General features: G+C 64.3%; 226 protein-coding genes, 1 tRNA gene and 3 pseudogenes (1 of these 230 only partly in view). 97 read left to right on the forward strand and 133 right to left on the reverse strand.

Features of this window, described 5'->3' with window-relative positions; translation table 11 throughout:
- Positions 1-191 precede the first annotated feature (191 nt).
- The 9 genes and pseudogenes from EN845_RS10460 to EN845_RS10505 all read right to left on the reverse strand — a co-directional run bounded on the left by EN845_RS10460 (position 192) and on the right by EN845_RS10505 (position 6,695).
- Complete coding sequence (locus EN845_RS10460) at positions 192-365, reverse strand: hypothetical protein (protein WP_245511700.1); 174 nt, start codon at positions 363-365, stop codon at positions 192-194.
- Between the two features lie 106 nt (positions 366-471).
- Positions 472-969 carry a hypothetical protein gene (locus EN845_RS10465; protein ID WP_245511701.1) on the reverse strand — a complete coding sequence of 166 codons (498 nt, stop codon included), beginning with the start codon at positions 967-969 and terminating at the stop codon, positions 472-474.
- 33 nt (positions 970-1,002) lie between these two features.
- Complete coding sequence (locus EN845_RS10470; protein WP_245511702.1) at positions 1,003-1,302, reverse strand: hypothetical protein; 300 nt, start codon at positions 1,300-1,302, stop codon at positions 1,003-1,005.
- Positions 1,303-1,573: 271 nt separating this feature from the next.
- Positions 1,574-1,843, reverse strand: coding sequence for a hypothetical protein (locus EN845_RS10475; protein ID WP_127873637.1), 270 nt, complete (start codon positions 1,841-1,843; stop codon positions 1,574-1,576).
- A gap of 12 nt (positions 1,844-1,855) precedes the next feature.
- Positions 1,856-3,649, reverse strand: coding sequence for a hypothetical protein (locus EN845_RS35435; RefSeq protein ID WP_189522866.1), 1,794 nt, complete (start codon positions 3,647-3,649; stop codon positions 1,856-1,858).
- A gap of 467 nt (positions 3,650-4,116) precedes the next feature.
- Positions 4,117-4,872 (reverse strand): terminase family protein, encoded by a 756-nt coding sequence (locus EN845_RS10490; protein ID WP_127870396.1) that lies wholly within the window; start codon positions 4,870-4,872, stop codon positions 4,117-4,119.
- A gap of 435 nt (positions 4,873-5,307) precedes the next feature.
- A pseudogene (locus EN845_RS10495) lies at positions 5,308-5,967 on the reverse strand (terminase family protein); the annotation flags it as partial.
- Positions 5,924-6,334 (reverse strand): hypothetical protein, encoded by a 411-nt coding sequence (locus tag EN845_RS10500; RefSeq protein ID WP_245511704.1) that lies wholly within the window; start codon positions 6,332-6,334, stop codon positions 5,924-5,926. The gene EN845_RS10500 and the pseudogene EN845_RS10495, both read right to left, overlap by 44 nt.
- Positions 6,335-6,338: 4 nt before the next feature.
- Positions 6,339-6,695 (reverse strand): hypothetical protein, encoded by a 357-nt coding sequence (locus tag EN845_RS10505; RefSeq protein ID WP_127870394.1) that lies wholly within the window; start codon positions 6,693-6,695, stop codon positions 6,339-6,341.
- Positions 6,696-7,179: 484 nt separating this feature from the next.
- On the opposite strand from EN845_RS10505, the gene EN845_RS10515 reads away from it, so the two are divergent.
- Positions 7,180-7,449 (forward strand): hypothetical protein, encoded by a 270-nt coding sequence (locus EN845_RS10515; RefSeq protein ID WP_127279405.1) that lies wholly within the window; start codon positions 7,180-7,182, stop codon positions 7,447-7,449.
- 79 nt (positions 7,450-7,528) lie between these two features.
- Positions 7,529-7,834: a hypothetical protein gene (locus EN845_RS10520; protein ID WP_127870393.1), complete on the forward strand. Its 306-nt coding sequence runs from the start codon at positions 7,529-7,531 to the stop codon at positions 7,832-7,834.
- A 55-nt stretch (positions 7,835-7,889) separates the two neighbouring features.
- Here EN845_RS10520 and EN845_RS10525 read toward each other — a convergent pair whose 3' ends face one another.
- Positions 7,890-8,318, reverse strand: a complete 429-nt coding sequence (locus EN845_RS10525) for a DoxX family protein (protein ID WP_127870392.1) — start codon at positions 8,316-8,318, stop codon at positions 7,890-7,892.
- Between the two features lie 635 nt (positions 8,319-8,953).
- On the opposite strand from EN845_RS10525, the gene EN845_RS10530 reads away from it, so the two are divergent.
- The 4 genes from EN845_RS10530 (at position 8,954) to EN845_RS10545 (ending at position 10,442) form a co-directional block, all read left to right on the forward strand.
- Positions 8,954-9,133: a DUF3606 domain-containing protein gene (locus EN845_RS10530; RefSeq protein WP_015317039.1), complete on the forward strand. Its 180-nt coding sequence runs from the start codon at positions 8,954-8,956 to the stop codon at positions 9,131-9,133.
- A 244-nt stretch (positions 9,134-9,377) separates the two neighbouring features.
- Entirely contained in the window at positions 9,378-9,821 is a 444-nt protein-coding gene (locus tag EN845_RS10535) for a GFA family protein (protein WP_127870391.1), read from the forward strand.
- A 127-nt stretch (positions 9,822-9,948) separates the two neighbouring features.
- Positions 9,949-10,185 (forward strand): DUF982 domain-containing protein, encoded by a 237-nt coding sequence (locus EN845_RS10540; protein ID WP_127279401.1) that lies wholly within the window; start codon positions 9,949-9,951, stop codon positions 10,183-10,185.
- Between the two features lie 11 nt (positions 10,186-10,196).
- Positions 10,197-10,442, forward strand: a complete 246-nt coding sequence (locus EN845_RS10545) for a DUF982 domain-containing protein (protein WP_127279400.1) — start codon at positions 10,197-10,199, stop codon at positions 10,440-10,442.
- Positions 10,443-10,505: 63 nt separating this feature from the next.
- Here the strand turns inward: EN845_RS10545 and EN845_RS36630 are convergent, their stop codons facing one another.
- Both EN845_RS36630 and EN845_RS10550 read right to left on the reverse strand, forming a co-directional pair.
- Positions 10,506-10,640, reverse strand: a complete 135-nt coding sequence (locus EN845_RS36630) for a hypothetical protein (RefSeq protein ID WP_281040962.1) — start codon at positions 10,638-10,640, stop codon at positions 10,506-10,508.
- A 91-nt stretch (positions 10,641-10,731) separates the two neighbouring features.
- Complete coding sequence (locus tag EN845_RS10550; RefSeq protein WP_127279767.1) at positions 10,732-11,028, reverse strand: hypothetical protein; 297 nt, start codon at positions 11,026-11,028, stop codon at positions 10,732-10,734.
- Between the two features lie 356 nt (positions 11,029-11,384).
- Here EN845_RS10550 and EN845_RS10555 point away from each other — a divergent pair, with 356 nt between their 5' ends.
- From EN845_RS10555 to EN845_RS10570, 4 genes are all read left to right on the forward strand, one after another.
- The gene (locus EN845_RS10555) at positions 11,385-12,293 is read left to right on the forward strand and encodes an alpha/beta hydrolase (protein ID WP_127870390.1); all 909 of its coding nucleotides are present in this window, start codon (positions 11,385-11,387) and stop codon (positions 12,291-12,293) included.
- Positions 12,294-12,654: 361 nt separating this feature from the next.
- The gene (locus EN845_RS10560) at positions 12,655-12,951 is read left to right on the forward strand and encodes a hypothetical protein (RefSeq protein WP_127870389.1); all 297 of its coding nucleotides are present in this window, start codon (positions 12,655-12,657) and stop codon (positions 12,949-12,951) included.
- Between the two features lie 55 nt (positions 12,952-13,006).
- A tRNA-Gln gene (locus tag EN845_RS10565) sits at positions 13,007-13,080 on the forward strand.
- Positions 13,081-13,218: 138 nt separating this feature from the next.
- Complete coding sequence (locus EN845_RS10570; protein WP_127279764.1) at positions 13,219-13,422, forward strand: CsbD family protein; 204 nt, start codon at positions 13,219-13,221, stop codon at positions 13,420-13,422.
- Positions 13,423-14,232: 810 nt separating this feature from the next.
- On the opposite strand, the gene EN845_RS10575 is transcribed toward EN845_RS10570, so the two are convergent.
- Entirely contained in the window at positions 14,233-14,502 is a 270-nt protein-coding gene (locus EN845_RS10575) for a hypothetical protein (RefSeq protein ID WP_127279763.1), read from the reverse strand.
- Positions 14,503-14,577: 75 nt separating this feature from the next.
- On the opposite strand from EN845_RS10575, the gene EN845_RS10580 reads away from it, so the two are divergent.
- The 5 genes from EN845_RS10580 (at position 14,578) to EN845_RS10600 (ending at position 17,249) form a co-directional block, all read left to right on the forward strand.
- Entirely contained in the window at positions 14,578-14,952 is a 375-nt protein-coding gene (locus EN845_RS10580; RefSeq protein WP_127870388.1) for a hypothetical protein, read from the forward strand.
- A 926-nt stretch (positions 14,953-15,878) separates the two neighbouring features.
- Complete coding sequence (locus tag EN845_RS10585; protein ID WP_127870387.1) at positions 15,879-16,166, forward strand: hypothetical protein; 288 nt, start codon at positions 15,879-15,881, stop codon at positions 16,164-16,166.
- 138 nt (positions 16,167-16,304) lie between these two features.
- Positions 16,305-16,511, forward strand: coding sequence for a hypothetical protein (locus EN845_RS10590; protein WP_127870386.1), 207 nt, complete (start codon positions 16,305-16,307; stop codon positions 16,509-16,511).
- Positions 16,512-16,596: 85 nt separating this feature from the next.
- Complete coding sequence (locus EN845_RS10595) at positions 16,597-16,866, forward strand: DUF982 domain-containing protein (RefSeq protein ID WP_245511705.1); 270 nt, start codon at positions 16,597-16,599, stop codon at positions 16,864-16,866.
- Between the two features lie 149 nt (positions 16,867-17,015).
- Positions 17,016-17,249, forward strand: coding sequence for a DUF378 domain-containing protein (locus EN845_RS10600; RefSeq protein WP_127870385.1), 234 nt, complete (start codon positions 17,016-17,018; stop codon positions 17,247-17,249).
- 125 nt (positions 17,250-17,374) lie between these two features.
- On the opposite strand, the gene EN845_RS10605 is transcribed toward EN845_RS10600, so the two are convergent.
- Both EN845_RS10605 and EN845_RS10610 read right to left on the reverse strand, forming a co-directional pair.
- Entirely contained in the window at positions 17,375-18,436 is a 1,062-nt protein-coding gene (locus tag EN845_RS10605) for a PAS domain S-box protein (protein ID WP_245464335.1), read from the reverse strand.
- 96 nt (positions 18,437-18,532) lie between these two features.
- Positions 18,533-18,778: a hypothetical protein gene (locus EN845_RS10610; RefSeq protein ID WP_127277998.1), complete on the reverse strand. Its 246-nt coding sequence runs from the start codon at positions 18,776-18,778 to the stop codon at positions 18,533-18,535.
- Positions 18,779-19,049: 271 nt separating this feature from the next.
- Here EN845_RS10610 and EN845_RS10615 point away from each other — a divergent pair, with 271 nt between their 5' ends.
- Both EN845_RS10615 and EN845_RS10620 read left to right on the forward strand, forming a co-directional pair.
- On the forward strand, positions 19,050-19,358 hold the full coding sequence (locus EN845_RS10615) for a hypothetical protein (protein WP_127870384.1): 309 nt from the start codon (positions 19,050-19,052) through the stop codon (positions 19,356-19,358).
- Positions 19,359-19,448: 90 nt separating this feature from the next.
- Positions 19,449-19,634 (forward strand): hypothetical protein, encoded by a 186-nt coding sequence (locus EN845_RS10620; protein WP_127870383.1) that lies wholly within the window; start codon positions 19,449-19,451, stop codon positions 19,632-19,634.
- Between the two features lie 39 nt (positions 19,635-19,673).
- Here EN845_RS10620 and EN845_RS10625 read toward each other — a convergent pair whose 3' ends face one another.
- The 5 genes from EN845_RS10625 to EN845_RS35440 form a co-directional block, all read right to left on the reverse strand.
- The gene (locus EN845_RS10625; protein ID WP_127870382.1) at positions 19,674-21,662 is read right to left on the reverse strand and encodes an AI-2E family transporter; all 1,989 of its coding nucleotides are present in this window, start codon (positions 21,660-21,662) and stop codon (positions 19,674-19,676) included.
- A 160-nt stretch (positions 21,663-21,822) separates the two neighbouring features.
- The gene (locus EN845_RS10630) at positions 21,823-22,902 is read right to left on the reverse strand and encodes a D-alanine--D-alanine ligase family protein (protein WP_127870381.1); all 1,080 of its coding nucleotides are present in this window, start codon (positions 22,900-22,902) and stop codon (positions 21,823-21,825) included.
- Positions 22,903-22,925: 23 nt separating this feature from the next.
- Positions 22,926-23,543: a C39 family peptidase gene (locus EN845_RS10635; RefSeq protein WP_127278003.1), complete on the reverse strand. Its 618-nt coding sequence runs from the start codon at positions 23,541-23,543 to the stop codon at positions 22,926-22,928.
- A gap of 105 nt (positions 23,544-23,648) precedes the next feature.
- A complete protein-coding gene (locus EN845_RS10640) occupies positions 23,649-24,164 on the reverse strand; it encodes a hypothetical protein (protein ID WP_127870426.1) in 516 nt (171 codons plus the stop codon).
- Positions 24,165-24,327: 163 nt separating this feature from the next.
- A complete protein-coding gene (locus EN845_RS35440) occupies positions 24,328-24,477 on the reverse strand; it encodes a hypothetical protein (RefSeq protein ID WP_167531319.1) in 150 nt (49 codons plus the stop codon).
- On the opposite strand from EN845_RS35440, the gene EN845_RS35445 reads away from it, so the two are divergent.
- Entirely contained in the window at positions 24,476-24,670 is a 195-nt protein-coding gene (locus tag EN845_RS35445; protein ID WP_189522867.1) for a hypothetical protein, read from the forward strand. The genes EN845_RS35440 and EN845_RS35445 overlap by 2 nt on opposite strands.
- Positions 24,671-24,748: 78 nt before the next feature.
- Here the strand turns inward: EN845_RS35445 and EN845_RS10650 are convergent, their stop codons facing one another.
- The 5 genes from EN845_RS10650 to EN845_RS10670 all read right to left on the reverse strand — a co-directional run bounded on the left by EN845_RS10650 (position 24,749) and on the right by EN845_RS10670 (position 28,373).
- Positions 24,749-25,570 carry a hypothetical protein gene (locus EN845_RS10650; protein WP_127870380.1) on the reverse strand — a complete coding sequence of 274 codons (822 nt, stop codon included), beginning with the start codon at positions 25,568-25,570 and terminating at the stop codon, positions 24,749-24,751.
- A 58-nt stretch (positions 25,571-25,628) separates the two neighbouring features.
- Positions 25,629-26,345, reverse strand: coding sequence for an outer membrane protein (locus EN845_RS10655; RefSeq protein ID WP_127870379.1), 717 nt, complete (start codon positions 26,343-26,345; stop codon positions 25,629-25,631).
- A complete protein-coding gene (locus tag EN845_RS10660) occupies positions 26,342-26,527 on the reverse strand; it encodes a hypothetical protein (protein WP_245511706.1) in 186 nt (61 codons plus the stop codon). Before EN845_RS10660 ends, EN845_RS10655 begins: the two co-directional genes overlap by 4 nt.
- A gap of 222 nt (positions 26,528-26,749) precedes the next feature.
- Positions 26,750-27,709, reverse strand: a complete 960-nt coding sequence (locus tag EN845_RS10665; protein ID WP_127870378.1) for an AraC family transcriptional regulator — start codon at positions 27,707-27,709, stop codon at positions 26,750-26,752.
- A gap of 235 nt (positions 27,710-27,944) precedes the next feature.
- Positions 27,945-28,373, reverse strand: coding sequence for a VOC family protein (locus tag EN845_RS10670; protein ID WP_127278007.1), 429 nt, complete (start codon positions 28,371-28,373; stop codon positions 27,945-27,947).
- A gap of 155 nt (positions 28,374-28,528) precedes the next feature.
- On the opposite strand from EN845_RS10670, the gene EN845_RS10675 reads away from it, so the two are divergent.
- Positions 28,529-28,783 carry a hypothetical protein gene (locus tag EN845_RS10675; protein WP_245511707.1) on the forward strand — a complete coding sequence of 85 codons (255 nt, stop codon included), beginning with the start codon at positions 28,529-28,531 and terminating at the stop codon, positions 28,781-28,783.
- A 15-nt stretch (positions 28,784-28,798) separates the two neighbouring features.
- Here EN845_RS10675 and EN845_RS10680 read toward each other — a convergent pair whose 3' ends face one another.
- The 4 genes from EN845_RS10680 to EN845_RS10695 form a co-directional block, all read right to left on the reverse strand.
- Positions 28,799-29,968, reverse strand: coding sequence for a PLP-dependent aminotransferase family protein (locus tag EN845_RS10680; protein WP_189343734.1), 1,170 nt, complete (start codon positions 29,966-29,968; stop codon positions 28,799-28,801).
- Positions 29,969-30,129: 161 nt separating this feature from the next.
- Positions 30,130-30,588: a GNAT family N-acetyltransferase gene (locus EN845_RS10685; RefSeq protein WP_127870425.1), complete on the reverse strand. Its 459-nt coding sequence runs from the start codon at positions 30,586-30,588 to the stop codon at positions 30,130-30,132.
- Positions 30,589-30,861: 273 nt separating this feature from the next.
- Positions 30,862-31,149, reverse strand: coding sequence for a GIY-YIG nuclease family protein (locus tag EN845_RS10690; RefSeq protein ID WP_127280753.1), 288 nt, complete (start codon positions 31,147-31,149; stop codon positions 30,862-30,864).
- A gap of 186 nt (positions 31,150-31,335) precedes the next feature.
- Positions 31,336-31,824, reverse strand: coding sequence for a hypothetical protein (locus EN845_RS10695; RefSeq protein WP_245511708.1), 489 nt, complete (start codon positions 31,822-31,824; stop codon positions 31,336-31,338).
- Between the two features lie 101 nt (positions 31,825-31,925).
- Here EN845_RS10695 and EN845_RS10700 point away from each other — a divergent pair, with 101 nt between their 5' ends.
- Entirely contained in the window at positions 31,926-32,525 is a 600-nt protein-coding gene (locus EN845_RS10700) for a DUF922 domain-containing protein (protein ID WP_127870375.1), read from the forward strand.
- Positions 32,526-32,572: 47 nt separating this feature from the next.
- Here the strand turns inward: EN845_RS10700 and EN845_RS10705 are convergent, their stop codons facing one another.
- A complete protein-coding gene (locus tag EN845_RS10705; protein WP_127870374.1) occupies positions 32,573-34,108 on the reverse strand; it encodes an acid phosphatase in 1,536 nt (511 codons plus the stop codon).
- A gap of 182 nt (positions 34,109-34,290) precedes the next feature.
- On the opposite strand from EN845_RS10705, the gene EN845_RS10710 reads away from it, so the two are divergent.
- The gene (locus EN845_RS10710) at positions 34,291-35,550 is read left to right on the forward strand and encodes a cytochrome-c peroxidase (RefSeq protein WP_127870373.1); all 1,260 of its coding nucleotides are present in this window, start codon (positions 34,291-34,293) and stop codon (positions 35,548-35,550) included.
- A 206-nt stretch (positions 35,551-35,756) separates the two neighbouring features.
- Here the strand turns inward: EN845_RS10710 and EN845_RS10720 are convergent, their stop codons facing one another.
- Positions 35,757-36,461: an SDR family oxidoreductase gene (locus EN845_RS10720; RefSeq protein WP_127870372.1), complete on the reverse strand. Its 705-nt coding sequence runs from the start codon at positions 36,459-36,461 to the stop codon at positions 35,757-35,759.
- A gap of 335 nt (positions 36,462-36,796) precedes the next feature.
- Positions 36,797-37,414: an XRE family transcriptional regulator gene (locus EN845_RS10725; RefSeq protein ID WP_127870371.1), complete on the reverse strand. Its 618-nt coding sequence runs from the start codon at positions 37,412-37,414 to the stop codon at positions 36,797-36,799.
- 136 nt (positions 37,415-37,550) lie between these two features.
- Here EN845_RS10725 and EN845_RS10730 point away from each other — a divergent pair, with 136 nt between their 5' ends.
- The 3 genes from EN845_RS10730 (at position 37,551) to EN845_RS10740 (ending at position 41,644) form a co-directional block, all read left to right on the forward strand.
- Positions 37,551-38,687 carry an FAD-binding oxidoreductase gene (locus EN845_RS10730; RefSeq protein WP_127870370.1) on the forward strand — a complete coding sequence of 379 codons (1,137 nt, stop codon included), beginning with the start codon at positions 37,551-37,553 and terminating at the stop codon, positions 38,685-38,687.
- 49 nt (positions 38,688-38,736) lie between these two features.
- Complete coding sequence (locus tag EN845_RS10735) at positions 38,737-40,356, forward strand: ABC transporter substrate-binding protein (RefSeq protein WP_127870369.1); 1,620 nt, start codon at positions 38,737-38,739, stop codon at positions 40,354-40,356.
- Positions 40,357-40,543: 187 nt separating this feature from the next.
- Positions 40,544-41,644 (forward strand): serine hydrolase domain-containing protein, encoded by a 1,101-nt coding sequence (locus EN845_RS10740; protein ID WP_127279306.1) that lies wholly within the window; start codon positions 40,544-40,546, stop codon positions 41,642-41,644.
- A 6-nt stretch (positions 41,645-41,650) separates the two neighbouring features.
- Here the strand turns inward: EN845_RS10740 and EN845_RS10745 are convergent, their stop codons facing one another.
- Entirely contained in the window at positions 41,651-42,214 is a 564-nt protein-coding gene (locus EN845_RS10745; RefSeq protein ID WP_127279307.1) for a cytochrome b, read from the reverse strand.
- A gap of 125 nt (positions 42,215-42,339) precedes the next feature.
- On the reverse strand, positions 42,340-42,825 hold the full coding sequence (locus EN845_RS10750; protein WP_245464426.1) for a MarR family transcriptional regulator: 486 nt from the start codon (positions 42,823-42,825) through the stop codon (positions 42,340-42,342).
- 122 nt (positions 42,826-42,947) lie between these two features.
- Here EN845_RS10750 and EN845_RS10755 point away from each other — a divergent pair, with 122 nt between their 5' ends.
- Both EN845_RS10755 and EN845_RS10760 read left to right on the forward strand, forming a co-directional pair.
- Entirely contained in the window at positions 42,948-43,763 is an 816-nt protein-coding gene (locus EN845_RS10755) for a p-hydroxycinnamoyl CoA hydratase/lyase (protein WP_127279308.1), read from the forward strand.
- A gap of 38 nt (positions 43,764-43,801) precedes the next feature.
- Complete coding sequence (locus EN845_RS10760) at positions 43,802-45,316, forward strand: AMP-binding protein (RefSeq protein WP_245511709.1); 1,515 nt, start codon at positions 43,802-43,804, stop codon at positions 45,314-45,316.
- Between the two features lie 18 nt (positions 45,317-45,334).
- On the opposite strand, the gene EN845_RS10765 is transcribed toward EN845_RS10760, so the two are convergent.
- Positions 45,335-46,054, reverse strand: coding sequence for a 3-keto-5-aminohexanoate cleavage protein (locus EN845_RS10765; protein ID WP_127870367.1), 720 nt, complete (start codon positions 46,052-46,054; stop codon positions 45,335-45,337).
- Between the two features lie 199 nt (positions 46,055-46,253).
- On the opposite strand from EN845_RS10765, the gene EN845_RS10770 reads away from it, so the two are divergent.
- Complete coding sequence (locus EN845_RS10770; protein ID WP_167531323.1) at positions 46,254-46,448, forward strand: hypothetical protein; 195 nt, start codon at positions 46,254-46,256, stop codon at positions 46,446-46,448.
- 102 nt (positions 46,449-46,550) lie between these two features.
- Here EN845_RS10770 and EN845_RS10775 read toward each other — a convergent pair whose 3' ends face one another.
- On the reverse strand, positions 46,551-48,656 hold the full coding sequence (locus tag EN845_RS10775; RefSeq protein ID WP_127870365.1) for an EAL domain-containing protein: 2,106 nt from the start codon (positions 48,654-48,656) through the stop codon (positions 46,551-46,553).
- Positions 48,657-48,888: 232 nt separating this feature from the next.
- On the opposite strand from EN845_RS10775, the gene EN845_RS10780 reads away from it, so the two are divergent.
- Positions 48,889-49,338, forward strand: a complete 450-nt coding sequence (locus tag EN845_RS10780; protein ID WP_127870364.1) for an ester cyclase — start codon at positions 48,889-48,891, stop codon at positions 49,336-49,338.
- A 59-nt stretch (positions 49,339-49,397) separates the two neighbouring features.
- Here EN845_RS10780 and EN845_RS10785 read toward each other — a convergent pair whose 3' ends face one another.
- Both EN845_RS10785 and EN845_RS10790 read right to left on the reverse strand, forming a co-directional pair.
- On the reverse strand, positions 49,398-49,931 hold the full coding sequence (locus tag EN845_RS10785; RefSeq protein ID WP_189522868.1) for a hypothetical protein: 534 nt from the start codon (positions 49,929-49,931) through the stop codon (positions 49,398-49,400).
- Between the two features lie 112 nt (positions 49,932-50,043).
- The gene (locus EN845_RS10790) at positions 50,044-50,370 is read right to left on the reverse strand and encodes a DUF1330 domain-containing protein (RefSeq protein WP_127279716.1); all 327 of its coding nucleotides are present in this window, start codon (positions 50,368-50,370) and stop codon (positions 50,044-50,046) included.
- Positions 50,371-50,545: 175 nt separating this feature from the next.
- Between EN845_RS10790 and EN845_RS10795 the strand changes: the two genes are divergently transcribed.
- The 5 genes from EN845_RS10795 to EN845_RS10820 all read left to right on the forward strand — a co-directional run bounded on the left by EN845_RS10795 (position 50,546) and on the right by EN845_RS10820 (position 54,268).
- Positions 50,546-51,238: a helix-turn-helix domain-containing protein gene (locus EN845_RS10795; protein ID WP_127870363.1), complete on the forward strand. Its 693-nt coding sequence runs from the start codon at positions 50,546-50,548 to the stop codon at positions 51,236-51,238.
- Between the two features lie 84 nt (positions 51,239-51,322).
- Complete coding sequence (ada, locus tag EN845_RS10800; RefSeq protein ID WP_127870422.1) at positions 51,323-52,438, forward strand: bifunctional DNA-binding transcriptional regulator/O6-methylguanine-DNA methyltransferase Ada; 1,116 nt, start codon at positions 51,323-51,325, stop codon at positions 52,436-52,438.
- Positions 52,439-52,460: 22 nt separating this feature from the next.
- Positions 52,461-52,676 (forward strand): hypothetical protein, encoded by a 216-nt coding sequence (locus EN845_RS10805; RefSeq protein ID WP_245511710.1) that lies wholly within the window; start codon positions 52,461-52,463, stop codon positions 52,674-52,676.
- 297 nt (positions 52,677-52,973) lie between these two features.
- The gene (locus tag EN845_RS10815) at positions 52,974-53,525 is read left to right on the forward strand and encodes a methylated-DNA--[protein]-cysteine S-methyltransferase (protein ID WP_127870360.1); all 552 of its coding nucleotides are present in this window, start codon (positions 52,974-52,976) and stop codon (positions 53,523-53,525) included.
- The gene (locus EN845_RS10820; protein ID WP_127870359.1) at positions 53,522-54,268 is read left to right on the forward strand and encodes a 2OG-Fe(II) oxygenase; all 747 of its coding nucleotides are present in this window, start codon (positions 53,522-53,524) and stop codon (positions 54,266-54,268) included. The genes EN845_RS10815 and EN845_RS10820 overlap by 4 nt, the downstream gene beginning before the upstream one ends.
- A 9-nt stretch (positions 54,269-54,277) precedes the next feature.
- On the opposite strand, the pseudogene EN845_RS10825 reads toward EN845_RS10820, so the two are convergent.
- A pseudogene (locus EN845_RS10825) lies at positions 54,278-55,169 on the reverse strand (LysR substrate-binding domain-containing protein).
- 121 nt (positions 55,170-55,290) lie between these two features.
- Between EN845_RS10825 and EN845_RS10830 the strand changes: the two are divergent.
- A complete protein-coding gene (locus EN845_RS10830; protein ID WP_127870358.1) occupies positions 55,291-56,205 on the forward strand; it encodes an alpha/beta hydrolase in 915 nt (304 codons plus the stop codon).
- Between the two features lie 4 nt (positions 56,206-56,209).
- Here the strand turns inward: EN845_RS10830 and EN845_RS10835 are convergent, their stop codons facing one another.
- From EN845_RS10835 to EN845_RS10855, 5 genes are all read right to left on the reverse strand, one after another.
- On the reverse strand, positions 56,210-57,151 hold the full coding sequence (locus EN845_RS10835; protein ID WP_127870357.1) for a sigma-70 family RNA polymerase sigma factor: 942 nt from the start codon (positions 57,149-57,151) through the stop codon (positions 56,210-56,212).
- Positions 57,148-57,681 carry a dihydrofolate reductase family protein gene (locus EN845_RS10840; protein ID WP_127870421.1) on the reverse strand — a complete coding sequence of 178 codons (534 nt, stop codon included), beginning with the start codon at positions 57,679-57,681 and terminating at the stop codon, positions 57,148-57,150. Before EN845_RS10840 ends, EN845_RS10835 begins: the two co-directional genes overlap by 4 nt.
- A 2-nt stretch (positions 57,682-57,683) precedes the next feature.
- A complete protein-coding gene (locus tag EN845_RS10845) occupies positions 57,684-58,622 on the reverse strand; it encodes an alpha/beta hydrolase (protein ID WP_127870356.1) in 939 nt (312 codons plus the stop codon).
- Between the two features lie 109 nt (positions 58,623-58,731).
- Positions 58,732-59,607 (reverse strand): SDR family oxidoreductase, encoded by an 876-nt coding sequence (locus EN845_RS10850; protein ID WP_127870355.1) that lies wholly within the window; start codon positions 59,605-59,607, stop codon positions 58,732-58,734.
- Positions 59,608-59,735: 128 nt separating this feature from the next.
- Positions 59,736-60,323: a dihydrofolate reductase family protein gene (locus tag EN845_RS10855; protein ID WP_127870354.1), complete on the reverse strand. Its 588-nt coding sequence runs from the start codon at positions 60,321-60,323 to the stop codon at positions 59,736-59,738.
- A gap of 108 nt (positions 60,324-60,431) precedes the next feature.
- Between EN845_RS10855 and EN845_RS10860 the strand changes: the two genes are divergently transcribed.
- Together EN845_RS10860 and dinB are read left to right on the forward strand one after the other, a co-directional pair.
- On the forward strand, positions 60,432-60,848 hold the full coding sequence (locus EN845_RS10860; protein ID WP_127870353.1) for a helix-turn-helix domain-containing protein: 417 nt from the start codon (positions 60,432-60,434) through the stop codon (positions 60,846-60,848).
- A gap of 276 nt (positions 60,849-61,124) precedes the next feature.
- On the forward strand, positions 61,125-62,372 hold the full coding sequence (gene dinB / locus EN845_RS10865) for a DNA polymerase IV (RefSeq protein WP_127870352.1): 1,248 nt from the start codon (positions 61,125-61,127) through the stop codon (positions 62,370-62,372).
- Positions 62,373-62,375: 3 nt separating this feature from the next.
- Here the strand turns inward: dinB and EN845_RS10870 are convergent, their stop codons facing one another.
- Complete coding sequence (locus EN845_RS10870) at positions 62,376-62,777, reverse strand: excalibur calcium-binding domain-containing protein (protein ID WP_245511711.1); 402 nt, start codon at positions 62,775-62,777, stop codon at positions 62,376-62,378.
- Between the two features lie 349 nt (positions 62,778-63,126).
- On the opposite strand from EN845_RS10870, the gene EN845_RS10875 reads away from it, so the two are divergent.
- On the forward strand, positions 63,127-63,510 hold the full coding sequence (locus EN845_RS10875) for a YkvA family protein (protein ID WP_127870351.1): 384 nt from the start codon (positions 63,127-63,129) through the stop codon (positions 63,508-63,510).
- Positions 63,511-63,551: 41 nt separating this feature from the next.
- Here the strand turns inward: EN845_RS10875 and EN845_RS10880 are convergent, their stop codons facing one another.
- Positions 63,552-64,085, reverse strand: coding sequence for a sterol desaturase family protein (locus EN845_RS10880; RefSeq protein ID WP_127278498.1), 534 nt, complete (start codon positions 64,083-64,085; stop codon positions 63,552-63,554).
- A 161-nt stretch (positions 64,086-64,246) separates the two neighbouring features.
- Between EN845_RS10880 and EN845_RS10885 the strand changes: the two genes are divergently transcribed.
- Entirely contained in the window at positions 64,247-64,711 is a 465-nt protein-coding gene (locus tag EN845_RS10885; RefSeq protein WP_127870350.1) for an NUDIX domain-containing protein, read from the forward strand.
- Positions 64,712-64,913: 202 nt separating this feature from the next.
- Here the strand turns inward: EN845_RS10885 and EN845_RS10890 are convergent, their stop codons facing one another.
- On the reverse strand, positions 64,914-66,101 hold the full coding sequence (locus EN845_RS10890; RefSeq protein WP_127870349.1) for a Gfo/Idh/MocA family oxidoreductase: 1,188 nt from the start codon (positions 66,099-66,101) through the stop codon (positions 64,914-64,916).
- 323 nt (positions 66,102-66,424) lie between these two features.
- On the opposite strand from EN845_RS10890, the gene EN845_RS10895 reads away from it, so the two are divergent.
- The 10 genes and pseudogenes from EN845_RS10895 to EN845_RS10945 form a co-directional block, all read left to right on the forward strand.
- On the forward strand, positions 66,425-67,318 hold the full coding sequence (locus EN845_RS10895; protein ID WP_127870348.1) for a MurR/RpiR family transcriptional regulator: 894 nt from the start codon (positions 66,425-66,427) through the stop codon (positions 67,316-67,318).
- Positions 67,319-67,661: 343 nt separating this feature from the next.
- Positions 67,662-68,444 carry an SDR family oxidoreductase gene (locus tag EN845_RS10900; protein WP_127870347.1) on the forward strand — a complete coding sequence of 261 codons (783 nt, stop codon included), beginning with the start codon at positions 67,662-67,664 and terminating at the stop codon, positions 68,442-68,444.
- Complete coding sequence (locus tag EN845_RS10905; protein ID WP_127870346.1) at positions 68,441-69,973, forward strand: mannitol dehydrogenase family protein; 1,533 nt, start codon at positions 68,441-68,443, stop codon at positions 69,971-69,973. Before EN845_RS10900 ends, EN845_RS10905 begins: the two co-directional genes overlap by 4 nt.
- A gap of 35 nt (positions 69,974-70,008) precedes the next feature.
- A complete protein-coding gene (locus tag EN845_RS10910; protein ID WP_127870345.1) occupies positions 70,009-70,923 on the forward strand; it encodes a sugar phosphate isomerase/epimerase in 915 nt (304 codons plus the stop codon).
- Between the two features lie 89 nt (positions 70,924-71,012).
- Positions 71,013-72,047, forward strand: coding sequence for an ABC transporter substrate-binding protein (locus tag EN845_RS10915; RefSeq protein ID WP_127870344.1), 1,035 nt, complete (start codon positions 71,013-71,015; stop codon positions 72,045-72,047).
- A 214-nt stretch (positions 72,048-72,261) separates the two neighbouring features.
- A complete protein-coding gene (locus EN845_RS10920) occupies positions 72,262-73,803 on the forward strand; it encodes a sugar ABC transporter ATP-binding protein (RefSeq protein ID WP_127870343.1) in 1,542 nt (513 codons plus the stop codon).
- Positions 73,800-74,771, forward strand: coding sequence for an ABC transporter permease (locus tag EN845_RS10925; protein ID WP_135866096.1), 972 nt, complete (start codon positions 73,800-73,802; stop codon positions 74,769-74,771). Before EN845_RS10920 ends, EN845_RS10925 begins: the two co-directional genes overlap by 4 nt.
- Positions 74,772-75,003: 232 nt before the next feature.
- Positions 75,004-75,984, forward strand: a complete 981-nt coding sequence (locus tag EN845_RS10935; protein ID WP_127870341.1) for an ABC transporter permease — start codon at positions 75,004-75,006, stop codon at positions 75,982-75,984.
- Between the two features lie 278 nt (positions 75,985-76,262).
- Positions 76,263-77,138 (forward strand): hypothetical protein, encoded by an 876-nt coding sequence (locus tag EN845_RS10940; protein WP_127870340.1) that lies wholly within the window; start codon positions 76,263-76,265, stop codon positions 77,136-77,138.
- A gap of 250 nt (positions 77,139-77,388) precedes the next feature.
- A pseudogene (locus EN845_RS10945) lies at positions 77,389-77,484 on the forward strand (protein usg); the annotation flags it as partial.
- 26 nt (positions 77,485-77,510) lie between these two features.
- Here the strand turns inward: EN845_RS10945 and EN845_RS10950 are convergent.
- The 3 genes from EN845_RS10950 to EN845_RS10960 form a co-directional block, all read right to left on the reverse strand.
- Positions 77,511-78,260 (reverse strand): hypothetical protein, encoded by a 750-nt coding sequence (locus EN845_RS10950; RefSeq protein ID WP_135897767.1) that lies wholly within the window; start codon positions 78,258-78,260, stop codon positions 77,511-77,513.
- Positions 78,261-78,332: 72 nt separating this feature from the next.
- A complete protein-coding gene (locus EN845_RS10955; RefSeq protein WP_127870338.1) occupies positions 78,333-79,835 on the reverse strand; it encodes an ATP-binding protein in 1,503 nt (500 codons plus the stop codon).
- 334 nt (positions 79,836-80,169) lie between these two features.
- The gene (locus EN845_RS10960) at positions 80,170-80,862 is read right to left on the reverse strand and encodes a glutathione S-transferase family protein (RefSeq protein ID WP_167531324.1); all 693 of its coding nucleotides are present in this window, start codon (positions 80,860-80,862) and stop codon (positions 80,170-80,172) included.
- A 196-nt stretch (positions 80,863-81,058) separates the two neighbouring features.
- Here EN845_RS10960 and EN845_RS10965 point away from each other — a divergent pair, with 196 nt between their 5' ends.
- Positions 81,059-81,367, forward strand: a complete 309-nt coding sequence (locus EN845_RS10965) for a hypothetical protein (RefSeq protein ID WP_027146346.1) — start codon at positions 81,059-81,061, stop codon at positions 81,365-81,367.
- Between the two features lie 128 nt (positions 81,368-81,495).
- Positions 81,496-81,867: an endonuclease domain-containing protein gene (locus EN845_RS10970; RefSeq protein WP_127870337.1), complete on the forward strand. Its 372-nt coding sequence runs from the start codon at positions 81,496-81,498 to the stop codon at positions 81,865-81,867.
- Between the two features lie 81 nt (positions 81,868-81,948).
- Here the strand turns inward: EN845_RS10970 and EN845_RS10975 are convergent, their stop codons facing one another.
- The 3 genes from EN845_RS10975 to EN845_RS10985 form a co-directional block, all read right to left on the reverse strand.
- Positions 81,949-82,779, reverse strand: a complete 831-nt coding sequence (locus tag EN845_RS10975; protein ID WP_127870336.1) for an aldo/keto reductase — start codon at positions 82,777-82,779, stop codon at positions 81,949-81,951.
- Positions 82,780-82,881: 102 nt separating this feature from the next.
- Complete coding sequence (locus EN845_RS10980) at positions 82,882-83,514, reverse strand: PQQ-binding-like beta-propeller repeat protein (protein WP_127870335.1); 633 nt, start codon at positions 83,512-83,514, stop codon at positions 82,882-82,884.
- A gap of 86 nt (positions 83,515-83,600) precedes the next feature.
- Entirely contained in the window at positions 83,601-84,821 is a 1,221-nt protein-coding gene (locus EN845_RS10985; protein ID WP_127870334.1) for a helix-turn-helix domain-containing protein, read from the reverse strand.
- Between the two features lie 292 nt (positions 84,822-85,113).
- Between EN845_RS10985 and EN845_RS10990 the strand changes: the two genes are divergently transcribed.
- Together EN845_RS10990 and EN845_RS10995 are read left to right on the forward strand one after the other, a co-directional pair.
- Positions 85,114-85,857, forward strand: a complete 744-nt coding sequence (locus tag EN845_RS10990) for a thioredoxin family protein (RefSeq protein WP_127870333.1) — start codon at positions 85,114-85,116, stop codon at positions 85,855-85,857.
- 108 nt (positions 85,858-85,965) lie between these two features.
- A complete protein-coding gene (locus EN845_RS10995; protein WP_127870332.1) occupies positions 85,966-86,223 on the forward strand; it encodes a hypothetical protein in 258 nt (85 codons plus the stop codon).
- 55 nt (positions 86,224-86,278) lie between these two features.
- On the opposite strand, the gene EN845_RS11000 is transcribed toward EN845_RS10995, so the two are convergent.
- The 5 genes from EN845_RS11000 to EN845_RS11020 form a co-directional block, all read right to left on the reverse strand.
- Positions 86,279-88,066, reverse strand: coding sequence for an ABC transporter ATP-binding protein (locus EN845_RS11000; RefSeq protein ID WP_167531340.1), 1,788 nt, complete (start codon positions 88,064-88,066; stop codon positions 86,279-86,281).
- Between the two features lie 6 nt (positions 88,067-88,072).
- Positions 88,073-89,101: a glycosyltransferase gene (locus EN845_RS11005; RefSeq protein ID WP_127870330.1), complete on the reverse strand. Its 1,029-nt coding sequence runs from the start codon at positions 89,099-89,101 to the stop codon at positions 88,073-88,075.
- A gap of 8 nt (positions 89,102-89,109) precedes the next feature.
- Complete coding sequence (locus EN845_RS11010) at positions 89,110-90,213, reverse strand: glycosyltransferase family 2 protein (protein WP_127870329.1); 1,104 nt, start codon at positions 90,211-90,213, stop codon at positions 89,110-89,112.
- A 2-nt stretch (positions 90,214-90,215) separates the two neighbouring features.
- Positions 90,216-91,412 carry an acyltransferase gene (locus EN845_RS11015; protein WP_127870328.1) on the reverse strand — a complete coding sequence of 399 codons (1,197 nt, stop codon included), beginning with the start codon at positions 91,410-91,412 and terminating at the stop codon, positions 90,216-90,218.
- A gap of 624 nt (positions 91,413-92,036) precedes the next feature.
- Positions 92,037-92,654, reverse strand: coding sequence for a TetR/AcrR family transcriptional regulator (locus EN845_RS11020; protein ID WP_127870327.1), 618 nt, complete (start codon positions 92,652-92,654; stop codon positions 92,037-92,039).
- Positions 92,655-92,903: 249 nt separating this feature from the next.
- Between EN845_RS11020 and EN845_RS11025 the strand changes: the two genes are divergently transcribed.
- Genes EN845_RS11025 through EN845_RS11035 form a run of 3 tightly spaced genes read left to right on the forward strand, consistent with a single transcriptional unit; the run spans position 92,904 to position 96,663 of the window.
- Positions 92,904-93,377 (forward strand): (2Fe-2S)-binding protein, encoded by a 474-nt coding sequence (locus EN845_RS11025; protein ID WP_127280642.1) that lies wholly within the window; start codon positions 92,904-92,906, stop codon positions 93,375-93,377.
- Entirely contained in the window at positions 93,374-94,357 is a 984-nt protein-coding gene (locus tag EN845_RS11030) for a xanthine dehydrogenase family protein subunit M (RefSeq protein WP_127870326.1), read from the forward strand. The genes EN845_RS11025 and EN845_RS11030 overlap by 4 nt, the downstream gene beginning before the upstream one ends.
- Positions 94,354-96,663, forward strand: a complete 2,310-nt coding sequence (locus EN845_RS11035; RefSeq protein ID WP_127870325.1) for a xanthine dehydrogenase family protein molybdopterin-binding subunit — start codon at positions 94,354-94,356, stop codon at positions 96,661-96,663. The genes EN845_RS11030 and EN845_RS11035 overlap by 4 nt, the downstream gene beginning before the upstream one ends.
- A 165-nt stretch (positions 96,664-96,828) precedes the next feature.
- On the opposite strand, the gene EN845_RS11040 is transcribed toward EN845_RS11035, so the two are convergent.
- A complete protein-coding gene (locus tag EN845_RS11040; protein ID WP_127870324.1) occupies positions 96,829-97,839 on the reverse strand; it encodes an NAD(P)-dependent alcohol dehydrogenase in 1,011 nt (336 codons plus the stop codon).
- 98 nt (positions 97,840-97,937) lie between these two features.
- On the opposite strand from EN845_RS11040, the gene EN845_RS11045 reads away from it, so the two are divergent.
- Positions 97,938-98,867, forward strand: coding sequence for a LysR family transcriptional regulator (locus EN845_RS11045; protein ID WP_127870323.1), 930 nt, complete (start codon positions 97,938-97,940; stop codon positions 98,865-98,867).
- Between the two features lie 41 nt (positions 98,868-98,908).
- On the opposite strand, the gene EN845_RS11050 is transcribed toward EN845_RS11045, so the two are convergent.
- Positions 98,909-100,054: a helix-turn-helix transcriptional regulator gene (locus EN845_RS11050; RefSeq protein WP_127870322.1), complete on the reverse strand. Its 1,146-nt coding sequence runs from the start codon at positions 100,052-100,054 to the stop codon at positions 98,909-98,911.
- Between the two features lie 217 nt (positions 100,055-100,271).
- Here EN845_RS11050 and EN845_RS11055 point away from each other — a divergent pair, with 217 nt between their 5' ends.
- Complete coding sequence (locus tag EN845_RS11055; RefSeq protein WP_245511712.1) at positions 100,272-101,207, forward strand: AraC family transcriptional regulator; 936 nt, start codon at positions 100,272-100,274, stop codon at positions 101,205-101,207.
- Positions 101,208-101,413: 206 nt separating this feature from the next.
- Positions 101,414-105,223 carry an autotransporter domain-containing protein gene (locus EN845_RS11060; protein ID WP_127870320.1) on the forward strand — a complete coding sequence of 1,270 codons (3,810 nt, stop codon included), beginning with the start codon at positions 101,414-101,416 and terminating at the stop codon, positions 105,221-105,223.
- Between the two features lie 95 nt (positions 105,224-105,318).
- Here EN845_RS11060 and EN845_RS11065 read toward each other — a convergent pair whose 3' ends face one another.
- From EN845_RS11065 to EN845_RS11095, 7 genes are all read right to left on the reverse strand, one after another.
- Complete coding sequence (locus tag EN845_RS11065) at positions 105,319-106,074, reverse strand: slipin family protein (protein WP_127278988.1); 756 nt, start codon at positions 106,072-106,074, stop codon at positions 105,319-105,321.
- Positions 106,071-107,456 (reverse strand): nodulation protein NfeD, encoded by a 1,386-nt coding sequence (locus tag EN845_RS11070; RefSeq protein ID WP_127870319.1) that lies wholly within the window; start codon positions 107,454-107,456, stop codon positions 106,071-106,073. The genes EN845_RS11065 and EN845_RS11070 overlap by 4 nt, the downstream gene beginning before the upstream one ends.
- Positions 107,457-107,554: 98 nt before the next feature.
- Positions 107,555-108,436, reverse strand: a complete 882-nt coding sequence (locus EN845_RS11075; RefSeq protein ID WP_127278990.1) for a DMT family transporter — start codon at positions 108,434-108,436, stop codon at positions 107,555-107,557.
- Positions 108,437-108,579: 143 nt separating this feature from the next.
- Positions 108,580-109,812, reverse strand: a complete 1,233-nt coding sequence (arsK, locus tag EN845_RS11080; RefSeq protein WP_127870318.1) for an arsenite efflux MFS transporter ArsK — start codon at positions 109,810-109,812, stop codon at positions 108,580-108,582.
- A complete protein-coding gene (arsC, locus tag EN845_RS11085) occupies positions 109,799-110,212 on the reverse strand; it encodes an arsenate reductase (glutaredoxin) (RefSeq protein ID WP_127870317.1) in 414 nt (137 codons plus the stop codon). Before arsC ends, arsK begins: the two co-directional genes overlap by 14 nt.
- Positions 110,209-110,916: an MIP/aquaporin family protein gene (locus tag EN845_RS11090; RefSeq protein ID WP_127870316.1), complete on the reverse strand. Its 708-nt coding sequence runs from the start codon at positions 110,914-110,916 to the stop codon at positions 110,209-110,211. The genes arsC and EN845_RS11090 overlap by 4 nt, the downstream gene beginning before the upstream one ends.
- The gene (locus EN845_RS11095; protein WP_127281126.1) at positions 110,913-111,266 is read right to left on the reverse strand and encodes a metalloregulator ArsR/SmtB family transcription factor; all 354 of its coding nucleotides are present in this window, start codon (positions 111,264-111,266) and stop codon (positions 110,913-110,915) included. Before EN845_RS11095 ends, EN845_RS11090 begins: the two co-directional genes overlap by 4 nt.
- A gap of 42 nt (positions 111,267-111,308) precedes the next feature.
- On the opposite strand from EN845_RS11095, the gene EN845_RS11100 reads away from it, so the two are divergent.
- Positions 111,309-111,851, forward strand: coding sequence for a DUF6428 family protein (locus EN845_RS11100; RefSeq protein WP_127870315.1), 543 nt, complete (start codon positions 111,309-111,311; stop codon positions 111,849-111,851).
- 34 nt (positions 111,852-111,885) lie between these two features.
- On the opposite strand, the gene EN845_RS11105 is transcribed toward EN845_RS11100, so the two are convergent.
- The 9 genes from EN845_RS11105 to EN845_RS11145 all read right to left on the reverse strand — a co-directional run bounded on the left by EN845_RS11105 (position 111,886) and on the right by EN845_RS11145 (position 124,035).
- Positions 111,886-113,382, reverse strand: coding sequence for a sulfatase (locus EN845_RS11105; protein ID WP_127870314.1), 1,497 nt, complete (start codon positions 113,380-113,382; stop codon positions 111,886-111,888).
- Between the two features lie 78 nt (positions 113,383-113,460).
- Entirely contained in the window at positions 113,461-114,435 is a 975-nt protein-coding gene (locus EN845_RS11110) for an aliphatic sulfonate ABC transporter substrate-binding protein (RefSeq protein ID WP_245511713.1), read from the reverse strand.
- A 40-nt stretch (positions 114,436-114,475) separates the two neighbouring features.
- Positions 114,476-115,234, reverse strand: a complete 759-nt coding sequence (locus EN845_RS11115) for an ABC transporter ATP-binding protein (protein WP_167531341.1) — start codon at positions 115,232-115,234, stop codon at positions 114,476-114,478.
- Positions 115,235-115,245: 11 nt separating this feature from the next.
- Complete coding sequence (locus tag EN845_RS11120; RefSeq protein ID WP_127870312.1) at positions 115,246-116,049, reverse strand: ABC transporter permease; 804 nt, start codon at positions 116,047-116,049, stop codon at positions 115,246-115,248.
- Positions 116,046-117,176, reverse strand: coding sequence for an ROK family transcriptional regulator (locus EN845_RS11125; protein WP_127279632.1), 1,131 nt, complete (start codon positions 117,174-117,176; stop codon positions 116,046-116,048). Before EN845_RS11125 ends, EN845_RS11120 begins: the two co-directional genes overlap by 4 nt.
- A gap of 178 nt (positions 117,177-117,354) precedes the next feature.
- The gene (locus EN845_RS11130; protein WP_127870311.1) at positions 117,355-118,041 is read right to left on the reverse strand and encodes an aspartyl/asparaginyl beta-hydroxylase domain-containing protein; all 687 of its coding nucleotides are present in this window, start codon (positions 118,039-118,041) and stop codon (positions 117,355-117,357) included.
- A 165-nt stretch (positions 118,042-118,206) separates the two neighbouring features.
- A complete protein-coding gene (locus tag EN845_RS11135; protein WP_245511714.1) occupies positions 118,207-119,502 on the reverse strand; it encodes an HlyD family type I secretion periplasmic adaptor subunit in 1,296 nt (431 codons plus the stop codon).
- 11 nt (positions 119,503-119,513) lie between these two features.
- Entirely contained in the window at positions 119,514-121,406 is a 1,893-nt protein-coding gene (locus EN845_RS11140; RefSeq protein WP_127870309.1) for a type I secretion system permease/ATPase, read from the reverse strand.
- Positions 121,407-121,611: 205 nt separating this feature from the next.
- The gene (locus EN845_RS11145; protein WP_167531325.1) at positions 121,612-124,035 is read right to left on the reverse strand and encodes a hypothetical protein; all 2,424 of its coding nucleotides are present in this window, start codon (positions 124,033-124,035) and stop codon (positions 121,612-121,614) included.
- 820 nt (positions 124,036-124,855) lie between these two features.
- Between EN845_RS11145 and EN845_RS11155 the strand changes: the two genes are divergently transcribed.
- Positions 124,856-125,623, forward strand: a complete 768-nt coding sequence (locus tag EN845_RS11155) for a response regulator transcription factor (RefSeq protein WP_167531326.1) — start codon at positions 124,856-124,858, stop codon at positions 125,621-125,623.
- An 80-nt stretch (positions 125,624-125,703) separates the two neighbouring features.
- On the opposite strand, the gene EN845_RS11160 is transcribed toward EN845_RS11155, so the two are convergent.
- From EN845_RS11160 to EN845_RS11180, 5 genes are all read right to left on the reverse strand, one after another.
- Positions 125,704-127,191, reverse strand: coding sequence for an efflux transporter outer membrane subunit (locus tag EN845_RS11160; RefSeq protein ID WP_127870306.1), 1,488 nt, complete (start codon positions 127,189-127,191; stop codon positions 125,704-125,706).
- Positions 127,192-127,202: 11 nt separating this feature from the next.
- A complete protein-coding gene (locus tag EN845_RS11165; RefSeq protein ID WP_127870305.1) occupies positions 127,203-130,358 on the reverse strand; it encodes an efflux RND transporter permease subunit in 3,156 nt (1,051 codons plus the stop codon).
- 4 nt (positions 130,359-130,362) lie between these two features.
- Positions 130,363-131,637, reverse strand: a complete 1,275-nt coding sequence (locus tag EN845_RS11170; RefSeq protein ID WP_127870304.1) for an efflux RND transporter periplasmic adaptor subunit — start codon at positions 131,635-131,637, stop codon at positions 130,363-130,365.
- Positions 131,638-131,881: 244 nt separating this feature from the next.
- A complete protein-coding gene (locus tag EN845_RS11175) occupies positions 131,882-132,256 on the reverse strand; it encodes a hypothetical protein (protein ID WP_135897768.1) in 375 nt (124 codons plus the stop codon).
- A gap of 122 nt (positions 132,257-132,378) precedes the next feature.
- The gene (locus tag EN845_RS11180; RefSeq protein WP_127870302.1) at positions 132,379-133,071 is read right to left on the reverse strand and encodes a hypothetical protein; all 693 of its coding nucleotides are present in this window, start codon (positions 133,069-133,071) and stop codon (positions 132,379-132,381) included.
- Positions 133,072-133,280: 209 nt separating this feature from the next.
- Here EN845_RS11180 and EN845_RS11185 point away from each other — a divergent pair, with 209 nt between their 5' ends.
- Together EN845_RS11185 and EN845_RS11190 are read left to right on the forward strand one after the other, a co-directional pair.
- Entirely contained in the window at positions 133,281-134,009 is a 729-nt protein-coding gene (locus tag EN845_RS11185; RefSeq protein ID WP_127870301.1) for a response regulator transcription factor, read from the forward strand.
- A complete protein-coding gene (locus EN845_RS11190; protein ID WP_127870300.1) occupies positions 134,006-135,247 on the forward strand; it encodes an ATP-binding protein in 1,242 nt (413 codons plus the stop codon). The genes EN845_RS11185 and EN845_RS11190 overlap by 4 nt, the downstream gene beginning before the upstream one ends.
- A gap of 83 nt (positions 135,248-135,330) precedes the next feature.
- Here EN845_RS11190 and EN845_RS11195 read toward each other — a convergent pair whose 3' ends face one another.
- The 4 genes from EN845_RS11195 to minC form a co-directional block, all read right to left on the reverse strand.
- Positions 135,331-136,794, reverse strand: coding sequence for a hypothetical protein (locus tag EN845_RS11195; protein ID WP_127870299.1), 1,464 nt, complete (start codon positions 136,792-136,794; stop codon positions 135,331-135,333).
- Positions 136,795-137,204: 410 nt separating this feature from the next.
- The gene (gene minE / locus EN845_RS11200) at positions 137,205-137,477 is read right to left on the reverse strand and encodes a cell division topological specificity factor MinE (protein WP_023774842.1); all 273 of its coding nucleotides are present in this window, start codon (positions 137,475-137,477) and stop codon (positions 137,205-137,207) included.
- Positions 137,474-138,289 carry a septum site-determining protein MinD gene (gene minD, locus EN845_RS11205; RefSeq protein WP_127870298.1) on the reverse strand — a complete coding sequence of 272 codons (816 nt, stop codon included), beginning with the start codon at positions 138,287-138,289 and terminating at the stop codon, positions 137,474-137,476. The genes minE and minD overlap by 4 nt, the downstream gene beginning before the upstream one ends.
- Positions 138,290-138,450: 161 nt before the next feature.
- Positions 138,451-139,296 (reverse strand): septum site-determining protein MinC, encoded by an 846-nt coding sequence (minC, locus tag EN845_RS11210; RefSeq protein WP_127870297.1) that lies wholly within the window; start codon positions 139,294-139,296, stop codon positions 138,451-138,453.
- 543 nt (positions 139,297-139,839) lie between these two features.
- On the opposite strand from minC, the gene EN845_RS11215 reads away from it, so the two are divergent.
- Both EN845_RS11215 and EN845_RS11220 read left to right on the forward strand, forming a co-directional pair.
- Positions 139,840-141,027 (forward strand): DUF262 domain-containing protein, encoded by a 1,188-nt coding sequence (locus tag EN845_RS11215; protein WP_127870296.1) that lies wholly within the window; start codon positions 139,840-139,842, stop codon positions 141,025-141,027.
- A gap of 5 nt (positions 141,028-141,032) precedes the next feature.
- On the forward strand, positions 141,033-141,887 hold the full coding sequence (locus EN845_RS11220) for a HEPN domain-containing protein (protein WP_127870295.1): 855 nt from the start codon (positions 141,033-141,035) through the stop codon (positions 141,885-141,887).
- Positions 141,888-142,161: 274 nt separating this feature from the next.
- Here EN845_RS11220 and EN845_RS35845 read toward each other — a convergent pair whose 3' ends face one another.
- Both EN845_RS35845 and EN845_RS11225 read right to left on the reverse strand, forming a co-directional pair.
- Complete coding sequence (locus EN845_RS35845; protein WP_167531320.1) at positions 142,162-142,365, reverse strand: hypothetical protein; 204 nt, start codon at positions 142,363-142,365, stop codon at positions 142,162-142,164.
- A 14-nt stretch (positions 142,366-142,379) separates the two neighbouring features.
- Complete coding sequence (locus tag EN845_RS11225; RefSeq protein WP_127870294.1) at positions 142,380-142,589, reverse strand: hypothetical protein; 210 nt, start codon at positions 142,587-142,589, stop codon at positions 142,380-142,382.
- Between EN845_RS11225 and EN845_RS11230 the strand changes: the two genes are divergently transcribed.
- Both EN845_RS11230 and EN845_RS11235 read left to right on the forward strand, forming a co-directional pair.
- Positions 142,582-143,001, forward strand: coding sequence for a VOC family protein (locus tag EN845_RS11230; RefSeq protein ID WP_127870293.1), 420 nt, complete (start codon positions 142,582-142,584; stop codon positions 142,999-143,001). The two genes, EN845_RS11225 and EN845_RS11230, sit on opposite strands and share 8 nt — an antisense overlap.
- A gap of 127 nt (positions 143,002-143,128) precedes the next feature.
- Positions 143,129-144,088, forward strand: coding sequence for an EamA family transporter (locus EN845_RS11235; protein WP_127870292.1), 960 nt, complete (start codon positions 143,129-143,131; stop codon positions 144,086-144,088).
- A gap of 76 nt (positions 144,089-144,164) precedes the next feature.
- On the opposite strand, the gene EN845_RS11240 is transcribed toward EN845_RS11235, so the two are convergent.
- The 9 genes from EN845_RS11240 to EN845_RS11280 all read right to left on the reverse strand — a co-directional run bounded on the left by EN845_RS11240 (position 144,165) and on the right by EN845_RS11280 (position 148,943).
- Entirely contained in the window at positions 144,165-144,314 is a 150-nt protein-coding gene (locus EN845_RS11240) for a hypothetical protein (RefSeq protein ID WP_127870291.1), read from the reverse strand.
- A gap of 46 nt (positions 144,315-144,360) precedes the next feature.
- Positions 144,361-144,645, reverse strand: coding sequence for a PRC-barrel domain containing protein (locus EN845_RS11245; RefSeq protein ID WP_127870290.1), 285 nt, complete (start codon positions 144,643-144,645; stop codon positions 144,361-144,363).
- A gap of 224 nt (positions 144,646-144,869) precedes the next feature.
- Entirely contained in the window at positions 144,870-145,193 is a 324-nt protein-coding gene (locus EN845_RS11250) for a DUF2934 domain-containing protein (RefSeq protein WP_127870289.1), read from the reverse strand.
- Positions 145,194-145,310: 117 nt separating this feature from the next.
- Positions 145,311-145,907, reverse strand: a complete 597-nt coding sequence (locus EN845_RS11255) for a BA14K family protein (RefSeq protein ID WP_127870288.1) — start codon at positions 145,905-145,907, stop codon at positions 145,311-145,313.
- Positions 145,908-146,009: 102 nt separating this feature from the next.
- Complete coding sequence (locus EN845_RS11260; protein ID WP_127870287.1) at positions 146,010-146,531, reverse strand: DoxX family protein; 522 nt, start codon at positions 146,529-146,531, stop codon at positions 146,010-146,012.
- A gap of 374 nt (positions 146,532-146,905) precedes the next feature.
- Positions 146,906-147,385: a tetratricopeptide repeat protein gene (locus tag EN845_RS11265; protein WP_127870286.1), complete on the reverse strand. Its 480-nt coding sequence runs from the start codon at positions 147,383-147,385 to the stop codon at positions 146,906-146,908.
- Between the two features lie 35 nt (positions 147,386-147,420).
- The gene (locus tag EN845_RS11270) at positions 147,421-148,392 is read right to left on the reverse strand and encodes an MBL fold metallo-hydrolase (protein ID WP_127870285.1); all 972 of its coding nucleotides are present in this window, start codon (positions 148,390-148,392) and stop codon (positions 147,421-147,423) included.
- Between the two features lie 90 nt (positions 148,393-148,482).
- Entirely contained in the window at positions 148,483-148,728 is a 246-nt protein-coding gene (locus tag EN845_RS11275; protein WP_127870284.1) for a DUF680 domain-containing protein, read from the reverse strand.
- A complete protein-coding gene (locus tag EN845_RS11280; protein WP_135907094.1) occupies positions 148,725-148,943 on the reverse strand; it encodes a hypothetical protein in 219 nt (72 codons plus the stop codon). Before EN845_RS11280 ends, EN845_RS11275 begins: the two co-directional genes overlap by 4 nt.
- 390 nt (positions 148,944-149,333) lie before the next feature.
- Between EN845_RS11280 and EN845_RS11285 the strand changes: the two genes are divergently transcribed.
- From EN845_RS11285 to EN845_RS11295, 3 genes are read left to right on the forward strand one after another with little or no spacing between them, the layout of a single operon-like run.
- Positions 149,334-153,449 (forward strand): Pls/PosA family non-ribosomal peptide synthetase, encoded by a 4,116-nt coding sequence (locus EN845_RS11285; RefSeq protein ID WP_167531327.1) that lies wholly within the window; start codon positions 149,334-149,336, stop codon positions 153,447-153,449.
- Positions 153,446-153,922, forward strand: coding sequence for a GNAT family N-acetyltransferase (locus tag EN845_RS11290; RefSeq protein WP_127870282.1), 477 nt, complete (start codon positions 153,446-153,448; stop codon positions 153,920-153,922). Before EN845_RS11285 ends, EN845_RS11290 begins: the two co-directional genes overlap by 4 nt.
- Positions 153,919-154,572 (forward strand): 4'-phosphopantetheinyl transferase superfamily protein, encoded by a 654-nt coding sequence (locus EN845_RS11295; protein ID WP_127870281.1) that lies wholly within the window; start codon positions 153,919-153,921, stop codon positions 154,570-154,572. Before EN845_RS11290 ends, EN845_RS11295 begins: the two co-directional genes overlap by 4 nt.
- 305 nt (positions 154,573-154,877) lie before the next feature.
- Here the strand turns inward: EN845_RS11295 and EN845_RS11305 are convergent, their stop codons facing one another.
- The 3 genes from EN845_RS11305 to EN845_RS11320 form a co-directional block, all read right to left on the reverse strand.
- Complete coding sequence (locus EN845_RS11305; RefSeq protein WP_127870279.1) at positions 154,878-156,017, reverse strand: KamA family radical SAM protein; 1,140 nt, start codon at positions 156,015-156,017, stop codon at positions 154,878-154,880.
- 273 nt (positions 156,018-156,290) lie between these two features.
- The gene (locus tag EN845_RS11315; RefSeq protein WP_127870278.1) at positions 156,291-157,187 is read right to left on the reverse strand and encodes an NmrA family NAD(P)-binding protein; all 897 of its coding nucleotides are present in this window, start codon (positions 157,185-157,187) and stop codon (positions 156,291-156,293) included.
- Positions 157,184-157,366: a DUF1127 domain-containing protein gene (locus tag EN845_RS11320; RefSeq protein WP_127278399.1), complete on the reverse strand. Its 183-nt coding sequence runs from the start codon at positions 157,364-157,366 to the stop codon at positions 157,184-157,186. The genes EN845_RS11315 and EN845_RS11320 overlap by 4 nt, the downstream gene beginning before the upstream one ends.
- A gap of 213 nt (positions 157,367-157,579) precedes the next feature.
- Between EN845_RS11320 and EN845_RS11325 the strand changes: the two genes are divergently transcribed.
- Complete coding sequence (locus EN845_RS11325) at positions 157,580-158,506, forward strand: transcriptional regulator GcvA (protein ID WP_127870277.1); 927 nt, start codon at positions 157,580-157,582, stop codon at positions 158,504-158,506.
- Positions 158,507-158,727: 221 nt separating this feature from the next.
- On the opposite strand, the gene EN845_RS11330 is transcribed toward EN845_RS11325, so the two are convergent.
- Positions 158,728-158,940, reverse strand: coding sequence for a 4-oxalocrotonate tautomerase family protein (locus EN845_RS11330; protein ID WP_127870276.1), 213 nt, complete (start codon positions 158,938-158,940; stop codon positions 158,728-158,730).
- A gap of 72 nt (positions 158,941-159,012) precedes the next feature.
- Positions 159,013-159,786: an SDR family oxidoreductase gene (locus EN845_RS11335; protein WP_127870275.1), complete on the reverse strand. Its 774-nt coding sequence runs from the start codon at positions 159,784-159,786 to the stop codon at positions 159,013-159,015.
- Positions 159,787-159,889: 103 nt separating this feature from the next.
- On the opposite strand from EN845_RS11335, the gene EN845_RS11340 reads away from it, so the two are divergent.
- The 4 genes from EN845_RS11340 to EN845_RS11355 all read left to right on the forward strand — a co-directional run bounded on the left by EN845_RS11340 (position 159,890) and on the right by EN845_RS11355 (position 167,239).
- Positions 159,890-160,783: a LysR family transcriptional regulator gene (locus EN845_RS11340; RefSeq protein ID WP_127870274.1), complete on the forward strand. Its 894-nt coding sequence runs from the start codon at positions 159,890-159,892 to the stop codon at positions 160,781-160,783.
- A 109-nt stretch (positions 160,784-160,892) separates the two neighbouring features.
- Positions 160,893-162,551 (forward strand): acyl-CoA synthetase, encoded by a 1,659-nt coding sequence (locus tag EN845_RS11345; protein ID WP_127870273.1) that lies wholly within the window; start codon positions 160,893-160,895, stop codon positions 162,549-162,551.
- 313 nt (positions 162,552-162,864) lie between these two features.
- The gene (locus EN845_RS11350; RefSeq protein ID WP_127870272.1) at positions 162,865-166,911 is read left to right on the forward strand and encodes a chemotaxis protein CheB; all 4,047 of its coding nucleotides are present in this window, start codon (positions 162,865-162,867) and stop codon (positions 166,909-166,911) included.
- Complete coding sequence (locus tag EN845_RS11355) at positions 166,859-167,239, forward strand: response regulator (RefSeq protein WP_245511715.1); 381 nt, start codon at positions 166,859-166,861, stop codon at positions 167,237-167,239. The genes EN845_RS11350 and EN845_RS11355 overlap by 53 nt, the downstream gene beginning before the upstream one ends.
- Here the strand turns inward: EN845_RS11355 and EN845_RS11360 are convergent.
- Together EN845_RS11360 and EN845_RS11365 are read right to left on the reverse strand one after the other, a co-directional pair.
- On the reverse strand, positions 167,229-168,248 hold the full coding sequence (locus EN845_RS11360; RefSeq protein ID WP_127870271.1) for a chemotaxis protein CheB: 1,020 nt from the start codon (positions 168,246-168,248) through the stop codon (positions 167,229-167,231). The two genes, EN845_RS11355 and EN845_RS11360, sit on opposite strands and share 11 nt — an antisense overlap.
- A gap of 255 nt (positions 168,249-168,503) precedes the next feature.
- Positions 168,504-169,394 (reverse strand): LysR family transcriptional regulator, encoded by an 891-nt coding sequence (locus EN845_RS11365; protein WP_127870270.1) that lies wholly within the window; start codon positions 169,392-169,394, stop codon positions 168,504-168,506.
- A gap of 210 nt (positions 169,395-169,604) precedes the next feature.
- On the opposite strand from EN845_RS11365, the gene EN845_RS11370 reads away from it, so the two are divergent.
- Positions 169,605-170,543 (forward strand): DMT family transporter, encoded by a 939-nt coding sequence (locus tag EN845_RS11370; protein WP_127870269.1) that lies wholly within the window; start codon positions 169,605-169,607, stop codon positions 170,541-170,543.
- 47 nt (positions 170,544-170,590) lie between these two features.
- Positions 170,591-171,313: a haloacid dehalogenase type II gene (locus EN845_RS11375; protein WP_127870268.1), complete on the forward strand. Its 723-nt coding sequence runs from the start codon at positions 170,591-170,593 to the stop codon at positions 171,311-171,313.
- A gap of 38 nt (positions 171,314-171,351) precedes the next feature.
- Here EN845_RS11375 and EN845_RS11380 read toward each other — a convergent pair whose 3' ends face one another.
- A complete protein-coding gene (locus tag EN845_RS11380; RefSeq protein ID WP_127870417.1) occupies positions 171,352-173,373 on the reverse strand; it encodes an ABC transporter ATP-binding protein/permease in 2,022 nt (673 codons plus the stop codon).
- Positions 173,374-173,548: 175 nt separating this feature from the next.
- Between EN845_RS11380 and EN845_RS11385 the strand changes: the two genes are divergently transcribed.
- From EN845_RS11385 to EN845_RS11410, 6 genes are all read left to right on the forward strand, one after another.
- The gene (locus tag EN845_RS11385; protein ID WP_127870267.1) at positions 173,549-174,433 is read left to right on the forward strand and encodes a hypothetical protein; all 885 of its coding nucleotides are present in this window, start codon (positions 173,549-173,551) and stop codon (positions 174,431-174,433) included.
- Between the two features lie 373 nt (positions 174,434-174,806).
- On the forward strand, positions 174,807-176,699 hold the full coding sequence (htpG, locus tag EN845_RS11390; RefSeq protein WP_127870266.1) for a molecular chaperone HtpG: 1,893 nt from the start codon (positions 174,807-174,809) through the stop codon (positions 176,697-176,699).
- Positions 176,700-176,963: 264 nt separating this feature from the next.
- Positions 176,964-177,800 carry an ABC transporter permease gene (locus tag EN845_RS11395; protein ID WP_245511716.1) on the forward strand — a complete coding sequence of 279 codons (837 nt, stop codon included), beginning with the start codon at positions 176,964-176,966 and terminating at the stop codon, positions 177,798-177,800.
- A gap of 13 nt (positions 177,801-177,813) precedes the next feature.
- Positions 177,814-178,656: an ABC transporter permease gene (locus EN845_RS11400; protein ID WP_127870264.1), complete on the forward strand. Its 843-nt coding sequence runs from the start codon at positions 177,814-177,816 to the stop codon at positions 178,654-178,656.
- A complete protein-coding gene (locus tag EN845_RS11405) occupies positions 178,653-179,795 on the forward strand; it encodes an ABC transporter substrate-binding protein (RefSeq protein ID WP_127280705.1) in 1,143 nt (380 codons plus the stop codon). Before EN845_RS11400 ends, EN845_RS11405 begins: the two co-directional genes overlap by 4 nt.
- Positions 179,788-180,942, forward strand: a complete 1,155-nt coding sequence (locus EN845_RS11410; protein ID WP_127870263.1) for an ABC transporter ATP-binding protein — start codon at positions 179,788-179,790, stop codon at positions 180,940-180,942. Before EN845_RS11405 ends, EN845_RS11410 begins: the two co-directional genes overlap by 8 nt.
- Positions 180,943-180,966: 24 nt before the next feature.
- Here EN845_RS11410 and EN845_RS11415 read toward each other — a convergent pair whose 3' ends face one another.
- On the reverse strand, positions 180,967-181,947 hold the full coding sequence (locus EN845_RS11415; protein WP_127870262.1) for a GlxA family transcriptional regulator: 981 nt from the start codon (positions 181,945-181,947) through the stop codon (positions 180,967-180,969).
- Between the two features lie 338 nt (positions 181,948-182,285).
- On the opposite strand from EN845_RS11415, the gene EN845_RS11420 reads away from it, so the two are divergent.
- On the forward strand, positions 182,286-182,996 hold the full coding sequence (locus EN845_RS11420; protein ID WP_127870261.1) for a hypothetical protein: 711 nt from the start codon (positions 182,286-182,288) through the stop codon (positions 182,994-182,996).
- A gap of 54 nt (positions 182,997-183,050) precedes the next feature.
- Here EN845_RS11420 and EN845_RS11425 read toward each other — a convergent pair whose 3' ends face one another.
- Complete coding sequence (locus EN845_RS11425) at positions 183,051-183,416, reverse strand: hypothetical protein (RefSeq protein WP_127870260.1); 366 nt, start codon at positions 183,414-183,416, stop codon at positions 183,051-183,053.
- 326 nt (positions 183,417-183,742) lie between these two features.
- Here EN845_RS11425 and EN845_RS11430 point away from each other — a divergent pair, with 326 nt between their 5' ends.
- Both EN845_RS11430 and EN845_RS11435 read left to right on the forward strand, forming a co-directional pair.
- Positions 183,743-184,183, forward strand: a complete 441-nt coding sequence (locus tag EN845_RS11430) for a hypothetical protein (RefSeq protein ID WP_127870259.1) — start codon at positions 183,743-183,745, stop codon at positions 184,181-184,183.
- A gap of 85 nt (positions 184,184-184,268) precedes the next feature.
- On the forward strand, positions 184,269-184,706 hold the full coding sequence (locus EN845_RS11435; RefSeq protein ID WP_127870258.1) for a nuclear transport factor 2 family protein: 438 nt from the start codon (positions 184,269-184,271) through the stop codon (positions 184,704-184,706).
- Positions 184,707-184,742: 36 nt separating this feature from the next.
- Here the strand turns inward: EN845_RS11435 and EN845_RS11440 are convergent, their stop codons facing one another.
- Positions 184,743-186,365: an ABC-F family ATP-binding cassette domain-containing protein gene (locus tag EN845_RS11440; protein ID WP_127870257.1), complete on the reverse strand. Its 1,623-nt coding sequence runs from the start codon at positions 186,363-186,365 to the stop codon at positions 184,743-184,745.
- A gap of 255 nt (positions 186,366-186,620) precedes the next feature.
- On the opposite strand from EN845_RS11440, the gene EN845_RS11445 reads away from it, so the two are divergent.
- Together EN845_RS11445 and EN845_RS11450 are read left to right on the forward strand one after the other, a co-directional pair.
- Positions 186,621-186,935 (forward strand): EthD family reductase, encoded by a 315-nt coding sequence (locus EN845_RS11445; RefSeq protein ID WP_127870256.1) that lies wholly within the window; start codon positions 186,621-186,623, stop codon positions 186,933-186,935.
- A gap of 156 nt (positions 186,936-187,091) precedes the next feature.
- Complete coding sequence (locus tag EN845_RS11450) at positions 187,092-187,379, forward strand: hypothetical protein (RefSeq protein WP_127870416.1); 288 nt, start codon at positions 187,092-187,094, stop codon at positions 187,377-187,379.
- Between the two features lie 93 nt (positions 187,380-187,472).
- Here the strand turns inward: EN845_RS11450 and EN845_RS11455 are convergent, their stop codons facing one another.
- Positions 187,473-188,597 (reverse strand): transporter substrate-binding domain-containing protein, encoded by a 1,125-nt coding sequence (locus EN845_RS11455; protein WP_245511717.1) that lies wholly within the window; start codon positions 188,595-188,597, stop codon positions 187,473-187,475.
- A 341-nt stretch (positions 188,598-188,938) separates the two neighbouring features.
- Here EN845_RS11455 and EN845_RS11460 point away from each other — a divergent pair, with 341 nt between their 5' ends.
- Positions 188,939-189,427 (forward strand): Rrf2 family transcriptional regulator, encoded by a 489-nt coding sequence (locus EN845_RS11460; RefSeq protein WP_127870255.1) that lies wholly within the window; start codon positions 188,939-188,941, stop codon positions 189,425-189,427.
- A gap of 3 nt (positions 189,428-189,430) precedes the next feature.
- Here the strand turns inward: EN845_RS11460 and EN845_RS11465 are convergent, their stop codons facing one another.
- From EN845_RS11465 to EN845_RS11480, 4 genes are all read right to left on the reverse strand, one after another.
- On the reverse strand, positions 189,431-190,432 hold the full coding sequence (locus EN845_RS11465; protein ID WP_127870254.1) for a mechanosensitive ion channel family protein: 1,002 nt from the start codon (positions 190,430-190,432) through the stop codon (positions 189,431-189,433).
- 67 nt (positions 190,433-190,499) lie between these two features.
- Positions 190,500-190,928 (reverse strand): cupin domain-containing protein, encoded by a 429-nt coding sequence (locus EN845_RS11470; RefSeq protein ID WP_127277671.1) that lies wholly within the window; start codon positions 190,926-190,928, stop codon positions 190,500-190,502.
- A 37-nt stretch (positions 190,929-190,965) separates the two neighbouring features.
- Positions 190,966-191,742 (reverse strand): SDR family oxidoreductase, encoded by a 777-nt coding sequence (locus EN845_RS11475; RefSeq protein WP_127870253.1) that lies wholly within the window; start codon positions 191,740-191,742, stop codon positions 190,966-190,968.
- 66 nt (positions 191,743-191,808) lie between these two features.
- Positions 191,809-192,288: a carboxymuconolactone decarboxylase family protein gene (locus EN845_RS11480; RefSeq protein ID WP_127277672.1), complete on the reverse strand. Its 480-nt coding sequence runs from the start codon at positions 192,286-192,288 to the stop codon at positions 191,809-191,811.
- A 127-nt stretch (positions 192,289-192,415) separates the two neighbouring features.
- Between EN845_RS11480 and EN845_RS11485 the strand changes: the two genes are divergently transcribed.
- Positions 192,416-193,387: a LysR family transcriptional regulator gene (locus tag EN845_RS11485; RefSeq protein ID WP_127870252.1), complete on the forward strand. Its 972-nt coding sequence runs from the start codon at positions 192,416-192,418 to the stop codon at positions 193,385-193,387.
- On the opposite strand, the gene EN845_RS11490 is transcribed toward EN845_RS11485, so the two are convergent.
- Positions 193,366-193,965 (reverse strand): YdeI family protein, encoded by a 600-nt coding sequence (locus EN845_RS11490; protein ID WP_127870251.1) that lies wholly within the window; start codon positions 193,963-193,965, stop codon positions 193,366-193,368. The two genes, EN845_RS11485 and EN845_RS11490, sit on opposite strands and share 22 nt — an antisense overlap.
- A gap of 196 nt (positions 193,966-194,161) precedes the next feature.
- Here EN845_RS11490 and EN845_RS11495 point away from each other — a divergent pair, with 196 nt between their 5' ends.
- Positions 194,162-194,506 (forward strand): VOC family protein, encoded by a 345-nt coding sequence (locus tag EN845_RS11495; protein WP_127277675.1) that lies wholly within the window; start codon positions 194,162-194,164, stop codon positions 194,504-194,506.
- A gap of 33 nt (positions 194,507-194,539) precedes the next feature.
- Here EN845_RS11495 and EN845_RS11500 read toward each other — a convergent pair whose 3' ends face one another.
- Positions 194,540-195,013 (reverse strand): cupin domain-containing protein, encoded by a 474-nt coding sequence (locus tag EN845_RS11500; protein ID WP_127870250.1) that lies wholly within the window; start codon positions 195,011-195,013, stop codon positions 194,540-194,542.
- A gap of 65 nt (positions 195,014-195,078) precedes the next feature.
- Between EN845_RS11500 and EN845_RS11505 the strand changes: the two genes are divergently transcribed.
- Positions 195,079-195,534, forward strand: a complete 456-nt coding sequence (locus tag EN845_RS11505) for a MarR family winged helix-turn-helix transcriptional regulator (protein ID WP_127870249.1) — start codon at positions 195,079-195,081, stop codon at positions 195,532-195,534.
- Positions 195,535-195,665: 131 nt separating this feature from the next.
- A complete protein-coding gene (locus EN845_RS11510) occupies positions 195,666-196,394 on the forward strand; it encodes an SDR family oxidoreductase (protein WP_127870248.1) in 729 nt (242 codons plus the stop codon).
- Between the two features lie 17 nt (positions 196,395-196,411).
- Here EN845_RS11510 and EN845_RS11515 read toward each other — a convergent pair whose 3' ends face one another.
- Complete coding sequence (locus EN845_RS11515; RefSeq protein ID WP_127870247.1) at positions 196,412-197,380, reverse strand: LysR family transcriptional regulator; 969 nt, start codon at positions 197,378-197,380, stop codon at positions 196,412-196,414.
- Between the two features lie 22 nt (positions 197,381-197,402).
- Positions 197,403-198,308, reverse strand: a complete 906-nt coding sequence (locus tag EN845_RS11520) for a S1C family serine protease (protein WP_127279489.1) — start codon at positions 198,306-198,308, stop codon at positions 197,403-197,405.
- 366 nt (positions 198,309-198,674) lie between these two features.
- Between EN845_RS11520 and yghU the strand changes: the two genes are divergently transcribed.
- Positions 198,675-199,541, forward strand: a complete 867-nt coding sequence (gene yghU / locus EN845_RS11525) for a glutathione-dependent disulfide-bond oxidoreductase (protein ID WP_127870246.1) — start codon at positions 198,675-198,677, stop codon at positions 199,539-199,541.
- Positions 199,542-199,626: 85 nt separating this feature from the next.
- Here the strand turns inward: yghU and EN845_RS11530 are convergent, their stop codons facing one another.
- On the reverse strand, positions 199,627-199,926 hold the full coding sequence (locus EN845_RS11530) for a DUF1236 domain-containing protein (protein ID WP_127870245.1): 300 nt from the start codon (positions 199,924-199,926) through the stop codon (positions 199,627-199,629).
- A gap of 530 nt (positions 199,927-200,456) precedes the next feature.
- The gene (locus tag EN845_RS11535) at positions 200,457-200,702 is read right to left on the reverse strand and encodes an exopolysaccharide production repressor protein (protein ID WP_127279487.1); all 246 of its coding nucleotides are present in this window, start codon (positions 200,700-200,702) and stop codon (positions 200,457-200,459) included.
- 217 nt (positions 200,703-200,919) lie between these two features.
- On the opposite strand from EN845_RS11535, the gene EN845_RS11540 reads away from it, so the two are divergent.
- Positions 200,920-201,660: a sulfotransferase family protein gene (locus EN845_RS11540; protein ID WP_127279486.1), complete on the forward strand. Its 741-nt coding sequence runs from the start codon at positions 200,920-200,922 to the stop codon at positions 201,658-201,660.
- 705 nt (positions 201,661-202,365) lie between these two features.
- Here EN845_RS11540 and EN845_RS11545 read toward each other — a convergent pair.
- On the reverse strand, positions 202,366-203,883 hold the full coding sequence (locus EN845_RS11545; protein ID WP_127870244.1) for a WD40 repeat domain-containing protein: 1,518 nt from the start codon (positions 203,881-203,883) through the stop codon (positions 202,366-202,368).
- 319 nt (positions 203,884-204,202) lie between these two features.
- Here EN845_RS11545 and EN845_RS35450 point away from each other — a divergent pair, with 319 nt between their 5' ends.
- On the forward strand, positions 204,203-204,304 hold the full coding sequence (locus EN845_RS35450; RefSeq protein WP_189521988.1) for a putative RiPP precursor: 102 nt from the start codon (positions 204,203-204,205) through the stop codon (positions 204,302-204,304).
- Here EN845_RS35450 and EN845_RS11550 read toward each other — a convergent pair whose 3' ends face one another.
- The 11 genes from EN845_RS11550 to EN845_RS11605 all read right to left on the reverse strand — a co-directional run bounded on the left by EN845_RS11550 (position 204,305) and on the right by EN845_RS11605 (position 218,158).
- Complete coding sequence (locus EN845_RS11550) at positions 204,305-205,498, reverse strand: hypothetical protein (protein WP_127870243.1); 1,194 nt, start codon at positions 205,496-205,498, stop codon at positions 204,305-204,307. It lies immediately after the preceding gene.
- Between the two features lie 577 nt (positions 205,499-206,075).
- Complete coding sequence (locus tag EN845_RS11555) at positions 206,076-206,846, reverse strand: exodeoxyribonuclease III (protein ID WP_127870242.1); 771 nt, start codon at positions 206,844-206,846, stop codon at positions 206,076-206,078.
- A 173-nt stretch (positions 206,847-207,019) separates the two neighbouring features.
- Complete coding sequence (locus EN845_RS11560) at positions 207,020-207,673, reverse strand: alpha/beta family hydrolase (RefSeq protein ID WP_127870241.1); 654 nt, start codon at positions 207,671-207,673, stop codon at positions 207,020-207,022.
- A 283-nt stretch (positions 207,674-207,956) separates the two neighbouring features.
- A complete protein-coding gene (locus tag EN845_RS11570) occupies positions 207,957-209,075 on the reverse strand; it encodes a tetratricopeptide repeat protein (RefSeq protein ID WP_127870239.1) in 1,119 nt (372 codons plus the stop codon).
- Positions 209,072-209,980: a Ku protein gene (locus EN845_RS11575; RefSeq protein ID WP_127870238.1), complete on the reverse strand. Its 909-nt coding sequence runs from the start codon at positions 209,978-209,980 to the stop codon at positions 209,072-209,074. The genes EN845_RS11570 and EN845_RS11575 overlap by 4 nt, the downstream gene beginning before the upstream one ends.
- A gap of 348 nt (positions 209,981-210,328) precedes the next feature.
- Positions 210,329-212,827 carry a DNA ligase D gene (gene ligD, locus EN845_RS11580; protein WP_127870237.1) on the reverse strand — a complete coding sequence of 833 codons (2,499 nt, stop codon included), beginning with the start codon at positions 212,825-212,827 and terminating at the stop codon, positions 210,329-210,331.
- Between the two features lie 41 nt (positions 212,828-212,868).
- The gene (locus EN845_RS11585) at positions 212,869-213,093 is read right to left on the reverse strand and encodes a hypothetical protein (RefSeq protein ID WP_127278490.1); all 225 of its coding nucleotides are present in this window, start codon (positions 213,091-213,093) and stop codon (positions 212,869-212,871) included.
- A gap of 109 nt (positions 213,094-213,202) precedes the next feature.
- Positions 213,203-214,426, reverse strand: a complete 1,224-nt coding sequence (locus EN845_RS11590) for a GNAT family N-acetyltransferase (protein ID WP_127870236.1) — start codon at positions 214,424-214,426, stop codon at positions 213,203-213,205.
- A gap of 34 nt (positions 214,427-214,460) precedes the next feature.
- Positions 214,461-215,681: a GNAT family N-acetyltransferase gene (locus EN845_RS11595; RefSeq protein ID WP_127870235.1), complete on the reverse strand. Its 1,221-nt coding sequence runs from the start codon at positions 215,679-215,681 to the stop codon at positions 214,461-214,463.
- A gap of 9 nt (positions 215,682-215,690) precedes the next feature.
- Positions 215,691-216,992 carry a hypothetical protein gene (locus tag EN845_RS11600; RefSeq protein WP_167531329.1) on the reverse strand — a complete coding sequence of 434 codons (1,302 nt, stop codon included), beginning with the start codon at positions 216,990-216,992 and terminating at the stop codon, positions 215,691-215,693.
- Entirely contained in the window at positions 216,989-218,158 is a 1,170-nt protein-coding gene (locus tag EN845_RS11605) for a glycosyltransferase family 4 protein (RefSeq protein ID WP_127870413.1), read from the reverse strand. The genes EN845_RS11600 and EN845_RS11605 overlap by 4 nt, the downstream gene beginning before the upstream one ends.
- Before the next feature lie 431 nt (positions 218,159-218,589).
- On the opposite strand from EN845_RS11605, the gene EN845_RS11610 reads away from it, so the two are divergent.
- Both EN845_RS11610 and EN845_RS11615 read left to right on the forward strand, forming a co-directional pair.
- A complete protein-coding gene (locus tag EN845_RS11610) occupies positions 218,590-219,759 on the forward strand; it encodes a DUF1972 domain-containing protein (protein ID WP_127870234.1) in 1,170 nt (389 codons plus the stop codon).
- The gene (locus EN845_RS11615; RefSeq protein WP_127870233.1) at positions 219,756-221,027 is read left to right on the forward strand and encodes a cellulase family glycosylhydrolase; all 1,272 of its coding nucleotides are present in this window, start codon (positions 219,756-219,758) and stop codon (positions 221,025-221,027) included. The genes EN845_RS11610 and EN845_RS11615 overlap by 4 nt, the downstream gene beginning before the upstream one ends.
- A 229-nt stretch (positions 221,028-221,256) precedes the next feature.
- Here the strand turns inward: EN845_RS11615 and EN845_RS35455 are convergent, their stop codons facing one another.
- From EN845_RS35455 to EN845_RS11635, 3 genes are all read right to left on the reverse strand, one after another.
- Complete coding sequence (locus EN845_RS35455) at positions 221,257-221,634, reverse strand: hypothetical protein (RefSeq protein ID WP_167531330.1); 378 nt, start codon at positions 221,632-221,634, stop codon at positions 221,257-221,259.
- A 396-nt stretch (positions 221,635-222,030) separates the two neighbouring features.
- Positions 222,031-223,392 carry a VpsF family polysaccharide biosynthesis protein gene (locus EN845_RS11630; RefSeq protein WP_127870232.1) on the reverse strand — a complete coding sequence of 454 codons (1,362 nt, stop codon included), beginning with the start codon at positions 223,390-223,392 and terminating at the stop codon, positions 222,031-222,033.
- Between the two features lies 1 nt (position 223,393).
- Positions 223,394-223,851 carry the 3' end of a Wzz/FepE/Etk N-terminal domain-containing protein gene (locus tag EN845_RS11635; protein WP_167531346.1) on the reverse strand. It continues 1,627 nt past the right edge of the window, so only the last 458 of its 2,085 coding nucleotides appear in the window; its start codon lies beyond the right edge, outside the window; the stop codon is at positions 223,394-223,396.

Below are 223,851 nucleotides of genomic sequence, written 5' to 3' on the forward strand. Positions count from 1 at the left end.
AACAAACCGTAGCCGCTCGTCCATGATCCCAGTTTCTCGCCAAACCATCGCCGGTCCTCCCGGCGGACAAGAAAACTGTCACCCATGCTATCGGTCCATTCTGTTACCTATCTATCCGGTTCGGACAATTGGCAGCGCCTCATCTCTCCTCCGCCCGCCGCCCTTTCCAGGGCCGCGAGCGCGCCTTGCCCCTACCGAAACGCTCCCAGCGGACCGCTCTGCCCTGTCGGCCTTCGCGCCGCCTTGAACGCCGCCGGGTCGACCACCGCTTCGCGCAGCATCATCACGCCATAGCGGGTCGCGGCCAGCCCGGCACCGACCGAGACCGAACCGTCGGAAAATTGGGAACTACGGTGACAGTGCACTATTTCCGTTTCGGTCGAGCTGAACAATGCCGGACGTCAAGAAGCGGAGCTGCATCAGGGAATGAGTGGGCTGTCGCCGTAATTGCTTGCGACCGCAAACCCATTCCTATTGGCCCTCGTAGGGCTCGACCACAGCAAACGGAATGCCTAACGATTCCAGCAAATCGAGAATGCGTTGCGAGATGACGAGGCGGAAGGGTATCGCGATCCCGAAATCGTCGAGGCCGGCCTTGCCATTCACTTTCAGCCAGACGAAAGGTGGCAGGTCCAACCCGGGTTGATCCTCTTGACACTCTTCCGAGATTGTCACCTCGGCCTCGGCGAACGTCGCACCTGAAAAGCCCATCTTCTGTAGTGCGCGCTGGGTTTCCTCAGTTACGAGGAAACAGGGGAATGTCGCAACGATCACATCCCCGAACCAGCCCTCCACCACATAGTGAAGCTTGGTCACGATTGGCGGGTGGACGCTCCGGTCGAGGACGGTGTTTTCGCCAATCCCACCAGCGACATTCGGCCGTATTTTAAAGTATCCTGACTCGTTGGGCGGGTGCGCCCCTGTCGCTTCGGCAGCTTTCGAGCTCAGGATGGCAATCCATCGTCTCAACGCCGCCCCCATGATTCGCCAAGGCTGGGAACATCAAGCCCCTTCAAAAGGCTCGATCAAGGCATTGGAGATCCCGAACGGCTTGAGGGCATCGAGAACACGTTCGGAAACGACAAGGCGATAGTCTTTCGCGATTCCGAAATCATCGTCGCCGGCATCCCCGTTCACTTTCAGCCATACGAATGACGAAAGCTTCTGATCCGGTTGCATTTCCTCGAACAACTCAGAAGTGGTCACCTCGACCTTGTCGAACGTCATGCCGGAAAAGCCACTCTTGAGAATCTTCTCTTTGACATCCTCAGTAACAAGATAACACGGGAACGACGTTACCATACTATCCCCCAGCCGCCCGTCAACTCATAATGTAAACGGGTTACCGCGCGGGAGGATGCACGGCCGTGTCCATGATGGTATTGTCACCAGGACCGCCTGACACTTGTGGGTCCAAGTAATAATATTTCATTTCTTACCTATTGGCGAGTTGGAGAGGTGCCCGTATTTGTCATCTATTTCGGCAGCCTTTTCCAACAATTTCTTCATTGTTGTTGTCGGATTTTGCCGGTAGAACGCATCACTTCTGGCTCAAAATAACAATATATATTCATCACTTATTTATCTCAGGAAATTCGAATTTTAAATTAGGTAGCGATCCATACAAATTTTCTATAACTTCTTTGTATCTATCACCAACAACCTCTATCACTTCGAAATATTGAAATCCCATCAGCCTCCCAACGATCCTTTTGAGGAAATCGAATTCTTCTTCGCTTCTTGAATCTCTTCTCTCAAGCAGGAATTCATTCAGAGCCCTTGAAGTACCAAGAATCAACTGCACAATAGCCTCAGCATCATCTCTACGGAGATTGTTTACCATCTAATTCGCCCTTCAATGCCCGTAATTTTCCATACACCTAGCCATGCAATAGTGAAATGGTGCTCCGTCGTACGTGCCCGTGGGTAGTGTGGCGTTGGTGCAAAAGTCGATACATAAATTCCTCGCAACTGATTTTGATATACCAGTTACCTCTATGGAAGGATAGGTGTTCTCATTTTGTTCATACGCTGCGGACGCAGACTGGGTCAGCTGGCTCTTCAACGCCTCAGAACGTTGGCCTCTCCCAGATTTCGATTCTGACGCAACTGCTGTACCTGCTTCCGTTTCGCTCGCACGGTGCAGCAGTTCACTGATATCCAGTGTCTTGGTCGGATCGGCCGAGAATGAATTTGGCAAGGGTCGGATGTTATCAAAATCCAACTGTTCTTGAGCAGCGATAGAACGGGCAATCGCGACTTGATAGGCGGTCGGATCGTTGCTGCCTGGGCTCGCCACCGCCTTCCACGCAGCGTCAACATTGGGGAAGACTTCTCGAACATAGCCAGCAGGGTCGGCCCGCCTCGTGCCTAGTGTCTTGAGAGCCGCCGCAGCGGTAACCCGATAGCGCGTCTGCTCCTCTTCGGAGCTGCCAGGCCCAGGTTCCGCATCGCGCAGCGCTGCGTGGATAGCCTGGTTGGACATGGTTCGCATGCCGAAGGCTTGACGGCCTACATCCATCTTCAAGCTGAAGTCGTGATACTGCTTGCCGCCCTCCTCGGCGCCATAAACGCCGGCAAAGTCAGCCGGACCAGGCATGTTGCCGGAATAGCTGCCGGTCTTGGCGATTGCGTCCGAGGCGTTCAGCGAAGCGAGGGCGATGTTGGTGCGCGCGTCGATCAGTTGCGCCGCATTCGCGGCGTGTGCCTTGTCGATCAGCCGCTGAATGTCATCCGGCGATAGGTCGGCGAGATTGTCGGTTGCCGGCTTGGGCGCTATCCGATCAGGCGCCGGAGCACTGTCCCCAAATGCTCGCGCCACCATTTCATCCGGCGATTGCTCTCCAACACGGTCGCCGTTCTCTGCCACCGCACTCGGGCTGCCCGAAGCACGGATCCAGCTGACCGACCGAAGGCCGGAGGCATCGCCGGCGGACGCCGCCATCCCCAGCCCGAACATCGCCAGCGCCCGCTGCGGATCCTTGGCAATCAGCGCCTCGAACCGCGTCTTGGCCGCGGTGCCGAACCAGTCCTTCGCCTTCTGTTGTCTGATCCCGGGATCGACCCCCAACTTGTCGATCAGGTCGAGCCCTTGCTGCCGGGCCGCTTCGAAACTGACCTGATCGTCGGGATCGGCATTGCCGATGGCGATGGCGCTGGTCTTCAGCACCGTGTCGACCTCGGCCTGCTCATAATCCCTACGCCGCTGAAGCTGCCGCTGCGCCATGCGCAGCGAGCCGGTTTGACGCAGCGCTTCTTTCTGCCTGGCGAAGTTCGCGCGCTGGCTCTCGGGCATGCCGGGCAAGGCGGCGGCAAACAGCTTGTCGAACAGCCCGGTCTTCACCACCCGGCCGTCATACGGATTGACCTGGCCATACATCGCGTCATGCAGGCCGGCGCCGTCGGCTGGCGCGTTGGCCGTCGCCTCGTCTTCCGCCTGCGCGATCTGGCCATTGAACTTGCGGCGCGCGATCTCGGCGTCGAACGCCTCCTGCTGGGCCATCATCTGCTGGTAGCGCTCGGCGACGGCAGAGAGGTGATCGCCCAAACCCTGCATGGCGCCGCCGATCGGCGAGCCCTGCGGGTACTGCACCGCATTGCCGGTATCGAGCCGGCGCTGGCCGACGGAAAGGGGAATGACGTGGACCATTTGATCTTTCCTGCCCAACTGGTTTTGAGAGGCGCGCACACAGCGACGGGCCGCCGGGATGGCAGCCGGTTCGGCAGTGCGGATGGTGGGTTTCGGTGGGTGTGGCGGGGTATGCGGATTTTCAGACGACTGCCGCCGCTTAAAGACCGGTGCTACAACGGCAATTGTTGAGACGCCGGCGGCGAAGCGGCTAATCTCCCCCCTCGTGGGGGAGATGTCCGGCAGGACAGAGGGGGGCGCCGTAGAGTGCGAACCTCAACACCCACCGAACACCCGGCAATGCCTGTTACGCCAAGATATTGTGACAGCCGCCGGACGCGTCCGACCCATGGCAATGCCGGCGGGACAGCGCCCCCCTCTGTCCTGCCGGACATCTCCCCCACGAGGGGGGAGATTGGCAGCTTCAGCGCCTCGTCTCTCCTCCGCCCGCGCCGCCCTTTCCAGGGCCGCGAGCCTCGCGCCTGGCCCTACCGAAACGCCCCCAGCGGATCGCTCTGCCCTGTCGGCCTTCTTGCCGCCTTGAACTCCGCCGGGTCGACCACCGCTTCGCGCAGCATCATCACGCCATAGCGGGTCGCCGCCATCAGGTCGTCGCGCAACTTCACAACTTGACCATCCTTGCGATGGAACAAGCGAAACTCCTCGAACCAGGGCAAAAGCGTCGAGAACACCTTGAAGCGGCCGCTCTGCATGCGGTCGAGCATCTCCATCAGGCCGGCCTCGACCGAGACCGAGCCATCTGGAAAACGGGCATGGCCGGGCAGCATATTCAGCCCATGCGCGGCATATTGCCTGGCGAGTGCTGTGCCCGCCCCTTCCAGTGTTTCGCGGCGGCCGTCGCGCGGCCATGCCCAGGGCAGCCATTCGCCCCAGGGTTTGAGCGTCAGCACCTGCATCGCCGGCGTCTGTTGCGAGGCGCGCGCCGCCTTGGTGACATAGACGACGTCGGCCTCCGTATCCCAGGCAAGCTCGACGGCGGCCGAAGGATGATCCCAGCCGAAATCGAGCGCGCCTAGGCGCGGCCAATAGCGCGGCAGGCGAAACGGCTCGCAGGCGATCAGCGCCTCGGCCACCGGAAAGATGCGGCCGGAACCCAGCACCGGAATGCCCCGGGCACGGGCCTCGCGCTCATGCTCGGGATAGGCGGCGACGATCGCCGCGCGTTCCCCGGGCGAATAATGCGCGGCATCGTCGATGGTCATGAAGGTAACGTGGCGGGACATGCAAGCATGCTCCAATAGAGCTTCAGCCATTGATACAACGGCTCGTCAATGCGAAGCTGACACAAGACTTGGGGGAAGGCATGATCCGGATTGCAATCGTTGTCGCCATTGCCACCAGTGCATCGGCATGCACCAGCCAAGCGAATGTTCCCTATTCCAGCAAGGAAACTACTTGCAAAAACTACCCCTCATATATCGCTTTCAGCGGCGGAGGAAAGTGGATAAAGAGCAACGTTAATGCTTGCATCCCGGACACACCAAATAAGTCCTGTGTGCAATACCATGATCGCGGCACCCGACAAACGTTGGTTAGGTGTATGCCACTCACGCGCAAATCGCCGACTGCCGAAGGCCGCGCCAGGCAGCTTGCGGGAAGCAAATACCCCTGATTCATCTTCCGTTGGGTTTCCCCATCCCCTCCACCTCCCCCGCCGACAGGAACAACAACACGACATCGCTCATCCCCAGCAGCGGCGTGAAGGTGACGATGGTGATGCCGCCGGTGGCGTTGGTGCGGGTCAGGCCCTCGGAATAGATGTCGAGCGGCGGCTCCTCGTCGAACCAGACGCCGTGCAGCGTCTCGCCCTGCCATTTCTCGCGGCCCTTTTCGAAGCTCTTGAACGACAGCACGCTCTCGCCGGCCTGTCGGTCGCCGCCGCCGCCATGGCGCACAACGACGCTGTCGAGCGCACCGGGCGCGCCGCGTCCCATGATGGTGTCGGCAATGGCATCGGCCGGGATCATGCCGGTGCCCCATGCCGCCTGCTGCTGCGGCGGGCCGACCAGCACGCGCTGCGGGTTGTCGCGCGTGCCCTCGCCGGTGACGCCGGCGGCCCACAGCCGCACCGGCGTGTCGAAAACCTTGCCTTGCCACCACTGGGGATAACGGCCGGTCAGGTGCATCGCCCATTCGGCGCCGCCTGCGCGGGTCTTGCCGAGCTGGTTGCCGGCCATGAACAGCCGCTCGCGGTTGACCGCTCCGGCCGCGTGAAACTCGGCCTGGCGCTGATAGGGTTTGTACGCCGCCAACTGGTTGCTGCGCCTTCGGCGGTCAAGTTCCGCCAGCAGCGCCAGATATTCCGCGCTCGCCGGCATCAGCGGGGCCGGGATCGGAGGGTTCGTCGAGGAACGGCCGGAGGATGGCTTCGAGGGCGCGGATGCGGCTGCGGATTTCCTCATCGCTCAGCGTGTCCAGTTGGTTGATGGCGACATCGATGTCCTTGGGCAGCACCGAAAGCACGATCTTCAGATACTGGTCGGGCTTGTCGGCCCGCACCTCGGCCAGGACGCCGGCGCCGTGCGCCCGGAAATCGGCCCGCACGGCGGCGAGAAAATCGTCGCCCAGCGTCTTCTTCGTCCGCTTCGGGCGGGGCGCCTTCGCGGCTGCCGGGCCGGCGGCGGCTTTGCGCCTCGCCGGCCTTGCCTTGCGGCGCTTCGGCACGGCGTCGGTTTCGTCAGCCATCGGCCTACCCCAAGGCATCGCCGGCCGCCGCCTTGGGCGGCTCGGATCTGCTTCGCGCCTTCTTCGAGCGAACGGTCTTCTTCCCGGCCCGCTTGCCACGCTTCGGCCTTGCGGCAGGTTTTGCCGCCCCGGCCCGCGCCTTGAGCTTCGCCATGGCGAGGCCGACAGCGCGGCTGTCGATGCCGGCCCGCGGAAAACAAAACCCACCGCTGGCGTCCCGCACCATCCCGATCAGCACGCCGGGCGCCACCGCCTCGACACGGCCGAGCCGCGCCTGCGGCGCCGCGCCGTCGAATTCGCCGATGGCGCTGACGACCTCAAGGCCGTCATCGCCGGTGATGATGGTGGCATAGCGGGGCATGGGGTTTCTCGCATCTCGCGGAGGTAGCGCTCTACGGCGCCCCCCTCTCTCCTGCCGGACATCTCCCCCACGAGGGGGGAGATTAAGCACTCGCCGGCTTTCGCCAATTTCCAACGTCTGATGGAGTGGCGGAGCGCCAAAGCTGCCGATCTCCCTCCATGTGGGGGAGATGTCCGGCAGGACAGAGGGGGGCGCTGTCCCGCCAGCATTCAGATTTGCAATCGCAGCGGCGTTCCTGGCATGGCGCCAAAAAACAAAACCCGCCTCGGCGGCGGGTCGTTGGCGCAAATCAGCACCATGGACAAATATGTAGCATGACTGCCCTCACCCGGTCAACGAGCTTCTAGGAAAAAATTCATATTTAACTGGAAGGGGCATGACCGCGGCCTGACATTCATCAGGCTTTTCAACAGCCGGCTCCTGTGAAATCATCAGCGGCAGCTCATGGAATGATTCCCGTCGCACGGCCTTTTAGGAGAGGACGATGGACAGACCAGCCATGGCATCCGTCTTCAGGATGCGGCACGCTCCGGCCACGGTTTCCGGCGTGCGCAGCACTGGCCAGGGCCAGGCGGATCCGATCATCCGGGTGCATTCGCTTGGCGAAGCGATCCGCTTCGTCGCCCACGCTTACCCCAACTACGACATCAGCACCGTCGCCATAGACTGCGGCGACCCCTCGATCCCGCGCCTCGGCAGCCTCGAGGTCAAGGCGGTGTGGCGCGAATATGGCGAGCGCCTGACGCAGGAATAGACGCGTCCGGCCGACCGGCGTCCTGGGATCGGAAACGCCGCTGACGCGTTTCCACTGCGATCAATGGAGGGAGCAATCCATGAACGTCGCCAACCTGCAACTCGAAGGCCTGCTGATGGCCGTCGCCTCTATCAACCACGTCCTGGTCAAGAAGGGGGTGCTGACATCGGAGGAGATCGACATCGCGCTGCGCAAGGCCGAAGCCTCGGAAACCGGCGAGGAACGGTCCGGAGGCATGTCGGCGTCGAGCCGCGACGCCGTCAACTTCCCGATCCGGCTGCTGGAACTCGCCAACCAGTGCCAGCCGGAGGCGGACATGCCGTCCTTCTCGAAGCTGGCCCGCATGGTCGGCCAGATGAAGGAGCCCTACAACGACCAGATGTAAGGTCCTCTTCGCGCCTTGCCGGGCGGGCTGCTAAGCCCTGCCCCGGGCGGGCTACTTAAGCCCTGCCCGGCCATCCCAGGTTCAGCGCCAGAATCCTCCCCGGTCCATGGACCGCCGCGACGAGCAGGCCGGCCAGGAATGAAAAATGGTCGACGAAGAAGCCGAATTCGGCCTGGTTGCCTGACCAGTGGCTGGGTCCGTGGAAGGCAAAGGCCAGGAACAGCACATAGGCGGCGGCGACCAGGGCGGCCTGCGTGAAGAAGGCGCCGCTCAGCAAACACAGCACCAGCGCAACCTCCAGGATCGCCGCGCACCAGGCGAGGAAGAGCGGGAACGGGAAACCGGCGGCCGCGATATAGCCCGCCGTGGCCTCCATGCCCATGAACTTGAAGGTCACCGCCATCAGGAAGACGGCGGCGAAGATCAGCCGGGCAACGAGGAGGGCCGCGGTCTGCCACGGCGATTGTGCGATTTGCGACGACATGGTTGTTCTCCAGCTTCATCAGCCCCAAGGACGCGCCGCCACGCGCGGATCCGACATGGGCCAGCGATTTTTCATGAGTCGGCGATTTTTTTCTCTCCGATTTCGGAGCACGCGCAGGGCGCCGATCGTCAGCCCCCACAACATGCGCCGGGCATTCATGAACAATTAACGATCCTGAAACTTGTCCGTAACCGGCAACGTGATATTGTTAGCTGGGGCTAATGCACGGCGTGTCCTGTGCAGTGATTTTGGGGTGGGTCGAGTTTTGGGCGCAAGCGTCAGGTTGGGAATGAAGTCCTATCTGGTCCGGTCACCGGTGTTGGAGTGCGATGGCTGCGGCGGCACAGGACAGGTTTTCCAGTGCCCGCGCTGGACGAGTTCAAACGGCCTTTGCTGTCCCGCCGGCACGCATTACCGCGGCTGCCCCGGCGCCAGCGCGCCCTGCGCCGAATGCGGCGCGACTGACGGCCCCGGCGCCGACCCGGCCTTTCCATCGGCCTGAACCGGGGCCGGCGGCAAGCGCCCGGCGGTCGCCGCCATCCGCCATGGAACCAGCATGACCGATCCGTGTTATGTCTGACCGCGACATCTAGACGTCCGCGCAACCATGCGGCTTACAGAAAGTGAGGCCAGCCATGCCCGACGACAAATCGAAGACGAAGCAGGACCGCAAGCTGGTCTCGAGCGAGGAGACCTATGAGGTCGCCGCCTTCGCGCGCAAATACGGCATTCCGCAGAGCGAGGCGCAGACCATCATCAAGCGCTATGGCCCCTCGCGCAAGAAGCTCGACAACCACATGGCCGCGCGCGGATAGAAGAACGCGGCCCGCAAGGCGGCAACCATTTCACCTGGATGGCGTTGAAGATTGCTGCGGGCCGCGTCAACCGGGCCTGGCGGTACGGTGAACAGGATGTCTTTTTCCCGGTTTCTCATCCTGGCCAACGAAATGGCAGACGAGCATCTGTCCCGCCCGGCCCGTGGCATGCCAAACTGACGAAGCATCGGCTGCACAGCCGTATGGCTGACAGCCAGGGTGGCGAAAACGGAGGGCCGCAACCATGTCCGAGACAACACGCAGGACCGGTAGCTGCCTGTGCGGCGGCGTGCATTTCGTCGTCACCGGCCAGCCGTCGCGGGTTGGCCTTTGCCACTGCAAGGACTGCCGCAAGGCGAGCGGTTCGGTCTATTCCGCCTTTGCCATCTGGCCGCGCGATGCCTTCGAGACATCGGGCGAAGTGGCAAGCTACGGCACACGCAGCTTTTGCCCGACCTGCGGCAGCCGCGTCGCCTGGGTCGACGACAACGAGGCCGAGGTGATGCTCGGCAGTCTCGACGTCGCGCCGACGGACCTTGAACCGCAATATGAATTGTGGACCGGCCGGCGCGAAACCTGGCTGCATGCCTTGCCCGACGCCGAGCAGTTCGAGCATGACCGGCCGCTGGCAGAGGGCGCGGATCTGCCAGCGCCGAGAGCCTTGTCGGACGCCGTCGCGAGCGATTGAGCGCAAGCTTGAAAATTGATCGTCCGGACCTGGAACCCTGCCCTGTCGGCCACGTTATCCGGCGCTTCCTCTGTGCATGTCGGCTCGCCCCCGGTTTTGACCGCCATGCGATTCATGGAGACGACCGTTGAACGACAAGATGTTTCCCCGACCGATCCGCCTGAAATTCGCGCCCGAACGGGAGCGCGTGGTGCGCAGCGCCTGGGAAGGTCTGGAATGCCTTGGTGACTGGCCGGCCGGCCGGGGCCGGCGGTACCGGGCGGCACTGCGCAGCTGCCGCGATGCCCTGGATGGCTGGACGCCGCCGGAAAAGGCGATGCGGGCGATGATCGACGCCGCGCGTGAAGCGCGCATCCTCCAATAGCGGGAAAACCAATGGCCGATTTGATGCTGTCGACACCGCTGCGCGTCAAGCCGCATGGATCGGACACGATCCGTGAGGTGGCCACGCTCCAGGACGCCAGTGAAATCCTCATCGACTGGCCGCATGCCAAGCGCGGCCCTTTCTACCAGGCCGCGCGCGAGAAGATCGAGGCGGCGCTAACCAACAATGAAGGCGCGGCGCAGGCGCAGGAGGCCTTTACCGCGCTGTGCGATCACGCCGGCCTTCTGGTCCGATAGGCCAAGGCAATGCCCAAACAAAAAGCAGGCGAACTCGCCTGCTTTTTTTGGACCCATTTTCGATCATTGGGTGGGCAGATCGCCGTTGACGATCGGGTGGGAACTCTCGAAGCCGAAGCTCTTCGGCGCCATCAGCATCAGGACGATCACAACAGCAATAGAGGCAAGCAACGTAGCGGTGGCGGCAATATCTCTCACGATCCCATCCTTCCCAGGTCCGTCTTGTCATAGAAACGTTTCCTGGTCAGCGAGGTTCCTCTGCAGGCACTGCAATGTCGTCTAACCAGCTCTACTGCTTCGGCGGCTGGGGCGGCACTTCGCCAGGCTTGATTACCGGTGTGTTGCCTTCATCGGGCGCCGGCGCGGCCATGCCTTGGTCGCCGGTAGCCGGCGGCTTCAACACGCCGCCGCAATCACTGAGCTTTTCGCTCAGGTCGCCGCTGCCGGACTGCTGCTTGCCGCCTTGATCCGTCTGCACCCGGCATTTGTCGCCCTGCTGGTTCGGTATCTGCTGAGCCGTCTGTGCCGCAGCCGGCATCGCCACGGCCAGCATCGTGGCGCATGATGCTATGGCGAGAGCTTTCATCTCGGCCTCCTTCGTTGAACAGCCGCCCGCGGCGGCCTTCCCTTCACTGGGACAACGCCCGTCGGCCCGAAAGGTTGGCCCAATGGGTTGGCGAAAGGCCTGTTCGCGGGGCCTGCCTCTGGGGCCGGAGCGGCTGTCTGTCGCCCTCACTCCAAGGCCGGCCCTGGGTTCGAGGCGGTGCAGCAGCCCTGCCACGATCAGCACGATCAGCATGGCGAACCCGGCCAGAGGCCAAGGCCGCGGGCGACGCCGATCGCGCCGGCGAGCCACCTTCGCGGCGCAAAGAGCCGGCCCTTGCACAAAAGGCGCTGCAACCAACTCCATTCTCCAGCCGTTGCCTGTGCCGGAGGCCAGCCATGTTCGAGCATTTCCAGCCTATCGACGTCGACATCGGGGACGTCAGCATCTTCGTGCGTCGCTCCGGTGGCGGACCGGCGGTGCTTTTGCTGCACGGCTTTCCGCAGACCCATCTGATGTGGCGCGACGTTGCGCCGGCGCTCGCCGAACGTTTCACCGTCATCTGCGCCGACCTGCGCGGCTATGGCCGCAGCGCCTGCCCGGCATCGAGCGCCGATCACGCGCCCTATGCCAAGCGGGCCATGGCATCCGACATGGTGGCGATGATGGCGGAACTCGGCTTTACCAGCTTCATGGTCGCCGGCCATGATCGCGGCGGGCGTGTCGCCTACCGCCTGGCGCTCGACCATCCCGGCCCTATCAAAAAACTCGCCGTGCTCGACATCGTGCCCACGGCCGATGCCTGGGACCGGGCCGATGCCCGGCTGGCGCTCGGCTACTGGCCGTGGTCCCTGCTGGCGCAGCCCGCGCCCTTGCCGGAAAAGATCCTGGCGGGCGCCCCAGACGCCATCGTCGACAATGCGCTGGGCGGCTGGGGTTCATCGCCCGATGTCTTTCCAGCCGGCATCCGCCGGGCCTATGTCGATGCCTTGCGCGACCCCGCCCACATCCACGCGATCTGCGAGGAGTACCGGGCGGCGGCAACGCTCGACCGCGAACACGACCGGGCGGACAAAGCCGCCGGCCGGCGCATCGCCTGCCCGGTGCTGGCACTGTGGAGCGGGCAAGGCGCGCTGGCCCAATGGTATGCCGGCGAAGGCGGACCGCTGGCGTTATGGCGGAACTGGGCTGATGACGTGCGTGGCCGCGCGATGTCAGGCGGGCATTTCTTCCCCGAAGAAATGCCCGGGCAAACGGCTGGCGCGCTGATCGATTTCTTCGGCGAGGTCAAGGCCGGTGCCGGTTAGCCACCGCCCCGGTTAGCCACTGCCAGTCACCTCGGATCAGCCGACTGATTGCTCCGCTGTATCGTCGCCGTCGGGTTCACCAGGCCGGAAAGGATCGGATCTTCGCGGACACTCCTCGAAACGATGGTCGCGGCCGCCGCAGAAGGAACAGCACATCGCCTCACGGCCCTCGTTTCCGGGCCACCATTGCGGTGTTTCGTAGGGTTTCCTGCCGTCCATGCCCAGCAATGCGCGACGCCCGATTTGGTTGCGCGGAACCCAACAGACACGAAAGCGGTTGTGTGCGACAATGCAAGCGGCCATTCCAGCGCCAATCCGGACCGGCCGCATGTGCAATTCAGTCAAACCAAAGAGAACCCTCATGTCCGCTCGCGTTCTGACCCTGTTGATGGCCATCGGCGCCGTGCTCGCGACGACCGGCCTGGCCGATGCCCGTCCCGACAGCCGCTCCATGAGTTGCGGCGAGATTCGCGCCATGATCCAGAGCCATCGCGCCGTGGTGCTGACCACCGGCCGCAACACCTATGACCGCTATGTCAGGCAGTTCGGCAACGAGTGCGACTGGCCTGACGTCCCGATGTCGGCCTATATCCCGTCCCGCGACGGTACCTGCCCGGTCTATCGCTGCCAGGACCCGGGCGTTGATTTCCCGAATTGACGGCCGGTGGTCCGAATTGACGGCAAGCCGCAAGGACGCCATAACGTCCCGCCTTTCCCGCTTCGTCTAATGGTAGGACAGCGCCCTTTGAAGGCGTGAATCGTGGTTCGAGCCCATGAGCGGGAACCAAACAAAACCAATGACTTAGATGCAATTTTTGACGTATCGTCGAATATGCATCGATCCCCCGAAGGCCGCCACAGATGGCCTTTTGGGAACTTCCTCGACACGACGACGTTGCGCCTTTTTCCAACGAAGGAGGTTGTCATGGACTGGAATCGCGTCGAGGGAAACTGGAAGCAAGTGAAGGGCAAGGTCAAAGAACAGTGGGGAAAACTCACCGACGATGATCTCGATCGCATCGCCGGCAAACGCGATCAGCTCGAAGGCAAGATCCAGGAGCGCTACGGCATCGAAAAGGATCGCGCCCGTCGGGATATCGATGACTGGTATAGCAGGCAGGGCTGGTAGGAAAGGCACCGTGAATCCAGCCTTCGTCTTCGGCATGCACAGGACTCGCGCAACCTTCCCCGGCCTCCGAAAGCGATGGCCCGCGCCACCCAACTCTGACGCGGGCCGACCAAAGGCCTTGGAGGGACGTTGGTCAGCAGTCGACCCCGGCTGCCGATGATTCAATCAGCGTGCGCTAAAATAGTTCCAACTTTCGAAACTCCATACTCATGCAACAAAGCCTGGCAAACCACGTCGTCACCATCTGGAGACTAAGCCGCGGCCAGCCGGCCGACCAACGCGATTTGCGTCAGCTCTTCTAGCTCGAAAAGCCAGGCCGAGCCGTTGGCCAGCGTTATTGAATTTCCGTGCCTTAAATGGAAGGCCCGCCGCGTGGCCCCCCGCGACGGGCCCTGGGCGTGGCTACATCCTAAAGAATCGACCACGATATGATTAACGCCCGCCTCCAAAGAATGTTCCAGGCATGAAAAAGCCCGCCGGGCGAAACCGGCGGGAAGAGACAGAAGTGCTAGGGATCTACCCAGCATAGGGTCAACGGGTGGCGGCAGGGTTGGTTGCGGACGGGGAAAGACGCGGCCAATGTCGCGCAAGGACACCTCCTTTCGGATGACTTCGTTCTTATTGGAAGGCGGGGCATAGTCGGCCCAGCCCGGCAGGACCCCGTGGCCCCCCACAGGTACCGGCCGGCTAGGCTCGGCGCTCCCCTCCAAACTCCGGCGCCGAGCCGCCGCATTCCCGGCCCCCCGATCATACGAACCGCGAAGCGTAAAACTGTAGCCCGCCAGCGGAGCACTCGGCCAAGACCGCCAGTCAGTCTTTGCTACTGTTCCTCCGCCGATCGATCGCGCCATAATCAGGGATGCAGGTGAAGAACACCGGCCGCTGACCCCTGCCTGCACGCTTGCACAGATCGCACCGGAACACTTTCACCAAGTCGTTATGCATGGCGCCGTGGTCGAGCCCCAGGCGGGCGCCCAGCGCTTGCAAGTCGATCTGGAGGGAATGATTGCACATCGGATGCCCGCAGGTGACGTAGAACGTCTCGCGGTTGCGAATGGCATCGGCAATGGTTTTGGACATGGTGCGGCCTCAGATTGCAGAAATCGCCGCGCGAGGAATATATTCCTATCGATTGACTTGGCAAGGGCGGAGCCGGTGGCCATCAACAACGTTCTGACGCATGCTCAAGAAAATCTCTTTGCCGCGGCCTTCATGTCGCCGCCTCCTCGGCTGACGCAAACATTCCTCCGTGGATCAACCGCCACGCAAGCCTCCGGCTCATGGGCCAATCAGGGAACAACTTCCATCCCGCGCGAGTTGTTGAGCCGGGAGGACGCGGATCATGATAAGGTGGCCATTGTCATGCAACACATCGATGACACCAAAAAGCTGGTTGACCGCTTGGATGAAACGGAGCGTCGCATCAAGGAAACTCAGGAAGTCATCGAGGGGAACCGTCGGCTTATAGAGCGGTCCCGTGAAATTCTTTCCAATGTAGCGAGCGCTGCAGCGCTTCGCGGCTTAGGCTAGTATCTGGACCTGAGAGTGTGTCCGCGCTGAGGCGGGGATAATCCAGCAAACGGCATTTGTGCTGAGCATCGTAAGCCGCCGGGAGGAACTCCAGCTTGGCCCGGCTGCCGGTAGTCCTTAAAACCCCCGTGACGACATGCGATCGGGGATGTGGTTCGAGTCGATGAACGGGAACCAGGCAGAAAACCGCAAGCGAACTCTCTGAACGGAATCAGGCCGGATCGCTTCAGATCCGCTACCGATCGGCCAATCGGGATACAGGTAGGATATCGGCCGGTGCCCTGCCTGCTAGGACCGCTCGCACCGGAAAATCCAAGTCATCGTGCCTCCGTAGTCCAGCCCCAGGCGGGCGCCTGGGGCCTTGGATGAACAATACAGAATGGCAGGAGGACGGCGACTTCCGCCCTGGACCCCGTCGCGATTGACGGCCAGTTAACGTTACGTTAACTTTAATTTAGATTACACTAAAATAGGTGGCTCTAATGAAAATGGCTCTCGTTTGCCTGGCGCTTGTCCTCGCCGGTTCAAGTGTCGCTGCGGCGCACGAAAAGAAGGCAAAAGTCACTGCTGCGAACACATGCGCTGGTCTATCGATCAAGGCGGCAGTGGCGGCAAAATTGGACTGCACCGCAACCGGAACAGCAACGTCGACCCAGACCGACGCAGCGAATACCAAGCCGCGCCTCGGGTACCAGAACGCTTGGACGATATCCTCGTTTGGCCTTTGATGTTCCGGCGTTTGGTCTACCCAAAGGCGCGGACCGGGCCGGGCCTTTAAGCGCGGTCGCATCCCTGGCCAAGCAGTTTCGATTACAGCCGTCGAATACCTTTGGAAGAAGCGCAGCCGAATGCCCACGGGGCGGTGCTCGATCCCCGGCATGAAACCTTGCGGCCCGTTGCACGTTGTCGGCCAACAGGAGAGTTTCATGGACCCGGCAACCGCGGCGGTAATGATCATGCTTTCATGCAACGCATCGCTCTGCCGGCCCATGGAGTCGCAGCCCGTCGCCTATTCCTCGCTCGAGGAATGCCAAGCGGCCCTTGCAGTCAGATTGGCACCGTGGCCGGGCGGCGAAATGGTCGGCCGATGCAAGCAGGTCGACCGGACGGCGACCGGCTCGATTCCCCCGGAAGGCTATGCCACGGTTCAAGTCACGCGTGGGATGGGCCGCGATGCGGTCACCACCAACTACTTCGTTCCGCGAGCCAACTAGAAGCCTGGAAGCCGTCGGACCGCCCGTTGGCCGCCAGGCGGACATCGGGCAGGTCACTCGGTTTGCCCCGGCCCTCCTGAAACCATTTCACGGACCCCGCGTTGACGACCGGGCACCGCCAGCCACAGGAGACATTCCATGACCGTCAATTGCCGCATATCCATCGACAACCGGCCGGACGCCACCAACGCCACCTTCCAGGCCGTGCCGCGCATTGGAGAGAGTGTTTCCCTGTCGGTCGACGGAAGCCCGCAGGATTTGCGGGTTTCGCGTGTCGTGCATGTGCCCAACGGCGGCCTGGAAGGCGCCGCGATCATCGTCGAGGTGACGACCAACATCCTCTAGGCCTTGTTTTGCCGGGAGATGCCGGGCCGAGCCTCACGCGACAGTGATCGGCTGATATGAAACCTCGCGCGGCCACGCGCGTTCCATGCGCAACATGGTCGAGGTTCCAATGCAAACCGCGTGGTTCTCCAAGCCCGTCGTGGTTTCGGTCGGCGTCACCGGAGCCACCCGCAACCTGTCCAACACACAACAGGCCATCGAACTCCTCACGACACATTGGCGCGATGCCGGCAGCCTGAAACATCAGTCGGCGCTACGCGCCTGCCGTCGCGCCACGAGTGGCGACGTTTCCCCGGATATCGCGAGGGAGGCCTTTGTCGAGGCCGCGCGCGAGGCGCACGTCCTGGTCGAATAGGCTCCAGGCCCCGCAACCCGGCCTGATTTCGCGTCCTGCCGCCGCTCACGACTTGTTACCACCGTTCACAATTCCGTGATTGATGGAACCTCCTGAAACCACAGGCGTTTTTCTTCCGGCGTTTGTTCAGGCAACATCAGGAGGCGTTTATGCGCATCATGAACCTCGTCACCCTCGCCCTTATCATCCTTGGTGGTCTCAACTGGCTGGCCATGGGCGTAACGGGCTATGACGTGATCGGCACGGCCCTTGGAGGAGCCACCTTGGCCCGCCTCGCCTATACGGTCATCGGTCTTGCCGCCATATGGCAGCTCATGCCGGGCTTCCAGAGCTTCACGGTTGGCGAAGTCGATGCCGAAAGGCATATCCATCATCATCCGTGACCGGTAAAACGGGCGGCGGGGTCCCCCGCCGCCCCACCATGACCGCTATTTCTACGCGCACCTGCCCGGCGGCAACCAAGCTTCCTCGTTCAGGATCGAACGGACAACCTATTGAAATCTCGAATCTAAATACCCAAACCCGCCGCATCGGCGATGGGCTCGGTACCGGCTTGCGCCACGATGATGGAGGCCAGGGGCGCGCTCAATCGCCATTTCAAATGGCCGGGCGACCGTTCCAGAACGGCTGAGCCACCCAGCGACTGCGGCGCCACACGCTGCAGCACGACGGTGCCGAACCCCTTGCGCGTGGTCTCGTCGCGCCGGTCGCCTGGACGAGGCTTCGATGTCTCCTCCCAGGTCAACTGGAATTCACGCTCGCCCAAGGCGCTAGAGCCTATCGTCCAGGTGATCTCGACCCGGCCGGCATCACTGGACAGGGCGCCATATTTGGACGAGTTCGTGCCGAGCTCGTGGAAAGCCATGCCGAGGTTCTGCACCGCGTTCGACTGCAGCGTCAGGACCGGCCCGGAAAGCAGGATCTGCTCCTCGCGGCCGAAGGGCTTCAGATGCTCCTGGATCAAGTCAAAGAGGCTCGCTCCCGCCCACTCGGAGGTGACGAGCAGATCATGCGAGCGCGACAGCGCCATGATGCGGGCGCGTATCAGTTCCTCGAACTCTTGCGGGTCGCTCGAGCGCTTGCTCGTCTCCCTGACCATCGACAGGATGACCGCGAACTGGTTCTTGACGCGATGGTTGACCTCGCGCATCAACAGCCTGATGCGGCGCTCGCTCTCCTTGGCGGCGGAGATGTCGCGGGCGATCTGCGAAGCGCCGATGATCTCGCCTACGCCGTTCCTGACTGGCGAAACCGTCAGCGAAACGGCAATGAGCGAGCCATCCTTGCGCCTTCTGGTCGTCTCATAGCTCGCCACGCGATCGCCGCTGCGAACCCGGCTGATGATCTCCGTCTCTTCGCCCTTGAGGTGGTCGGGTATCAGCATGAGGATGGACTGCCCCACCGCTTCCTCGGGGCTGTAGCCGAACATGCGTTCAGCAGCGAGGTTCCAGCTTGTGATGACGCTGGTCAGATCCTTGCTGATGATCGCATCGAAAGAGGAATCGACAATCGCCGCCAGCCGCGCATCGGCGCTCGCGCCCAATCGTCCCTTGTCTTCAACATCACTCATCGCCGCCAGGAATTCCGTCATGGCCACCTAACTAGCCCGCAAACCAATCGAGGCAATCGCCCCCCTGACGGAATTAAGGAATCCGCAGCTCCCGGCTTACTCAGCTGTCCCGCCGTTTGGCCTTCTGCCATCGACCTCGGGCGCCAGCACGCCGAATTCCTGCGATTTGGTCCCTTGCCCGGCGGCGAGGAAGCCATCGGAGGCCAGACCCCGGCGCAACAGCTCCCTCACCGCGGCGGAGCGGCTCGGCATGCGCTTTTCGAAGCGCCAGTTTTCCAGGGCCATCAATTCGTCAACGGTGAGCATGATCTGCAGCCGTTCCGGACGTTCCAGGTCAGCCATCTAAGCTTCCTCGCTGGAGCTGAGAATGTGTCGAGTTAGTATCTACCTCGTTCAGCTAATAAATAGGGTTTGCCTCATAATGCGTCAAGTGCCGCCAGTGGGGGAACGGCGCATCTAACCCATGATGAGAATAAGACGTCGGACCCCCACTTGCATCACTATGCTAACTTATTGATTTTATTCAAATATTTTTGAGAATTCGCTTGTCATCCGCGTCCACCTGGCGCATGCTGCGACATGGATAGAAACAAGCCCTCCAAGGGAGGTTTAAATGCGGTACGAATACTCTTCGCGGTTGCTGGACGACGTCAATTCGGCGGTCCAGAGGGCCTTTGAGATGGCAGGCATCGTCAACATCAGCGCGGTGGCGGAACAGATCAGGGTGCGAAACCTGGCCGAGAATGTCGCCCTCGAGGATGTCGAATACCTTGTCCTGCACGCTGCCCAGGTGCTTGGCGCGGCAATCGAATTCGACGCTCTGGGCAACGGCTTGGCTGCGAGTGGGAACGGGCTCGTCGACAATGGCGAGGAGAGTGCGGTCATGCCGTTCAATCTTCCTCGGTCAGCCTCGATGCAATAGTGAAAAGCCTGCGGACCGCCACGGCTCCAAGCGCAGTGGAACAAGTCCGGTCTCTGGAGGTTACTGCATCGCCCGACGGAGGAGAATGTTGTGAAGACCCTGCGCAGTCTGCTTGCCGAACTGTCTTCCAACTGGCTCCGGCGCCGCAAGGTTCAGGCACCGGTCGGTGGAAATCCGGTCAAACCTGTTTCCCGCCTTCCCCACCAGACCGCGAAGATGCGGCCAGCCCACAAGCCCAAGCCGCCCTCCTCCCGCGACGTTGCTTCAAATATGTAAACGACCGCGAAACCCCTACACACTTTTCCGGGAATTGCCCTAGCTCGCAGCGGTGGCCGAGGCCTTTCTTGGGGTGGCCCGCTGACGCCGCATGCGGCGTTTGGCAACGAGCTTCAGGGCGACCGGCGGCTCGTTCGACAGTGCGCCCACCACTGCATCCATCATGCCATGCGCCACGAAATCCGCGTTGATGTCCTGGGCCAGTTTGACGGCTGCGTCCTTGTCCTCATTTCCGGTCTCCGACCAGAACACGATTCCCACCCGCAGCGCTGCCTTCGTACGCTTTAGCCGGCGAACCAGAAACCGGGCGTGCTTGATGGAATCCGGGTTCAGGAAGCCAACCACGACCGTGTCGACCGTGTCGAGTTCGAGGCGCCGAATACCTCCCGGTTCCATGTCTGCAAAGCCTGCCTTCGAGACCGTCGTGCCCTGGACTTCCAGGACCTGGGCCAGCATGGCTGCTGCGGCGTCGTCAAGCTCGCCACGTCCGCCAGCGCAAAGCACCGACATATCCGTGCCGTCGGGCAGATCGGCCTCCTCCTCGCCGGCGGACTCGCCGTCGTCGCTCGCCTCCGCGGCCACGAGCGTGCCATCCTCCTCATCCGCTTCCTCCTGCGCACTTTCGTCGAGGTTTGCCACCAGCGCCTGCGCACTGGCCGCCAACTGCCGCCTTTGCTGATCGCCCATGACACCGCGCGCACGGTCCTGCTCGCCCAGCAGAAGTGCGGGAATAGCCACCTTGTCGTAGAAATCGACCAGGTATTTCTCTTCCAGCATCTCTTCGGCGTGGTCCGTGGCCTCGTCCGGATCACCGGCGAGCAGACGCTGGTAGAGGCGCGCATGGGGTTCGAGCACGGGCTCGTTGCCGAAGAGCACGTCGAGGAACTCGAACTGCGGCACGTGCCTGCCCAGCACCACCAGGCACACGGTGAGCGGTGTTGACAGGACCAGCCCAAGCGGCCCCCAGAGCCACGTCCAGAAGATGGCCGCTACGATGATCGCGAGGGATGACAGCCCGGTTCGCGAACCATAAAGCCAGGGTTCGACGACATTGCCGGTAACCAGTTCCATCACCACGAACAGGGCGGCTGTCCACAGCACGAGCGACCAGCCTGGCGCTACGGCCAGCGCCAGGAACAGCGGCAGCAGCATGCCTATGGCAGGCCCGATGTAAGGAACAAACCGCAGGGCTAGCGCGAGCAATCCCCATAGCAAGGCATTTGGAATGCCGAGGATCCACAACCCGATCGCTATCGGTATCGCGTACAAAATGTTGACGACCAGTTGCATCAGCAGGTACCGGCCAACACGCTTGCCGGCATCCTGAAGCGCCTCGGTGGTGCGGTGAAGGTCGCCATAACCGACAAGCCGGATGAAGCGGTCGCGCAAGTCCTCTCGCTCGAGCAGCATGAAGATGACGACCACGATGATCAGCCCGGCCGATCCGAGCGGGCTGATCAGCGGCCCGACTATGTTCTGCAGGACCTCCAGCGGCCTTTCGCGCGAGACGATCTCGACCGGCACCGGCTCACGCGGCGGCTTTTCCGGGGTGGCGGCCGGCGGCGACGTCTCCTGCCTGTCGATCTCCTGGCCGACACGTTCGACAACCTTGCCCAACCTGGCAATGATCCCTCCGCCGACTCCGGTCTCCTTGAGCGAGCGGATCTTGGTCAGGATGTTGGTCTGGTAGACCGGGATGTTCTGCGCCAGTTCGCTGACCTGCGTGGCGACAATGAAGCTGAACAGGGCAAGGGCGGCGAACGCCCCCAATACACTGACGATGACGGCGGCAATCCGGGGAATACCGGCCCGTTTGAGCGCGGACACAAGAGGGGCGAGCGCGAAAGTCAGCAACAGCGCGATTGCTATCGGCAGGAAAACCTCACGCCCGAAATAGAGCGCCGCCACCGTGGTGACGATGGTGGCCACATTGGGCAATGACGTTCGAGGGTGTGGGGCGGCGGGCGAAAGAATTTCCTCCAACCCATGAGGCGGCGATGCCATCCCGTTTCGACGATTGGCCGCCATTCCATGTCCCTCCTGTCGGCTCCATGATCGGGCATATAGAGCCGGCGTACAACATTAGCCAGAGGTGAAACACACGTCGTTCAAGGCGCAGTTTATCCGGCGTGGCGACCGTGCTGAAAGGGCGCACCGGCCTTCCGACTGGCTGCCTGCCCGGATCGGATCAGCGCACGCCGTGCCGCGCCAGCGCGTGCTCGATCAGCGCGTCGATGACCTCCGCGTAGCCGATGCCGATCGCCGCCAGTGCCTTGGCGTACATCGAGATGTCGGTGAAGCCGGGCAGCGTGTTGACCTCGTTGACCAGCAGCGAGCCGTCGGCGCGCAGGAAGAAGTCGACGCGCGCCATGGCCTCGCAGCCCAGCGCCTTGAAGGCTTGCCCAGCCATGTCCCTCGCTCTGTCGGCGATCGCGGCGGGGACGTCGGCGGGCACTTTGACCACCGCGCCGTCGGCATCGAGATATTTGGCCTCATAGGTGTAGAAGCCATGCTTGCCGGCCGGGATGATCTCGCCCGGCAGCGAAACCGTGAGCGAGCCGCCTGCCCGTTGCAACACCGAGCACTCGATCTCGCGGCCTTCGATGAACTCCTCGATCAGCACCTTGCCGTCGTAGCGGAAAGCCGTTTCGACGGCCGCTTCAAAACCATCCCCGTCGTTCACCTTGCTCACCCCGAAGGACGAGCCCTGGCGTGCCGGCTTGGCGAAGAAAGGCAGCCCAAGCGCCCCAGCGATCTTCTGGAACGAACCGACATCACCTCTATGCACGGTGACCGAGCGGGCGACGGCAAGGCCGGCCTCGCGCATGAGCCGCTTGGCGACGTCCTTGTCCATGGCGGCGGCGGAAGCCAGAATGCCGCAGCCGACATAGGCGACATCGGCGACTTCCGCATAGCCCTGCACCGAGCCGTCCTCGCCGAAGGGACCGTGCAGCACGGGAAAGACGACATCGACAGGCGTAAGGTCAGCCCGTATTCCCTCGTGCGACGCCGGGATCAGCCGGCCCTTGCCGCCGGGCAGCAGGGCGACCTCCACGCCGTCCTCCGACACCGGAGCCCCTGCCCCATCGCCGCCAGCCTCGGACGAGGATTGCAGCAGCCACCTGCCCTCCCGGGAAATGGCGATCGGCACCACCTCGTAGCGCGTCCGGTCGATCGCCTTCAGCACGTTGGCCGCCGACAGCCGCGACACGTCGTGCTCGGCCGAGCGCCCGCCATAGAGGATGGCAACCCTGATCTTTCCGGTCATCGAAATCCCTCAACTGTCGAAAATCAAATGGCGACGGCAATGCCGCGATTGGCGAAGAAACGATCGAAATCGCCTGGCGCCAACACTGCGTTTGCCTGTGTGGCGCTGGTATGGCCGGATGGGTTGTGAAAGCGAAAACCCTCATCCGACGCGGCGGTGACCAGAACCAGGTGTCCGCCCTTCGATGGCGGCTCGCGCTCGGGCCAGCGGATCGAACTGCTGACCGAAGCGATGAAGAAGCGCGACCGGGCGAGGATCGCTGGAATGTCCGCCGTCGCGACATTGGTCATCACCTCGGCCTCGAGGCCGAATTCCTGCTTCACGAAGGCAACGAAAGGCGCGTAGATCAGCCCCTTGATCGAGCCTTCATTGACGACATAGCCGCCATATCCGGTGCACCGTCTTGCCAGTTCGATCGTCGGCACGATCTGGCCACGCGTCGCCAGGATCATCTTGAGACACGCCATGCCGCAGACATTGGCGGCCCAGACCGCGTATTCGTCGCGCGTGGCCGCACCCGATCCCTGCCATAGCGGATCCCGCCGCAACGCGGCCTCGGCGCCATCGGCGAGCACCGCCAGCGTCATGTCGGGCGTCTCCCACTGACTGAAAAACGGCACGGCTTCAGGCAGTGGACTCATGCGGATTCCTCGGGTAGCTAATCAATCTCGTATACGAGAATACGAGATTGATGAAAAGCCGCTCGGACCCCGTCGAATTTGCTCGGGGGCGTCGCGGGGCGCCGTCTAATCAACCTTCGTCCAGCCGAAGACCAGCCAGGCGTATTTCGATTTTTCGTCGGGTTCGGCGGTGTAGGTCATCTGGATGTCGCCGCCCTTGGCGTAGATATCGAGCCTGGGCGCCGTGTCCAGCTCGAGCCATAGCGAACTCTTGCTGAAGGACCAGGTTCCGCACCAGACGCAGGAACCCGATGTCGGGTCGCCGGGCTGATGGAAATTGTAGCGCCCATCCGCCGTGATCTCCAGATAATCGAACGCGCCGTAAAACGCGGTCACCGTCTGCTGGACCTCATTGGCGGCGGCTTCCTGTTCCGGCGTGGGCGCATCCTTCATGTCGCGCGGCGGCCGGGTGGTGGCGCCGCTGAGTTGCCATTTACCGACAAAGTCCTTCTGGGTCGGAAGATATTCCTCCTGAGCCTGCGCCGAAGATATATGAGTAATTGGTAATATGAATGGTGCGACCATGCCCAAAATCGCAAGCAACGGCGCGGCGACCCGGATCGCCTTGGTTGATTTTTGCATGAAAATTGTTTCTCCACGGTGGGCAAGAGATGTTCTGTTCGGGATGTTGTTAAGAAAGGCGGCGCGCATTGCTTCAACGCCGATTCCCGTCCGCCTTTTTCGGTTAGCACCGCAGCCACCGATCTGGCAACGCAAGGCAGCGATGGCCGGTTTGTTTCTACGACTACGAAAGATTCGTAAAGCCGCCGCCGCGGGTGTAGTATGCCTTGTCGTCCGCACCAACCGAGGCAAACGGACGCTTGAAAGTCAACTCAGGTGCTTTCGCCCCGACGAGGGAGGAGAGCGCTATGGCTTTCTCAAAATTCACCAGCATGTTCACGTCCGACGATCTGAACCTTCTCCAGAAGGTGTTCGACCAGCTGTGCCGAGAGCGCCGTCTGGCCCTCAAGGACAAGGATCAGAGAGACCAGCTGGCGCGCGAAGTCATGGAAGCTTTCGAAGGTGGCTTCACCGAGGAAACCGAGTTGTGGCAGTCGCTTTCGAAGCGACGCACCGCCCAAGCGTGAGCGGCGGGACGCGATTGCCTCCAGTCATGCAGCCAATTGCGATGCGATCACGGCCGCGCTTTCAGCCGTGCCGCCGGCTCACTTCGTATTGACCACCGAAGCGGGCCGGTAAGTGTCCATGGTCGCGCCGTTGCGGTCCTCGTCGAAGAGGGAGTCGCTGCCGAAGCTGGCGCGCAGGCCGATGACGACCTTGTTTGCCCTGAGGTCCTGGGTGGACGTTTCGAACTTCCTCCGTTCGAATTCATAGCGTCCGAACACCGCCCAGGGCGTCTCGTCGAACCGGTACATGGCCTGGACGGCCGCACCGACCACGTCCTCGTTGGTGCCGTCGTAGTCGGTTCGGTTGAAGTCGAGTTCCGCATCGAGGCGAAAGTTCTTGCGGACGAAATAACGCGCCACGGCGCGCACGCCCCACTGGTCGCCGTGAAAGTCGCTGATGGTGAGCTGGCCGACACTGGCCTGGCCGTAGAGGGTCAGGTTGCTGAGATAGAGTTGTGCTTCCGGGCCGACAGCATAGTTGTTCACGGTGACGCCGCTTTCGCCGACCGATGTGTAGGCGGCGAAGATGCCGGCGGCAAAACGGTCGGGATCGCGGTAGAAGCCATGGATCGCACCGCGCGTTTCATCCAGCGCGTCGTAGGGGCCCCATATGCGGTCGTAAGTCAGGTCGCCCTGCAAATTCCAGCGCTGTGCAAACGGGATGTTGACGCGCAGGGCACCGCCGCCGGCCCGCGTCGTGTAATCGTCGCCGACGAAGCGCAGTCCGCCGAGATAGAGTTCGCCATAACCGGAAATACGCGGCGCCACCGCCGTCTCGGTGGCAAGCGACTGCAGGATATCCGCCGCGCGAGCCGATGTCGCAACGATCAGCGACGCGAGGCAGATGGAAAAGCGATGCATTTGGAGCCCTCGAATACGAATTTCCGACGCTGCGCCAGCGGCGAAAGATAAGCACTGTTCAGAATTTGTAGGCGATGCCGAGCCGGATATCGTTCGTCTTCAGGTCGATCTCATCGTGCAAGGGGACCCCGCTGGGAACCGCGATGCGTGTCGAGGGGTGGCGGCCGAAATCGGCAAAGCGGTATTCGCCCCGAACCAGCCAATTGTCGGTGACGGCGTATTCGGCACCCGCGCCCAGCGTGTAACCGCTGACGGTGTCCTCGACATCGGCATAGGCGGCTCCGCCTGGAAGGGCGATTGTGGTGTGCTTGTACTTCGCCATCGCCAGGCCGCCGGTGACGAAGGGAAGCCAGCGATCCATCGCATAGCCGGCCCGCAGGCGAACCGATCCGACTGCCTCCAGTTCGAGCACGCCGCCGAAGCCGGGATCGTCTACGCCAGCCGCCCGATAGAGTGTGGTGTCCTTGACGCTGGCAAAGCTGTAGTCGCCCTCGATGCCGAGGACCAGGCCGCCGTCGAACTGCTTGTCATAGCCGGCATAGAGACCGCCGAAACCGCCGGACGGGCCGTAGCCCCAGCCATAATCGTCGAAGGCCCCTGGCGCGAAAGTCTGCCCGACCCTGGCGTTCCCCCAGGCATATCCGGCCTGCGCGCCGACATAGCCGCCGGACCAGCTGTAGCTGGCAGCCACGGGCAAGGTTTGAGTGGCGTCGGCGGCGAACGCCATGCCGGCTGGCACCGCTGCAAGGATCGTTGCCAGAAGAATCGTCTTCACTGTTTGCCGCCCCCAAAAAGATGCCGTGTCCCGCCGGACTTTCCGGCGGCGTAACCGACGTCGGCGCCGGCATAAAGCCCGGACCAGTCGTAACCGGCCGGCGCGGTTTCGCCGATGTCCCCCGCACATGCCGCGCCGACCGGCGCGAGAAGGATGGCCGTAGCAAGAAGAAGAGTTTTCATTGTTGTCTGCTGCCCCAATTGTCGTTCTCCGCCGCGTTGATGCCCGCGGAGATCCAGCTGTTGTCGAGAACCCGGTTTTGCATTGTCCACCGGCCGCGTCTTGGGCTGGGCCGCACCCGAATTGTCGGGGAAAGCGCGGCAGTGCTTTCCCCGTCCGTGTGGCCATTCGGCCTCACTCGATCGATGTGTCGGGTATCCCACGGGGGATCGCTGTCGGAGACGCTACCTGGCGCTACTTGGCGTCGAGCCGAAGCGGCGGCGGAAACAGCGATTGAAATAGGAGACGTCGGAAAAGCCGCTCAACAGCGCGATCTCGCTGACCCGCATGCGGTCGTTGCGCCGGTCGCGCAGCATGCGATGGGCTCTCTGCAGGCGCAGTTCGAGAATATGCTCGGCGAAACTGGAGCCCGTCTCCTGCAAGAGATCATGCACGTAGCGCGCGGAAAGCCGCAACTGCTGGGCGATGTGCTGGGCCGAGATGCCGGGATCGGCGAAGTTGTCCCGCATCTTCTGCAGGATGGCCTGCAGCCTTGCCGCGCGCAAGCCGCGCACGCCCGCCAGCTCGGCGATCTCGCCCTTGGCGCCTGTCGCCAGCCCGATCAGGTCGACGATCGTCTCGGTGGCGTGGGCGACGAGATCGGGCGAGACCAACGCCGGTCCCGCTTCCAGGAAGCCGCAATAGCGCTTGAGCATGTCGAGCGCTTCATTGTCGGCGCCGATGGTCAGCGCCAGGCGATCCTCGACATGGGCGAAGGCATTTTCCAGGATTTCGCGGGGCACCACGACATTGGTCCAGACATTGTGGTCGCCGCCGGTCATTTCCAGCGCTTCCGAAGCCGAGACCAGCGCGCCTTCGCCCCTGCCGATGCTGTAGTCGCGGCCGGTCTGCACGCCGCTCAGCCTGGTGTCGCCATCGTTGACCAGCAGCAGATAGCCGTCGCGGCCGTCATCGGCGATGTTGCGTGTCTTGCGGCTGGCATGCCTGATCGTTCCGGCCATCCGCCCGAGCACCAGCGGCCCGATGGCGGTGGCTTCGATATCCGCCTGGAAAGGCACGTTCGCGGAGATGGCGTATTCGACCGACCATATCTCCGCGACGTGGATGTCCTGCCAGAGCGCGAAGCGCGCGCGGTCGTCGAGATGCGGCGGCAGGTCGACCGACGAGAAGACATTCTTTTTCAACGAGCAACCGGCCTTTCCCGCGCACGCGTCCTCCCTGAAGCCGCACCGTATGGGACCGATTTGCCTCCTGTCCAGAGGCGGCGCTATCCATGCCCTGCAGGACAATTTCAGTGCGGCACAGGTCAAGAATCCGAGCGGATTCGCCAGCGCGGGGCTCGAATTTCCTAATACCCGGAAAAATGCGGCGCGGAATCACCCGCATCGCTCGGCGCTGTGGCCGGCCGAGTGCCCTTACCTAGAATGTGATCTTCACGGAAGCCGCACTGCGGTTGGCCGGGCCGTGGTGGACGGCCTCGATGTTGTTGCCGTCGGGGTCGAGCACGAAGGCGGCATAGTAGCCGGGATGATAGGGCCGCTCGCCCGGCGCGCCATTGTCCGTGCCGCCGGCCGCCAGCCCGGCTTTGTGGAAGGCATCGACCATGGCGTGATCCCTGGCCTGGAAGGCCAGGTGATGACGGCCGGTCAGCTTTCCCTGTGCGGCCCGGCTGTCGGCGCTGGAGATGAACAATTCGTCGGCCCAGAAATAATCCTCGCCGGTGCCGCCGATCGGGACACCGAGCACCTGGAAGACCGCTTCGTAGAAGCGCCGGCTGGCGGGGAGATCCCGCACCACGAGCTGGAGGTGGTCGATGAGCCGGCCGCGATGCAATTCCTGGGTTTCCATGAAAGCTCCTCCTCGCAAGGTCTCGAATTTAGGTCCGGGCGGCAGGGCGTCAACGCGCGGCACGTGCATCTGCTGACAACCAGCGACAAATCTTCGGGCGCGATGGAACCATTCGGCTGACGGCGAGTTTGGGGGCGCGGCGGGAGGACTTGCGATTGGATTGTTTTCAGAGGCTTGAAGCGCTGATCGACAGCGCCGATGCCGACGGCATCGAGGAAGCGAACGCATTGCTGCGCCGGTTCAAGGATAGGTCCGAACAGACGACGCGGGCCATCGATGAGTTCATGCTGGACTTCAAGACGTTGGTCTTCGTCGTCGAGACCGGCGTAGAGGGTTTCCAAAAGCCGATCCGCAAGCTCGCCCGCGCCAGGCTTGCGAAGCTCAAATATCTGGTGAACGTGCCGGCGTAGGCGCCGGGCGCGGGCCTAGCTCTTGAGCAGCGCCGCCAGCCGTGGAATGCCCTCGGTCACGGCGCGGCGATTGGCCAGCGTGAAGGACAGCCGCAGCGTGTTGCGCCCGGTGCCGTCGGCGTAAAAGGCATTGCCGGGCACGAAGGCGACCCGCGCCTCCTTCACCGACCGTGCCAGGAGTTCGGTGGCGTCGGCGCCTTCCGGCAGCGTCACCCAGACGAACATGCCGCCTTCCGGGCGGCTCCAGGTCACGCCCTCCGGCATGTTGGCTTCCAGCGCGCCGAGCAGCCCGTCGCGGCGCTCGCGATAGGCGCCGATCAGCTTGTCCACCTGGCCGTCGAACACGGATTCGGCGACGCGGTGCATGACCATCTGGTTGACCGACGGGCTGTGCAGGTCGGAGGCCTGCTTCATCAGCACCAGCTTCTCGATCACGTGGCGCGGCGCGCAGACCCAGCCGACGCGCATGCCCGGCGACAGGATCTTCGAGAACGAGCCGCAATAGAGCGTGCGTGCCTTGTCGATGCCGCCGGAGCGCGCGCAGTCCAGTGCCAGGATCGGCGGCACGCCTTCGCCGTCATAACGCAGCGCCCGGTAGGCGGCGTCCTCGATGACGGCGATGTCGAGCTCGCCGGCAAGGTCGAGCACGGCCTCGCGCTGCTTTCGGTCCAGCGTGTTGCCGGTCGGATTGGCGAAGTCGGGCACCAGATAGGCGAACTTCACACGCCCGCCATTGGCGGCGGCAGCGGCGCGATAGGCCGCCGGCGTCATGTTGCCGCCTTCGGGGCGCAGCCGGTCGTAGCGCGGCTCATAGGCGTTGAAGGCCTGCAGCGCACCGAGATAGGTCGGCCATGTCACCAGCGCCGTATCGCCCGGCGACAAGAACAGCTTGCCGAGATAATCCAGGGCCTGCTGCGAGCCGGAGGTGATGAAGATGTTGGCCTCGTCGCACGCGATGCCGAGCTTGCCCATCTGTCCGGCGAGCCACTTCCGCAGCGGCAGATAGCCTTCCGAGACCTGATACTGCAGCGCCGCCCCGGCTTCCGCCCCGCCCAGCACATCGGCATAGGCATCGCGGATGGCATCGGCCGGAAACAGCGAGGGATCCGGAATGCCGCCGGCGAAGGAGATGATGTCGGGCTGGTCGAGCAGTTTCAGCAGCTCGCGGATTTCCGACGCCTTCATGCGCGACGAGCGCGAAGCCAACAGGTTCAAAAGGGTCAAGACACGCCTCCCGGACGTATTTACAATAGGTCAACCTGACTGACCTATATCCGCTTTGTCAGCCGATTTGAATAGTGCCTGAAAGGCTTCCGCTATACGCCAGTCGCCGTCGGCGTCCGTGTCTAAAGGCTCTTCTTGTAACCAATATGGCTGGCGGTGAAGCCGAGCCCTTCATAGAAGCGGTGCGCATCCGCCCGGCCCTTGTCGGTCGTGAGTTGGACAAGGCCGCAGCCGCGCGCCCGGCATTGCTCGATCGCCCATTCGAACATCTTCTTGCCGATGCCCTCGGAGCGCCTGCCATCGGCGACACGAACCGCCTCGATCTGCCCCCGCCACGCGCCCTTGCGCGAGAGCCCGGCAAGGAAGGTAATCTGCAAGGTACCGATCACCGCCGCGCCGTCCACGGCCACCGCCAGCAGCTGGTTTGGATCGGCGTCGATGGCGTTGAAGGCATCGACATAGCCTTGCGCCAGCGGCAACGAGGCATCTTCGCGGCTCGCTCCCAGCGGATCATCGGCGAGCATGGCGACGATGGCCGGCAGGTCGGAGGCTTGCGCCTTGCGGAATTGGATGTTGGTCATGGCGGATGAGATACGGCTAGCCGTCACCGGCGGCAAGGTTCGGCTCCCCTTCCCCCTTCGTGGGGATGTTCCGGCTTGGCAACATGCTTCTCACGACAATGGGCTAGTGGCAGGCTGACATCAGATGTTAGGATGGTGAGGCACCTTCGAAGGTTAGCCTAAGCTATCCCATCTTCGTCATCCTAGGGCGAAGCAGGAGCGCAGCTCCGTCGCGGAGACCCTAGGATCCATGCCGGGACGCCTGCAACGACCAAAGCGGGGCAGGACACAACGCTACCACCCAGTGCCGCGGAACAACTCGAACCATTCCGGATTTGCTTTTTCGATCAGTTCGATCTTCCATTGTCGCGACCAGCGTTTTAGCGATTTCTCGCGCTGAATGGCATCGGTGATGTCGAAATATTCTTCATACCAGACCAGTCGCTGCACACCATATCGACTTGTGAAATACGAGCCTTTGCCGGACTTGTGCTCGGGCATGCGGCGACCGAGATCGTTCGTGACGCCGATATAGATGGTGCCACCCTTCTGGCTCGCGGTCATGTAGACATAGCCGGTCATAAGTTAAGGCTATCGGGTAACGCGTCGGGAGAACATCCTGGTTCCGCTGTGTTCCTCGGCGAACGTCACGGCATGGATCCTAGGGTCTGCGCTGCGTCGCTTCGCTCCTTGCTCCGCCCTAGGATGACGACGGTACGGATGCTCAGCCCAATTGTAGCTGCCACAGCCGCCGCACAGTATCACCAATCAATCCCCATCGGCAGGCTTGGCCTTGCCGCACTGCGCCAGCACCTTGCCGATGGCCGCGCTCGACCCCTTCAGGGGAAAGCTGATATCGCCATATTTCTCAGCGCTGACCGACACATCCCCCTTCGAGCGCAGCAGGTCGAGCAGCGGGTCGGCTTTCGCCAGATCGACCACGAAATAATTGTACATGGCCTCCAGCTGCAGCGTCTTGGTCACCGTCTTGCCATCGGCCTTGAAGTCGAACTCGCCGCTGATGCCCGGTTCCAGTTGCTGGCCGCTGTCGCCCAGATCGTAGCTCAGCACCGGATTGTCGAAACAGGCCAGCATCAGATGCGCGTCGCCTTTCGGCCCGCCGCAGACGGAGGCGGTCAGCACGCTGCCGCCCTCGTCTTCCTCCATCTTGGCGCTCCAGCCGCAGGACGCGGCAAGAACCGGCTGCACGCCGAGCAATGCCGCCAAGGCGCCAGCGGCAACGAAATATCTTCTCATGACTCCCCCTTCGGGCATTTGCAGCACCCGCCGGCAGCATATAGGAAAAGCCGCTGAATGGCATTGCCGTCCGGCAAGGGCCGCGCGCCTTGGAGAGAGCGGTGTCGAGAGCCTGTGTTCGCCTGTGTCTTCTGACCGCCGCCCTGGTGGCCTTGCCGCTCGCCGCGCGGGCCGAATGGAAGCCGGTTGAGAAGGTCGAGACTTATGCCATTTCAGGCCAGTCCGGACCGGAACTCTACCGGTCGATCGGGGAGAACGGGCCGAATGTCGGCGTCGGCCGCGCCATCGCCCACACCAATTTCAAGCTGACCTGGACCAGGGATTATCAGCCGCGTGCCGGAGCCTGCGTGCTGGTCTCGGCCAAGCCCAGGCTCATCATCACCTACACCTTGCCCAGCCCTTCCTCGCCGCTGCCTTCAGCCATCCAGAAGAACTGGGAGGTTTTCCTCGCCGGGGTCAGCGCCCACGAAAAGGTGCATGGCGCGACCATTGTCGACATGGTGCGCAAGATCGAGGCGGTCACAGTCGGCCTGACCGTCGCGGATGACCCCAAATGCAGCAAAATCCGGGCCGAGATGACCAGACGCCTGGCCGCGCTCTCGCAGGCGCAGCGCCAGGCAAGCCGCGATTTCGACCGCGTCGAACTCGGCCAGGGCGGCAATCTGCAGAAGCTCATTCTTGCCCTGGTGAATGGCGGCTGAGAACGGCCACCGCGCCACACGGCGCGGCGGCATGACCGCGGTCCGCTCTACCGGCTCAGCTCCAGCGCCGCGCTCAGATCCCCCATCGGCGGTTCGCCATTGGCGGCCAGCGCCTTGTCGCGGGCGACGATGCCGGTCAGCACCGGCAGGTCGTAGCGCGCGGTGATGAAGCGCAGGATCGACGTCGTGTCGTACTGGGTGTGGTCTACCGTGCCCATCCTCGCATAGGGCGAGACGATGAAGGCCGGGATGCGGTTGCCCGGGCCCCAGCGGTCGGCCTTGGGCGGCGCGACGTGATCCCAGAAGCCGCCATTCTCGTCATAGGTGACGACCACCAGCATGTGGCCCCATTGCGGGCTCTTCTCCAGATGCGCGACGACGTCGGCCAGATGCTGGTCGCCGCTGGCCACGTCGGCATAGCCGCCATGTTCATTGAGATTGCCTTGCGGCTTGTAGAAACTCACCGAGGGCAGCTTGCCGTCGTCGATCGCCTTGATGAACTCGGCGCCATCCAGGCCACCGTCCCGCAGATGCTCGGCCCGCGCGGCGGTGCCGGGTGCGTAAGCGGCGAAATAGTTGAAGGGCTGGTGGTGGAACTGGAAGTTCGGCACCGGCGTCGCGTTCTTGCCGTCCAGCGTTGCCTGCCAGGCGCCGGCGTACCAGGCCCAGTCGACGCCCTTCAGCGACAGGAGATCGCCGATGGTGATGTCGTGCTGCGGCGGCAGCGTGGTCGGCGCGGCCGGGTCGGCCAGCGCCTTGTCGCCGCCCTCGGCCGGTTTGTTGGCGCTCGGCTGATAAGGCGGCTGCATGGTGTTGACGGCATGGAAATCGGGTGTGATGGCGCCGTCATTGACGAATTTCGGCACGCCGCCGAGCGCCGATGCCGGCGAATTGTCGGCGACCTTCAAGGACGTGCCGTCGGCATCGACCACGGCGATCTGGCCCTTGATCGGACTGGTGTCGGCGTGCGGGTAGACCGGCGTACAGGCGCAGGCGAGCTGGAAATGGTTGAGGAAGGAGCCGCCGAAGGCGCCCTGGAAGAAATTGTCGGCCAGCACGTATTTCTTCGCCACCTGCCACATCGGCAGGCTCGAGCCGTCATAGTGGCCCATGACGAGGCCGCCGGAATCGGCCCAGGCGACGAATTTGTCGTTCTTCCCGCCGTCGATCTGCATCTGCTCCTGGTAGAAGCGGTGCCACAAGTCGTGGGTGATGACGTTGGTGTCCTCATGGAAGCCCTTGGGATCGTCAATGGCGAAGGCGGCGTTGGCGAGATGCGCGGTCTCGGCCTCCGTCACCACGGGCGTGACGCCCTTGCCGGTCAGCCCGCCCCAGGCCGGCGGCAATTCGGTCAGCGGCTTGCCGTCGCGGTCGAGCTGGCGCGGCTGGTCGGCCGAGACATTGGCCAGGCCATTGGCGCCGGGGAAGCCGCCATAGAGATTATCGAAGCTGCGGTTTTCGGCATAGATGACGACGACGGTGTCGATCTTGTCGAAGCCGGGAGGGGCGGCATGGGCGGCCGCCAGGGGAAGCAGGGCCGAACCGGCCAGACCGAAGGAAGTGAAGAGCTTGAGCCTCGTCATGGGAAGACCTCGTGGCTTGACTGTGGCTAGAGGGGTGCGGGAACGATAGGGCAGCTAACGTGGCTGCCTTGTCACCTTTGTGACAGCCGCCGCCACGGCGAACACGGTTTCGTGAGCACTGGAGCCGGTCATCAATCCGTTGCACTGCGTTCTTATTGCCAGGCCAAAGCGGACCATGCCCCATGACCAGAAGACGATGGAAAATTCGGGCGATCGCCATTGCCGCGATCTCGACCTTTGGCCTTGCCGCGCCCGCGAATTCGGCGGGGCCGGATGGCTTCCATCCCGGCCCACTGTCGCGCGCCGAAGCCTTCGCGCGCGCCAAGGCGCTGACCGCCTTGGGGCAAAAAATGTTCTTCGACCCCTCGCTCTCGGCCTCGGGCAAGCAGGCCTGCTCGTCCTGTCATGATCCTAGCCATGCTTTCGGGCCGGCCTCGGCCACGCCGGTCGAAATGGGCGGGCCAAACCTCGACCAGCCCGGCGTGCGCGCCGTGCCATCGCTGCGTTATCTCCAGGCCGCGCCCGCCTTCACCGAGCATTTCCATGATTCCGAGGACGAGGGCGACGAAAGCGTCGACAACGGTCCGACCGGCGGCCTGACCTGGGACGGCCGCGCCGACCACGGCAAGGACCAGGCGAAAATCCCCCTGCTCTCGCCCTTCGAGATGGCCAACAAGGGTGCCGGGGCGGTCACCGCCGCCTTGCGCAAGTCGGCCTATGCCGGCGAGTTCAAGACGGTGTTCGGGCAGGATGTCTTCAACCATCCCAACGATGCCTTCGACGCCGCCGCCGAGGCGCTCGGCACGTTCGAGCAGAGCGCGGCCGATTTCTATCCCTATTCCAGCCGCTACGACGCCTTCCTCGCCGGCAAGGCGACGTTGTCGACGCAGGAGCTGCATGGTCGCGCTCTGTTCGAGGACGAGAAAAAAGGCAATTGCGCCAGTTGCCATCTCAGCGAACCCGCCAATGACGGCGAGCCGCCGCAATTCACCGATTTCGGCCTGATCGCCATCGCCGTGCCTCGCAATCCCGCCATTCCGGCCAATGCCGACCCGGCCTATGCCGATCTCGGCCTGTGCGGCCCGCTGCGCACAGATTTTCACGGCCGCACCGACTATTGCGGTCTGTTCAAGACGCCGACGCTGCGCAACGTCGCGCTGCGCAGGAGCTTCTTCCACAATGGCGAGTTACACACCTTGCGCGACGCGGTCGCCTTCTACGCCAGCCGCGATACCGATCCCGGCCGCTGGTATCCCAAGAATGCCGACGGCACGGTGAGGAAATATGACGACCTGCCAAAGGCTTACTGGCCGAACTTGAATCAGGACCCCTTCGGCGGCAGGAGACCTGGCGGCAAGCCGGCGCTGACGGATGCCGAGATAGACGACATTGTCGCGTTCCTGCAGACGCTGACGGATGCAGACCAAGTGGCAGCGAAATAACCTGAGACGCCGCGGGACAGCGCCCCCCTCTGTCCTGCCGGACATCTCCCCCACGAGGGGGGAGATCAGCTTTGATTGCGGCTCTCGCCCATTGTTTCAACGTTCCAAAAAGGCGCGGGGCGCCAACACTGCAATCTCCCCCCTTGTAGGGGAGATGTCCGGCAGGACAGAGGGGCGCGCGAAGGAACACGACGCCCCTTAATATGTCACAGCGCCCGGATAACGCCCCCATCCACGCGGATACTCTGCCCCGTAATATAGCCCGCCCCTTCCGACGCCAGGAAAGCGATGGTCGCGGCGATCTCCTCCGATGTGCCGTAGCGTTGCATCGGCACGTTGTCGCGGCGCTCTTCGGTTGCTGGCAGGCTGTCGATCCAGCCGGGCAGCACATTGTTCATGCGCACATTGTCCGATGCATAGGTGTTGGAAAAAATCTTGGTGTAGGCGGCAAGGCCGGCGCGGAACACGGCCGAGGTCGGGAACATCGCGTTCGGCTCGGCCACCCAGGCGGTCGAGATGTTGATGATGGCGCCGCCCTTCTGCTTGACCATGTGCGGCGCCACGATGCGCACCGGCCGGATGACGTTCATCAGATAGACGTCCATGCCGGTGTGCCACTGCTCGTCGCTGATCTCGAGGATCGGCGCGCGCGGCCCGTGGCCGCCGCTGTTAACCAGCACGTCGATGCGCCCAAAGCGCTCCAGCGTCAGGTCGGCGAGCCGCTGCAGGTCGTCATTCGACTGGTTTGAGCCGGTGACGCCGAGCCCTCCCAGGTCCTTGGCCAGCGCCTCGCCCTTGCCCGACGAGGACAGTATGGCGACCTTGAACCCGTCCGCCGCCAGCCGCTTGGCCGCCGCCGCCCCCATGCCGCTGCCGCCGGCAACGATGACGGCTGTCTTTTCTGAGCTCATGGATTTTCCTTTTTGGGTTGGCGGGAGTCGCGGTTTCAGCGGTCCTATAGCCGGTTTCGCCAGGCAGTTCGAACCAGAAAGACTGAATCGATCTGCAAAAAACTTGGGCGGGTGGCGCTGCCCTCATTTGCCCTGCCGGGCATTTCTCCCCGTATAGTGACGGGGGGAAAGAAGCCGGTCGCAACGCCGGCGCCCTTACTTGCGACGTTGGGGATTGGCGAAATCATCCGCCACAGCCCCCCTCTCCCCGTCACTTTACGGGGAGAGGATGCCGGCAGGCAGGTGAGGGGCAGCGCCGACATCAGCCGATTGCAACCGACGCGGCCAATCGCCCCCTACCCCTCCACCGTCTCCAGCACGGAAAGCAGCGTCCCTTCCATGTCGGGCTCGTCGCCGGAGCAGACGCACAGTATCTCTGCGTCGCCCTCGCCCACCGACAGGTAGGCGTGGCCCATGGTGGAATCGATGTAGACGCTCTCGCCCACTTTCAGCCGCACCGGCGCGTACTGGTCGGTGTGCAGTTCGATCTCGCCCTTGAGCACGATCAGGAATTCCTCCCCAGCATGCCTGGTCAGCGGGCCGAATTCCTGCGGCGTGCGGGCGCGCGCATAGGCGTGGATGGGCACCATGCGCTTGCGCACCAGATCGGTGGCCAGATACCGGTAGTCGTAGTTGCGGGTCAGCTGGCGCAGCGTGTTGGACTGCGAGGTCACCGAGCGGCGGGTGCGTGCCGCGGGCTGCTTGCGGTCGCCGCTGAGCAGCTCCGTCACATGGATGCCGAGCCCCTCGCAGATCTGCAGCAGCTTGTCGTAGCTCAGCGACATCTGGTCGTTCTCGACCTTGGACAGCGTCGACACCGCGACGCCGGTGAGAGTGCTGACCTCCTGCAAGGTCCACCCATGTCTCTTTCTCAGGGCACGCAGACAATCACCGAGGTTCGGTTGCTCCGACATTGTCAGCTCCATGGCGCGGCAGCCGGGCCGCTTGTCCGCCCTAGGTAGTCGAACTCCCGACCGCCATCAACAACACCAACAATTTTCTTATACGCTAAATATTGACTGGATACGAAATTATTTTTACGACTGGAGGATGCGGTCGAACTCCCCCGGAAAGATCATCGTCATCGGTGGCGGCATTGCCGGCCTCTCGCTTGCCGCCGAGATGGCGGACTGGGCCGAAGTCACCGTCATCGAGCGCGAACCGCATCTCGGCTACCATGCCAGCGGCCGCTCCGCCGCCCTGTTCAGCGAGACCTATGGCAACCGCCTGGTGCGCGCGCTGACGCTGGCCAGCCGGCAGGCAATAGCCGACGGCGGCTTCGCCGCCCATCGGCGCGGCGCATTGCATGTCGGCTGGACGGGTGACGACGCTGCCATCGACCGGCTGGCCGGCGAATTGCAGGCGCTGGTGCCCAGCGTGCGCCGCCTGTCGGCGGCCGAGCTTCACGCGCTGGTCCCGGTCATAGCCAGGGAAGCCACCTGCGGCGGCGTTTACGAGCCGGACGCGGTGGATGTCGACACGGGCAAGATGCTGGCGGCAAGCGCCTCGGCGCTGAAAGCCGGCGGCGGCATCATCCGCACCGGCGAGGAAGTCCGCGCCATCTCGCCCGACGGCCGCGGCCTGCGGGTGGAAACGAGCGCCGGGGTCTACTCGGCAGACATCGTCGTCAACGCCGCCGGCGCCTGGGTCGATGTCGTCGCCGGCCTGGCCGGTCTTTCCGGCCTCGGCTTCCAGCCGAAACGGCGCACCGCCTTCCTGTTCGATGCGCCCGCCGGGGCGGACATATCCAACTGGCCGCTGGTGGTCGACCTGCACGAACAGTTCTATTTCAAGCCGGATGCCGGCAGGCTGATCGGTTCGCTTGCCGACGAAACCGATTCAGAGCCTTGCGACGCCTGGCCGGAAGACATCGACGTCGCCATCGCGGTCGACCGCATCGAGCAGGCAACGTCGATGCGCATCGGCCGTCCGTCGACGCCATGGGCGGGCCTGCGCACCTTCGCGCCCGACCGCACGCCTGTCGCCGGCTTCGACCCGCGCCTGCCCGGCTTCTTCTGGCTCGGCGGCCAGGGCGGCTACGGTTTTCAGGTGTCGCTGACACTGGCCAGGATGAGCGCGGCGCTGATACGCGGCGAGCCCCTGCCCGCGGATGCCGCGGCGGCGCTCGGCGTCACCGCCGCGGCGCTGGCGCCCGACCGCTTCCTTGCCCCGGCAGCGGCGCCATGAAATTCAGGCCCTTCCCTCAACCCGTAAAGTGTCATCAGGAGCGTTTGCGATGAAATCCACCGTTCTGCGCACAGTGCTTGCCCCGTCCCTTCTGGTTTCGTCCCTTCTGGCCTGGTCCGTCCTTCTCGGCGGGCAGGCCTATGCCAAGACCCTGGTCTATTGCTCGGAAGCCAATCCCGAGACCTTCAACCCGGCGATCGGCATCGCCGATTCCACCATGGACGCAGCCGCCAAGACGATCTTCAACCGGCTGGTCGAGTTCAAGGCGGGCACGACGGAGGTGGGACCGGCGTTGGCCGAAAGCTGGGATGTTTCGCCCGATGGCAAGACCTACACCTTCCATCTCAGGCACGGCGTGAAATTCCAGTCGAACGAGCATTTCACGCCCTCGCGCGACTTCAACGCGGACGACGTGCTCTACACCTTCAACCGCCAGCGCGACGCCGACAATCCCTACCACAAGCTCGGCGGCGGCGCTTACGAGTACTTCAACGCACTGGGCATGGGCACGCTGATCGACAAGATAGACAAGGTCGACGACCACACGGTGCGCTTCACGCTGACGGCTCCCAACGTCACCTTCCTGGCCGGGCTGGCGCTCGACTATCTCTCCATCCTGTCGCTGGAGCAGACGCAAAAGATGGTCGCGGCCGGCACACCCGAACTGATCGACAGCATGCCTGTCGGCACCGGCCCGTTCGTGCTTCAGGCCTATGTTCCCGACAGCCAGGTCCGCTACGCCGCCAACAAGGATTACTGGCGCGGCGCGCCGAAGATCGACACGCTGGTCTTCGCCGTCACGCCCGAGCCGACCACCCGCGTCGAGCGCATCAAGGCCAATGAATGCCAGGTCGCCGCGCCGCCGCCGCCAAGCGCGGTCGCCGATCTGCGCGGCGACCCCGACATCACGGTGCTCGATCTCAAGGGCCAGAACATCGGCATCCTCGGCTTCAACGTCGACCACCAGCCGCTGGGCGACGTGCGCGTGCGCATGGCCTTGGCAAAGGCCATCGACCGCAAGGCGATCGTCGAAGCGGTCTATGCCGGCGCCGGCACCGTAGCCGGCAGCGTCGTGCCGCCGGCACAGCTCGGAGCCGTCACCGATGCCGGCATCGACTATGATCCCGATGGCGCCAAGAAGCTGCTGAAGGAGGCCGGCCACGAAAGCGGCCTCAAGATCAGCCTGTGGGCGATGCCGGTGTCGCGCCCCTACAACCCCAACGCCAAGCGCATGGCCGAGATGATCCAGGCCGACTGGGCAAAGGTCGGCGTGCACTCGGAGATCGTCAGCTTCGAATGGGGCGAATATCTCAAGCGCACCGCGGCGGGCGAACAGGACACGTTCCTGCTCGGCGGCAGCAGCGACAATGGCGACCCCGACAACATGCTGAGCTATCTCCTGTCCTGCGACGGCGTGAAGGGCGGCTCCAACCGCTCGCGCTGGTGCGACAAGGATTTCGAAAAACTGCTGGACGAAGGCCGCGTCGCCGCCGACCCGAAAGAACGCGCCGCGATCTACGGCAAGGCGCAGGCGATCCTGAAGGCCGAGGTGCCGGTGGCGCCGATCGCCCATTCGATGGTGGCGATCCCGATCCGCAAGAGCGTGCTGAATTATGTGCTCGACCCCTTCGGCCGGCAGAATTTCGCTGCGGTCGATATGGCGGAATAGAGCGGAGCGCCGCCCTTCCCTTCTCCCCTTGTGGGAGAAGGTGGCCTCGCGAAGCGAGGTCGGATGAGGGGTGTTCCAGGGAACGCCAACGCCTCACTCCGTCACGCACCCCTCATCCGTCTCGGCGCTGCGCGCCGATCCACCTTCTCCCACAAGGGGAGAAGGAAAAAAGGAAAGCGAGACATCCATGACAAAGAACCTGAACGCCCTACTCGACACCTACCTCGCCGACGGCGCTGTCGGTGCTTCGCTCGCCTATGCCAAGGGTGGCTCAACACCAACGGCCCTTACCGCCGGCCTCGCCGACCGCGCGCATGGCACCCCTGTCAATTCAGACCAGCTGTTCAAGATCGGCAGTTGCACCAAGACCTTCGTCGCCGCCGCCCTGGTCAAGCTCACCGAGACCGGCAAGCTCGACCTTGGCGCGCCGATCTCCTCCTGGTTCGCGGACCTGCCCGGCGCCAAAGACATTTCGGTGCGGCAGCTGATCAACCATCGCAGCGGCCTGCCGGAATTCGAATATTACATTCCGATGGACCCGGGCCGGCAATGGACGCCGCGACAGCTGGTCGACATCGCCTTCGCCTCCGACAAGCAGAAGGCGCCGGGCGGACCCGCCGTCTACAACAACACCGGCTATGTCCTGGCCGGCATGGTGATCGAGGCCGTCACCGGCCAGCCGCTGGGCGCCTATGTCAGAAGCGCGATCCTTGACCCGCTTGGCCTGAAGAACACCTGGTCGCCGGCGACCGAACCCTTCCCGGAAACATCGATGGTGCGCGGCTATTACCACCGGCCGCCGCCGGCGCCGAACGCGCCCACCGACATCGCCTCGGGCGGCGAGATGTGGCGCATGGACGGCGTGCTGCCCTATTCCGACGAGCTGCAGGACTCTTCGGATTCCTTCCCGTTCGGCGCCGCCTATGGCTGCGGCGACATGGTGTCGACGCCATCCGACATGGTGGGCTTCATGCGGGGCCTGTTCTGCGGCAAGCTGTTGTATCAGCCCTTCTTCGCCGAGATGTTCGAACACCGCGTGCCGGCGAGTTTTCCAGGCACGCGCATGCGCGAGACGGGTGCCGGCATGTTCCAGAGCACCTATGCCGACCGTGCCTTCTATGGGCATCAGGGCAGCATTCCAGGCTATGTCGCCGTCATGCTGCACGATCCCGAGACGGACCTCACCATCGCCATGACCAGCAATGTCGGCTCCGGCAATCGCCTCTCCTTCCAGGCCAGCGGCCTGCATCCGGTCGTCGATCAGGCGATCCGCATCATTCTCGACTGACCGCGTTCAGCCGCCCTGCCCGGACGATGGATCGGGCAGGCCCGGCAGCATCTGGCTCAGCACCCGGTCGCGAAGGAAGACGTGATGGAAGATGGCGGCGGCCGCGTGCAGGCCGGCGAGCCACATCATGATATCGCCGAGCGTGCCGTGGATCTCGGTCAGCGGAGCGCCCCAGGTGCCGGAAAACGGACCGATCGCTCCCAGCCCATAGACAGTGACCGGATGGCCGCCGAACAAGGCGCCGGCCATGGCTGTCGCCGGCACCGCGAACAGCAGCGCATAGAGCGCCCAATGCGTTGCCTTGGAGGCGACCTCCATCCAGGCCGGCATGACCGGAGCATCGGGAATGCGATCGAAGCGGCGCCAGATCAGGCGAATGGCCAGCAAGCAGAAAACGGCGAAGCCGAGCGACTCGTGCAGCAACAGCGTCGATGCCCTGGCCGCTGAATAGACCCGCTCCGGAGGGCCACCCGCGGAGACCAGGAAGGCAATGAGCACCAGCAGTGCCGTCAGCCAATGAAATGCCTGAGCGAGGCGTCCGTAGCGGGTTGTCGTACCGGATAGCGACATGCGAGAGCTCCAAAGCTGTTTGACATCTCCATCGCCCTCGAATGTGGCCTTATTTCATCTGTCCTCAAATGACATGGGTTGCCGCGCGGCTGGCGGCGCTGTGTTCGCCGGCGGCTGGCAAGGTCCTAGCCTTGCTCCGTCCAGATGAGGCGCAGCAGGCGAAGCAGCGTTGCCCGCTCCTTGGCTGTCAGCCGATGCAGGAAGCGGTCTTCGTGCCGGCGAACCTGTTGCCGCCATCCGGGCATGGCCTTGCGTGCGGCCGGTGTCAGGGTCAGCACCTGTACCCGCTTGTCGTCGGCATGGTCGTCGCGTTCGACCAGCCCCCGCCCCTCGAGTTCGGCGAGCAGCGGCGCCATGTTGGCGCTCTTCATGCCGAGCTGGCGGCAAAGTTCCGCGGCACGGATGCCGGGTTGTTCGTCGATCAGCGCCAGCATGCCGTAGGTCACCGGGCGCAGCGCCGCATCGGCCAGTTCGACCGCGAAATCACTCAAGGCCAAGGTCGAGGCACGCCTGAGATTGTAGCCGATCTGCGCGTCGAGCGCGTCTTCGGCCATCGCCCCCGGCTCACCGGGATCGGGGCGCGCACTGGGACCGGTGTGAATCTCTTCCATGTTGAACCGATCGCCGCGATCAAAGTCCTTGTCAAGCAGAAAAGACTATGCGACATAGCAAATATATAGCTATGCATCATAGCAATTTCCGTGCATGTGAAATCCAAGGGAGGACACTGACCATGACCGAAGAGCCCGTTGCCTTCGATGTCGAGAATGGCATCGCCTGGGTGCGATTCAACCGGCCGGACAAGCGCAATTGCATGAACCCGCCGCTCAACCGGCGCATGATGGAGGTTCTGGACGCGCTCGAATTCCGCGACGATGTCGGCGTGCTGGTGCTATCGGGCGAAGGCAGCGCCTGGTCGGCGGGCATGGATCTCAAGGAGTATTTCCGCGAGACCGAAGCCAAGGGCCTCGGCGCCATCCGCAAGGCGCAGTCCGAAGCCTATGGCTGGTGGCGGCGCCTGCGCTGGTATGGCAAGCCGACCATCGCCATGGTCAATGGCTGGTGTTTCGGCGGCGGCTATGGTCCGCTCTTTGCCTGCGATCTCGCCTTTGCCGCCGACGAGGCGCAATTCGCCTTGTCCGAGATCAATTGGGGCATCCTGCCCGGCGGCGGCGCCACCAAGGTGGTGGTCGATCTCCTGTCGATGCGCGACGCCATGTACCACGCGCTGACCGGCGAGCTCATCGACGGCAGGAAAGCCGCCGCCTGGAAGCTGGTCAATGAAAGCCTGCCGCTGGCCGATCTGAAGACGCGTGTCACCGAGGTCGCGAACGTTCTTTTGAAGAAGAACCCGATTGCCCTGAAGGCGACCAAGGATGCCATCCGCCGTGTCGCCGAGATGACCTACGACAATGCCGAGGACTATCTCGTGCGGGCGCAGGAAGCGGCCAACTTCCATGACAATGACGGCCGCAAGGAAGGCATCCGCCAGTTCATCGACGAGAAGAGCTACAAACCGGGTCTTGGCGCCTACGACAAGGCCAGATGACGCAATAAACCATCGACGCAATCTGGGAGGAGATGCGAATGCCGGCCTGGACGACATCGGATCCCGTGGCCCTGCACGCCGGGACGCAGCCGGATCGTCTTGCCTGCGTCGACCTGGCATCCGGCCGGCGCTGGACTTATGCGGCGCTCGACCGGGCCATCCAGCGCGCCGTCGGCGTCCTCGAAACCGCCTGGGGCCTCGAACAGGGGCAGCGGATCGCCACGCTTGCCCGCAACAGCGCCGACCTGCTTATCCTGCAGCAGGCCGCGATGCGGCTCGGCGCCGTCTTCGTGCCGCTCAACTGGCGCCTCGCCGGCGCCGAACGGCAGGCGATCCTGGCCGATTGCGGCCCGGTGTTGCTGCTGCATGACGCGCCACTCGAAATAGCGTTGCCGGTAGGCTGCCTGTCGGTCGAAGTCGCGGCCTTCGCAAGGGCGGTCGAGGCCCAGGCACCTGCGCCGCGCCGTCCCTTGCCGGACAGCGATGCACCGTCGATCATCCTCTACACGTCGGGCACCTCGGGCCGCCCGAAAGGCGTCGTCGTCACGGAGCGCAACGCCTTGGCCACGGCGGTCAATTTCGGTGTGCTCGGGCGCGTCGGCAATGCCAGCGTCTTCCTCTGCGATGCCCCGATGTTCCACGTCATCGGTCTCGTCACCAGCCTGCGCCCGCCGCTGCTGCAGGGCGGCACGGTGATGATCTCGCCCGGTTTCGATGCCGCTGCCACCAACCGCCGCCTGGCCGACCCCACGCTTGGCGTCACCCATTATTTCTGCGTGCCGCAGATGGCCAGGATGCTGCGGGAACACCCCGACTTCGCGCCGGCGCGCTGGACGTCCCTCACGGCCATCTTCACCGGCGGCGCGCCGAACCCGGCCATCGATATCAACTGGTGGCTGGCGCAAGGCGTCCGCATGGTCGATGGCTTCGGCATGACGGAAGCCGGCACCGTGCTTGGCATGCCGGTCGAGGCCGAACGGATCGCCCGCAAGGCCGGCTCGGCCGGCCTGCCGGCGCCGACGATCGGCCTGCGCATTGTCGACGACGACGGCCAGGACGTCGCCGCCGGTGAACCGGGCGAGATATGGCTGTCCGGCCCCTCGATCACGCCGGGCTACTGGAACCGGCCGGAAGAGACGGCGCGCGCCTTCACCAGCGATGGCTGGTTCCGCACCGGCGACATCGCGCGGCGCGACGACGAAGGCTTCGTCACCCTCGTGGACCGCCGCAAGGACATGTTCATCTCCGGTGGTGAGAACGTCTATCCCATGGAAATCGAGATGGTGCTGCTCGACCATCCCGATATCGCCGAAGCCGCCGTGATCGGCGTCGCCGACGAGCGCTGGGGCGAAGTCGGCCGCGCCTTCGTCGTGGTCAAATCCGGTCGGGTCCTGGATTCGGCCGCTCTGGCAAGTCACTGCGCCGCCCACATCGCCCGTTACAAGGTGCCGAAGGAGTTCTTGCCCGCCGAGGCGCTGCCGCGCACCGCGTCCGGCAAGATCCAGAAACACGTTTTGCGTGCGTGGACTGCACCAGACGGCCAGCAAGTCTGAGGCGGGCCGCGGTTCAGCTTAACTCGTGGAGCGGAAGATTGCGGCGGCCGCGGCCACGATCTGCGCATTGTCCTTCGCCACCGTTCCGTCGGTCAGCGTCTTGCCGTCCTCCAGCCCGACCCGTGTCGACCAGCGCTTTTGCCGCGCAAGCTCCACGAACGGCCAGGCAGTGCCGTCGACGCCGTGCAGCAGGATCGGCCGCCGCACGCCGGCGCGCTCGAGCACGGCGGCGATGCCGTGCGCCTCATCGAGGGCCGTGGGCAGGTCCGGTATGTCGATCTCGATCAGGATGCGCAGCACGCGGCCATGATCGGCCAACGCCACGAAGCGCTCGGCATCTTCCGTGGTGGCAAGCCCCGCCTCGATGCCGACGCCCTGCCCGCGCAACAACTCCATCACATCGGGTGCGTCGGCCTCCGAGAGATTGACCGAGGCGTAGTCGGGCAGTTCGCGCCAGGCCGCGATCGCCGCGCGGGTCCGCGCCACATCGTTCTCGATCCAGGCGCCGGTCGACACGCCTATCAATGTGCCCGGACAGGCCTGGCGCACGGCAAGGACCGTCATATCCACCGCCGCCAGGCTTTCGCGCCCGTCGGCGCCACGCGGATGGATGTGCAGTTCGGCCGCACCCGCGGCAACGCAGGCCGCGGCATCGCCGGCCGTCGCTTGCGCCGTCAGCGGCAGGCCGGGATGGAAATCGCGCGGACGCGCGCCGTTGATGCAGGCCTGGACGATCATCGATTTCACCTCGGACAAAAGAGCGCAGTCTAGCTGCGTCGCCACACCCGCGCAAAGCCGCGGCTCCGCCACTCCTGACAGGGCGGCGACGCCGCGACGCCGCATTCGCCAGCATTTGAATAAAAGGCGCCTGTGGATATTTACCCCACCTTGCGCCAGACCGGCCAAAATAAATTAGGGCGGGATCATGGAGGGACCATTGACCAGCGATTTTTCAGCCGCCCGGCTCCATCTCGAACGCGCCTACCACTATCTGCGCGGCAATGACGAGGCGAGCCGTTTGACTTGCGAGGCCCTCGACCTGTTGATCGAGACCGTGGCGGAAGCACAGCACAGGAAGCCGGAACCGGGGGTACTGGAATTTTCGCGAGTGGCGGCGCGCCGGCTCGGCTGAACAGAACGCGTCGCGCTGAACGGATTCAGTCTGCGCATCAAGCCTTCGTCTTCACGCATGTCGCTATCCAGGTCGCTTTTGGAGCGACATGCGTTTTGTCCATCAGGACGCCATGCGTCTCGATGCGCCGCCGGCCATTCGCGCCGCGCGCGCCACGATCCGCTCCAGCGGTTCGGGCCGGTGCAGCAGAAAACCCTGGCCGAACTCGACGCCCATGTCATCCAGCATGGCCACCGTGTCCTGCCGCTCGATCTTCTCGGCGACGACTGCGCAACCGAGGCTGCGGGCAATGCTGGTGATTGCCAGCACGATCTCGCGGTCGAAGCGGCTTTCCGTGACGTGCTCGATGAAGGAGCCGTCGATCTTGATGGCATCGACCGGAAAGCGCCTGAGATATTCGAACGAGCTCATGCCGGCGCCGAAATCGTCGAGGCTGACCCTGCAGTGCCGCTCGCGCGCCTTGCGCACGAAGGTTTCGGCGGCATCGAAATTGGTAACGGCGGCGGTTTCGGTGATTTCGAAGCCGATGCCCGAATGCGGCGCCCCGGTTTCCTCGATGATGCTGTCGACGAAGTCCCATAGTCCCGGATCGCTCAGCGTCTGCGCCGACAGGTTGAAGCCGAGCGTGATCGCTCCGGATTTCATCGCCGCGCCGTGCCGCGACAGCGCGGTGCGGATGATCCAGCGATCGAGCCGCGCGGCAATGCCGAAGCGCTCCGCCGCCGGTATGAACTCGCCGGGCGGGATCAGCCGACCGTCCTTTCCGGCAAGCCGCGCCAGCACCTCGACATGGCGGTTCTCTTCCCCGGGCCTGCCCAGCCGGTGGATCTCCTGGCCGAACAGCTTCAGCCTGCCGTCCTCCATGGCGTCCACCGTGTCGGCGGCGAGCCGTGCCGCGTTGAGGCCGCCCGAGCCGGAGACGGCATCGGTCGAAAACAGCGCGAAGCGATCGCGCCCGGCGGCCTTGGCCGCGTAGCAGGCATCGTCGGCGCAGGCCAGCGCGTCGGCCACCGTGGTGACGCGGTCGCGGACGATGGCGATGCCGATGCTGGCGGCCAGCCGGCGTGAGGTCGCGGCAACGCCGAGATCGGCGTCACGCACGGCCGCCAGGATGGCGCCGGCCAGCCGCTCGGCCTGCACGGCTTCGCAATCGGGCACCATCAGCGCGAACTCGTCGCCGCCGAGCCGCGCCGCATGCGCCGATGGCGGCAGGCAGCGGCCAATGCCCTCGGCCACGCTCTTCAGCGCCAGATCGCCGGCGGCATGGCCGGCGAAATCGTTGAGCGCCTTGAAGTAGTCGAGGTCGATGTAGAACACCGCGAGCGGCACGCCCGTGGCGATATGGTCGGCGAGCAGCCTGTCGAAGGCGGCGCGGTTCCACAAGCCGGTCAGCGCGTCATGGCGGGCGGCGAAGGCAAGCTCCTGTTCGCGCAGCTTGTCCTCGGTGATGTCGCGCACCGTGCCGAGAACCAGGCCGGCCGCGCCCGCCGCGGCAACGAAGCGCACCAGCGACTCGACATGGCGGATGGCGCCGTCGCGCCTGATGATGCGGTATTGCGAGGCGGTAACCTTGTCCGAGCCGGGCGTCGGCAAATGCGCCTGCTCGGTGGCTTCCTTGTCGTCGGGATGCAGATAGGTATGCCAGAGGCCGCCCGACACTTCGTCGGTGTCGGCAACGAGGCCGAATATGTCCCGGGTGCGGGCGTCCCAATAGCTCTTGTTGGTGGCCATGTCATAGTGCCAGATGCCGGTGCCGCTGGCGGCGAGCGCCAGGCGGAAGCGCACATTGACCTGTTCGAGCGCGGCCTCGGCCGCCTTCTGCTTCGAGATGTCGGTCTGCACGCCCATCAGCCTGAGCGGCTTGCCGTCGGCGTCGCGCTCGACGATGCCGCCGCGGTCGAGCACCCATATCCAATGGCCCTGTTTGTGCTTGAGCCTGAGTTCGGTTTCGATGGCGTCGGTCAGCCCGGCAATGTGGCGGTCGCCGCTGGCCAGCGCCCGCTCGCGGTCGTCGGGATGGGTCAGTTGCAGCCACAGGTCGCTGGTGTTGGCGAGTTCATCCTCGCCGTAACCCAGCATTCGCGCCCAGGTCGCCGAATAGAAGCTGTCGCCGGTGCGAAGATTCCAGTCCCAGACGCCAAGATGGGCGCTCTCCAGGGCCTTGGCCCAGAACGCTCCGTTGCGATTTTTCCTGCCCTGCCGCGCCATCGTCCGTTTCGCCTGCCCCATCCCGCGGGGCAATCTGCGGCAAAACCAGAGAAGAAAGCGTTACTTGTCGCGCAAGGCGGCGGAGGTGCGCCGCCATCACCGGCCGTTGCTGCTCTGCGCCTTTCGATTGGCCGGCAAGAACCGGAGTTTTGCGCGCGTCCGATCGTCCTAGGGATGGCTGGGGATCATCGACACAGGTGATCTCCAAACCAGACAAGAAGAGGACCTCCCTATGACCAAGCAGGAAGACAACAAGGCCGTCGTCGTCAGATGGTTCACCGACTTCTGGGGTGAAACCTGCGACCTCTCCGTCGTCGACGCCGTCGCCGCGCCCGACATGCTCCTGAAATATTCGCTGCACGAGCCGCGCCGCGGTCGCGACGACATCAAGGCCTTCATGACCGATTTCCGTGCCGCCTTCCCGGATCTCAATTTCTGGGCCACCGCCGATCTCATCGCCGAGGGCGATTATGTCGTCGGCCAGTGGGAGGGCGGCGGCACGCATACCGGCCCGGCCTTCAGCGATTTCCTTACCGGTTCGCTGCCCGCCGCCACCGGCCGCACCATGCGGTTCACCGGCACCACGGTGCTGAAGGTGATCGACGGCAGGATCGTCGAGGAAATCGGCCTCGACGACGGCGTCGCCGCCCTCACCCAGCTCGGCCTGATCAAGGCCGCCTGAGAGCCTCATGCAATTCGAGAGTTCGGCCAGGCGGCGTTGGCGCCGCCTGGCCGTGCCGGTTACTGGCTCGGTGCCATCACGTGCTCGCATGACACTTTCGGGTTCATGTCGGCGAACGTGCCGGTCGGGTTGCCTTTCCAGGCCCAGACATGCAGTTCGTAGAACTCACCCAGGCCATAGCGGTTGGGCGCGCTGTTGAAGTTGAACAGCTGTCCCTCGAGCGACGCCGGCCCCTTCGAAGTGATGTATTCGACCGCCACCAGCTTCAGCGTGCCGTCGGCCATCGGCTCGTACATCACCGCTTCGGGACGGGCGATGTCGATCTTGTCGTCCTTCAGATACCCGCCATTGACATAGTGGATGCCCATGGCGCCGCCGGTGATGCCGCTGGCGCAGGGAATGGGCGCATAGCCTTCCGCCGTCGCGGCGTTGACGTCGAGAAACCGGCTGTTGGCTGCCCGCACCTTTTCGGCCAGCGGATTGGTGTCCGGCGCGCCCGCCGCCTCCTGATGCGCCTGTGCTAAGGTCGTGCAGACGGCCAGCATGGCCCCCGCCATGAGAAGCCCGCTGCGAAAGTTTGACTTCATATCCATTCCATTCCTGTTGAAAAAGCACGGCTGGCCGGCCGCCGACAATACGGCGGCGCGACAGGCAAGCGCCGTGGCTGTTGTTGCGTGGAGATCCCGAAAACGCGGCGAATGCCGGTCATCCCTTCGGCAGGTACGGGATCGTTCCGGCCAGATCGGTGTCGTCGATCAGCTGGAAACGGCTGTCGCTGCCGTCCTGGCGGGCCGAAACGAAAGGCGCATAGGCCGGATCGCTGGTGAAGGCGCGCGCCGCGGCTTCCGACGGGAACGCCATCAGGGCGATCAGCGTCGTGTCGAGCGGCATGCCTTCGAGCGTCGTCACATTGCCGCTTCGCGACAGATATTTGCCGCCATGCTTGTGGACGAGGTCGTGCACCGAGGCGGCGTAGGCCGGGACCCACTTCGGGTCCTTCATCTTGATGTCCGCGATAACGTAAGCAGTCATTGTGGTCTCCTGGTTGCGGCGCACAGGGGCATCCCGTGAACCGGCCGAAGGGTTCGCATGGCAGGGCCAGCGCCAGCCAGTCCGCGATCTGTACTGGGCCGGTACAGTTTCTGTACTCGCCGCTTCAATCACGAAGGACTAATGTTGACCGCAGGTTCGAGGGAGAGGCACAGTCATGACCCAGCACGGATACAAACAGTTCTGCCCGCTATCGATGGCCGCCGAGGTGCTGTGCACCCGCTGGACGATGGTGCTGATGCGCGAGCTCGTGGCGGGGTCGACCCGCTTCAACGACCTGCGCCGCGGCGTGCCCAAAATGTCGCCGACCCTTCTTTCGCAACGGCTCAAGGAGCTTGAGCTGGCGGGGATCGTCGAGCGCAAGGAGGTCCAGGGAGAAAAAGGGATTTTCGACTACCGGCTGACCGAGGCCGGCCGCGATCTGCGCCCGGTCGTCGAGGCGATGGGGTTCTGGGGCCAGAAATGGGTCGAGTCCCGGCTGTCGCTGAAGAATCTCGATCCGTCGCTGCTGATGTGGGACATGCGGCGCAATTTGAACCCTTCGCCGCTGCCGGAAGGACGCACGGTGATACAATTTCTGTATCAGGGACTCCCCGCTTCCAAACGCTCCTGGTGGCTGATCGTCGAAAAGCACGGCGAGGTCGACCTGTGCTGGTACGATCCGGGCTTCGACGTCGACCTCTATGTCTCGACCGACCTGCACACGATGACGGCGATCTGGATGGGATTGCTCACCGTCGAGAAGGCCGGCGCGAAGGTCGTCCTGACCGGCGACCAGGCCATCGGCAGGCAAATGCAGACCTGGCTCGGCCTCAGCCCCTTCGCGGTGGAGCCCAAGCGCGCGGCGTAGGACAGCGAGGCTCATCGACCGCGATCTGCGCCGTTTGGCAGGAAACGGGTGGCGAGGCGGCCTTTTGGCGGCTTCTATGCGCTTATGTTCATCACCCTGACCAAACATCTGCAACCCGCGCCACTGCCGGTGGACGACGATCCGCGCTGGGCGCGCATCGTGGCGCGCGACAAGTCGGCCGATGGCGCATTCTGGTATTCGGTGGCCACGACCGGCGTCTATTGCCGGCCGTCCTGTCCGTCCCGGCGCGCCAACCCCGCCAATGTCCAGTTGCACGACACGTTACACCAGGCGAAGGCGACAGGCTTTCGCCCATGCCGGCGCTGCAATCCGGACGGCCCTTCGCTCGAGGCCGCCAACGCCGCGATGGTCGCCGATGCCTGCCGCAGGATCGAGGCGAGCGAGGACGAGCCCTCGCTCGCCGAACTGGCTGATGCCGCCGGCCGCAGCCCCGGCTATTTCCACCGCGTTTTCAAGGCGGTCACGGGGCTGACGCCGAAAGATTATGCAGCGGCCCGGCGTGCCGCCCGGGTGCGCCAGCATCTGGAAGACGGCGTCAGCGTGACATCGGCGATCTACGATGCGGGCTTCAATTCGAGCGGGCGTTTCTACGAAAAGTCGACCGGCATGCTCGGCATGACGCCGACGCGCTATCGCGCGGGCGGCGCAAACGAAGAGATCCGCTTCGCCGTCGGCGAAACTTCGCTCGGCACCATCCTGGTCGCATCGAGCCGCAAGGGCGTCGCCGCCATCCTGCTCGGCCAGGATCCCGACGCGCTGGTGCGCGACCTGCAGGACCGTTTCCCCAAGGCGCGGCTGGTCGGCGGCGACGGCGACTACGAGGCGTTGGTCGCCCGCATCGTCGGCTTCGTCGAGGCGCCGGCGATCGGTCTCGATCTGCCGCTCGACGTGCGCGGCACCGCGTTCCAGCAGCGCGTCTGGCAGGCCTTGCGGGACATCCCGGCCGGCCACACCGTTTCCTATGCCGAGATCGCGCGGCGTGTCGGCGCGCCGAAAGCGACCCGCGCCATCGCCGCCGCCTGCGCGGCCAACGCCCTTGCGGTCGCTATCCCCTGCCACCGCGTGATCAGGAAGGACGGCGCCCTGTCGGGCTATGCCTGGGGCGCGGAGCGCAAACGCGCGCTGCTCGACCGCGAGGCCGGCGGGACGGCGACGACCTACCGGTCCTCGCGGGCCTGACGAGGATTCGGCAATGCGCGCGATGGCCAGGTCTCCCACCACCGGTGCCAACAGCCAGATCGCCAACGGCACTGCCGTCAGAGAGGACGCGAAGGCGCTGGTCATGGCCGCCATCGGTGAACTGGTCCACGGAGGCAAGGCTGAGTGGAACCGCACCGCCACCGGCGAGATCGAGCTGCGGCTGTTATCAGGCGAGGTGTTCTTGCTCGGCGAGGCCTGCGTCACGCGTGTCGCCTAGTACACCTCAGCACTCTACGGCGCCCCCCTCTGTCCTGCCGGACATCTCCCCCACAAGGGGGGAGATCGGCAGTTTTGGCGCCCCGCTCATTCTTGCAACGTTGGAAATTGGCGAAGGCGATGATGACATCCAATCTCCCCCCTCATGGGGGAGATGTCCGGCAGGACAGAGGGGGGCGCCGTAGAGCACCTGCCTCCGCGTCCTCAGGCGCCCGAGATTTGAATTTGAAAGCAAGCATCGGAGTGAGGAACATCCGGCCCGTGGCTAGGGTTCAGGCACACAGAAGGAGTGAAGGCAATGAACCACATGCAAACCCATATGCCGGCGACGGCCGCCAGCGCCGCCCTGGAGACCATCACCTATGCCATCGGCCAGTCCGCGCTTGGACGCATCCTCGTGGCGCGCAGTCCTATCGGCATCTGCGCCATCCTGATCGGTTCCGACGCCAATACGCTGGAACAGGACCTCGCCAACCGCTTCCCCGGCAGGATGCAGCTCGAAGACGAGGCCGGCTTGCGCGGCGATCTTGCCGAAATCGCGCGCTTCATCGAAATGCCCGGCGCCGGCCTCGACCTGCCGCTCGACATGCGCCACGGCACGCACTTCCAGCAGCGCGTGTGGGAGGCGCTGCGCACCATTCCGTGCGGCGCCAAGGTCACCTACACCGCCCTTGCCCGGCGCCTCGGCATGCCGGACGGCGCCCGCGCCGTGGCGACGGCCTGTGCCGCCAACGCCATCGCGCTCGGCATTCCCTGCCACCGCGTGCTGCGCGCCGACGGCTCGCTGTCCGGCTACCGCTGGGGGATCGAACGCAAGCGCGCCTTGCTGGAGCGGGAGGCGGCGATATGAACGCCGACCCCAGGGTTGTTGCCCCATCGCTGATCGAAGCCGCCGAGACACGCATCGCCGCCTACGACTGGCCGGCGCTCACCGCCGAGCTCGACGGCTTCGGCTGCGCGGTGATGGAAAAGCTGCTCTCACCCGAAGAGTGCCGGCAGCTGGCCGGCCTCTACCCCCAGGAGCAGCATTTCCGCAGCCACATCCACATGGCCAGGCACGGCTTCGGCAAGGGCGAATACCGCTATTTCCGCTATCCCCTGCCCGACCTGATCGGCGGCCTGCGCGGCGCGCTCTATCCCAGGCTGGCCGAGGTCGCCAACCGCTGGAACGAACGCATGGGGATCGCCACGCGCTACCCCGCCACGCATGCCGCGTTCCTCGACCAGTGCCATGCCGCCGGCCAGGTCAGGCCGACGCCGCTTTTGCTGCAATATGTGCCCGGCGACTTCAACTGCCTGCACCAGGACCTCTATGGCGACCTCGCCTTCCCGCTGCAGGTGGCGATCCTGCTTTCGGAGCCCGGCGAGGATTTCACCGGCGGCGAATTCGCGCTGACCGAACAGCGGCCGCGCATGCAGAGCCGGGTCGAGGTGGTGCCCTTGCGCCAGGGCGATGCGGTGGCCTTCGCCGTCCACAACCGGCCGGTGCAGGGCACGAAAGGCAATTACCGCGTCAATTTGCGCCACGGCGTCAGCCGGCTGCGCTCAGGCATGCGCCACACGGTCGGCATTATCTTCCACGATGCCAGGTGAATGCCGGCGTCATGCTTCCCAATAGGGCGGGTCGCCAAGCACATCGCGCAGCCATGCGGTGAGCGCGCGCAGCTTGGCCGATCCGCGCCGGTCCTCGGGAAAGGCCATGTAGATGCTGGCTCCTTCCGGCTCGGCGCCGACATCGACGCTCACCAGCCGCCCGTCGGCGATTTCCGCCTGGATAAAATAGGCGGGAAGCAGGGCCAGGCCGAGGCCGGCAAGCGCGGCATCGCGCATCAGGATCCCGTTGTTGACGCGCAACGTGGTCTGAGGGCGGACAGTCATCAGCCGCCGTGAAACTTTGAACCGCCAGTCGGCGGCACCCCGGATCGAATAGATGATGCCCTTGTGGCGTTTCAGGTCCTCGACGGTCCCGGGCCGCCCGAATGTCTCGAGATAGTCCGGCGCGGCCACCAGGAAGCGCCGGCTGGAAGCCAGCTTCCTAACGATGACGGGGCCGTCGTCGACCACTGGCCCGTGACGCAAAATGGCGTCGTAGCCGTCGGCCACTATGCTGACGAAGCGGTCGTCGAGATCGAGCGTCAGCTCAATCCCCGGATGCTTGGCCAGGAAGCCATACAGCGCCGGGCCGAGATGCAGGATTCCGAAACTGGTCGGCGCCGCTATTCTGAGCGGCCCGGCGAGTTCACCGCGACGCTCGGCGATCTCGGCGCTGGCGTCGGCCACCTCCTGCATGATGCGCTTGGCGCGTTCATAGAAACTTCGCCCTGTCTCGGTGATGGAAAGCTTGCGCGTCGTGCGATCCAGCAGCTTCGTGCCGAGGCCGCGTTCGAGTTCCGACAGCCGCTCGCTGATGACGGATTTCGACAGCGCCATGCGCCGGGCCGCTTCGGTGATCGAACCGGATTCCAAAGGCGGCGGCGGCTTCGAGCTTCAGCATTGTTCGGCTTTCCCGAATTCACAATCAGGCGACCGTCGCCTAACGAAATCAAGGGCATGGTGTCATAGTTCACAAAACCGCGATACCGCGGTGATAGAACAAAATCTCCAGGAGTGCTTACATGTTTCGTCCTTTGGTCATCGTGCTCGGCTTGTTGGCAATGAGTGTTCCGGCCTCGGCCCGCGTGGTCGCCTTTCCTGCCAGCTTCAAGACGCAGACGATCAAGACCAACGGCACCAGCCTGCACGTCCGCGTCGGCGGCAAGGGTCCGGCGATCGTGATGCTGCATGGCTTCGCCGATACCGGAGACATGTGGGCGCCGGCCGCGATAGCCCTGATGAAGGATCACACGGTGATCGTGCCGGACCTGCGCGGTATGGGCCTTTCGGCGCATCCTGACGACGGCTACACCAAGAAGAACCAGGCGGTCGACATCGCCGGCGTGATGGACGCGCTGAAGGTCGACAAGGCCGACCTGGTGACGCACGACATCGGCAACATGGTCGGCTATGCGCTGGCCGCGCAATATCCCAAGCGCATCGCCAAATGGGTCGTCATCGACGCGCCGCTGCCGGGCATCGGCGACTGGGACAAGATCAAGCAGAGCCCGCTGCTGTGGCACTTCAACTTCCGAGGCCCCGACATGGAGCGGCTGGTCGCGGGTCGCGAGCGCATCTACCTCGACCGCTTCTACAACGAACTGTCGGCCGACCCGAAGAAGATCGACGAGGCGACGCGCGCCCACTACGCAAAACTCTATGCACGGCCGCATGCCATGCATGACGCCTTCGAGCAGTTCAAGGCATTCGACCAGGACGCCATCGACAACCAGGCGATGTTGGCCAGCGGCGGCAAGCTGTCCATGCCCGTGCTCGCCGCGGGTGCGGAAAAATCGGCCGGCACCAGCCAGGCCGACATCCTGCGTCTCGTCGCCACGGACGTGACCGGAGCCGTCGTGCCCGCATCGGGCCATTGGATCATGGAGGAAAATCCGGATGCCACCGTCAAGCTGATCACGGATTTCCTCTCCAGGTAACGGCCTATCGGGTCACTCCGTCGGCGGCGATCAGGTCCAGTATCCACGGGCAGGCATAATAGTCTGTGATGCGGTCGATCGCCCCACCGGTCGCACGGATTCGCACCAGATAGGCCGGCCGCCAGACCTCGCCATATTGCCTGTCGACGACCAGCATGATCTCCCCTTCGATCGTGCCTGGCCGCATGCGCCAGGGCAGCTCGCTGCGCTCATATTCGACGAAGTAGGGCGAGCGGGAGAGCAGGCCGTTATAGCAGTCCGAGACCCGCAGCCGCGCATCGGCGCTGGTCAGCGCCCGCACCCCGTCCCAGTCCCTGGCATTGAAGAGCGCGACATAGCGGTCAAGCAGCCGCTCCAGTTCGGGGTCATGTGGTGGCACCGCGACCGGTTGCGCGGGCAAGGCGGCGAGCTTGGCGCGGCCGCGATTGAGCGCCGACTTGACGCCGCCCGATGTCGAGCCGACCAGATCGGCGATCTCGTCCAGAGAATGGTCGAAGACGTCCTTGAGCAGCACGCAGGCGCGCTCCTTCGGCGGCAGATGTACGACCAGCCGCTCTATGGCGCGGCCGGCGCCCGGACCAGCCGGCTCGACCGGTGGCACGATGTCGTCGTCGGCATAGAAGGCTTCGGCCGCGTGCCGTGTGCGGCGATTGCGGATGAAATCGATGCACCTGTTATGCGCGATGCGAAACAGCCACGGCCGGAGCGCCTGCGCATCGTCGAGCAGCTCGATCTTGCGATAGGCCTCGAACAGCGCCTCCTGCATGATGTCCTCGCCATCCAGCGCCGAGCCGGTCATGCGCGCGCAATAGCGATGCAGCCTGGCGCGCAGATGCGAAACCGTCTCCAGGAACGCGGCATAGCGCAGGTCGAACACACGGTCGGGCTCAGGCCAGGCCCGCATGGCTTGCGTCGTGTCGGGGGATTTGCGGATCTGCTGGTTCATCGCGGCACATAGGTCAGGGTCATCACGCCGTTGGCGAAACGATGCGTGCCGACAAGATCGAGATCGACCGGTCCGACATCGTCGAAGGCGCGCTTGCCGTGCCCGACCCATGTCGGCACGATCGACAGATGATACTCGTCCACCAGCCCCGCGCCAAGCAAGGTGCGGTCGAGCTGCGACACCCCATATTTCAGGATGTCGCCGCCCGGTTGCCGCTTGATCGCGGCGAGCGCTTGCACAACGTCACCATCAAGCAAGGTGGCATTCCACGACACCGTCTTCAGCGTCGTCGAGGCGACCAGCTTCTTCAGGCCGTTGATGCGGTCCATGTAGGGGCTATCCCTGATGTCTGGCCAGCGTGCGAAGAACATCTCGTAGGTGACGCGGCCAAGCAGGAAGAACTCGACGTTCGAAAGCGCCTGCAAGGCATGGTCCACATTCTCCCCGACGAAGAACGGCGAGGCCCATGTCATGGGTCCCTCGATGACGCCATCCAGCGAGACGAAACTCGACACGATCAGGCGCCGCATGCTCACGCCGCCCTTTCGCTGGTCTTCTCACCGGCTGCCGGCAGCCCCAGTCTCGGCCGTACCCAGGTAGCGAAGCGGGCAATGGCATCATCGGCTTCCGGCGCCCGCCCGGCCATCATCTGGAAGGAGTGCAGCATGCCGTCGAAGACGTCGAGCCGGGTCTCGACGCCTGCCTGTCTCGCCCGCTCGGCGAACATGCGGCTTTCGTCGACAAGCGTCTCGTCGGCGCCGGCCTGCAGGAAGACGGGTGGAAAGCCGGAGAGATCGGCGTAGAGCGCGCTGACCTCGGGATCGCGCCGATCGGCATCGCCGATGAAGTTGGCCGCCAGCCAGTCGACGCCAGCCTTGGCGAAGGCCGGATCTTTTTCGCGGTTGGTCTCGTAGCTGGCGGCGGTCATCGCCATGTCGAACCAGCCGGAGATGATCAGCGTGGCGACGGGCAGCGGCCGCCCCTGCGCGCGCAGCCGCTGCAGGACGCCATAGGTCAGCACCGCGCCGCAGGAGTCGCCGGCGATCACGATCCGCCGGGGGTCGAAGCCTTGGTCGACAAGCCAGTTCCAGGCTGCCATCGCCGCCTCGAGCTGGGCCGGATGCTTGGCCTGATGCGCCAGCGGATAATCGTAGACCAGCGCCCGGCAGCCGACGGCCTTGGCGAGATGGCCGACCAGCTTGCGGTGGGTGTAGATCGAGCCGCCGATGAAGCCGCCGCCATGCGCATAAAACAGCACCCGCTGCTCGTCGGCACCCTTGGGCACGACCCACATCGCCGGCACGCCGCCGGCATCGACCTCGATATAGTCGACGCCGCGCGGCTCGCCGGTCAGCGCCGTCCAATGGACATCGTTGTGGTCGATGATCGCTTGCGGGCTGGTCAGCTTGCCCGCATTGGCCGCGATCGCCGCGTAATGGTTCCTGTTTGCCTCGCTCTCGATGCTCGCCATGACATTCTCCTGGGGTTGCGGTTCGCGGAAGGCGCGACCTTCAAAGGCAGAGACGTACGGGCAGGCAAAAAGGATACGTGGCGGCGGGCGCTTTTTTTTACGGACGCGCTCAGCCGCCAAACATCGCGGCATGCCGCCGGGCGAATTCGACGAACGGCGTCGGCCGCACGCCGAACATCTCATGCGTGGCCAGATGCACCCGCGATTTCGGCCGCCGCCGCCGCTCCGCCAGTTGCTCGTCGAGCGCATCGGCGAAGTCGGCAGGGACGCCGGCGGCCAGCAGATTGCGCCGGCGCTCCTGCGGGCTGATATCGACATAGCGGACCGGCTTGCCGATCGCCTGCGAAATCCGCACCGCGATATCGCTCATGGTCAGCGCCTCGGGTCCGGTCATGTCGAGGCTCTCGCCTTCGTGGCCGCCATCGCGCAGCAGCCGGACGGCGACTTTGGCGATGTCCTCGACATCGACCGTCGACAGTTCGGTATCGCCGAGCGCGAGGTAAAAAGCGCCTTCCCTGGCGATGGTCGGCGCGTCGCGCAGATAGACCTGCATGAACTGGCTGGGGCGCAGGTGAGTCCACGCCATGCCGGCTCCCTCCAGATAGCGCTCGACCTCCTCATGCATGCGCGTGAAGCGGAACTTGGTCGCGTCATAGCCGATGTTGGATTCGGCACCGGAAAACTTCACCACATGCGTGACGCCGGCCTGCTTGCAGGCGTCGATGAAACGACACTGCGTCTCGACCATGTCTTGCGCGGCGGTCGAAATCATCAGCACGCGATCGATGCCGTCGAGTGCCGCGCCAAGCGTCTCCGCCCGGCGCATATCGCCCTCGATCAGGTCGACGCCCGCAAGTCCGCCGAGCCCTGCCGCGGATGCCCGGTCCAGATCGCGAACCAGCGCCCGCACTTGATACTTCCGCCGTGCGAACTCGCGTACGATTGCCTTGCCGTTCAGGCCGGTGGCACCTGTCACCAGGATCATAGTCTGTCTCTCCATTCAGCATTGATGCGGCCGCCCTTTCGGCGACCGCATCTTGAAGACGAAGAGAAGCGGGCAAAGGATTCCGGCCAAACGTCTTTTTTTTCGGCGCGAGGCCGTACGCCGCCGGATCAGCCCGCCGGCGCGTAGCGGCTGACCACCATGCCGCAGGCATAGGCCTTCGCGCCGAGCAGCCGCAGGTTTCGGAACCCGCCCTCATCGAAGATACGGCGGCCGGCGCCCAGCACGGCAGGATTGACGAACAGCTGGAACTCGTCGACCAGCCCGGCCGCGATCAGCGCCGACGCAAAGCCGGCGCCGCCGAAGACCGCCATGTCGCCGCCCTCGCCCGCCTTCAGCGCGCTGACCTCGCGCGGCAGGTCGCCGCTCACCACCGTCGTGCGCTCCCAACGCGAGGCTTCGAGCCTGTCGCTCGGCACCACCTTGCGCGCTTCGACGATGCGCCGGGCGAAAGCATAGAACGGATCGGCCGGATATTTCCTCGCCGCATTGCCCCAATGGGTGAGATAGCCCTCCTCGGCCATCTTGCGGCTGAGCAGAATCGTGTCGATGCCGGCGAACACGGCGTTGAAATCCTGTTTCAGCTCGGCGTCCCAGCCATTGTCGTCGCCCCACTCCCAGAGCTGCCACGGGTGATCGGCATCGGCGCCGACGAAACCGTCGACCGACACCTGCATCTGCAGGATGAGCTTTTTCATCGGGTGTCCTCGTCAGATTTGCCTAGGTACGGTTTACTTTCGGAACCATTTGACCTGCCGGGAAAAATGATGTCAATAGTAAAGTGATTTAAAATTGGAACCATAGGGATGTCGACGCGCGAACGATCCGCTTGCCCGATCAACCTGTCGCTGGAACTGCTCGGCGACCGCTGGACGCTGCTCATCATCCGCGACCTGATCTTCGCCGGCAAAAAGCATTTTCGCGAGTTCCTGCAATCCGATGAAGGCATTTCCTCGCGCACGCTGGCCGAGCGGCTGCAGACACTGCAGGACGAAGGCATCCTTACCCGCAGCGACGACCCGAGCCACGGATTGAAGGCAATCTACCGGCTGACCGAGGCCGGCATCGACTTGCTGCCGGTGCTTGCCACGCTCGGCGCCTGGGGCAGCAAGCATCGCAAGGCCGATGACAAGCTGGCCCGTATCGCCGAGGAACTGGCTGCCGGCGGCGAGCCGGCGCTGGAACGGATGAAGGTGGCACTGCGGGCAGAGCATATGGTGTAGGCGGGAGCGCTGTTCTAAGGGCGAAGCAGCTTCCTTGAAAGTCGGCGCCGCGGGTCGCCGGCGGAGCCGCCGCCCTTTCTCCCCGTCACTATACGGGGAGAAATGCCCGGCAGGGCAATGAGGGCAGCACTGCCGCCTGGGTAGCCAGTCGAAGCATTTGAACTAGGTCACACTCCCCAACGAGATGCCCCCACAACCTGCCTCCCGATTGACAATGGTCCGCTTTTGTTCTCCATATGTTCCGGTCTATCAGCAATCGCGGATGAGCGGAACAGGATGGAAACGACGGCCACCATCCTGCATGCCGATCTCGACGCCTTCTATGCCTCGGTCGAGCAGTTGCTCGACCCCACGCTGCGCGGCAAGCCGATCGCGGTCGGCGGCGGCGTGGTGCTCGCCGCCTCCTATGAGGCGCGCGCCTTCGGCGTGCGCGGCGGCATGCCGGGGCGCAAGGCGCGCGAGCTTTGCCCGCAATTGATCTTCGTCGGCGGCAATTTCAGCCACTACCAACGGCTGGGCGACGCGGCGATCAAGGTGCTCGACGATTTCACGCCGGTGGTCGAGCGCATCTCCATCGACGAGGCCTTTGCCGATGTCGCCGGCTGCACGCATCTGTTCGGCTCGCCGCGAGAGATCGCCATGGCGATCCGCCGCCGTGTGCGGGCAGAACTCGGCCTGCCGATCTCGATCGGCGTGGCGCGCACCAAGCACTTGGCCAAGATCGCCTCGCAGGTCGCCAAGCCCGACGGGCTGGTGGTGGTCGACCCCGGCACCGAGCTTGCCTTCCTGCACGATTTGCCGGTCTCGCTGATGTGGGGTGTCGGGCCGGCAACCAGGGCGCGGCTGGCCGAGATCGGCGTCGAGACCATCGGCGAACTGGCCCGCACCCACAGCGGCGCGCTGACGCGGCTGCTCGGCCCCGCCGCCGGCGACAAGCTCGCGGCCCTGGCGTGGAACCGCGACCCGCGCAAGCTGGAGATGAAGCGCCGGGCGCATTCTGCCGGCGCGCAATCGGCGCTTGGGCAAAAGCCGGCCGTGGCGCGGGTGATCGTGCCGACACTGCTGCATCTGGCCGACCGCGTCGCCAGCCGGCTGCGCGCCAAGAACCGCCCCGGCCGCACGGTGACGGTGCGCGTGCGCTTCGCCGATCTCAGCGCCGTCACCCGCTCGATCACGCTGGAACAGCCGATCTCGGCGACGATCATGCTGGCCGAGATCGCGACGGACCTGGTGCGCGGCGTGCTCGCTGACCATCCACGGGAGAAAACCATCTCGCTGCTGGCGATCTCGGTCTCGCATCTGGAAGAGAGCGCCGAGCTGCAGCTCGACCTGCCGCTCGGCCTTGCCGACGAAAAGCGCCGCCCCGGCAGCCGAAAGGGCCTCGCCCGTTTCGGCGCCGACCGCGCCGTCGACAAGATCCGCGAGCGCTTCGGCAAACAGGCGGTCGGCTACGGCACGGTGGCGCTGGAGGCGGGCCGTTCGGTGCCCGACGAATTCAGGGAACTGGCGGAAAAGGAGCTGTGAGAATTACCTGCCAGTACGCCAGTAGCGATGCACCTTGACGCCGCTGCCGCTTTCCCCATGCCAGGGCTCGCAGGCGATACCGTCCTTGTCGGCGTCATGCGTCGGCCAATAGCCAGGCTGCCCCTTGCGCGCTGGGGCAAGACCGACGGCGCGGGCAGCTGCACAGTTCGGGAATGCGGCAAGATGCCTGAGGGCGGAAAGCGGCGAGTCGATCTGGATGCCAATAAAGCCATAAACAATGTAACCAGAGAGAAGGATGAACGGCGCAAAAAGTGCCGCCCATTTCAGCCCGCCATAGCGACGAGGCACATGCCAATGCAACAATGGCAGAAGCATTCCCGGTACGCCCCCGGTTCCAATACCCCAAGGCAATTTATCTTGAGCCGCCTGTCGTGACAATGACATCGGACTTACGCAAGGTTCCAGACGAATTGAGGGAACTGGCGGAAAAGGAGCTGTGAGCGCTCGCCGTCGCTCACGCCTTGCGGATCAACGTGCCGAACCAGGCGGCGCCGCGGTCACGGCCGACAGCAGCTCGCGCTTCACCAGCACCGGCTTTTGATAGGTCTTCCTCACGGCAATTCCCCCACGCCCAGGCATCTGGCGGCAACTAGCATCCGGCAGGCACCGCTTGTCAAGAAGAGGCGAAATTGGCTAGCGGGGCAGTTTGCAGATCGCGAAAATGGTTGCAATGATCGTAGCGAAGGGAGCGGCGGCGCCGACGGTTCGAGATCCTATAAAAGAGGGTTGCCGTGTGACCATCCTTGACAAGGCAAAGCAATGGGCAAGGGCCATCAAGCGCGATGTGGTCGCCTTGTGGCTGGCCGCCCGCGATCCCCGCGTTCCCTGGTACGCCAAGGTTGCCGCCGGCGTGGTCGCCGCCTACGCGCTCAGTCCTATCGATCTGATACCCGATTTCATTCCCGTCCTCGGATATTTGGACGATCTGATCATCGTACCGCTCGGCATCCTGCTTGCGGTGAAGTTGATCCCCGCCGCTTTGATGGCTGAGTTTCGCGCGGAAGCCATTCGCCGATCCAGGCCGACCAGCCGCGGCGGTCTGGCATTCATCGTTGGAATTTGGGTTCTGATGGCCGCCGCGCTCATCTGGTTATTCTGGCCAGATCGCTCGGCCTAGATTTCAGGCCCGGCGTTTCTCATTGCCCCGGCAGCCCCACGTCAAAGCCGCGCGGTGCCGAAAATCCGATCCCAGAAAATCGACGTCACGCCGAAATTGGCGTTCTCGTCGACATGGTGATGCACCGCGTGGCGGCGCTTCAGCATATAGAGATAGCTCGGATGGGTCGGATGCCAATGATGGATCATGTGGTGGACGCTGATGTACCAGAGGTAGCCCAGCATCAGACCGCAGCTCACCGCGCTGGCGGTCGCGAAATCCGAGACCATCCAGACAGGCAGGAATGCCACCAGCGCATGAACGCCGAGGCTGAGCCATGTGGGCGTGCCCACCGGGCTGCGCTCCTCGATATGGTGACGGTCGTGCAGGTCCCGGATCCAGGGAACGTGGTGCAGCACGAAGCGGTGCAGGACGTATTCGATCAGCGTCCACAGGCCAAGGCAGATCAGCGCCGTGCCGATCCAGTCCGGCGCGCCTTCCTCTCCGGCCTCGATCAGCCCGGCCACGCCCAATACGGCGATCACCAGCGGATAGACCACGAAGTCGCTATAGTAGCCGATCAGACCCAGCTGCATTCGGACGAATCACCTGACTTTCGACGCCGCCCCAAAAGCGATGCTATCAGATTGCCGGACTCGCGTATGAGGTGCAATCCGGATGCGCCTGACATAGCGTCGCAATTTCCCGGTGCAAGATCGGCAGACTTCGCACCAGTGCCGCAAACGGACATGCAAACATGGCAAAACGCAGTGCCGGCCTGCTGATCTATCGCCGCACCGGTGGTGACATCCAGGTGCTGCTGGTCCATCCCGGCGGCCCGTTCTGGGCGAAGAAGGACGATGGCGCCTGGTCGATCCCCAAGGGCCTCGTCGACCAGGGCGAGGACGAGCTGGCGGCGGCACGACGCGAGACCGGGGAAGAGCTCGGCATGAAGGTCGAAGGCGCCTTCGCGCGCCTTGGCGACTACCGGCAACCGGGCGGCAAGATCGTCTCGGCCTGGTCCGTCGAGGCCGACATCGACGTCGCCGCCATCAGCAGCAACACCTTCACCATGGAATGGCCGCCGCGATCCGGATCGATGAAGGAATTCCCGGAGGTCGACAGAGCCGGCTGGTTCACATTGGCCGAGGCCGAGGTGAAGATTTTGCAGGGCCAGCGCCCGATGCTGTCGGATCTGGCGGAGCAACTGGGCGTGGCATGATCGCCGACGGCAAAGCTGCCAATCTCCCCCCAAGAGGGGGAGATTGCCGGCAGGCCAGAGGGGGCGCTGTCCCGCCAACGTCTCGGTCAATCAGGTATGTCCGTCGGAGGCTTGCGTGAAAGAGGATCATACCGATAGGCAGTGATCCTTGGCGCCCCCCTCTGCCCTGCCGGGCATCTCCCCACGAGGGGGAGATTGGCTGTCATCCCCCAAACCGCGCCGCCGTCCACGCCCCGCTGGCCGCGTTCGACTCCACGGCGGCGGCGACGAACTTCACGCCGCGCGCGCCGTCGACCACGTCGGGCACCTGTGCCGCGCGCGCCGGATCGACCGCGCCTCCCGAACGGTGGGCGCGGATGATGTCTGCGGCGTCGCGGTAGAAATTGGCGAAGGCCTCGATATAGCCCTCCGGATGCGCCGCCGGCATGCGCGACACGCGGCGGGCTTCCGCCGTCGAGCCATGGCCGCCGCGCACCAGCGTGCGGGTTTCCTCGCCATGGACGGAAAAGCGCAGTTCCTCCGGCCGCGTGCCCGACCATTCGAGCCCGGCTCTGTCGCCATAGATGCGCACGGAGAGGTCGTTGTAGTGGCCGGGCGACGTCTGGCTGGCCAGGATCGTGCCGCGCGCGCCGTCGGTCCAGCGCACCAGCACATGCGCATTGTCGTCGAGCCGGCGCCCCGGCACGGCGGTGAACAGGTCCGCCGAGACCGAGTCGGCCTCGCGGCCGGAGATGAAGCTTGCCAGGTTGAAGGCGTGCACGCCGATATCGGCCAGCACCGCCGACTGCCCTGCCCTCGCCGGATCGGTGCGCCATTCCGCCTGCTTCTGGCCGTCGGCATCGATCGGCTTGGTCAGCCAGTCCTGGATATAGGCGCCATGCACAGACACGATCCGGCCGAGTTCGCCCGCCATCACCATCTCGCGCGCCTGGCGCACCATGGCGTAGCCGGTGTTGTTGAGGGTGACGACGAAGCGGCGCTTTTTCGCGCGCGCCAGCGCCACCAGCGCTCGCGCGTCATCAAGCGTCGTCGACAGCGGCTTGTCGCAGATCACGTCGATGCCGGCTTCGAGAAAGGCGGTGGCGATCGGCGCGTGCAGATGGTTGGGCGTGACGATGACGACCGCCTCGATGCCATCCGGCCGCGCGGCCTCCGCCTTGGCCATGGCGCGATAATCGGCATAGCTGCGATCCGGCGCGATGCCGATTTCGGCGGCCGAGGCGGCGGCATTGTCCGGATCGGACGACAGCGCGCCGGCGACCAGCGCGATCTGGTCGTCAAGCCGCATGGCCAGCCGATGCACCGCGCCGATGAAGGCGTTGCGGCCGCCGCCGACCATGCCCACCCTCAAGCGCGTGCCCGCCGACCCGTCCGATGTTGCGTAGACCATGTTTCCTCCTCCACCTATCACTTCGTCCTCCTGGGGCGGAGCAAGGAGCGCAGCGACGCGGCGCAGACCCCAGGATCCATGCCGTGGCTTCAAGGCGTTGCGACGGTGCAGAATCTTCTGATTCCGCCGCGTTCCTCGGCAACTGTCACGGCATGGATCCCTTGGGCTGCGGAGCAGCTCCAGGGGTCTCCGCGACGGAGCTTCGCTCCTGCTTCGCCCTGGGATGACGACGTTGGAAGGACTTACCGAGCCCCCCTACCACCCTCGAACAGGATTTCCAATTTCCATATTGTAAAACGATCGTATCGCGCTAGCCTGAATTCATGAGCGGGGCGAGAAAACCATCCGGACGATCCAATGCCGACGAGGCGGCGACGCGCAAGCGCGGGCGTTCGCTGGCGGCCCTTGGCTATATACAGCCGCAGACCTATGAAGAGCTGCGCGCGGTGCTGTCCTCCGGCACGGTGCATTTTCCGAAGCGCCTGCGCCAGGTGGCGATCTTCCTGTGGCAGCATCCGAGCGAGGTCGCGCTCGGCACCATCGCCCAAGTGGCGGCACAGGCCGGCGTGCAGCCCTCGACGCTGGTGCGCTTCGCGCAGATCTTCGGATATTCGGGCTTTTCCGATTTCCAGGGCCTGTTCAAGGACCACGTCAAGGGATCCTGGCCGGAAGGCCGTGGCGAGCAGCGCGCCGAGGCCGAGCCTAACGCCGCCATGCATTTCCTGCGCGGCATGGTCGGCGCCTCGCTGGCCTCGCTCGGCCGCATCGAAAGCGGCTTCGATGTCGAAAGCTTCGAGAAGATGTTGGCGACGCTGGCCGACGCCGACCTGATCTACGTCATCGGCTCCAAGCGCGCCTTCCCCGTCACCACCTATCTGTCGCTGACGCTTTCGCAGCAAGGCGTGCGCAACGTGCTGGTCGACAATGTCGGCTCGACCGCGCTCGACCAGGTCGGCTGTATCGGCAGGCAGGATGCGGTGCTGGCGGTATCCTTCAGCCCCTATAATTCGATCACGCCCGACCTCGTCGCGGTGGCGCACGAACGCGGCGCCCGCATCGTAACCATCACCGACAGCACCTTCTCGCCGCTGATCCGGCTCTCGGACAGCTGGCTGGAGGTGGTGGAATCCGACTTCGCCGGTTTCCGCTCGCTGGCCGCGTCGCTCGCCGTCGGCATGGCGCTGGTCCAAGGCGTCGCGGCAAAGCGCGGCAAGTGAATATTGGAGGTTTTGATGGAGAGTTTCGACTTGTGGCGGCGACCATAAATTATCGACGCCCGCGCCGCCCCTCATCGCCCTGCCGGGCACTTCTCCCCGTATAGTGACGGGGAGAAGGGGCTGGCCTCAGCGCTGGCACCCCCTTTGCAACATTGGTGATTGGCGAAATCGGTGACGACAGCGCCCTCTCCCCGTCACTATACGGGGGAGAGGATGCCGGCAGGCAGGTGAGGGGCGGCGCAGACTTTAGGATGTCATCTGATGAACCGCCACTGGCACAATTGACTACCGGGAATTATCGTTCCATATTTTGAAAAATAGAAACTTTGTTCCGGGAGGAGGAATGGAGATCAGGCTCGAAGGCAAGGTGATATTGGTCACCGGGTCGACGCAAGGCATCGGCCGTGCCATCGCCGAGACCCTGGCGCGCTCCGGCGCGGCCGGGCTGCTGGTCACCGGCCGCGAGAAGACGCGTGGCGATGCGGTCGCGGCGGAGCTTTCGCGGCTGGGCACGCCGACACTCTTCGTCGCCGCGGACCTCGGAGACCCGGAAACTCCGGCCCTTTTGGCGCAGGCCTGCATCGAGCGCTTCGGTCGCATCGACGGCCTGGTCAACGCCGCCGGCCTCACCGACCGCGCGTCCTTCCTCGACGCCAGCCCCGAAGACTGGGCGGCGCTGTTCGCCGTCAATGCGCGCGCGCCGTTCTTCCTGATGCAGGCGGCGATTGCCGACATGCGGAAACGCGGCCAGGGGGGCGCGATCGTCAACATCCTGTCGATCAACGCCCATTGCGGCTCACCCGAGCTTGCCGTCTATTCCGCCACCAAGGGCGCGCTGGCGACGCTGACCAAGAACGCCGCCAACGCCCACCGCTTCGACCGCATCCGCGTCAACGGCATCAATGTCGGCTGGACCGACACGCCGGCCGAGCGTGTGATGCAGGCGCAGACGCTCGGTCATGGCCCGGGCTGGCTTGACGCCGCCAACGCCGCCCAGCCCTTTGGCCGGCTGCTCAGGCCGGACGATATCGCCAACCTCGCCGTCTTCCTGCTTTCCGACGCGGCCGGGCCGATGACCGGGGCGGTGATCGACCAGGAGCAGTCGGTGATCGGGGCGAACCGGTGAACGCCATCGAAACGCTTGGGCCTGGCCTGCTGGAGCGGCTTCCCGCCGCCGTGCAAAAGCCGACCTACGACCGCGCATCGCTGTCACCCGGCATGGCCCATCTCGGCGTCGGTGCCTTCCACCGCTGCCACCAGGCCGAATACACCGACGACCTGCTCTCGCTGAAGTTCGACCGCTGGGGCATTGTCGGCATCAATATCCGCCCGCCCGCGCTCGCCGACACCCTTGGCCGGCAAGGCGGCCTCTACACAAGGCTGATCCGCGAGAACGACCATGTCGAGGCGCGCGTCATCGGCAGCATCGTGAAGGTGGTCGACAGCCAGGACAGCGCCGCACCGGCGCTCGCGGTGCTCGCCTCGCCCGACATCGAACTGGTGACGATGACGGTGACGGAAAAAGGCTATTGCCATATCCCGTCGACCGGCGCGCTCGATCTCGGCCATCCCGACATCGTCCATGATCTCGCCAATCCGGAAGCGCCGCGCAGCCTGCCCGGCATCCTGGCGCTGGCGCTGGAGCAGCGCAGGGCCACGCATGGCCGCAAGCTGACACTGCTCTCCTGCGACAACATTCCGACCAACGGCGTCATCCTGGAAAATGTCGTGCGGGGCTTTGCCGAACGGCGCGGCAATGGGCTCGCCGACTGGATCGCGGCCAATGCCGCCTTCCCCTCCGCCATGGTCGACCGCATCGCGCCGGCTGTGTCGCCGGATGACCTCGACAGCGTCGAGCAATGGTTCGGCTATCGCGATGGCGCCGTTGCCGTCGGCGAACCGTTCCGGCAGTGGGTGATCGAGCAGAAATTCGCCGGCCGCATGCCGCGCTGGGACCTGGCCGGCGCGACCTTCGTCGACGATGTCACGCCGTTCGAGCATCTCAAGATGCGGGTGCTGAACGGGGCGCAAACGACGCTCGCCACGCTCGGCGTGCTGGCGGGGCTCGAACACACATTCGATGCCATCGCCGACCCGCTGCTGTCGGTCTTCGTCAGGAGCATGCTGGTCGAGGAGACGCTTCCGACACTGACGCCGGTGCCCGGCATGGAGCCGTTGGCTTATGTCGAGCAGAGCCTTGGCCGGCTGAAGAACACAGCGATCCGCCATCGCAACCACCAGATCGCCACCGATGGATCGCAAAAGATCGTCCAGCGCCTGCTCAACCCGATCCGCGACCGGCTGAGCCAAGGCGCCGGCATCGGCCTGCTGTCGGTGCCGGTCGCCGGCTGGATGGCCTATCTCATCCTGGCCTCGGCGCGCTTCGGCAAACGCTGGCCGGTGTCGGATCCCTATGCCGGCAGGATCGCAGCGATCGCCGACGAAACCGGACGCGACGCGCCGGCGCTGGCTTCGGCCATCCTGGCCATCGACACGATTTTCGACCCCGGCCTTGCCGCCGACGAGGCGTTTCGCAAGACGGTGACTTCAGCGCTGGGCGAACTGCTTTCGGACGATCCGATGGCGGCCGTTCGACACAGTCTGGAGCAAGACGGGGTCGCGAGGTTGAAACGATCCAAACTATCGGCATTATAAACATCGATCGCGGGTTCGCGGTCAGGGGAGGCATGATGAAACTTGGACTGCTCACCGCACCATTCGCGGAGACTCCGCTCGGCGAGGTCGCCGGCTGGGCAAGCTCCGTCGGCTTCGAGGCCTTGGAAATCGCCTGCTGGCCGAAAACCTCCGGCGCCACCCGCCGCTATGCTGGCACCAGCCATATCGACGCCGCCGGCACCTCGGCCTCGCAGGCGAAGGAGATTGCCGCTTCGCTGGCGGAAAAGAACATGTCCATCTCCGGCCTCGGCTACTACCCCAACCCGCTGCATCCCGATCCGGCCCACCGCGAGGCGGTCATCGGCCATCTGAAGAAGGTGATCGTGCTGGCCGCCAATATGGGCGTGCCGGTCGTCAACACCTTCTGCGGCGGCGATGCCTCCAAAACCGTCGACGTCAACTGGCAGGATGCGCTGAAAGTCTGGCCCGGGATCGTCGCCCATGCACGCGACCACGGGGTGAAGCTTGCCTTCGAGAACTGCCCGATGATCTTCAGCTATGACGAATGGCCGGGCGGGCACAACATCGCCTATTCGCCGCAAGTCTGGCGCCGCATCCTGGAGAGCTGGGGCGGCGATGTCGGCATGAATTTCGACCCCTCGCACCTGGTCTGGCAGATGATCGACCAGGCTCGCTTCATCAGGGAATTCGGCCCCTACATGCTGCATGTCCACGCCAAGGACCTGATGATTGATCATGATGGTTTGTACGAGCGCGGAATCCTTTCGGCCGGGATAGGCTGGCAGGTGCCGCGCATGCCAGGGCTGGGCGATGTCGACTGGAGCGGTTTCTTCTCCGGTCTCTACCGCGCCGGCTATGACGGCTCGGTCATCATCGAGCACGAGGACAGGCGATTTGAAGGCAGCGACGATCAGGTGAAGCGGGGTTTTCTGCTCGCCCGCGACGTGCTGCGTCCCTTCGTCAAATGACGGCAAGGCGAGCCACTTGACTCCGTTTGTGAGTGGCACGGCTTAACGGGTTGGAACTGAACTGAAAAACAATGTGGAGGAAGACTGAAATGAAGACATATCTGACCATGGTTCCGCTGCTTGCCAGCGCCGCCCTGCTGGCCTCGGTGGCGATCTCGTCCGCCGCCGGCAAATACACGATCGGCATCTCCAACACCGTGCAGGGCAATGGCTGGCGCGAGGAGATGGTGTGCGCCATGAAGGCGCAGGCGCTCGCCTCGGGCGAAGTGACCAAGCTCAACATCGCCCACCGCAACACCGATGCCGCCGGCCAGTTGGAAGACATCCGCAACCTGATCAGCGCCAAGGTCGACGCCATCGTCGTCAACCCCGCCGATCCGGCCGGCATCAAGGCGGGTCTTGAAGAAGCCACCAAGGCCGGCATCGTCGTCGTCGCCGTCGACCAGGCGGTGACCGAGCCGTCGGCCTACATCATCTCCAACAATCAGGAGCAGTACGCCTATCTCGGCGCCAAATGGCTGTTCGGCCAGATGGGCGGCAAGGGCGAGGTGTTCTACATGCGCGGTGCCGCCGGCGCTTCGGCCGACAGCGATCGCGACAAAGGCTTCAAGAAGGCGCTGGCCGAATTCCCCGACGTGAAGGTCGCGCAGGAAGTCTTCACCGGCTGGCAGCAGGACCAGGCCAAGCAGCAGATGCTGTCGTTCCTGGCCACCGGCACGCCAATCAACGGCATCTGGACCTCCGGCATCGACAACGTCATCGTCGACGCGCTGGTCGAATCGCAGGCGCCGCTGGTGCCGGTGGTCGGCGCCGACAATGCCGGCTTCGTCGGCCAGCTGAGCTCGGTCAAGGGTCTTGTGGGTGCCGCCGTAACCAACCCCGGCTCGATCGGCGGTGCCGGCGTGACGCTGGCTCTGCAGATCCTCGACGGCAAGAAGCCGGCCCAGCAGACCGTGCTGGTCGACCCGCAGCTCTGGGACAACGCCACCGACGAAGGCAAGGCCAAGCTGAAGGCCGCCGCCGACCCGTCGCTGAGCCCCGAATGGCCGGTCTCGATCTCGATCCCGGACTGGACGACCTACACCAAGGAGCAGATCGTGGCCTGCAAGGGGCCGGGGGAGTAAGGCTGAGGTTTGCCAACGGACCATCCGTCGGCGCTGCCCCTCACTGTCCTGCCGGACATCTCTCCCCGTAAACGGGGAGAGAGAAGCTGGCCGCAATGCCGGCGACAAGCCCCCCTCTCCCCGTCTCTATACGGGGAGAGGATGCCGGCAGGCAGGTGAGGGGCGGCGCCGACATTTCTAATTATTCGACCTCATAAATCGAGAACCAATCAATTTGACCACCAGCCCCCTCCTCGACGCCACGGGCGTCGCCAAGAACTACGGCGCGGTCGCCGCCCTGCGCAATGCGTCGCTGTCCGTCCTGCCGGGCGAGGTGCATGCGTTGATGGGGGCCAACGGCGCCGGCAAGTCGACGCTGGTGAAGATCCTGACCGGCGCGATTTCGGCCAATGCCGGGCGCATCCTGATCCGTGGCGAGGCGCGCGACATACGCTCGCCGGCGGCCGCGCGCCGCGCCGGGCTGTTGCCGGTCTACCAGGAGCCGTCGCTGATCCCCGATCTCGACGTGCTGTCCAATCTGCGGCTCACCGGAACGCCGGTCGAGCCGTTCCGCGCCTGGGTGCGCGAACTCGGCATCGCCGACCTCGACCTGCGCGACAGCGCGCGCGACATTCCATTGGCCGTGCTGCGCGTGCTTGATCTGGCCCGGGCGCTCGCCGTCGAACCCGACGTGCTGCTGCTCGACGAGATGACCGCGGCGCTGCCCGCCAACCTTGCCGAAAAGGTGCTGGAAGTGGTCCGCCGCCAGGGTGACGCCGGCCGCGCGGTGATCTTCATCTCCCATCGCTTCGTCGAAATCGCAGCCCTTTGCGACCGCGCCACCGTGCTGCGCGACGGCGAGACCGTCGGCGTCGTCGACATCGTGCCGGGCGTCGAGGAAAAGATCGTCGAGCTGATGCTGGGCACCCGCATCGAAAAGGCCAAGATCGCCGCCCGAAGCGCCGGCGAGAAGGCGGCATCCGCCCTTGCCCGACCGCGCATCACCGTGAAAAACCTGCGCGTCGGCACCAAGCTCGGCGATGTCTCCTTCGATCTCGCCGATGGCGAAGTGGCCGGCGTCGTCGCGCTCGAAGGCCAGGGCCAGGACGAGCTGTTCGCCGCCCTTGCCGGCTCGATCCGGCCGTCCGGCGGCACGATCGAGGTCGACGGCCAGGCAGTAAAATTCTCACACCCGATCGACGCCATCCGCGCCGGCATTGCCTATGTGCCCGGCGACCGTTCCGAGGCGCTCGCCATGCAGCGCTCGGTGCGTGAGAACATTGCGCTTCCCTTCAGCGCCGCCCTGCGCAACTGGGGGCCCATTCATATGCGCAAGGAGCGCGCCACGGTGGCAAGCGCCATCCAGCGCCTGCAGATCGACACCCGCGCCCAGGGCGAGGTGCAGCGCCTGTCCGGCGGCAACCAGCAGAAGGTGACCATCGCGCGCTGGATCGCGGCGGACGCCCGCACCATCCTGTGCTTCGATCCGACACGCGGCATCGATGTCGGCACCAAGCAGGAGATCTATAAATTGCTGCGCGAGCTCGCCGGCCACGGCAAGTCGGTGCTGTTCTACACCTCGGAACTCGAGGAGGTGCAGCGCGTCTGCGACCGCGTCATCGTCATCTTCGGCGGCTGTCTCGTTGACATCTTTCCGGTCGAGGAAGCGGACGAACCGGCGCTGATGCGGGCCGCCTACGGCCTGCCGCGCGGCGCCAAGGCCGATATCGGCATATTGGCCGATCCCCAGTCCCCGTCTTCGGGGACGACGCCATGAACCATTTCCTGCGCCGCCAGGGCTGGGTGTCAGGCCTGTTCGCCCTGCTCATCGTTCTGTTCATCGTCACAAAACTGATCCAGCCCGGTTATGGCAGCGGCGATTTCGGCTCGCTGGCGCGGGCGGTACTGCCTTACGCCTTTGCCGTCGCGGCCCAGACCGTCGTCGTCATCGCCGGCGGCATCGACCTCTCGGTCGCCGCCATGATGGCGCTGACCAGCGTCACCGCCGCCTCGATGATGGCGGGCGCCAGCGAGGAATACGCGCTGTTCGTGGTGCCCTTCGTGCTCGCCATGGGTTTTGTGCTGGGCGCCCTCAACGGCCTGCTCATCGTCGTCACCCGCGTGCCCGACATCGTCGTTACGCTCGCCATGCTGTTCGTGCTGCAAGGGGCGGCCCTGCTGGTGCTCGGCGCGCCGGGCGGCGCCGCGGCAGAATGGCTGAAGGCGATGATCTCGGGCACCGTGCCGATACCGGGCCTGCCCGACGCCATCGACGCCTGGCTGCCCAAGGCGCTGCTGGTGCTGATCGTCTGCCTCTGCGTCATCTGGGTCCCGCTCAGGCGCTCGCGCCTCGGCCTTTCCATCTACGCCATCGGCTCGAGCGAGCTGGCGGCGTTCCGCAGCGGCGTGCCTGTCGCCCGCACGCGCATCATCGCCTACGCGCTGTCCGGGCTGTTCGCGGCCATGGGCGGGCTGGCGCTGACCATGAGCACCGGCATCGGCGCTCCCATTCCCGGCCCCTATCTGCTCGCCAGCGTCGCCGCGGTGGTGCTGGGCGGCGTCGCGCTCGGCGGCGGCAAGGGCGGCCTGCTCGGCCCCATCGTCGCCGTCTTCGTGCTGCGCCTGGTGCGCACGGACCTGACGCTGCTCGCCATCGACCCCAACGTCACCGCCATCATCGAAGGCCTGATCATGGTCGCCGTAGTGATGTTCGGCGCGTTTATCACGATGCGGGGGCGGCAATGATGGGAGAGAGAAATATAGAGCGTAGCGCTCTACGGCGCCCCCCTCTGGCCTGCCGGCCATCTCCCCCACTTGTGGGGAGATTGGCTGTTGTTGCGGCTTTCGCCAATCTTCAACGTTGCAGAAAAGAGTGGGGCGCCAAAGCGGCCAATCTCCCCCCTTGTGGGGGAGATGTCCGGCAGGACAGAGGGGGGCGCCGTAGAGCGCTACCCTCCCAGAACATCGGACCCACCCCATGAGCACATCAGCGATCACCCCCGTCCCCCTCGGCCGCCGTCTAAAACGCTTCATGGCCGACCGGCCGCTCATCCCGCTGATCATCCTGCTGGTCATCCTGGTGGTGATCCTGCAGATCCTGCGTCCCGGCATCGTCAACGAGCGCTGGATCGCCAACACCATCAAATTCGCCATTCCGCTGGCGATCCTTGCCGGCTGCCAGACCATGACCATGTTGACCGGCGGCATCGACCTGTCGGTCGGCACGGTGGCGACGATGAGCGCCTTCATCATGGCGACGCAGATCGTCAGCCAGGACCCGGCGGTGGCGTTCCTGCTGGCGATGATGCCGGCGGTGCTGATCGGCCTCGTCAACGGCATCGGCGTCGGTGTCTTCCGCGTCCACCCGCTGATCATGACGCTGGGCACCAGCCTGATCGGCACCGGCTGTCTGCAGGTCTATCAGCGCACGGTGATCGCGTCGGGTGCCAAGATCCCCGACTTCCTCGCTTGGCTGGGCACCGGCGTCACCTACGGCTTCCCCAACGCGCTGCTGCTCTTCGTGCCGCTGGCCGCGCTCATCGTCTTCACGCTCGCCCGCACCGGCTTCGGCCGCCTGCTCTACGCCGTCGGCGACAATGAGCGCGCGACGCGTCTGTCGGGCATGCAATACTGGCAGGTCATATCAGCGCTCTACGTCACCTCAAGCGTGCTCGCCGGCATCACCGGCCTGCTCTATATCGGCCTGATCAAGGCCCCTTCCCTGTCGCTCGCCGAACCGCTGGTGCTGCCTTCGGTGGCCGCCGCCGTCATCGGCGGCACCTCCATCTTCGGCGGCCGCGGCGGCTACACCGGCACCATCATCGGCGCGCTGATCCTCACCGTGCTGACGACGCTCCTGACCATCCTGCAGATGCCGGAGGGGGCTAGAAGGATCTTGTTCGGGTTGATCGTGCTGTTCGTCACGGCGGCCTATTTGCGGATCGTCGAGGAGCGGTGAAAGGATCCCGCGAAGGCCACCGTTTTGGATCATCAAGCAATCCAGTGCCTGCGCACAAGAGATAAGCGGCGAAAGGATCGATTTTGAGAAACTCGCCGCTTCCGTATTTTTGCCAACTATATTAGTCCTTGTTGAAGTGTATTGGCGTGATGCCATTGGATACCACTATTTGTTTTCGGCCAGCGTTCACTTTGAACCATTGATTAACCGCCTATGCTTCATTCTGTGAATCGCATGCACAAGGCATGTGAAACACGAGAGCTTACTCGATGCGGATCATGCCGGATCTCACCGTTACGATACAGAAGCTGATGTCGGCCAAGAGCGGCTTTGCAGGCGCCAACCAGCCCGCGTTCGCGAAAGCAGGCACGGCGCTGCGGACCGAGCCTCCTGTCATTCGTCCGGGTGCAACAGGTGATGAGGACGACGCCGAATACGATCCGTTCGGCAGCTTTGGCCAGGCCGCTGGGGCGCAGGCGTCTTCACCCATCAGTGCAACGTCCACCACGACGGCACAAGACCGTTATTTGCGCGCGGGCGAAGCCAACTTTGACGAACTCCAAGCGGAGTATACACGCTTCATCGGCTCGATGGTCGAGGCAGACCGCCGACACGAAGATTCCACCGTTGCGCGCAACTTCATCCCCACGGGCGAGACACCGGAAACGGTGATGGCGATGGGAGAATATGACTATATGTGGGCCGTCCAGGACGAGATGGAGGCCGCTGCCGACCGCAGCCCGCAGGCGCAGGCCAACAAGGCGATCAGCAACCAGAGCCTGACCTACGGTGATGCCGGCAGGATGACTTCCGATGCCCTGTTCAGCCTGCAGAAGGCCTTGCCAGCTTTGAACAGCGCCTTGGCGAGTGTCACCCCCGAGGCCATTGAAAAGCGCCTGCAAGGCATCGGCGACGACTCGAAACGCCAGCTTCTCGCGCAGCAACTGGCCAGGAACGATATGCTCTTTGCCAAGAGCAATCTGCGCTACGTCGCCAGGATAGTCAAAGGCATCGAGGGTGGCCCCAACAAGGTGACTGGCGACATCCTGCTCAAGAACGACCAAGGCCAGTACCAGCTGGGCGATTTCTCGATTTCGTTCAAGGGGGAGGTGTTGCTGACCTCCAAGGACAAGTTCAAGGCATTCACCGGCTGAGCCTGTCCGAGGCGCCGGCCGTCTTGACGGCAACCAACTGATCGCTGGAACTATGGCCTAACGCCGGAACAATATCGAAAGAAGTGGAGCTGCCTTCCAACTGCCCGATGGTGGCGCCCGGCGGCCCGATAGCCAAGTTTATCCTCGATATCTAGGAGTTCATTGCGACCACGCATGGGGCCTCCTGCAGATCGAGTATCCGGCCGTCCATGACGCGTGCTGCGTCGCGGCCGCGCGCCACCCCGAGCGCTTGGAGGGACCGCTTCACTCAGTCCACATCGCCCACCACCGGCTCATCACCCCATCGGAATGGCGAGCGGTCGACGGTGTTATCACCGTCCAGTAAGGGCGGCGTCGTTGCGCACGCAGGCCTCACCAGAAGCCGATGAACGACCTCAATATCGCCGCGGGACCGATCGCCTGCCTGCAGGTCATGCGAAATCCGGCCCGGCCCGTTGCCTCAAGCACGTCGTCGTCGATGTCGCGCAGGATTCTGTGCGCATTGCGCCAGCCGATCCTGGCCAACGCGGCTGCCAGATCCGCCCGCGAGGGGTTAAACAGGCTCTCGTTGGCGGCCGGGTCCCCGGACCGGTCGATGTCATTGCTCGAGACAAGCGCGTGGCGTGGAATTGTCACGTCGGTGCTGGCTTCGAACGGCGTGGACAGATCGAGGAAACGGGAAATGGAACTCAGGCAAAGGGCCGGGGTCGCGACGAGTTGCTCATAGCATACGAAATGCACGGGCGTGCCGGTGCGGCGCAGCGCCTCCATAGCAAAGTAGAACTGGTTCCAGTAGTCGGCGGGTGCGCGGAACCTGTATTCCATCTGCGGCCGCGTGAAATCCTGCCTGATTTCGAAAGGCTGGTTCAGGAACGAACCGAAATGTTTGGCCGGCCTCAAAATGCTGTTGTGCCTGGTGAAACGGAACCAGGACAGGAGCTGAGTGATCGGGTCCTTGCTCATGACAATGATGGGCAAGTCGCCATATTGCAGCGCGCGCCCGTTCATCAGGGCCGGAAAGATCCCATGCTTCCAAAAACCCTGGTCAAAGACGACGGGCACGCCGAGATAGGCCTCGACCAGATGTTTTGCGAGATTCGTGCCCGATTTCGGCGTCCCCATGATGCGGATCCGGGCGACAGTGCCGCCGGCCTGCGTCCGCGATCCACCGGGACCTGGGCTAGTCATCGGCCCTCACAGCGCCAGGCTGCCCTGCTCCGCCGCCTCGGCGTTGGGGTCGCCCGGCGCGGTGGCCCAGGCAAGTTCGACCAGCGTCACCGTGCGCTTTCCCGTGCCATCGAGCTGGCAGACGATGAGGCCCTGCTCCTCGATATAGGTCAGCAGCCGCCGGGCCCGGCGCATGGAGTGCGACCCATAGGCGCGGGCGATCGCGCCATCGCTCGGGCACGGCCAGCCCTCCTTCGCCGCGCGCGCGATCATCATGAACACGCCCTGCATGTCCTCTGGCAGCAGTGAGGCGCGCACCGAAACATCCCGCCACGCGTCATCCTCGGCCATGTCGGACCCCACCCCGGCACGGGCGCGTGTCAGCATGCGGCGAAATTCCTGGAGATCGGGTATGACCGAAGCCAGTCCCTCGATGCGGCAGCGCACGACGAATTCCTGGTAGAGGACGCCGATGACGCGAAATCCCGCATCGGGTTCGGCCAGGATGGCGCGCAGGATGCGGTCCATCCGCTCGCGCCGTTCGGCCAGATCCTCGGCGCTGGGCGCGGGCTCGGCCGGTTCGGGCCGAATGTCGCGCGGCGCCGATTTCGCCGCCATCAGTTGCTCCAGCAGATCCGGCGACGCCACCCGGCGCGGCGCGCGCATCGTCTCGGGCGGCGGGGCGGCCAGGATGATCGCGCGGGCGTCCTCGAGAGCGGATTCCGGCATCGCCATCAGCCTGGGCGTGCCGTTGCGCGGGCTGGTGTCGGTCGGGCCGATGCGCAGGCCGAGCGGGCGGCGCGACAGCGCCGGCCCGAGCGCCATGAACTGTCCGCGCTCCAGGTCGCGAAAGGCCTCCGCTTGCCGCCGCTCCATGCCGAGCAGATCGGCGGCGCGCGCCATGTCGATATCGAGGAAGGTGCGGCCCATGAGGAAGTTGGAGGCTTCCGCCGCGACGTTCTTGGCGAGCTTGGCCAGCCGCTGCGTGGCGATGATGCCGGCAAGCCCGCGCTTGCGGCCACGGCACATCAGATTGGTCATGGCGCCGAGCGAGAGTTTTCGCGCTTCGTCGGAAACCTCGCCGGCCACCGCCGGCGCGAACAGCTGCGCCTCGTCGACCACCACCAGCATCGGGTACCAATGGTCGCGCGCGACCTCGAACAGCCCGCCGAGGAAAGCAGCGGCGCGTCGCATCTGGTTCTCGGCGTCGAGCCCTTCGAGGTTGAGCACGGTCGAGACGCGGTGGATGCGCGCCCGCTCGCCGGCTGCCTGCAGGCCGCGCTCGGTGTGCTCCTCGGCATCGATCACCAGATGGCCGTAACGCTCGCCCAGCGAGACGAAGTCACCTTCCGGATCGACGATGGTCTGCTGCACCCAGGGCGCGCTCTGTTCGAGCAGGCGCCGCAACAGATGCGACTTGCCGGAGCCCGAATTGCCCTGCACCAGCAGGCGGGTCGCCAGCAGCTCCTCGAGATCGAGCTTCGCCGGAGCGCCCGCCGTCGTGTGTCCCATCTCGATCGCAACGGTCATGCCAGACTCATCGGCTCCTTCGCAGACGGGCTTATCAACCCGATCGCGGCCCGTCGAGCCGCGCAGGCCAAGCGATTCGCGTTGCGCACAGCCGAGACAATGATGACGTGGCCACGATGGACGGCCGCAAACCGGCGCGCCGCCTGCCGGTTACTGCCTCGGGCCTGTGGATAGTAACCCCCTGTTCACCATGGGCCGGCGTTCCGATTGCGGGCACCAGGCATCCGCCTAACCTGACCCTGCATCGTGCCCCAACGTGATGCACCCAACGCCCCAAATGGCGGCCGGCGTCTTCAAGTTCCTCTGTGTATGCGCCGGTCGTCAGGTCTGTCCGTCACCTCATCGCTTCCTGCCTCGGCACCGGCGGCAAATGCGGTGCGGCCAGTCCCTTGAAGGGATCACGCCAGGCTTCGACGGCTTCGAGCCGGCGATACCAGCGGGCAAGAGCGGGATAATCACCGAGCGGCAGCCCGGCGACGTCGTTGAACGGCAGGAACGTCGCCATGCGGAAGTCGGCATAGGAGACCGAGTTGCCGACCAGCCATTGCCTACCGACAAGCGCTGTCTCCAGGATCGCCGCCGTCGCTTGAAAAAGCTTCAGCCCCTCCTCGACCAACTGATGATCGATTGGGCCCAGCCCGTAGCGCTGCTTGGTGCCGCGCTCGAAATGCACCATGTCGCAGGCCCGCGCGAAATTCTCCTTGCCCCAGCTCAGCCAGCGGATCATGTCGGGCTCATCCTCACCGCCGCGCCAGAAATCCGAACCCATGTCGCGCGACAACCGGCAGGCTATGGCGTCGGCCTCCCACAGGCTGCCGCCCGGCCACGCCAGTATTGGAAGGGAAAGATTGGGATTGAGCGGCCGGAACCGCTCCGCTTGCCCCGGCGCGAACGGCGATGCGAATTCGAAGGTCAGCCTCGCCCCGAGATGACGCGCCACCGCGACCGCCAGGCGCGGATTGGGATTGCGGCTGAAGAACAGTTTTGTTTCCACCCCAGCCGGCATCGCCTCGCCCCTGTCACTCATGAATGCCTCTCCTTGTCCCGGCGACCATCGCCAGATCAAGGACGGATGCGACTGGCGCAATCCGACAAATCATACATCCCACGGGAGCGGGCGGAACGAACAGCCCATCGAAACAGGATGGTCGCGCAAAGTTTGGGTTGACCGTCTCCGATGGCGAGGCGACACTTCATCCCGCAGCAAGGCAGGAGGAAGAACGATGGATGAGCCCGACCGCTGGCGCCACATGTCCAGCGCGCCGAAAGACGGCAGCCGGATCCTCGTTACGGTCCGCCCATCCGAACAGGGGCCAGCGGAAGTCGACCTTGCCTACTGGTCACGCGCTGATCAATTCGGTGAGGAAGGCTGGCGCGCTTCCGATTCCTCGCCTGGCCGCGTCGTCGAATATGCCGAGCCGGAGCTGAAATGCTGGATGCCGATGCCCTCGGCCAATCTCAGCCGAGGCGCCTCGATGCCGGCGCCCTGGGAAGGCGACGACGCGCAGCAACTGGACGGCTCGGGGATTTAGCGCTCTTCCTCCCCTCTGCGATTGGCGAAATCGCCGAAACCGCCAATCTCCCCCCTCGTGGGGGAGATGTCCGGCAGGACAGAGGGGGGCGCCGTAGAGCGCCAACCTCAATCACAATCGAAACTGCCATGCCTCATACGCCATTGCCGCCGCAGAACCGAGCGAATGCTCGATCGATGCGCAAAGTCATGACCGACGCGGAGTTGAAGCTCTGGAATGAACGTCGCGCGCATCGGCTGATGGGGCTTGGCTTTCGAAGACAATTTCCGATTGCCGGCTATATCGCCGACTTTGCGTGCCCGCAGAAGAAGCTCGTCGTCGAACTCGATGGATCGCAGCATGGTGATGCAGATCTTGCAGTCAACGACACTGTCAGGACGAGGCGTCTGGAGCAGGACGGCTGGTCCGTGCTCCGGTTTTGGAATGACGATGTCATCCGCGACATCGACAATGTCTGCCAGCATATTGTCATCATGGCGGGTTTGGGTGGTATCGAATGAAAGGCTGGCGGGACAGCGCCCCCCTCTGCCTGCCGGGCATCTCCCCCACGAGGGGGGAGATTGGCAGCTTCGACGCCAGCTTTAAAACAAGAACGCCGCCGTCGCCGGGTTCGGACCACCTCGGCCGTCGGCCGAATCCATGCCCGCGATCGTCTTCAGGTCCTGCGCGTCCAGTTCGAAATCGAAGACGTCGAAATTGGCCGCGATGCGATCCTGGCGGATCGACTTCGGGATGACGATAAGCCCCTGCTGGAGATGCCAGCGGATCATGGTCTGCGCGGCGGATTTCCCATGCTTCTTGGCAATGCCTGCAATGGTCGGGTCGCCGAGCAGCTTGCCGCTGCCCAGCGGGCTCCAGCTTTCCGTATGGATATCGTGTTTGGCATGGAACTCCCTGAGCGCGCGCTGCTGGAAGCGCGGATGCAGCTCGACCTGGTTGACGACCGGAACCACGCCCGTCTCGCCGATGATGCGTTCCAGATGATCAGGATTGAAATTCGAGACGCCGATCGACTTGATGCGGCCGGCCTGCTTCAGCTCGACGAGCGTCTTCCACGCCTCGACATATTTGTCCTGGCTGGGCACCGGCCAGTGGATCAGGAACAGGTCGAGCTGCTCGACGCCGAGCTTCTTCATCGTGTCGTCGAAGGCACGAAGTGCGGCATCGCGCTGGTGGGCGCCGTTGCGCAGCTTCGAGGTGATGAACAGCTCTGCTGCCGGCACGCCGGCGGCGCGGATCGCTTCGCCGACCCCTTCCTCGTTCTGATAGCCCTCGGCCGTATCGATCAGCCGGTAGCCGGCCGCGATCGCCCAGCCGACCACTTGCGCGGTGATGTCGTGATCGACCTGCCACACGCCAAGGCCAAGCTGGGGAATGGCGGCGCCGTCGTTCAACGTGATCTGTTCGGGCATGGTCTGGTCCTTTTGCGGGGGATGGTCCAGCCTATCTAGGCTCGACATCGCGCAACGGCCAGTCGCCGGGGGAAGATTCGCCGGCGGAAAATCCGTGTCCCTTCACTTCGGCCGGCGCACCGCCCTCACCACGCCGGCGTTTCCGCTGCCGCAGAAGAGGCGGTCGCCGCCATCGGATTCCAGTCCCGAGACGCCCATGCCGGCAGGCATGTCGAGCTTCTCCAGAACCTTGCCCGTTTGCGGGTCGACGCGGCGCAGATCGCTCTCGTCGCCCTCCCAGGTGGCGTGCCACAATTCGCCGTCGACCCAGGTCACCCCTGTGACGAAACGGTTGGATTCGATGGTGCGCAGGATTTTTCCGGTCTCGGGATCGATCTGGTGGATCTTGCGCTCCCGGTGCTGCCCCACCCACAGCGTGCCCTCGGCCCAGGTCAGCCCGGAATCGCCGCCATTGCCGGGTGCCGGAATGGTGGAAAGCACCTCGCCGGTATCGGGATCGATCTTCTGGATGCGGTCCTTGGCGAGCTGGAAAAAATGCCGGCCGTCATAGGCGGTGCCGGCATGCGCCGCGACATCGATCGAACGCAACGCCTGTCCGCTCTCCGGATCGAAGGCATTCAGCCTGTCGCCCGAGGCGAACCAGACGTTCTTGCCGTCAAAGCTCACCCCGGCCACCGTCTTGGCGCCGGGAAAAGGTCCGTATTCCCTCAGGATTTCGGCCGCCGAATGCTTCATGTCTTTGTCCTCGATGGTGGTCGTCATCCCGCTGACGTCTGGGATCATGTTCCAAGGTGGGTCGAGAGTCTGAATATCAATGCACCTTAGCCATCTGGCAGCGGCGCGGGGAGTAACAAGGTGGTCGTGAATCCAGCCACCGGCGGCGTCATCCAGCGGCGCGCCCGGCCATGGCCGAAGGACTGCACCTTGCCGGCCTCGGCAAGCGGCTCGAGCGCCCGCTGCACGCTGCGCTGGCCGGTTCCGAGCGCCAGCGCCAGGGCCGAGCTCGACCAGGCCTCGCCGTCGGCGAGCAAGGCAAGCACGGCCGCGTGCCGCTCCTCGATCGGCCGCGCCAGCACCATCACCGCGTGCGCCTGGCGCGGCGCCAGCGTGAAGCCATGTTTGGTGGCGCTGATGCCGGCCAGTGAGCGAAGCTCGGCGCGCAGCCGCCCGATCTCGACGCGCAGGCGCGCGCGATGCGATTCATCGGCATGCCTGCCGCCGAAGGCCCGCGCCACGAGTTCCCCCCGCGACACGTCCCCTGGCCAGGCTTCGGCGAGCGTCCGCGCCAGGGCGAACAGCACAGGCCGGCTCGCCAGCGAGATCGTGACCCCGCCGCCGCGCAGGGCGTAGCGGAAGGCATCGACGATCAGCGCCGGCGATCCCTGCAACGCCTCGACCTCCTCGAGCAGCACCGGCAGCTCCCTGCCCTGCGTGATCAGCCGCGCCGCGGGCGTCTCCAGCGCCTGGCTTGCGCTCTCGACCTCCGCGATGAGGCCGGGAATGCCAGCTATGTGGGCGGCATGGCGCGCCCATTCCAGCGCCGCGCGCGCCGGCCTGGTCCGCAGGCGCCGCATGGCGATGCCGGCGACGGCAAGCTCGTGCGCGGCCCTGGCCGCCGGCGGAAGCGGCGCCGGGTCGAGCCCGGCCAGCACATGCTCGGCCTCGTCGAGGCGGCCGATCAAGAGCAGCCGCCGCACCTTGAGGTGGCCGGCATGCGCCGCGTTCAACCGGTCGCCATGCTTTTCCAGTGCCGCGCGGGCCGCGTCGAGCGCCTTGGCCGGCCAGCCGAGATCACGCGAGACCAGCGCGATCTCGGCCTCGGCGACGACGCAGCGGGCGCGCGCGACGGCCTCTTTCGGGTTGAACGCGCGCGCGGCCCGCCGCAACAACAGCTTAGCGCGATCGAAGTCGCCGAGCTGCGCCATGGCGATGCCGCGCAGCGCCAGCGCCGGCGCATCCTCGCGCAGGGCGACGCGGTCGAGCGCGCCGAGCGCATCGCCCGAAGCCAGCGCCAGCGCCGCCGCGTTGATCAGCGAGTCCATTCAAATCCCGTCACACTTGTAACTCCCACCTCGGCGCGGCGCTGCCCTACCTTAAGTCAGTACCGTCAACCAGCAAGTCGTGCCGGCAATGACGGCACGCAAGGGAGAACCAGAAAATGCCTGCCTCCACCGACCTCGACCTCGCCACGGCGAATGATACGGCCAAGCACGCCGCACGCCACCCCTGCTGCGCCGGGCCGGAACTCGCGGATTTCGCCGCGCCCGCAACGCCCCGACATTCCCAGGCAACACCAAACCGCAACGACGCCACGACTGGCAAAGGAGAAGACCAATGAACATGACGATGAAGATGCCACCGATCGTTTCACGGCAAGACTGGGAAGCCGCTCACAAAGCGATGTTGGTGAAGGAGAAGGCGACGATGCGCGCCAGGGATGCGCTGTCGGCCGAACGCCGCCGCATGCCGTGGACGGAAGTGGACAAGGCCTATGTTTTCGATGGCCCCGACGGCAAGGTCAGCCTGCTCGACCTGTTCGAAGGCCGCCGCCAGTTGATCGTCTACCGCGCCTTCTTCGAGCCCGGCGTCTATGGCTGGCCCGATCACGCTTGCCGCGGCTGCTCGCTCGGCGCCGACCAGGTCGGTCACCTCGCCCATCTCAACGCCCGCAACACCACGCTCGCCTACGCTTCGCGCGCCCCGCAGGCCGACATTGCACGGCTGAAGCAGCGGATGGGCTGGGAGATTCCCTGGTACACCATCACCGACAGCTTCGACAAAGACTTCGGCGTCGACGAATGGCACGGCCACAACGTGTTCATTCATGATGGCGACCGCATCTTCCGCACCTATTTCATCAACAACCGCGGCGACGAGGCGTTGGGTACTGTCTGGAGCTATCTCGACGTCACCCCGCTCGGCCGCCAGGAGACCTGGGAGGACTCGCCCGAAGGCTACCCGCAGACCCCGCTCTACAGCTGGTGGAACTGGCACGACAATTACGAAGCTGGGGCCGACAAGAAATGGGCCGAAGTGTCAGCCGCCGGCGAGGCCGCGTTCCGCGACAAGGGCGAGTAGCAGCGCTTGGCGGGAAAGGGTGGCACGCCCCGTCCTGCCTGGTTTCCTCTCCCTCGCGGATTGGGGGAGAGGAACCCAACTCCTTGCCAACCATCAAGGGAAAAGACCATGAGCGACATTCATTCCGGCTCCGAAAGCGCGATCCCGGAAAACACCGCCACCCCTGGCATCGCCGACTGGCTGTGCCTCGCCGCGGCGCCGACCTTCGCCCTGATGGCGCTGGTCTCCTGTCTTCAGGGCAGTGCCGCCGCCATGCTGTGCATGGGCGCCTCACCTCTTACCGGCATGCCGGCAATGTATCTCCTGATGAGCGCCTTCCATCTGGCGCCCTGGCTGCGGGTGGTTTCCGGCCGGCAGGCCCGGTAGCAGCCGCCACCCTATAATCCCACCACAGGCCGGAGAGAGACAGGGCCTCGGACCCTCAGAGGGTCGGTTCATGCTGGTAAAGCTCATCCATGCTGAGCGACGCCAAGGCCGCGAATGGGGCTTGCTTCTTCACGCGGCCGCCGCTCAGGATCACCACGTCGTCGCAGAACGAGATGGTGCTGTGGTGATGGCTGATCACGAGGGTCGTGCGGCGGCCGGCTCTCGACTTCAACGTCTCGACGATCGCCGCTTCCGACAGTCCGTCCACGGCATTCGTGGCTTCGTCCAGGATGAGGAGATCGGGATCGCGCACCAGTGCCCTCGCCAAGGCGATCCGCTGCCTTTGTCCCGCTGACAGATTGACACCCCTGTAGCCGACGACGGTGTCGTAGCCCTGGGGCAGATGTTCAATGAACTCATGCGCTTCGGCCAGTCTCGCGGCACGCTCGGCATCGCCGCTCGTGGCGCTATCCTGGCCGTAGGTTATGTTCTCGGAAATGGTGCCATCCACCAGTTCCAGCTCCTGGCTGGCAAGTGCGACGTGCCTTCGCCACTGGCTGGGGTCGATCTGGTCGAGCGGCGATCCATCGACAAGAATCCCCCCGGAGCTCGGCTCGACAAAGCGGCACAGGAGATTGACGATCGTCGTCTTGCCCGCGCCCGACCGGCCGATGAGCGCCGTCGAGCGGCCGCTTCGGATATCGAAAGTCGCCGAATGCAGCGCCGCCGCGCGTGCGTCCGTGCCGGAATAGGTAAATGCCACGTCGTCGAAGCTGATCCCTTGCCGCAAACCGTGGAATGGCCCGTCGCCTTGCGGAGGCTTGGGCTTGTCCGCCGGATCCAGCATCCAATCGACCTCTTCGAGCGACCCGCTCAAGCCTTGCAGCTGGCTCCACGACATTTGCAAAGCCCGCATATGCGGCTGCAGCCGGTAGAGCAGGATGACGAATGCGACGATCAGCGGGAAGCTCACATTGGCGAACCATGCGCCGATCACCACCGCAAGGAACAGCATCGCATGGAGAACCTCGGTCAGCGGTGGCAACGCCCCCTGCCGGGTAAGCAGGACGAAAGCAGCCCGGCGCACCGCGTCCGATGCCTGGTCGAACACCGCTTGCTCGCGGCTCTCCTGTCCGAAGATACGGATCAGGCGCCCGGCATGGACAAGGTGCAGCATCTGCGATGCGAGATCGCTGTTGCGGGAGGCGACGCTGCGGCTGGGCGCTTTCAGATTGGCCGAGAGAACGGCATGGACGACCTGGATGAGGGCCAGGCCCAATGTGACCAACAGTGTCATCTGCCACGACAGCAGGAGCAGGAACGCCAGCAGGATGATGGCCGCCGATGCGCTGACGATGGCCGACAGCATGATCTGGATCGCATCCGATGCCCGCCAGGATTCGTTCGAGATGATGTTGAGCAGCCGTCCGGGACTTTGCTGCAGGAAGAACGGGTAACCTATCCTGAGGAGCTGCTCCGACAGCGCGCTGCGGATCGAATGGCTTGCCTTGCCGTAAATGAAGGTGGTGAGCAGCGTGTTCGCGAATGCGAACACGTTCTTCAGGATGATCGAGCCGAGGATGGCGACCGAAATGACGATCAGCCGGTCGCGCTCGTCCAGGCCCGATCCGAAATACTGAAAGACGGCGGACAAGCCGGCCATTCCGGCCGCATCCGCGTGTCCCATGATTATGCCCAGCAAGGGGATGATCAAGCCTATGCCGAACCCTTCGAGGGCGGCGCCGACTAGACCAAGAACCACCACGGCCGGAAGCAGTCGCAACTGCTTCCTTCCGAGCGCGCGGCCGAGCATCGGCAAGCTTGGCGGCAAAAATCGCATTATGGCCTGTCACCTCGCCTGGGCATCTGCCTGCCGATCCTGCGGCACTTGCACTTCTTGCGGCCATCTCGCCAGCAAAAGAACCGCAAATCTGGCCGCGCCGGTCAGATTCATGACGACGATCGGCCAATGCGACAGCTGGAGTTCGCGGTCGAACCGCGGACCACCCGCCAACTCCCGCAAAGCCCCTCTCGTGGCCCAATAGAAATGGCGAAGCAGCCAGGGCGCATGGCGGACATGTTTCAGGCAAAGGGCGCCATTGCCGAAGCTGTAGTCGCGGTGGAGCTTTTCGATCGATTTGCGGTCTCGCCGGCCATGATGATGGAAAACTGTCATATCGGGCACATATTCGACCGGGATGCCGAGCAGCATCGCTCGAACAAGGTAATCCGTGTCTTCCGCTGACCGCAGCGGGCCGCCGGCGCCGAACCGTTCGTCGAAATGACCGATACGGGCCGCGACATCGCGGTGCATCACCATGTTGCAGCCAAGCACGAAGCCGCCCGGATGAACATCGGGGGTGAGCCGCTCGCGCACCCGCGAGCGCTTGATCGTGAACGGCAAATCCCTGGGATCGCCGAGTTCGACGCAGCCGCCACGGATGAGCCATTGTTCGCCGGAAGCATAGTGTCGTTCCAGATCGCGGAGGTAATCGCCATCGATCTCGCAATCATCATCGACGAAGACCAGGACGCGGCCGCGCGCGCGCGCCACACCGGCGTTGCGGGCGGCGGCCAATCCGGGGCGCGGCTCGCGCACGGCTGTGAACGGGATATCGGATATTTCGGCGATGCCGGCCAGGCGCTCCGCCGTGCGGTCGACCGAACCATTGTCGACGACCACGAGTTCGGCCGCGAAGCCGGCATGGGCGCGGCACGCGCTTTGGACCGACCTGATGCAAGCCTCGAGCACGGCGACACGGTTGCGCGTGCATATGATGAAGCTGACCGCCGGCGGCGACCGCTCGGGCCGGGGATCGACGGGGACAAGCTCCGTCCGGCGATCGCGCTGCGTGGGTGGGCGGGCTTTGACGGTCATCCCTGCCGCTAGCTCAACTGATGGGACGCCAGGACCGCCGCGGCAGGCGCGGATTTCAGGTACCGCGCCACGGCGTCCGCCTGGCGGCCGGCCGACATCGAGACGAGACTGAACCATGGCGCGTAGGCGGCGGGACGCAACGCGTACTTTTCGCGGCGTCGAATGAAATTCCATTTCGCGGTCCGCGTCAGGAATTCGTGCGTCAGCGGAGGTTGCATTTCGTCGCCTATCAGTTGGTAGAGGAAATAGAACAGGTTCAACGCGCCGGCCGCAAAACTCGGCCGCGTTTCCGTCGGCAGCGCGGAGATCCTTGCCTCGAGTGCAAGAATGAACGCCGCAGCCCGGCGAACCGTGTCGGTCGAAACGGCCTCGCCGATGTCGCGCAGATCGCGCGTATCCTGTGCCAGGCCTTCCCGCTCGAGGTTCTCGGCCACGATCGTCAGATGTGTCCGGCGCATCTCCTTCCTGTGCCTGCTCGTTACGCTCCCGTCATGGATACGGTAGACGATCAGGTTTTCGGGGATCATCGCCGCCGGGTAACGATCGGCGAGCCGCCTGAAGAGGTCGAAATCCTCGGCATGTTTGTATTTCGGGTCGTAGAATAGAACGTCGTCCTTTATGACTTTCCGGTTGTATACAACCGTGGAATGCATGAATATCGTGAAGAACATCGACAATATACGGAGCTGGCCGAACCGGAAGACCGGATCGGGTGTACCCTTGGCGACGCGGTTGCGAAGCAAGGTATCGAAGCCGGCGCCACACAGAGCGAGATCGGGCTGCCGGTCGAACAGCGCCACCTGGCGCGACAGGCGTGACGGATAGGCGATATCGTCCGCGTCCATCCTGGCGATAAGGTCGCCCCGAGCGACAGCCAAACCCTCGTTGAGGGTTGCGATGAGGCCCCGGTTTTCGCGGGAGATGATGGAGATCCGATTGTCGGCCTGCCGGTGCCGCTGCAGGATTTGCAGGGAGTTGTCCGTCGAGCCGTCGTCGATCGCAATGACCTCCAGGCGATCGTGGTCCTGCCGCAGGATGCTGCCGAGCGCGGTGCTGAGATAGGGTCCCGCGTTGTAGACCGGCAGCAGAACGGATACCAGGGGAGCGGCCATGGTCAGCTCCGATCCGTTCGTTGAAGATCGCCTGCCGCCTCGCGGCCATCGGGCAATCCACCGGGATAAGCCCCTGCCGCGCCTCTGGGCCATCCGGCGTCGGTCGTGTCGGCGCGGGCCCGGATGCGCGTGCCAGCTCCTGGCGCGACATAGGGAAAGTAGCGCTTGAAGCTGTTGAGCGGCTTTTCGAAAACCAGCCACGATACCGACGCCAGGATAAGGGTGGCCGTTCCTGCAACCAGGAACCGACCCGCCCCCTGCTCCGAGACGTTGACGGGGATCCACGGCTGGGACTTGACGGCCAACGACAGGAGTATGGGGTGGTACAGATAGACGCCATAGCTGACGCGGCCAAGGGCGGTGAGCGGCGGCAGTTCGAGAAGCCAGCCCCGGTACCCCCGATGACCTCGAGAACAACTCGCGACGATCATCACGAGAGGCCCGAGCGGAAGGATTTGCGACAGCAGCCAGCGGCCCCATTCCTGGACAGTGTCCGGCGGCCCCGGAGCAAACCACTGCAGGGCGAAAAACGCGACCGCGAGCGCCGGCCAGCCAAGCCGTAACCACTGTGGCAAGACGGTGGCCCTGGTTCGGTAGACGGCAAGCCACGCACCCGAGGCGAGCGCGTCCATGGAAGCCGGTGGAAGCAGATCGCGCGCCAGCGCGGGGGTTCCAGTGATCGGCCAGTAAAAGCGATACGACAATGACAGCACGATGACGCCGATGCAGATCGCCTCGAGGCGGCGGCGTGGCGCCAGCAAGACGACCAGCGGCCAGGCGATATAGAACTGCTCCTCGATGCTCAGGCTCCAGAAATGGCAGAGCAGCCAGGGCGACCAGTCGTTGCGCAGCGCGTACCAGAAATTCGACAGGTAAAGCGCATGCCAGATCAGCGATCCCCTGGAATGCTCCAGGTCAACCATCCAGACGACGCCCAGCACGGCGAAATAGGGCGGGAATATTCGCAGTGCCCGCCTGATGTAGAAGGATCTCAGCGCGGGCGCGGCCTCAAATTCAGCCGCCGAACGCGCTTCCAGGAGAAGGCGCGTGATGAGAAAGCCGCTCAGCACGAAGAACAGCCGCACGCCGATGTGGCCCCAGAAAGAAGAGCCTCCCGCCGCGAAGAAATGGGAATACAGCACCAACGTGACGGCGATGGCCCTCAATCCGTCCAGCTGGGTATCGCGAGAGTTTCCCATCAGCCGCTTCCCCCGGCGGAACATCTCTGATGAGGCTGCCGGGGCATCCCCACGAATTCCCGGCTTCGAGAGTCAAAGGGGTTCGCAACGGACGACCCGCATCCTTGCCGGCGCTTATGTTCGCCAAAGCGCCGACAATGCAAAATCCATGCTCCACGAGCCCGCCCGGGACGGGTCCGATATCGGATGTCTGCCAGCGGAAAGCTCAAGTTGGTCAACTTGACGGAATCCTCGCCGCGCGTTTCCATTTGGCCAATGAGTGCTTCCGCGCAATGGTGCGGCGCAACACAAAAGATTTACCGTGCTGAAATAGTTTTGTGAAGCGAGGGCTAAAAACCGACTAAAAACCGCCCTGATTTTGCCGCTAACGCCAAAGAGGCCGTTAATCGTGCGAAGTGCATGAGGTTGTTCGGGTAAAGACGCACATATTCCCGGTTGCATCTCGGGAAAAACATCCAGATTTTTCTACAAATCATCGAAAATTACATTTTCAATATGCGATTATAACAAAATTAGACCCAGAGAATTATACGAAATAATTGGTCTTTTGCGGCGCAGCATAGCCAATCACCGTTCGGAATCGAAGGTCGGGACTTGCGCGCCTAGTGCAGTCCAGGCGCCTCTTCATCCCGCCTTTACAGCCCCGAACCGCAAGCCATCCATCAACAGCTTGACCAGCCGGCGCGAGCGGTCGCGCCATTCAGGGGTGTCGGGTGCCGAGTAGATGCCGCCCAGCGCGTGCAGCACGTCGGAGGCATCGACGTCGCCGCGGATGGTGCCGTCGGCGACCGCCGCATCCACCAGTTCCCGCAGCGCCTGCGACACTCGTCCCGACGTGTCGGAAAACAGCGTCGAATTGGTGGTGAGAAGGATGCGCAGGCTGGTCGCCAGGCCGCGCTTGGTGGCGATATAGTCGACGAAGCGGCGCATCCATTCTTCCAGCGCGACATCCGAGGGATGTTTTGCCGCAAGCTCGCCAGCCGCTGCGCACAACCCCTCCACCTCGCGGCGATAGACCACCTCGACCAGATGCTCGCGCGTAGGGAAATGGCGGTAGAGCGTGCCGATGCCGACGCCGGCGCGCCGGGCGATCTCCTCCAGCGAGGCGTCGATGCCGCGCTCGGCAAAGACCGAAGCCGCCATCTCGACCAGCCGGTCGCGGTTGCGTTGCGCATCCGCGCGCAACGGCTTGTCGGCGGCGGCGGGTTTTTGGTCGACGGTTGTGACGGGCTCAAAAGCCAATTTTTTCTCCACCAGGGATATGGGGGCTTGAACCATGCCTGGCCAGCCCCCACGTAAATAAACGGAGGCGCCTCCGTTTTAGTGGAGCACCTTTATCATATAATCAGGGAGCCCGGTATGTCACGTCTTTCGAAGCCGCAAGCTGTCAGCTTCCTCACCCGCGGTGGATTGGCTGTCGCCTGACCTTGCCCTTCCCTTCCAAAGCGCCAATTCATTCCCTCAGCGTCAAGCAACTGGAGCCAGACGCCCATGACGAAAATCCCCGTCCATCTCGATATCAACGGCCGGCATCACGAGTTGCAGCTCGAACCGCGTGTCACGCTGCTCGATGCCTTGCGTGACAGGCTCGGCCTGACCGGCACCAAGAAGGGCTGCGACCACGGCCAGTGCGGTGCCTGCACCGTCCATGTCGACGGCGAGCGCGTGCTGGCCTGCCTGATGCTGGCAGCCCAGGCCGAGGGCCGCACCATCACCACCATAGAGGGGCTTGCACGGGAGGGCGAACTGCATCCCGTGCAGGCTGCCTTCCTCGAACAGGACGCCTTCCAGTGCGGCTATTGCACATCAGGCCAGATCATGTCGGCGGTGGCCTGCATCCGCGAGGGCCATGCCGGATCGGATGAGGAAATCCGCGAATACATGGCCGGCAATCTCTGCCGCTGCGGCGCTTATCCGCACATCGTCGCCGCCGTGCGCCAGGCAGCGTTGGAGGCCGCGTCATGAGGGATTTTTCCTATCTTCGCGCCACCTCGGCCGACGCCGCGCGCCAGGCGGCCGCGCTCCCCGGCGCCATGCTGCTCGCCGGCGGCACGACGCTGATCGACCTCGCCAAATGCGGCGTCGCCGAACCAGACACGCTGGTCGACATCACCCATCTCGACGGGCTGGACCGGATCGAGATCGACGAGCGCGGCGCCATCATCGGCGCGCTCGCGACGATGAGCCATGTCGCCGACCACGCGGACATCAAGGGCCGCTTCCCCGCCATCTCGGAGGCGCTGTGGCAAGCGGCTTCGGCGCAGATCCGCAACATGGCGACCATTGGCGGCAATCTCATGCAGCGCACGCGCTGCCCCTATTTCCGCGATCCCTCGAATTTTGCCGCCTGCAACAAGCGCGAACCAGGCAGCGGCTGTTCGGCGATCGGCGGTGTCACCAGGGGCCATGCCGTGCTCGGCACCAGCGAGGCCTGCATCGCCATGTATCCCGGCGACCTCGCCACGGCGCTTGTCGCTTTCGATGCAACAGTTCATCTCGGCGATCGGCGCATCCTCGTAGATGACTTTTTCCTGCTGCCCGGCACGACGCCGGACAAGGAACACGCGATCGAGCCGGGCGAGATGATCACCGCCATCGAAATCCCCTCCTCCGCGGCCGTCCGGCGTTCGACCTATCTGAAGGTCCGCGACCGGCAGTCCTACGAGTTCGCCGCCGCAAGTGCCGCCGTCGGCCTCGAACTGGAAGCTGACGGACGCACCATCCGCGACCTGCGCGTCGCGCTCGGTGGCGTCGCCACCAAACCCTGGCGGGCGCGCGCCGTGGAAGACGCCTTGAAAGGCAAGATGCTGGAGCCGGAAGCTGTTCGCGCCGCCAGCCTGCTCGCCGTCGAAGGCGCTGTCGACCATGGCGCCAACCACTACAAGATCGAGCTCGCGCCGCGCGTCGTCGCACGGGCTATCCTCAAGATGGGAGAAACGGCATGACCGTTCACGACATCAGAGTTGGTGAATCGAAACGAGGCGATGCATCCGACGGCGGCGCCGACGCGGTCGGCGGCCGGCTGTCGCGCGTCGACGGCCCGGCCAAGATCACGGGTGCGGCCAAATACGCCGTCGAGCAGCAGCTCGAAGGGCTCGCCTATGCTGTGCTGGTCGAAAGCACCATCGCATCCGGCAAGGTGCGCGCCATCGACAGCAAGGCGGCCGAGGCGGCACCGGGCGTGCTCAAGGTGCTGACGCCAGACACCATCATCAGCCTGAAAACCGCTTCGGACTGGTTCGGCACCCCGCCGCCCGACAGGCCCTATTGTCCGCTGGCGCGCGACATCACCTTCTCGGGCCAGCATGTCGCGGCCGTCGTCGCCGAGACCTTCGAGCAGGCCGTGGCCGCCGCGGCGATGGTCAAGGTCAGCTACGACGAGGCGCCTTCCATCGTCGACCTCAGCGACGGCAAGGCCGGCGACGGCATCCCCGTCGATGCCATGACCAAGGAATGGGGCGACGCCCAGGCCGCCTTCGCCTCGGCCCCGGTGCGGATCTGCGCCGCCTACAACACACCACGTGAATACCAGGCGCCGATGGAGCCGCATGGCCTGATCGCCCGCTGGGAAGGCGACCACCTCACCGTGTGGGAGCCGAGCCAGTGGCTGGACGGCATGGCGCGCACCTATGCCGAATGGTTCGCCGTGCCGTTCGAGAATGTCCGGCTGGTGTCGCCCTATGTCGGCGGCGGCTTCGGTTCCAAGGCGCTGGCGCTCAGCCATGGCGCGATTGCCGCAAGTGCCGCCAAAATGCTTGGCCGGCCGGTGCGGCTGGTGATGACGCGGGCACAGACCTTCACCGGCTATGGTGGCCGCGCCGCGACCCGCCAGACGGTGACGATCGGCGCTGACCATGACGGCCTGATCCAGTCGATCGTGCATCGCGGCGTCAACGAAACGTCGATCGACGGCATGTGGGTCGAGCCGCTGGGCTCGGTCACCTCGATCATGTACGCGACGCCGAACTTCTCCTCCAGGCAGAATGTCGTAAGGGTGAATTCGGTGGTGCCGGGCGCCATGCGCGCGCCGGGCGAAAACCCGTCGGCCTTCGGCATCGAAAGCGCCATCGACGAACTCGCCTACGAGGTCGGCATCGATCCGCTGGAAATCCGGCTGCGCAACTACGCCGAGCAGGATCCGCATGCCAAAAAAGCCTGGTCGACCAGGCAGTTGCGCGAGGCTTTTGCGGCAGGCGCCGAACGCTTCGGCTGGGCCAGGCGCACGCCCGAGCCACGCTCGATGCGCGACGGCAACTATCTGATCGGCTGGGGCGTGGCCGCCGGCACCTATCCGGTGCGGCGCGCCTATGGCGAAGCGGTCGTGCGCATCCTGGCCGACGGCTCGGTCGAGGTCGAAAGCTCCTCGATCGACATGGGCCAGGGCACCTACACCATCCTGGCGCAGACCGCCGCCGAGACGGTCGGCGTGTCCGCCGACGACGTCGTGGTGAAACTGGGGGACTCCCGCTTTGCCCGTGCCGGCGTCTCCGGGGGCTCACGGCTGGCCGGCGTGATGACCGGCGCGGTCTACAAGGCGGCGTCCTCGGCGCTCGACCAGCTGATCGGTCTGGCGATCGGCGATCCGCGCTCGCCCTTCCACGCGCTGCAGGCCAACACTTTGGTCGTCGCCAATGGCCGCATCACCGCGCCACGCGGCGACGGCCCCGATGTCTCGATCGCCGACCTGCTCAAAAGCGTCGGCCGCGACCGCATCGAGGCGACGGGCGACACCATGCCCGCCAATTCGACGGCGGAAGACCGCTACAAGAACTACACCACCATCGCCATGGCGCTGCCGCACACCGAGGGCGACTATTCCCGCCACTCCTGGTGCGCGCATTTCGTCGAGGTGCGCGTCGACGAGGATTTCGGCACGGTGCGCGTGTCGCGCGTGGTTTCGGCGCTGGATTCGGGCCGGCTCTACAATCCGAAGCTGGCCGAAAGCCAATGGAAGGGCGGCATCATCATGGGCATCGGCCAGGCGCTGCTCGAAGAAGGCATCGTCGACCGCCGCCACGGCCGCATCGTCAACAACAACCTCGCCGACTATCTCGTCCCCACCAATGCCGACATCCCCGACATTGAGGTGATCTCGGTCGGCATCCCCGACCTGCATTCCTCGGTACTCGGCGGCAAGGGCGTCGGCGAACTGGCGATCGTCGGCATGGCGCCGGCCATCGCCAATGCGGTGTTCCACGCGACGGGAAAGCGGATCAGGGATCTGCCGATCACGCTGGAGAAGCTGATCTGAGCGCGTAATCTCCCCCCTCGAGGGGGAGATGTCGCCGAAGGCGACAGAGGGGGTCGTCTCACGTGAAGCGCTAACCTCCGATCGTCGCAAGAAAGTCGCGCCCAGTCGAACCGACCCCCTCTGGCCTGCCGGCCATCTCCCCCTCGAGGGGGGAGATCACTTTCCCTACCATTCCAATGCGAACGCCAGCTTGCCGAAATGCAGGCCGCCGGCGGCCATGTGGGCGTAGGCTTCGGTCGCTTGACCAGGTGAAAACACCTTGTCGACCACCGGCTCGATCCGGGCCGCGCCGATGGCCCTGGCGGCGTCGAAAAGATCGGACACCGATCCGGTGTTGTTGCCGACCACCTTCAGCGCCTTGATGATGATCGGCAGCAGGTTGATCGTGGCTTCGGCGCCGGTGACGAAGCCGATAGTGAACAGCGTGCCGCCGGGCGCGGTGGCGTTGACGGCGCGGGCGAAGGTGGCGGTGCCGCCGGTCTCGACGACAAGATCGGCGCCGCGGCCATCGGTCAGTTCCAGCACCTTGCCGTCCCAGTCTGATGTCGCGCGGTAGTTGATGAGATGATCGGCGCCGAGTGCCTTTGCCCGCTCCAGCTTTTCGTCCGACGACGAGGTGATGATGACGGTGGCGCCGGCGGCTTTCGCCAGCTGCAGGGTGAAGATCGAGACGCCGCCAGTGCCAAGCAGCACGACGACCGAGCCCGGACCGACGTTGGCGGCGCGGATGGCGTTCCAGCCGGTGGTGCCGGCGATCGGCAGCGTCGAGGCCGCCTCGAAGGACAGATGCGCCGGGACCGGCACCACCGAATTGGCCGGCAGCGCGACATATTCCGCCAGCGATCCGGGCAGCGAAACACCGCGCATCTGCGTCATCTCGTAGGGCCGCGGCGGCCCGCCGATCCAGCGCGGCTTGGCATGCGCGACGACGCGATCGCCGATGGCGAGCCTCGTAACGCCCTCGCCCAGCGCGACGATCTCGCCGGCGGCGTCGGCGACGGGGATGAGCGGGAAGCTCGGCCCGGGATAGTTGCCGCTCGCCACCGCCACATCGACGAAATTGAGGCTCGCCGCACGCTGGCGGATCAGCACCTCGCCGCGCTGCGGTTCGGGAGTTGCAACGGTGGCGGCGCGGAAGGCGTCCAACCTGGGCTGGCTGAGTTCGATGGCTTTCATGATTTCACTCCGGTGGAACGATTTGATGGATTGAGTGAACCTATTTGCTGCGCTATCTCTGGATAATCCTTGTTTTCTGCAATTGAGAACTGTGAATAATGCAGCAATCTCACGAACCCGCGGCCCTTGCCGAGATGGCTGCCTTCGCCGCCATCGCCGAGGCGCGTTCCTTCACCAGGGCGGCGGCCCGTGTCGGGCGCGACGCGACCATCCTGTCGCGGCGCCTGCAGTCGCTGGAGGCGCGGCTGGGGGTGAGGCTGCTCTCGCGCACGACGCGCAGCGTGTCGCTGACCGAAGCGGGTGCCGAATTCCTGGTGCGCGTGCGCGCCATCCTCGCATCCGTCGACGAGGCCGAGGCCGTCGCGTCCGCGCATGCCGGGGGCGGCCCGCGCGGCCTGCTCAGGCTGGCGCTGCCCGGCACGTTCGGGCGCATGTGGATCGGGCCGCTGCTGCCTCAATTCCTTGCCGAATTTCCCGATGTCCGCATCGAGGCTGAATTCTCCAACCGCTTCACCGATCTGGTCGCCGAGAATTTCGATGTCGCCGTGCGGCTGGGCAGCCTGGAGGATTCACGCCTGGTGGCGCGCAAGGTGGCGACGCGGCGCCGGCTGCTCTGCGCCGCTCCCTCCTATCTCGCCCGCAGGGGCCGGCCGGAGACGCCGCAAGCGCTGCTCGACCATTCCTGCCTGGGCTTCTCGGGCTTCCAGACCTTTCCGGCCTGGGAGATGACCGACCGTGAGGGCCGGCGCGCGCGCGTCGAGGTTTCGGGGCCGTTGGTCACCGACGATGCCGAGGTGCTGGTCCAGGCCGCCGTGCAAGGCATCGGCCTGATGATGAGCACCGACTGGCTGGTCGGCCGCGAACTCGCCGATGGCCGGCTGGTATCCGTGCTGGAGGAGTGGACGCTGGCGGACGAAGGCGCGGTCTATGTCGTCACGCCCTCGGCCAAGGGAAAAGCCGCCAAGACCCGCGCCTTCGCCGACTGGATCGGCAAGCGCTTCGCGCCGGAGCCGCCCTGGCGGCGGTAAAGCCTCTGACCCGCTGGCGGTAGAGACTACGCGCTCCGCCTTCAGGGTCCGTGAGCCGCCAGCGGCGTGCCGATATCCGACACGAGTTTGACGAGGTCGGCTTGGCGTCTCGTGCCGGTTTTGGCGAAGATTCGATTGAGGTGGGTCTTCAAGGTGTTCTCACCGATGCCGAGCGACGACGCGCTCTTGGACGCTGACAATCCGCTGCCGATCCGCAGCAGCACCCGCGCCTCCGCGGGTGTGAGGTCGAACAGCGTGGTCAGAACGGCTTCCGGGAGGGGAGAAGACGATGTCGTCGTCGATATGAACACAGCCGCGCATGCCGGCCGGAAAACCGCGCGCGCCGTTCCTTCAGTCAGCGGCAACACATAGGCAACGGCGGGCGGCTGGCCCTGGGCCGAAACCGGCAGCCCTATGCCGCGCGCGCCAAGCGAAGCATCCGCGCTCGCCGCACTGGCGATCGCGTCCAGGAGGGCGCGGGCCACCACCGGATTCTGTGCCTGGAGCACGCCGTTCCTGGAGAGAATGGGACCCTGCACCGAAAACATCTGTTCGGCGGCCGCATTCGCATGGAGGATTGCTCCGTTGGCGTGGGTAAGCACGACAGGCACAGCCAGATGATCGAGCGCCTGGCGATAAAGATGGGTGGTGAAGCGGCCCTGGTCGAGCAGATCTCCGATCAGCGAAGCACGGCGCAGATGCGGCGAGAGCAGTGCCAGGAAATGCTGCTCTTCGATCGAAATACCTCCCCTGCTGGCGCGCGTGGTGCAGCCCAGAAGCCCGATTCGGTCCGGCGTATGAACGAATTTGGTGATGCAAGCCTCGCGCAGTCCCTGCGGTTTGGCCCAGTTCTGAAAAAACGGCGTCAGCTGGAGTTCGCTTTCGCTCATGAGCGACAGCGTCGCAACCGGCCGGTCGACATCGCCGACCACCGCTGCCTTCAGTCCGGGAATTCCATCAAAGTCATAGTCCTCCTCTAGCACCCGCATCTGCACGGGATCCCAAGGCGATTGAGCCGCGAAGCGGCCGCTATTATGGGCGGTGCCGGCAAGGGCGATGGTGGTGTAGGCCGCGTCGACGGCTTTCGTGACGCGGGTCATGACTCCGGCCCAGCCTTCCGGGTTCAAGACGCAATCATAGATATCGCCGATAATCGAACTCAGGACTTCGCTGCTCAGCCTTTCCACCACACCTCCAGGCACGCCCCGATCTCGCCTCGGAGGAATTTGTGACGTCATACTTTTGGATGACGCCAGTCGCGGCCGCTCTCGACTATGGGTTCAACTTGATCGCCTGAACGCCGGGCCGCCACTGTTGCCGGTTATTGTCGCAATGGAAAGCATCGCGTTCGATATTTTTTAAGCCGTGGATACTTGTCGAGGTTCCCCATTGTCTCGAAAGACGGTGTTTTCATCGGCGCGGTTGTCACCGCATCTTGACGAACGCGAACGATTTTCCCTGTGGCAAAACATCCATGTCGCGGAAATATTGTCGGTCGAACACGGCAGTCCGGAAAACCTGCCCTTCGAAGCGTCCATCGAGGCCACGGCTGTCGGTTCAGTGGTTCTCGGCCAGATGTCCGGAACCATCGAGCACGCGACAACGAAAGCGAGCAACGTCGCCAATGACGGTTATCTGTTGCTGATCAACAAGGCCGACACCGTGTTGTCAGGGGTACAGGTCGGCCGCGAATATGCCGTCGGTCAGGGAGAGGCCGTGCTCGTCACTGCATCGGAAGCTCTGAAAATGACCTATGCCGACAGCAATGCCTGGACGAATGTGGTGATCCCACGCGCGATCCTCCTGCGTGCCTTCCCGCAGATCGATGACAGGCTGGGGTTGAAGATCGGCGCCGACAGCGAAGCCCTCGATCTTCTCAAACGCTATTGCCTGCTTCTTGAAAGCGGCAGCCCACTTGCCTCGGCGGATCTGATCACGCACGCGACGGACACGATCGTGGATCTGATCGGCCTGGCGACCGGCGCGAAAGGTCGGGCTGCCGAACTGGCCGGGCTTCGAGGCCTGCGCGCTGCCAGGCTGGAGGCCGTCCTGGCAAGGATCGCCGAGGATTTTATCGATCCCGGCATCTCCGCCCAAAGTGTCGCGCAACAACTCGGCCTGTCGGTGCGCTATGTCCACGACCTCCTTCAGGAGACGGGAATGAGCTTCTCCGAACGCGTTCTCGAACTGCGTTTGCAGACCGCCCACAGGATGCTCTCGCACAAACACGGCGATATGCGGGTCAGTGATATCGCCCTGACAAGCGGATTCAGCGACGTATCGTACTTCAACCGCTGCTTTCGTCGCCGCTTCGGCTATACGCCGACAAGCGCCAGATAAGTTTGCACCTTTCGGTCCGATATCAGCCCGTGCGAGGCCGAATCCGCAGCGCCTGCGCGACCGATGACGCCGAACTGCCACAGTGCGCGCAAAAGACGCTGCTTTTCGCTCCAGTCCAATTCCAGTGCCGCCCTGCCCAAGACAAGGCCGGGCTCCAATGACATGTCAGCCTTCAGGGTGAAACGACTGTCATGTCAGGGGGTTAAATGCCGCGGAATGCATTTGGAGGCCGCAAGGCTAACGCGTTGAAATGCCTGGCGCTGGCCTCGACTGCGCTGGTCGGCCTTGGCCAGCCGATCCCTGCATCGGCAGCCGAGGTCTGGACCGGCGCCGCCTCCACGAACTGGTTCGCCGCCGGAAACTGGAACCCCGCCGCTGTCCCGACATCGAGCGACGACGTGATTCTCGATCCGGTGTTTCCGCACCCGGCCGTGGTCGATGCGGCGAGTGCGGCCGCCCACTATCTGTTTGTGGGCACCATTGCGAGTTACTCGGGCTCGCTGACGATTACGAACGGCGGCACCCTCTCCGACACTGCCGGCTATCTCGGCTACGTTTCGAACGCGAGCGGCACCGTGAGCGTCACTGGCCCGGGCTCCGTCTGGAGCAACAGCTCCGACCTTTTCCTTGCCTTGAGCACCGGCAGCACTGGCACCTTGAAGATCTCCAGCGGCGGCGCTGTGAGCGACACCGTGGGTCATGTCGGCTACGGCCTGGGCACCGGCACCGTAACGGTGGACGGCCCGGGCTCGACATGGACCAACAGTGGGGATCTCTACATCGCCGAATTTGGCACCGGCACGCTGGACATCACCAATGGCGGAGCGGTCAGCAATGCCATGGGCACCATCGGTTGGCACGCGGGCTCCAACGGCGCGGTGACGGTCGACGGAGCGGGTTCGATATGGACGAATTCTTCCCACCTGTTCGTCGGCGATCAGGGCACTGGTGCGCTGAACATTTCGAAAGGCGGCAAGGTCAGCAATCTGAGCGGCATTCTGGGCAATTTGGCGGGCTCCATTGGCACGGCAACTGTCGACGGTGCTGGCTCGACCTGGGCGAGCGCGGCGCTCGCGGTCGGGAACGCGGGCTTCGGCGCGCTGACGATCACGAATGGCGGCGTGGTCACCAGTTCGGTGGGATATGCCGGCTATGACGTGGGCTCCAAGGGCCTGGTGACGGTCAATGGTGCTGACTCGACCTGGACCAACACTTCCGACCTCTTCATCGGCTTCCAAGGCCAGGGCTCGCTAACGGTCTCGAATGGCGGCGCGGTCAGCAACGCCTTGGGCTATGTCGGCGACTTCGCGGGCTCGACAGGCACCGTCTTCGTCGATGGTCCCGGCTCGACCTGGACCAACAGCGCGGATCTGTATGTCGGCAATCTCGGCGCCGGCAACGTGACGATCACCAATGGCGGCGCCATCAGCAACGACACCGCCTATGTCGGCAACTCGGCAGGCTCGACCGGCATGGTTTTCGTCGACGGTGCCGGTTCGACCTGGACGAACGCAGACCTGTTCGTCGGAAGTGCCGGCACGGGCACACTGGTGATCTCGCATGGCAGCACGGTCAGCAGCGGTACTGGCGCCATTGGCTCGCAGGCGGGCTCGACCGGCACGGTGATTGTCGACAACGCCGGCTCGACCTGGACCAACAGCGCGGATCTGTTTGTCGGCGATTATGGCACCGGCACGCTGGCGATCTCGCATGGCGCGGTCAGCAACGGCTCTGCGATTATTGGCGCGAAGGTGGGCTCGACGGGCATGGCGTTTGTTGATGGCGTCGGCGCGACCTGGACAAACAGTTCTTCCCTCGTTCTCGGCGGTTATGGCGCCGGCACGCTAGCGATTTCAAACGCCGGCATGGTCACCGACGCTGCTGGTTATCTGGGTTTTGATGTCGGATCGACGGGTTCGGCAATGGTCAGCGGCGCGGGCTCAACCTGGACGAGCAGCAGCCTCCTTATTGTCGGTCAGCGCGGAACCGGTTCATTGATCGTCTCGAACGGCGGCACGGTCGCCAATGCCGATGGCTATTTGGGCTTTAATGGCGGATCCATCGGTACCGCCAACGTCAGCGGCTCCGGCTCGACGTGGACCAATAGCGGTGATCTCAACATTGGAGGTAGTGGCACAGGCTCACTGACGATCGCGAATGGCGGCGTGGTGTCGGCCGGCGGCGTGGTCAACATCGCCCTTCTGGCGGGCTCCGTCGGCACGCTGAATATCGGTGCAGCGAGCGGATCGCCAGCGGCGGCGGCCGGCGCGCTCAATGCGGCGAGCGTTCAGTTCGGACAAGGCGCGGGTGCGATCAACTTCAACCACACCGACACAAGCTACACCTTCGCATCGGCGATCGGCGGCGCGGGCTCGATCGACCAGATTGCCGGCACGACGAACCTGACCGCCAATTCGAGCGGCTTCACCGGTGCAACCAATGTGAACGGCGGACGGCTGGCCGTGAACGGTTCGCTGGCCAGTTCGCTGGTGACGATTACGGGCGGAATGCTAGGTGGCAACGGCACGGTTGGCGGCATCGTCGCACAATCAGGCGGCGTCATCGCACCGGGCAATTCGATCGGCACGCTCAATGTCGCGGGCGACATCGACCAGGCGGCGGGCTCGATCTACCAGGTCGAACTCACCTCGACCGGCCAGTCGGACCTCATCCTGGCGACGGGCACGGCGACGATCGCCGACGGCGCGGTCCTCGATGTCGTCAAGACGGACGCCGCGCCTTATTTGCCGGGCACGCATTACACCGTGCTGCAAGCCGATGCGGGCGTCACCGGCACCTACACGCTCAGCGGGGCCGGCCCCTTCATTGGCCTTATCGCCAATTACGACCCGACGCATGTCTATCTCGATGTGGTGCAGGCGAAGTCCTTCGCCTCGGTCGGCCTGACGCCCAACCAGATCGCAACCGGCGGCGGCGCCGAAAGCCTTGGCAGCGGCAATCCGCTCTTTGATGCCATCTTTGCCTTGCCGAGTGAGGCAGCCGCCCAGGACGCCTTCGACCAGCTCTCGGGCGAAATCCACGCCTCGGCCAAGGGAATGTTGCTGGAAGACAGCCGTTTCATCCGCGACGCCGCCACCAAGCGGATCAGCGCAGCCTTCGGCGATGCCGGCGCAGCCGCATTGCCGGTCATGGCCTATGGCGAGGGCGGGCCCGGGATGGTGGCCGCCGACACCGACCGCTTCGCCGTCTGGGGCCAGGCCTTCGGCTCCTGGGGTCAAACCGGCAGCGACGGCAATGCAGCCAACTTCGATCGCTCGACCGGCGGCCTCCTGGTCGGCGCCGACAGCCCGATCGGCGACTGGCGCGTCGGCATCATCGGCGGCTACAGCCATTCGTCCTTCGACGCCGACGACCGCCATTCCAGCGGCGCCAGCGACAACTATCATCTCGGACTCTACGGCGGCACCAATTGGGGCGCCATAGCCTTCCGCACCGGCGCCGCCTACAGCTGGAACAGCATCTCGACAAAACGCTCGGTGGCCTTCAACGGCTTCGCCGACCAATTGTCGGCTGACTATGACGCCGGCACGGCGCAGGTGTTCGGCGAACTCGCTTACAAGGCTGGTGTCGGCCGCTTCAAGTTCGAGCCCTTCGCCAATCTCGCTTATGTCAGTGTGCATGCTGACGGCTTCACCGAGCAAGGTGGCGCCGCCGCGCTGACCAGCGCCAGCTCAACCACCAATGCCACCTTCACCACGCTCGGGCTGCGCGCCTCGACCGACGTCGCGCTCGGCGGCATCAGCGCGACCGCGCGCGGCACGCTCGGATGGCGCCACGCCTTTGGCGACGTCACGCCGACCTCGACCTTCGCCTTCGCCGGCGGCGATGCTTTTGCCATCGCCGGCGTGCCTGTCGCCAGCGACAGCGCGGTGATCGAGGCCGGCTTCAACTTGCAAATGTCGACCAATGCCACGCTCGGCCTGTCCTATGTCGGCCAGTTCGGTGGCCACAACACCGACAACGGCGCCAAGGCAGATCTCAGCGTCAGGTTCTGACAACGAGAAGGTCAGACAATTTGGCGGCAGCAAGGGCGAAGACGGGGAATCTCCCGCACGAGACCGAGATTGGCAGTTCCGATGCTGGCTCTCCTCTATTTCCCCTGCTTCAGGAACTGGCTGAGCAAATCCACCGGCAGCGGGAACACGACGGTGGACGAGCGCTCGCCGGCGATATCGTGCAAGGCCTCGAAATAGCGCAGCTGCATGGCCTGCGGCTCGGCCGCCAGCATGCGGCCCGCCTCGACCAGTTTCGCCGCCGCCTGCTGCTCGCCTTCGGCATTGATCACCTTGGCGCGCCGCAGCCGCTCGGCCTCGGCCTGCTTGGCGATGGCGCGGACCATGTTCTCGTTGAGGTCGACATGCTTGATCTCGACATTGGACACCTTGATGCCCCACGCATCGGTGCGCTGGTCGAGGATCTCCTGGATGTCGCTGTTGAGCCTGTCGCGCTCGGCCAGCATCTCGTCGAGCTCGTGCTTGCCGAGCACCGATCGCAGCGTGGTCTGCGCCAGCTGGTTGGTGGCGGCCATGTAGTCCTCGACCTGAATGACTGCCCGCTCGGCGTCGACGATGCGGAAATAAAGCACGGCGTTGACCTTTACCGAGACATTGTCGCGCGAAATCACGTCCTGCGGCGGCACGTCCTGCACCACCACGCGCAGGTCGACCTTCACCATCTGCTGGACGAAGGGAACGAGGATGATGAGGCCCGGCCCCTTGACCCCGGTGAAGCGGCCGAGCGTGAAGACCACGCCGCGCTGATATTCCCGCAGGATGCGGATCGCCGCGGACAGGAAGATAACCACAAGAACCGCAAGCAGCAGGTAGGCCACATAGCCGATGTTCATTGCCTTGCTCCATTCCTTCCCGCGTCGCGCCGCCGCACGGTCAGCACGAGGTCGCTGATGTCGGTCACCTCGACGCTGTCGCCGGCCGCGACGGGTTCATCGGCCTTCGCCCGCCAGCGCTCGCCCAAGGCCAGCACATGGCCCTCGCCGCCCTGCCAGTCGAGGATCTCGGCCGGCTGGCCTCGCATCGCTTCGCCGCCGACGCGCGGCGGGTTTCGGCGCGCCGCCCAGAGATAGGTGCCGCTCAGCAGCGCCAATCCAAGGGTCAGCGCGGCGGCGGGACCGATGATCGCCCATGACAAGGCAAAGCCCGGCCCCTCGACCCGCAGCAGCATGGCGGCACCGAACAGAAAGGCGGCCACGCCGCCGAGCCCGAGCACGACGGTGGGATTGAAGGCCTCGATGATGAGGAAAACGACGCCGAGCAGCATCAGGGCAAGGCCGGTATAGTTGATCGGCAGGAGATCGAGCGCATAGAGGCCGAGCACGAGGCAGATGGTGCCGATGACGCCGGGCGCCACGGCCCCCGGGCTGGTGAACTCGAAGACGATGCCGTAGACGCCGACCAACATCAGGATGACGGCGGTGTTCGGATCGGTGATGACGGAAAGCAGCTGGATGAACCAGCCCGGCTTCAGCGTCTCGACCGGCAGCCCCTTCGTCGCCAGCACCACTTTCTTGCCGGCCACATCGACGGTGCGCCCATCGGCCAGCAGCAAGAGCTCGGTGGTGTCGCGGGCGACGAAATCGATCACATGTTCCTGCAATGCCGCATTGGCCGACAGGCTCGCCGCCTCGCGCACGGCCTTCTCGCCCCAGTCGCCGTTGCGGCCGCGCAGTTCCGCCAGCGAGCGGATCAGGGCGACCGCGTCATTGGTCACCTTGGCCATCATCGCGTCGCCCGCCGGCCGGCCGTTGGCGTCCTTCTGGTCGCCCTCGCCCTTCTGGTCGCTCTTGTCGCCGCCCGGAAGAGACGGCAGCCCGCCAATCTCCACCGGCGTCGCCGCGCCCAGATTGGTGCCGGGCGCCATGGCAGCGACATGGGTGGCGTAGAGGATATAGGTGCCGGCGCTCGCCGCATGGCCGCCGGCCGGCGCGACATAGCCGATGACAGGCACCGGCGACGCCAGGATATCGGCGATCATCTCGCGCATCGAGGTGACCAGCCCGCCCGGCGTGTCGAGCTGCAGGATGAGGACTGCGGCATCCCGCCTGGCCGCGGCATCGAGCGCTTCCTTGAGCTGCCTGCTGCTTGCCGGCCCGATGGCGCCGTCAATGGCGACGCTTAGGGCCACCCTTTCGCTCCCGGCTGAGGAGAAGGGACAAAGAACAGCCGCGACGACGAAGGCCGCGGCAAGAAGGGCCACCCGCGCGAAGGTCACGCTCAAAGCTCCATGGACTCAATATGGGTTGTATTTTTGCGAAGTCCATGAAGGAGCCGACGTCGCAGATCGGCGACGGCCGAAGAGACGGCCTTCCCTTACTCCGGTGAAGGCACCGGCGGCTTCGAGGTCAGCGCCGTGCCGGCGGCGGCCACGATCACGGCGGCGATGCCGGCAAGTTGCGGCATGGTCAGGCTTTCCCGCAGGAACAGAAACCCGGCGAGCGCGCCGAGCCCCGGCTCCAGGCAGGTCAGCGTGCCGTAGATGCGGGCCGGCATGCGGGTCAGCGCCACCATCTCGAGGAAGAACGGCAGCGCGCTGGAGAACAGGCCGACGAGCAGCGCGCTGACCAGGATCGACGGCGCGAGCAGGCCGCTTCCCGCCTCGGCTATGCCGAAGGGCAGCACCAGCACGGCGGCGATGGCCATGCCATAGGCGGTGGTGCGGGTGCCGAGCTCCGCGCCCGCCTTCTGCGCCAGCACGATATACAGCGCCCAGAAACCGCCGGCGGCCAGCGCCAGCATCACGCCCACTGGGTCAAGCGGCTGCAGCGAGTGGATGAAGGGCGACAAAAGCACGATGCCGGCGACCGCCAGCGCGATCCAGCCAAAGTCGCTGGCACGCCGCGAGGTCAGCGTCGCCACCAGCAGCGGACCGGAAAACTCCAGCGCCACCGCGACGCCGAGCGGGATCCTGGCGAGCGCTGCGTAGAACAGAAGGTTGAGTGCGCAGAGCGTCACGCCATAGGCGACGAGCCACGGCAGCGTGGCGCGCGAGGGCCGCATCTGCCAGGGCCGCAGCACCGCGATCAGCATCAGGGCGCCGATGACGAGCCTGAGCGTCGTCGTGCCTTGCGCGCCGATCGCCGGGAAAAGCGTCTTGGCGAAGGTGGCGCCGATCTGGATCGACACCATGGCACCCATCAGCGCCGCGACCGGCAAGGGTGCTGCCTCGCGGCTGGCAACCGGCATTGATGTCACTTTGGTTCATCCTCCATGCCGGCAGGCGCGAAGGCCGGCCGCATGGGAGATAGAGCGAACCGGCCCGCCTGTCGTGAGGCAGCGCGGATGCCTCGATGGGCGCACGGCCAGATGGCATGAACCGGCGGGCAACGCGTCGGACGTCACACCCGGTCGCCGCGCGCGTTCGGCAATCTGCTGATCGCCGCCAGTACAATCAGCGCGGCACCGCCCAGAAGCGCCATCGCCCCGAGCGACCAGGCGATGCCGATATGCACGATGGCGACCGACAAGGCAAAAGGCGCGACAGCCGAGACGATCAGCCGGGCCGACATCACCCTGCCCTGCAGGCGGCCGTAGCCATCGCTGCCGAACAATGTGAGCGGCAGCGAGCCGGTGACGATGCTGAAAAGCCCGTTGCCCATGCCGAAGATGACGGCGAACGCCACCGCGCCGGCGATGGAAGGCGCGGTGCTATCCAGCACGACCACACCGATTGTCATCAGGCTGGCCGAGATGATGGCGAGCATCAAGGGCGACAGCTTGCCGCCGAAGACCATGTTGATGAAACGGCTCAAGACTTGTGACGGCCCGAACAGCGTTCCGACGATGGCGGCGGTCGCCCCGAGGCCAAGCCCGGAAAGCAGCGGCACCATGTGCACCAGCACGGCGGCGGCGATCAGGTTCTGCAGCGAGAAGGCAATGACCATCAGCGCAAGGCCGAGCGGCCGCGCCGGGGCGGGAAGCGATCCCTTGATATGCCGTGGCGGCGCGCTTGCCGACCGCCTGCCCTTGGCCAGCCCATGCGAGAGCCAGGCGTGCAGCGGCAGGCAGACAAGCAGGTTCAGCCCCGCGAAGACAAGATAGACGCTCTGCCACGGCATATGCGCGTGCAGGGCCGACGTGATCGGCCAGAACACGGTCGATGCGAAGCTGGCAATGAGGGTGAGGTAGGTAATGCTGCGTTGCGCGGCATGCGGCCTGATCTGCACCAGCAGCGCGAAGGCGGCGCCGTACTGCACCAGGTTCGATGCCACTTCGAGGACGATCAGCGCCGCCACGAAGGCCACGGCGGTGGGAGCACTGGCGCAGCCGGCGAGTGCCGCCGCGGCCAGCACCGAGCCGGCGGTCATGATTTTTCCGGCGCCGAAGCGGTCGATCCAGCGCCCCAGCCAGGGCGCGGTCAGGCCACCGATCAGCAAGGCGGCCGAAAGCGCGCCGAAAATCCATTCGGTTGGCCATCCCAAATCCCTGGCCATGTCGGCGGCGAGGATGCTGAAGCTGTAATAGAGCGTGCCGTAGCCGATGATCTGGGTGACCCCAAGGGCGGCAATCGCGGCTATCGGCGCGCGTTCCGAGGCATCGAGCTCGGAAAGGCCCCGATTACTTGATGCCACGGTCACCGGTCACCACCCGGCCATCTTCCTTGGTGAAGTGGGTCACCGGATGGTCAAGCAGGTCGAGCACAAGCTCGGACGGCCGGCACAGCCGCGTCCCCTTTGGCGTCTCGACGATCGGCCGGTTGATCAGGATCGGATGCCTCAGCATGGCATCGAGCAGCTGCTCGTCGCTCCATTTGGGATCAGCCAGGCCAAGCTCGGCATAGGGAGTGCCCTTTTCGCGCAGCAAGGCGCGCAGCGGAATTCCCATGGCGGCGATAAGCTGGCGCAGGCGGTCCCGGCTGGGCGGATGTTCCAGATATTCGATGACCACCGGCTCCTCGCCGCTCGCCCTGATCATGGCAAGCGTGTTGCGCGAGGTGCCGCAGTCGGGATTGTGGTAGACGGTGACGGTCATGGCGCGGCCTCGACGGCAAGAGGTTGGATTTCGGATTGCGGCTGCAGCAGCCACGTCATCAACGCCAGCGCGAAGCCGGCGCCGGCGAACTCGGCGGCGATGAAGCCGGGAAGACTTGCCGGGCTGATTCCCGAATACGTCTCCGTGAGCGCCCTCGCCACCGCGACCGCGGGATTGGCAAAGGACGTCGATGCGGTGAACCAGTAAGCAGCCGTGATATAGAGGCCGACCAGCCAGGGCACGGCCGCGCGTTCGAAGCGCAAGCCGGCCAGGATGACGGCGAGCAGGCCGAAGGTCGCGACGCCCTCCGAAAGCCATTGCGCGGCGCCGGTGCGGCCATGCGTCGACAGCGCCAGCGGCGCCAGGCCGAACATCAGATGCGCGATCACCGTGCCGACAATGCCGCCGGTAAGCTGGGCCAGCATATACCAGGCGCAGTCGCCGGCCGACAGCCGGCGCGAAAACGTCAGGACGAGCGACACGGCCGGATTGAAATGGGCACCGGATATTGGGCCGAGGATTGTGATCAGCACGACGAGGCTCGCACCGGTTGGCAGCGTGTTGCAGAGAAGCGCCAGTGCGCCGTCGGCCGTCAGCGACCGCGCCATGATCCCTGAACCGACAACCGTAGCCACCAGCAGCGCCGTGCCAAGGCTTTCCGCGACCAGACGGCGCGGCAGGTCGAACTGGCGCTCGACTCTCATTGGGCCGCCTCTTGCGCATCGGCCGCACAGCAGCCCGGCGCCAGCGCCGGCGCGCAGATTTCCGGCCTTCCGGAGCAGCAATCCTCCATCAGGAAGCGGATCAGCCCGCTCAGCGCTTCATACTCGGCGCTATAGACCATGGAGCGGGAATCGCGGCGCACGCTTACCAGCCCTGCCCGTTCGAGCTCCTTCAGGTGGAAGCTCACATTCGAGGCCGAGACCTCGACCTTCTCGGCGATGGCGCCTGCGGCAATACCATCCGGACCCGCGATCACCAGATGCCGCAGAATGCGCAGTCGTGTTTCTTGCGAAAGGGCCGCGAATGCGGACAGGGCTTGACGTTCATCCATATTTCAACAATCCTAGAAATGTTGAAACGAGGATTACCGCACATGCTCGCCTCTGACAATCGGGAATTTGAATCCACCCCCGCCATCGCCGGTGATCCCGAGGACATCACCATCGCTGGCCTGCTGGCGTTTCTCGCCGGCCACAAGGACAGGCAGCTGGTGTTTTTCCATGATGGCCGGCCGGTGAAGCCCGGCTACCACGTCACCGAGGTAAAGGCCGGCACATTCGCCGCGCTGGACTGCGGCGCCAATCCCGAATCCTGGACCGAGATCTTCGTCCAGCTGTGGGACGTCAACGAGGACCGCACGCATATGCCGGCCGGAAAATTCTCGGCGATCATCCGCAAGGTGACGGAGCATGTCGATCTCGACCCTTCCGCCCGGCTGACCTTCGAGGTCAGCGACGGCGTGCGCCCGATCGCCCTGTATCGGGCCGCCCTTCCCCGGCTCGTCGGCGGCGCGGTGCATGTCGACCTTTCGCCCCGACCGGCAAGCTGCAAGCCGCGCGACCGTTGGCTCGAGGAAGAGAGAAAAGCCAAGGCCTGTTGCGGGCCTTCCGCTTCGGCGCAGCCTTGCTGCCGATAAGTCGCCCACAACCAAGCGAGGAAGGCTTCGTCCCTCAGTTCAGGGACTGGCGGCGTGGCGGCGGTGCCGGGTGTCGCTGCTCCAGTTCGGACGCGGCCGCCGCGCGGCCGGTCCGGCGCAGCCTTTCGAGGTAGCCCGGCAACTCGCCAAGGCAATGGAATGGCCCGCCCTCCCTGATCACCGTCACCAGCGGATCGACATCGCTGTCGCTTCTCCTGGCCATCGTGGTGCGCCAGTCCTCGAGCAGTCGGCTGGCGTGATCGACCACGTCGCCCCCGCTGTTGGAAAGGTCATGCTGCTCGTGCGGATCCTCGCTGAGGTTGAACAGGCTGACGGGCCCAAAGTCCTTGTAGCCGTCATGGTAGGTGCGCAGCATCAGCCAGTCGGCGCCGTCGAGCCGGAACCGCACGCCGCGCTGCACGGCCCATGCGCCCTGGCTCAGCACCAGGAAATCGCGCCCACCCTCCTCGCCGGCGGCAAGCGCGGTCGCGAAGGATTGCCCGTCCCACAGCACTGGCACGCTGCCGCCAAGCCGGTCGATCAGCGTCGCGGCCCAGTCGAAATGATAGTGCAGGCCGGCATTGACGCCGCGCATGTCCTTGGCGCCAGGCCAGCGGATGACCAGAGGCACGTTGCAGGTGAACTCGTCGGCCGTCTGGTGGTCGCCCCAGACATTGAGCTCGCCGAGATTCTCGCCATGGTCGGCGCCGATGACGATGATCGTGTCGTCGAACAGGTTCTGCCGCTTCAGCTCCTCGACGATGAGACCAACATGGTGATCGGCATAGAGCACGCCGGTGTCATAGCCGTCGAACCAGGCCTTGACCTTGCCCATGTCGTCGATCGGCGACGGCATGCGCCGATATTTCGATCCGCCCGGCTCGACGTCGAAGCCCGAGGGCTCCTGAGGGCTGTGCGGGCCATAGCCGGCATGGCTTTTCTCGAACACCTCCTTCGTCATCCACTCCGGCAAAGGCTGATCGGCGAACGGATCGCCGAAGGAGTCCGGCGCACGATAGGGCGTGTGCGGATCCCAGACATTGACATGCAGGAACCATTTTTTTGCCGAGCCATTGCGCTTCAGCCAGTCGAGCGCCAGGCCCGACACCTCGTCGGCATTCTCCATGCCGGCCTTGCCCGGATTGATGATCTCGTTGAAGCCGGCATACCAGTGCCAGCAGCCATGCCGCTCGCCAAAACTGCTGATCGTCGTCGTGTGGTAGCCGAGATCGCGCAGCGCCCGCATCCAGCCCTCCTCGTAGAAGGTGCCGGCCCAGGCCCGCCCGGCGCCCTCGCGGAACGGCTCGCAGGCGGTGCCGCCATGGCCGACCACGCCGGTGCGCATGCCGTGGCGGCCGCTCCACAGCGCCGTGCGCGACGGATGACAGGGCACGTCGGAGACATAGACGTTCTCGAAGCGGATGCCGTCGCGGGCGAGGCTGTCGATGACTGGAGAGGTGTTGCGATGATAGCCGTAGCAACCGAGATGGTCGCGCCTCAGGCTGTCGATGTCGATGTAGAGAACGTTCATGAAGGACTCGCCGCTTCTATGGATGTCAAAGGCAGGCCCCGGCTGGTTACCGGGGCCCGCGGTGTTCAAGAGCCGGCATCAGGCCGAAATATATTGATCGCCGAGATAGTAGTCCTTCGGGTCGAGCGAGGTCTCGAGCTTGCCGAAGGTCTTGAACAGGTCATTCATCGTCGCGAACCAGCCGTTCACGCTGCCGTCCTTGGTGAGCTTGATGAGCTCGGCCGAGGTCATGAAACGCCCGTAGCCGGCCTCGGTCGTCAATCGGTCGGCCGGAATGCCCAACAGTTTCGAGGTGATCTCGACCGCCTTGTCCTGGTTGGCGGCGCGGAAATCCTGCGCGTCCTTGATGGCACGGACCACATTCTTGACGAGATCGGGATTGCCCTCGACCAGATCGTTGCGGGCGATGAAGACGCTCGGGAACGTGGTCTGCGGGTAGAAATCGTCGTTCTTGGCCAGTTCCACCAGGTCGGGAACCCGGGTCTTGATGATGCCGACGAACGGGTACCAGATGCCGGCCGCGTCGACCTGCTTGGAGGCGAAGGCCGCCACGATGGTGCTCGGGTCCATCTGCACGATGTCGAGGTCGGTCATCGCCATGTTGGCCTTGCGCAGCGCCAGCCGCAGCAGCATGTCGCCTGACGTGCCGGCCGCGATCGCCACCTTCCTGCCCTTGAGCTCGGCGATCGACTTGATGCCGGCCTGGGCGATCACCCGGTCGGAAAAGCCGACATCGTTGACGGCGATGATCTTGGCCTTGCCGGTCGCCGGCAGCCACAGCGCGCCCGGTCCGAGATAGCCGAACTCGAGGCTGTTGGCGCCCAGAGCCTGCACCTGGATCGGCCCGTTGGTGAAGACCTTGATATCGGCGTCGACGCCGTGCTTGGCATAGAAACCTTGATCGGCGGCCACGCCGGAGATGCTCGCGCCCCAGAAGTCGCCATTGTAGCCGATGCGCGCCGGCGTCCCCGCTGCCCTGGCCTGGATGCCAGAGGCGGCGAACGCGGCCAGCGCCGCCGAGGACGCCATGAAATTCCGTCTTGTCAGTGTCACGCTACTCTCCTCCTGTTACTGGTGCTAAACGGCTTCGCCGTTACTGGTGGTACACCGCTTGCCAGACGCGGTTGCGGATGGTCATGAACTCGGCCGAAAGCCGGATTTCCTCGGTCCTGGGATAAGGCAGCGGGACATCGATGATTTCCTTCAGCCTGCCCGGCCGCGCCGCCATGACGATGACTCGGTTGGCGAGGTAGACGGCCTCGTCGACATCATGGGTGATGAACATCACCGTGCGCCGCTCCCGGCTCCAGGTGTCGAGCAACTGGTCCTGCAACTGCACGCGGGTCAGTGCGTCGAGCGCGCCGAACGGCTCGTCCATCAACAGGATGGAAGGGTCGACCGCATAGGCGCGCGCGATGGCGCAACGCTGCTTCATGCCCCCCGACAGCGTCTTGGGCAGCGCGTCGGCGAAATCGCGCAACCCCACGAGGTCGATGAAACGCTCGGCGATCTGCCTGCGGCGCGCAGCCTCCTCGCCCTTGATGCGCAGCCCGAACTCGACGTTCTGGCGAACGGTCAGCCAGGGAAAGAGCGCGTATTGCTGGAAGATCATGCCGCGCTCCGGCCCCGGCCCTTCGACAGCCTTGCCGTCGACCAGCACGCTGCCCTCGCTCGGCCGCAACAGGCCGGCGGCGATGTTGAGCGCAGTCGACTTGCCGCAGCCGGAGGGGCCGACGACGGTGACGAACTCGCCGTCGGCGATGTCGAGCGACAGCCGGTCGAGCGCGATGAAGCTGTTGTCGCTCAGGTCGAAACGGCGGGTGACCTTGTCGAACACGATCTTTGGGACGATCCTGGAAGCCATCACACGCGCTCCTGCCAGACGGTGAGCCGGCGCTCGATCACCAGGAGGATGCGATCCATGGCAAGGCCGAGCAGGCCGATGGTGATCAGGCTGACGAAGATGGTCGGCAGGTCGTAATAAAGCTGCGCCTGCTGCATACGGAAGCCGAGCCCGGACTGCGCGGCGATCAGTTCGGCGGCGACCAGCGTCGCCCAGGCCGATCCAAGCCCGATGCGTACCCCGACCAGGATGAACGGCGTCGACGCCGGGATGATGACGCGCAGGAAGATCGTCATGTCTTTCGCGCCAAGCACCCGCGCGGCGTTGATCATCGTCTTGTCGACGCTGATGACGCCCTGATAGGTGGCGACGACGCTGGCCAGGAACGATGCCAGGAAGATGACGAAGATTTTTGGCGTCTCGTCGATGCCCATGGTGACGATCGCCAGCGGAATGATGGCGAGCGGCGGGATCATGCGGAAGAACTGCAGATAGGGCTCGATCAGCGAACGGGCGACCTTGTACCAGCCCATGACGAAGCCGACCGGGATCGCGAGGATGACGCCGAGCAGGAAGCCGGTCAGCACCCGCGCCAGGCTGGAGGCGATATCGGTGGCAAGCTGCCCGCTGGCGATGACATCGCCGAACCGCGCCGCCACCTGCGGCGGCGGCGGCAGGCCGACCGCGCCGCCCGCCGTAAGCGCCCACCAAATGGCGACACCGGCGACGAGCCCGACGAGATTGAGCGCGAGGGCGGGATAGTCGATGCCTTGCCCTTCCGGCGGCGTACCGCCTGGGCGTGTCGTCTTGGCTGTCTCGCTCATCGCGAAACCCCCGAATAAAAGAAGTGGTCGAGCGCCGCGGCCGACGCGCCGATGGCGCCAGCGCCGGGGCCGAGGCTTGACCGCTCGATGCGCAGCACATCGCGCATCGGCGGCAGCACGCGGGGCGGAACGCCCTCGCGGATATGGTCGATGAAGCTTTCCGGCGCTTCGGCGAGATGGCCGCCAAAAACGATCAGGTCCGGATTGAGCAGGTTGGTCGCGGTCGCGATCGCTGTCGTCAGGTGCCTGAGTGCCGCGTTCCAGGGCTCGGGATATTTCTCCAACTCGGCCAGCAGCCGCTTGGGATGCGGCGCCTCGATATGCGCGTCGCGGGCCAGCGCCCGTTCGGACAGGAACGTCTCCAGGCAGCCTCTGTTGCCGCAGGCGCAGCGCTCGCCATTCTCTACCACCTGGACATGGCCGAGTTCGACGGCCCCATAGCCGCCGGGGCGGAATGGCATGCCGTTGATCACCAGCCCGGCGCCGAGGCCGGTGCGCAGATAGATGTAAAGCAGCGCGGTGGCGTCGCGGCCGATGCCGTAGCGCGACTCCGCCAGCGCCATGGCGCTGACATTGTGCTCGACCACGGCGGGTATGCCGAGGGCCGTCTCGAGTTCGTCGGCGAAGGGCACGTCCTTCCAGTCGTAATTGACCGACTGCAAATTGCGCCGCCGCTTGGTGTCCACCGGGCCAGGCACGCCGAGCCCGAGGCCGATCAGCCGGGACCGCTCGACGCCTGTCTTGCGGATCAGTTGCTCGACGGTCCGCACCACCATGCCGATCACCGCGGCCGGTTCGCTGGTGGCGGTGTCGAAATACTGCGAGGCCATGGCTTTCGAGGAAGCCTTGAGGTCGGTGATCGTGGCATGGATGGTGCCGGCGCCGATGTGCACACCAACCACCGACAGGGCATCCGGCACCAGCGCGACGCCGATGGCCGGCCGGCCGACGGGTGCGTCGCCGGCGGCGGCCTGGTTGAGCTCGACGACCGTCCCTTCCCTGAGCAGATGCGCCGTCAGATGGGTCAGCGCGGTCGGCGAGAGCGCGGTCCGCCGCGCCAGTTCGGCACGCGACTGCGGACCGTCGTCGCGCAGGATGCGCAGGATTGCTCCGTGATGGACGCCCATCTTCTCCTCCCTATTATTTTCTAATGTTAATAAATTAATTAAGGCTGTCAAGGACACGGCCACCACCGGGCGAATGACCGCGCCGCGTCGGCTGGTCATCGCCACGTGACCAAGCAATTCAGAAGAGTGAGGACCTAGCGCTTTCCCTTGGAAATTGCTTAAAAACAAAGGGACAGGGTCAGCCGGAGAAGGACACGCCCCTGTGGCGCATCCCTGCCTGCACGCCGCGCACGATGAGCCGGGACAGGATTTCCATGTCCAGCGGCATTCCCGGACGCCAGACGTCGAGCAACAGCGCAATGCGCGCCTCGTCGGCGTTGTTCATCACTTCGTGCGGGAAGGTGTCGTCCCACAGCATGCCTTCGCCATCCGTGATCCGCTTCTCCTGATGATTGATCATCATGATGGTCGCGGGGCGGCCATCGGTCTGCCGCGGAATGACCAGGCCGAGATGAAAGCGCATGATGCCGCGAAACGGTCCGCGATGGCTGGGAATGTGCTTGCGCGGCGCCAGGAACGAGATGGCCGCCGATTTGACTTCGGGACAATCGGCGAGCAACTGGCTCAGAACCGGCATCCGCGCCAGGTTTTCGGGAACCCCGATGTCGTAGGCCTTGAGCACGAACATGCGCCAGTCGAGGCCGTCATTGGCCGAGATCTCGGCCTGCTCCGGCATGATGTCGTGGAAGCGCGGCGCCCCGCCCAGCCGCACCGCGAGCGCTTCGTCGCGTATGCCGCGCCAGGCGGCGATGAATTTCGCCGCGTTCGGAAAATCGGTGGCGGCATCGAGGATAGCCGGCGCGTCTATGCGCCTTTCATAGACACGCCGGACCCCATTGGATGCAAGATCGTAGACGCGGGACATCGCATAGCCTCGATGACACCATAAACGGACAGCCGATGGTTCGGGTTGCACATTTTGGTCATCGCGTCGTGAACTACCCGGACAGCCATGGGCCAGGTCCTGTGCCGGCCACCCGGCAATCCGAGGCAATTCGTCAACCGGATCGAACGATCCCAGATGTCCCGCTCATTCCCTGAAGGCGCGGTTGAGCTGATCCTGCAGCGGTTTGACGAGGTAGGAGATCACGGTTCGGTCGGCGGTCTTGATGAAGGATTCGACCGGCATGCCCGGAACCAGCTTGACCTCGCCGAGGCGCGCGATCTCCGAGTTCGTCGTCGCGATGCGGACAGTGTAGTAGCTGATGCCGGTGCGCTGGTCGGTCGTCGTGTCCGGCGAGGTTCGTTCGACCGTCCCGTTGATCTGCGGCGTGGTGCGCTGGTTGAAGGCCGAGAAGCGCAGCGCCGCCGGCTGGCCGACCCAGAGCTGGTCGATGTCGCTCGGCGCGATCTTGGCCTCGACCGTCAGGCTGTCGCTGTCGGGCACGATCTGCATGATCGTCTGGCCAGGGGTGATAACGCCGCCGATGGTGTGGGCGATGGATTGCTGCACGATGCCGTCCTGCGGCGCGCGGATGTCGATGCGCCTGAGCTGGTCCTCGGCGGCGATCTTGCGCTCCGTCAGTTCGCCGACCTTGCCGTCGATCTCGCGCAAATCCTTGTTGACGTCGGTGCTGAGTTCGAGGTCGATCTGGAGGATCTGCAAATTGATCTCGGCGATCTTGCCCTGGGCCTGCGCCAGGGCCGCCGTCAACTGGCCGCGCTCGCCATCGAGCCGCGCCGACTCGCGCTCCATGGCGGTCAGGCGGTCGATCGAGATCAGCCGCTTCTTCCACAGCGCGCGTATGCTGGCCAGTTCCTCCTCGACAAGCGCGATTTCTTGCGACTTGGCTTCCGCCTGGGCCGTGTCCCCGCCAATCTCTTTCTGCAGCTGCAGGATGCGCTCCTGCAACTGGCCCTTCCGGCCGGAACGATCCGCACGCCTTGTCTCGAAGACCTGTTCCTCGCCGGCGATGATCTCCGCGATCGCCGCATCACCGCGACGATCGAGAATATCTCTGGGGAAGGCGATGGCATCGGCACCCCGGCGCTCCGCTTCGAGGCGCGCCTCGCGTGCCGACAACTGATCGAGGGCCTTGGTGACGACGGCGAGGTTGGCCGCCGGCACGGTGGGATCGAGGCGCACGAGCAGCGCCCCGCGCTTGACACGGTCGCCGTCACGCGCCGCGATCTCGCCGACGATGCCGCCGGTCGAATGCTGTACGTCCTTGACGTGGGAATCCACGACGAGGACCCCCGACGCGATGACCGCTCCCGAAATGCGGGTCAGCGAGGCCCAGCCGCCGACGCCGCCGACCAGCACCGCGACCGCGACGAGGCCCCAGCCCATGTAGCGTTGAATCGATTGATGGGAGGAACTCGGCATCATCCCTCCCCTCACTCGCCTGCCGCCGCCGCGCCGGGCCGCGGCGCCGGCTCCTCGGTGGCGAGCCTGAGGTGCGGCACGGCGCTCACCGCCGGTTGCGGCCGCGGAAACAGTTTGGCCAAGACATCGTCCTTGAGCCCGAACGCCTGGACGCGGCCCTGGCTCATGGCGAGGATGAAATCGACCGTGCCGAGCGCGCTTGGCCGGTGTGCCACGAGCACGACGATGCCGCCACGTTGCCGCACCGACACAATAGCCTGAAACAGCGCCTGTTCGCCTTCGGCGTCGAGGTTGGAATTCGGTTCGTCGAGCACCACCAGGAACGGATCGCGATAGAGCGCGCGGGCCAGCGCGATGCGCTGGCGCTGACCGGCCGAGACGGCCTCGCCAAGTTCGCCGATCTGCGTCTCGTAGCCATCGCGGAAACCGACGATGAGATCATGCGCGCCGGCTGCCCTGGCGGCTGCGATCACCAAGGCGGGATCGGCGTCGGGTTCGAAACGCGCGATGTTCTCGGCGATCGAGCCGGCGAACAACTCGACGTCCTGCGGCAGATAACCGATGAAATGGCCGCGGTCTTCCGGCGACCACTGATCGAGGTCGGCGCCGTCGAGCCGGATCCTGCCGGCGGCCGACGGCCAGGCTCCGACAAGCGCCCTGACCAGCGTCGACTTGCCCGAACCGCTCTGACCGATAATGCCGACGGCGTGTCCCGCTTCCAGTGCGAAGCTGGCGTCCTGCACCAGCAGCCGCTGCACGCCGGGCGCGGCGACGCTGACGTTCTGCATGAAGACGTGGCGGCTCGGCGCGGGCATGACCATCGGCTCGGCATCGGCGGGCAATGCGGCAAGAATCCTGGTCAGCCGCTGCCAGCCCTGCCGCGCGGTCAGGAAACCTTTCCAGTTGGCGATGACCAGATCGACGGGCGCCAGCGCCCGCCCGCTCAGGATCGATGCCGTGATGATGATGCCCGCGGTCGCCTGCTGTTCGATGACCAGCCAGGCGCCGATGCCGAGCATGGCCGATTGCAGGAGCATGCGTAGCACCTTGGACACGGCGCCGAAGCCGCCGGCGATATCGCTGACGCTGCGCTGCTCGGCGAGATAGTCGCGGTTGGCCTCTTCCCATCGCTTCGCCATCCTGCCGCCCATGCCGAGAGCCGCGATGACTTCCGCGTTGCGGTTGCCGGTCGTGGTCAGGCCGTTGCGGATGATGCCGGTCTGGGTGCCTGATGTGACCGGCTTGCGCGTCAGCCGCTCGGCATGGACGGTCAACAGGACGAGCACGATCGCTCCGACCAGGGCGGTTACGCCGAGGAGCACGTGGAACATGAAGATGATGGCTAGATAGAGCGGCAGCCACGGCAGGTCGAACAGCGCGGTCGGGCCGGTGCCCGACAGGAAGGTCCGCACGCTGTCGAGATCGCGCACCGGCTGCATGCTGTCGCCATTGCGCCCGACCTTGAGCGGCAGCTTGAGGACGCTGGAATAGACGCGGGCGCCGAGCGCTTCGTCGAGGGCTCCCCCGATGCGCACCAGGATGCGGCCGCGGATGAAATCGAGCACGCCTTGTCCGGCGTAGAGGATGGCTACGAGCAGGCTGAGGCCGATCAGCGTCGGCACGCTGCGGCTCGGCAGCACGCGATCGTAGACCTCGAGCATATAGATCGAACTGGACAACATCAGGACGTTGAGGACGCCGCTGAACAGTGCGATGGCGATGAAGGCCGAGCGGCAGGATTTGATTGCCGCCGAGAGTTCCGATCCCTGCTGCCGAGGATTGGGCTGCCGGGCACCGGGCCCGGCAGCCTTTCGCGCCGTCGCCGCGACGCCGGGGGCTGCGCCAGGAGCGGTTTCAGCGCGAAAAGGATTGCGTCCCCGAAACAGCAGAAGAGCGCCAAACATCGCGAACGCCAGGCAGAACAGCCAGACGCCTGGCGATGTCGTCAACATGCCACCGAGTGCAGGAAAAAGGGCGCAGGCTATCAAAACCAGACCCAAGGACCTGACCCTGGCCTGCGCCGAATTGAAGATCGTGGAGCCCCTTTCCATGCCAATCCATGTGGGCGGCGCTGCGGCAAGGCACCCGGCCGACGGCCGGAAACCAGCCTCAGGCGATGCCCGTCAGGCCCCCCACTTGATGCAGCGTGAGCCAGAATTGGTCGAGCGTGTTGGGATGCTCGTCGACGATGTTGGTTCCATCGAACCAGGCGACATGACCGCCCGGCCCGGACGTCACCAGTTGCCCCTGGTTGAACCACATCAGCGCGTTCTTAAGGCCCTCGCCATCGGCCTCCTTGCCGCCGTTCCAGTCGGTGATGCCGGAGCTCGGATCGGTGACGTCGACATAGCTTGTCCAGGCAGCCGACGAAGTCTTCACCGCCGCACCCGTAAGCGCTGTGTGAGCCCCATTCTCATCAACGACCCCGTCATTGTTGGTATCGACATTCACGCCGACAGTTGACCACGCTCCTTGCTTGGTCAGCCACATCACCGCCTCGTCGATCAGGTCGTTGGGCTGACCGACATGGTTGTCGATGTTGAGCTGGGTGGCGATCGCCTGTTGCAACATGATGACGCGTGCGTCACCGCCGGTCGAACTCGATTCGATGGACTTGGCCAGAGCGTTCGAAATCAGGAGATCGTGCGCATCGTTGGCAATGCCGTCGCCGTTGCTGTCGCCGAGCAGCAAATAGCCATCCGTACGCGGATTGACGTCGAGGCCGGACAGAACATGGCTGGCGACGGCGCTCTTGGTGGGATTGCCCTCATTGCCGGCAATATTGTCCCATGCATCCGCGTGGCTGCCCCAGAATCCCTGCGTCAGCGCCTTGTTCGAGAAGCCTTCATAGTCGCTGCTGTCGGTGGCGAGCGGCGTACGCGAATGCAAGGCCGTGTCGACGAAGGCATCGGTGGTGGCCGTTGCGTTGTTGACGTAGTTGCCCAGCTGCGCGACGCCGGTCGCCTGGTAGTGCCAGGTCTCGTTTGTATCGAGCAGGCCGTTCTGGTTGATGTCGCCGCTGTTGAAGCCGCCGCTGAGGATAGCGGTTGGATGGAAATCATCGCCGGTGCCGGCGGTGCCGTTGTCGTCGGTCACGACCACATGGGCGAGCGCGACATTGCCGTCGTTTTTGACATCGTAGGTCCAGGTCACCGGCTGGCCCTGGAAGATGTTGAGGCCATGGTCGACGCCGTTGGTCTTCTTGTCGAGCGTGATGTGCGGATCGGCGCCGGTATAGCCGGAGTCGTCGGTGGCCGTGGCGGTGCGTGTGTGGTTGGCATCGTCGGTGAAGGAGCCGGAGGCGGTACCGGTGTTGCTGTAAGGGCCAGCCACGGAGGTACCGGTTGCCGAGAACTTCCAGATCTCGCCGGCGTCGAGCATGTTGTTGTCGTTGCTGTCGCCGATATTGGTGACATGGCCGTTGCCAAGCACCGCGACCGGCGTCACGCCGCCGTCGCTGTCGGTGACGGTGATACCCGACAGCGCGACGTTGCCGATATTGGTCACCGTGTATTCCCACGAGATCGGCTCGTTGGTCAGGATCGTCAGAGTGTCGCCCTTGACCCCGTCGTCGACCGTCACCTTGTCGATCTTGATCTCGGGATCGGCGCCGAAATAGCTGGAGCCGTCGCTGTCTGTCACGGTGACCGCCCCGGCCGAGCCGGTCACCGTCCCGGTATTGGCGTAGTCGCCGATGACGGCCTTGTCGATGCTGGTGCCGATGAAGCTCCAGTGCTCGGTGGTGTCGAGCTTGCCGTCCTGGTTGGTGTCGCCGACGTTGAAGCCGCCGCTGAGAACCGGCGTCACGACCACGTCATTGTGGTCGTCGGTGACGACGATGTTCGACAATGCGACATTGCCGGTGTTGCTGACCGTGTATTGCCAGGTGATCGTATCACCGGAGAGCACCTGCAGACCGTCGCCGATCGCCGAGCCGTCGACCGTTACCTTGTCGATGCCTATACCAGGCGCATCAGTGCCGGTGCCGGGCTTCGTAAGGGTGCGCCATTCCTCGAAGCCGCCATTGGAACCGGAGAAACCAGAAACCAAAGTCAGGTATGAACCGTCGGGCACGTTGCCGAAGAGGCTGACTGGAACAAGAATCCGATAGTCGTCAGTGCCTGAGCCATGATTGGCATCGACCAGCAGCTGGTCGGGGCCAAGGTCGAAGATCGAGGTGAATCCGAACCCCAGGGAGCCGGCACTGAAATCAGTAAAACCGGCTGGCACACCCGAAATATAGATCTGCAGGTTGGTCAGCGTGATGGTGCCGTTTGTCGCGTTGTTGCTTTCATTGAGGTCCAGCCGGAATTCCAGATATTGTGTACCCCCGACATCGATCGACTGAATGTCCCCATAGAGCAGGCTGTGGGTGAAAGACGCCTTGTTGTCCAGGACGTTGCCGTTCTGGTCGGTGTTGAAGCCCTCCTCGATACCTGTCGCCTGCAGCCTCAGGAAGGAATCGTAATTGCCGGTGCCCGAACCTTCCGTCGTAGCTTCGAGAAGGACGCCATTGCCAATATCGATCGCCATGCTACTTCCTCCACATTGTTGTGCGGTCGGCGGTCGGGCCGCTCCCATCTATTCCGGCCTGATCGCAGCGCCGGCGCGCAGCGTCCGAGGGACGCGGCCGGGCAGGCGAGCAATCGTTCGTGACAAAATCGACGACTTTGAAAGGAGAAAGGTTCGGCGGGGAGACTGCCTCCCATTCGCCGGACACAGCTATTGCCGTATGACGGAACTGGCCCGCCGTCGGACTGACCGTTATACCCACACCCAAAGCCCCAACCCCAACAATCCTACGATTGCCTGGACGTTAATATTTCCCAAACCATATTGCGCAGGTTGCAATGCGTCCGTCTATATAACCCCGGTTATAGGCAGGAAAGTCGATTTCAGTTCTGAAAAAGTGCTTTTGCAGACAAGAATAATTGCGTCGCTTTGGCTTAGTTATTTCACGAACCGGAGATTCACGGTCGGATCTACAAAAATTTCGTGATAGCGCCGATGAATCATCCAAGATGAAGATCAGCATCGGCACATCGGCGTGGCATCTGCTTTCAGTCCGCCGCCACGCATTTTGCACGGCGCGCCGCTTGAGGATTAACTAAGCAGTTGCTAATGTTTTGCGCAACCGCGCTGCTTCTGTCAGCATGGCCTCACGCTTCGCAGGATGAGGGCCGGGTCGCGATGTTCGCTTCCGGCACGATGAAGTCGCTGATGTGTCACAAAGACACGCAAGGGGAGAAGACGCCATGACCGAGCACGGGCGCCGGCGGCCACCGGAAGCCATCGATGGCCGCACCGCGCCATGGAACCCTGGCCGAGAAGTTCGGCAGCCAGCGAACTGAACATGGTCACGGTTTTCGTCGCCGACGACCACCCGCTGCTGTTGCACGGCCTGATTGACATGATTGCCCGCGACCCGAATTTCGCGGTGGTCGGTTCGGCGCGGGACGGCGCGGCCGCCCTGACGGCCATCCAGCGCGACGTGCCTGATGTCGCGGTGCTCGACATCAGCATGCCGGGACTGAACGGCCTCGATGTCGCCGCCGAAATCGGCCGGCAAGGGCTCGCGACGTCTTGTGTGCTTTTGACGGTCGGCGCCTCTCAGGCCCAGCTTTACGACGCTGTCGCGGTTGGCGTTGCCGGCATCGTGTTCAAGGAGGCCGCCGTCGACGCCCTGCTCAAATGCCTGCACCGGGTTGCCGCCGGCGGCCGGTGGCTGCCCGCCGAGATTGTCAGCGAGGCCGTCCAGAACGAGGCGTCGCGCAGGACGAAATGGCGGAGCCTCTCGCAGAGGCTGACCAGCCGCGAAATCGAGATCGCGCGGCAGGTTCTCGCCGACAAGCCGACCGGGCAGATCGCCTTCGACGTCGGCATCTCGAAAGGTACGCTGAAAATTCATATGAACAACATTTACCGCAAATTGCAGGTCTCCTCGCGGACTGAGCTCTCGCAACTCGCCGCCGGCCAGATCGGACCGAGTGTTGCGCATGCGGCGAATGGCGGCGCCGCGGCGGTCGTGAAGGCACTGGCGGCGCCTGATGCCGGCGGAGGCCAGGCGCGCCCTGCGGCCCGGCAAACGCCAGCTCGGCGCCGGGAGTCCAACAAGGGATAGCCGTCAGGCTGGCGATCACATGTCACGCCAAAGTGGCAACCCTGCGGGACGGACGGAACAGCCCGTCTCCATGAAGCCGCTTAGGGCTCCACCTTCGCCAGCCGCGGCCCGGTCTTGACGTCGACGATCTCGGGCTTGGCGGCATCGACCGCGCCGTCCCAGCCGCCGCCGAGCGCCTTGTTGAGAGCGATGTAATTGGTCGCCAAAAGGACGCGGCTCTGCAGCAGCGAATCCTCGGCCGAGTAGAGCGAGCGCTGGGCGTCGAGCACGTCGAGAAGGCTGGTCTCGCCCGCCTTGTAGAGCGTGCCTTCCAGCCGCGCCGCATCGCCGTAGGATTTCGCCGACGCGGCAAGCTTGCCGATGCGGATGCGCTCCTGCGCCATCAGCACCAGCGCGTTCTCGACATCCTCGAGCGCGGTCAGCACCGAAGACCGGTAGGCGATGAAATACTGGTCGCGCTGCGCGCGGGCGACGTCGGCGGCCGCCTGCAACTGGCCGGCGTTGAACAGCGGCACGCTGAGCGTTGGCCCGAAGGACCAGCCGATGGACGAATTCTTGCCGAGGTCGCCGAGATTGAGGGCGGCAGTGCTGATGTTTCCCGTCAGGCTGACCGAGGGATAGCGCGCCGCCTCGGCCTGGCCGACCTTGGCGGTGTATTGCGCGTATTGCCGCTCGGCCATCAGCACATCCGGGCGCGACAGCAGGATGTCGGCCGGAATCCCGGTCGGCATCGGCAAGCGTGGCGCCGGGATCGGCTTGCCGCGCTTCAGCCGCTCGTTGAGTGCCGCCGGTGGCCGGCCCGTCAGCACCGAAAGGCGATGCACCGCTTCGGCATAGCTTGCTTCCAGCGTCGGCACAGCGGCCTCGGTGCTGGCCGCTTGGCCCATCGCCTTGGCGACATCGGCCGCCGTCGCCGACCCCGCCTGCGCCATGGTGCGGGTGAGTTCGGCGGTCTGCCGCTGCGACACGGCCGAACGCCGGGCGAGCGCGATGCGCGCCTGGTAGCCGCGCGCCTGGGTGTAATAGGACGCGACATCGCCGACCAGGGTCAGAAGGATCGAGCGCAATTCCTGCTCGGACGCATCCACCCCATAGCGCGCGGCCTCGACGCCCCTGCGGTTGGCGCCGAACAGGTCGAGTTCCCAGCTGGCGTCGAAGCCGGCCTGGTATTCCGCGTAGATGGAATTGGCGCCCGATGTCGTCTCGGCCGACTTGTTGCGCGTGATCGAGCCGGATCCATCCACCGACGGCAGCAATGTGCCGGCGCTCTGGCGGTAGCTGGCGCGCGCCTCGCGGATCTTGGCCTTCGCGGTCGCGACATCGAGATTGCCGGCGACCGCTTCCGCGACAAGCATGTTGAGCTGCGGGTCGCGCAGGCGCTGCCACCATTGTGAAAGCCGCGCCGGCTGGGCGGACTTGGTCGGCTTCTGGCCGCTCCAGTTTGCCGGCATCGGCAGGATGGGCGTCCGATAGTCCGGACCGACGACGCATCCCGCGAGCAAGGCCGCACCGAGAATAGGCGCAAGGAGCCGCCTCGCGGCCACCGAGCCACGTTCAAGACCTGTCATGTGAGAACCCCTTATTGCTGGTTGGCCGTCACCGGCGTTTCGCCCGTATCCTGCCCGGGATCTGGTTTAGCCACCCTGCCCATGAAGATGCGCCGCACCGTGACGAACAGCAGCGGCACCAGGAACACGCCGATCACCGTCGCCGCGATCATGCCGCCCATCACGCCGATGCCGACGGAGTTCTGCGCCCCCGAGCCGGCGCCGCTGGCGATCGCCAGCGGCGTGACGCCGAGGATGAAGGCCAGCGACGTCATCAGGATCGGCCGCAATCGTTGTCGCGCCGCCTCCAGCGTCGCCTCCACCAGCCCCATGCCGGCCGCCTGCCGCTCGATGGCGAACTCGACGATCAGGATGGCGTTCTTGGCGGCCAGCCCGATCGTGGTCAAAAGCCCGACCTTGAAATAGACGTCGTTGGTCTGGCCGAACAGGCTTGCCGCGAGCAGCGCGCCGAAGATGCCGATCGGCACCGACAGCATGACCGCGAACGGGATCGACCAGCTCTCATAGAGCGCGGCCAGGCACAGGAACACGACCAGCGCCGAAATCGCGTAGAGCGACATCGCCTGGTTGCCCGAAAGCCGCTCCTGATGCGACAGCCCGGTCCATTCATGCGAATAGCCGGCCGGCAATTGCGCGACGAGTTTGTCGATTTCGTCCATCGCCGCGCCCGAGCTGACACCGGCCGCCGCCGCGCCCTGGATTTCGACCGCCGCCGAGCCATTGTAGCGCTCGAGCCTTGGCGAACCGAATGTCCAGTGGCTGGAGGCAAAGGCCGAGAACGGCACCATGGCGCCGCTGGCATTGCGGACCTGCCATTTGTCGAGGTCCTCCGGCTGCATGCGGAAATTCGCGTCCGACTGCATGTAGACCGGCTTCACCCGTCCGCGATCGATGAAGTCGTTGACGTAGTCGCTGCCCCAGGCGCTGGACAGCGTGTTGTTGATGTCGGCAAGGCTGACGCCCAGCGCGCTGGCCTTTTCCTGGTCGATGTCGACCGAGAATTGCGGCTGGTCCTCCTGGCCGTTGGGGCGCGTGTTGGCGAGCAGCTTGCTTTGCCCGGCAAGACCCAGAAGCTGGTTGCGCGTCTGGATCAGCGCGTCATGGCCGGCGCCATTGACGTCCTGCAGGTAGAAATCGAAGCCGTTGGTGTTGCCGAAACCCTGGATTGCGGGCGGCGCCAGCGCGAAGACCTGCGCATCCCTGATCTTGGAGAACGCGCCCATGGCGCGGCCGGCGATGGCTTGCGCGGCCATTGCGGGCGACTTGCGCTGGCTGAAATCCTTCAGCCGCACGAAGCCGATGCCGACATTCTGCCCGGCACCGCCGAAGCCGAAGCCCGACGCGGTGAAGACCCCGTCGACAGCGTCCTTTTCGTCGTTGAGATAGTGGTCGGTGACCTGCTTCAGCACGCGCTCGGTGCGGTCCTGCGTGGCGCCGACCGGCAATTGCACGCTGGTGATCAGGATGCCCTGGTCCTCTTCCGGCAGGAACGAGCTCGGCAGCCGGGCAAACATCCACCCCATGGCGACGACGATGGCCAGGAACACGGCAAGGAAACGCCAGGACCGGTTGATGATGCCATGCGAACCGTCGCGATAGGCCGTCGTGCCGCGATCGAACATCCGGTTGAACCAGCCGAACGGACCCGTCTGCGTGGCATGGTCCTTCGGCCGCCGCAGGATTGTGGCGCACAGCGCCGGCGTCAGCACCAGCGCCACCAGCACGGAGAGCACCATGGCCGAGACGATGGTCACCGAGAACTGCCGGTAGATGATGCCGGTCGAGCCGCCGAAGAAGGCCATCGGCACGAACACCGCCGACAGCACGGTGGCGATGCCGATCAGCGCGCCGGTGATCTCGTTCATCGATTTTCGCGTCGCCTCTTTCGGCGACAGGTCTTCCTCCGCCATGACGCGCTCGACATTCTCGACCACGACGATGGCGTCGTCGACGAGCAGGCCGATGGCGAGCACCATGGCGAACATGGTCAGCGTGTTGACCGAATAGCCGAACAGCGACAGCACGCCGAACGTGCCGAGCAGCACAACCGGCACGGCGATGGTCGGGATGATCGTCGCCCGCAAATTCTGCAGGAAGATGAACATCACCAGGAACACCAGCACGATCGCCTCGGCCAGCGTCTTGACCACCTCCTCGATCGACAGCCGCACGAAGGGCGAGGTGTCGTAGGGGTAGACGACTTCGACCCCTTGCGGGAAGGTCGAGCTCAGCCGGTTGATCGTCGAGCGCACCGCTTCGGCGGTGCTGATGGCGTTGGCGCCGGTCGCCAGGTTGACGGCGACGCCGGCCGCCGGCTTGCCGTTGTAGTTGGCTTGCGTCGTATAGCTCTCGGCGCCGAGTTCGACGGTGGCGACGTCGTTGAGGCGGACCAGCGAACCGTCGGTCTGGCTCTTGAGGATGATGTTGCGGAACTGTTCGGCGGTCTGCAGCCGGCTCTTGGCGGTCACCGTGGCGTTGAGCTGCTGGCCCTTGCGCGCCGGCAGGCCGCCGAGCTGGCCGGCCGAAACCTGCGTGTTCTGCGCCTCGATGGCGCTCGCCACGTCATTCGGCATCAGCGCGTATTTTGCGAGCTTGTCCGGGTCGAGCCAGATGCGCATGGCATAGCCCGAGCCGAAGAGCTGCGTCGAACCGACACCCTCGACGCGCTTCAGCGTGTCGTTGACGGTGGCATCGACATAGTCGGCGAGATCGGTGGAGTTCATCTTGCCGTCGCTGGAGACGAAGCCGATGACCATCAGGAAGCCGGTCGAGGACTTTGAAACCGTGATGCCGTTGCTCTGCACCACCTGCGGCAGTTGCGACTGCACCAGTTGCAGCTTGTTCTGTGTCTGCACCTGGGCGGTGTCGGGATCGGCCGTGCTGGTGAAGGTCAGCGTGATCGAGGCCGAACCGGTCGAGGTCGACGTCGCCGTCATGTAGTCGAGATTGTCGATGCCGGTCATGCCTTGCTCGATGACCTTGGTCACCGAATTCTCGACCGTCTGCGCGTCGGCGCCGGGATAGGTGGCGCTGATGTTGACCGTGGTCGGCGCGATCTGCGGATATTGCGAGATCGGCAGCGTGGTGAGCGCGAGCAGGCCGCCCAGCATGATCACGATGGCGATCACCCAGGCGAAGATCGGTCGGTTGATGAAAAATGCTGACATCGTCTCAGTTCCCGGTCGAGGCGGCGGGTTGCTGGCCGGTGCTGGCCATCTTGGATGGGGCCGGCAAGGCCGATGTCTGACCACGGTCCTTGATCTCGCCGGTCGCCTCGTCGATCGTCACTTCGACGCCGGTCGCGTCGCCGCCGGGGCGCACGAGCTGCAGTCCTTCGACGATGACGCGGTCGCCATCGCCGACACCGCTATCGACCAGCCAGTTGTTGCCGACGGTGTTGCGCACGGCGAGCACGCGCGTCTCGACCTTGCCCTGCGCATTGATGACCATGGCCGTCGCCTCGCCCTTTGTGTTGCGGGTGACGCCGCGCTGCGGCACCAGGAAGCTGTTCTGGGCGACCCCCTCCTCGACCAGCGCCCGCACATACATGCCGGGCAGAAGCAGGCGGTCGGGATTGGGAAACTCCGCTCTCAAGGCGAATGTGCCGGTGGTCTGGTCGACATTTGCGCCGGAGAATTCCAGCTTGCCGGTCTGCGCGTAGATGGTGCCGTTCTCGAGCTTCAGCTTGACGCTGACATTGGGGCCGCTGAACTTCAGCCGTCCCTCCGAGATCGCCTGGCGCAGGTTGAGCAGATTGGTGCTCGACTGCGTGACGTCGACATTGATCGGGTCGAGCGAACGGATCGTGGTCAGCACCGTCTCCTGGTTGGCGGTGACCAGCGCGCCCGGCGTCAGCGTCGACTTGTCGATGCGGCCGGCGATCGGCGCGGTGATCGAGGTGCGGTCGAGGCTGATGCGCGCGGTTTCCGCGCTGGCCTTGGCGGAAGCCACATCCGCCTGCGCCTGTGCAAGCGTGGCGGCGGCATCGTCATAATCCTGTTTGGAAACAACGTTCTGCTTCAAGAGGCCGGCATATCTGTCGAACTTGGCTTGCGCGGTGGGCACCGCCGCCGCCGCCTTCTGCTGCGCGGCGATCGCGCTGTCATAGGCCGCCTTGTAGCTCGCCGGGTCGATGAGGTAGAGCGGCTGTCCAGCCGCCACCTCGCTGCCTTCCTTGAACAGGCGCCGCTGGATGATGCCGTCGACCTGCGGTCGCACCTCGGCGATCAGCGACGCCGCCGTGCGCCCCGGCAGTTCGGCCGTTATCGCCACCGATTGCGGATGCAGCGTGACGACGCCGACTTCGGGCTTGCCGACACCGCCCATGCCCGCGGGAGCCTTGCCGCCCTCCTGTGAGCAGGCCGCCAGGAGAAGGGCCGCGGCAAGCGCCGTCCAGGGCGCGAACCGGCGAACCGGCGAAAAGGACTGGCTGGACTGGATAGACATGGGTTGAATGATCTTTCGCTGGAGGAGCGGTTACCGCCTGGGCATCGGATCGCCCAATGGGGGCGAGGCCGAATGCCGGCGGTCGGAGGCAAGGACGGTCGATGTCGTAACGAGGGGCCGCGCGCATCCAAGGGCGGCGTCGAGGGGTGCTTCGAAGCGGCTCATGTCGCGCTCCTGCTTCGCGACTGGCGCGCACTCGAGGATCGAGTGGCTGGCCGCGATGCCCCCCGCGTCATTATGCCGATCAGCGCCGACATGCCAAGCGCCTTGCCAGGTCTGACGCGATCTTGCGATCATGATTGCCGTGGCCATTGGCATGCTGCGAGACTGGCAGCGACAGGCGCGAGGCGGCGAAGGCCAGCCGGATGGCGCCCTTCAGCGTGTCGGCCGGCAGCGCCGCATGGCTGGCGCGCCCGGGCAGCGCCGCATGGCCGGCGCGCCTGGGCAGCGCCACATGGCCGGCGCGCCCGGGCAGCGCCGCATGGCCGGCGCGCCTGGGCAGCGCCACATGGCCGGCGCGCCCGGGCAGCGCCGCATGGCTGGCGCGCCCGGGATGGCCGAGCGAAAATTTCGGGCTGGCCGATGCGATCAGCCGCAGCAGCATCAGGGCGTCCCACATTGCCGTGCCTTCATTCTCATGGGGAGAACCAGGGACGGCGCGATCCGCCGGCCCGGGAAGGAAACCGGCCGGCCCGGGAACGGGTTGGGTACCGGGGCCGGCCGGCGCAGCCGGTCAGGTTATCAGCCATTCCCGGGCTGGGGTGGCGGCATCATCAGGCCCTCATTGGGCGGGCCTGCCGGACTGGCTGCATCATTCGGCGGGCCGCCCCAGGGACCGGGGGGTGGTCCGAGGGGACGTTCCGCCGAAGCGAGGATCTCGAGCTGTTCCGGCGTGAGCTTGGCGCGCAGCTCGGCAATTGCGTCCTTCAGCTTCGCGGCCGAGGCCGCGCGTGCCGTGACGTCGTCGGCCAGCCTTTCCTGGAAGGCGAACGGATCGGGCTTGCCGGCAGGATCCGCATCGGGGCCTTTCGCCTGCGGCCCGCCATCTGGCCCTGCGGTGCCGCCCGGACCACGATCGGGCCGCGGCGGCGACAGCACCGCCTGCAGCGCGCTGGTGTAGTCGCGCCAGGCGTCGAGCTGTTCGCTGCGGATGCCGACGCGGGTTTCGAGCGCGGCCAGCCGGGCGGCCAGCATGAATTCCGGCGGCGGCCCCATGCGGCGGGGGCCAAAACCTTCCGGGCCGAAACCGTGTGGGCCAAAACCCTGTGGACCCCATCCTTGCGGCGGATGCCGCATCGGGCCGTGATCTGGTCCATGCTGCATTGCCATGACCGGCGGCTCGCCGGGCGCCGCGCCCGGACCGGGCTGCGCCGCCAGCGCGGGGTGGATGGCGGCGGCGGAAAACAGGCCGAGCGCAAGAAGTCTGCTTCGCATGACGGTGTTCCTTTCATCCATGCTTTGGACGCCGGGAGGATAGGAAGCGTGTTTGTCTGCTTCGCGTCGGCGTGTTGCCGAAGGTTTCCGCAAAAGGGCAATTTGTTTCCCAATGTTTCCCGCCCCGGGCCAGAAACATTGCGTTGCAATTTTCCATGCCGCTTGCGCGCCGCTCTCCCTATAATCGGCGCCAAGCAAAGGGCACGGCAATGCAGTCACAACCCCACATCCTCGTCGTCGACGACGACCGCGAAATCCGCACGCTGCTCGGGCGCTATCTCGACGGTCAGGGGTTTCGCGTCTCGGTGGCGGCCGACCGGCGCGAATGCGAGCAGAAGCTGGCCTCGGGCCAGTTCGACCTGACCGTGCTCGACGTCATGCTGCCGGATGGGTCCGGGCTCGACATCTGCCGCGCCTTGCGCGACCGCAAGCCGCATATCCCCGTCATCCTGCTGACGGCGCTGAAGGAGGATGTCGACCGCATCATCGGGCTGGAGCTCGGTGCCGACGACTATCTCGGCAAGCCGTTCAACCCGCGCGAGCTCACCGCCCGCATCCGCGCCGTGCTGAGACGCTCGACGCCGGAGGAAGCGGCACCCGCGCCGCCGCCCCGCGCCTACCGCTTCGCCAGCTACAGGCTGGAGCCGGACACGCGCAAGGTGACGGATGCGCAAGGTGCGGCCGTCGACCTCACCGGCGCCGAATTCGACCTGCTGCAGGTGTTCCTCGACCGCCCTGGCCGGCTCTTGTCGCGTGACCAGCTGCTTGATCTCACGCAAGGCCGCGAGCGCGACCCGCTCGAACGCTCGGTCGACGTGCTGATGAGCCGGCTGCGCCGCAAGTTCGCCGACACCGGCGACGGCCCGCTGTTCAAGACCGTGCGCAATGGCGGCTACCAGCTCACCGCGCGCGTCGAGACGGTGGAGGCGCAGGCGTGAACTCGCTGCGCCGCCGCCTCATCCTGTTGCTGGTTGCCTCGATCGTCGGCGTCGTCGGCCTGGCGACCGCCGCCGTCATCAGCGTGCGCGGCGGCGGGCCGCCGCCGGAACTCGTCGTGCCCTGGGTTGCCCAGCAGATGGAGCTCGTGGTGCGGCTGCTGCCGGGACCCATACCCGACGTGCTGCGGGTGCAATTCAGCGACCGGCCGGCCAATGGCAAGGTGGACCGGCAGGAGACGGCAATGCTCAATGATCTGCTGCGCCGTCGCGGCTTCGACGCCCTGGCCGTCATCAGCGACAAACCGGATGAACCCGGCCAGCGAGCCTCCATGCGCCTGCCAGACAGCCGTTGGGCGGTCCTGGAAATTGCCCATATCGATCCGCCCAAACGCGAATGGCTGGTGCTCGCCGGCTGGATTTCGCTGATCGTCGCCGGCGCTACCGCCGTCTCCGTCTATTTCACCGCCGTGCTGATCCGGCCGCTCGAAATGCTGGAGGCCACTGTCTCCAAGATCGGTAGCGACGGCGTGCTGGCGCCGGTGCCGGAGGTGGGCTCGGCCGAGGTCAAGGCGACGGCGCACGCGCTGAACCAGCTCTCGTCGCGACTCAAGACCGCCATGGAAAGCCGCATGCGGCTGGTGGCCGCCGCCGGCCATGACCTGCGCACGCCGATGACGCGCATGCGGCTGCGCGCCGAATTCCTCGACGAAGAGCGCGACAAGTGGCTGCACGACCTCGACGAGCTCGACCGCATCGCCGACAGCGCCATCCGCCTGGTGCGCGAAGAGGTCAACCAGGATGCCGTCGAGCCGCTGGATCTGGAAAAGATGGTGCGCGACATATCGGCCGAGATGGCCACGCTCGGCCATTCCGTCTCCATCGGCCATCTCGACAAGGTTTCGGTGCGCGCCGGCGCGCTCGGCCTGCGCCGCGCGCTGCGCAACCTGATCGTCAACGCCGCCACCCACGGCAAGGCCTGCACGGTCGCGCTCGACCTCGCCGACAGGCGCGCCGTGCTCTCCATATCGGATGTCGGCCCGGGCATTCCGCCCGACCTCATCAACAAGGCCTTCGAGCCCTTCTTCCGCGTCGACCCCGGCCGCCAGCAATTCATTCCCGGCGCCGGCCTCGGCCTCGCCATCGCCAAGGAAATCATCGAGCGCTACGGCGGCACCGTGACGCTGGAGAACCGCCAAGGCGGCGGGCTGGCGCAGACGGTGGTGTTCGCGGCGGTGTAATTGCGCGATGCCGCAAGGTGGAAGGCGGCCCAAAGCCTGGATGCTGCCAAGCAATGGGGCCGCGGCCGCGCCTGCGAGGCGCGCTACGACGTGGCGCGCAGAGTCCTGCGGATGGGCCGCCTGCCCGTGGCACGGGCTTTCTTGGCCACCACGGTGGCGATCTCGACCACCTCGCCCTCACGCGATCGGGCGTTGGTGGCCTTGTGGAGCCGCTCGTAGGGCAGCAATTCCTTGATCCGGGCATTGAGCGACGCGATTTCGGCCCGCAGATCCTCGCATTCCTGCCGCTGGACGTCTCGTTGTATGTCCTCCGATGCCTGTTGCAGCGCGAGCTGCGAAAGATTGGCGTTGGCTTTCGAGAGGTTCAGCTTGTCGGTTTCGTTCTCATTGGCGAGCGCGGACAATCTTTCCTCGGCGATCATCTTTTCGGCCACTGCGTCGTCCAGCTCGGTCTTGAGCCTGGCGATCTCGGCGGCGGCCGCGCTGTTCTCGTTCGAGGCCCGCTCCAGCCGCGTTTCCAGGTCTTGTATCTCGGAACGCAATCCGCGCATTTCCGTCTGGCCGCGAGCCCGTTCGGCTTCCCAGTCGCCTTCCATCATGCTGGCCGATTCGGTCTTTTCCGCCAGCTTCGCCTGTGTGGCCTCGAGCGACTTCTGCAGCCGCATCTCCTCTTTCTCGCTCCTTGCGAGCGCGGCCAGCAGTTCGGCGAGCCGCGCCGCTTCGCTGGCGTGGATCGTCGAAAGCTCGTCCAGCCTGTGACGCGCCTGGGTCTCCCGCTTCAACACCTTGTCGAGCTCGGCCGACAGGGTGACGTGTTTTTCCCGCAGCATCTTGCTCTCGCGCAAGCGCCTGTTGGCCTCGACCGTCCTGGCCGTCAGCCGGTTGGCGATGTCACCGAATTCCGCGTCGCGCTTGGCGCTGGCATTGGCCGCCTCGGCAAGTTCGAGCCTTACAGCTGCAAGCGTTGCGCGAAGCGTCTCCCGGTCCTGGACCAGGCTGGTCTCGCGCTGCTGCAGCAATTCGCACGCGCCGTCACGCTCGCGCAGCTTCGCCGCCGTGTCGTGCAGCTTTTCCGACAGCGCTCTCTGCTCCGCGATCAGGCCGGCATTCGCGAGCTCCAGCTCATTGGCACGAAGAATGTCGGTGTGCAGGATGTTGAGGAATTCGCGCGTCAGATGGTGCGAGGTCGAGATTTCCGACAATTTGCCGTTGATCTCATCCAGATAGTCCCTGGCGTCGTGGAACATCCCTTCGAAGGCATTCAACGCCGCCAGCCGGGTCTGGGCATGGGGCGTCAGTCGCGGCGTGGTTTCGGCGGTGTCGGCGCTGCCCGTCCCATCCGGAACGTCCGCGGCATCCGCAGGCGCCGCGTCGGCCTGGGGTGGCGAGGCATCGGTGGCTGACGCGGCATCGGGGACATCATCGCCCGTTGGCGTCTGGTAGTCGCTGTCGAGGCTGGCATCCAGGGCGTCCGCCAGATCGTCCTGCAACTCCTGGAGTGCGTTATCTACGTCTTCAGCACGCTTGATCAGGTTCTTGAAGTTCATGGCGAACTCCCCTACGCATACTCAATCGCATATTTAACAAATTGCTAATATATATCCTTACTCCCGCCTGTTCCGCAGGGGAAGCCCCTGTTAGCGAACGTGAACTAAGCACATTGGCTATCTGGATGCCGGGCAGCCAGTGCCTATGTCGGTGGAAGGCGTACTGGTGGAGCGGCCGGGACACCGCCGGGCCGGAATTCCTCGCCGCCATGAAATGAGGGGCCGAAGGACGGGCGAGACTCGTGGCTCGCCCGGCAAGGCGGCTCGGGCGAAGCCCGAGACGGAGTGGGGGATGGCGCGGCCTTGAAATGGTAGAGGCAACCCGCCAGCGCCGCGCAGCCCCCTGTCCGCCCACTGCGCGAGGCACCTCTCCCCCACTCACGTGGGGGCGAGGAACCAGTCGTGCTAACTCACCCCGCCATGGCCAGCGGCACGGCGCTCTTGTTGGGGATCTGAATGTCGATTTCCAGCGTCGACATGGTCTCGCCGCGGTCCATCGAGACCTGGAGGTAGTCCTGGTCGATCTGCACGTGCTTGGCGATCACAGCCATGATCTCCTCGCGCAGGATGGAGACGAGATCGGGCTGGCCACGGCTGCGGCGCTCATAGGCGAGCAGCACCTGCAGCCGCTCGCGCGCCACCGGCGCGCTGGTGCGCCGCTTGAAGAGGTCGAGGATGCTCATGCGGCCCTCCTTCCGAGCAGACGGTCGAGGAAACCCTTGCGTTCGAAGGGCACGACCACCGGCAAATCTTCGCCTTCCAGCCGCCTTGCCGCTTCGAGATAGGCTTTGGCGGCGTTGTTGAGCGGTTCCGACAGCGTCACCGGCGAACCGAGGTTGGAAGCCCTCAGCACATCCTGGCTTTCCGGGATGATACCGAGCAGCGGCACCGACAGGATTTCCAGCACATCGTCGATCGACAGCATTTCTCCGCGCGCGGCGCGCGCCGCGTCATAGCGGGTGACCAGCACATGCTTGGCGATCTGCTCGCCCTGTTCGGCGCGCATGGTGCGGGCATCGAGCAGGCCGATGATGCGGTCGGAATCGCGCACCGACGACACTTCCGGATTGGTGACGATGACCGCCTCGTCGGCGAAGCGCATGGCGAGCTGCGCGCCGCGCTCGATGCCGGCCGGGCTGTCGCAGAAGACATAGTCAAAGACCGAACGCAGCTTGTCGATCACTTCGCCAACGCCGTCTTCCGTCAGCGCGTCCTTGTCGCGCGTCTGCGAGGCCGGCAGCAGGAACAGCGTGTCGACGCGCTTGTCGCGGATCAGCGCCTGCGACAGCTTGGCCGTGCCCTGGATGACGTTGACGAGGTCGAACACGACGCGCCGCTCGGCGCCCATGATCAGGTCGAGATTGCGCAGGCCGACGTCGAAATCGACCAGCGCCACCTTCTTGCCGGTCTTGGCGACCGCGGCACCCAGCGCGGCCGTCGAGGTGGTCTTGCCGACGCCGCCCTTGCCCGATGTGACGACCACTACCTTGCCCATGGAAAAAGCCTCCGTTGCCTGTTGTCGTTTGTTGCGCCGTGCGCCGCACGGCTGTTGTCAGAGCCTGCCATCATGCCATCCGAAACCGGTCCGAGGCTTGCGCGGTGCCTCGGCGCCTTTCGGGCCGGAAGCGTGAAGCCGGGCGCCAGCATCCCTCGGCCCTAGTTCAGCGGCACGACGGCGAGCATGTCGCCTTCGAGAAAGGCCTGCACCGCCTTGCCGCGCGAGACGCCTTCCATCTCTTCGGCCGTCGTGTACCAGCCATCGACCGAGATCAGCTCCGCCTCGTTCCTGCGGCAGAAGATGCGCGCCGACCGGTTGCCTTGCGAGCCGGCGATGGCGCGGCCGCGCAGCGTGCCATAGACATGGATCGAGCCCGCCGCGATGATCTCCGAGCCGGACGCGACCGAGCCCAGCACGATGACGTCGCCATGCGGATGGAAGATCGACTGGCCCGAGCGGATCGGCGACTTGACCATCAGCGTGCCGGCCTGGACCGCGTCAGTCGCGCCGGCGTCCTGTCCAGCCTTCGCCGCCCTGCCCTTGCCAGTCTCGGCCTTGATTTCAGCAGTCTTGCCCTCGTCCGGCTTGCCGGCGTCCTTGCCACGGTCCGAAAACACCGTCTCCAGTCTGCCGGTTTCTTCCACCGTCTCCGCCTTGCCCTTGCGGCCGGAAAGCAGGCCGTCCGAAGTCGCCTCCTTGGCGCCGGAGAGCAGCGGCGGCAGGTCAAGCCCGAGCGAAGCCCCTTCCAGCTCGATCGCATAGACCCGGATGCCCCGCGCGCCGAGCGAAGCCACCAGCAGCGCGATGTCGGCGACCTCGGGTTTCAGCACGTTCAAATCGAGCACCACCGGCCGCCCGGCAAAATAGCCCGGCGAATTGCCGATCCAGTGATCCAGCCCCTCCAGCCAAGCCCCAATCGGCGCCTCCGGGGTGAGCGTAAAGGCCACGAACGAACGGGCGCGGAAGCGAATGGATTTTGTTTCGACGGGGGCGGCAAAGGTCACGGCCAGCGAATCCTTACTGAGAGGTAAACGCTAGGGGGCTAATGGTTAACGAATGGTTAACGGGGGGTGGGCGGGGAGGCTTGCCAATCTCGGATAGCTGGAAGGCCGGCTAAACTGCAGTTGCACCGTTACTTGCAGCACATTGATATCTTGATAAGAGCCGGCAGCGAGCTAGCTGCGTTCGGGAACTTAGGGCCCATCTCTTCTCCCCCGACGTTGGATCACAGAGCAAAGCGGCAAGGTTACTACTCATCAGTCAACCAATGACATGAAAAAAGTCGGAGTGACGGCATCGTGGAGCGCGGAGGTTCCGTATCCATCGCGTGGCCAACAAATATAATGCAGTAGAATGCTGCGCACTGTAGTAAAAGGGCGCTAAGAGCGGATACGCAACCATATATTAGGTGGCGTCGATTTCGGCGTCGGAAGCGAACGATCGGCAACCATTGCGGTTGCGATTTGGCAGGGATATGACTAGCAATAAAATAGGGCGGAAAGAGACTCCGTCCAATCCAAGCTCAGCGTCGCGCAAATAGGATATCCATGGCAGGCCGAAGAGGATTTACCCGCGACGACATAGATGCCTGGTTCACTGAGGAGGAGGCCGCAGATACCAATGATGTGTTCCGTGACATCACAGATCCCGCAGAAAAGTATGCTAGAAGCCAGCTCCGCGTCGTAAGAGAAACGAAGGATTACCAACTTGACTACCTGCAGAACGCCCTTCGCCCAGATAAAGAGTTAATAGACACCGATCCTGGGTATCAACGACGCCTTCGTTGGAGCAACAAGAAGCGATCTCTTTTGATAGAGTCTCTTCTTCTTAATATCCCAATCCCTTCAGTTTTCCTTTTCGAAACTGACTATAATCAGTATGAAGTTATAGATGGAAGGCAAAGACTTGAGACAATCAACGCTTTCCTGTCAAATAATTTTTCATTGACCGGGCTCGAGTATTGGTCTGAACTCAATCGCAAACGATTTAATGATTTGCCATCAGTCTTGCAGCGAGGATTACTGCGCCGTAGCATATCGGCCGTCGTTCTCCTTGCGGAGACTACCATCGTCGATGACGACGGACTCGACGTACGGCGGGTACTATTCGATCGCTTGAATACAGGCGGCATAAGATTGAACCCCCAGGAATTGCGAAATGCGTTGTATCCTGGCCCGCTGAACGCGCTGCTCATTCGCCTTGCGCGCGACGATACATTTACGTCGGTCTGGGGCATACCTCGTTTGACGCAAAATGAGGACAAAGAACCATCGGAAGCACTTTTGCGAAACCCACTCTACGCGTCTCTCGCAGATGCTGAGTTAGTACTTCGTTTCTTTGCATTACGGGACGCCATTCAAAGAGGCGGCACAGGATCTCTGCGTCGCATCCTAGACCGTTTTATGGCCGCGAACGCCAATCTGGACGACTTCGCTCTCTCTCAGATGAGTCATGAGTACATCTCACTGCTGACACGCCTTACAGACGTTTTTGCGGGTGAACCGTTCCGTCTGCCGAAAACCAAACGCCCAAGCAGACCATTGTACGATGCTTTGATGATCGCTTTGAGCCAATTTCCTGAAATCAACATTGAGCAAAACGGAACTCATATAAGATCTAGATTGCAAGAATTTCTTTCGCACAGACCAACGTATGACGTCTTGGTCGGCCGAGGAAATACAATGGAGTCTATAAGAGAGCGCGTGAACGTGGCTGACGCTATTCTCAGAGGATAATGCCAATGCCACATTCTCTGGACATCGTGCTCAGTGACTTTAAAAGCGACGTGGCGAGGGTCGAAAACCTACTTACATTGACAAAGCTTTTTCGAGATTTTGGCGCTAGCGAGCCACCCTCCGCAAAAATTGACTCCAGTGAACCACCTCCTGCAGGGGAAGATAATTCCGGAGAAAAGGTGCAGTTAATCGAAAAAACCTGGAAAGAAGCGGTGGACCTTCACACAGAGTCAAAGTCAAGGCGCACCGATCTTCCGATACTATCAGGATCACTTTTACTTTATCTTGCCGGGCGATTTGAGTACTATGTTCGGCAAATAGTTGAATCTATTGCTGATGAGATCGCTGGAAAGACCCAGAAATTCCAAGATTTGCCTAACCAAATCCAGAAATCTCTTCGTCAAAAAACTCTGGAGATTGCACAGAATCCAAAGAAATACGGCCACGACGAGTTGACATCGGAGGCCCTGCTTGAGAGTCTGGTTATAAATATTCGCGGTGGCGGCCAATGCCTATCCATTAAGTCAGAAGTTCTCTCAATCACAGACGCCAACATGCGCCCGGCCGTTTTGCAGGATTTAATGAAAACTGTTGGCCTAACGGAATTTTGGCGCGATGTTGGAAAGCAAGCGAACATTAAGATCGTGATGGGGAAGAGCTTAGATCAGGAGGCAGCAGCAGAGGCTCAAACGAAGCTGAACCAGATAATGGAGGAGCGCAATCAGATCGCCCATCCTACGGCTACCACTGAATTTCCGGACGCCGACAAGGTTCTTAAATCTGCTGAATTTCTCAATATATTGGCGGCCACTACGGCCGATCTTGGGAAGGTATATCTAGCAACATACGCGGCTCAATAATTACGGGCGGGATTTCCCCCTGCAGGTATCGAATATCAACTGTCAACCTTGAGAGCGGGCGTTAACGCACGGTGCGACGTTAGCTGCAATTCCGCGTTGCAACAGCAGAGCCCGTTGTTTCGAGACTGCGTTGATTCTCAGTGGCCGGGCGCCATGTCTGCTATTGCGTAAAAATGTGATTTCTGGTTTGCTTCTGGGCAGAAGCGAAGTTTGCATCCAAAGCCAGTATGCGGGTAAAGTTGCCTTCTGCCTAGCCAGATTAAGCTTAAACCGGTCAGGCAACCAGTGGCGCATCATCATCTCGACCGTCAAAAGGCAAACACCTCCCCTGACCGCCTCTTGAAATAGTGCACCTCCCGCCCATGCTTCTCTCCCGCTTCCCGGGTCTCGAACGTCCCCAGGTTCCGCCTTTTCCGATATTCTCGTCCTTCTTGCGCGAATAAAGCAGGTATTTTCCGGCCTTGAGTTTGAGGATCATCTCGCTCTCTCCGGTCAGGATTTGGCGCGATTTTTGGCCTTGAGGTCACGCGCGGCCTGTTCCGTCGCGGTCGGTGCCGAGGCGGTCACCAGCGCTTGCGCCTCGTCGCACGACAACTGGTGCAAAAGAGTTGAGACGCCATGTCGGATCTCCGCGCAGTCAACCGTCTTACAGCAGGCGCCTGCACTGCCACCCTGACAACCAAAGGAATGATCGATGAGCAAGAAGATTTTCGTGAGCCTGCCGGTGAGCGACGTGAAGGCGTCCATGGCGTTCTATGAAGCGCTCGGGTTCAGGAACAATCCCAAATTCACGAGCGAGGCGGCGGCGGGGATGGTGTGGAGCGACCACATCAATTTCATGCTACTCAGCCGTGAAAAATGGCAGACCATGACCACGCGCCCCATCCCGCCTTCAACGTCCAGCGAGGTCATGCTGGCGCTGTCGCTGGAGAGCCGCAAGGCGGTCGATGCGATGGCCACGGCTGCCGCCGCGAACGGCGGCACAGCCGACATCAATCCGATCGAGGACCATGGCTTCATGTATACACGCGACCTCGCCGATCCCGATGGCCATGCGGTGGGCGCGATGTGGATGGATTTTTCCGCAATGCCTTCCGGCGACAAGGCGGACTGACATCGGCACGACGACGTAGGGCGGCCGAGCGCGGATCCCTTTTCGGCTTTCGAAACGGATGCACGACCCAACGACACAAGCTATGTTGTCCCCGTCGGGCCAAGGTCATCGAAGGGGGAGGCATGACATGCAGGCAGTGCCGATAGCGCATCAAGCCGCGCAACCCGTGGCCGGCCCCATATCCTCCCTGGCCGGCTATCCGGCCGCGGTCCTGTGCTGGCTGCTTTCGGCCGGTGTCTATATCGCGGCCAAATGGGTGGCGCCTGAAATGCCGCCCTGGGGTCTCTGCTTCTGGCGGCTGACGCTTGCCTGCGCCATCCTGTTGCCGATCGTGCACCGTCATCACGGCGCGATGATCGGGCTTTTGCGAAAGCGCGCCGTGGAGGTCGTCGCCGTGGGGGCGATCGGCCTCACGCTCTGCCAGGGCATGATCTACCACGGCCTCAACCACACCGACGCCACCACGGCCGGCATCATCATGGCTCTGTCGCCCGTCATGACGATGGTGCTCGCCCGTTTGGTGCTTGGCGAGCCGCTCGGGCTGTGGAAGTCGCTTGGCGCGGTGGTTGCGCTTGCCGGGATGGTTTTCATCGTTGCCCACGGCAATTTGACGGCGCTGCTGCAGCTGAAGCTCAACGCCGGCGAGTTGTGGATCGTCGGCAGCGCGTTCTGCTGGGCCCTCTACACCGTGCTTTTGCGCCGTGCCAAATTCGGCATCGAACTCCTGCCGATGGTCGTGCTGCTGCTCGGCGCCGGTGCGCTGGTCGCCCTGCCTTTCCATCTGTGGGAATTGTTCAACGACGAACGCTCCGCCATGAACGTCCACAGCATTCTGGCACTCGCCTATCTGGCAGGCCCCGGCGGCGCCTTGATGTACTATCTCTACAACAAAAGCGTGGAAACGCTCGGCGCGAGCCGGGCAAGCATGTTGCTCTACCTGCAGACGGTGTTCGTGGCGATGCTCGCCTATCTGCTGCTCGGCGAGGGCCTGCACGATTACGGTCTGGTCGGTGCGGCCTTCATCGTCGCCGGCATCGTACTCGCCACCGTGGTCAAACCCAAGCCGGCTAAACCACGCGTGGCGTGAAATCTCTGACCGCAGGGCGGTCAGCGCATGGCCGAGCGATGTCGGCTTTTGTGGCGCACACCATCGCGGCGGCCCCTCACCCCCGCTTGAAATACTGCACCTCCCTTTCATGCTTCTCCGCCGCCTCCCTGGTCTCGAACGTCCCCAGATTCCGCCGCTTGCCGGTCTTCTCGTCCTTCTTCCTCGAATAGAGCCGGTATTTTCCGTCTTTCAGCTTCCTGATCATCGCTCGCTCCTGTCGAAAAAGGGGCCCGACCAGACCCCTCTTCCTGTCAGTCTGTATGCTCGGGCATCTGTTTCAGCTGGTCCTTGGTCCAGCTGGTCACGGCGTGGACGTCGCCGTCCTCGTCGCGCATGAAATCGAGTTCGCTGGCCAGCACGGCGACAGGCTTGGCGCCGATGCCGAGGAAGCCGCCGACATCGATGACGACCTGGCTGCCATGCAGGTGATCGACCGAGCCGATCTTCTCGTCGTCCGGGCCGTAGATGGTGGCGCCTTCGAGTTCGTCCTGGGTCAGTTCGGCGTTGGTCAGCCTGACGTGATTGCTATGGTCCATGGGTGGCATCTCCTGTTGGGGTGGGCAGGAGGAACCTGCGAGACGGCCAAGGGTTCCGACATCGTCTGGGATGACGCGGGATGCGGTCTACCCCTCCGTCCTGCCGGACATCTCCCCGGTCGCCACCGGTTCGCCAATCACCAAATCGCAAAGCGGAGCCGGCGGCTCGTTGAATCATCTTCTCATCGAGCCGCGCCAACGCATTGTTTCGAAAGGCCTTGCGTTCAGCGCCCGCGCTTCGCCTTGAGGCCGCGCGCGGCCTGCTCGATCGCGACGCGATCGGTGCCGAGCCTGTCGATCAGCGCCTGCGCCTCGTCGCCCGATATGCCGGTACGGGCCGCCAGCGCTTCGACCTGCAGCACGTCCGTGCTAGCGATCTCGCCGGTTTCCGGAAGCGCATCGTCGGCCGTCAGTGGCAGGGCGGCTTCCCTGTCGATCTCCATCTCAGCCTGGTGCCAGTGCCGGTCATGGTCGCCATGGCCGCCGCCTTCGCGCTGCCAGATCTCGTAGGCGCGGTCGCGGATCTTGTCGTCGCGGTCGTCGTTCATGTCAGTTCTCCCTTGTGTGGGGGATGAACGCCGCGCCGGTGCGAACGATCCAAAAAATTTGCGTGATCGTCGGGATCACAAGCCGCGCCCTTCAGCCATGTTTGCCCGGCACCGGCGCTACTCGCACTGGCGCCTGGGTCCGCCGGAATAGGGCTGGTAGCTGTTGTCGTCGGGCCGGTAGGAGCGATAGCGACTGAAGCAGGAATCGACATGGTCGGCGGAAAGCCCCGTCGTGACGGCCGAAGCGACGTCGCCCGAGACATAGCTGACTTCGGCCGCAGGCTGCGCGCTGTGGTCGGCGCCGGCGTCGAGATAGGGTGAGACGCAGGGGCGCAGCCGCCCGCTATAAGACATGTAGGTGTTGTCGTCGGGATGGTAGGAGCGGTAATGGCTCGCGCACCATTTGACGTGGGATCCCGGCAGTTCGGCCGCTTCAGCCGAAGGCGCGATCGAGCCGGTCGCGGTCGGGTCGGGTGCCTGCTCCCTGGCGGCGATGTCGGGCGCCGCGGGCTGGTCGGCCGGCAGGCGTTCGAGGTTCTGCGACGTCTTGTTCACCGGCCGCGCGTCCCTGGTCCACAGCTCCGCGACGCTGACGGTTCGCCTTGCCTCATGCGGAGACTTGGCGGCGAGCAGCCAGGCGGCAAAGCCCAGCCCGCTGCCGAAGACCGCAAGGGTCAGAACAAAGCCGCCCACCAGTGCCAAAATCGCTTTCACGTCTCGCTCCTTGAGCCCCTGCTTATAGAATGCGGAGCATCAAGGCTGGTTCCAGCACAGCACGTGCCAGCGTGTGTGGGCGCGCGCGGGCTCGGTTCCTGCTCAAACCGGCAGCCGCACCTCCATGGAAAACTGGTTCTCGACCGCCAGCAGCGCCGCCACCATCTCCTTGTCGCGCTGGCGCTGCCTGAGATAGCCGGCCAACAACCAGTCCACCGAGAACCTGCCGGCGCCGGCAGCGGCCAGCACGAACATGCCGCCCGCAATGGCAAGATCCTTTTCGAAATGCAGCAGTTCGTTCTGGCTGGCGAAGTTGGTGTGAAACAGCATGGCCGTGGCCAGACAGAACAGACCGAGCCCGATGCCGCCCAGCCGCGCCAGCATGCCTGTCGCGACGGAAAGCCCCGCCCCCAGTTGCAGCGCCACGGTGGCGATGAACAGCGGCAGGCCGACGCCAAGGGCCGCCATGGCCTTGGCTGCGCCCTCGAAATGGGTGGCGAGCGTGGCGCCCTCATGCAGGAAGATGAGGGATAAAAGCAGGCGGCCGGCAAGCAGCGCCGCGTCCCTAAGATACAGTCTGGTGGCAAGGCCGGTGAGCTTCGCGGCGCGTTCGTTCAGGGTCATGGTCGGGCTCCAATGTCTTGACACCGTGCAGGCGCCGTCGGGTGCGTGGGATCGCGCGCGAGAAATGTGTGAGGCTTGAAAGGGCCGGAGCCGGCTCGAGGGAGAGGCGCCGGCTCCGGCAATGGGCGCCAGCCACGAGCGCCCGAACTTTGGTGGGTTGGGGGATGGGTTAGCGCCAAGGCCCCCCTCTCCGTCTCGGCTTCGCCGAGCCACCTCTCCCCCACTTCGCGGGGGCGAGGAAATCCTAGCTGCCGAGGTCGCGGCTTTGGAGAGCTTGGGTTCCTCGCCCCCATGGAATGGGGGAGATGGGCCGCGAAGCGGTCGGAGCGGGGGCTGCGCTGGCCTTCGCGAGCAAGGCAACCGCCTTGCCCGCCCTACTTCGTCACCTTGGTGTCGATGGCCTTCTGCAAATCGGCAAGCTCGTCGCAGCCGGCGGGGCACAGTTTCTGCAGCGAGGCCAGTTGCTCCTGAGCCTTGGCCATGTCGCCGGTCTCGACATAGAGCTCGCCCAGATATTCGCGGGCGGCCTTGTGGTCGGGCTTCAGCTCCAGCGCCTTGTTGTAGTAGGTCAGCGCGGTGGTGGGGTCGCCGGTCTTGCGCAGCGTGAAGCCAAGCAGATTGTAGACGTCGGCCTGCTGGTTGTCCTGCGCGAGTTCACGCAAATCCTCCAGCGCGCCCTTGTAGTCCTTGGCGTCGATCTTGGCCTTGACGGCGGTGAGGTCTGGCGCGTCGGCGCCTTCGATGTCGTCGACCGCATAGGCCGGCATGATCGTGGCGACGGGAACGACGGTCAGCACGGCAATGGCGCCGAGCAGGCCGTAGAGGGCGTGCTTGCCCAGATAGGATTGTTTCATTGTCTGTCTCGCTTGTCTGGATTGGGAGCTGACGCTCAAATTTCGACCGGAGTGAAGCCATAGGCATTGCCGTCCTTGACGAAGACGCCGGTGCCCGGGAACGGGAAGTGCGAACCGGAAATGCGGATGTTGTCCGCGATCACCCGGTCGATGATCTTGTGGCGCGTGGTGATTGCGGTGGGCCCATCCTGGTCGTAAGCGCCTTGCCATTCCGGATGCGGCGCCAGCAAAGCCGGCACATACATGGTGTCGGCCGAGATCATCAGCTGCTCCTTGCCGGAGTTGGCGAGATACACCGAGTGGCCGGGCGTGTGGCCGGGTGCGGCGATGATCTGGATGCCGGGCACCACCTCGGCGCCGTCCTCGACCAGCTTCCAGTTCTTCCATTTCGGGAAGTTTTCGGCGATGCGCTTGCCCGCCGGCTTGCGGCCCTCGGGCAGCTTGGCCAGCCGGCTCGGGTCGGTCCACCAGTTGTATTCGGTGGCGTTGACGATCAGCTCGGCATTGGGGAACACCGGCGTGTTGGTACCCTTCTCCATCAGGCCCCAGACATGGTCGGGGTGGAAATGCGAGATCATGATGGTGTCGATCGCCTTGTAGTCGATGCCGGCGGCGGCCATGTTGGCCGGCAGATGCGTGGCGTTGGCCTGCCACTGGCCGACGCCGGAGCCCGCATCCATCATGATCAGCTTGCCGCCCATCTTGAGCACCACGACGGTGAGCGGAATGGGCATGAAGTCGGTGGTCAGACCCGCCTTGGCGAGTGCGGCCTTGGTGTCGTCTACCGAGACATTCTTGATGAAGGCCGGGTCGTGCGGCTTCTTCCAGATGCCGTCATAGATGGCGGTGACCTCGATGTCGCCGACCATGTATTTGTAGAAGCCGACGGTCGGCTCCACCGGCGTCTGCGCGAAAGCGGGGCGGGTGAATTCAAGCTTGCCGGCGAGGCCGAAGGCAGCGGCGGCGGTGGCGGTTCCGAGCAGTGTGCGGCGTGTCATGCTGAACATGGTGGTTCTTCCTCTGTTGAGAGTGGTGGCTAAAGGCACGTCTTGGAATGACGGAGGGCCAAGCCCCTGGGATGTTCGAAGACCGAGCGCTCAGTTGCCCCAGATGCCGTCGTCGTTGTGCCGGTTGATGATGTCCTGCACCGACTCCTGCTTCGGCCGGGTCGTCACCTTGGTGTCGACGCCATGGGTACGTGCCGTGTAAGGGATCGAAGCGGTCGCGTTGGTGTCGACCGGAGCGGCCGGCTGGTTGGAATTGTTGGCGCCATGGTCGCTGCCGGCAAAGGCGGAACTCGAGGCAAGCAACATCGCGGCCACGCTGAGAGCGAGCTTGGTCATTTCGCTAAATCCTTGTTTCGTTTCTTCGCGTTGCGGGCCGATTTGCCCCGCTGATGACAAGACCCGGAAGGGCCGCGCTTTATTCCCGGGCGCCGAAAGATTTTTTTCAAAAAGCCGGAAAACCGGCGGTTGCGGGCATGCGCAGGCCCACCCAGACACAATCCAGAAACAAGATTCAACAGTTCAGAAAAACTGGCGAAAAGATCGGATGGCATATCAATCCCTCAACGGCCGGAAATCTGGCCGCCGCACAGGCGCACGGGGTTGGGTACGGGCAATGCAACGAGGTTCGGACGGATCGATGGGTGCCCTTCCCGGCATGTCGCTCGCCACAGGCAGCGCCCCGGCGACGTCCCGCGTCCATGCTCCCGAACATGTGAAGAGGGAGCGGCCGATTCCGTGATAACCGCGCGGCCAAAGAGGGACCCGGCGGTCAGCGATCGCCGGTCGGAATTCCGGAATCTTCCGTTTTGGAGGCTTCGGTCATTCCACCTCCATCAACAACGATCAAATTGCAGCGGCGGCACAGCCGACAATGCCTGCTCGAGCGGCGGCATGACCGAGATGTGCCCGTGACGGCTTGGCCAGGACGAGAAAGTTTGGAAATGGACCACGGTATTGATATCGCCGAACTGGACAGGGAAGCGGCAAGATCGGGCGGAGAGCCCGGGACCAGCCGCGACAGCGTCCATGCACCTGCGGAAATTGCCCTCGGAGCGCGCCGCCAGGTCCTGGCAGGCGCCGATTTTGCCCGGGCGGGTCAGTCGGACGAGCGGCTCGACAAGGTCTTCGAGCAACTCGCCGAAACATTTGCCACGCTGCCGGCGGTGATCTCCGAGGGCCGCGCCTGGACCTATCAGGAGCTGGACAGCAGAGCCAACCAGTTCGCCCGCCTGCTGGTCAAGCGCGGCGTGCGGCCGGGCGACCGCGTCGGGCTGATCCTCGACCGGTCCGCGGAAACCTATGTAGCCCTGCTCGCCGTGGTGAAGGCGGGCGCCGCCTTCGTGCCGCTGGCCACCGCCTTTCCGCAGGAGCGCATGGCGCTCATCATCGAGGACGCCAGCGTCAGCCTGGTCGTCACCATCGCCACCTATGCATCGCGGGCCGGCGAGTTGCCGGTTCCGCATCTGTTGATCGACAGCGCCGCCGCCGAAATATCCGCCCAGTCCAGCGCGCCGCTAAAGCCGCACAAGGCATCGGCCGCCACTGCGATCGAAGACATCTGCTACATCCTCTATACGTCGGGCACGACCGGCAGGCCCAAGGGCGTGGCCATCCGCCACCAGAGCTTCGTCAACTTCATCCGCGTCGCCGCCGCGTCCTACGGCTACCGGCCGGGCGATCGCGTCTACCAGGGCATGACCATCGCCTTCGACTTTTCCTCCGAAGAGATCTGGGTGCCGTTCGTCGCCGGCGCGACCGTCGTGCCGGCCCCGGGCCAGATGCCATTGGTGGGCGAAGAGCTCGCCGATTTCCTGCGCCATCACGACATCACCTGCATGGCCTGCAGCCCGACGCTTCTGTCGTCCATGACATCGGATGTGCCCAGCCTGCGCACGCTGCTGGTCGGCGGCGAGGCCTGCCCGCACAATCTGGTGGTGCGCTGGTCGAAGCCCGGCCGGCAGATCCTCAACACCTATGGCCCGACAGAGGCGACCGTCACGGCAACCATGGGTGCGCTGACGCCGGACCGGCCGGTGACCATCGGCGCGCCGCTGCCCACCTATTCGATCGTCATTCTCGACCCTTCGCTGCCGCAACTTGCCGAGCCTGGTGAACTGGGCGAGATCGGCATTGCCGGCATCGGGCTGGCGGTCGGCTATCTCAACCGGCAGGACCTGACCGAACAGAAGTTCATCGCCGACTTCCTCGGCCTGCCGAACAACCCGTCGAAGCGCATCTACCGCACCGGCGACCTTGGCCGGATCAATAACGCCGGCGAGATCGAGTATGCCGGGCGCATCGACACCCAGGTCAAGATCCGCGGCTATCGCATCGAACTCGGCGAGATCGAGGCCGTGCTTTTGGACCAGCCGGAGATCGCGCAGGCCGCCGTCACCACCTGGGAGATCGAGCCCGGCCGCGTCGAGCTCGTTGCCTATTACGCGCCCAAGGCCGGCCAGCCGGCGCTCTCGCGCGCCGACATTGCCCAGACGATGAAGCAGCGGCTGCCGGACTACATGGTGCCCTCCTATCTGGAGGAACTGCCGGCGATCCCGATGACGGTCTCCAACAAGGTCGACCTTCGCCAGCTGCCCAAACCGACCAGCGTCCGGCTTTCGGCCGACCGCGCCATGGTGGCGCCCGGCAATGACGACGAGCGGTTCCTGGCCGACGCGCTATGCACCGTGCTGAAGTTCGAGGAGGTGTCCGTCGAGGACAATTTCTTCGACGATCTCGGCGCCAACTCGCTGCTCATGGCGCATTTCTGCGCTCGCGTGCGCACCCGCAAGGAATGGGCGACGACGTCGATGCGCGACATCTATCTCTATCCGACCGTGGCGCGCCTGGCCAAGCACCTGAGCGCGGCGGAAGAGCTGACGAGCGCCACCAACGAGCCCGTTCTCACCCGCCAGGCTTCCAATCTCGTCTACTGGACCTGCGGCGCGGCGCAGCTGCTGTTTTACGCGCTCTACAGCTACGTGGCGCTGTGGGCGATCAATGACGGCCTCGACTGGGTCTATGACGCGCTCGACGAGCCGCTGCAGCTTTACATCAGGTGCGTGGTGCTCTCGGCCGGTGTGTTCTTCGGCATGTCGGGCTTTGCCGTTGTCGCCAAATGGGTGCTCGTCGGCCGCTGGAAGGCGGAAGCGTTCCCGATCTGGGGCCTGCGCTACTATCGTTTCTGGGTGGTGAAAACCTTGATCCGCACGGCACCCGTCGTGCTGTTCCGCGGCAGCCCGCTCTACAGCCTTTACCTGCAGCTTCTAGGAACCAGGATCGGCAAGAACGTGGTCATAGAATCCCGTGCCGTGCCCGTGTGCACGGACCTGATTTCGATCGGCGACCGAACCATCCTGCGCAAGGAATCGCTGATCCTCGGCTATCGCGCCCAGGCCGGCTATATCCACACCGGGCCGCTGACCATCGGCCGCGATGCCTTCGTAGGCGTCGGCTGCACGCTCGACATCGACACCGCGATCGGCGACGGCGGCCAGCTCGGCCATTCCTCCTCGCTGCAGCGCGGGCAAAGCATCCCCGACGGCGAACACTGGCATGGATCGCCGGCGGTGCCGACCACGGCGGACTATTGCAAGGTGCGCAACGTCAATCCTCCCCGTATCCGGCGCTTCCTCTACGAAGCCGTGCAGCTGATCGGGTTGTTTGCCATCATCACCCCGCTGCCGCTTCTGTTCCACAGCTATTGGGAGAATGTCGGCGACGACTATCAGGAGACGATTGGCCTTGTGGCGATTGGCACCACGGTCACGCTTTTCGGCTACATCGCCGTCGCCTTCCTCGCCGCGACGCTTGTGCCGCGCCTGTTCAGCCTGATCCTGAAACCTGGCCGCACCTACACGCTTTACGGGTTCCGCTACTGGCTGCAGACGGTTGCGGAGTTCTCCAGCAACTCCCGCGTGCTCGGGCTGCTGTTCGGCGACAGTTCGGCCATCGTCCATTACATGAGCGCCATCGGCTGGAACCTGAACAAGGTGGTGCAGACCGGCTCCAATTTCGGCTCCAACCAGCAGCACGAAAATCCGCTCCTGTGCGAGATCGGCACCCAGACCATGGTGTCGGACGGGCTTTTCATGATCAACATGCACAAGTCCGCTTCCGCGTTCCGGCTCGAGCCGACGCGGATCGGCGAGCGCAACTATCTCGGCAACAACATCTACTATCCGCCGGACGGACGCACGGGCGACAACGTCCTGCTCGGCACAAAGGTGATGGTCCCGATCGACGGGCCTTTGCGCGAGAATGTCGGCCTTCTGGGCTCGCCCCCCTTTGAAATCCCGCGCATGGTGAACCGCGACAAGGAACTCATCGCCGGCATCGACGAGGAAGACCGGCTGAAGCGCATTCCGCTCAAGAACCGTCACAATCTGGTGACGATCCTCCTGTTCATCGCGACGCAGTGGGTCATGCTGTTCGCCACGCTGGCGATCTGGGACCGGGCGCTGAACTACTACACCGAATGGGCGGAGATCGCGCTCTTCGTGGCGGTGCTTTTGACCTCGGCCATCACCATTCCGTTCTACATCTTCGTCGAGCGGGCAAGCCTTGGTTTTCGCAAGCTGAAGCCGCAGATGACGACGATCTACGACGTCACCTTCTGGCGCCATGAGCGCCACTGGAAGCTGGCGGATTCGCCCATCGTGCGCCTGTTCGCCGGCACGCCGTTCCGGCCGATGATCCTGCGCATGCTGGGCGTCAAAGTGGGCAAGCGCGTCTATGACGGCGGCGCCAATTTGACCGAGCGCTCGCTGGTGGAGATCGGCGACGACGTCACGCTTAACGAAGGCTGCGTCATCCAGGCCCATTCGCTGGAGGAAGGCGCGTTCAAGTCCGACTTCATCCGCATCGGCGATGGCTGCACGCTCGGGCCGTCCGCCTTCGTCCACTACGGCGTCGTGATGGGCAAGGGATCGATGGTCGATGCCGATTCCTTCGTGATGAAGGGCGAAGAGCTGGAGCCCAACTCCATCTGGCGCGGCAACCCGGCCAAGCTGCACCGGTTCGTCGAGCCGGTCAGCGAGGGCTCCGGGGCATCTTCTTGACGGACCGCGCGCCTGGCGCCGTGGACATCCGTATCGTGCCGGTGACCAAGGCCAATCGAGCCCTGGTCACGGCTCTGCGACTGGCTCCGGAGCAGGTGGACTTCGTCGCCGGCAATGCGGACTCGCTGCGCGAAGCCCGGTCCGATCGGGACGCGCGGCCGCGCGCGGTGATGGCCGGGGACCAGCTTGTCGGATTCCTGATGTACGAGGCGCCACGCGACGATGACGAGGCCCGCATCTACCGCTTCATGGTCGACCGCGCCTGGCAGGGCCGTGGCTGTGGCAAGGCCGCGCTGCGGGCGGTGCTGGAGGAAATCCAAGGGCTCGGCCACGTCAGGCACGTGTCGATCTGCTACGAACCGGAGAACGAGGCGGCACGGCGGCTCTATCGCAGCGCCGGTTTCGTCGAAGAGGGGCTCGACGAGGACGGGGAAATGATCGCCGATCTCGTCCTGGCGCCCGCCGACCGATGACGCCATCAGTCGATCCGTCCGAGGAAATCGCCCTGGCGCGCGCCATGGCCGCCATGGTCCCGGCCGGGGTCCGCACCGGTTGCCGGATCATCCGCGAAGGCGACGAGACCCATCTGTTGTCGGCGGAGGCAGGTTCCATCCCCGCCCGCCAGCCCGCCATGCGGCGGGCCAGCGGCGCGGCGCGCTGGATCGCGCACCGGCTGCTGGCGGATGCCGGCTTCGACGGTTTCGCACTCTTGCGCACGCCCTCCGGTGCGCCCGCCTGGCCGCAGGGGATAACCGGCTCGCTCGCCCATGACGACGACATGGCCGTGGCAGCGGTCGCGGCTGTTGCCGGCATCGGCTCGCTGGGCATCGATGTCGAACCGGCGCTGCCCCTGCCCGATGAGATTTCCGCCCTCGTTGCCATGCCCGCCGACCGGACGGGTACCGCCGACCGGCAGCTTGCCGGCCGCATTCTCTTCGCCGCCAAGGAAGCGGTCTACAAGGCTGCCTATCCGCTGGATCGCGAGGTGCTGGGCTATGAGGACATCGCCGTGGACCTCGAGACTGGCCACGCGACGACGAGGACCGGCCGCAAGGCGCGGCTCGCATACTGCGTTGCCCCGCGCGTGGCCGTGCTGGCGTTTGTCGACGGTGATGGGGTTTAGGGTCAGCCCGACTATTCCTGCTGCGTTACGACATCATGAGTTTCCGGCCGAATGCAGCAATCTTTGGCGTCAGCGCCGCCCCTCACTGTCCTGCCGGACATCTCTCCCCGTATAGTGACGGGGAGAGAGGACCGGCCGCAACGCCGGTGGTTTTCCTGCAACGCTTGAGATTGGCGAAATCGGCGACGGTGCGCCCCTCTCCCGTCACTATACGGGGAGAGGATGCCGGCAGGCAGGTGAGGGGCGGCGCAGACGCTGGCCATTATGAACAGTTGCTATGACGCAAGCAGGAGTACATCCTGGCGTCATGAGCCGGCAGCCGGATTCTTCGAGGGCCGTTCTTCCCGAACGCCCAAAATCTCCCGATAATCCCTCACCGTGCCATCGAGCCCGCGAATGCGCCAGCTCTCTCCGTCGCGCCCCTCGATAGGGCACGGTGCGAGCGGCACCTTGCCGCCGCCTTCCGGAAGATCCAGCACATAGACCGGATTGCAGATGCCCGAGAGCCGCGCCCGCAGCGCTTCCACCAGCGCCTGGCCGTGCTCGATCGTGGTGCGCCGGTGCGCCATGCCACGCGCGAGGTCGCCATGGTGCAGGTAATAGGGTTTTATCCCCAGCCGGTACATCAGCTCGCGGCAGAGCTCTTCCAGCGCCTCGACCGTATCGTTGACGCCCTTCAGCAGAACGCTCTGGTTGAGCAGCACGAAACCGGCCTGTCGCAAGGTGCGGCAAGCCGCTTCGGTTGCATCGGTGATCTCGCGCGCATGGTTGAAGTGGGTGACCACCGTCACCATCAGCCGACCCCGCAGTGCCGCGACCAGCCCTGGCGTGATGCGCGACGGCAGCGCAACCGGCACGCGCGTGTGGATGCGCAACAGCCGCACATGGGCAATAGTCTCGACACGGGCGCGGATTTCGGCAAGTGCCTTATCCGGCAGCGACAGCGGATCGCCGCCGGTCAGGATCACTTCGCGGATTTCGGGATGATCCGCTATATAGGCCAGCGCCGGCTCCAGCGCCTCGCGCGTATAGCCACGGCCGATCGAGGTCAGCGATTCCTTGCGGAAGCAGAACCGGCAATAGACCGCGCATTGATAGGTCGGGAACAACAGCACCCGGTCGGCATGGCGATGCGTCAATCGCGGCACCGGGCTGAATTCATGATCGGCGATCGGATCGCCGAGCTCGCCCTCGGCCTCCTCCAATTCCCCAGGCGACGGGATCACCTGGGCCCGGATCGGATCGGCCGGATCGTTCCAGTCGATCAGGTCGAGATAGCTTTTTGGCGCGCGCACCTTGTGCAGCGCGGCGGCAGCCTGCGCGGCTTCGCGTTCGGCCGGCGAGAGCGGCAGGGAGGCGAGGTCGCGCACATGGCGCACGCCCTGGCGGACATCGTCCTGCCAGGCGGTGTCGGGAGCGCGGGTTGTATCTCTGAGGTTGGGCATTAGCAGGTCTCGGGCTGTTCGCGCGGACCTATCGGCTGGATGGGCTGTTGGGTCAACCGCCGCGCTCTACGGCGCCCCCCTCTGTCCTGCCGGACATCTCCCCCACGAGGGGGGAGATTGGCAGTTCAGACGCCGGCTCTCACTTTATAGCTTTATAGCTTTGGAGATTGGCGAAAGCGGTCGCGACATCCGATCTCCCCCCTCGTGGGGGAGATGTCCGGCAGGACAGAGGGGGGCGCCGGAGAGAGCCGACTTTGCCAAGAACCCTAACCTTCACAACCTCCGCCCACCCTCGCCGGCCATCGCCACAAAAGCGCTCTCAATGCTTTCAAACCTCAGCTCCGGATAAAGCGCACCCGCTTCCGGAGTGGCCGTCTCGAGCGCGGTCTCGCCACGGAGCCAGAACGCCCGCAGCAATCCAAGGCCGGGAACCGCCGCGATCATCGCCTCCAGTTCATCGGCGCTCATCTGCTTGACGCGCGGCGAGCGGCCACTCACTTGCTGCCACAGCTCGATCATCGCGCTCTGCGTGATCTTGTTCTGCGCGATGCGGATTTCGCCGCGAACAGCATCGGGATCCTCCAGAGCGCGCATCGTGACGGCGGCGATATCCTTCTCGCTGACAAACGTCGCCGGCACATTGCCGTCGCCATAGAGCGTCACCTCGTCGGGCGGCAGCGGCGAGGAGCCGAAGCGCGTCAGGTCGCCCAGCGTCGCCACCCAGGTCGAGAAGAAGCCGTTGGTGTAGATCACCGTATAGGGCAGGTCGGCCTCCCGGACCGCGTCGAAGACGGCCCGCTTGATGTCGAGCGGTTCGATCGAGCCGGGTGCGGCGGCGGCGAAGTCGAGGCCGAAGCCGGCGGACGGCACATAGCGGGAGACGCCGGCATCCCTGACGGCGCGCACCAGCGTCATCTCGCTGGCCGAGCCGACATGCACCGAACTGATGACGCGATCGACCTTGCCGACGGCGCGCAGAAGGCTGTCATAGTCGTCGAGATCGCCGATATGCACCGTGGCGCCGAGCTCCTTCAGCGGGCGCATCCGCTCTCCATTGGCTGATGTTGCCGGCCGGACGAGTACATGCAAGCTGTCGCCATTGCGCGCGCTGGCCTTCGCCATCTCGCTGCCGAGAAGCCCGGTCGCGCCGATGATCAACGTGCTGGTCATATCGCCCTCCCATTGCCGAGAATTGAACCGTCCCAGTCGCGTTCAAGGCCGATGTCATGCAAACGGCGGTCGGAAAGCCGGGAAACCTTGCGCAATGTGCGGCGGCGCTCGAACGCAGCCGCGCTTCGCATGGCAAGGCCGCTCACCGCGGCAGTGATGGGTCCAAGGGTCAGGTTCATGTTCGTCTCCTGTGTTCTAGCGGGCGCGAGAATGCCGATGTCGCCCACCGGGCGAGCATGACGATTGCTCACACTTGTCTGGTCAATTCAGCGCATCGATAAACCGGAAATCCGGTGTGGATGCTTGGTACGCCTGAATATTGGGCGGTTTCGGGCTGGACGACAAACGACTCTTTGTGCAGGATTTGTGAGTAACACTCACAGGTCGAATCCATGCCGCGCAGATTGCCGCCCCTCACCGCCTTGCCCGCTTTCGACGCGGCCGCCAGGCATTTGAGCTTCTCCAAGGCGGCGCAAGAGCTCAACCTCACCCATGGCGCCATCAGCCGCGCCATCCGCAACATCGAGGACAGGCTGGGCATCCAGCTCTTCGATCGCGGCACGCGCTCCGTGCGGCTGACCGTTGTCGGCGCGGCCTATGCGGCGGAGGTCGGCAAGGCGCTCGACCAGATCGCCGCCGCCACCATCGCCGCCATGCCCGACCGCTCGACGCGCATCCTGAACGTCAGCACGTCGGACGGTTTTGCCGGCCGCTGGCTGGTGCCGAGGCTGCACCGCTTCCATCGCGCCAATCCCGACATCGACGTGCGGCTGGCGACTTCGGGCGTGCTGGCCGATTTCGTCAGCGACGGCATCGACATATCCATCCGCTACGGCCGCGGCGGCTATACCGGGGTGACGGCGGAATTCCTCGCCGACGAGGAGGTCTTCCCCGTCTGCAGCCCGGAACTGCTTGAAGGCGAGCACCCGCTGCGGCAGCCCACGGATTTGAGGCATCACAAGCTGATCCACGACGCCTTCCGCATCGACTGGGCGACATGGCTTGAACAGGCCGGCGTCGAAGGCATCGACCCCAAACGCGGCGTGCGCTTCGATTCCGCCACCTTCGCCGTCGAGGCCGCCGTGCATGGCGAAGGCGTGCTGCTCGGCCGCAGCGCGCTGGTCTCGGCCGACCTCGCGGCCGGGCGGCTGGTACGACCCTTCGACCTCGCGTTGAAATCAGCGGCCAGCTACTACGTCGTCTATCCCGAAGGCGCGCTGCGCCAGAAGAAAGTCAGGGCGTTCCGCGACTGGCTGTTCGCCGAGATCGCGGCCGACTGGGTCGGCGTGCCCAAGAGCCAGGCGCCCGAAGCCAGCTGAGCGCATCCGGTTCCATCGATTGATCAGGCGCCAGCGACGAAAGAAGCGAGACAGGTGGACAACTCGGGGCTGCCCACCTGGCCCCCGCCGCGAATGCATGCCGCCCCAAAGGGGGCATCGGTTTTTCGGGAACCGACATGCATTGAAAGGCCCCGCGGACAGAGTGGACGTTGGCGTTCGCGGCGACCAGTCGTCATATGACGGGTATCGCGTTCGAAGGCCTATTCCTCGGCGCGAAAAGCTTCCGGCACGATGAACACCTCGTCGGCGCGGCCATAGCCGCCGTCGGCGACTTCCTCCACCAGCACCATCGTGTAGGGCCGCACGCCCTCGCCGAAGAATTCGACGAACATGGCTGTCGTGCGATGGATGAGGTCTTCCTTCTGCGCCTTGGAGAGCGCCGCCTGCGGCATCTTGATATTGGCGAATGGCATTGTCTGTTCCTTGTTTCTGGAGGTTGGCTTCAGGTTTCGGAGATGGTCGGCAGACAGCAGCGGCCTGCCTCCTCAGATCACGCCGCCATTGGCGCGGATGATTTGCCCGTTGACCCAGCCGCTGTCAGGCCCGGCGAGGAACGACACCACGCCGGCAATGTCGTCGGGCTGGCCAAGGCGACCGAGCGGGATCATTTTTCCGATGGCCTCGATCTGCGCCGCGCTTTTGCCGTCCGTGAACAGCGCCGTCTCGACCGGTCCGGGCGCCACCGCGTTGACGGTGATGCGGCGCGCGCCAAGCTCCTTGGCCAGAATGTGCGTCATCGCCTCGACCGCCGCCTTGGTGGCGGCATAGACCCCGTAACCCGGCTGGTAGAGGCCGACGACGCTGCTGGAGAAATTGACGATGCGGCCGCCGTCGCGCAGCCGCCGCGCGCCTTCGCGCATGCCGCGGAACACGCCGCCGAGATTGATCGCGATTTGGGTATCGAAGAAGGCGTCATCGGCCTGCGCGATCGGCGAAAGCTTCAGGATGCCGGCATTGTTGATGAGGATATCGATGCCGCCGAAGGCCTTCTCGCCGGCATCGAATAGGTTGGCGATGCCCGTGGGATCGGCGATGTCGGCCTGCACGGCGATCGCCTTGCCGCCATCGGCTTCGATGGCGCGCACCACCGCCTCGGCCTCCGCCTGTCCCTGCGCATAGTTGACGACGACGGCAATGCCGTCGCGGGCAAGCCGCCGCGCGATCGCCGCGCCGATGCCCTTCGAGGCTCCGGTCACGATCGCCGCTTTGGTTTGACCCGTGCTTGTTTGGTTGCCCGTACTTGTTTGGCCGGATGTCATGGAAGTCTCTCCTTCTTGTTGGTGAGACGGATATAGGCCGCGCCAATTTCCGGATAATCAGCTATCTGTTGACATCACTATTCGGAAACTGCGAACAAAGCCCATGGATCGGTTCGACACGATGCGGCTCTTCGTCCGCGTGCTGGAGCGGCGCAGCTTCACCGCTGCCGCCGCCGATCTCGGCCTGCCCAGGTCAACCGCGACGGAAGCGATCCGGCGGCTGGAAGAGCATCTCGGCGCGCGGCTGCTGGAGCGCACGACGCGCCAGGTGAATGCCACGCAGGACGGCGAGGCCTATTACCGGCGCTGCCTGTCGATCCTGGCCGAGATCGAGGATGCCGAGGCCGCCTTCCGCAATGCCGAGCCGTTCGGCCTGCTGCGCATCGATGCCAGCACGCTGCTCACCCGCACCTTCCTGCTGCCGCGCCTGCCGGAATTCCTCGCCCGCTTTCCCCGCATCGACCTGCAGATCGGCCAGAGCGACCGGCTGGTCGACCTCGTACGCGAGGGTGTCGACTGCGTCATCCGCGTCGGCGAACCGCCCGACAGCGGCATGATCATGCGCCGCCTTGGCATGATCCGCGAGATGACCTGCGCCAGCCCCGCCTATCTCTCTCGCCACGGCACGCCCGCCTCCCCCGACGCGCTGGACGGCCATCAGGCGATCGGCTTCGTCTCCTCGCGCACCGGCGAGGTGCTGCCCTTCGAATTCACCGTCGCCGGCAAGACCCGCGAGGTCCGGCTGCCCGGCCGTGTCGCCGCCAACAATTCCGATACCGCCGCCGACCTGGCGCGGCTCGGCCTCGGCCTCATCCAGGCGCCGCGCTATCGCTTCGAGAAGGATTTGGCCGACGGCAAACTGGTCGAGGTGCTGGCCGAATACCCGCCATCGCCGACGCCGCTGTCGGCGCTCTATCCGCAGAACCGGCAGCTTTCGCCGCGCATGCGCGTCTTCCTCGACTGGGCGGCGCGCATCTTCGCCGAGGCGAACTTGTAGGGCGAAGGATGCAGGGTAGCATCCATCGTTGCCCATCGGCGCCATCTGATGCCATTGTCGCCGCGACAGCGCGCCATGGGGAGATGGCGCACCGCCAGGGAGGATTTTCATGACCACGACACAAGCCGGCTTGCCGCGCTATGACGATGCCGTCGCCGGCTTTCGCATCGAGGACGAGATCGCCAGGCTGCAAGGCGATCCGGCGACCGGCATCAACGCCTATGTCGAATGCTGCGGCCGGCACACCGGCCAGAACCGGTTGGCGCTGCGGGCGATCTCCGCCGGTGGCGAGCTCAGCGAATTCACCTTCGAGGATCTCGACGCCATGTCCGGACGTGTCGGCAATCTGCTGAAGGGACTGGGCGTCGGCCCCGGCGATGTCGTTGCCGGCATGCTGCCGCGCATTCCCGAACTGGTGGCGCTGATCCTCGGCGTCTGGCGCATCGGCGCCGTCTACCAGCCGCTGTTCACCGCCTTCGGCCCGAAGGCCATCGAGCACCGCCTGGAATACAGCGCGGCCAAGGTGGTGGTGACCAATCCGGCCAATCGCGGCAAGCTCGACGAGGTCGCCAACCTTCCACGGATCGCCACCATCCTCGGTGCGGACGATGCCTTGCGTCAGGGCGACATCGATTTCCGCGCCGCCCTGGCCGCCGCTTCGCCGGCCTGCGAACCGGTGATGCGCCGGGGCCGAGACCTGTTCATGATGATGTCGACTTCCGGAACGACGGGCCTTCCCAAGGGCGTGCCGGTGCCGCTCAGCGCTCTGATGGCCTTCGGCGCCTATATGCGCGATGCGATCGGCCTGCGCCCCGACGACATCTTCTGGAACATCGCCGATCCGGGCTGGGCCTATGGCCTCTATTACGCCATCACGGGTCCCCTGCTGCTCGGCATCGCCACCACCTTCAACGAGGGGGCCTTCACCGCCAGGACCACCTATGACGTCATCTTGCGGCTTGGCGTCACCAGCCTCGCGGGCTCGCCCACCGCCTTCCGCCTGCTGCTCGCCGAAGGCCCCGATGCCGCCGCGCGCATAAAAGGCCGGCTGCGCGTGGTGAGCAGCGCCGGCGAGCCGCTCAACCCGGAAGTGATCCGCTGGTTCGACGCCCACCTTGATGCGCCGATCCACGACCATTACGGCCAGACCGAGAACGGCATGATGGTCAACAACCATCACGGCCTCGCGCACCCTGTCCGCGCGGGCTCCGCCGGCTTTGCCATGCCCGGCTACCGCATGGTGGTGCTGGACGAGGCCGGCAACGAGCTCGGCCCCAACCAGCCAGGCATCCTTGCCGTCGACATCGCCAACTCGCCGCTGCGCTGGTTCGGCGGCTACCACCAGGCCGAAACCCCGGCCATTTCAGGTGGCTACTACCGCACCGGCGACACGGTGGAATATGAGCCGGACGGATCGGTCTCCTTCATCGGCCGCGCCGACGACGTCATCACCTCGTCGGGCTACCGCATCGGCCCTTTCGACGTCGAAAGCGCGCTGATCGAACACCCCGCCGTCACCGAGGCCGCGGTCGTCGGCGTGCCCGACCCGCAGCGCACCGAAATCGTCAAGGCCTTCGTCATCCTCGCGCCCGCCTACAAGGGCAGCCCGGAGCTGGCCGAAGAACTCGCCCTGCATGTCCGCAAACGCCTCTCGGCCCACGCCTATCCCCGCGAGGTGGAGTTCGTGACGGAATTGCCGAAGACGCCGAGCGGCAAGATCCAGCGGTTTTTGCTGAGGAAGGCGGAGGTGGAGAAGAGGAAGGGGTGACAGGGGTGCGAGAGCGGAAGAATTGAGTCCGAATGATAGCACACGCTTGGTGGGACATGTGAGGTCTTGAAGGTGGCCGATTGCAGACAGGGTGATTCAGTCGTCGGATCTTCAGGAGCGGACTTTTAGGTCGGTACAGATCGGCCTGAGGTAACCCAAAGGCGAGTTCGAAATCAGCGTCGATTCAAATAGAGTTGCCGGGGATGGAGTGGGGTGCGAAAATCAGCGCAAGCTTTGGGCCGCGCGGCTCTTGGCAGATACCTTAGGGACCGAATTCGGTGGCCCGCTGAGAGCATGTGAAACGTAAAAATCGATGGCAAACGAAGAAACTGGGAGACCTCAAAGGCGATCAAAAGCGAAAGCCGACGCGGCTGCTGAACCGACCCCGCCGGTCCGGAGCGCTCAGGCCCGTCCGGACGCCCCTCAGGAAACCAATGTTGAGTCTCCGACCATTTCCGTCGTCGGCATCGGCGCGTCAGCCGGCGGCATCGAGGCGCTTGGCCGCTTTTTCGATGCGATGCCGGCGGACAGCGGTTGCGCCTTCGTGGTCGTCCTGCATCTCGACCCGAAGCACGAAAGCGAGATGGCGCGCGTTCTGGCATCTCACACGACCATGCAGGTGGCGCAAGTTGTGGACGGCATGCGGATCGTTTCCGATCGGGTCTATGTGATCGCTCCCGATACCGACCTCAAGATCAGCGATGGCGGGCTGCACGTGTCCCGACCGGCAGAGGTCCGCGGCAACCGCCATCCCGTCGATGTCCTGTTCCGATCGCTTGCGGCGGACCAGCGGAAACGGGCCATCGCCATCGTTTTGTCGGGAACCGGCAGCAATGGCACCGAGGGCTTGAAGGACATCCGGGCCGAGGGCGGCATGAGCCTCATTCAAGCCCCCGAGACCGCGAAATTCGACGGTATGCCGAGGAGCGCCATAGCGGCAAATTTGGCCGACCATGTCCTTGCACCTGAACAGATGCCGGACGTGATACTTGCTTACACTCGCCATGGTTATGTCGCCGCTCCAATCGAAACCGCACCTGCCGTACTGGGCGGTGGCGAGGCGAAGATCGAGCAGGTTCTCGAAATTCTGCGCGCCCGGAGCGGATATGATTTCAGCAGCTACAAGCGCAGCACCCAGCGGCGGCGCATCCACCGCCGCTTAGGCCTGAAGAACATCGAGACGCTTAGCGGGTATCTGGACGAGTTGCGGGCCAATCCCGAGGAAATCACCACGCTTGTCTCGGACCTGATGATCAACGTCACCGGATTCTTCCGCGACGCCGAGGCGTGGAAAACGTTATCGGATCTGGTGATCGCTCCACTGGTCGCCGAAAGAGAGTCAGGGGCCACGATACGGATCTGGGTTCCTGCTTGTTCGACGGGCGAGGAAGCCTATTCCATTGCCATGCTGGTAATGGAGCACGCGGCTGCCGCCGGAAAGCGGTTCGATCTCAAGGTGTTTGCCACCGACGCGCAGGAAGACAACCTTCGCAAGGGCCGCGATGGCGTCTATCCGGCGGCGGCAGTGGCCGAGTTCCCGCCGGAGCGCATCCAGCACTTTTTCGAAAGACTCGATGGCAACTATCAGGTCAGCAAGGAACTTCGCGACACGATCGTCTTTGCGCAGCACAATCTGTTGCGCGATCCGCCCTTTTCCCGGCTGGATCTGGTTTCGTGCCGCAATTTCCTGATCTATCTCGAACCCGACGCGCAGCAGCGTGTCATCGCACTTTGTCATTTCGCGCTGCGTCAGGGCGGACATCTGTTCCTTGGTAATGCCGAGACGGTCGGCCACCTCGACGATCTGTTTGAGAGCTGCTCGAAGAAATGGCGGATATACCGCCGCGTCGGACCGACGCGGCATGACCTCATCGACTACCGGGAGCATCGCGGACCCGTGGGACCAGATCAGACTGACAAGCCAGCGTCACCCCCGCCCGACTCGGCAGCATCGGTCGCAGAAGCTGCGCGGCGCGCCTTGCTTGAACGCTATGCTCCGGCATCCGTCCTAATCGACCGCAAGGGCCGCGCGCTCTATTTTCATGGAACGACAAGGGATTATCTGGAGCAGCCGCCCGGCGAACCGACGAGGGATTTGCTGAGCATGGTCCGCGAAGGGCTCGCTCTCAAACTTCGATCCGCAATCCGTGACGCTTCCAGGGAAAACAGAAGCGTCACAGTCAGTGCACGCACCCGGTCCAGCAAGACCGGTGCGGTCACCATGACTGTCATGCCGCTGACTGGTCGGCCTGGAGAGAGCGGCCATCTGCTCGTGAGCTTCACACCGGAGGGGTCCGAAGCCGGCGGTGGCCCGGCAGCTCCGCGGGACGAAACGGCGGAAATTGCCGCTGGTGAACGCGCGCTTCAGGAAGAACTGAAAGCGACGCGCGCCGAGCTGCGGAGCACTGTCGAGCATCTTGAAACCGCCAATGAGGAGCTGAAAGCGTCGAACGAGGAAGCGACCTCGATGAACGAGGAGCTTCAGTCCACGAACGAGGAACTGGAAACCTCCAAGGAAGAACTCCAGTCGTTCAACGAGGAACTGAACACTGTCAATAGCCAGCTTCAGCACAAGATCGGCGAGTTGGAAGCGGCCACCAATGATCTCAACAATCTGTTGGCCGGATCCGAAACCGCGACGCTGTTCCTCGATGAAAAACTGCGCATCAAATGGTTCGCTCCCGCGACCAAGGAACTCTTCGATCTTGTTTCGACCGACATTGGCCGTCCGATCGCCCACTTCGCGCGCAAGTTCGCAGACGATAACCTGATAATTGATGCCGAAACGGTGCTGAAAAAGCTTGCCCCGATCCTTGCAGAGGTGCCAAGCGACGCCGGCCGCTGGTACTCGCGGCGCATGTTGCCCTACCGTACCCGCGACAATCGGATTGCAGGGGTGGTGGTCACTTTCAGCGATATCACCGAGCGCAAGCAGAGCGAAGACGAGACCATGCGGAGCGAAAAGCGCCTTCGCGATCTTATCGAAGCTCTCCCGAACGCGGTCTACACAACCGACGCCTCGGGTCGGCTCACTTTTTACAACCCGGCCGCCGTCGAACTCTGGGGTCGCGAGCCGAAACTTGGTTCGGATAGATGGAACGGCTCCTGGCGACTATATAGGCCGGATGGAGAGTTGCTGCCGCACGATGAATCCCCCTTGGCGATAGCCCTGAAAGAAAAGCGGCAAGTAAAGGGGGGAGCGGAGGTGGTGTGCGAGAGGCCGGATGGTACTCGTGTACCCTACATTTCCTATCCAACCCTGCTTCGCGATGCCTCTGGCGAAATCACCGGCGCGGTAAACATGTTGGTGGACATCACCGAGCGCAAGCGGGCCGAGGCGCTTGCGGAGCGGCTCGCGGCGATCGTTCAATCCTCCGATGACGCCATCATAGGCAAAAACCTCAAGGGTATGATAACGAGCTGGAACAAGGGCGCTGAACGCCTGTTCGGCTACTCGCCTGACGAAATCGTGGGCAAATCCATCATGACCTTGGTCCCCTCCAATCGCCACGGCGAAGAGGCGAATATTCTGGACCGCTTTGGCCGAGGAGAGCACATCGAGCACTTTGAAACCATCCGTCGGCGCAAGGATGACAGCCTGGTCTGGGTATCCTTGACGATTTCACCGCTTGAAGATGATCAAGGCAAGGTCATCGGAGCATCGACGATCGCACGCGACATGACCGAGCGGCGGCGCGCCGACGAACATCGGAAGATCCTGATCGGTGAACTTAATCACCGGGTCAAGAACACGCTGGCGGTCGTCCAGTCCATCGCCTCCCAGACCTTGAGTAGTGCCTTGACCATGGAAGAGGCGCGAGAAGCATTCGGGTCCCGGCTGATCAATCTGGCAAAGGCACACGACGTACTCACTCGCGAAAGCTGGACCAGTGCGAAACTGGACGAGATTGTCGCCGATACCGTCAAACCTCATTCCGGGAATGGAACCCGGTTCCGGATTGAAGGTCCGGACATCCAGCTTACACCGAGTGCGGCGCTTGCGATTTCAATGGCGTTGCACGAGTTATCCACCAACGCGGCAAAATACGGCGCGCTGTCTACCCAGGACGGGCATGTCACGATCATCTGGCGCCTTGAAGGAGAAGGTCAGGACCGTCGCTTGACCTTGCGTTGGGAAGAAAGCGGCGGCCCGCCGGCAAGCACGCCGAAGCGAAAGGGCTTCGGCTCGCGCCTGATCGAGAAGGCTCTCGCTGCGGAACTGCACGGTAATGTGAACGTTGCGTATAAGTCCTCCGGCGTTGTTTGCATCATAGATGCGCCCATGCCCGCAGGACGGGAGTTCTTGGGTGGCAATAGTGGCGACGCGTCCAGCAAGCAAGATTCTGATCGTAGAGGATGAGTTCCTTATTGCCTTGCATCTGGCGGATTTGCTGGTGGAAATGGGGTACCGGATTGCAGGTCCGGTCGATAACCTGGACGAGGCGATTGTCTTTGCGCGCGATGAGGAGATCGATTTCGCGATCCTTGATATAAACTTGGCCGGCACGCGATCGTTTCCGGTCGCCGACGTTCTGAAGCAGCGCGGCATTCCGTTCCTGTTTGTGAGCGGATACGGGAGCGATGGTCTAGTGGACGGCTATCGCCACATAACCACTTTGGCCAAGCCTTACGCTCCGCAGGAGTTGGAGCGGGCAATTGCGGCGAGCTTTGCCACGTCTAGCCGCTGATCCGAGACGAGCGCCCCGACATTGCACCGAAGGTTTCCGGCATGAGCCAGTCTTGCTCGACGAGAACGCGAAGCTTGTAGGCCCGATCCAGCGCCTGCTTGCTAGCAGCTTCCCAGGGTCCAGCGGCGTCAGGTTCCTGCAAGCGTGCTTGCTCGGCCATTTCCAGACAAAATTCAGCCCGCTCGTTTAGAATTCTCACTGCGGCCCTCATAACTCGCTCCATCTCGTCGAATTGGGCAGAGGCCAGGACCTCCCCGGTGTAGCTGTGACCTATATGGCAGTCGAACTTGATGATCGTACCATTCTGGGATTTAAGGAGCGCGCCACCGCATTCCGGGCAGGTCAGCGCCAGCGGGCGATCGAATTTTTCGCCGTCGATGGTCGGAGAAACCCCCTCGGCCTCAGGTTGAGAAGACTTGTTCGGCATAGCCGCTTCCTTTCCTGCCTTTCCGTTGACCAGTTCAACAAGCAATCCGGGCATGCGGGAGAGCGCCACGCGGTAGTCCAGCGCCACGTGAGCGGCAGCACTGCCCGGCATTTCCGGATACGCCGCATCGTCGGGATCCTGGACAATCGCAATGCCGCCGCGGCGCTTTATTTCCCCGAGTCCCAGCGATCCGTCATTCAGATAGCCGGTCAGGACCACGCCGATCGCATTTGGACCATAGGCCTCGGCCACGCTACGAAACAAGGGGTCGATCGCCGGGCGCGCCCAGTTCTCCTTCGGGGTTCTCAACAGACGCAGCTTGCCGTGTGAGACTATCATGTGGTGATCGGGCGGCGCGATATAGATTTGGCCGGACGAGATCTGTTCGTAGTTGGTGGCATGTTTTGCCGGCACAGGTCCGGCGGCATTCAATATCGCGGGCAGTTCGCTTCGATGGGCGCCGATATGCAACACGATCAGAACCGAGGCTGGAAACGCTTCCGGCAGCTTGGCAACGAGATCGTGCAACGCATCGACCCCGCCCGCCGAGGCGCCGATTGCGATCACTTTGGAGCGTGCCATGACGATCTTTGAAAATCCGTTCGTCGAACCTAAACGTCCAGGCGAGAGTAAGGTTCTACGCGGCTCAGGATTCAGAGAGAAAATGGCGTTTTCTTTTGCTTAGGGCAAACTCGCCAATTCCCTGAGCATAAGCGATGTCCGCTTCTGGCGTTTGGACGCGAGCGTGGGAACGTCATGCTTGAGGCGCAAAGCAGACGTCTAGCTTGGTCGGCGCAGGCACGGAGAACTCGTTGTGCTCCAGATAGCCCACCCCCCTCACCCCACGATCTGCAGCGTCCCCTGGCGCCGCACCTCGGCCTCGATCTCCCGCACCAGCGTCTCCAATGCCGGATTGCGGGCGTTGCGGGCGCGGCGGATGACGTAGGCTAGATCCGGCGGCTTGGGGAACGTTTTGTCGACAATCTCCATGCCGGGTTGCAGATGCCGCTGGCTGAGCAGCGCGACGCCGAGCCCGGAGGTCACGCCGGCGATGATGCCGGCCGCACTCGAACATTCGAACACGATCTCGAACACGGTTCCCTCGTCCTGGCCGAGATCGAGGCCCCAGCGGCGATAGAAGCAGTTGTCGTCGAATGACAGAAACGGCACGGGTTCGCCCTTCGATAATGTGAGCTCGGGCGACTTCACCCAATGCAGCGTCTCGCGGAAGAGCACGACGTCGGTGGGCCGGACCTCGTGCTGGAACACCTGGATGATGGCCGCGTCGAGCTCGCCCTCGCTAAGCAGTTTCTGCAAGGCCAGGCTCATGCGCACTTGCGTGCGCACGCTGACCTCGGGGTAGAGCCGGCGAAACCGGCCAAGGATGCGCGACAGGTCCGTGCAGGTCGTATCCTCGGTCATCCCCAACGCGATCTTGCCTTGCAGCGTGCTCTTCGACAGGCTGAGGATCGCCTCGTCATGGATGCCCAGGATGCGCCGTGCGTAGCCCAGCAGATCCTGCCCCGAGCTGGTGAACATCGGCGCGTTCGCCTTGCGGCTGAGGATGTCGCAGTCGAGGCTCAACTCCAGCCGCCGGATCTTGTGGCTGACGGCCGACTGCGACAGGCCCAGCATCTCGGCCGCGCGGGTGACGCCGCCATGTTTCTCGATCGCAACCATCGCCCGCAAGGCATCGACATCCAGGCGGCGGCTCATCACTCCAGCCATGACAATCCTCCTTTGAAACGAAAGCAATGCTCCGGTTCCTGGGGCAGAACCGGTTCTCAGGCAAAAAGATAGGCCAGATTTCGTGGCTATTTCATGGATTCATCGAAATTTGTCATGTGCAAAGGCGGATGCGCGCCGCCATAAGTCGGCACCTGGGATTGGCAGTGATCCGCTTGGCGCCCGCCGGCGCCGCCTCGACGAAGAGACCGCATGACGCCTAAACCTCTTTCCCATCGCCTGGCCTGGCCACTTCTGGCGGCGGCCCTGGTCGTAAGCTGGAGCTCCGGCTTTGTCGGCATCCGCTATGCCAGCGAGAGCGCCGACGTCATGCTGGTGCTGTTCTGGCGCACCTTGATGTCGGGGCTGGTCCTTCTGCCTTTCGCGCTCATGGTCGGGCCGCGCATCGGCGCTGGCGCCCTGATGCGGCAGATGGCGTTCGGCGTGGCGATGATGTTCCTCTATCTCGGCGGCTTCGCGCTTGCCATCGGCCAGCGCGTGCCGACCGGCCTCGTCGCGCTGATCTCGGACCTCGTCCCCCTCGCCATCGCGGCGCTTTCGCAGCCCGTGCTGGGTCATCGGCTGACATCGAGGCAATGGACCGGAACGGCGCTCGGGGTGGCCGGCGTGCTGATCGTCTCGCTGAACAGCCTCAGCCTCGGGACAGCGCCGGCCTGGGCCTACATCGTCACCATCGCTTCCATGATGGTCTTTGCCCTGGCGACCGTGCTGCAGAAGGGGATGGGCACCATCAACATGCCCATCCACCAGAGCCTGTGCATCCAATGCCTGACGGCGGCGATCTTCTTTGCCGCCTGCGCCGGATGGAATGGCGGGCTGATGCCGCCGCTCGATGGCCGTTTCGAGTTCGGCATCGCCTGGCTGGTGCTGTTTTCGACCTTCTTCTGCTACGGCGTCTACTATGCGAGCCTGCGCCTCCATAGCGCCGCGCAGGTCAGCAGCGTCATCTATCTCAGCCCGCCGGTGACGATGCTCTGGGCCTGGCTGCTCTTCGGCGAGCCGCTTTCATTGGCGATGGTCCTCGGCCTTGCGGTGACGTTGTTCGGCGTCTGGCTGACATCCTCGCGCGGCACGGTATCGAAGACAGGTCTGCGCCCGGTCGGGCAGCCCGTCGGGCAATCGGCTGATTGATCGCGATCCGCCCAAACACCAACCATCGACCCCAAGGAGTGAACCCCATGAAGCTGACTGATTTCAAGGCCCTGACCTTCGACTGCTACGGCACCCTCATAGATTGGGAATCCGGCATGATCGAAGCCCTGAAGCCACTGACCCAGCGGGTTGGCGGCGCCTTGAGCCGCGACGATATCCTGCAGGCGCATGCAAGGCACGAATCCAGCCAGCAGAACTGGACGCCGCAAAAGCGCTACTGCGACCTTCTGGCTGTCGTCTACAAGCGGCTCGCGGAGGAATGGGGCGTCGTGGCCACGCCGGAGGAATGCATCGCCTATGGCCAGAGCGTGAAGGATTGGCCGGCCTTTGCCGACACCGCCGCCGCCCTGCAATACCTCAAGAAGCACTACAAGCTCGCCATCCTCTCCAACGTCGACAATACGAGCTTCTCCTTCAGCAACAGGAAACTCGGCGTCGATTTCGACGCGGTCTACACGGCGGAGGACATCGGCTCCTACAAGCCGTCGCCCCGGAATTTCGACTATATGCTGGAAAAGCTGGCGACGCTCGGGATCAGCGACAAGGAGATCCTGCACACGGCGGAAAGCCTGTTCCATGACCATGCCGCGACCAATGGCCTGGGCCTTAAATCATGCTGGATCCAGCGCCGGCACGCCGATCAGGGTTTTGGCGCCACCATGCATCCCGGCGACATGCCGAAGGTGGACTTCCGCTTCGACAGCATGGCCGATCTGGTGAAGGCACATAAGGAAGATTTGCGCGCCTGATTGGCCATCCACGGGGAGTAAGAACGCGCCGGGCGTCGTCAGTTCTTTTTATGGGGGATGCCGCCGCGCTCGAGCGACTTCTCGGCCGAGGCGCCGGAACCCCACAAGGCGCGGCCGAGCAAGCCCCTGCGCTTGCGCGGGAGGAGGTCGATATCGCTGACGAGCTTGGCGCCGCCCTTGCGCCGCTCGAGCGTGATCTTGCGGCTGTGAAAAGCCTCCAGCTCGGCGCGGTGCGCCACACTGACGATGGTGACATCGGGCAATTCGCGGATGATGGTTTCCATCATCTTTTCCTGGCTCTTCTCGTCGAGTGCCGCCGTCGCCTCGTCCAGCACGATGATGTCGGGCGCGTGCAGGAGGAGCCGCGCGAAGGCCAGCCGCTGCTTCTCGCCGCCCGACAGGGTCTGGTCCCATGGCGCGTCTTCGTCGATCTTGTCGCCGAGATGACCGAGCCCGACCTTGTCGAGGGCGGCCTTGATCTGCGGAACCGTCCAGTCGTCGGCAGCACCTGGATAGGCCGCTGCCCGGCGCAGCGTGCCCGAGGGAATGTAGGGACGCTGCGGCAGCATGAACATGCGTTTGCCGGGGTGGAAATCGACGCTGCCGCCGCCCCACGGCCACAGGCCCGCTATCGCCCGCACCAGCGTGCTCTTGCCCGAGCCGGATTCGCCGGCCACCAGCAGCCGCTCCCCCGGCTGGATCACGACTTCGGTTTCCTTGACCACGGCGGTGCCGTCATCGAGCGACACGGAGAGATTGTTGAGGCTCAGCATCGTGTCGTCCTTGGTCTCGCCGCGATTGATGCGTCCGAGCGCGTCGCTCTCTTCCGCGCGTTCGAGCCCGTCGAGCGACATCATCAGCGAGGCGATGCGCCGTGCCGAGGCGTTCCAGTCGGCGAGACGCGGGTAATTGTCGACCAGCCATCCGAACGCGCCCTGCACGATGGCAAAGGCGGACGCCGCCTGCATCACCTGGCCAAGCGACATCGAGCCGTCGAGGAATTTTGGCGCGCACAACAGCACCGGCACAACCGGCGCGAACAGGCTCGACCCCTGCGAGACCAGCGCCGTGCGCATGTGCTGGCCGGCAAGCATCGCCCACCGCTTCAGCACGCCGGCGAAGGTCCTGTCGATGCCGCTGCGCTCCTCCTCCTCGCCGCCGAGCAAGGCGATGCTCTCGCCGTTTTCGCGCACGCGCGTCAGCGTGTAGCGAAATTCCGCTTCCGCCTGGTTCTTCTGCTCGGAGAGTTCGACGAAATGCCGGCCGATGACCACCATCGAGGTGGAGGTGATGGCGGCGTAGATGACCGCGGTGATGACGAGGAAGCCTGGAATGGTGACGGTCGACCCGCCGATCGGCAGCGTCAGCGCGCCGCCGATCGTCCACAGCACGACGATGAAGGTCGAGGCGGCCAGGAAGGCGTTGATGACGCCGGAGATGAAATCCACCGGCGATTCGGTGGCGATCCGCAGATCCTCGGCGATGCGCGCTTCCGGATTCTGGTGGTCGCCGCCGACGAGATTGAGCTGGTAATAGCGGCCGTTGGCGAGCCAGCGGCCTATGACCGATGTGGTGAGCCAGGAGCGCCAGCGGCGCTGGATCGTCATGCGCAGATAAACTTGCGCGACGACGAGGCTGACGCTACCGAGCACCAGCGGCACGAACACGGCGCTCAGGAAATAGACGGTCGGGGCATTGCGCTGTTCGATGGCGTCGAAGATCGAGCGATTCCAGACATTGATGCCGTACTGGAAGCCGACATTGACGCAGATCAGGATCAGGAGCCCGATCGTGCACGGCCAGGCGAGCTTGTCGCCGCGCCGGCTCCAATAGCCGCGCGCGCTGATCCAGAACCGCTTCAGCAGGTATTTCTTGCGCGCCTGCTCGGCCTGTTCGGGGCTCAGTTGCGGATCAGGTTCCACCGCCTCCGGTGGCGGTGCGGGCTCGCCGACGACCTCGGAAGCGGCTTCGACATCGGGGGCCTCCCGCTGGCGGGGCTTCCTGGCACCGTTTGGTTTGGCGCCGCCGACCGGCTTCGGTTTGGATTTGATGTCTGCCACAACGGCCATAACGGCCTGGATATCGGAAGGTTTCATCGTCTTCCTGATATGGCGGTTGCCGGCGGTGCCAAAGCTGTTCCGGCGCCCCCGATATCGGCAACGCCTCGCCATGACTTCACCGCCGCACAATCGCCACCAAGCCACGCGAAGAGCTTGTAAAAACGGAGGTTCCACGATGCGTCTGGTCTGGACTTTGGTGTTGGCGCTGGCGAGCGGTGCGGCCTATGCGGCTTCGCCGGAGGACGACTACATCGCCGCGCGCGACAAGGCGATATCGGCCATCGCCGCGATGGAAAGCGCCAACGCTCCCGTGGAAACGCTCGATGCGGCCAATGACAAGGCCCGCGCCGATCTCGAACAGCGCCTTTCCACGCTTCTGGGACCGTTCACGGTCACGGATTTCCCGGCGGCCGGCACGATCAACATCGAAAGCCTCAGTTCCTCCGATGTCGGATTCGGCATGCTGGACGGGCTGCGCCACGGCACCGAGGACGGCCCCAGCATCGTGGCGTCGACGCGCGGGCTGGTCGAGCGCTGGCTGCAGTCACGCGCCGCCGAGACCGACGCCGATCTCAAACTGCCCACCAGCTTCGACAGGGCGCTGAAGCTCGATGCCTTCTACACCCAGGCCATCGGCAGCGACGCCGCCTTCACCGGCACGCTCGACTTCAAGCTGAAGACGCCTGAGGGCGCCGACATGGCGATCGCCCGCCTCGGCGGCTGGGCACAGGATGTCGGGCCGAACTACGACCAGGAGGTCGTCGTCACGCTCGTCAAGGGCAACAGCGTCATGATCGCCGAGGCGCCGGCGACACCCCCCGTCCCGAAGATCGCGGCCTGCGACGCGGTCTGGACCGCCGCCGACGCCGCAGCCCAGAAACTGGTCAAGCAGGCCACCGGCGACAGCGACGAAACCACATCCGATGCCGCCGACGCCGCCTGGGCGAAAGGCGACAGCGACTTCCGCGCCTGCATGGGCAAGAGCCTGCCTGACAACCCCGTCTTCCCCACACTGCTTGCCCAGGCGCAGGCGCTTGCCGACCATATGGCGGGGAAGTAAGCGCGGCGCGGACGCTGCCAATCTCCCCACCTGTGGGGGAGATGGCCGGCAGGCCAGAGGGGGGCGCTGCCCGCTGACGTCTGATAGCGTCGGATTGCTGTACCCTTTGGAAGGAGCGCCCACCGCTGAGTCCAGCAAATAGGTTAAGTCGGCGGGACAGCGCCCCCCTCTGCCCTGCCGGGCATCTCCCCCACAAGGGGGGAGATTGGCAGCGTCAGCGCCAGCGCCCTCTTGTTGCCCCAGCACGCCACCACCATATCGTCGGCGCGCTGGCCCTGCGGAACGCAGTTGCCAGCACCGCAAAAAATGGTTGAAAGGAAGTCCTGAACGCGCCCCGGCGCGGCGGGCGAATGAACAGTGTGGGAAAATTGGAATGACGACAGACACGAAAGCGACGGAAACCAAGGCATTCGAGGCGGATGTTTCGCGGCTGCTGCACATGATGGTGCACTCGGTCTATTCCGATAAGGACGTCTTCCTGCGCGAACTGATTTCCAACGCCGCCGATGCCTGCGAGAAGCTGCGCTTCGAGGCCGTCAGTCATCCGGAATTGCTGGCCGATGACCCCAAGCCGCGTATCTCGATCTCAGCCGATCCCGACAGCAAGGAGATCATCGTCGAGGACAACGGCATCGGCATGAGCCGCGACGACATGACGGAGGCGCTGGGCACGATCGCGCGCTCGGGTACACGCGCCTTCATCGAGCGCGTCGGCGCCGGCAATGCCAGCGAAGACACGCAGCTCATCGGCCAGTTCGGCGTCGGCTTCTACTCCGCCTTCATGGTGGCGACCCGCGTCGACGTCATCAGCCGCCTCGCGGGAAGCGACGAGGCCTGGCGCTGGTCGTCCGACGGCAAGGGGTCCTACGAGATCGCGCCCTCCCCGCTCGAAGCCGCTCCCAGGCGCGGCACCCGCGTCGTGCTGCATCTGATGGACGACGCCGTGTCCTACACCGGCTCCTACCGGCTCGAGCAGCTGGCCAAGTCGCAGTCGGGCCACGTGCCCGTGCCGATCACGCTCGTCGAGAAACCCGGTGCCGAGGCGCGCGACATTGCCGATGGCACGGCCCTTTGGGTGAGGCCGAAAAGCGAGATCAAGCCCGAGGAATATACCGATTTCTACCGTAGCCTCGCCGGCCAGTATGACGAGCCGGCCGCCACCATCCATTTCCGCGCCGAAGGCAGGCAGGAATACTCAGTGCTCGCCTTCGTGCCCGGCTCGCGTCCCTTCGACCTCTTCGACCAGGACCGCAAGGGCCGCATCAAGCTCTATGTGCGCCGCGTCTTCATCACCGACGATGCCGATTTGTTGCCGCGCTATCTGCGCTTCATGCGCGGGCTGGTCGATTCCGCCGACCTGCCGCTCAATGTCTCGCGCGAGATGATCCAGGAAAGCCCGTTGCTGGCCGCGATCCGCAAGGGCCTGACCAACCGCGTGCTCGGCGATCTCTCGAAGCTGGCCGAGAACGAGCCCGAGGCCTATGCGAAAATCTGGGAGAACTTCGGCGTCGTCCTCAAGGAAGGGCTCTACGAGGACCATGAGCGGCGCGAGCAGCTCTTGAAGCTCGCCCGCTTCCGCTCGACGGCCTCGGGCGAAGGCTGGCGCGGCCTTGCCGACTATGCCAGCGCAATGAAGGAAGGCCAGAAGGCGATCTTCTTCATGGCCGGCGACGACCGCGCCCGGCTCGAAGCCTCGCCGCAGCTCGAAGGTTTCAAGGCGCGCGGCATCGAGGTGCTGCTGCTCACCGACCCGGTCGACAGTTTCTGGACGTCGATGGCGCCGGAATTCGACGGCAAGCCGTTCAAGTCGGTGACGCAGGGCGTGGCCGAACTTTCCGACATTCCCTTGCTCGACGAGGCGAAGAGGCCGGACACCACGGCTACGCCCGAAGTCGACGGCTTCCTCGCCTTCGTCAAGGCAGCACTTGGCGACGCCGTGTCGGATGTGAAGCCTTCCGACCGCCTGACCGAAAGCGCGGTCTGCCTGGTAGCGCCCGAACATGGACCGGACCGGCAGTTCGAGCGGCTGCTCAACGCCGCCGGACGCCTCGACAAGACGGCCAAGCCGATCCTCGAGATCAACCCCCGCCACGAGCGCGTCCGGGCGCTCGCCAGCCTCGGCGACGACGAGCAGGCCTTCAAGGACGATGCCGCCCACCTTCTCTACGACGAGGCGCGCGTGCTCGACGGCGACAAGCCGGCCGACGCCAGGGCGTTTTCCGAGCGCCTTGCCCGCCTGATCACGCGGGGTATCTCGAAGGGCTGAGGCGCGCTGGCCACCTGTTCTCGACGTGTTTATCGCTCGAGGGTGCAAGACGGGGTTGCGCAGCGACCCCGTCCGCCGAAAAATTGGCGTCTATCCCAGCAGGGAACGGGCTGAAATCCACTGGCTCAATCGCCCACTGTAGACATCGCGCTTGCAATCACCCAATCTTGGCGCCGGGAACAAAATAAGCGCTTCCAAGAAGGCGCGAACGTCCGGGTGCTCATGAAACGACGATGGACATTGTATGATCCACGGCTGGCCTGGATGCTCGTCGCGCCGGTGCTCCTGCTGCTGATCTTTTTCCTGGTCCTGCCGATCGCCGTGATGGCCGGTTATACCTTCTTCACCTTCGTCACCGCCGGCGTGGAAACGAGCGCGCTGACGACCGCGAACTGGCACGAATTCCTCACCGACAGCTATTATTCCGGCTTCCTTGTGAAGACGCTGCGGGTCGGCGCCATCACGGCGCTGCTTTGCGGCGTGCTCGGCTATTTCCCCGCCTATTTCATCTGGGCCACGACCTTCAGGCACAAATGGTTGCTCTTGCTACTGCTGATCGTGCCGTTCTGGATCAGCTTCACCATCCGCACCTTCTCCTGGATCAACATCCTGGGCGAACAGGGCGTCATCAACGTCGCGCTGCTGAAATTGGGCATCATCAACGAGCCGCTGCCGATGCTCTACAATGAAGGCGCGGTCATCCTGGGCATGCTGCACTTCCTGCTGCCCTACATGATCCTCAACGTCTATGTCAGCCTGGAGAGCATTGATCGCACATTGATTTCGGCGGCCCGCTCGATGGGTTGCACGAGCGCGCAGGCGTTCCGCGAGGTCACGCTGCCGCTGTCGCTGCCCGGCCTCGCGGCGGGCCTGCTGCTCTGCTTCGTGCTGGCCGCCGGCAGCTATGTGACGCCGCAGCTCCTCGGTTCGGGCCGCGACGCGCTGTTCGGCAACCTGATCTACGACACCATCATGGGCGAGCTGAACTGGCCGATGGGCGCCACGCTTTCGATCGTGCTGTTCATCGTGCTCGGCGTCTTCGCCGCCGTCTACACGCGCTACATGGGCATGTCGCAGATCGTCAAAGGACTGGGTGGATGACGGGGCTTGGCGGATGAGCGGGACCCGGCGCAAGCAGGAAGGCAGATGGGCCTGGCGGCTGACCGGCTTCGTCACGGTCTGCGTCTATATCTTCATGTTCGCGCCGATCGTGGCGACAGTGATCCTGTCGTTCAACGCCTCGATGTTCGGCGGCTTCCCGATGACCGGCTTCAGCCTGCAATGGTACGGCAAGCTGATGGCCAACGACGCGGTGCTGGCCGCCTTCCGCACGTCCTTGTGGATCGCCTTGGTCACCGCCATCGTCACCACCGCCATCGGGGTCACCACGGCGTTTGCCCTGGTGCGCTTCGAATTTCGCGGCAAGCAGGCGCTGAGCACGCTGGTGATCCTGCCGGCGCTGGTGCCCGAAACAATCCTCGGCGTCGGCCTGCTGGTGCTGATCAAGGCCGTCGACCAGCCCAGAACCATGCTGCTCCTGGTGCTCGGCCATATCCTGCTTGCCGTGCCCTATGTCGTGCTGATCGCCCAGGCGCGCATGATCGGCATCCGGCGCGTCTATGAGGAGGCGGCACTGTCGCTTGGCGCCTCGCGCTTCTCGTCCTTCCGCGAGATCACGCTGCCGCTGCTCATCCCGGCCGTGGTCGGCGGCGCGCTGCTCGCCTTCACCATCTCGTTCGACAACACTTCGGCCAGCCTGTTCTGGCGGCCGGCAGGCGTCGAAACCATGCCCACCCAGATCCTTTCCATGCTCAAGATCTCGATCAGTCCGGAAATCAACGCGCTCGGCACCGTGATGATCCTGGTGACCGTCGGCATCCCGCTGATCGGCGGCCTGATCCTGCAAAGCCTGACAAAACTGAGACGACGTGGCGAACCAAAGGAGGAAACACAATGAAACTGACCACCACAAAGCGGTTGGAACGACTGCACGACCGATATGCCAATGGCGATTTGAGCCGCCGCACCTTCCTGACGCTGACCGCCGCCGCGGCAGCCTCGGCGGGCCTTTCCATGCCCTGGATGGGCCGGGCGCTCGCCGCGGTCCAGGAGGTCCGCTTCGACGGTTGGGGCGGCACGGTGCAGGACGCGATCGACAAGTTCGCCTTCCAGCCCTACACGACCAAGACCAAGATCAAGGTGGTCCAGGGCACGTTCGGCGACGAGGACGAGATCATCACCAAGATCAAGACCGCCAAGCCCGGCGACTACCAGGTCATCCATTCCTCGGGCGTCAACTATTACATCAAATATGTGAACGCCGGCCTGACCTCGGAGATCAACGAGGCCAACATTCCCAACATGGCCAACGTGCTGCAGCCGATGATCGAGCCGTTCCGCAAGCTGACGCCGAAGCTTTCGGCCGTGCCCTATGACTATGGCACGACGGGTATCGCCTACAACACCAAGGTGATCTCGCCGGAGGAAGCCAAGGAAAAGGGCGCGGCACTGCTGCTCGACAAGAAATACGCCGGCAAGGTCGGCGGCTATTCCGACATGACGACGCGGGTCTGGTACGCGGCGCTCGCCACCGGGCAGGATCCCAACAATCTCAAGGACATGGACGCCATCTGGGCCAAGGTGCGCGAGACGCGCGACCTCGCCAAGAAGTTCTGGAGCTCCGGCGCGGAGCTGATGGATCTGCTTTCCAAGGGCGAGATCGTGGTGACCGATGCCTGGTCGGGCCGCGTCGCCGCGCTGCAGGACCAGGGCCACCCGATCGGCTATCTCGATCCGGCCGGCTCCTATGCCTGGATGGAGGACATGCTGATCCTGAAGGGCTCGCCGATGGCCGAGTGCGAGGAGCTCATCAACTTCATGCTCGACCCGGCGACCTCGATCGCGGTGGCAGAGGGCCAGAGCTATCCGCCGTCGCTCGACCCCAACAAGGTCAAGCTGACCGAGAAGATCGAGAAGCTGCCGGCGTTCGACAAGACGGGCACGATGAAGTCGCTGACCTTCGCCGATCCGACCTACTGGGCGACCAACGAGGACGCCTGGACCAAGCAGTGGAACAGGATCTCCAAAGGTGCCTGACAGCCAGGACATGACATTCCATCCCCGGCCTGTCCTGGCCGGGGCAGCCGGCGCGAGCGCGGCCGCCAAGGCAGACAGCCCGGCGGTCGAGTTCCGCGACATCGACATCGCCTACGGCAAGTTCGTCGCGGTGCGCGATTTCTCGCTCTCGATCCGCAAGGGCAGCTTCGTCACCCTGCTCGGGCCCTCGGGCTGCGGCAAGACCACGATCCTGCGCTCCATCGCCGGCCTGGTCGACATTTCGGGCGGCCAGATCATGATCGATGGGCGGCGGGTCGATGATATCCCGATCTACAAACGCAACATCGGGCTGGTCTTCCAGAGCTACGCGCTGTTCCCGCACAAGAACGTGTTCGACAACGTCGCCTTCGGCCTGAAATACCGCAACGTGCCGAAGCCTGAGATCGCCCGCAAGGTCGGCAAGGCGCTCGAGATGGTGCGGCTGCCGGGCAGCGAGAAGAAGCTGCCCTCGCAGCTGTCGGGCGGGCAGCAGCAGCGCATCGCGCTTGCCCGCGCCATCGTCTTCGAGCCGCAGGTCTTGCTGCTGGACGAGCCGCTGTCGGCGCTGGACGCCAACATGCGCGAGGAGATGCGCGTCGAGATCAAGAAGATCCAGAAGGAAACCGGCATCACCGCCATCTTCGTCACGCACGACCAGGAGGAAGCGCTCTCCATGTCGGATCGCATCGTGGTGATGAACGCGGGCGCGGTGGAGCAGATCGGCACTCCGGAGCAGGTCTATGAGACGCCGGCCACCGCCTTTGTCGCCGACTTCCTCGGCAAGGCCAACATGCTTGCCGGAACCGTGAGCAGGTCCGGCCAGGCGGTGGTGCTTGGCACCGGCCAGACGATCAGCGTGGCTTGTCCAAGGCCGCTTGCCGACGGCAGCAAGGTCACTGTCGTGGTGCGGCCGCAGAAATTTTCGCTCGGCGCTGGGACGAGCGGCAACCGGCTCACTGGCCGCGTCGTCTCGGCCTCGTATCTGGGCGGCAGCGCAATCTACGAGATCGACATCGGCGGCAAGACCAGCCTCCGCGCCAACACGCCGATCACTGGCCGCGTGCTTCGCGAAGGCGAGGCGATCGACCTCGGATTCGACCCGGAGGGCTGCGTCCTGCTCGACGACAGCGGGCGGCGGATTTCCTAGACCCCGCACGTCACGTTGCGGACTTCATTGTATCATGGCTCCGCCCGGCATGCGGTTTGGATGCCTGAGATGCGTTGGCGTGATGCCGGTCTGCTGGCGGAACACGCGGCTGAAATGGCCGGCATTGGTGAAGCCGCAGCGGTAGGCGATGTCGCCGATCTGCAGGTCGCTGCCTTCCAGCAGCGACTTCGCATGATGCACCCTGAGCGCCAGATAGGCGGCCATTGGGCCGATGCCCAGTTCCGATCCGAAGAGCCGTTCGAGCTGGCGCCGCGAGCAGTTCAGGCGGCTTGCGATCTCGGCGACCGACAGCGTCTCCTGGAGGTTGCTCTCCATCAACAGCAAAGCGCGTTTCACCGCCCGGCTCGACGCACCAGGAAACAAGTCGCCCACGGGCTGCACGTCCCTGCTGCTTCTGATCCGGTCGAGGACGAGGATCTTGGCGGCCTTTTCAGCCGCCTTCTGGCCGATGAACTGGGACACGAAGTGGCCGGCAAGGTCGGCGGCGCCGGTGCCACCGGCGCATGTCGAGCGGCCCCGGTCGACGGTAAACAGGCTGTCGGCATGAGCGTTCACCTCCGGGAACCGGCTGCGGAAATCCTTGATGTGGAACCAGCTGACGGCGGCGCTATAGCCATCGAGCAGGCCGTAGCGCGCGAGCACGAAGCTGCCCGTGCAGAGCGCCGTCAGCGGCACCCCCTTGCCGGCGGCGCGCAACAGGAACGCCTCCTTCTCGGAACTCAGGCTGCGGTTGGTGTCGAGCAGCCCGCCGACCACGACGACATTGTCGAAGTCCTCCGGATTGCCGATCCCCCCGGTCGGCAGCAATTCGACGCCGCAACTCGCCCGGATCGGCAGGCCGCGTTCGCCGACGATCTCCCAGTCGAACTCTATCCTGCGGCTGCGATCACCCTCATCGCCCGCCAGCCGCAGCGTGTCGATGAACAGCGACAGCGGCGACAGGGTGAAGTCGCGAACCAAGAGAAACGCAAACCGCCTGGCCATTGTTGTTCGAAACCGCCTTGTCTCAAGCTTATTCAGCCAGCACATTATCCTGGAACAGCGGACGATGTGTTTGCCAAAAGCGGCACCGGATTTCTTGCTTATCGCTGGCCGCGCAGTCCAGGGCGCCCTCCCTCAACACACCGCCTCAAGTTAATAGGATCGCCCGCCGACTCGGACCAAGTGCATTCCAAGGGTCGATCGGGCGTCGATGGGACGAGGAGAAGTGTGATCAGCGCCTCGGGAATGCGCATGGCCAGGGAACTGATTGAGCCTGATTTCGGTTGTCTGTTGTGCGAATGATCGTTCCACGGCAGGCATCTGATGAGCGAAAATGAGACATGAAAACTGCAGCCAAGCAGCGCGGCCCCCTGCGGAACATCCTGAGCGGCATCGCGGCGGCAATCGCGACGAACGCTGGTCGCGCATCCCAGCAAGGCACGGGTACCGCGTCAATGGTCGCCGAATGGCCGCTCCCGCCGTCGGCGACACTGGGGTCCTCCATGCGCTTGAAGGGGATCGAACGCGAGGTTCGGGCCAGGCTGCCTTGGACGGTGAGGAAATTCGCCAAGGCCGAGACAGGCCGCATCGTGTTGCGCATGGTGCAGACCGACGCGGATGCGTTTCGGGCCGCCTCGGCAACCATTGCCAGGACACTGGAAGGGATCGAAGCGCTGGCCGTGCTGCCGCGCGAGGCCGAGGACATTCTCACCATTTCCTCACGCGAGCGCCACAAATGGCTCAGGGATGGTCGCCTGAAAAGCATCGGCACGCGCACCGTGAAGATGCGCGGGCGATCCAAGGCCGTGACCTTCCACGTCTTCGATCCACGGCACATCGAGGACGTTCTCGACCGTGACCTGGCGACCGCCTGGCGGGAGGAAGATGCGAAGGAAGCGTCCGAGAACAGACGGCGCGCCGCCGGCAAGGCCGCACTGACGCGAGCCGGCAAGCGGTCGGGCAACGCCCGCAAGACCAGAAATTCGGGCTCTGACGATGCGCCAAAGCTCGAAGGCTGGGACACGTTCGAGGCGGAAGGACTCCTGCGCTAGCGCAGGAAAACGTAACGATTTTCCGTCGAGGATCGTATCCGCACTCGTTCCCGGTTATGGATATTTCGCCTTGTCTGGGCCGGCAGGCCCCAGGTCGCCCTGCAATTCCTGCGGCAGCGGCAGGCTCGAACATTGCAGATGCACGTCGCGGGCGAGCCGCTTTCGCTGCTTGTGCTCCTGCTCCTTGGTGGCCGCTATGATTCCCAATCCATAGGGGCCAAGGGCGACGAATTCCCAGCCCGGATGCGTTTTTTCGCGGACCGCGTAGTCCGAAGCCGCCGCCCGGGCTTGCTGGCATTGCGGCGTCGCCCATTTCTGGTCCTGCTGCGAAAGCGAGGCTCCATAGTCGACCGGAGAGGTCGCGCATCCAGCCATCGTCGCGGCTAACGCGGACATTGCAAGCCCCATCGCAATTCTCATCCCGAAGCCTTTCCCAACCTTTGTGGACAGCACACGGATCTCCCACCCCACAAGGACATGGCCCGATGGGCAGGTCGCCGGCCAACACCGCCATTCGCCCTTTACGAAAATCGACCGCTGTGTGTCGATAGCGAAAATGTGTTCGGACACGATGTCTGGTTCGCGCCAGAAACGGTCATCCGTCGTCAGTCATCCAAAAGCCGCGATTGGATCGAAACGAAAAGTTGTGCTTGGAACCAAAGCCGGGGCAAGACTGTTCTGCTAAGACTTTGATATGCGTCGTACCAGGCCGATGGATAAGCGGCGATCTTTGAGGAGCTCTCGTCATGAAAATTTCATCCGGATTTCGTTCAATCGCCGTTGCCGCCATCGCCACCGTGGGCGTCAGCTTGGCCAGCGCCGCGCATGCCGACAGCGGCACGATCCGTTTCTCCGTCTACAAGGCGGCGTTCTTCGTCGGCGGCTCCGGTGGCGAAGGGACGTTCACCTTCCATGGTAAAAGCTATCCCATCTCGATCGGCGGCGTCTCGGGCGGCCTCGCCTTCGGCGTCTCCAAGACCTATTTCCGCGGCACCGTGCGCCACATCAGGCGCGCGCGGGACGTGACCGGCGTCTACGGCGCGGCCGGCGGCGGCGGCACGCTCGGCAAAGGCGCCCAGGTGATCGTGATGACAAACGACAAGGGCGCCCAGCTCGAACTCTCGGGCAAACAGGTGGGCCTGCAGGTCAACGCCGACCTGAGCGGGCTGGCCATCTCGCTGAGATAGGAGCGTCCTTTCCCGTCCGGAATTGCGTCGAGCTGTTCACCGTTTTGTGAAACAGCGAACCGGCGGTTCAGGGGAGAGCAAGACGATGATTGCCGAAATGGAGGTCGCGAAATTCTTCGCGGCCTATGCGGAATTCTACAATGACGCGCTGTTGCCCGAAGCCGATTTGAGGGATGTCGCCGACATCTATTCGTCCGCCTTCATCTCCGTCACCCCTGGCGCGGTCATGGCCGGCGAAAACGGCAAGCAACTGATCGAAATCATGAAGAAGGGCTTCGAGGGCTACAGGGCAATCGGCGCCAGGAAGATGACGTGCAAGGACGTGTCCGTGACGCCGATCGATCAAGACCACTGCGTGGCAAAGGTGCAATGGGCCGGGGAGTACCAGAAAAAGAAGGCGGCGCTCATTACCATTGATTTCGAGGTCAGTTATCTCTTGGAAAGGCGTGACGGCAAGCTGAAGGTGTTCGGCTGGATCAGCGGGGACGAGCAGGCCGAATTCAGGAAACACGGACTGCTTTAAGCCACGGTTCGGAGAAGGCGCCCGCCCCCTACCTGCTTAGCTCCGCAGGCCCGGCGCTTCCTGTCCGGTGCGCTCGACATATTCGGTGTAGCCGCCGCCATAGGTGTGGATGCCTTCGGGCGTCAGCTCCAGCACGCGGTTCGACAGGGCGGCCAAGAAGTGCCGGTCGTGCGAGACGAACAGCATCGTACCTTCATACTGCGACAGCGCCTCGATCAGCATCTGCTTGGTGGTGATGTCGAGGTGGTTGGTCGGCTCGTCCAGCACCAGCAGGTTGGGCGGGTCGAACAGCATCAGCGCCATCACCAGCCGCGCCTTCTCGCCGCCCGACAGCACCCGGCATTTCTTCTCGATCTCGTCGCCGGAAAAGCCGAAACAGCCGGCAAGTGCCCGTAGCGGCGCTTGGCCGGCCTGCGGAAAATTGTCTTCCAGCGTCTGGAACACGGTGCGCTCGCCTTCGAGCAACTCCATGGCGTGCTGGGCGAAATAGCCCATTTTCACGCTCGGCCCCCGCGCCACCGTGCCGGTGTCGGGGTCGGAGGCGCCGGCCACCAGCTTCAACAGCGTCGATTTCCCCGCGCCGTTGACGCCCATGATGCACCAGCGTTCGCGGCGGCGGACCTGAAAATCGAGCCCTTCATAGATGGTGCGGCTGCCATAGGCCTTGTGCACGTTCTTCAAGGTCACGACATCCTCGCCGCAGCGCGGCGCCGGCTGGAACTCGAAATTCACCACCTGGCGGCGCTTGGGCGGCTCGACGCGGTCGATCTTGTCGAGCTTCTTCACCCGGCTCTGCACCTGCGCGGCATGGGAAGCGCGCGCCTTGAAGCGCTCGATGAAGGCGATCTCCTTGGCCAGCATGGCCTGCTGGCGCTCGAACTGCGCCTGCTGCTGCTTGTCGGCGATCGCCCGCTGCTGCTGGTAGAATTCGTAATTGCCGGAATAGGCGGTGAGCGAGCCGGCATCGATCTCGACGATCTTGTTGACGATGCGGTTCATGAACTCGCGGTCGTGCGAGGTCATCAGCAGCGCGCCGTCATAGCCCTTCAAAAACTGCTCAAGCCAGATCAGGCTTTCCAGGTCGAGATGGTTCGACGGCTCGTCGAGCAGCATGACGTCGGGCCGCATCAAAAGGATGCGGGCCAGCGCCACGCGCATCTTCCAGCCGCCCGACAGCTTGCCGACATCGCCGTCCATCATCTCCTGGGAAAAGCCGAGACCGTCGAGCACTTCGCGCGCGCGTCCGTCGAGCGCATAGCCGTCGAGCTCCTCGAAGCGGTGCTGCGCCTCGCCATATTTTTCGATGATCTCGTCCATCCGGTCGGCCTGGTCGGGATCGGCCATCGCGGCCTCGAGCTCCGCCATCTCGGCCGCCACCTCGCTCACCGGTCCGGCGCCGTTCATCACCTCGGCCACCGCGCTGTGGCCCGCCATGTCGCCGACATCCTGGCTGAAATAGCCGATGGTGACGCCGCGATCGACCTGCACCTGGCCCTCGTCGGGCTGCTCCTGGCCGGTGATCATGCGAAACAAAGTCGTCTTGCCGGCGCCGTTGGGCCCGACAAGGCCGATCTTCTCGCCCTTCTGCAGCGAGGCCGACGCCTCGATGAAGACAAGCTGACGGCCATTCTGCTTGCCGATGTTTTCAAGTCTGATCATGATAGTTCCGGGAGGCTCAAGCCGAATGGAAGGGATTTGCCCGCGCCCTTACGCGAATGACAGTGCCGGGGGAAGAGGCAGAAGCGCCGCAGCGGGTATGCGCGAACGGCGGCGCGCCGATAGGCCGCCCAAGGTCGGCTTTCCAGCCGCGCGGTCAAAAATCATTCGCTTGTCGAAATCCACCTTCGTCGAACGACTTTGGAGCGGCGGCCCGCACGGCCCGACCAGCAACGCCAACAGGACAGGACCATGGCAATGGCCAAGATGCTCGTGATCTACAAAACCCCGGCCGATCCGGCCGCCTTCGACCGGCACTATTTCGACGTTCATATACCGCTGGCCAAAAAGCTTCCCGGCCTGCGGCGCTACGATGTCAGCAGGCGGCCGATCGTCAAGCTTTCGGTGGGCGAGATGCCGTATCTGGTAGGGACATTGTATTTCGACAGTCTCGACGACATCCGTGCCGCGTTCGCCAGCGAAGTCGGCGTTGCCTGTGCCGCCGACCGGCGGATATTGGCCCCAGGTGACGACGATCTGACGATGCTGCTGTTCGACGCCGACGAAGTGTGAACCCGGCCTCCAGACACACTTCAGAAACAAGATTCAACATCCGGGAAAAACTGGCGAAAAGATCGTCTGCGATAACCATCCCGTGGCGGCCGGGCTGCGGCCGCCAGACAACGCAAGGGGATCTCGCCTGCAATGCAACGACGTTCGGCCGGATGGATGGGTGCCCTGACAGGCATGTCGCTTGCCATGCTTGCCGTCGCGCAGTCGGGCGCGGAGGCGGCGGTCACCCGCAGCGAATATTGCAGCCGGCTCGGTCTTCAGCTCGACGGCGCCATCCGGACCAAGGCCGAACCCGGCGCCAGTGCGAGCCAGATCGCGCAGGCGACGGCACTGCAGGACAGGGCGAACCGGTTCTGTGCCGAGAGCAAGCAGGCGCAAGGGATCCGGACTTACGCCAACGCCCTGAAGCTGCTTGGTGTGACACCAGTCGACCTCAACCAGTGACGGCAGCCATCATCCCAGAAAACCAGTCCTAAAAAAGGGCGGCTTTTCTTGCGCGCAATGCCGCGAGCGGTCCGCCCTTCTCATGCCGACAGCCTATTTCTCGCCCAGATAATGGAAGACGGCCTGTTTCCACCAGTCGCTTTCCAAGGTTTGCAGCAGGGCGACATCGAGCGGCTTGCGCAGCCGGCTGCCGAGCGGCAGTGCGATGGCATATTGCTGCTGGTCGAACGTCGCGTCGAGGACCTGCAGGCTCGCGCCATAGTTCTGTCCGACCAGCCAGCCAAGCAGCGGCTTGTCGTGGACCAGCGCATCGATCTTGCCGGCGCGCAGCGTGTCCAGGCCCTGCTGGACGGTGGCAAAGTCCTGATGCCGGATATGGGTCGAATCCAGATAGGACGCGGTCGAGGAATTCCGCGCGGCGCCGACCCTGACCGTGCCGAGGTCGCTTTCGCCCTGCACCATGCCTTCCATCTGCGTCACGGTCAGCACCGATGTGACGCCCGCGGTGAACACCGCGATGGCGATGATCGATCCCATCATCCAGAGCGCGGCGAGCACGCGTCCCGGCACGGTTCGCGGACCGAAATCGCCGGTGCTGGCCTGGGTCGCGGCAATCGTCGACCACCACATGCTGGAAAACAGGCCCTTGGCGACGCCGCCGCCGAAATCGTCATTGTGGCGGCGTTCGAACATCCAGATCAGCACGCCGACCACGACCGAGATGACGATCAGCGCCAGCACCGCCTGCAGGAAGCCGAACGAGGTCAGCGCGCGCAAAATCGGCCGCCACGACGGCTGGCTGTTGAGCGGTGTGGCGATGCCGAGCCCGGTCGTGAAAAAGGGCTGCGTGAAGTCGACAGTCTTTTCGCGGTCGGCCGTGACCGTGATCGCGGCCATCGCCACATCGAACTTGCCGCCGACAACGCCATCGATCTGGTCCTGCACGCCAGGCACTTCGACATAGTGGAAGCGCAGGTTGAGCCGCCCGGCTATTTTCTGCCAGAGGTCGATGCTCAATCCGGACCAGGTGCCGTCCTGCAGCTTGAAGGCGAAGGGCGGCGCGACCTTCATTCCGACCGATATGTCCTTCGATGCCACGTCCGACGGCAAAGGCAGGTCGGCGGGCGTTTGTGTCTGGGCGACGGCGGCGCCCGCCCCGACACACGCGGCCACGGCCATGATGATCAGCGCCATCGGCCACGAAGCAACACTTCTCAACAGCACAACTCCCGGCGACCCGTTGCGCCGCGCGATCTGATCGCGGGCTCGAAAAGGTAGCCGCCATGCCGCCCTTCGTCCACCCGCCATGTCAGCGGGAGACGATGCGCCATCGGACCCGGCTACCCCGTCCATCCCTACGGCATCGACCCGCATTCCGGCGCTTAGGCCCTGTACTTCCAGCCCCCGGGATAGCGCCGTTGCGCCTATCACGCCAACAAGCCGCGTTGGGACGACAACGGCTGAACCCTCCCACCAGAACCTGTCTGTTTACACCATGGCAGAATAGGGATATTTCATATCCTTAATAGAGTTGGTCGCCATCGACCCGGAACCCGTGGATGATCCTGAAAAGCCAAGTCGAATGGGCACTGCACTGCTGCGCCATTCTCGCCGGTCTGCCCGAGGGACGCTATCTCTCCACAAAGGCGCTTGCCGAATTCCACGGCCTTCCCAAGGAATATCTTTCCAAGGCGTTGCAAAGCCTGTCGCAGGCAGGCCTCGTTCATACGACGCTCGGCCCTTCGGGTGGATACCGGCTGGCACGGACACCGGCCGAACTGACCTTCCTGGACATCGTGGAGGCGGTGGAGGGCAAGGCGCGTACGTTTGTGTGCAGCAACATCCGTGCAAACAACCCGTGCCGCCCTCAGGGCTATTGTGAAAGCGGCCCTTGCGCGGTGTCGCGCATCATGTGGGAAGCTGACGAAGCCTGGCGGGCAAAATTGCGCGGTGTCAGGCTTTCCGACCTCACCGAAGCGCTGGCGCAGGAGATTCCGGCGGAGCTCTGGAAAAACAGCTTCGAATGGGTACTGGAGCGCGCCGGGTGAGCATTAACGCATGATCCGCGCCAGCGGCTGGCCTGCCGTCGCCGGCAGCATGATGGCGTAGCTTTGGGGCGACATCGCAAGCGACAGGCCGTTCGCCTCGCAATGACGATGGACAAGGTCGATCACCTCGTTCCTCGCAAGCAACCGGTCGCCCGGACCGGCGACGCAAAAAAGCAGGTCCATCCCGATGGCCGCCGCGTCGATCTCCTTGAGCGCGACAAGCGGTGCCGGCTCCTTGACGATCCGTTGGCAGTTCCGCAGAGCCGCATGCATGGCCTCCTCGATGACGTGCGGCGCGTGCGTGGCCGCAAGCCGCACGGCCAGGGTCAATTGCTGCCTCTCGTCGGGACGGCTGAGATTGGTCAGGCTCAGCTTCGCCAACACGCTGTTTGGCAGGACGACGATATTGTTCGCACCCGTAAGCAGATGCGTGGAACGCCAAGTTGTCTCGACGACACGTCCTTCCGTGCCGTCGCTCAGCATGATCCAGTCGCCGAGCGTGAAGGGTCGGCCCAGCGTCAGCGCAATACCGGAGAAGACGTCGCCAAGCGTATTCTGCAGCGCAAGCCCGACAATGATCGCAACCACGCCCGACGTTGCCGCCAGCGTTCCGATGGGAGCGCCAAAGACGAAGCCTGTTATCGACAGCGCCACGCCGAGATAGATGGCGGCGACGACAAGGTCCTGGAGCAGGCGCGCCTCTTGCGGTCGGTGCTCCAGAACGATGTAAAGGCGCACAAAGCCGACAAGCGTCCAGGCAAGATGCGTCCACCAGAGGACGCGCGCCGACTTCGCCAGATATGCGCCGGAGCCTTGTAGATCCGCCTCGCCCATCCAATGCGGCAGGATATCGCTGAAGCCGAGCACCGCCGTCATGCCGGCGAAGAACAGGATCTGGACGATCAGGCGCGCCATGGGCCGCCCACGGCCCTGGAAATACCACACGGCAATGCCGACGAGCCCCAGAAGGTTGATCAGGACCAGAGCCAGATGATCGCCGAACATGGGTCCTCCGACAGGATTGAATTTGCTGGCAGGGCCGGCCGCCAGGAATGGCGTCCGGCCGCTGCGCCTACTTCTTGACCGGATAGGTCAGTTCCTTCTGCGCGGTATCGACCACGAAGACAGCCAGCAGCTTTGCGGGTTTCGTCTTGCTGCCGTTCTCGCTCACGCTGTGGCGATCGCCCGGCATCTCCGAAAAGCTCTCGCCGGCCTTGTAGACCTTGGCCGGGTCGTCATTGACCTGGCTGCGGATCGAGCCTTCCAGAACCGTCGCATAGATGAAGGCCGAACTCGGATGGGTATGCGCCGGCGAGTAACCGCCGGGACCATATTCGACGAGGATGCCCTTGATGCTCTTGCCCGGAACATTCGGCAGTTCATGCTCATAGACAAGGGTGACCTTGGCCGCCTTCTCGCCAGTGCGAGGGGCTTGCGTGGCGCCGGCCGGGCCGGCCAGGGCTGCCGTCACGACGAGGGCGGCGACGATTGACTTGATCATTTGAAAACTCCTTTTTCCATTGAGCGGTATCCCGGGCCTAGGCCGCCGCGTTTGCCGGCGGTGATTTCCGCGCCGAGGCGGCGAACCACTGCTCGAACGTGATGTGGCCAAGGCGCGGATTGTCGTCGGAGACCAGCGAAGTGTCGTTCAGCCTCGCGCCGAAGTAGAGCGCCTCCGGATCGGCCACGACCTCGCGAGGATCGCCGACAGCCTTGAGGTAGCGGGCGACGAGTTCGCTCATCCGCACACGGTCGGGCCCCGAGATCTCGATCATGCCGTTGATCGGCGCGGCGAGCGCGACCCCGGCCATCACATCGGCGACGTCGTCGGACGCGATGGGCTGTACATAGGCCGGCGACAGGTGCACGGCCTCGCCGACCGTGCCCGACTTGGCGATGCCGGCCAGGAACTCCATGAACTGTGTCGAATGAACGATGGTGTAGGGAATGCCGGACGCCTTGATCAGATTTTCCTGGACGAGCTTGGCGCGGAAATAGCCGCAGTCCTGCAGGCGTTCGGTGCCGACAACCGAGAGCGCGATATGGTGCCTGACGCCCGCAGCCTTGCCGGCGGCGAGCAGGTTGCGGCCTGACGTGGTGAAGAAGTCCATCGATGCCTTGTCCTCGAAGGAAGGGGAGTTGGCGAGGTCGATCACCACTTCGGCGCCTTCGAGTGCCTCCCGCAGGCCTTCGCCGGTGATGGTGTTGACGCCGGTGTTCGGCGCGGCGGCGATCACCTCGCTGCCCTGCTTGCGCAAGCGTTCAGTGGTCTTGGAACCGATGAGGCCGGTGCCTCCGATGATGACGATTTTCATGATGGTCTCCGTTTGCGGCCGCGATCTCGCGCCGCGTCGATTGATGGTCAGCCGAAAGGAAGGGTTTTAGTTCAGGCCAGCCTTGTCGAGGCCGTAGAGCTTGTCCGCGGAGCCTGGCACGGTTTTGAAGGCGACGCTGACACGGTTCCAGGCGTTGATGGCCATGACCGAGAAGGTCAGGTCGGAAATCTCCTTTTCCGAAAGCTGCCCGCGCACGCGCTCATAGAGTTCGTCCGGAATACCGCCTTCGGCGAGCTTGGTGACGGCTTCGGTCCAGGCAAGGGCAGCCCGCTCACGAGGAACGAAAAGGGGTGATTCCCGCCAGACGGCGAGATGATGGAGGCGCAACTCGCTCTCGCCGTGGATCGTGGCTTCCTTCACATGCATGTCGAGGCAGAAGGCGCAGCCATTGATCTGGGATGCCCTGATGTGGACGAGGTCGCGGGTCTTCTCCTCGATGGCGCTGTGTGCCTCGGCCATGCTGAAATCGAGGAGCTTCTTGAACAGTTCAGGCGATTGCTGGGCGGCGTTGAGGCGCTGTGTCATGGTCTCTCCTTTTTTGAGGATATCTTATGTCCTTAAGGATAATAAATATCCGTAATATCTGGACAGTAAAGCGCCATCCGCCTAGGATGCGGACATAAGGCTTATGTCGAAAAGTATGAGGGCGAGGATGGACGTCGTATCGGCGTTGAGAACGTTCCTGCGGGTGGCGCAGACAAAATCCTTCTCGGCGGCTGCGCTCGACCTCGATCTGACGCAGCCGGCAGTGTCGCGGCAGGTCTCGGCGCTGGAAGCGCATCTCAAGACGCGCCTTCTGCACCGCACGACGAGCGCGCTCGCCTTGACGGCGGAGGGTGAACAGATGTTGCCTATGGCGCTGCGCGTCCTCGAAGCGGTCGACGCGCTCGGCCAGGCCAGCGGCGCCGAAACGGCAACAGTCTCCGGAAAAGTGCGGCTGAGCCTGCCCACGCCGCTCGGCCTGTTCATCGGCGACCGCCTCGCGGGGCTGCTGGAGAGCCATCCGGCGCTGGGTGTCGAGCTGATCTTTCGGGACGAGCCTTCGGACCTCATCGCCAACGCGATCGATCTCGAGGTGCGCCTCGGGCCGGCCGGCGACAGCAGCCTGGTGTGCCGCCGGATCGGCTGGACGACAGCCTTTCTGGTTGCCTCGCCAAGCTATCTCAAGGGACGTGACTCACCGCGAACGCCGCAAGACATCAAGGATCACGCCTGCATTTGCTACAGCCGTGCCGGCGACGGCCGTTCGTGGTCGTTCTCAAGCGGAGCGGACGACGTTGTCCTGCGCATCGAGCCGCGTCTTGTCGCCAACAATTCGATGGCCGTTCATCGCGCGACACTGGGAGGAGCCGGGCTTGCGGTGCTCTCCCACATTCTGGTCGGGGCGGACATCGAAGCAGGCAGGCTGGTCAAGCTGATGCCGGATTTTTCGCCGACGCGCCTGCCGATCAACGTCGTCTACCCATCCCGCCGGAATATACCGTTGCGTGTGACGACAGTCCTCGACTTTCTTGTCCAGGCCGTCCGCGGCGATATCTTCATGGCGTCGTCGGCACCCTTGCCGCCCGAGCCATCGACCCGCATTCCCGCGCCCGAGGACCCCTATTTCTTGCCTTGCGGATAGATCGTCTCGCCGCGCTTCAGCATCGCCACGAAGGTCTCGATCTTCTTCTTGCGGCCAGCCTCGGTCTTCATGTTGTGGGTGCGGAAGGCAAGCGAGAAGCGGTTCTGCGCGCTGAGTTTTTCCAGCATCGCCTTCGCCGCCGGCTCGGCGTCGATCGCCGCTTGCAGATCGTCGGGGATTTTCATCTCCTTGCCGCTGCCATAGGCGCGCGCCCAGCGCCCGTCGGCCTTGGCCGCCTCGACCTCCCTCAGCCCATGCGCGGTCATGCGGCCCTCCTCGACCAGCCGCGCCACATTGTCGACGTTGATCTTGCTCCAGATGCTCTTTTTGCCGCGCGGTGTGTAGCGCTGCAGGAAACTGTTCTCGTCCAATCCCTTGCGCACCGCGTCGATCCAGCCGAAGCACAGCACGACGTCGATCGCTTCCTTCGGCGTGATCGATTTCAGTCCCGACCCCACCTTGTGCACCTTGATCCACACTTCGGTTTCCGTGGCATGGTGCTGGCCGAGCCAGGCGTAAAAACTGTCGGCGTCGGGGAATTCCCTGACCTTGTCGGGATCGACCTTGACCGGCGCCATCAGCGGGTCTGCCCGTTTAGAATTGTTGTCGCCTGCATCAACATCATGTTGCCTCCGTCATCGTGCGATTCCCGGCATTATCGCATGGCCCACTGTCAGCTTTCGTCAGCAATGGAGCACGCAGCCAGGAAGCAGCGGAACGTGCCATCCAATGCCGCGTTGCGGCAAGAGCGCACCGTCCGATGGAGGTTTCCTGATGGCAATCGAAACCATTTTCGCCCATGTCAGCTGCTCCGACCTCGAAGCCAGCATCGGCTGGTACGAAAAACTCTTCGGCAAGCCGCCGCTGCGCCGGCCGATGCCGGGGCTGGCCGAATGGCAATTCACCGACAGTGCCGAAGTACAGTTGTTCGAGGACAAGCAGAAAGCCGGCACCTCGACGCTGACGCTCGGCGTGCTGCCTCTGGCGCCGGAGCGACAGAGACTGGTGGATAATGGGCTTGAGCCCGGCCCAATCGAGGAGGCCGACCATTTCTGGATCATGCGCATGCGCGATCCCGACGGGAATCTCGTGGTGTTCGCGAGTGCCGAGCGGGAATAGAGCCGGCGCGGCCCCAGGAGCTACGCTCGTGCTCTACGCCGGTGTCGGTGCCGCCGGCGTCAGCCCGTGGCGACGCATGATCTCCATCATCTTGGCCTTGTCCGGGGGGCCACCAGCGGCGGCATTGAGCAGGCCGAAGGCTTCGCGAAAATAGTCCGGACCAATCGCCGCCGGCGTGATGACGCACAACGCCTTCGCATCCTTGGTGCCGTTGTTGTCGAAGCGGTGAACGGCGCCGCGTGGGATGCACAGCGCCTCCCCCGGCCCAACCTCGATCGGCCTGCCGTCCACGGTCCACGTCAGCACCCCGTCAATGCCATAGATCGTCTCTTCGTAGTGATCATGGCTGTGCGCCGGCGCGGGCAGGCGCTGTGCGCCAGGCACCATCAGCTCGAAGGCGGCGACGCTGCCGTTAGAACTCTCGCCGGACACGAGGAAGCGGACCGACAATCCCTTGGTGCCGATGATTTCGTCGGCTGGGTTGACCTGAAGATTCATGGCTGACATTGCGCAAGCCCCTCCGGTAAATTACATTTACTAGATATGAGTAAACTCAATTTACCGGATCGTCAATGACCACCTCCACCGAAGTCCTGCAGACCAAGACCGAGGACCTTTTGATCGGCGCCCTGCTGCGCGTGCCTGCCCAGGCGATCCAACGCCGGCTGATCAAGGAGCTCAACGCCGCCGGTTTCGAGGAATTGCGCTTGCCGCATATGGCGGTGCTGCAGTTTCCCGGCCCGGACGGCGCGCGGCCCGGCACGATCGCCGAGCGCGCCGGCATGAGCAAGCAGGCCATCAACCAGTTGCTCAGCAGTCTGGAAGGCTATGGCTATCTCCTTCGCTCCGACGGCGAAGGCAGCGCGCGCGTGGTGCGGTCCACCGAGCGCGGCCACGCCGCTTTCTGGAAAATGGTCGACATATTGCGCGACATCGAAGAGGAGTGGCGTACCGAACTTGGGCCGGAGCGCTTTGCCCAACTGAAAGCACTGCTGTTCGTCGTCTGGGACAGCCCGCTGGCGCGTTGAACGAGACGGTGCTCGTGCGCGGCGCGCATCATCGGCGCCTCCGATGGCACCATCGGTTTCTTCCGTTTCCGCTTTCCGCATCGACCTGCCAATCCCCTGCCCTTGTCCCAATCCAGCAAAGGCAGAGCGAAATGCGTCTTTCGAACCAGAAAATCCTGATCGCCGGCGGCGGCTCCGGCATGGGCCTGGCCCTGGCCAGGCGTTGCGTCGAGGCTGGCGCTGAAGTCATCATCGCCGGGCGCCGCGAGGACAGGCTGCGGCAGGCCCGTGAGGCGCTGGGCAATCCCGCAGGCCTCCACATTGCCGCTGTCGACATCACGCGAGAAGACCAGGTCGCGGCGTTGTTTGCCGGGATCGGCGGCCTCGACCATATCGTCAGCACCGCCGCCGACATCGAAGGCGCCTATAGGCTACTGCCGGAGCTTGACCTGAACGCTGCGCAACGCGTGGTCGACAGCAAGCTCTTCGGCCCGCTGCTGCTCGCCAAGCATGGTGCGCCGCGGCTTGCGGTGAGCGGCTCGATGAGCTTCGTTTCCGGCATCGCAGCCTACCGGCCGGCCCCGCGCGGCTCGGTCGTCGCCGCCGTCAATGCCGCGCTCGAAGGGCTGGTGCGGGCGTTGGCGGTGGAACTCGCGCCGATCCGCGTCAACGCCGTCTCGCCCGGCTGGGTCGACACCGAGATCTGGGGGCAAGTTGCGGGCGACAGGAAGGCAGAGACGCTTGCGGCGATGGCCGAGCGGCTGCCGGTCGGCAGGATCGGCCATCCCGACGATATCGCCGACGCGGTTTTCTTTCTGATGGGCAATGGCTTTACGACGGGAACGACACTGCATGTCGAAGGCGGACATCGCCTTGCCTAGACGGTAGCGCCGCCCCTTCAGCAATTGTTTGGAAACAAGACCTTGGGGCGGCTCTCCGATTCAAGACCTGAACCAGCCAGCAAGCGTTCGGGCACCAGCGTTTCGCGCGCGGCGGCAAGCAGTTGCCGGAGCGCCGGCGGTTGGACGCGCCGGCGCCGCCAGATCATCGTCAGCGGCGCCGTCCGCATCTCACCGGGCCATGTCAGTTCGGTGAGATCACCGCGCACCAGCGCGTCGCTGACCGCGAGACGTGGAACGAGGCCCAGCCCCGAGCCGGCAGCCACCAGCCGCGCAATGGCGCCGATGCTGCCGACTTCGGCGGCGAGTTCCGGCGCGCCGATGCCCGCTTCGGCAAAGGCGATATCGAACATGTGTCGATAGATGCATCCAGGCTCCGTTGCCACGAAACGCTTGGCCGCCAGGGCAGCCAGGTCGCGCGGAACCATGCTCTGCCCCGGTGCGGCGACAAGCGCCAGCGGTTCGGCCGCTATCGTGCGCCTGACGAAGCGTTGATTGGCGCCGCCGTTCGAAAGGTCGCGGCGATCGAAACAGAACGCGACATCGATGTCGCCCTCCTCCAGCTGGCGCAGCAGCGTGCCGCTGTCGGCCACCTTCATCCGCACGGTGATATCGGGATGACTGGCCTGGAATCCCGGCAGCCAGGGCGCCAGCCGGGCCGAGGCGATCGTCTCGAGCGCGCCGACGGTCAGCACGCCCCTTGTCTGCCCAGATGCCGCCTGAACTGCTGCCCGTGCCTCACCGTCGAGCCGCAGCAATTCTTCGGCGATGGGCTTCAGCGCCAGCCCCGCCGGCGTCAGTTCCAGGCCTGATTTCGGGCGCGTGAACAAGGCAGTGCCAAGTTCGGCCTCCAGCGACTGGATCTGGTCGCTGACACTCGATTGGGCGAGATGAACCGCCTCGGCGGCGCGCGTGATGTTGCGGCTGCGCGCCACCGCGAGGAAGGTCCTGAGCAGTCTTGGATGCATCGTCTGGCCGAAATCGTCCGATCTACTGCAGCTGCGGTTTCTTCAGGAAACTGCCGCGGTCGGCGGACTTGACGCGCAGCCAGGTTTCGCGGCCGTCGCGCACCACCCGCATCGGAATTTCGGCGCCCGCCGAGCCGCTTTCCCACAGCTTGCGATAGAAATCGGCGAGCCCGTCGACGGCGCCGTCGCGCACCTCGGAGATGACGTCGCCTTCGCGCAGGCCGGCCTTGGCCGCCGGGCCACCATCGGTCACGCTCATCACCACCACCTTGCCGTCGCTTTCAGCCGACAGCGCGCCGAGCCACGGGCGCGGCGGCTTGGCCACCTGGCCCCGCGTCAGCAGATCGTCGAGGATCGGCGGCAAGAGGTCGATCGGCACCACCATGTTGATATCGGCAACCTCGCCGGCGCGGCTCATCTGCAGGCGCAGCGAGCCGATGCCGAGCAGCGCGCCATCGGCGCTGAACAAGGGCGCGCCGCCCCAGGACGGATGCGCCGGCGCGATGAAGATCGCCTCGTCGAGCAGATACTCCCAGTAGCCGGCGAATTCCTGCTTGGTGACGATCTTGGCCTCGACCGCCCGGCCGATGCCGTCGGCAAGCACCACTGCGTCGCCGATCCTGGCCTTGCCGGCATCGCCCAGCGCCACCGCCGGCAGACCGGTCGGCGCCAGCGCCTGGACGAGGCCGAAGCCCGATTCCTGGTCGTAGGCCAGCGCGTGCGCGGGGATGACGCGGCCGTCATGCGCGGTCAGCCAGACCTCGTCGGCCTCGGTGATGAGATAGCCGATGGTCAGCACCAGCCCGTCATCCCTGATGACGACGCCGCTGCCTTCCCTGAGCGTGCCGAGGGCGCCGGCGGTGAAGGCATCATCGGGAACGGTCGCCCGCACGGCAACGACGGAGCGCGGATTGGGATTGATGGTCATGCTATCCATTTCCTGTAGGTAATATCTGTATAGGTATGCCATGCCAAAGAGGGTGCAAGGGCCGACGACAAAGACCGTCTTTTAGGCTGGCGCCGCCCCTCATCCGCCTGCCGGCACCTTCTCCCCGTATAGTGACGGGGAGAAGAATGCTGTCGCGACCCCTCGGCGCCCTTCTTGCGACTCAGACAATTGGCGAAATCGCCGATGACAGCCGCTTTCTCCCCGTCACTATACGGGGGGAAATGTCCGGCAGGACAATGAGGGGCGGCGCTGACATTGACAATAGTTCAACACAAGTTGAACTTCCTTCTCCGCAGCCCTAGCTATGGGTGACCTGCCCATCCTTCCCACGATACGAGAGCCGACATGACCGAATACACCCCGCCGAAAGTTTGGACCTGGAACAAAGCCAATGGTGGCACCTTTGCCAGCATCAACCGCCCGATCGCCGGTCCGACGCATGACAAGGATTTGCCTGTCGGCAAGCATCCGCTGCAGCTTTATTCGCTGGCGACGCCGAACGGCGTCAAGGTGACGGTGATGCTGGAAGAGCTCCTTGCGCTTGGCCACAAGGGCGCCGAATACGACGCATGGCTGATCCGCATCAACGATGGCGACCAGTTCGGCAGCGGCTTTGTCGAGGTCAATCCCAATTCCAAGATTCCCGCGCTGATGGACCACAGCGGCAAGACGCCGGTGCGCGTTTTCGAATCCGGCTCGATCCTGGTCTATCTCGCCGAAAAGTTCGGTGCGTTCCTGCCGGCCGAACAGCCGGCCCGCGCCGAAGTCCTGTCCTGGTTGTTCTGGCAGATGGGCTCGGCCCCCTATCTCGGTGGCGGGTTCGGCCATTTCTATGCCTATGCGCCGGAAAAGTTCGAATATGCCATCGACCGTTTCTCGATGGAGGTGAAGCGTCAGATGGACGTTCTCGATCGCCGGCTGGCCGAGACCGAATATCTCGGCGGCAAGGATTACACCATCGCCGACATGGCGGTCTGGCCCTGGTATGGTGGGCTGGCGCTCGGCAGGATGTATAATGATTCCGGGGAGTTCTTGTCGGTGCAGGACTACAAGAACGTGCAGCGCTGGGCGAAAGCGATCGATGAACGCCCCGCGGTAAAGCGCGGCCGCATGGTCAACCGCGCCTTCGGCGAACCGGCCATGCAGTTGCACGAGCGCCATGATGCCAGCGACTTCGACACCAGGACGCAGGACAAGCTGGCCGCCGAGTAGATTTCAGGGTAGCTGTGCCCGACGTAAAAAAGCCCATCACCGACTTAAATCGGTGATGGGCTTTTTGCCTGATGCGTGAGACGGATCAGTGAAGGACTTCAACGATCTGACGGGTGTCGGGGTCCACCAGCACGGTCTGATCGTTGATCACCGCGACGCGGTACTTGACGTTGGGAACTTCACGCAGTTCGACCTTGTCCGGCACGGACGATCCGAGCTTGAGTTCGACGCCCAGAAGGTTCACCGACGCCAGCGGCTCCTTCTTGACGTATTCGCGAACGACGGTCTCCTGTTCCGGCTGGACCACGATGGTGTCCGCCAAAGCCGCGCCGACGCCGCCCAGCAGGACGATGGCAGCCGCGGCACTCGTGAGATAATGTTTCATGATAACCTCCATGATTGGTAATTGCTCCGCCTCAAGCAAAAACTCTCACGAAACTCGGAGGTTCCATCCCTATATGTGAAATGAATGTGGCATTCGACCAACAACATGCCACAATTTGTTGGATATTTAAGCGAAGCTATCAACGCTGATATGCTTCGCAGTCCGAAAAAACTTCTTCGATTTTCTGGAATGGCAAGACGTAAACGCTTTGCAAAGGCAAAGCAATGACACCACTCCACCTTAGTAACAGCTAACGCATGGCGAGGGGTGTCGTTCCCATGCTTACCTCGCCTTCCAAAAAAGGCCCACCCTGCCGGGAGCAGAGCGGGCCTTCAACGGACCGGTGCAGGTGGCGCCTCGCCGGCCACGGCAGGAAAACGCACGCATCGCAGCTTCGTTCCACCTTGGCCGCCGCGATTTGGCAGGGGTGGACAACGCTCGACAAACCGGTCAGCAAAGCCTCCAGATACCCTCCTGGCCAAGGAATGCGCTGCGGGGAGCGTCGTCCTGGGCGGAGCCAGGCCTCTTCGTTAGAACCGAACGCCGTCCCGATGTAGCGGCGGCACCTGGCTGACTCCATCCTGGCTTGTCACGGCGTCCTGTGCGCGCCTGTAGACAAGCCCCAGGACGAGCACGAAGTAGCCGACCTGCAGGACAACCAGAACCATCACTGTCCAGGCAAGCGCCTCCCAGAAGGAGCCGGTAGCCATATAGGTCCAGACCGCGACAAGCGTCGTGGTCGCCGACATGCCGACGAGAAATGGCCCAAAATACATCGCCCTTCAAGATCGCCGAACCGTCCCAGACCCGGCGACTCCCTGCCCAAACTCCGCACCCGCGCACAGGCTTTCATTATTTTAGCAACTACGCAAGTACGGGGTGTCCGGCTGGTCATCCACCTAGAAATTTGTTGCGCGCCGGTGCTGGCAGGAGCAGTTTGATGCTCACGGACCGGGGTAATCGGGAAAAAGAAGTCCGGTGGGGGATGGGGGAATGACACTCAAATTGATCGGGGCCGGTTTCGGCCGCACCGGCACATGGTCGACCTTTGCCGCGCTGAACAAGCTTGGCCTGCCCTGCTACCACATGCAGGAAGTGATCATGAACAAGGCCAACACCGGCCATCTCGATTTCTGGCGCAAGGTGGCCAACAGCCCGCCCGGTTCGCAGCAGGATTGGGACAAGGTGTTCGCCAACTACACCGCCACGGTCGACAATCCCGGCTGCTGCGTGTGGCGCGAACTGATGGTGGCCTACCCCGACGCCAAGGTGCTGCTGACATTGCACCCACGCGGCGCCGAGGCATGGTACGAAAGCACGATCGACACGATCTACTTCACCGAGAACCTGTGGCAGTTCAAGATCCTGGAATGGCTCACCCCGTTCGGCCGCAAGTTCGGCGACATGTCGCGCAAGCTGATCTGGGGCCGCACGCTGGCCGGCGTCATGGGCGACCGCGACAAGGCGGTGGCCCGCTACAACGCCTATGTCGACGAGGTTAAGGCGGCCGTGCCGCCGGAAAAGCTGCTGGTGTTCAAGGTCAGCGAAGGCTGGGGCCCGCTCTGCCATTTCCTCGACGTGGCGCAGCCGAACGAGCCCTTCCCCAACCTGAACGACCGCGAAACGATCAAGAAGATAATTCGCGACATCATCAAGGGCTCCTACATCATGCTGGGACTGACGGTAGCCGCCATCACGGCGGTGATCGCGGCATTGTGGTGGTGGCTGGGGTAACGGCAAGCCCAGGCGCGCCTGCCTGCATCGAGCAGGTCGAGTTTTTCGCTGCCGAAACAAACGACCTCAACGACCGCCGGCTTTCGGTCCGGCACTGATTGCCAACGGCTCTCGCGGCAATTTTGCGCTTGCCTTTCCTGGCGGGCGGTCGCCGGTCGATGGCTGTCGGAACAGGCTTTTGCCCCTTCTCGAGCTGACGTCGAGACAGGATCATTATATATCAATTGGATAAAACAGCGGAACGTCCAATGGACATTGCCGGAACCGAACAAGGCCCCCCGGACCTTTGCGCGTACCACCCAAGACCTTGGTCCTACAAGGAAGACCGCACGGTTCGATTCACGGCGCGGTAACACGCCGTGGCCGTCACTTCAGAGGCGTCAGCACCTTGCTCCGGCGATAAACCGTCCGCTCTCGGCTTGCCGGGCCAATGCTGCAAAGGCGAAGAGGTTGTTCTCTCGTCGACGCCCGTCGGGTGGTTGGCCGACCATGCCCGGTCAGGATGCCGGACCTTGCAACCTTTGCCTATTCCGCTTTCGCGGAAGTTTCAGCCGTCATGCAATGTGCGATGATGTTATTGCGGCGGTACGAGCCGCCCTGGCTGGCGCGGGCGCCGAGCACACCCCAACAATGCGCCCCCCCGTCCGTGTCGGCCAGGCGCTCGGCGCATTCAGCATTCCGATTGCGTGGGCGCAACATCTCCACTCACTCCGGCGCACCCGCAAACAGCACGACGCCGTCGCCCCCGGTGGCCGGCCAATCCCTGATTGTGCGGTCGTAGCCGCCGGTCAGCACCGTGCCGTCGGCGGCGAAGGCCACCGCGTAGATCGGCCCGGTCTGGCTGTCGAACATGGCGATCTGGTTGCCGCTCTCGATGTCCCACAGCCTTGCGGTGCCGTCGAGCGAGCCCGACAGCAGGCGGTTGCCGTCCGCTGACAACGCCAGTGCGTAGACCGTACCCTCGTGGCCCTCGAAGCGCTTCACCTCGCGGCCGCTGTCGAGATCCCAGACCTTGATCGTCAGGTCGCCGCTGCCGGTGATCAGGTGATGCCCGTCGGCTGTGAACACGGCGCCATAAGTGCCTTGCTCATGGCCGTGCCAGCTGCGCAGCTGCTTGCCGCTTTCGATGTCCCAGAGTTTCAGCGTCCCGTCGATGCTGCCCGACAGGGCCTGCCTGCCATCGGGCGAGACTACGACCGCGCTGATCGACCAGTCATGGCCGGTCAGCACATGTTGCACCGACCCGTTGACGAGGTCCCAGATGATGACGTTGCCGGTGTCGTGCCCGCTGACGGCGTGCTTGCCGTCCGGGCTGATCGCCAGCTTGTTGACGCCGCCGTTCTGGCCGGATTGGAAGACGTGCAGCACCGCGCCGTCGGCGAGTTTTCGCTGCACGATCTCGCCGTCGTCGCCGGCCGTCAGGGCGCTGATGCCGTCGGGCATGTAGAGCGCGGTGCGCGCCATGTCCTTGTGCACGCCGAGATTGCGGATCAGGTGCTTGCCGCCGATATCCCAGAGCTTGATCGTGCGGTCGGTGCTGGCGCTCATGATCGAACGCCCGTCCGGCGCTACGGCCAGCCAGACGACGGCATCACGATGGCCTTCGGGCAGTGTGGGCAGCGGCGGTGGCGCCGGCGGCGGCGGCGCCACCGTGGCCGGCGGAATGAGCGCGACCTCAGGCGGCGCCGGCACGACCGGCGCCGGCGAAACAGGCGGCACGACCACGGGCGGAGCTGGTTGCACCGATACGGTTGGTGGGTTTGCCGCGGCCGGGGGGGCTGGCGGCGGGGCCGGCGCTGGCGGCTCGGGCTTTGGCGCGGGAACCACGGGCGGCGCGCTGGCGACGTCCTGGCCACCCTCATGCGGCCGCCACGAGCCGAACTTGTCGCCGAGCAGCGCCAGCACGACAACCACCGGCAGCACCAGGAAGGCCCGGCGCAGGCCCGGACGGCCCGCCGGCTCCACCTCGGCATCCCTGCCGAACAGCGGCACTCCGGCCGCATGCACGGGCCGGCCGGGCAACTGGCCCGCCAGAAACAGCAGCGCACCGATGAAACAGGCAAGTGCGGCCACCGAATAGGCCGCCAGACGCGGCGCGGCCGCGTCCAACCCGGCAAAGCCGTGCCCGGCAAGGGTATCGATCAGCGGATAGACCCCGGCCAGACAGGCAACTGCGACCACGGCCAGGACGAGCCCCAGCACCCTGTCAGCCAACCTGTTCATCGCGCTTCCCCTCGCCGGCCCTTGGACCAGACTATCAGCGTCATGGGCACATCGCAAAATGCCGCCCGTGCTCGCTGAAGACGGACGCAGACACTGCGGCATGAAGAATATCCGCGGCGGCCCTGCTCGAGAAAATCAGCTTGAGGTCGATCGCGCCGCCGCAGCCACGGTCTCCGGTTCGATCAAACGACGCCGATAAAGGCTAGTGTCCAATTTACCACGGTCGCCGCCAATATGGACTAAGCTATCCCCGGCGAAATATTGACAGCAGGCCGGGTTATGACACACTCCGCCCGGGATATAGTGGAGAGCTTGCATCATGAAGAAGATTTATGAACGGCCCATTCTGATCCGGAAGGGCAATCTGAAATCGATCACAGCCTCGGTCAACGGCCCGATCGTGATCTCCATCACGAAGTAATCAGCCGGCCAGCACGAGGTCGTCCACCACCATTTGCCAGGAGTGTTTTGCCGAAAGGCGGACACGGGTGACTTCCCCGAGCATCGGCGCGTAGTGGAGCGGTGTCAGCGCCGACAGCACCACTTCATCGCTGGCGACCAACTGCTCTCCCAGCCAGCTTTCGATCAGCGCCGTTTCCCCTTCCGCCTTCAGCCATGCAACGCTGAGCAGCACGGAGTGGAAGGCGAATGGCGTCTCACGGCTGAACTCGGCCGGATAGCCGCTGCTGGTATAGGCCACGTGGTCGCCAGAGACATTTCCGTTGACATAGCCCTCGCTATCCTTGGTGTGATCCTTCGCCATGGCGTTCAGGTTGCGCCACTCCAGCCCCGCATGGCCGCACGGGATCTTGCGGAAGCCGCGCTGGGTGACGTCATCGAAGCCGATCGTGCGCAACGCTGCCCCGTCGGCCAGGGCTCGGGGCGAAAGCAGGCCGAGATCGGCCGGATAAGGTGACAGCGCCAGCCGGCGGTCGAGCCCGCCGCCGCTGATCACCACGGTGTCGGCTTCTTCGGCAAGCTCGAAGCGGAAGGCCGAGGCCGGGGCCAGCGTCCGGCACTCCAGCACCTGCCCGTTCGCCATCACCGACAGCGTCGCGCTGCCGCCCGCCGCCATCCTGCCGGCCAGGCTGCGCACCGGCGCCAGCCCGACCGGCCGTGGCAGGTCCCGCGACACCAGCCCGGTGGGCGAGCCGGGCGCCAAATGGAACTCCATCGACTGCGTCTCGTTGGCGCTGGGCGAGCGCCAGCCCGGCGGCAGCGAAACCGAGAACCGGTAGGCGCCGGGCAAGCGGAGTGCAGCCTTCACCGCCGACGTCGACATGGTGAAATTGGCATAACCGGCATTGTTGGTCCTCGATGACGCGACGAAGCCGCCTTGTCCGTCGAACAGCCGCACCATGATGCCGGCCATCGGCCGGTCGGCCACGCCGTAGCGGCCGTCGCGGTCGACATCGAAATAGACGAAGGACGAGTAGTTGACCGTCCCGGTGCTGCGGCTCCAGTCGGTGCGAATGGCGTAGTCGTTGGCAGGATCGACCCGGCGCAGCGCGCGGCGGCGGACACGCGCTTTGCGCAACAGCCGGATGACGGCGACGGCGGCGGCAATGATCGCGAGCGCTGCGAGAAGGATTCCGATGAGGCCGAGGTCACTCATGGCGGACAGGCTTCGATGATGGCCGCTCGCCGTCTTCACGAATGCAATGCATCAGCCGGCCCCCTCGCTGCGCTGCCAGCTTAGCGCGAGAAATGACCTGCGGAAAAGGGCTGCGTGTGGCCTTCAGGTGACGACAAGATGCGGGCGCGGTGTCCGCTGGGCTAGGGAAGATGGGCACCTCGCCGAAGAGCCTGGCGCACCGGTGCGCGTCGCGGATGGCTAACCGGTTACGACCGGCAGCAAGATGTAGGTGCCATAGAGACAGAGCGATAGTATCAAGCCGGCCGCAACTACTCCTGCGTAGGCGGCACCCCTATTCTCATTCAGGCGTTGTGCCTTGGTTGGCCAGAGACCGTAGACCAGGGAACAGGCAAATAGCGTCAAGACCACGGAGCCGCCGAACATAAAGAACTCAAAAGCGCGAAAATTATAGTGCCTGAGAATCGTACCCCCTAAGCCAATGGGCAGTGCAATCAACACTCCCGTGAAATGATGCCACAAGGCGGATTTCGCCATCGTATATGATTTTTGCCGTTGCTATTGGCGATTCCTAACCTCCAAAAGCTTAAAGTTTCTGCTACCCCAATTCCACCCAGACCGGCGCATGGTCGCTGGCGCCGTCCTGCCCGCGCACGTCGCGGTCTATCCCCGCCCCCTTCAGCCGGCGCACGAGCGTCTTCGACAACAGGATATGATCGAGCCGCAACCCCGCGTCGCGCGGCCAGCGGTTCCGGCGGTAGTCCCAGAAGGTGTAGAGCGTCTCCTTCGGATATTTCTTGCGCAACGCATCGGTCCAGCCTTGGTCGAGCAGCGCGGCGAAGGCGGCGCGGCTTTCCGGCTGGACCAGCGCGTTGTCGTCATAGGAGCGTGTGGCGTAGATATCGCGCGGCTCGGGCACGATGTTGTAGTCGCCGGCCAGCACCACAGGCAGGCCGGTGTCGAAGAGTTGTGCCGCATGCGCCTCCAGCCGCGCGTGCCAGGCGAGCTTGTACTGAAATTTCGGCCCCGGCTGCGGATTGCCGTTCGGCGCATAGAGACAGGCGATGACAATGCCGTTGACCGCCGCCTCGATGTAGCGGCTCTGGCGGTCGGCATCGTCGCCCGGCAAGGCGTCGCGGGTCAGCACGGGTTCGGCACCGCGCGCCAGGATCGCAACGCCGTTCCAGGTCGGCTCGCCCTTCCACACCGCGCCGTAGCCGGCATTGGCGAGGCTTGTCAGCGGAAACTGCGTGTCGCGCGCCTTCAATTCCTGCAGGCACACGACATCGGGCCTTGCGCTGGCGAGCCACGCCAGGAGGTTGTCCAGCCGGCTGTTGATGTTGTTGATGTTGAACGAGGCGATCTTCATTGGTGCACGCCGCTGGCGCCCCGCACTTCGTCATCCTCGGGCTTGACCCGAGGATCCATGCCGTGACGTCTGGCGTAGAATGCGACGGGCCGGAGTTCTGCTCCGTGGCGGCTCTCGAAAGTCACGGCATGGATCCTAGGGTCTGCACGCGTCGCTTCGCTCCTTGCTTCGCCCTAGGATGACGAAACCGAGGGCTGCGCCACCCACGCCTTCACCCTCTCGGCAAGCGTCTTCAGATGATCCGCCGTCGAAAATCCCGACACGCTTTTGCGCGGCTTGAGATCATGGTCGCCATCCTCCAGCCAGATCACCTCGATGGCATCGGAAAGGCCATAACCGGCCACCTCGTCCCGGGTGCCGAATTCGTCGCGCGTGCCTTGAAAAATCAGCGTCGGCGTCTTCAGCCCGGCGAGATGTTTTGTCCGCAATTGCTCGGGCTTGCCGGGCGGATGGAAGGGATAGCCGAGGCAGACCAGTCCCGATATCTCGCCCTTGGAAAACATCTCGTCGGCGACCATCGAGGCGACGCGGCCGCCCATCGACTTGCCGCCGATGATGAGTTTGCCCGTCACGCTCTTCGCCCGGAGGTCAGCAATCGCCTTGATGTATTCCGGGTTCACCGTCTCGGCGCGCGGCGGCGGCTTGCGCTGGCCGTAGCGGCGCGCCGCCATGTAGTGGAACTCGAAGCGCGCCACCTGGAAGCCGGCCGTGGCAAAAGCCTTGGCGGTAGCGGTCATCGAGGGAGAGTCCATGGAAGCGCCCGCGCCATGCGCGAGCAGGATGGTGACGGGGGCGGTGTCGTGGCCATCGAAGAGGAAGGTTGTCATTATGCTCCTCGCGCGGCGCTAACGCTGCCGATCTCCCCCCTCGTGGGGGTTGAGGAATGGCCCGCAAAGCGGATGAAAGCCAATTGCTTGGCTTTCAAATGACGAACGCCCGGCAGGGCAGAGGGGGGCGCGAAGGAATGCCAGCCTTCGGTCAAATCTCTCTGGAATGCGACGGTCTGAAATGAGTGGATCCGGCGGCGGGACAGCGCCCCCCTCTGTCCTGCCGGACATCTCCCCCACAAGGGGGGAGATCGGCTATCATCGCGGCTTTCGCCAACCATCGTCACCCCGCCGACTGCGCCAGTTGCATATCCACGAATTGCACGCCCCTGGCCGCCACCCCTGCCCATTCGGACTGGCTGTCCAGCTCCAGATAGCGCACCCAGAGCCGCCGCGCTTCGGGCAGATTGCCGGCATCGAATTCCAGCCGCGCCAAATTGAACACCGGGTCGGCATAAGTCCTGTCGAGCGCGATCGCCTTCTGCAGGTGCCGTCGCGCCGAGGCGTCGCGGCCCTGTTCGCTCATCAGGCCGGCGAGGTTGAACCAGGCTTCGACGAAGGCCGGGTCGAGTTTTATCGCCCTGGCATAATCGTGCGCGGCTTCAGCCGCGCGCCCGGACCCGCGCAAACAATTGGCGCGGTTGAAGGCGGCGATGGCGTCGGTTGGATCGATGGCAAGGCAGCGCTGGTAAAGTGCGGCGGCGCCATCGTGGTCGCCGCCCTCCTCCGCCGCTTCCGCCTCAGTGAACAGGTCTTCCAGCGTGTCGTCGCCTTGTGTGGCGGCACCCAGATCGAACAGCAACTGCCCGTCGAGCTCGCTCTGGCCGCCTTCGAGATAGATCGCGTCCGCGCGCCCATGCTGCGAGCCGACATTGAGCGACTTGGCGGTGAGCGAGGCGACCGGGCCGGAGCGGTGCACCGAGCGCGTGATCGCGCCCCATGTCGCGCCGCCGGCGATCAGCCCGGCATATTTGCGCGCCAGGATCAGGTCGCGGAACGAATAGGGCTCGCCATCATGCTCGAAGGCATCGAACAGGCTGAGCCGGTCGAGATCGGCGCCGGACAGCCTGGACTGGTCGATCAGCGATTGGCGCGACAGCGAAGACGCCTCGGGCGCCTTCATCAGCCCGAGCAGCCGCAGGAAACCGTTCTCGCTGAGAAGCATGCGCCCGGCCGCGCGCTCGGCGACGACGCGGCGCTCAACCTCGGCATCGCCGTTTTTCGTCAGCCCTGCCTTGGCCAACAAGGTCCGGCCGAACACGACATGCGTGGTACGCCGGGTGACGCCGCGCCTGAGTTGGCCGTGCTGGCGCTCCACCTCGCGCGCGGCGAGCCGGAGCGGAAACGCCGCCAGCGCGCCGATCGTACCGAAGACAGCGCCCGCAACCGCCGGTGCCGTCATTTCTTGCTCTTGCCGACCGCCTTGAGCAGGTTGGCCTTGAGCGGATTTTCAGGAGCAGCACCGCCCGCGGCCGCCTTCTTGGCGGCGGGCTTGGCCACTTCGTCGGCCTTGCTCTTCGACTTGGCCGGCGGCTTCGACTGCGACAGGCTGGCCTTCAGCGCATCCATCAGGTTGATGACATTGCCGCGTTCCGGTGCCGCTGCGATGATCGGCTTGTGGCCCTTCAGCTTCTCGCGGATCATCGTCATGAGCGCGACCTCGTAGCGGTCCTCGTAATTCTTCGGATCGAAGGTGGTTTCCTTCTGCTTGATCAGCGCTTCGGCAAGCTGCAGCATTTCCGGATCAGGCTTGCCGGCCGGAATGTTGCCGAAATATTCAGCCGTGCCACGCACTTCGTTCGGGTTCCTCAACGTGCACACGAACATGCCGTTCTCGCGCGCGCCGATCGTCACCACGCGCTCGCGGCTGGACAGCACCAGCCGGGCGATGGCGAGCTTGCCGGATTTGCGCATGGCCTCGCGCAGCACAGCGAAGGTTTCCTCCGCCATGGCCCCGTCCGGCGCCATGTAATAGGGCGCGTCCTGGTAGATGACGTCGACCTCGTCCTCGTCGACGAAGGCCTCGATGTTCATCGTATGGTTGGATTCGATGCGCACCGCGTCGAGGTCGGCATCATCGATGATGATGTACTGCTTGTCCTCGTACTCATAGCCCTTGACCAGATCCGCGCGCTCGACGAGTCCCAGCTCGGGATCGACCGGCTTCATGTTGATGCGGTTGTGGGTCTTCTTGTGCAGTTGGTTGAACGAGATGCGTTCGCTGGCGCTGGTGGCGGGGTATAGCCGCACCGGACAGCTGACGAGACTGAGCTTGAGGTAACCTTTCCAACTTGCCCTGGGCGCCATGATGAACTCCTACGCGGCCATGCGCTGACATTTTAGCTTGAGCATGATCTTATCCGAAAACCGGTTCCCACTTTTCGGGATCATGCTCTCTGCAGCGCTTTTCGTCCGAAGGACGAACAAGGCTGCGCAAATCCTACACCGACCCTGCATGATACCGCAAAATCCCTGACGAAATCTTCCGACGGGTTTTGGGTCACGGGAAGAGAATAATTCAAATTGTCGGAAGCGTCGATGGAGATGGAACTGAGAGGACTTGGTGCTTCGTCATCCTAGGGCGGAGCAGTCGCGAAGCGACGTCGCGAAGACCCTAGGATGACGAAGTGTAGGGATTGCGCCGACGCTTCCGGCTTACACATGGCCAAACACCGGCAAATCCCTGGCAAACTCATCGATCTCCGCCCACGGATCGCCCGATGTCTCCAGCAACCCCGGCAGCGAGGCATAATTCAAATCCTGCGGCGCATCGATCGCCTCCAGGTCGCTCCAGCTCACCGGCGTCGAGGCCGGCAGGTTGGTGCGCGCCCGCAGCGAGTATGGCGCCGCCGAGGTGTGGCCACGCGCGTTCCGGTGATAGTCGATGAAGATGCGCCGCTTGCGGTTTTCCTTGCCCATGGTGGTGGTGAAGGTGTCGGGCGCGGTCGCCGCCAGATGCGTTGATATGGCGCTGGTTGCCTGGTGCAGCTTCTTCCAGTTCTGCTTGCCCGTCACCGGAACCGTGATGTGGATGCCGCTGCCGCCGGAGGTCTTGGCAAAGGGCACCAGCCCCAGCCCCTCCAGCTCGCCCTTGATGTGGACGGCGGCCTCCACCACCTCGCGCCAGGAAATCCCCTCGCCCGGGTCGAGGTCGAAGACGATCTGGTCGGGCTTGTCGAGGCTGGTGCGGTGCGTGCCCCAGGTGTGGAATTCGACGACGCCGAACTGTGCCAGCGCCAGATAGCCCTTGGCGCCCTCGACCGAGAGATAGGACTTGGTCTCTCCCTCGGAATTGGTCGCCTGGAACGTCACCACCGAAGGCGGCATGCCGGTGAAGGCGTGGCGCTGGAAGAAGCAGTCCTTGGGCAGGCCGGTCGGGCAGCGCACCAGCGACACCGGGCGGCCAAGGATGTGCGGCAGCATGAAATCGCCGACCAGCGCGTAATAGACGGCGATGTCGAGCTTGGTCGGGCCGGTCTTGCCGAACAGACGCCGCGTCGGATTGGTCACCCAGATGGTCGCCAGATCGGCCTCCGAGATCAGGCGCTTGCGCTTGGTCGACACCGGCGTCGACAGGCCGACATCCCTGAGGCCGCGAAACACGCCATGGCGCAGCGCATTGTCCGCCGTGCGGTTGGCATAGTGGACGCGCGCCGAGAACAACGGTTTCACCCAGTGCATCTCGCGCATGATTTCGCGCGGCACCCCTTCGGGCACCGAGGCGCCTGATGTCAGCGGCTCCAGCCGCGCCAGGAGATCGGCGGCCGTCTCGCGGTCGAAGCCGGTGCCGACCTTGCCGCGATAGTGCAGTTCGCCATCCTCCCATTCGGCCATGCCAAGGGCTGCCAGCCCTTCCGCCGCGTCGGAGACGGTGTAGCCGGCAATGACGAAGTCTTCGCTCTTCAGCGCCTTGGTCTTGGTCCAGCTCTTGGTGCGCCCGCTCTGGTAGATGGCGGTCGCCCGTTTTGAGACGACGCCTTCCAGCCCCATATCCGAAGCTTGATCAAAAAGCCCCTGCCCCGAACCCTCGACATGGTCGGAAAACTGGATGGCGGAATTGGCGCCGAGCCCGCCAAGCAGTTCGGCCAGCAGCGCCTTGCGCCGGATGAGCGGCACTTTCATCAGGTCCCAGCCGTCGAGATGCAGCAGATCGAAGGCATAGAAATGCAGCTTGCTGCCGGCGCCACTTGCCAGCGCGTCCTGCAGCAGCGCGAAGCGGGAAATGCCCTTGGCGTCGAGCACGACGATCTCGCCGTCGATGATCGCCTCGCGGGACGGCAGCTTGGCGAACGCACCGGCCAGGTCGCCATAGCGCTTCGTCCAGTCGATGCCGCCACGGGTGATCAACCGCACCTCCCCATTGGCGACATGCGCCATGGTGCGGTAGCCGTCGAATTTGATCTCGTGCAGCCACAGCTCGTTCGTGTTCTCGGCAGGGCTTTCGCCGCCCGGCGGCTTCGGCACCTGGGTCGCCAGTTGCGGCTCGATACGGCTGAGCGCCGGCGCCTTGGCCGCGCCGGGCAGCTCGCCCGGCTTCAGCGAACCAGGCTTTGGCGCGGACTTCGCGACCGGCTTCGGCGGTGCCACCAGCTCCTCGATGCGCAATCCGGATTTGACGCTGTCCGGCCGCGCTTCGAGAATGTCCAACGCCGTGTCGGCGGCGAGGTCGCGCTCCTTGAACAAGAGCCAGTTCTTCTTGTTCTCGTCCTCGCCGGGCTTGGGCTTCAGCCGGGTCAGCATCCAGCCGCCATTGAGCTTTTCGCCGGCCAGCCGGAACTTGAAGGCGCCGGTGCGCAGGCTTTTGTCGACATCGTCCATCGGCGCCCAGCTGCCGGTATCCCAGACGATCATCGGCCCGCCGCCATATTCGCCCTCGGGGATGACGCCCTCGAAATCGATATATTCGAGCGGATGGTCCTCGGTCTCCACCGCCAGTCTTTTGTCGGCCGGGTTGAGCGAAGGCCCGCGCGGCACCGCCCAGCTTTTCAGGACATCGCCGACCTGGAGGCGCAGATCGTAATGATCCGCCGTGGCGTGGTGCTTGTGGACGACGAAGCGATTGCCGTCGCCGACGATCAGGCCGCCGGCGGGTTCCGGCGTCTTGGAGAATTCGCGCTTGGCGCGGTAGGTCTTGAGCTTGGGAGGGCTGGCCATCGGTCAGAGATCGAAGCGCGTGGCAACAGCAAACAAGCGTCTCAATCGTCAATCGCCGGCGTCAGCTCAAGCTCGGCCGGCGACAGCCCCTGCTGCAACTGGCTCAAGCGGAATTCGTCGACCCAATAGGCCTCGCCGTCGACCAGCACGCGCGCACTGTAGGTGCCGCCCGAGAAACTCTGCGCAGTGATGTAGACCTTGTGGCGGTCGAGCGCCTTGCGCACCGCGGCGCGCTTGGAGTTCTGGCTGTTCACGGCAGTGGACATGCGCTTCGCCCTCGGTCGCCTGACACGGAACTCGGCCGCTCTTGGCCGCCCGGCGACTGGCCCCAAGGATGGCGGAGACGCGCGGCCCTGTCAATTTCGCGGGCGCCCTTCAGGTCTTCAACCGCCGCAAACGGCGCATCACGCCCTGCACGGCCTTGTAAAGCCGCGGCTTGGAGCGCACGAAAAGCTCGGTCTTGCCGCGCAGCCTGATATAGGCGGTCGAACCCCTGCCCTTCAGCGTCATCGGCTCGCACAATTCGGCCAGCACCGAGCTCGCCGCGCCGATATGCTGCTTGTATCCCTGGCTGCCGACCGAAAGGTCGAAATAGCCGAGCCCTTGCCCCCGCCCCCATATCATCAGCTTGCCGATCGTGGTCAGGCCCGGCGAGACGTTGGGCACCGCCTCCTGGTCGATCCCGAGCAGCAGGGCGTGCAAGGTGCCCTTCATGACCAGCACGTAGATCACGGCGAGATAGGCTTGACCGACGCGCAGCCCGAACAGCCGCACCGAGCCGTCGGAAAGCCCCTGCAGGGCGGCATTGCGGTAGAACTCGACGATCGGCGCCTGGGTCAGGAGATCAAAGCGGCCGAGCTCGCGAAAGCGGTTGAGCCTGAGGTCCAGCAGCGTTCCGAACTGCTCCTCGATCATGTCAGGCGTCTCGGCTTCGACCAGTGCGAGGCCGCCGAGCTGTTCGAAGCGGCGGCAGTGCTTGTAGAAATGCTTGGTGAAGGACTTTTTGCAGATACGCTTGATCAGCGTTTCCGGCTCGCCATCCATGACCAGGCCCGAGGCGATCTGGATGGAGTCGCGCGCCGCCGAAAGCAGCGCCAGCGGGTTGGCGACGCCGTGGATCTGTCGCGGGATTCCCGCCACGTGGATGCGGTCGGCCGGCGGCAGCACGACGCGGACCGCGGCCCAGGCGGCGTCGGCGCTTTGCGTGGTCCAAAGCCTGGCATCGGCCAGCAGCGGCGCCGAATAATCGCACACGCCGCAGCTCAGCCATTCGATCACATGGTGGCCGAGCGCCCGGCGCCGCATCAGCGGCAGCAGCATGACAGGCGCGCCCGTGGCGGCGTCGTTGAGTTCGACGACGAGCAGATCAGCACTTTTGGGCATCAGCCGGCTGGCGATCCCTTCCACCCAGGCAAGGCCCTGGTGGCCGGTGCACAGGCCGGTTTCCTCGAGGCGCTGCCAGAGCTGCCTTATGGTGTCGAAGCTGGTGTGCAGCCGCGCCGTATAGTGGGCGCCGACGTCAATGCCGGCTCTGATCGGAGAAACTGGTTGTACCGGTGCATCCGCCGCCGCGGCCGGCTGCACTGCCAGGCTTGCCACATGCTTCTCCTATCCGTTCTGGTGCGCCCCGGCATCAACCACGCAAGCGCCGCAAACCCCGCATCGTTCCCTGGACCGCTTTGAGCAGCCTTGGGTTGGAGCGCACGAACGCCTCGGCCCGCCTGCGGAACTCGATGGCGGCATTGGCCACACTGCCCCGCATCGTGAACCCATGGCGGAGTTCGACCAATACCGAACCCTTGGCGCCCATATGTTCCTTGTAGCTCTGGTTGCCGACGGAGAGGTCGAAATACCCAAAGCCCTGTTCGCGCGCCCAGCCGATCAACCTGCCCATGATTGCAAGCCCCGGCGAGACATTGGGCACGACGCCCTGGTCCATTGCTATCAGCAGAGCATGAACAGTCCCTTGATGAACCAGGAGATATTGAACCGCGATCAGAGCCTCGCCGACGAGCAGCCCGAAAAGCCGCACGGAACCGTCCAACAGGCCCTGAACGGCCGCGTTCCGGTAGAAATCGACGATCTTCTCCTGCGTCAGCAAATCGAAGCGGCCAAGCTCGCGAAAGCGGTCGAGCCGCATCCGCACCAGTTCACCGAAGATGCGCTCGAGCTCGGCCGGCGCGCCGGCCTCGACCAGCTCCACCCCGCCAAGCCGTTCGAGGCGACGCCAGTCCTTGCCGAATTCCTTGACGAAGGACGGCCTGCAAAGACGCTTGAGGACTGTTTGCGGGTCGCCGTCGATGGCGAGGCCGAACGTGGTCTGCATGGAATCGCGCGTGGCTGGCAGCAAGGCCAGCGGATTGGCGACGCCGTGGATCTGTCGCGGAATTCCCACGATGTGGACACGGTCCGACGGCGGCAGCGCCGAGCGCACCGCCGCCCACGCGGCCTGCGCGGATTGCCTGCTCCACGGGCTGGCATCGGCCAGCAGCGGCGCCGCATAGTCGCAGACGCCACAGCTCAACCATTCCACCACCCAATGGTGGAACGCCCTGCGCCGCATCAGCGGCACAAGCATTCTGGGTTCGCCCGTCGCGGCGTCGCCCACCTCGACGATGAGGAGTTCAGCGCTTTCCGGCAGCAGCCGCGCGACGATCCCTTCGGCCCAGGCGAAATTCTGGTGGCCGGTGCACACACCCTGCGCCTGCAGGCGCAGCCAGAGCGGCCTGACCGTCTCGAGGCTGGTGTGCAGTTTCGCCGTATAGGCGTCGTTGGCGGCGATGGCGGCGGGGTGCGGAACCTGCCCGCCGGGCAGGTCGGTCACCGCGGCAACTTGCAATGCCTGGCCTGACACGTCCCTCTCCTACCGTCTTACCGCGGCGAACGAAACCGCCCGCCGCCACGAACCCAGCCGGCTGTCGCGCTGCTGGTCCGGATGTTCGATGTTCCACATGCGGTGATGCACGAAATACCACGATGCCACGAGCACGAAGATCTCGGAGAGCGCGGAACCAGCCAGCGACCAGGGCGGAGACGCGACCGCCAGCAGGATCGCGATCAACGCCAGCCCGACGATGGCCCCGCCCAGGGTGATGAACGCGACGATGCGGAAGTCGCCCATGATCTCCAGCACGATGCGGGGCATGATGTAGAGCATGATGGGGATGAAATTCGCGATCACGAAAAGCCCGATGAACTCCACCGACGCATTCTGGAGAGCCTGCGATTTTATCATCGGCAGGACGAACAGGATGGCGCATCCATAGGCCACCGCGCCGAGCCCCATGACGAGGGCCCACAGCTTTGCCTGCGCCCAGACACGGCGCGTCTCGTTGTTGCGCATCAGCTTGGCGAGTTCCGGCTGCGTCATGTTCACGAAGGCAAGGCTGCTGATGCGCAGCGGCGCGAACAGCACGATCACCGCCGCCAGCGGCGCGTAGGCGGCGGGCCCAGCAATGCCGGCGACCAGCAGCGCCAGGCATTGGCCCTGGATGTTGGTGGTGGTGGCGCTGAATGCCGACCAGCAGAGCTGGGCCCAGAGCCTTGCATAGCGCCGCCGCGTCGGCATGCGGAAGCTGATGCGCATCGTGCGGCGCGCCAGCCGGACCAGGACGAAGATGCCGAACAGATTGGCCGCCGCGAGCGCGTAGAACACGGTCTGCAGCATGTCCCCGGCCATCGAGATCGCCAGGCCGGCCATGACGGTGCCGGCGATGGTGAAGGCGGCATCGCTGATGGAGACGATCACCTGCTGGCGGCGCGCGAAGAAGGCCGTGCGCATGTGGCTGCGCAGCGACCATGCACCGACGAAGCAGCCGGCGGCAATTCCGCTGGGATCGCCCAAAAGACGCATCACCACCGCCGTGCCGACGGCCATCAGCAGCGCGACGACCAGCGCCGCCGTCCCGAAGGCCACGTCATAGGCGTTGACGCCGGCGCTGTTGGTGCTCTTGCCCATCCAGATCGAGGCAGGAACGGCGGTGAGCGACCTGATGTAGGACAGGCCGACGCCGCCCATCACCATGCCGATGGCGAACAGACCGTAGCCTTGCGCCGACAGCATGTGCAGCAGCGCGATGTTGAGGGCGAAGTGGAAGCCGCTCTGCATCGCCTCGCCGCCGATCATCAGCACGAGGCGCCGCACCAGATGGCCAGGCAGTTTCAAGGCCGTGTCTCCGCCTGGCGCGCGGTTGCCGTCCGGCTCGGCTTGGCGATGGCTGCCTTCAGCTTGTCCGTGGCTATGGTCGCGATCGCCGCCGCGGCGACCGGCTCACTGAAGACCGCCTCGTAGCGCGCGCGCCCGGCGGCGACAAAGGAGCGCCAGGCCTCGGGCCGCAGGATGATTTCCTCGAGTTTGCCCGCGAGCGCGCCTGCATCGCCGGGCGGAACATGCCAGCCGGTTTCGCCGTCGGCGACCACCTCGACCAGCCCGCCGATCGCCGACACCAGCGGCGGCCGGCCATAGGCCATCGCTTCGATGGCGACGCGGCCGAGCGATTCGGGACGCCGCGACGGCACTGTGACGATATCGGCCCAGCGATAATGCTCGGACGGGTCGGGAATGAAGGGCAGCACGCTGACGCGTCCGCTGAGCCCCATGCCGTCGACCAGTTCGGCCAGCGCGCGCTCGCGCTCGACGCTTTCGAAGGCGCCGCCGACCAGCCGCACCTCGACCCTCGACCTGAGGTCCGCCGGCAGCGAGGCGATCGCCTCCAGAAGCACTTCCTGGCCCTTGATCCTGTTGATGCGGCCAAGCAGCAGCACCTTGAGCGGACGCTTGCCGTCATAGGTCATCGCTTCGGCCGCCGGCGGGCCGGCAACGCCGTTATAGACCACATGGGAGCGCGCGGATCGGGGCTCGCCGAACGCGGCGCGGGTGGCGCGCGAGTTGAAGATGAGATCGGCATGACTCCAGTGCATCAGGCCGACAAGGATCCTGCGCATGGCGCCTTCGGGAATTTCATGGATATGCAGCACGGCCTTATCAGGCAGGAGGCGCGCGGCCAGCGCATAGTCGGCCACGATCGAGGTGTTGACATAGGTGAGGTCGCAATCCCTGAGCCGCCGCCAGGCCCTCAGCACCGCGACCGGCAGCCGCGCCATCTCGATGGTGGCAAGGCGCGCAATGGCCTGGCGCCTCAGCACCCAGAGCGGCTCGAAGACGATCCGGGTCGCATGCGGTTCGAGGATCTGCACGATCGGTCCGCCGCGCGGCAGGACCACTTCGATGTCGGCTGACGGAAACGCGGCGCGCAGCGCGGCCACGCTCTCCGCGAAGCTGCGGTCGGAGCCATAGAGTTCATAGCCCTGATGGATGCAGGCAATCCGCATCTTCACATGCATCTTTCTGTCAGGGGTGGTGTACGATTCCGCCGCCTGACGGCATCAGCGACAGGAAACTTCAAGTCCAACACCCCTTTGGACTCCACTGGTTGCCATGAAACGGATGAGATCCGGATCACCACTCCAATGCTGCACGCCCTCCGCCGATTCTGGCGCGCAGAAGTCCACGAGCAAGGATCGTGCCGGGCCTGGTTTGACCGTCTTCCGGCCGCCAGGTCCCGGCAATGCCTCGTTTCGATACATACGCATGGAAGGTTGACCGATAGTGAAACAGCGCCGGCGGCCGGAAGAAATATTTTACAACCCCGGTGCGATAATGAGCGAACCCCGACTCTGGTATGGATATCGCCAGGCAGCGGTTTCGGGATTGGAACAGCCTCGCATTGCGGAATCGAGCGGATTTGAAAGCGCCAGCAGCCATGAGACCGGAAACGCCCACCATCCTCATCCTTGGGACGCGCGGCATTCCCGCGGCCCATGGCGGCTTTGAGACCTTCGCCGAGAAGCTGGCGCTGTTTCTTGCCGGGCGCGGCTGGAAGGTCGGCGTCTACTGCCAGGAGGAGGTCGAGCGGGTCGACCGGAGGGTGCGCGTCGACGCCTGGAAAGGCATCGATCTGATCCATGTCCAGGTCGCCTCGAAAGGCCCGCGCGCGACGCTGGAGTTCGACTGGCAATGCGTGCTCGACGCCGCCCGCCGGCCCGGCGTCTGCCTGGTGCTCGGCTATAATGGCGCTGTCTTCCTGACCTGGCTGAGGCTGATGCGGCGCAAGATCATCACCAACATGGACGGCATCGAGTGGCGCCGGCCCAAATGGGGTGTGGCGGCACGCACATGGTTCTGGCTCAACGAGTGGATCGGCGCCTGGGCCTCGCACCGTCTCGTCGCCGACCATCCGGTGATCGCGGATCACCTGGCAACGCGCCGGCCGCGCAACGCCATAGCCACCATCACCTATGGCGCCGACCCGGTGACAGCGGCGCCGGAGGCGCCGGTGCGCGCGCTCGGCCTCGAGCCCGGCAAATACCTTATCTCGATCGCGCGCATCGAGCCCGACAACAACATCCTGCCCATCGTCGAGGCGTTCTGCAGCCAGAAGCGCGACATGAAGCTGGTGGTTCTGGGCACGCTCTCCCCTGAAATTCCCTATCATGTCGCCGTCCGCAACGCAGCCAACGCCTCGGTCGTGCTGCCCGGCGCCATTTACGACCAGGCGGCGGTGAAGGCGCTGCGTTTTCACGCGCGCGCCTATCTGCATGGCCACACCGTCGGCGGCACCAACCCGTCGCTGGTCGAGGCGCTGGCCGCCGGCAACATGGTGATCGCCCACGACAACCCCTACAACAGATGGACCGCGGGCGCGGCCGCCATCTATTTCACCGATGCGCGCAGCTGCGCCGAGCGGATGCGGCAGGCGATGGAGGATGACGCCCTGGTCAGGACCTGCGGCGCGGCCGCCAGGGCCCGCGCCAACGAAGCCTTCCGCTGGGACGATGTCCTGCTTGCCTATGAAACCGAAGCCTACCGGCTTCTGGGCGTGACCGCCGCCGGCGCCGTGCCGGTCGATCGCCCCTCGCCCGGCGCCGTATGACGGGTTGGTCGCGACGGCGGCTGCTGAGGACCGCGCTGTCGACGGCGCTGGTGCCCGCCACGGCGGCGCTTTCTTCCGCACCACCCGCTTTGGCCGCCAGTGGCGAATGGCGCTTTCGCCGCGGCGTCAATGCCTGGCCCTGGTTCGCGCTGACGCGCGAGTTTCCCGCGCCGCGCACCGACTATGCCTGGCCGCCCTTCCAGTCGCAGCGGCCGGTGCCGACACCCGACGACCTTCGCCGGCTGCGCCGGACCGGGCTCGATTTCATCCGCCTGCCGGTCGATCCCGGCCCCTTCCTCGCCGCCGACGCCGCCACGCGCGCGAAATTGCTGGCGATGCTGGACGATGCGGTCGAGGCCGCCCTCGATGCCGACCTCGGCATCATCGTCAACGTGCAGGCCAGCGGCGCCACCCATTACTGGAACCCCGACCGCATGGTCTCCAGCACCGCCGCGCCCGAATTCGAAGCCTACCGCGTGCTGGTCGGCACGCTTGCCGGCAGGCTGCAGCGCTTCGCACAGGGCATGGTGGCGCTGGAACCGGTCAACGAGCCGCCGCAATCCTGCTCTTCCAATGTCTGGTCGAACGTCCAGGCGGCCCTTTTGACGGCCGCCAGGGCATCGTCGTCGGCCTTGCCGCTGGTCGTCACCGGGGGCTGCGGCTCGATGGTGAGCGGGCTCGCCGCGCTCGACCCGGAACCGCTGGCGGCCTTCGAGCCGATCCTGTTCACCTTCCACTTCTACGAACCCTATCTGTTCAGCCACCAGGGCGCGCCCTGGATGCGCGAGCCCGTCTACCGTGCGCTGAACAACGTGCCATGGCCGGCCTCCGCCGGTTCGCTCAAGCAGACGCTGGCCTCCGTCAGGGCGCGCATGGCGCAGGACATCGAGACCTCCGAACCGGACAAGCAGGCCGCCTATGCCGAAACCGAGCGCGTGCTCAAGGTTTATTTCGACGCCAGGCCCGACCGCTGGCTCATCGACAAATATATCGGCCAGGCGCGCGACTGGGCCGACAGCCACGGCATCGCGCCTGGCCGCGTCATCATGGGCGAATTCGGCGCGCTGCGCACCGACGCCCGCTACGTCGCCGCCCCCAACCCCGACCGTGCCCGCTACATCGCCGATGTCAGGCAGAGCGCCGAGGCATCAGGCTTCCCATGGGCCTTCTGGGACCTCTTCGACGGCATGGGCATGATGGACGACACGACGCGCGCGCTCGACCCGGCGATGGTGGATGCGCTGGGGTTGAGGATGGCGAAGCAATAACGCCAATCGTCCAGATCTTCGTCATCCTAGGGCGGAGCAAGGAGCGAAGCGACGCGGCGCAGACCCCTGGAGCTGCTTCGCAGCCCAAGGGATCCATGCCGGGATCTTGAAGCCCCGCAGCGGTGCAGAATGCTCACCATCCCGTGCCGCGAAAAAGTTCGAACCACTCCGACTTGGTCTTTTCGGTCAGGTCGATCGTCCATTGGCGCACCCAGCGTTTGGTGCCCATCTACCGATAGAGGTTCGGGTGCCTGGCCTTCTCGGTTTGACAATTTCCCGCCCTCTGAACCGCCATCGCGTAGGCTCTTTCATAGACGTGGATGGCCCTCTGGAACTTGCCCGGATTGGGCGTCAGATGTTTATCGATCCCATCGTACAAAAGGACTGGAACAGTTATGATCGCTTTTCCATCCTCGTTCGGCCTCAACCGACATCTTTGGATTACGCCGTTCAGATCGCCCGCCATTGTTGCGACCTTCTTCAAATAGGCATCGTCCTTCCCAGCCAAGAAATTGATGTTGTTCTGCTCTCCTTGCCCTGCTGAGGCAGCCGATATCGCAAGGTAGATTCCTGCGGTCAATGCCGCACAAACAAAGCCTAGTTTCATTCTTCCCTCCAAAGTTGAAATAAGAAACCACATTTGCGAAGCACTGAATAGCAGGCGCGCAGTGGCGAAACTTCATCTTCACATGGGTGGTGGACAAAGTCGCGAACGTGCCGGCTCGGCGCTCGCAGATAGAAGATTTTTTCACAACCACAGGAGCAATGGATATCCACGCGCTATGGAACTATCTCCCCAAACGACGACGGTCCGGAGGTCGTCTCGAATATCGCCAAGATCGAGGGCGCTGCGCCGTAGGTGAGTTTCGGCAGGTTGAGTAGGTCGCCGACAGCGTGCCGATCGGCACAATTCGCGGCGCCCCCCCGACCGCCGCATTCTACGGCCAAAGTCACGGCATGGATCCTAGGGTCTGCGCCGCGTCGCTTCGCTCCTTGCTTCGCCCTAGGATGACGAAACCAGGGGTTGCCTCTGGGGTCGGTGCGCCCCTCGCCCCGCCACCCGCACCGGCCGGTACAGCACCAGCGCGATCACCACGAACTTGGTCATCAGCGTCGTCTTGGACGCCAGGCTTTCGGAGGTGTTGAGCAGGATCAGCCAGCCCAGCATCGTCAGCCAGATGCCGGGATGGCAGCGGCGCGCCACTTCGTGCATGAACAGTACGAAGCCCAGAAACAACAGCAAGGTGAAGAAGGCGCCCTGATAGAGCACCAGGCGGATGATCGGGTTCTCGATGCCCTGTTCGAGGCCGTTGATGCGGCGCAGGCTTTCGATGAGATCGATATCGGGTCCCACGATCAGGTCGCGCAGTTCGAAATGCTTGAACAGCTCGAACATTTCGACGCGGGCATTGGCGCTGCCGCTGTCCGAAACGAAGCGTTCCAGCAGCGCGTCGAAGAAGCCGTAGGAGAACAGCATGGCGAGCACGACCGGCAGCAGCGAGCAGAGCACGACCGCAAGTGCGGCACCCGGCAGGCTGATGCGTCCTCGCCGCAGATAGGCGACGCCGCTGAAAAGCAGGTAGATGCCGCCGAGCGCGATCGTCGTCACCATCGCCGAGCGCCCGCCGAACACGACCAGCGCCGCGCATTGCAGGCCGACCAGCCCGAGCCGCAGCGGCATGGACAGCGATCGCGAACCCGAAAGCAGCGCCAGCACGTAGATCGCGGTGATGGTCGCGTTGGACAGCGGATGGCCCTGAAGCGCCGTCGAGCGCAGGTCGTTCATGAACACCTCGCCGTCGAGCCGGTAGGGAAAGACCAGCGTCTTGGTGGCGAACTCGAACAGCGCCAGCAGCGCGTTCGCGGTCATGACCGCGTGAACGACGGTCCGCATCCGGGCGAACGTCCTTTCGTCGTCCTCGGCCAGCATCATCACCAGCAGCGCCGGCGCCACGAAAGTGTCGATCATGCCGGCCATGCCGGGGCGCTGCCTGACGATGACGACGACCAGCAGCATGATCGACATGACGGCCAGCAGCGCGCTCGCCGGCCGCCTGTCGGCTATGGCCAGCGTGTAGCCGACCGGGTTGCCGAAGGTGCAGGCGCGCCAGGCAAACATCAGCACGAGCAGATAGGTCGAGGGATGGATCTTGGTCGCCGGATTGCCGGTCAGGCCGTCGTAATTGTAGTCCACCAGCCACAGCATGCCGCCCGAGATGCTGAACAGCAACGCGACAACCGCGACTAGGCCGTAGCCGGTCACCCAGTCGAGGGAATTGCCGGCACGGGGCGCGGCCGCAACTTGACCCTGGCCGGGCCAGCCGGCTGGGGTGGCGGACCGGGCGGCACCCCGGATGGCAGCCATGTCAGGCCGCCTCGTCGACCAGCAAGGCGCCGGTCGGCAACCGCCCCATGACGGAAATGGCCTGCGAAGCCGCCGTGACATCGCGCATCGGCGTCGCGTTGAGCGTGGCGACAAGCACGATCTCGTCGACCATGGCAACCAGCGGCGAGGCATTGAGATTGTCGGCCAGCGCGCCTCCGTCGACGATGACGAGTTCGAAATTGCGGCTCGCCTGGGCCAGCATGTGCTGCGTGAAATAGACGCCCTGCGCCTCGGAGAAGGCAGCCTTTGGCCGGCCCTTGCCCAGAACCGCGACGTTGCTGCCGGGCGCGTATTGGCTCAGCGCCTCGAAGGCATATTCGCCGCGCAGCACGTCGAGCAGGCCTGGCTGCGGCTCCTTTTGGCCGCCGCCGGCATTGTTGGTGTCGATGAACAGGACGCGGCTGCCCCTGGCGGCCGCCGCGTTGGCCAGCAGGCGCG

This window comes from Mesorhizobium sp. M8A.F.Ca.ET.202.01.1.1 (assembly GCF_004791595.1).
In the GTDB taxonomy this organism is placed as follows: Bacteria; Pseudomonadota; Alphaproteobacteria; order Rhizobiales; family Rhizobiaceae; genus Mesorhizobium.

Bases quoted from the DNA above. Each gene is read 5' to 3' on its own strand.
- EN845_RS10470 (WP_245511702.1), bottom strand. From the start codon at position 1,302: ATGGTAACGTCGTTCCCGTGTTATCTTGTTACTGAGGATGTCAAAGAG.
- EN845_RS10475 (WP_127873637.1), bottom strand. From the start codon at position 1,843: ATGGTAAACAATCTCCGTAGAGATGATGCTGAGGCTATTGTGCAGTTG.
- EN845_RS35435 (WP_189522866.1), bottom strand. From the start codon at position 3,649: ATGGTCCACGTCATTCCCCTTTCCGTCGGCCAGCGCCGGCTCGATACC.
- EN845_RS10490 (WP_127870396.1), bottom strand. From the start codon at position 4,872: ATGTCCCGCCACGTTACCTTCATGACCATCGACGATGCCGCGCATTAT.
- EN845_RS10500 (WP_245511704.1), bottom strand. From the start codon at position 6,334: ATGGCTGACGAAACCGACGCCGTGCCGAAGCGCCGCAAGGCAAGGCCG.
- EN845_RS10505 (WP_127870394.1), bottom strand. From the start codon at position 6,695: ATGCCCCGCTATGCCACCATCATCACCGGCGATGACGGCCTTGAGGTC.
- EN845_RS10515 (WP_127279405.1), top strand. From the start codon at position 7,180: ATGGACAGACCAGCCATGGCATCCGTCTTCAGGATGCGGCACGCTCCG.
- EN845_RS10520 (WP_127870393.1), top strand. From the start codon at position 7,529: ATGAACGTCGCCAACCTGCAACTCGAAGGCCTGCTGATGGCCGTCGCC.
- EN845_RS10525 (WP_127870392.1), bottom strand. From the start codon at position 8,318: ATGTCGTCGCAAATCGCACAATCGCCGTGGCAGACCGCGGCCCTCCTC.
- EN845_RS10530 (WP_015317039.1), top strand. From the start codon at position 8,954: ATGCCCGACGACAAATCGAAGACGAAGCAGGACCGCAAGCTGGTCTCG.
- EN845_RS10535 (WP_127870391.1), top strand. From the start codon at position 9,378: ATGTCCGAGACAACACGCAGGACCGGTAGCTGCCTGTGCGGCGGCGTG.
- EN845_RS10545 (WP_127279400.1), top strand. From the start codon at position 10,197: ATGGCCGATTTGATGCTGTCGACACCGCTGCGCGTCAAGCCGCATGGA.
- EN845_RS10550 (WP_127279767.1), bottom strand. From the start codon at position 11,028: ATGAAAGCTCTCGCCATAGCATCATGCGCCACGATGCTGGCCGTGGCG.
- EN845_RS10555 (WP_127870390.1), top strand. From the start codon at position 11,385: ATGTTCGAGCATTTCCAGCCTATCGACGTCGACATCGGGGACGTCAGC.
- EN845_RS10560 (WP_127870389.1), top strand. From the start codon at position 12,655: ATGTCCGCTCGCGTTCTGACCCTGTTGATGGCCATCGGCGCCGTGCTC.
- EN845_RS10570 (WP_127279764.1), top strand. From the start codon at position 13,219: ATGGACTGGAATCGCGTCGAGGGAAACTGGAAGCAAGTGAAGGGCAAG.
- EN845_RS10575 (WP_127279763.1), bottom strand. From the start codon at position 14,502: ATGTCCAAAACCATTGCCGATGCCATTCGCAACCGCGAGACGTTCTAC.
- EN845_RS10585 (WP_127870387.1), top strand. From the start codon at position 15,879: ATGGACCCGGCAACCGCGGCGGTAATGATCATGCTTTCATGCAACGCA.
- EN845_RS10590 (WP_127870386.1), top strand. From the start codon at position 16,305: ATGACCGTCAATTGCCGCATATCCATCGACAACCGGCCGGACGCCACC.
- EN845_RS10595 (WP_245511705.1), top strand. From the start codon at position 16,597: ATGCGCAACATGGTCGAGGTTCCAATGCAAACCGCGTGGTTCTCCAAG.
- EN845_RS10600 (WP_127870385.1), top strand. From the start codon at position 17,016: ATGCGCATCATGAACCTCGTCACCCTCGCCCTTATCATCCTTGGTGGT.
- EN845_RS10605 (WP_245464335.1), bottom strand. From the start codon at position 18,436: ATGAGTGATGTTGAAGACAAGGGACGATTGGGCGCGAGCGCCGATGCG.
- EN845_RS10610 (WP_127277998.1), bottom strand. From the start codon at position 18,778: ATGGCTGACCTGGAACGTCCGGAACGGCTGCAGATCATGCTCACCGTT.
- EN845_RS10615 (WP_127870384.1), top strand. From the start codon at position 19,050: ATGCGGTACGAATACTCTTCGCGGTTGCTGGACGACGTCAATTCGGCG.
- EN845_RS10625 (WP_127870382.1), bottom strand. From the start codon at position 21,662: ATGGCGGCCAATCGTCGAAACGGGATGGCATCGCCGCCTCATGGGTTG.
- EN845_RS10630 (WP_127870381.1), bottom strand. From the start codon at position 22,902: ATGACCGGAAAGATCAGGGTTGCCATCCTCTATGGCGGGCGCTCGGCC.
- EN845_RS10635 (WP_127278003.1), bottom strand. From the start codon at position 23,543: ATGAGTCCACTGCCTGAAGCCGTGCCGTTTTTCAGTCAGTGGGAGACG.
- EN845_RS10640 (WP_127870426.1), bottom strand. From the start codon at position 24,164: ATGCAAAAATCAACCAAGGCGATCCGGGTCGCCGCGCCGTTGCTTGCG.
- EN845_RS35445 (WP_189522867.1), top strand. From the start codon at position 24,476: ATGTTCACGTCCGACGATCTGAACCTTCTCCAGAAGGTGTTCGACCAG.
- EN845_RS35440 (WP_167531319.1), bottom strand. From the start codon at position 24,477: ATGCTGGTGAATTTTGAGAAAGCCATAGCGCTCTCCTCCCTCGTCGGG.
- EN845_RS10650 (WP_127870380.1), bottom strand. From the start codon at position 25,570: ATGCATCGCTTTTCCATCTGCCTCGCGTCGCTGATCGTTGCGACATCG.
- EN845_RS10660 (WP_245511706.1), bottom strand. From the start codon at position 26,527: ATGAAAACTCTTCTTCTTGCTACGGCCATCCTTCTCGCGCCGGTCGGC.
- EN845_RS10670 (WP_127278007.1), bottom strand. From the start codon at position 28,373: ATGGAAACCCAGGAATTGCATCGCGGCCGGCTCATCGACCACCTCCAG.
- EN845_RS10680 (WP_189343734.1), bottom strand. From the start codon at position 29,968: ATGAAGGCGTCGGAAATCCGCGAGCTGCTGAAACTGCTCGACCAGCCC.
- EN845_RS10685 (WP_127870425.1), bottom strand. From the start codon at position 30,588: ATGACCAACATCCAATTCCGCAAGGCGCAAGCCTCCGACCTGCCGGCC.
- EN845_RS10690 (WP_127280753.1), bottom strand. From the start codon at position 31,149: ATGACCGGCTATGTCTACATGACCGCGAGCCAGAAGGGTGGCACCATC.
- EN845_RS10695 (WP_245511708.1), bottom strand. From the start codon at position 31,824: ATGAGAAGATATTTCGTTGCCGCTGGCGCCTTGGCGGCATTGCTCGGC.
- EN845_RS10705 (WP_127870374.1), bottom strand. From the start codon at position 34,108: ATGACGAGGCTCAAGCTCTTCACTTCCTTCGGTCTGGCCGGTTCGGCC.
- EN845_RS10710 (WP_127870373.1), top strand. From the start codon at position 34,291: ATGACCAGAAGACGATGGAAAATTCGGGCGATCGCCATTGCCGCGATC.
- EN845_RS10720 (WP_127870372.1), bottom strand. From the start codon at position 36,461: ATGAGCTCAGAAAAGACAGCCGTCATCGTTGCCGGCGGCAGCGGCATG.
- EN845_RS10725 (WP_127870371.1), bottom strand. From the start codon at position 37,414: ATGTCGGAGCAACCGAACCTCGGTGATTGTCTGCGTGCCCTGAGAAAG.
- EN845_RS10730 (WP_127870370.1), top strand. From the start codon at position 37,551: ATGCGGTCGAACTCCCCCGGAAAGATCATCGTCATCGGTGGCGGCATT.
- EN845_RS10735 (WP_127870369.1), top strand. From the start codon at position 38,737: ATGAAATCCACCGTTCTGCGCACAGTGCTTGCCCCGTCCCTTCTGGTT.
- EN845_RS10740 (WP_127279306.1), top strand. From the start codon at position 40,544: ATGACAAAGAACCTGAACGCCCTACTCGACACCTACCTCGCCGACGGC.
- EN845_RS10745 (WP_127279307.1), bottom strand. From the start codon at position 42,214: ATGTCGCTATCCGGTACGACAACCCGCTACGGACGCCTCGCTCAGGCA.
- EN845_RS10750 (WP_245464426.1), bottom strand. From the start codon at position 42,825: ATGGAAGAGATTCACACCGGTCCCAGTGCGCGCCCCGATCCCGGTGAG.
- EN845_RS10755 (WP_127279308.1), top strand. From the start codon at position 42,948: ATGACCGAAGAGCCCGTTGCCTTCGATGTCGAGAATGGCATCGCCTGG.
- EN845_RS10760 (WP_245511709.1), top strand. From the start codon at position 43,802: ATGCCGGCCTGGACGACATCGGATCCCGTGGCCCTGCACGCCGGGACG.
- EN845_RS10765 (WP_127870367.1), bottom strand. From the start codon at position 46,054: ATGATCGTCCAGGCCTGCATCAACGGCGCGCGTCCGCGCGATTTCCAT.
- EN845_RS10775 (WP_127870365.1), bottom strand. From the start codon at position 48,656: ATGGCGCGGCAGGGCAGGAAAAATCGCAACGGAGCGTTCTGGGCCAAG.
- EN845_RS10780 (WP_127870364.1), top strand. From the start codon at position 48,889: ATGACCAAGCAGGAAGACAACAAGGCCGTCGTCGTCAGATGGTTCACC.
- EN845_RS10785 (WP_189522868.1), bottom strand. From the start codon at position 49,931: ATGGATATGAAGTCAAACTTTCGCAGCGGGCTTCTCATGGCGGGGGCC.
- EN845_RS10790 (WP_127279716.1), bottom strand. From the start codon at position 50,370: ATGACTGCTTACGTTATCGCGGACATCAAGATGAAGGACCCGAAGTGG.
- EN845_RS10795 (WP_127870363.1), top strand. From the start codon at position 50,546: ATGACCCAGCACGGATACAAACAGTTCTGCCCGCTATCGATGGCCGCC.
- ada (WP_127870422.1), top strand. From the start codon at position 51,323: ATGTTCATCACCCTGACCAAACATCTGCAACCCGCGCCACTGCCGGTG.
- EN845_RS10805 (WP_245511710.1), top strand. From the start codon at position 52,461: ATGGCCAGGTCTCCCACCACCGGTGCCAACAGCCAGATCGCCAACGGC.
- EN845_RS10815 (WP_127870360.1), top strand. From the start codon at position 52,974: ATGAACCACATGCAAACCCATATGCCGGCGACGGCCGCCAGCGCCGCC.
- EN845_RS10820 (WP_127870359.1), top strand. From the start codon at position 53,522: ATGAACGCCGACCCCAGGGTTGTTGCCCCATCGCTGATCGAAGCCGCC.
- EN845_RS10830 (WP_127870358.1), top strand. From the start codon at position 55,291: ATGTTTCGTCCTTTGGTCATCGTGCTCGGCTTGTTGGCAATGAGTGTT.
- EN845_RS10835 (WP_127870357.1), bottom strand. From the start codon at position 57,151: ATGAACCAGCAGATCCGCAAATCCCCCGACACGACGCAAGCCATGCGG.
- EN845_RS10840 (WP_127870421.1), bottom strand. From the start codon at position 57,681: ATGCGGCGCCTGATCGTGTCGAGTTTCGTCTCGCTGGATGGCGTCATC.
- EN845_RS10845 (WP_127870356.1), bottom strand. From the start codon at position 58,622: ATGGCGAGCATCGAGAGCGAGGCAAACAGGAACCATTACGCGGCGATC.
- EN845_RS10850 (WP_127870355.1), bottom strand. From the start codon at position 59,607: ATGATCCTGGTGACAGGTGCCACCGGCCTGAACGGCAAGGCAATCGTA.
- EN845_RS10855 (WP_127870354.1), bottom strand. From the start codon at position 60,323: ATGAAAAAGCTCATCCTGCAGATGCAGGTGTCGGTCGACGGTTTCGTC.
- EN845_RS10860 (WP_127870353.1), top strand. From the start codon at position 60,432: ATGTCGACGCGCGAACGATCCGCTTGCCCGATCAACCTGTCGCTGGAA.
- dinB (WP_127870352.1), top strand. From the start codon at position 61,125: ATGGAAACGACGGCCACCATCCTGCATGCCGATCTCGACGCCTTCTAT.
- EN845_RS10870 (WP_245511711.1), bottom strand. From the start codon at position 62,777: ATGTCATTGTCACGACAGGCGGCTCAAGATAAATTGCCTTGGGGTATT.
- EN845_RS10880 (WP_127278498.1), bottom strand. From the start codon at position 64,085: ATGCAGCTGGGTCTGATCGGCTACTATAGCGACTTCGTGGTCTATCCG.
- EN845_RS10885 (WP_127870350.1), top strand. From the start codon at position 64,247: ATGGCAAAACGCAGTGCCGGCCTGCTGATCTATCGCCGCACCGGTGGT.
- EN845_RS10890 (WP_127870349.1), bottom strand. From the start codon at position 66,101: ATGGTCTACGCAACATCGGACGGGTCGGCGGGCACGCGCTTGAGGGTG.
- EN845_RS10895 (WP_127870348.1), top strand. From the start codon at position 66,425: ATGAGCGGGGCGAGAAAACCATCCGGACGATCCAATGCCGACGAGGCG.
- EN845_RS10900 (WP_127870347.1), top strand. From the start codon at position 67,662: ATGGAGATCAGGCTCGAAGGCAAGGTGATATTGGTCACCGGGTCGACG.
- EN845_RS10910 (WP_127870345.1), top strand. From the start codon at position 70,009: ATGAAACTTGGACTGCTCACCGCACCATTCGCGGAGACTCCGCTCGGC.
- EN845_RS10915 (WP_127870344.1), top strand. From the start codon at position 71,013: ATGAAGACATATCTGACCATGGTTCCGCTGCTTGCCAGCGCCGCCCTG.
- EN845_RS10925 (WP_135866096.1), top strand. From the start codon at position 73,800: ATGAACCATTTCCTGCGCCGCCAGGGCTGGGTGTCAGGCCTGTTCGCC.
- EN845_RS10935 (WP_127870341.1), top strand. From the start codon at position 75,004: ATGAGCACATCAGCGATCACCCCCGTCCCCCTCGGCCGCCGTCTAAAA.
- EN845_RS10940 (WP_127870340.1), top strand. From the start codon at position 76,263: ATGCCGGATCTCACCGTTACGATACAGAAGCTGATGTCGGCCAAGAGC.
- EN845_RS10950 (WP_135897767.1), bottom strand. From the start codon at position 78,260: ATGGGGACGCCGAAATCGGGCACGAATCTCGCAAAACATCTGGTCGAG.
- EN845_RS10955 (WP_127870338.1), bottom strand. From the start codon at position 79,835: ATGACCGTTGCGATCGAGATGGGACACACGACGGCGGGCGCTCCGGCG.
- EN845_RS10960 (WP_167531324.1), bottom strand. From the start codon at position 80,862: ATGAGTGACAGGGGCGAGGCGATGCCGGCTGGGGTGGAAACAAAACTG.
- EN845_RS10965 (WP_027146346.1), top strand. From the start codon at position 81,059: ATGGATGAGCCCGACCGCTGGCGCCACATGTCCAGCGCGCCGAAAGAC.
- EN845_RS10970 (WP_127870337.1), top strand. From the start codon at position 81,496: ATGCCTCATACGCCATTGCCGCCGCAGAACCGAGCGAATGCTCGATCG.
- EN845_RS10975 (WP_127870336.1), bottom strand. From the start codon at position 82,779: ATGCCCGAACAGATCACGTTGAACGACGGCGCCGCCATTCCCCAGCTT.
- EN845_RS10980 (WP_127870335.1), bottom strand. From the start codon at position 83,514: ATGAAGCATTCGGCGGCCGAAATCCTGAGGGAATACGGACCTTTTCCC.
- EN845_RS10985 (WP_127870334.1), bottom strand. From the start codon at position 84,821: ATGGACTCGCTGATCAACGCGGCGGCGCTGGCGCTGGCTTCGGGCGAT.
- EN845_RS10990 (WP_127870333.1), top strand. From the start codon at position 85,114: ATGAACATGACGATGAAGATGCCACCGATCGTTTCACGGCAAGACTGG.
- EN845_RS10995 (WP_127870332.1), top strand. From the start codon at position 85,966: ATGAGCGACATTCATTCCGGCTCCGAAAGCGCGATCCCGGAAAACACC.
- EN845_RS11005 (WP_127870330.1), bottom strand. From the start codon at position 89,101: ATGACCGTCAAAGCCCGCCCACCCACGCAGCGCGATCGCCGGACGGAG.
- EN845_RS11010 (WP_127870329.1), bottom strand. From the start codon at position 90,213: ATGGCCGCTCCCCTGGTATCCGTTCTGCTGCCGGTCTACAACGCGGGA.
- EN845_RS11015 (WP_127870328.1), bottom strand. From the start codon at position 91,412: ATGGGAAACTCTCGCGATACCCAGCTGGACGGATTGAGGGCCATCGCC.
- EN845_RS11025 (WP_127280642.1), top strand. From the start codon at position 92,904: ATGACGAAAATCCCCGTCCATCTCGATATCAACGGCCGGCATCACGAG.
- EN845_RS11030 (WP_127870326.1), top strand. From the start codon at position 93,374: ATGAGGGATTTTTCCTATCTTCGCGCCACCTCGGCCGACGCCGCGCGC.
- EN845_RS11035 (WP_127870325.1), top strand. From the start codon at position 94,354: ATGACCGTTCACGACATCAGAGTTGGTGAATCGAAACGAGGCGATGCA.
- EN845_RS11040 (WP_127870324.1), bottom strand. From the start codon at position 97,839: ATGAAAGCCATCGAACTCAGCCAGCCCAGGTTGGACGCCTTCCGCGCC.
- EN845_RS11045 (WP_127870323.1), top strand. From the start codon at position 97,938: ATGCAGCAATCTCACGAACCCGCGGCCCTTGCCGAGATGGCTGCCTTC.
- EN845_RS11060 (WP_127870320.1), top strand. From the start codon at position 101,414: ATGCCGCGGAATGCATTTGGAGGCCGCAAGGCTAACGCGTTGAAATGC.
- EN845_RS11065 (WP_127278988.1), bottom strand. From the start codon at position 106,074: ATGAACATCGGCTATGTGGCCTACCTGCTGCTTGCGGTTCTTGTGGTT.
- arsC (WP_127870317.1), bottom strand. From the start codon at position 110,212: ATGACCGTCACCGTCTACCACAATCCCGACTGCGGCACCTCGCGCAAC.
- EN845_RS11090 (WP_127870316.1), bottom strand. From the start codon at position 110,916: ATGAGAGTCGAGCGCCAGTTCGACCTGCCGCGCCGTCTGGTCGCGGAA.
- EN845_RS11095 (WP_127281126.1), bottom strand. From the start codon at position 111,266: ATGGATGAACGTCAAGCCCTGTCCGCATTCGCGGCCCTTTCGCAAGAA.
- EN845_RS11100 (WP_127870315.1), top strand. From the start codon at position 111,309: ATGCTCGCCTCTGACAATCGGGAATTTGAATCCACCCCCGCCATCGCC.
- EN845_RS11105 (WP_127870314.1), bottom strand. From the start codon at position 113,382: ATGAACGTTCTCTACATCGACATCGACAGCCTGAGGCGCGACCATCTC.
- EN845_RS11120 (WP_127870312.1), bottom strand. From the start codon at position 116,049: ATGAGCGAGACAGCCAAGACGACACGCCCAGGCGGTACGCCGCCGGAA.
- EN845_RS11125 (WP_127279632.1), bottom strand. From the start codon at position 117,176: ATGGGCGTCCATCACGGAGCAATCCTGCGCATCCTGCGCGACGACGGT.
- EN845_RS11130 (WP_127870311.1), bottom strand. From the start codon at position 118,041: ATGTCCCGCGTCTACGATCTTGCATCCAATGGGGTCCGGCGTGTCTAT.
- EN845_RS11135 (WP_245511714.1), bottom strand. From the start codon at position 119,502: ATGCCGAGTTCCTCCCATCAATCGATTCAACGCTACATGGGCTGGGGC.
- EN845_RS11140 (WP_127870309.1), bottom strand. From the start codon at position 121,406: ATGTTTGGCGCTCTTCTGCTGTTTCGGGGACGCAATCCTTTTCGCGCT.
- EN845_RS11145 (WP_167531325.1), bottom strand. From the start codon at position 124,035: ATGGCGATCGATATTGGCAATGGCGTCCTTCTCGAAGCTACGACGGAA.
- EN845_RS11155 (WP_167531326.1), top strand. From the start codon at position 124,856: ATGGTCACGGTTTTCGTCGCCGACGACCACCCGCTGCTGTTGCACGGC.
- EN845_RS11160 (WP_127870306.1), bottom strand. From the start codon at position 127,191: ATGACAGGTCTTGAACGTGGCTCGGTGGCCGCGAGGCGGCTCCTTGCG.
- EN845_RS11165 (WP_127870305.1), bottom strand. From the start codon at position 130,358: ATGTCAGCATTTTTCATCAACCGACCGATCTTCGCCTGGGTGATCGCC.
- EN845_RS11170 (WP_127870304.1), bottom strand. From the start codon at position 131,637: ATGTCTATCCAGTCCAGCCAGTCCTTTTCGCCGGTTCGCCGGTTCGCG.
- EN845_RS11175 (WP_135897768.1), bottom strand. From the start codon at position 132,256: ATGTGGGACGCCCTGATGCTGCTGCGGCTGATCGCATCGGCCAGCCCG.
- EN845_RS11180 (WP_127870302.1), bottom strand. From the start codon at position 133,071: ATGCGAAGCAGACTTCTTGCGCTCGGCCTGTTTTCCGCCGCCGCCATC.
- EN845_RS11185 (WP_127870301.1), top strand. From the start codon at position 133,281: ATGCAGTCACAACCCCACATCCTCGTCGTCGACGACGACCGCGAAATC.
- EN845_RS11195 (WP_127870299.1), bottom strand. From the start codon at position 136,794: ATGAACTTCAAGAACCTGATCAAGCGTGCTGAAGACGTAGATAACGCA.
- minE (WP_023774842.1), bottom strand. From the start codon at position 137,477: ATGAGCATCCTCGACCTCTTCAAGCGGCGCACCAGCGCGCCGGTGGCG.
- minD (WP_127870298.1), bottom strand. From the start codon at position 138,289: ATGGGCAAGGTAGTGGTCGTCACATCGGGCAAGGGCGGCGTCGGCAAG.
- EN845_RS11215 (WP_127870296.1), top strand. From the start codon at position 139,840: ATGGCAGGCCGAAGAGGATTTACCCGCGACGACATAGATGCCTGGTTC.
- EN845_RS11220 (WP_127870295.1), top strand. From the start codon at position 141,033: ATGCCACATTCTCTGGACATCGTGCTCAGTGACTTTAAAAGCGACGTG.
- EN845_RS35845 (WP_167531320.1), bottom strand. From the start codon at position 142,365: ATGATCCTCAAACTCAAGGCCGGAAAATACCTGCTTTATTCGCGCAAG.
- EN845_RS11230 (WP_127870293.1), top strand. From the start codon at position 142,582: ATGAGCAAGAAGATTTTCGTGAGCCTGCCGGTGAGCGACGTGAAGGCG.
- EN845_RS11235 (WP_127870292.1), top strand. From the start codon at position 143,129: ATGCAGGCAGTGCCGATAGCGCATCAAGCCGCGCAACCCGTGGCCGGC.
- EN845_RS11240 (WP_127870291.1), bottom strand. From the start codon at position 144,314: ATGATCAGGAAGCTGAAAGACGGAAAATACCGGCTCTATTCGAGGAAG.
- EN845_RS11245 (WP_127870290.1), bottom strand. From the start codon at position 144,645: ATGGACCATAGCAATCACGTCAGGCTGACCAACGCCGAACTGACCCAG.
- EN845_RS11250 (WP_127870289.1), bottom strand. From the start codon at position 145,193: ATGAACGACGACCGCGACGACAAGATCCGCGACCGCGCCTACGAGATC.
- EN845_RS11260 (WP_127870287.1), bottom strand. From the start codon at position 146,531: ATGACCCTGAACGAACGCGCCGCGAAGCTCACCGGCCTTGCCACCAGA.
- EN845_RS11265 (WP_127870286.1), bottom strand. From the start codon at position 147,385: ATGAAACAATCCTATCTGGGCAAGCACGCCCTCTACGGCCTGCTCGGC.
- EN845_RS11270 (WP_127870285.1), bottom strand. From the start codon at position 148,392: ATGTTCAGCATGACACGCCGCACACTGCTCGGAACCGCCACCGCCGCC.
- EN845_RS11275 (WP_127870284.1), bottom strand. From the start codon at position 148,728: ATGACCAAGCTCGCTCTCAGCGTGGCCGCGATGTTGCTTGCCTCGAGT.
- EN845_RS11280 (WP_135907094.1), bottom strand. From the start codon at position 148,943: ATGCCATCCGATCTTTTCGCCAGTTTTTCTGAACTGTTGAATCTTGTT.
- EN845_RS11285 (WP_167531327.1), top strand. From the start codon at position 149,334: ATGGACCACGGTATTGATATCGCCGAACTGGACAGGGAAGCGGCAAGA.
- EN845_RS11295 (WP_127870281.1), top strand. From the start codon at position 153,919: ATGACGCCATCAGTCGATCCGTCCGAGGAAATCGCCCTGGCGCGCGCC.
- EN845_RS11305 (WP_127870279.1), bottom strand. From the start codon at position 156,017: ATGCCCAACCTCAGAGATACAACCCGCGCTCCCGACACCGCCTGGCAG.
- EN845_RS11315 (WP_127870278.1), bottom strand. From the start codon at position 157,187: ATGACCAGCACGTTGATCATCGGCGCGACCGGGCTTCTCGGCAGCGAG.
- EN845_RS11320 (WP_127278399.1), bottom strand. From the start codon at position 157,366: ATGAACCTGACCCTTGGACCCATCACTGCCGCGGTGAGCGGCCTTGCC.
- EN845_RS11325 (WP_127870277.1), top strand. From the start codon at position 157,580: ATGCCGCGCAGATTGCCGCCCCTCACCGCCTTGCCCGCTTTCGACGCG.
- EN845_RS11330 (WP_127870276.1), bottom strand. From the start codon at position 158,940: ATGCCATTCGCCAATATCAAGATGCCGCAGGCGGCGCTCTCCAAGGCG.
- EN845_RS11335 (WP_127870275.1), bottom strand. From the start codon at position 159,786: ATGACATCCGGCCAAACAAGTACGGGCAACCAAACAAGCACGGGTCAA.
- EN845_RS11340 (WP_127870274.1), top strand. From the start codon at position 159,890: ATGGATCGGTTCGACACGATGCGGCTCTTCGTCCGCGTGCTGGAGCGG.
- EN845_RS11345 (WP_127870273.1), top strand. From the start codon at position 160,893: ATGACCACGACACAAGCCGGCTTGCCGCGCTATGACGATGCCGTCGCC.
- EN845_RS11350 (WP_127870272.1), top strand. From the start codon at position 162,865: ATGGCAAACGAAGAAACTGGGAGACCTCAAAGGCGATCAAAAGCGAAA.
- EN845_RS11360 (WP_127870271.1), bottom strand. From the start codon at position 168,248: ATGGCACGCTCCAAAGTGATCGCAATCGGCGCCTCGGCGGGCGGGGTC.
- EN845_RS11365 (WP_127870270.1), bottom strand. From the start codon at position 169,394: ATGGCTGGAGTGATGAGCCGCCGCCTGGATGTCGATGCCTTGCGGGCG.
- EN845_RS11370 (WP_127870269.1), top strand. From the start codon at position 169,605: ATGACGCCTAAACCTCTTTCCCATCGCCTGGCCTGGCCACTTCTGGCG.
- EN845_RS11375 (WP_127870268.1), top strand. From the start codon at position 170,591: ATGAAGCTGACTGATTTCAAGGCCCTGACCTTCGACTGCTACGGCACC.
- EN845_RS11385 (WP_127870267.1), top strand. From the start codon at position 173,549: ATGCGTCTGGTCTGGACTTTGGTGTTGGCGCTGGCGAGCGGTGCGGCC.
- htpG (WP_127870266.1), top strand. From the start codon at position 174,807: ATGACGACAGACACGAAAGCGACGGAAACCAAGGCATTCGAGGCGGAT.
- EN845_RS11395 (WP_245511716.1), top strand. From the start codon at position 176,964: ATGCTCGTCGCGCCGGTGCTCCTGCTGCTGATCTTTTTCCTGGTCCTG.
- EN845_RS11400 (WP_127870264.1), top strand. From the start codon at position 177,814: ATGAGCGGGACCCGGCGCAAGCAGGAAGGCAGATGGGCCTGGCGGCTG.
- EN845_RS11405 (WP_127280705.1), top strand. From the start codon at position 178,653: ATGAAACTGACCACCACAAAGCGGTTGGAACGACTGCACGACCGATAT.
- EN845_RS11415 (WP_127870262.1), bottom strand. From the start codon at position 181,947: ATGGCCAGGCGGTTTGCGTTTCTCTTGGTTCGCGACTTCACCCTGTCG.
- EN845_RS11420 (WP_127870261.1), top strand. From the start codon at position 182,286: ATGAAAACTGCAGCCAAGCAGCGCGGCCCCCTGCGGAACATCCTGAGC.
- EN845_RS11425 (WP_127870260.1), bottom strand. From the start codon at position 183,416: ATGAGAATTGCGATGGGGCTTGCAATGTCCGCGTTAGCCGCGACGATG.
- EN845_RS11430 (WP_127870259.1), top strand. From the start codon at position 183,743: ATGAAAATTTCATCCGGATTTCGTTCAATCGCCGTTGCCGCCATCGCC.
- EN845_RS11435 (WP_127870258.1), top strand. From the start codon at position 184,269: ATGATTGCCGAAATGGAGGTCGCGAAATTCTTCGCGGCCTATGCGGAA.
- EN845_RS11440 (WP_127870257.1), bottom strand. From the start codon at position 186,365: ATGATCAGACTTGAAAACATCGGCAAGCAGAATGGCCGTCAGCTTGTC.
- EN845_RS11445 (WP_127870256.1), top strand. From the start codon at position 186,621: ATGGCCAAGATGCTCGTGATCTACAAAACCCCGGCCGATCCGGCCGCC.
- EN845_RS11450 (WP_127870416.1), top strand. From the start codon at position 187,092: ATGGGTGCCCTGACAGGCATGTCGCTTGCCATGCTTGCCGTCGCGCAG.
- EN845_RS11460 (WP_127870255.1), top strand. From the start codon at position 188,939: ATGATCCTGAAAAGCCAAGTCGAATGGGCACTGCACTGCTGCGCCATT.
- EN845_RS11465 (WP_127870254.1), bottom strand. From the start codon at position 190,432: ATGTTCGGCGATCATCTGGCTCTGGTCCTGATCAACCTTCTGGGGCTC.
- EN845_RS11470 (WP_127277671.1), bottom strand. From the start codon at position 190,928: ATGATCAAGTCAATCGTCGCCGCCCTCGTCGTGACGGCAGCCCTGGCC.
- EN845_RS11475 (WP_127870253.1), bottom strand. From the start codon at position 191,742: ATGAAAATCGTCATCATCGGAGGCACCGGCCTCATCGGTTCCAAGACC.
- EN845_RS11480 (WP_127277672.1), bottom strand. From the start codon at position 192,288: ATGACACAGCGCCTCAACGCCGCCCAGCAATCGCCTGAACTGTTCAAG.
- EN845_RS11485 (WP_127870252.1), top strand. From the start codon at position 192,416: ATGGACGTCGTATCGGCGTTGAGAACGTTCCTGCGGGTGGCGCAGACA.
- EN845_RS11490 (WP_127870251.1), bottom strand. From the start codon at position 193,965: ATGGCGCCGGTCAAGGTCGATCCCGACAAGGTCAGGGAATTCCCCGAC.
- EN845_RS11495 (WP_127277675.1), top strand. From the start codon at position 194,162: ATGGCAATCGAAACCATTTTCGCCCATGTCAGCTGCTCCGACCTCGAA.
- EN845_RS11500 (WP_127870250.1), bottom strand. From the start codon at position 195,013: ATGTCAGCCATGAATCTTCAGGTCAACCCAGCCGACGAAATCATCGGC.
- EN845_RS11505 (WP_127870249.1), top strand. From the start codon at position 195,079: ATGACCACCTCCACCGAAGTCCTGCAGACCAAGACCGAGGACCTTTTG.
- EN845_RS11510 (WP_127870248.1), top strand. From the start codon at position 195,666: ATGCGTCTTTCGAACCAGAAAATCCTGATCGCCGGCGGCGGCTCCGGC.
- EN845_RS11515 (WP_127870247.1), bottom strand. From the start codon at position 197,380: ATGCATCCAAGACTGCTCAGGACCTTCCTCGCGGTGGCGCGCAGCCGC.
- EN845_RS11520 (WP_127279489.1), bottom strand. From the start codon at position 198,308: ATGACCATCAATCCCAATCCGCGCTCCGTCGTTGCCGTGCGGGCGACC.
- yghU (WP_127870246.1), top strand. From the start codon at position 198,675: ATGACCGAATACACCCCGCCGAAAGTTTGGACCTGGAACAAAGCCAAT.
- EN845_RS11530 (WP_127870245.1), bottom strand. From the start codon at position 199,926: ATGAAACATTATCTCACGAGTGCCGCGGCTGCCATCGTCCTGCTGGGC.
- EN845_RS11535 (WP_127279487.1), bottom strand. From the start codon at position 200,702: ATGTATTTTGGGCCATTTCTCGTCGGCATGTCGGCGACCACGACGCTT.
- EN845_RS11540 (WP_127279486.1), top strand. From the start codon at position 200,920: ATGACACTCAAATTGATCGGGGCCGGTTTCGGCCGCACCGGCACATGG.
- EN845_RS11545 (WP_127870244.1), bottom strand. From the start codon at position 203,883: ATGAACAGGTTGGCTGACAGGGTGCTGGGGCTCGTCCTGGCCGTGGTC.
- EN845_RS35450 (WP_189521988.1), top strand. From the start codon at position 204,203: ATGAAGAAGATTTATGAACGGCCCATTCTGATCCGGAAGGGCAATCTG.
- EN845_RS11550 (WP_127870243.1), bottom strand. From the start codon at position 205,498: ATGAGTGACCTCGGCCTCATCGGAATCCTTCTCGCAGCGCTCGCGATC.
- EN845_RS11555 (WP_127870242.1), bottom strand. From the start codon at position 206,846: ATGAAGATCGCCTCGTTCAACATCAACAACATCAACAGCCGGCTGGAC.
- EN845_RS11560 (WP_127870241.1), bottom strand. From the start codon at position 207,673: ATGACAACCTTCCTCTTCGATGGCCACGACACCGCCCCCGTCACCATC.
- EN845_RS11570 (WP_127870239.1), bottom strand. From the start codon at position 209,075: ATGACGGCACCGGCGGTTGCGGGCGCTGTCTTCGGTACGATCGGCGCG.
- EN845_RS11575 (WP_127870238.1), bottom strand. From the start codon at position 209,980: ATGGCGCCCAGGGCAAGTTGGAAAGGTTACCTCAAGCTCAGTCTCGTC.
- ligD (WP_127870237.1), bottom strand. From the start codon at position 212,827: ATGGCCAGCCCTCCCAAGCTCAAGACCTACCGCGCCAAGCGCGAATTC.
- EN845_RS11585 (WP_127278490.1), bottom strand. From the start codon at position 213,093: ATGTCCACTGCCGTGAACAGCCAGAACTCCAAGCGCGCCGCGGTGCGC.
- EN845_RS11605 (WP_127870413.1), bottom strand. From the start codon at position 218,158: ATGCGGATTGCCTGCATCCATCAGGGCTATGAACTCTATGGCTCCGAC.
- EN845_RS11610 (WP_127870234.1), top strand. From the start codon at position 218,590: ATGAGACCGGAAACGCCCACCATCCTCATCCTTGGGACGCGCGGCATT.
- EN845_RS11615 (WP_127870233.1), top strand. From the start codon at position 219,756: ATGACGGGTTGGTCGCGACGGCGGCTGCTGAGGACCGCGCTGTCGACG.
- EN845_RS35455 (WP_167531330.1), bottom strand. From the start codon at position 221,634: ATGAAACTAGGCTTTGTTTGTGCGGCATTGACCGCAGGAATCTACCTT.
- EN845_RS11630 (WP_127870232.1), bottom strand. From the start codon at position 223,392: ATGGCTGCCATCCGGGGTGCCGCCCGGTCCGCCACCCCAGCCGGCTGG.